189 protein-coding genes, 3 tRNA genes and 3 pseudogenes are annotated in these 196723 nt (G+C 67.9%); 93 read left to right on the top strand and 102 right to left on the bottom strand.

The window, feature by feature from the left end; translation table 11 throughout:
* Nucleotides 1-63 precede the first annotated feature (63 nt).
* From AC5Y31_RS16600 to AC5Y31_RS16585, 4 genes are all read right to left on the bottom strand, one after another.
* Nucleotides 64-651 carry a DUF732 domain-containing protein gene (locus AC5Y31_RS16600; protein WP_499981637.1) on the bottom strand — a complete coding sequence of 196 codons (588 nt, stop codon included), beginning with the start codon at nt 649-651 and terminating at the stop codon, nt 64-66.
* Between the two features lie 54 nt (nt 652-705).
* Entirely contained in the window at nt 706-1113 is a 408-nt protein-coding gene (locus tag AC5Y31_RS16595) for a hypothetical protein (protein ID WP_065023052.1), read from the bottom strand.
* 100 nt (nt 1114-1213) lie between these two features.
* Entirely contained in the window at nt 1214-2581 is a 1368-nt protein-coding gene (locus AC5Y31_RS16590) for a hypothetical protein (RefSeq protein WP_499981635.1), read from the bottom strand.
* A 6-nt stretch (nt 2582-2587) separates the two neighbouring features.
* Entirely contained in the window at nt 2588-3379 is a 792-nt protein-coding gene (locus AC5Y31_RS16585) for a (2Z,6E)-farnesyl diphosphate synthase (protein WP_065023051.1), read from the bottom strand.
* Between the two features lie 68 nt (nt 3380-3447).
* Between AC5Y31_RS16585 and trhA the strand changes: the two genes are divergently transcribed.
* A complete protein-coding gene (trhA, locus tag AC5Y31_RS16580) occupies nt 3448-4161 on the top strand; it encodes a PAQR family membrane homeostasis protein TrhA (protein WP_499981633.1) in 714 nt (237 codons plus the stop codon).
* Between the two features lie 9 nt (nt 4162-4170).
* On the opposite strand, the gene AC5Y31_RS16575 is transcribed toward trhA, so the two are convergent.
* Genes AC5Y31_RS16575 through mca form a run of 4 tightly spaced genes read right to left on the bottom strand, consistent with a single transcriptional unit; the run spans nt 4171 to nt 7757 of the window.
* A complete protein-coding gene (locus AC5Y31_RS16575; RefSeq protein ID WP_065023049.1) occupies nt 4171-4554 on the bottom strand; it encodes a nuclear transport factor 2 family protein in 384 nt (127 codons plus the stop codon).
* A 10-nt stretch (nt 4555-4564) separates the two neighbouring features.
* Entirely contained in the window at nt 4565-6628 is a 2064-nt protein-coding gene (locus AC5Y31_RS16570; protein WP_499981632.1) for a thioredoxin domain-containing protein, read from the bottom strand.
* Nucleotides 6629-6633: 5 nt separating this feature from the next.
* Complete coding sequence (locus tag AC5Y31_RS16565; RefSeq protein ID WP_499981631.1) at nt 6634-6888, bottom strand: hypothetical protein; 255 nt, start codon at nt 6886-6888, stop codon at nt 6634-6636.
* A complete protein-coding gene (gene mca, locus AC5Y31_RS16560) occupies nt 6885-7757 on the bottom strand; it encodes a mycothiol conjugate amidase Mca (protein WP_499981630.1) in 873 nt (290 codons plus the stop codon). Before mca ends, AC5Y31_RS16565 begins: the two co-directional genes overlap by 4 nt.
* A 106-nt stretch (nt 7758-7863) precedes the next feature.
* On the opposite strand from mca, the gene AC5Y31_RS16555 reads away from it, so the two are divergent.
* Both AC5Y31_RS16555 and greA read left to right on the top strand, forming a co-directional pair.
* A complete protein-coding gene (locus AC5Y31_RS16555) occupies nt 7864-8286 on the top strand; it encodes a DUF4307 domain-containing protein (protein WP_499981628.1) in 423 nt (140 codons plus the stop codon).
* 132 nt (nt 8287-8418) lie between these two features.
* Nucleotides 8419-8913 (top strand): transcription elongation factor GreA, encoded by a 495-nt coding sequence (gene greA, locus AC5Y31_RS16550; RefSeq protein WP_065023038.1) that lies wholly within the window; start codon nt 8419-8421, stop codon nt 8911-8913.
* A 9-nt stretch (nt 8914-8922) separates the two neighbouring features.
* Here greA and AC5Y31_RS16545 read toward each other — a convergent pair whose 3' ends face one another.
* From AC5Y31_RS16545 to AC5Y31_RS16530, 4 genes are all read right to left on the bottom strand, one after another.
* On the bottom strand, nt 8923-10083 hold the full coding sequence (locus AC5Y31_RS16545) for a cystathionine gamma-synthase (RefSeq protein WP_499981626.1): 1161 nt from the start codon (nt 10081-10083) through the stop codon (nt 8923-8925).
* On the bottom strand, nt 10080-10757 hold the full coding sequence (locus AC5Y31_RS16540) for an RDD family protein (RefSeq protein ID WP_499981624.1): 678 nt from the start codon (nt 10755-10757) through the stop codon (nt 10080-10082). The genes AC5Y31_RS16545 and AC5Y31_RS16540 overlap by 4 nt, the downstream gene beginning before the upstream one ends.
* Nucleotides 10758-10818: 61 nt before the next feature.
* A complete protein-coding gene (locus AC5Y31_RS16535; RefSeq protein ID WP_499981623.1) occupies nt 10819-12213 on the bottom strand; it encodes a cystathionine beta-synthase in 1395 nt (464 codons plus the stop codon).
* A gap of 35 nt (nt 12214-12248) precedes the next feature.
* Nucleotides 12249-13301 (bottom strand): alpha/beta hydrolase, encoded by a 1053-nt coding sequence (locus AC5Y31_RS16530; RefSeq protein WP_301631122.1) that lies wholly within the window; start codon nt 13299-13301, stop codon nt 12249-12251.
* Nucleotides 13302-13483: 182 nt separating this feature from the next.
* Here AC5Y31_RS16530 and AC5Y31_RS16525 point away from each other — a divergent pair, with 182 nt between their 5' ends.
* Nucleotides 13484-14338 carry an SGNH/GDSL hydrolase family protein gene (locus AC5Y31_RS16525; protein WP_499981621.1) on the top strand — a complete coding sequence of 285 codons (855 nt, stop codon included), beginning with the start codon at nt 13484-13486 and terminating at the stop codon, nt 14336-14338.
* Nucleotides 14339-14372: 34 nt separating this feature from the next.
* Nucleotides 14373-15590 (top strand): acetyl-CoA C-acetyltransferase, encoded by a 1218-nt coding sequence (locus tag AC5Y31_RS16520; protein ID WP_499981620.1) that lies wholly within the window; start codon nt 14373-14375, stop codon nt 15588-15590.
* Between the two features lie 182 nt (nt 15591-15772).
* Here AC5Y31_RS16520 and AC5Y31_RS16515 read toward each other — a convergent pair whose 3' ends face one another.
* Nucleotides 15773-16630 carry a Bax inhibitor-1/YccA family protein gene (locus AC5Y31_RS16515; protein WP_065025726.1) on the bottom strand — a complete coding sequence of 286 codons (858 nt, stop codon included), beginning with the start codon at nt 16628-16630 and terminating at the stop codon, nt 15773-15775.
* Between the two features lie 166 nt (nt 16631-16796).
* Here AC5Y31_RS16515 and AC5Y31_RS16510 point away from each other — a divergent pair, with 166 nt between their 5' ends.
* From AC5Y31_RS16510 to AC5Y31_RS16500, 3 genes are read left to right on the top strand one after another with little or no spacing between them, the layout of a single operon-like run.
* Nucleotides 16797-17834, top strand: a complete 1038-nt coding sequence (locus tag AC5Y31_RS16510) for an enoyl-CoA hydratase/isomerase family protein (RefSeq protein ID WP_499981618.1) — start codon at nt 16797-16799, stop codon at nt 17832-17834.
* A 10-nt stretch (nt 17835-17844) separates the two neighbouring features.
* The gene (locus AC5Y31_RS16505) at nt 17845-18618 is read left to right on the top strand and encodes an enoyl-CoA hydratase (RefSeq protein ID WP_499981616.1); all 774 of its coding nucleotides are present in this window, start codon (nt 17845-17847) and stop codon (nt 18616-18618) included.
* Nucleotides 18619-18621: 3 nt separating this feature from the next.
* The gene (locus AC5Y31_RS16500) at nt 18622-20271 is read left to right on the top strand and encodes an alpha/beta hydrolase (protein WP_499981615.1); all 1650 of its coding nucleotides are present in this window, start codon (nt 18622-18624) and stop codon (nt 20269-20271) included.
* On the opposite strand, the gene AC5Y31_RS16495 is transcribed toward AC5Y31_RS16500, so the two are convergent.
* On the bottom strand, nt 20203-20634 hold the full coding sequence (locus AC5Y31_RS16495) for a rhodanese-like domain-containing protein (protein WP_499981642.1): 432 nt from the start codon (nt 20632-20634) through the stop codon (nt 20203-20205). The genes AC5Y31_RS16500 and AC5Y31_RS16495 overlap by 69 nt on opposite strands.
* A 32-nt stretch (nt 20635-20666) precedes the next feature.
* Nucleotides 20667-21197, bottom strand: coding sequence for a cysteine dioxygenase (locus AC5Y31_RS16490; protein ID WP_499981613.1), 531 nt, complete (start codon nt 21195-21197; stop codon nt 20667-20669).
* A 258-nt stretch (nt 21198-21455) separates the two neighbouring features.
* Here AC5Y31_RS16490 and AC5Y31_RS16485 point away from each other — a divergent pair, with 258 nt between their 5' ends.
* Complete coding sequence (locus tag AC5Y31_RS16485) at nt 21456-22436, top strand: patatin-like phospholipase family protein (RefSeq protein ID WP_499981612.1); 981 nt, start codon at nt 21456-21458, stop codon at nt 22434-22436.
* Here the strand turns inward: AC5Y31_RS16485 and AC5Y31_RS16480 are convergent.
* The 6 genes from AC5Y31_RS16480 to AC5Y31_RS16455 are packed head-to-tail and all read right to left on the bottom strand — an operon-like array spanning nt 22433 to nt 28428.
* Nucleotides 22433-23287 (bottom strand): patatin-like phospholipase family protein, encoded by an 855-nt coding sequence (locus AC5Y31_RS16480; protein ID WP_065025732.1) that lies wholly within the window; start codon nt 23285-23287, stop codon nt 22433-22435. The two genes, AC5Y31_RS16485 and AC5Y31_RS16480, sit on opposite strands and share 4 nt — an antisense overlap.
* Nucleotides 23284-24150 (bottom strand): class II glutamine amidotransferase, encoded by an 867-nt coding sequence (locus AC5Y31_RS16475; RefSeq protein WP_499981610.1) that lies wholly within the window; start codon nt 24148-24150, stop codon nt 23284-23286. Before AC5Y31_RS16475 ends, AC5Y31_RS16480 begins: the two co-directional genes overlap by 4 nt.
* A 7-nt stretch (nt 24151-24157) precedes the next feature.
* On the bottom strand, nt 24158-24625 hold the full coding sequence (locus AC5Y31_RS16470; protein WP_065025734.1) for an SRPBCC family protein: 468 nt from the start codon (nt 24623-24625) through the stop codon (nt 24158-24160).
* Between the two features lie 16 nt (nt 24626-24641).
* The gene (locus AC5Y31_RS16465) at nt 24642-25700 is read right to left on the bottom strand and encodes an NAD(P)H-dependent amine dehydrogenase family protein (protein WP_499981608.1); all 1059 of its coding nucleotides are present in this window, start codon (nt 25698-25700) and stop codon (nt 24642-24644) included.
* On the bottom strand, nt 25700-27331 hold the full coding sequence (locus AC5Y31_RS16460; protein WP_065025860.1) for a long-chain fatty acid--CoA ligase: 1632 nt from the start codon (nt 27329-27331) through the stop codon (nt 25700-25702). The genes AC5Y31_RS16465 and AC5Y31_RS16460 overlap by 1 nt, the downstream gene beginning before the upstream one ends.
* A gap of 41 nt (nt 27332-27372) precedes the next feature.
* A complete protein-coding gene (locus AC5Y31_RS16455) occupies nt 27373-28428 on the bottom strand; it encodes a beta-propeller fold lactonase family protein (protein WP_499981606.1) in 1056 nt (351 codons plus the stop codon).
* Nucleotides 28429-28907: 479 nt separating this feature from the next.
* On the opposite strand from AC5Y31_RS16455, the gene AC5Y31_RS16450 reads away from it, so the two are divergent.
* Nucleotides 28908-29114: an excalibur calcium-binding domain-containing protein gene (locus tag AC5Y31_RS16450; protein WP_301631137.1), complete on the top strand. Its 207-nt coding sequence runs from the start codon at nt 28908-28910 to the stop codon at nt 29112-29114.
* A gap of 112 nt (nt 29115-29226) precedes the next feature.
* On the opposite strand, the gene AC5Y31_RS16445 is transcribed toward AC5Y31_RS16450, so the two are convergent.
* Together AC5Y31_RS16445 and AC5Y31_RS16440 are read right to left on the bottom strand one after the other, a co-directional pair.
* A tRNA-Leu gene (locus AC5Y31_RS16445) sits at nt 29227-29300 on the bottom strand.
* Between the two features lie 70 nt (nt 29301-29370).
* On the bottom strand, nt 29371-29676 hold the full coding sequence (locus AC5Y31_RS16440) for a DUF732 domain-containing protein (protein WP_082966555.1): 306 nt from the start codon (nt 29674-29676) through the stop codon (nt 29371-29373).
* A gap of 488 nt (nt 29677-30164) precedes the next feature.
* On the opposite strand from AC5Y31_RS16440, the gene AC5Y31_RS16435 reads away from it, so the two are divergent.
* The 11 genes from AC5Y31_RS16435 (at nt 30165) to AC5Y31_RS16385 (ending at nt 39894) form a co-directional block, all read left to right on the top strand.
* Nucleotides 30165-30464: a PE family protein gene (locus AC5Y31_RS16435; protein ID WP_499981604.1), complete on the top strand. Its 300-nt coding sequence runs from the start codon at nt 30165-30167 to the stop codon at nt 30462-30464.
* Nucleotides 30465-30473: 9 nt separating this feature from the next.
* Entirely contained in the window at nt 30474-31721 is a 1248-nt protein-coding gene (locus AC5Y31_RS16430) for a PPE family protein (RefSeq protein WP_499981602.1), read from the top strand.
* A gap of 8 nt (nt 31722-31729) precedes the next feature.
* The gene (locus AC5Y31_RS16425) at nt 31730-32992 is read left to right on the top strand and encodes a PPE family protein (RefSeq protein ID WP_499981601.1); all 1263 of its coding nucleotides are present in this window, start codon (nt 31730-31732) and stop codon (nt 32990-32992) included.
* A gap of 39 nt (nt 32993-33031) precedes the next feature.
* Nucleotides 33032-33328 (top strand): WXG100 family type VII secretion target, encoded by a 297-nt coding sequence (locus AC5Y31_RS16420; RefSeq protein ID WP_047317297.1) that lies wholly within the window; start codon nt 33032-33034, stop codon nt 33326-33328.
* 11 nt (nt 33329-33339) lie between these two features.
* Nucleotides 33340-33624, top strand: coding sequence for a WXG100 family type VII secretion target (locus AC5Y31_RS16415; protein ID WP_013827941.1), 285 nt, complete (start codon nt 33340-33342; stop codon nt 33622-33624).
* A 223-nt stretch (nt 33625-33847) separates the two neighbouring features.
* Nucleotides 33848-33985, top strand: coding sequence for a hypothetical protein (locus AC5Y31_RS16410; RefSeq protein WP_499981599.1), 138 nt, complete (start codon nt 33848-33850; stop codon nt 33983-33985).
* Nucleotides 33986-34110: 125 nt separating this feature from the next.
* Complete coding sequence (locus AC5Y31_RS16405; protein WP_499981597.1) at nt 34111-34920, top strand: PE family protein; 810 nt, start codon at nt 34111-34113, stop codon at nt 34918-34920.
* Between the two features lie 39 nt (nt 34921-34959).
* Nucleotides 34960-36144, top strand: coding sequence for a PPE family protein, SVP subgroup (locus AC5Y31_RS16400; protein WP_499981595.1), 1185 nt, complete (start codon nt 34960-34962; stop codon nt 36142-36144).
* Nucleotides 36145-36172: 28 nt separating this feature from the next.
* Nucleotides 36173-38701 carry a sensor histidine kinase gene (locus tag AC5Y31_RS16395; RefSeq protein WP_499981593.1) on the top strand — a complete coding sequence of 843 codons (2529 nt, stop codon included), beginning with the start codon at nt 36173-36175 and terminating at the stop codon, nt 38699-38701.
* Nucleotides 38701-39384: a response regulator gene (locus AC5Y31_RS16390; protein ID WP_064853263.1), complete on the top strand. Its 684-nt coding sequence runs from the start codon at nt 38701-38703 to the stop codon at nt 39382-39384. Before AC5Y31_RS16395 ends, AC5Y31_RS16390 begins: the two co-directional genes overlap by 1 nt.
* A 51-nt stretch (nt 39385-39435) precedes the next feature.
* A complete protein-coding gene (locus AC5Y31_RS16385) occupies nt 39436-39894 on the top strand; it encodes an MPT63 family protein (RefSeq protein WP_499981591.1) in 459 nt (152 codons plus the stop codon).
* A 6-nt stretch (nt 39895-39900) separates the two neighbouring features.
* Here the strand turns inward: AC5Y31_RS16385 and AC5Y31_RS16380 are convergent, their stop codons facing one another.
* From AC5Y31_RS16380 to AC5Y31_RS16350, 7 genes and pseudogenes are all read right to left on the bottom strand, one after another.
* Nucleotides 39901-40863 carry a Ppx/GppA phosphatase family protein gene (locus tag AC5Y31_RS16380; protein WP_499981590.1) on the bottom strand — a complete coding sequence of 321 codons (963 nt, stop codon included), beginning with the start codon at nt 40861-40863 and terminating at the stop codon, nt 39901-39903.
* Complete coding sequence (locus AC5Y31_RS16375) at nt 40860-41351, bottom strand: DUF501 domain-containing protein (RefSeq protein ID WP_499981588.1); 492 nt, start codon at nt 41349-41351, stop codon at nt 40860-40862. The genes AC5Y31_RS16380 and AC5Y31_RS16375 overlap by 4 nt, the downstream gene beginning before the upstream one ends.
* Nucleotides 41344-42000: an FtsB family cell division protein gene (locus tag AC5Y31_RS16370; protein ID WP_499981587.1), complete on the bottom strand. Its 657-nt coding sequence runs from the start codon at nt 41998-42000 to the stop codon at nt 41344-41346. Before AC5Y31_RS16370 ends, AC5Y31_RS16375 begins: the two co-directional genes overlap by 8 nt.
* An 18-nt stretch (nt 42001-42018) precedes the next feature.
* Nucleotides 42019-43308 (bottom strand): phosphopyruvate hydratase, encoded by a 1290-nt coding sequence (eno, locus tag AC5Y31_RS16365; RefSeq protein ID WP_065025750.1) that lies wholly within the window; start codon nt 43306-43308, stop codon nt 42019-42021.
* A gap of 88 nt (nt 43309-43396) precedes the next feature.
* The gene (locus tag AC5Y31_RS16360; protein WP_065025751.1) at nt 43397-44131 is read right to left on the bottom strand and encodes a lytic transglycosylase domain-containing protein; all 735 of its coding nucleotides are present in this window, start codon (nt 44129-44131) and stop codon (nt 43397-43399) included.
* Between the two features lie 88 nt (nt 44132-44219).
* Entirely contained in the window at nt 44220-44780 is a 561-nt protein-coding gene (gene sigC / locus AC5Y31_RS16355; RefSeq protein ID WP_234787471.1) for an RNA polymerase sigma factor SigC, read from the bottom strand.
* A gap of 180 nt (nt 44781-44960) precedes the next feature.
* A pseudogene (locus tag AC5Y31_RS16350) lies at nt 44961-45593 on the bottom strand (DUF2275 domain-containing protein); the annotation flags it as partial.
* 121 nt (nt 45594-45714) lie between these two features.
* Between AC5Y31_RS16350 and AC5Y31_RS16345 the strand changes: the two are divergent.
* On the top strand, nt 45715-47286 hold the full coding sequence (locus AC5Y31_RS16345) for a PPE family protein (RefSeq protein WP_499981585.1): 1572 nt from the start codon (nt 45715-45717) through the stop codon (nt 47284-47286).
* A 14-nt stretch (nt 47287-47300) separates the two neighbouring features.
* On the opposite strand, the gene AC5Y31_RS16340 is transcribed toward AC5Y31_RS16345, so the two are convergent.
* The 3 genes from AC5Y31_RS16340 to AC5Y31_RS16330 are packed head-to-tail and all read right to left on the bottom strand — an operon-like array spanning nt 47301 to nt 52548.
* A complete protein-coding gene (locus AC5Y31_RS16340) occupies nt 47301-48236 on the bottom strand; it encodes a nucleoside triphosphate pyrophosphohydrolase (protein ID WP_499981583.1) in 936 nt (311 codons plus the stop codon).
* Entirely contained in the window at nt 48233-51886 is a 3654-nt protein-coding gene (gene mfd / locus AC5Y31_RS16335; protein WP_499981581.1) for a transcription-repair coupling factor, read from the bottom strand. The genes AC5Y31_RS16340 and mfd overlap by 4 nt, the downstream gene beginning before the upstream one ends.
* Nucleotides 51887-51945: 59 nt before the next feature.
* Nucleotides 51946-52548 (bottom strand): TetR/AcrR family transcriptional regulator, encoded by a 603-nt coding sequence (locus tag AC5Y31_RS16330; protein ID WP_064853253.1) that lies wholly within the window; start codon nt 52546-52548, stop codon nt 51946-51948.
* Between the two features lie 85 nt (nt 52549-52633).
* On the opposite strand from AC5Y31_RS16330, the gene AC5Y31_RS16325 reads away from it, so the two are divergent.
* The 3 genes from AC5Y31_RS16325 (at nt 52634) to AC5Y31_RS16315 (ending at nt 55182) form a co-directional block, all read left to right on the top strand.
* Nucleotides 52634-52705: transfer RNA gene (locus AC5Y31_RS16325), tRNA-Gln, on the top strand.
* A gap of 231 nt (nt 52706-52936) precedes the next feature.
* Nucleotides 52937-54322, top strand: a complete 1386-nt coding sequence (gene eccE / locus AC5Y31_RS16320) for a type VII secretion protein EccE (protein WP_499981580.1) — start codon at nt 52937-52939, stop codon at nt 54320-54322.
* Nucleotides 54319-55182, top strand: coding sequence for a glycoside hydrolase family 16 protein (locus AC5Y31_RS16315; protein ID WP_499981579.1), 864 nt, complete (start codon nt 54319-54321; stop codon nt 55180-55182). Before eccE ends, AC5Y31_RS16315 begins: the two co-directional genes overlap by 4 nt.
* On the opposite strand, the gene AC5Y31_RS16310 is transcribed toward AC5Y31_RS16315, so the two are convergent.
* Entirely contained in the window at nt 55164-55838 is a 675-nt protein-coding gene (locus AC5Y31_RS16310; protein WP_499981578.1) for a YdcF family protein, read from the bottom strand. The genes AC5Y31_RS16315 and AC5Y31_RS16310 overlap by 19 nt on opposite strands.
* Nucleotides 55835-57166 carry an O-antigen ligase family protein gene (locus AC5Y31_RS16305; RefSeq protein ID WP_499981576.1) on the bottom strand — a complete coding sequence of 444 codons (1332 nt, stop codon included), beginning with the start codon at nt 57164-57166 and terminating at the stop codon, nt 55835-55837. Before AC5Y31_RS16305 ends, AC5Y31_RS16310 begins: the two co-directional genes overlap by 4 nt.
* Nucleotides 57167-57360: 194 nt before the next feature.
* On the opposite strand from AC5Y31_RS16305, the gene AC5Y31_RS16300 reads away from it, so the two are divergent.
* The 4 genes from AC5Y31_RS16300 to AC5Y31_RS16285 are packed head-to-tail and all read left to right on the top strand — an operon-like array spanning nt 57361 to nt 62138.
* Entirely contained in the window at nt 57361-58827 is a 1467-nt protein-coding gene (locus AC5Y31_RS16300; RefSeq protein WP_499981575.1) for a nucleotide-binding protein, read from the top strand.
* Between the two features lie 37 nt (nt 58828-58864).
* Nucleotides 58865-59938, top strand: coding sequence for a GDP-mannose 4,6-dehydratase (gene gmd / locus AC5Y31_RS16295; RefSeq protein ID WP_499981573.1), 1074 nt, complete (start codon nt 58865-58867; stop codon nt 59936-59938).
* Nucleotides 59935-60903, top strand: coding sequence for a GDP-L-fucose synthase family protein (locus tag AC5Y31_RS16290; RefSeq protein ID WP_499981572.1), 969 nt, complete (start codon nt 59935-59937; stop codon nt 60901-60903). The genes gmd and AC5Y31_RS16290 overlap by 4 nt, the downstream gene beginning before the upstream one ends.
* Entirely contained in the window at nt 60867-62138 is a 1272-nt protein-coding gene (locus AC5Y31_RS16285; RefSeq protein ID WP_499981571.1) for a glycosyltransferase, read from the top strand. The genes AC5Y31_RS16290 and AC5Y31_RS16285 overlap by 37 nt, the downstream gene beginning before the upstream one ends.
* A 35-nt stretch (nt 62139-62173) precedes the next feature.
* On the opposite strand, the gene AC5Y31_RS16280 is transcribed toward AC5Y31_RS16285, so the two are convergent.
* A complete protein-coding gene (locus AC5Y31_RS16280) occupies nt 62174-62887 on the bottom strand; it encodes an acyltransferase (protein WP_499981569.1) in 714 nt (237 codons plus the stop codon).
* A gap of 175 nt (nt 62888-63062) precedes the next feature.
* Between AC5Y31_RS16280 and AC5Y31_RS16275 the strand changes: the two genes are divergently transcribed.
* Nucleotides 63063-64274 carry a glycosyltransferase gene (locus tag AC5Y31_RS16275; RefSeq protein ID WP_499981568.1) on the top strand — a complete coding sequence of 404 codons (1212 nt, stop codon included), beginning with the start codon at nt 63063-63065 and terminating at the stop codon, nt 64272-64274.
* On the top strand, nt 64271-64993 hold the full coding sequence (locus AC5Y31_RS16270; RefSeq protein ID WP_499981567.1) for an FkbM family methyltransferase: 723 nt from the start codon (nt 64271-64273) through the stop codon (nt 64991-64993). The genes AC5Y31_RS16275 and AC5Y31_RS16270 overlap by 4 nt, the downstream gene beginning before the upstream one ends.
* A 9-nt stretch (nt 64994-65002) precedes the next feature.
* Here AC5Y31_RS16270 and AC5Y31_RS16265 read toward each other — a convergent pair whose 3' ends face one another.
* Entirely contained in the window at nt 65003-65650 is a 648-nt protein-coding gene (locus AC5Y31_RS16265) for a hypothetical protein (protein WP_499981565.1), read from the bottom strand.
* Between the two features lie 20 nt (nt 65651-65670).
* Between AC5Y31_RS16265 and AC5Y31_RS16260 the strand changes: the two genes are divergently transcribed.
* The 4 genes from AC5Y31_RS16260 to AC5Y31_RS16245 all read left to right on the top strand — a co-directional run bounded on the left by AC5Y31_RS16260 (nt 65671) and on the right by AC5Y31_RS16245 (nt 68852).
* Nucleotides 65671-66072 carry a hypothetical protein gene (locus tag AC5Y31_RS16260; RefSeq protein WP_499981563.1) on the top strand — a complete coding sequence of 134 codons (402 nt, stop codon included), beginning with the start codon at nt 65671-65673 and terminating at the stop codon, nt 66070-66072.
* Nucleotides 66069-66440: a hypothetical protein gene (locus AC5Y31_RS16255; RefSeq protein ID WP_499981559.1), complete on the top strand. Its 372-nt coding sequence runs from the start codon at nt 66069-66071 to the stop codon at nt 66438-66440. The genes AC5Y31_RS16260 and AC5Y31_RS16255 overlap by 4 nt, the downstream gene beginning before the upstream one ends.
* Before the next feature lie 321 nt (nt 66441-66761).
* Complete coding sequence (locus AC5Y31_RS16250; RefSeq protein WP_499981557.1) at nt 66762-67970, top strand: MATE family efflux transporter; 1209 nt, start codon at nt 66762-66764, stop codon at nt 67968-67970.
* A gap of 189 nt (nt 67971-68159) precedes the next feature.
* Nucleotides 68160-68852 carry a class I SAM-dependent methyltransferase gene (locus AC5Y31_RS16245; protein ID WP_499981555.1) on the top strand — a complete coding sequence of 231 codons (693 nt, stop codon included), beginning with the start codon at nt 68160-68162 and terminating at the stop codon, nt 68850-68852.
* A 171-nt stretch (nt 68853-69023) separates the two neighbouring features.
* On the opposite strand, the gene AC5Y31_RS16240 is transcribed toward AC5Y31_RS16245, so the two are convergent.
* The 11 genes from AC5Y31_RS16240 to AC5Y31_RS16190 form a co-directional block, all read right to left on the bottom strand.
* The gene (locus AC5Y31_RS16240) at nt 69024-70529 is read right to left on the bottom strand and encodes a hypothetical protein (RefSeq protein WP_499981553.1); all 1506 of its coding nucleotides are present in this window, start codon (nt 70527-70529) and stop codon (nt 69024-69026) included.
* 21 nt (nt 70530-70550) lie between these two features.
* Nucleotides 70551-72053 carry a KamA family radical SAM protein gene (locus tag AC5Y31_RS16235; RefSeq protein WP_499981551.1) on the bottom strand — a complete coding sequence of 501 codons (1503 nt, stop codon included), beginning with the start codon at nt 72051-72053 and terminating at the stop codon, nt 70551-70553.
* Entirely contained in the window at nt 72050-73438 is a 1389-nt protein-coding gene (locus AC5Y31_RS16230; RefSeq protein ID WP_499981549.1) for a flavin monoamine oxidase family protein, read from the bottom strand. Before AC5Y31_RS16230 ends, AC5Y31_RS16235 begins: the two co-directional genes overlap by 4 nt.
* Entirely contained in the window at nt 73435-73656 is a 222-nt protein-coding gene (locus tag AC5Y31_RS16225; RefSeq protein ID WP_499981547.1) for an acyl carrier protein, read from the bottom strand. The genes AC5Y31_RS16230 and AC5Y31_RS16225 overlap by 4 nt, the downstream gene beginning before the upstream one ends.
* Nucleotides 73653-75149: an AMP-binding protein gene (locus AC5Y31_RS16220; RefSeq protein ID WP_499981546.1), complete on the bottom strand. Its 1497-nt coding sequence runs from the start codon at nt 75147-75149 to the stop codon at nt 73653-73655. Before AC5Y31_RS16220 ends, AC5Y31_RS16225 begins: the two co-directional genes overlap by 4 nt.
* A gap of 127 nt (nt 75150-75276) precedes the next feature.
* Nucleotides 75277-76566 carry a beta-ketoacyl-[acyl-carrier-protein] synthase family protein gene (locus AC5Y31_RS16215; protein WP_499981544.1) on the bottom strand — a complete coding sequence of 430 codons (1290 nt, stop codon included), beginning with the start codon at nt 76564-76566 and terminating at the stop codon, nt 75277-75279.
* Nucleotides 76567-76633: 67 nt separating this feature from the next.
* A complete protein-coding gene (locus AC5Y31_RS16210) occupies nt 76634-78304 on the bottom strand; it encodes a sugar transferase (protein ID WP_499981543.1) in 1671 nt (556 codons plus the stop codon).
* A 178-nt stretch (nt 78305-78482) separates the two neighbouring features.
* A complete protein-coding gene (locus AC5Y31_RS16205; RefSeq protein ID WP_064853237.1) occupies nt 78483-78767 on the bottom strand; it encodes a WXG100 family type VII secretion target in 285 nt (94 codons plus the stop codon).
* Between the two features lie 22 nt (nt 78768-78789).
* Nucleotides 78790-79086, bottom strand: coding sequence for a WXG100 family type VII secretion target (locus tag AC5Y31_RS16200; RefSeq protein WP_301631168.1), 297 nt, complete (start codon nt 79084-79086; stop codon nt 78790-78792).
* 94 nt (nt 79087-79180) lie between these two features.
* Nucleotides 79181-80632, bottom strand: coding sequence for a PPE family protein (locus tag AC5Y31_RS16195; protein WP_499981540.1), 1452 nt, complete (start codon nt 80630-80632; stop codon nt 79181-79183).
* A gap of 25 nt (nt 80633-80657) precedes the next feature.
* The gene (locus tag AC5Y31_RS16190) at nt 80658-80957 is read right to left on the bottom strand and encodes a PE family protein (RefSeq protein WP_064855046.1); all 300 of its coding nucleotides are present in this window, start codon (nt 80955-80957) and stop codon (nt 80658-80660) included.
* Between the two features lie 598 nt (nt 80958-81555).
* Here AC5Y31_RS16190 and AC5Y31_RS16185 point away from each other — a divergent pair.
* From AC5Y31_RS16185 to pth, 12 genes are all read left to right on the top strand, one after another.
* A complete protein-coding gene (locus AC5Y31_RS16185) occupies nt 81556-82230 on the top strand; it encodes a TetR family transcriptional regulator (protein WP_499981539.1) in 675 nt (224 codons plus the stop codon).
* An 873-nt stretch (nt 82231-83103) separates the two neighbouring features.
* Nucleotides 83104-83598, top strand: coding sequence for a PAS domain-containing protein (locus AC5Y31_RS16180; protein ID WP_499981537.1), 495 nt, complete (start codon nt 83104-83106; stop codon nt 83596-83598).
* 166 nt (nt 83599-83764) lie between these two features.
* Nucleotides 83765-84490 (top strand): GAF and ANTAR domain-containing protein, encoded by a 726-nt coding sequence (locus tag AC5Y31_RS16175; protein WP_499981536.1) that lies wholly within the window; start codon nt 83765-83767, stop codon nt 84488-84490.
* Between the two features lie 137 nt (nt 84491-84627).
* Complete coding sequence (gene glmU, locus AC5Y31_RS16170) at nt 84628-86094, top strand: bifunctional UDP-N-acetylglucosamine diphosphorylase/glucosamine-1-phosphate N-acetyltransferase GlmU (RefSeq protein WP_065025871.1); 1467 nt, start codon at nt 84628-84630, stop codon at nt 86092-86094.
* 109 nt (nt 86095-86203) lie between these two features.
* Nucleotides 86204-87184, top strand: coding sequence for a ribose-phosphate diphosphokinase (locus tag AC5Y31_RS16165; RefSeq protein ID WP_065025775.1), 981 nt, complete (start codon nt 86204-86206; stop codon nt 87182-87184).
* Nucleotides 87185-87529, top strand: a complete 345-nt coding sequence (arsC, locus tag AC5Y31_RS16160; protein WP_064855050.1) for an arsenate reductase (glutaredoxin) — start codon at nt 87185-87187, stop codon at nt 87527-87529.
* Complete coding sequence (locus tag AC5Y31_RS16155; protein WP_499981534.1) at nt 87526-88188, top strand: LpqN/LpqT family lipoprotein; 663 nt, start codon at nt 87526-87528, stop codon at nt 88186-88188. Before arsC ends, AC5Y31_RS16155 begins: the two co-directional genes overlap by 4 nt.
* A 59-nt stretch (nt 88189-88247) precedes the next feature.
* On the top strand, nt 88248-88619 hold the full coding sequence (locus AC5Y31_RS16150) for a heme-binding protein (RefSeq protein WP_499981533.1): 372 nt from the start codon (nt 88248-88250) through the stop codon (nt 88617-88619).
* A complete protein-coding gene (locus AC5Y31_RS16145; RefSeq protein WP_065025777.1) occupies nt 88619-88882 on the top strand; it encodes a hypothetical protein in 264 nt (87 codons plus the stop codon). The genes AC5Y31_RS16150 and AC5Y31_RS16145 overlap by 1 nt, the downstream gene beginning before the upstream one ends.
* A 29-nt stretch (nt 88883-88911) precedes the next feature.
* On the top strand, nt 88912-89784 hold the full coding sequence (locus AC5Y31_RS16140; RefSeq protein ID WP_499981531.1) for an oxidoreductase: 873 nt from the start codon (nt 88912-88914) through the stop codon (nt 89782-89784).
* 136 nt (nt 89785-89920) lie between these two features.
* Entirely contained in the window at nt 89921-90556 is a 636-nt protein-coding gene (locus AC5Y31_RS16135; protein ID WP_065025779.1) for a 50S ribosomal protein L25/general stress protein Ctc, read from the top strand.
* A gap of 12 nt (nt 90557-90568) precedes the next feature.
* Nucleotides 90569-91153 carry an aminoacyl-tRNA hydrolase gene (pth, locus tag AC5Y31_RS16130; protein ID WP_065025780.1) on the top strand — a complete coding sequence of 195 codons (585 nt, stop codon included), beginning with the start codon at nt 90569-90571 and terminating at the stop codon, nt 91151-91153.
* Nucleotides 91154-91249: 96 nt separating this feature from the next.
* Here the strand turns inward: pth and AC5Y31_RS16125 are convergent, their stop codons facing one another.
* The 3 genes from AC5Y31_RS16125 to AC5Y31_RS16115 form a co-directional block, all read right to left on the bottom strand.
* Nucleotides 91250-92884: a fatty acyl-AMP ligase gene (locus AC5Y31_RS16125; RefSeq protein WP_065025781.1), complete on the bottom strand. Its 1635-nt coding sequence runs from the start codon at nt 92882-92884 to the stop codon at nt 91250-91252.
* A gap of 250 nt (nt 92885-93134) precedes the next feature.
* A complete protein-coding gene (locus AC5Y31_RS16120; RefSeq protein ID WP_301631176.1) occupies nt 93135-94097 on the bottom strand; it encodes a 4-(cytidine 5'-diphospho)-2-C-methyl-D-erythritol kinase in 963 nt (320 codons plus the stop codon).
* 35 nt (nt 94098-94132) lie between these two features.
* Nucleotides 94133-95611 carry a PE-PPE domain-containing protein gene (locus AC5Y31_RS16115; protein WP_499981528.1) on the bottom strand — a complete coding sequence of 493 codons (1479 nt, stop codon included), beginning with the start codon at nt 95609-95611 and terminating at the stop codon, nt 94133-94135.
* Between the two features lie 163 nt (nt 95612-95774).
* Here AC5Y31_RS16115 and AC5Y31_RS16110 point away from each other — a divergent pair, with 163 nt between their 5' ends.
* Nucleotides 95775-96596: a serine/threonine-protein kinase gene (locus tag AC5Y31_RS16110; protein ID WP_499981527.1), complete on the top strand. Its 822-nt coding sequence runs from the start codon at nt 95775-95777 to the stop codon at nt 96594-96596.
* On the opposite strand, the gene rsmA is transcribed toward AC5Y31_RS16110, so the two are convergent.
* From rsmA to AC5Y31_RS16095, 3 genes are all read right to left on the bottom strand, one after another.
* The gene (gene rsmA, locus AC5Y31_RS16105) at nt 96560-97522 is read right to left on the bottom strand and encodes a 16S rRNA (adenine(1518)-N(6)/adenine(1519)-N(6))-dimethyltransferase RsmA (RefSeq protein WP_499981525.1); all 963 of its coding nucleotides are present in this window, start codon (nt 97520-97522) and stop codon (nt 96560-96562) included. The genes AC5Y31_RS16110 and rsmA overlap by 37 nt on opposite strands.
* Nucleotides 97495-98613 (bottom strand): resuscitation-promoting factor, encoded by a 1119-nt coding sequence (locus tag AC5Y31_RS16100; protein WP_499981523.1) that lies wholly within the window; start codon nt 98611-98613, stop codon nt 97495-97497. The genes rsmA and AC5Y31_RS16100 overlap by 28 nt, the downstream gene beginning before the upstream one ends.
* Before the next feature lie 121 nt (nt 98614-98734).
* A complete protein-coding gene (locus tag AC5Y31_RS16095) occupies nt 98735-99583 on the bottom strand; it encodes a TatD family hydrolase (protein WP_499981521.1) in 849 nt (282 codons plus the stop codon).
* A gap of 18 nt (nt 99584-99601) precedes the next feature.
* On the opposite strand from AC5Y31_RS16095, the gene metG reads away from it, so the two are divergent.
* The 4 genes from metG (at nt 99602) to AC5Y31_RS16075 (ending at nt 104619) form a co-directional block, all read left to right on the top strand.
* Complete coding sequence (gene metG, locus AC5Y31_RS16090) at nt 99602-101143, top strand: methionine--tRNA ligase (protein WP_499981519.1); 1542 nt, start codon at nt 99602-99604, stop codon at nt 101141-101143.
* 144 nt (nt 101144-101287) lie between these two features.
* Complete coding sequence (locus tag AC5Y31_RS16085; RefSeq protein WP_499981518.1) at nt 101288-102451, top strand: NAD(P)/FAD-dependent oxidoreductase; 1164 nt, start codon at nt 101288-101290, stop codon at nt 102449-102451.
* A complete protein-coding gene (locus AC5Y31_RS16080) occupies nt 102448-103344 on the top strand; it encodes an RNA polymerase sigma-70 factor (protein WP_499981516.1) in 897 nt (298 codons plus the stop codon). Before AC5Y31_RS16085 ends, AC5Y31_RS16080 begins: the two co-directional genes overlap by 4 nt.
* 21 nt (nt 103345-103365) lie before the next feature.
* A complete protein-coding gene (locus AC5Y31_RS16075) occupies nt 103366-104619 on the top strand; it encodes an aminodeoxychorismate synthase component I (protein WP_499981515.1) in 1254 nt (417 codons plus the stop codon).
* Here AC5Y31_RS16075 and rsmI read toward each other — a convergent pair.
* The gene (gene rsmI / locus AC5Y31_RS16070) at nt 104589-105425 is read right to left on the bottom strand and encodes a 16S rRNA (cytidine(1402)-2'-O)-methyltransferase (protein ID WP_499981514.1); all 837 of its coding nucleotides are present in this window, start codon (nt 105423-105425) and stop codon (nt 104589-104591) included. The genes AC5Y31_RS16075 and rsmI overlap by 31 nt on opposite strands.
* A 24-nt stretch (nt 105426-105449) precedes the next feature.
* Between rsmI and AC5Y31_RS16065 the strand changes: the two genes are divergently transcribed.
* Nucleotides 105450-107009, top strand: coding sequence for a dolichyl-phosphate-mannose--protein mannosyltransferase (locus AC5Y31_RS16065; protein ID WP_499981512.1), 1560 nt, complete (start codon nt 105450-105452; stop codon nt 107007-107009).
* Nucleotides 107010-107042: 33 nt separating this feature from the next.
* Nucleotides 107043-107639, top strand: a complete 597-nt coding sequence (locus AC5Y31_RS16060) for an alpha-ketoglutarate-dependent dioxygenase AlkB (RefSeq protein ID WP_499981511.1) — start codon at nt 107043-107045, stop codon at nt 107637-107639.
* Here the strand turns inward: AC5Y31_RS16060 and AC5Y31_RS16055 are convergent.
* Both AC5Y31_RS16055 and pat read right to left on the bottom strand, forming a co-directional pair.
* Nucleotides 107636-108292, bottom strand: a complete 657-nt coding sequence (locus tag AC5Y31_RS16055) for a DUF5642 family protein (protein ID WP_499981509.1) — start codon at nt 108290-108292, stop codon at nt 107636-107638. The two genes, AC5Y31_RS16060 and AC5Y31_RS16055, sit on opposite strands and share 4 nt — an antisense overlap.
* 43 nt (nt 108293-108335) lie before the next feature.
* Entirely contained in the window at nt 108336-109349 is a 1014-nt protein-coding gene (pat, locus tag AC5Y31_RS16050; RefSeq protein ID WP_499981508.1) for an acetyltransferase Pat, read from the bottom strand.
* Between the two features lie 156 nt (nt 109350-109505).
* Here pat and gdhA point away from each other — a divergent pair, with 156 nt between their 5' ends.
* Complete coding sequence (gene gdhA, locus AC5Y31_RS16045) at nt 109506-110855, top strand: NADP-specific glutamate dehydrogenase (protein WP_301631188.1); 1350 nt, start codon at nt 109506-109508, stop codon at nt 110853-110855.
* A gap of 92 nt (nt 110856-110947) precedes the next feature.
* Nucleotides 110948-111277 (top strand): DUF732 domain-containing protein, encoded by a 330-nt coding sequence (locus AC5Y31_RS16040; protein WP_499981506.1) that lies wholly within the window; start codon nt 110948-110950, stop codon nt 111275-111277.
* Between the two features lie 9 nt (nt 111278-111286).
* Here the strand turns inward: AC5Y31_RS16040 and AC5Y31_RS16035 are convergent, their stop codons facing one another.
* Nucleotides 111287-111736 (bottom strand): SRPBCC family protein, encoded by a 450-nt coding sequence (locus tag AC5Y31_RS16035; RefSeq protein ID WP_499981505.1) that lies wholly within the window; start codon nt 111734-111736, stop codon nt 111287-111289.
* Between the two features lie 39 nt (nt 111737-111775).
* Here AC5Y31_RS16035 and AC5Y31_RS16030 point away from each other — a divergent pair, with 39 nt between their 5' ends.
* Both AC5Y31_RS16030 and AC5Y31_RS16025 read left to right on the top strand, forming a co-directional pair.
* Entirely contained in the window at nt 111776-112387 is a 612-nt protein-coding gene (locus AC5Y31_RS16030) for a TetR/AcrR family transcriptional regulator (RefSeq protein ID WP_499981503.1), read from the top strand.
* 403 nt (nt 112388-112790) lie between these two features.
* Nucleotides 112791-113114, top strand: a complete 324-nt coding sequence (locus tag AC5Y31_RS16025; protein WP_499981502.1) for an XRE family transcriptional regulator — start codon at nt 112791-112793, stop codon at nt 113112-113114.
* Nucleotides 113115-113132: 18 nt separating this feature from the next.
* Here the strand turns inward: AC5Y31_RS16025 and AC5Y31_RS16020 are convergent, their stop codons facing one another.
* The gene (locus AC5Y31_RS16020) at nt 113133-114167 is read right to left on the bottom strand and encodes an EcsC family protein (protein ID WP_499981501.1); all 1035 of its coding nucleotides are present in this window, start codon (nt 114165-114167) and stop codon (nt 113133-113135) included.
* Between the two features lie 75 nt (nt 114168-114242).
* On the opposite strand from AC5Y31_RS16020, the gene AC5Y31_RS16015 reads away from it, so the two are divergent.
* Nucleotides 114243-114851, top strand: coding sequence for a TetR/AcrR family transcriptional regulator (locus tag AC5Y31_RS16015; RefSeq protein ID WP_085082478.1), 609 nt, complete (start codon nt 114243-114245; stop codon nt 114849-114851).
* Nucleotides 114848-115672: a hypothetical protein gene (locus tag AC5Y31_RS16010; RefSeq protein WP_085082480.1), complete on the top strand. Its 825-nt coding sequence runs from the start codon at nt 114848-114850 to the stop codon at nt 115670-115672. Before AC5Y31_RS16015 ends, AC5Y31_RS16010 begins: the two co-directional genes overlap by 4 nt.
* Before the next feature lie 6 nt (nt 115673-115678).
* Here the strand turns inward: AC5Y31_RS16010 and AC5Y31_RS16005 are convergent, their stop codons facing one another.
* Nucleotides 115679-116893 (bottom strand): cytochrome P450, encoded by a 1215-nt coding sequence (locus tag AC5Y31_RS16005; RefSeq protein WP_499981499.1) that lies wholly within the window; start codon nt 116891-116893, stop codon nt 115679-115681.
* A 194-nt stretch (nt 116894-117087) separates the two neighbouring features.
* Between AC5Y31_RS16005 and AC5Y31_RS16000 the strand changes: the two genes are divergently transcribed.
* Complete coding sequence (locus tag AC5Y31_RS16000; protein ID WP_499981498.1) at nt 117088-117648, top strand: TetR/AcrR family transcriptional regulator; 561 nt, start codon at nt 117088-117090, stop codon at nt 117646-117648.
* A 15-nt stretch (nt 117649-117663) separates the two neighbouring features.
* Here AC5Y31_RS16000 and AC5Y31_RS15995 read toward each other — a convergent pair.
* The 5 genes from AC5Y31_RS15995 to AC5Y31_RS15975 all read right to left on the bottom strand — a co-directional run bounded on the left by AC5Y31_RS15995 (nt 117664) and on the right by AC5Y31_RS15975 (nt 121885).
* Nucleotides 117664-117736, bottom strand: a tRNA-Ala gene (locus AC5Y31_RS15995).
* 51 nt (nt 117737-117787) lie between these two features.
* Nucleotides 117788-118831: a divisome protein SepX/GlpR gene (sepX, locus tag AC5Y31_RS15990; RefSeq protein WP_499981497.1), complete on the bottom strand. Its 1044-nt coding sequence runs from the start codon at nt 118829-118831 to the stop codon at nt 117788-117790.
* Between the two features lie 144 nt (nt 118832-118975).
* Nucleotides 118976-119638, bottom strand: coding sequence for a GNAT family N-acetyltransferase (locus tag AC5Y31_RS15985; RefSeq protein WP_109470837.1), 663 nt, complete (start codon nt 119636-119638; stop codon nt 118976-118978).
* A 10-nt stretch (nt 119639-119648) separates the two neighbouring features.
* Nucleotides 119649-120917: a molybdotransferase-like divisome protein Glp gene (glp, locus tag AC5Y31_RS15980; protein ID WP_065025803.1), complete on the bottom strand. Its 1269-nt coding sequence runs from the start codon at nt 120915-120917 to the stop codon at nt 119649-119651.
* Between the two features lie 56 nt (nt 120918-120973).
* Complete coding sequence (locus tag AC5Y31_RS15975; protein ID WP_499981495.1) at nt 120974-121885, bottom strand: UTP--glucose-1-phosphate uridylyltransferase; 912 nt, start codon at nt 121883-121885, stop codon at nt 120974-120976.
* Nucleotides 121886-121979: 94 nt separating this feature from the next.
* Here AC5Y31_RS15975 and AC5Y31_RS15970 point away from each other — a divergent pair, with 94 nt between their 5' ends.
* The 3 genes from AC5Y31_RS15970 to AC5Y31_RS15960 all read left to right on the top strand — a co-directional run bounded on the left by AC5Y31_RS15970 (nt 121980) and on the right by AC5Y31_RS15960 (nt 123688).
* Nucleotides 121980-122588 carry a 5-formyltetrahydrofolate cyclo-ligase gene (locus AC5Y31_RS15970; RefSeq protein WP_499981640.1) on the top strand — a complete coding sequence of 203 codons (609 nt, stop codon included), beginning with the start codon at nt 121980-121982 and terminating at the stop codon, nt 122586-122588.
* Between the two features lie 44 nt (nt 122589-122632).
* Nucleotides 122633-122977: an FmdB family zinc ribbon protein gene (locus AC5Y31_RS15965; RefSeq protein WP_065025804.1), complete on the top strand. Its 345-nt coding sequence runs from the start codon at nt 122633-122635 to the stop codon at nt 122975-122977.
* 66 nt (nt 122978-123043) lie between these two features.
* Entirely contained in the window at nt 123044-123688 is a 645-nt protein-coding gene (locus AC5Y31_RS15960) for an SAF domain-containing protein (RefSeq protein ID WP_301631200.1), read from the top strand.
* A gap of 4 nt (nt 123689-123692) precedes the next feature.
* Here the strand turns inward: AC5Y31_RS15960 and AC5Y31_RS15955 are convergent, their stop codons facing one another.
* The 6 genes from AC5Y31_RS15955 to rpmF all read right to left on the bottom strand — a co-directional run bounded on the left by AC5Y31_RS15955 (nt 123693) and on the right by rpmF (nt 128688).
* On the bottom strand, nt 123693-124124 hold the full coding sequence (locus tag AC5Y31_RS15955) for a large conductance mechanosensitive channel protein MscL (RefSeq protein WP_065025806.1): 432 nt from the start codon (nt 124122-124124) through the stop codon (nt 123693-123695).
* A gap of 228 nt (nt 124125-124352) precedes the next feature.
* Complete coding sequence (locus tag AC5Y31_RS15950) at nt 124353-124847, bottom strand: MogA/MoaB family molybdenum cofactor biosynthesis protein (protein WP_065025807.1); 495 nt, start codon at nt 124845-124847, stop codon at nt 124353-124355.
* A 100-nt stretch (nt 124848-124947) separates the two neighbouring features.
* Nucleotides 124948-126258 carry a S1C family serine protease gene (locus AC5Y31_RS15945; RefSeq protein ID WP_499981489.1) on the bottom strand — a complete coding sequence of 437 codons (1311 nt, stop codon included), beginning with the start codon at nt 126256-126258 and terminating at the stop codon, nt 124948-124950.
* Nucleotides 126259-126303: 45 nt separating this feature from the next.
* On the bottom strand, nt 126304-127758 hold the full coding sequence (locus AC5Y31_RS15940) for a HAMP domain-containing sensor histidine kinase (RefSeq protein ID WP_065025809.1): 1455 nt from the start codon (nt 127756-127758) through the stop codon (nt 126304-126306).
* A complete protein-coding gene (locus AC5Y31_RS15935) occupies nt 127758-128450 on the bottom strand; it encodes a response regulator transcription factor (protein WP_064920132.1) in 693 nt (230 codons plus the stop codon). Before AC5Y31_RS15935 ends, AC5Y31_RS15940 begins: the two co-directional genes overlap by 1 nt.
* 64 nt (nt 128451-128514) lie before the next feature.
* On the bottom strand, nt 128515-128688 hold the full coding sequence (gene rpmF, locus AC5Y31_RS15930) for a 50S ribosomal protein L32 (protein ID WP_013827873.1): 174 nt from the start codon (nt 128686-128688) through the stop codon (nt 128515-128517).
* A gap of 187 nt (nt 128689-128875) precedes the next feature.
* On the opposite strand from rpmF, the gene AC5Y31_RS15925 reads away from it, so the two are divergent.
* The 13 genes from AC5Y31_RS15925 (at nt 128876) to AC5Y31_RS15865 (ending at nt 142255) form a co-directional block, all read left to right on the top strand.
* A complete protein-coding gene (locus AC5Y31_RS15925; protein WP_499981487.1) occupies nt 128876-130591 on the top strand; it encodes an acyclic terpene utilization AtuA family protein in 1716 nt (571 codons plus the stop codon).
* Entirely contained in the window at nt 130588-131736 is a 1149-nt protein-coding gene (locus AC5Y31_RS15920) for an acyl-CoA dehydrogenase family protein (RefSeq protein ID WP_499981485.1), read from the top strand. The genes AC5Y31_RS15925 and AC5Y31_RS15920 overlap by 4 nt, the downstream gene beginning before the upstream one ends.
* On the top strand, nt 131733-133328 hold the full coding sequence (locus AC5Y31_RS15915; protein WP_499981483.1) for an acyl-CoA carboxylase subunit beta: 1596 nt from the start codon (nt 131733-131735) through the stop codon (nt 133326-133328). The genes AC5Y31_RS15920 and AC5Y31_RS15915 overlap by 4 nt, the downstream gene beginning before the upstream one ends.
* An 8-nt stretch (nt 133329-133336) precedes the next feature.
* Entirely contained in the window at nt 133337-135319 is a 1983-nt protein-coding gene (locus AC5Y31_RS15910) for an acetyl/propionyl/methylcrotonyl-CoA carboxylase subunit alpha (RefSeq protein ID WP_499981482.1), read from the top strand.
* Nucleotides 135316-136482: an acyl-CoA dehydrogenase family protein gene (locus AC5Y31_RS15905; protein WP_065025814.1), complete on the top strand. Its 1167-nt coding sequence runs from the start codon at nt 135316-135318 to the stop codon at nt 136480-136482. The genes AC5Y31_RS15910 and AC5Y31_RS15905 overlap by 4 nt, the downstream gene beginning before the upstream one ends.
* Nucleotides 136482-137279 carry an enoyl-CoA hydratase family protein gene (locus tag AC5Y31_RS15900; protein WP_499981480.1) on the top strand — a complete coding sequence of 266 codons (798 nt, stop codon included), beginning with the start codon at nt 136482-136484 and terminating at the stop codon, nt 137277-137279. Before AC5Y31_RS15905 ends, AC5Y31_RS15900 begins: the two co-directional genes overlap by 1 nt.
* Before the next feature lie 55 nt (nt 137280-137334).
* A complete protein-coding gene (locus tag AC5Y31_RS15895) occupies nt 137335-137934 on the top strand; it encodes a DUF1707 SHOCT-like domain-containing protein (protein ID WP_065025816.1) in 600 nt (199 codons plus the stop codon).
* A 97-nt stretch (nt 137935-138031) separates the two neighbouring features.
* Complete coding sequence (locus AC5Y31_RS15890) at nt 138032-138946, top strand: oxygenase MpaB family protein (protein ID WP_065025817.1); 915 nt, start codon at nt 138032-138034, stop codon at nt 138944-138946.
* Between the two features lie 79 nt (nt 138947-139025).
* Nucleotides 139026-139340 (top strand): DUF2563 family protein, encoded by a 315-nt coding sequence (locus AC5Y31_RS15885; RefSeq protein WP_065025818.1) that lies wholly within the window; start codon nt 139026-139028, stop codon nt 139338-139340.
* Entirely contained in the window at nt 139337-140764 is a 1428-nt protein-coding gene (locus tag AC5Y31_RS15880) for a putative alpha/beta hydrolase (protein WP_499981476.1), read from the top strand. The genes AC5Y31_RS15885 and AC5Y31_RS15880 overlap by 4 nt, the downstream gene beginning before the upstream one ends.
* Nucleotides 140743-141066, top strand: a complete 324-nt coding sequence (locus tag AC5Y31_RS15875; RefSeq protein ID WP_499981475.1) for a hypothetical protein — start codon at nt 140743-140745, stop codon at nt 141064-141066. Before AC5Y31_RS15880 ends, AC5Y31_RS15875 begins: the two co-directional genes overlap by 22 nt.
* Nucleotides 141067-141103: 37 nt before the next feature.
* Entirely contained in the window at nt 141104-141610 is a 507-nt protein-coding gene (locus AC5Y31_RS15870) for an LpqN/LpqT family lipoprotein (protein ID WP_499981473.1), read from the top strand.
* Between the two features lie 27 nt (nt 141611-141637).
* Nucleotides 141638-142255: a class I SAM-dependent methyltransferase gene (locus AC5Y31_RS15865; RefSeq protein ID WP_499981470.1), complete on the top strand. Its 618-nt coding sequence runs from the start codon at nt 141638-141640 to the stop codon at nt 142253-142255.
* On the opposite strand, the gene mnhG is transcribed toward AC5Y31_RS15865, so the two are convergent.
* From mnhG to AC5Y31_RS15825, 8 genes are all read right to left on the bottom strand, one after another.
* Nucleotides 142240-142587: a monovalent cation/H(+) antiporter subunit G gene (gene mnhG / locus AC5Y31_RS15860; RefSeq protein ID WP_065025821.1), complete on the bottom strand. Its 348-nt coding sequence runs from the start codon at nt 142585-142587 to the stop codon at nt 142240-142242. The two genes, AC5Y31_RS15865 and mnhG, sit on opposite strands and share 16 nt — an antisense overlap.
* Complete coding sequence (locus AC5Y31_RS15855; RefSeq protein ID WP_065025822.1) at nt 142584-142862, bottom strand: monovalent cation/H+ antiporter complex subunit F; 279 nt, start codon at nt 142860-142862, stop codon at nt 142584-142586. The genes mnhG and AC5Y31_RS15855 overlap by 4 nt, the downstream gene beginning before the upstream one ends.
* A complete protein-coding gene (locus tag AC5Y31_RS15850) occupies nt 142859-143386 on the bottom strand; it encodes a Na+/H+ antiporter subunit E (protein WP_499981467.1) in 528 nt (175 codons plus the stop codon). The genes AC5Y31_RS15855 and AC5Y31_RS15850 overlap by 4 nt, the downstream gene beginning before the upstream one ends.
* Entirely contained in the window at nt 143383-144981 is a 1599-nt protein-coding gene (locus AC5Y31_RS15845; protein ID WP_428844354.1) for a Na+/H+ antiporter subunit D, read from the bottom strand. Before AC5Y31_RS15845 ends, AC5Y31_RS15850 begins: the two co-directional genes overlap by 4 nt.
* On the bottom strand, nt 144978-145427 hold the full coding sequence (locus tag AC5Y31_RS15840) for a Na(+)/H(+) antiporter subunit C (protein ID WP_065025824.1): 450 nt from the start codon (nt 145425-145427) through the stop codon (nt 144978-144980). Before AC5Y31_RS15840 ends, AC5Y31_RS15845 begins: the two co-directional genes overlap by 4 nt.
* Nucleotides 145424-148330, bottom strand: coding sequence for a Na+/H+ antiporter subunit A (locus AC5Y31_RS15835; protein ID WP_065025825.1), 2907 nt, complete (start codon nt 148328-148330; stop codon nt 145424-145426). The genes AC5Y31_RS15840 and AC5Y31_RS15835 overlap by 4 nt, the downstream gene beginning before the upstream one ends.
* 275 nt (nt 148331-148605) lie before the next feature.
* The gene (locus AC5Y31_RS15830) at nt 148606-149262 is read right to left on the bottom strand and encodes a response regulator transcription factor (protein WP_065025826.1); all 657 of its coding nucleotides are present in this window, start codon (nt 149260-149262) and stop codon (nt 148606-148608) included.
* Nucleotides 149262-150278 carry a sensor histidine kinase gene (locus AC5Y31_RS15825; RefSeq protein WP_065025827.1) on the bottom strand — a complete coding sequence of 339 codons (1017 nt, stop codon included), beginning with the start codon at nt 150276-150278 and terminating at the stop codon, nt 149262-149264. Before AC5Y31_RS15825 ends, AC5Y31_RS15830 begins: the two co-directional genes overlap by 1 nt.
* Before the next feature lie 292 nt (nt 150279-150570).
* Between AC5Y31_RS15825 and AC5Y31_RS15820 the strand changes: the two genes are divergently transcribed.
* Complete coding sequence (locus tag AC5Y31_RS15820; protein ID WP_499981462.1) at nt 150571-151938, top strand: PPE family protein, SVP subgroup; 1368 nt, start codon at nt 150571-150573, stop codon at nt 151936-151938.
* 3 nt (nt 151939-151941) lie between these two features.
* Here the strand turns inward: AC5Y31_RS15820 and AC5Y31_RS15815 are convergent, their stop codons facing one another.
* Both AC5Y31_RS15815 and AC5Y31_RS15810 read right to left on the bottom strand, forming a co-directional pair.
* Complete coding sequence (locus tag AC5Y31_RS15815; protein WP_499981460.1) at nt 151942-153927, bottom strand: vWA domain-containing protein; 1986 nt, start codon at nt 153925-153927, stop codon at nt 151942-151944.
* Nucleotides 153920-155311 carry a sigma 54-interacting transcriptional regulator gene (locus tag AC5Y31_RS15810; protein ID WP_065025878.1) on the bottom strand — a complete coding sequence of 464 codons (1392 nt, stop codon included), beginning with the start codon at nt 155309-155311 and terminating at the stop codon, nt 153920-153922. The genes AC5Y31_RS15815 and AC5Y31_RS15810 overlap by 8 nt, the downstream gene beginning before the upstream one ends.
* 91 nt (nt 155312-155402) lie before the next feature.
* Here AC5Y31_RS15810 and AC5Y31_RS15805 point away from each other — a divergent pair, with 91 nt between their 5' ends.
* Nucleotides 155403-156437, top strand: a complete 1035-nt coding sequence (locus AC5Y31_RS15805; protein WP_499981459.1) for an alpha/beta hydrolase — start codon at nt 155403-155405, stop codon at nt 156435-156437.
* Here the strand turns inward: AC5Y31_RS15805 and AC5Y31_RS15800 are convergent.
* The 7 genes from AC5Y31_RS15800 to AC5Y31_RS15770 all read right to left on the bottom strand — a co-directional run bounded on the left by AC5Y31_RS15800 (nt 156420) and on the right by AC5Y31_RS15770 (nt 163983).
* Nucleotides 156420-157007: a TetR/AcrR family transcriptional regulator gene (locus AC5Y31_RS15800; protein WP_065025831.1), complete on the bottom strand. Its 588-nt coding sequence runs from the start codon at nt 157005-157007 to the stop codon at nt 156420-156422. The genes AC5Y31_RS15805 and AC5Y31_RS15800 overlap by 18 nt on opposite strands.
* Nucleotides 157008-157009: 2 nt before the next feature.
* Nucleotides 157010-158785, bottom strand: a complete 1776-nt coding sequence (locus AC5Y31_RS15795; RefSeq protein WP_499981457.1) for an N-acyl-D-amino-acid deacylase family protein — start codon at nt 158783-158785, stop codon at nt 157010-157012.
* A gap of 63 nt (nt 158786-158848) precedes the next feature.
* Nucleotides 158849-160426: a bifunctional phosphoribosylaminoimidazolecarboxamide formyltransferase/IMP cyclohydrolase gene (purH, locus tag AC5Y31_RS15790; RefSeq protein ID WP_499981456.1), complete on the bottom strand. Its 1578-nt coding sequence runs from the start codon at nt 160424-160426 to the stop codon at nt 158849-158851.
* A complete protein-coding gene (gene purN, locus AC5Y31_RS15785) occupies nt 160423-161049 on the bottom strand; it encodes a phosphoribosylglycinamide formyltransferase (protein ID WP_065025834.1) in 627 nt (208 codons plus the stop codon). Before purN ends, purH begins: the two co-directional genes overlap by 4 nt.
* A gap of 32 nt (nt 161050-161081) precedes the next feature.
* Nucleotides 161082-161534, bottom strand: coding sequence for a hypothetical protein (locus AC5Y31_RS15780; RefSeq protein WP_065025835.1), 453 nt, complete (start codon nt 161532-161534; stop codon nt 161082-161084).
* Between the two features lie 73 nt (nt 161535-161607).
* Nucleotides 161608-163059, bottom strand: a complete 1452-nt coding sequence (locus AC5Y31_RS15775) for a cell division protein PerM (protein ID WP_499981638.1) — start codon at nt 163057-163059, stop codon at nt 161608-161610.
* Nucleotides 163060-163104: 45 nt separating this feature from the next.
* Complete coding sequence (locus AC5Y31_RS15770) at nt 163105-163983, bottom strand: DUF5336 domain-containing protein (RefSeq protein WP_499981454.1); 879 nt, start codon at nt 163981-163983, stop codon at nt 163105-163107.
* Nucleotides 163984-164128: 145 nt separating this feature from the next.
* Here AC5Y31_RS15770 and AC5Y31_RS15765 point away from each other — a divergent pair, with 145 nt between their 5' ends.
* The gene (locus AC5Y31_RS15765) at nt 164129-164974 is read left to right on the top strand and encodes an LLM class F420-dependent oxidoreductase (protein ID WP_065025836.1); all 846 of its coding nucleotides are present in this window, start codon (nt 164129-164131) and stop codon (nt 164972-164974) included.
* 76 nt (nt 164975-165050) lie between these two features.
* On the opposite strand, the gene AC5Y31_RS15760 is transcribed toward AC5Y31_RS15765, so the two are convergent.
* The 3 genes from AC5Y31_RS15760 to sucC all read right to left on the bottom strand — a co-directional run bounded on the left by AC5Y31_RS15760 (nt 165051) and on the right by sucC (nt 168745).
* Complete coding sequence (locus AC5Y31_RS15760; protein ID WP_499981452.1) at nt 165051-166577, bottom strand: acetyl-CoA acetyltransferase; 1527 nt, start codon at nt 166575-166577, stop codon at nt 165051-165053.
* Nucleotides 166578-166664: 87 nt separating this feature from the next.
* Entirely contained in the window at nt 166665-167567 is a 903-nt protein-coding gene (gene sucD / locus AC5Y31_RS15755) for a succinate--CoA ligase subunit alpha (protein WP_065025838.1), read from the bottom strand.
* Nucleotides 167568-167569: 2 nt separating this feature from the next.
* Nucleotides 167570-168745, bottom strand: coding sequence for an ADP-forming succinate--CoA ligase subunit beta (gene sucC / locus AC5Y31_RS15750; RefSeq protein WP_065025839.1), 1176 nt, complete (start codon nt 168743-168745; stop codon nt 167570-167572).
* 288 nt (nt 168746-169033) lie between these two features.
* Here sucC and AC5Y31_RS15745 point away from each other — a divergent pair, with 288 nt between their 5' ends.
* A complete protein-coding gene (locus AC5Y31_RS15745; RefSeq protein WP_499981449.1) occupies nt 169034-170026 on the top strand; it encodes a M23 family metallopeptidase in 993 nt (330 codons plus the stop codon).
* Nucleotides 170027-170035: 9 nt separating this feature from the next.
* Entirely contained in the window at nt 170036-170578 is a 543-nt protein-coding gene (locus AC5Y31_RS15740; RefSeq protein WP_065025841.1) for a hypothetical protein, read from the top strand.
* 9 nt (nt 170579-170587) lie between these two features.
* Here AC5Y31_RS15740 and AC5Y31_RS15735 read toward each other — a convergent pair whose 3' ends face one another.
* Nucleotides 170588-172957 carry a UvrD-helicase domain-containing protein gene (locus tag AC5Y31_RS15735; RefSeq protein ID WP_499981445.1) on the bottom strand — a complete coding sequence of 790 codons (2370 nt, stop codon included), beginning with the start codon at nt 172955-172957 and terminating at the stop codon, nt 170588-170590.
* Nucleotides 172958-173159: 202 nt separating this feature from the next.
* Here AC5Y31_RS15735 and AC5Y31_RS15730 point away from each other — a divergent pair, with 202 nt between their 5' ends.
* The 3 genes from AC5Y31_RS15730 to pgi are packed head-to-tail and all read left to right on the top strand — an operon-like array spanning nt 173160 to nt 175976.
* A complete protein-coding gene (locus AC5Y31_RS15730; RefSeq protein ID WP_065025843.1) occupies nt 173160-173468 on the top strand; it encodes a chorismate mutase in 309 nt (102 codons plus the stop codon).
* Nucleotides 173469-173474: 6 nt separating this feature from the next.
* Nucleotides 173475-174284, top strand: coding sequence for an SDR family oxidoreductase (locus AC5Y31_RS15725; RefSeq protein WP_499981443.1), 810 nt, complete (start codon nt 173475-173477; stop codon nt 174282-174284).
* Nucleotides 174285-174311: 27 nt separating this feature from the next.
* Nucleotides 174312-175976: a glucose-6-phosphate isomerase gene (gene pgi / locus AC5Y31_RS15720; RefSeq protein WP_499981440.1), complete on the top strand. Its 1665-nt coding sequence runs from the start codon at nt 174312-174314 to the stop codon at nt 175974-175976.
* 14 nt (nt 175977-175990) lie between these two features.
* Here the strand turns inward: pgi and AC5Y31_RS15715 are convergent, their stop codons facing one another.
* The 4 genes and pseudogenes from AC5Y31_RS15715 to AC5Y31_RS15700 all read right to left on the bottom strand — a co-directional run bounded on the left by AC5Y31_RS15715 (nt 175991) and on the right by AC5Y31_RS15700 (nt 178034).
* Complete coding sequence (locus AC5Y31_RS15715; RefSeq protein ID WP_065025846.1) at nt 175991-176740, bottom strand: SDR family oxidoreductase; 750 nt, start codon at nt 176738-176740, stop codon at nt 175991-175993.
* A 13-nt stretch (nt 176741-176753) separates the two neighbouring features.
* Complete coding sequence (locus AC5Y31_RS15710) at nt 176754-177212, bottom strand: zinc finger domain-containing protein (protein WP_301636004.1); 459 nt, start codon at nt 177210-177212, stop codon at nt 176754-176756.
* A gap of 162 nt (nt 177213-177374) precedes the next feature.
* Nucleotides 177375-177617 (bottom strand): annotated as a pseudogene (locus AC5Y31_RS15705) (DNA-formamidopyrimidine glycosylase family protein); the annotation flags it as partial.
* Nucleotides 177618-177635: 18 nt separating this feature from the next.
* Complete coding sequence (locus AC5Y31_RS15700) at nt 177636-178034, bottom strand: phage holin family protein (protein WP_065025848.1); 399 nt, start codon at nt 178032-178034, stop codon at nt 177636-177638.
* Between the two features lie 174 nt (nt 178035-178208).
* Here AC5Y31_RS15700 and AC5Y31_RS15695 point away from each other — a divergent pair, with 174 nt between their 5' ends.
* The 5 genes from AC5Y31_RS15695 to AC5Y31_RS15675 all read left to right on the top strand — a co-directional run bounded on the left by AC5Y31_RS15695 (nt 178209) and on the right by AC5Y31_RS15675 (nt 183266).
* Nucleotides 178209-179111 (top strand): AurF N-oxygenase family protein, encoded by a 903-nt coding sequence (locus tag AC5Y31_RS15695; protein ID WP_064856405.1) that lies wholly within the window; start codon nt 178209-178211, stop codon nt 179109-179111.
* The gene (locus AC5Y31_RS15690; protein WP_499981438.1) at nt 179108-179818 is read left to right on the top strand and encodes a DUF4873 domain-containing protein; all 711 of its coding nucleotides are present in this window, start codon (nt 179108-179110) and stop codon (nt 179816-179818) included. The genes AC5Y31_RS15695 and AC5Y31_RS15690 overlap by 4 nt, the downstream gene beginning before the upstream one ends.
* A 40-nt stretch (nt 179819-179858) precedes the next feature.
* Nucleotides 179859-180728, top strand: a complete 870-nt coding sequence (locus AC5Y31_RS15685; protein WP_065025851.1) for a TIGR03619 family F420-dependent LLM class oxidoreductase — start codon at nt 179859-179861, stop codon at nt 180726-180728.
* A 127-nt stretch (nt 180729-180855) separates the two neighbouring features.
* Nucleotides 180856-181032, top strand: a complete 177-nt coding sequence (locus AC5Y31_RS15680; RefSeq protein ID WP_499981436.1) for a hypothetical protein — start codon at nt 180856-180858, stop codon at nt 181030-181032.
* Nucleotides 181033-181163: 131 nt separating this feature from the next.
* Nucleotides 181164-183266 (top strand): cellulase family glycosylhydrolase, encoded by a 2103-nt coding sequence (locus AC5Y31_RS15675; protein ID WP_499981434.1) that lies wholly within the window; start codon nt 181164-181166, stop codon nt 183264-183266.
* Here AC5Y31_RS15675 and AC5Y31_RS15670 read toward each other — a convergent pair.
* Both AC5Y31_RS15670 and AC5Y31_RS15665 read right to left on the bottom strand, forming a co-directional pair.
* A pseudogene (locus AC5Y31_RS15670) lies at nt 183265-184212 on the bottom strand (fumarylacetoacetate hydrolase family protein); the annotation flags it as partial. The gene AC5Y31_RS15675 and the pseudogene AC5Y31_RS15670 overlap by 2 nt on opposite strands.
* 3 nt (nt 184213-184215) lie before the next feature.
* Nucleotides 184216-186498, bottom strand: a complete 2283-nt coding sequence (locus tag AC5Y31_RS15665) for an ATP-dependent DNA ligase (protein WP_499981432.1) — start codon at nt 186496-186498, stop codon at nt 184216-184218.
* A 62-nt stretch (nt 186499-186560) separates the two neighbouring features.
* Between AC5Y31_RS15665 and ku the strand changes: the two genes are divergently transcribed.
* Complete coding sequence (ku, locus tag AC5Y31_RS15660) at nt 186561-187457, top strand: non-homologous end joining protein Ku (RefSeq protein WP_499981431.1); 897 nt, start codon at nt 186561-186563, stop codon at nt 187455-187457.
* Between the two features lie 14 nt (nt 187458-187471).
* Here the strand turns inward: ku and AC5Y31_RS15655 are convergent, their stop codons facing one another.
* A complete protein-coding gene (locus AC5Y31_RS15655) occupies nt 187472-190237 on the bottom strand; it encodes a helix-turn-helix transcriptional regulator (protein WP_499981429.1) in 2766 nt (921 codons plus the stop codon).
* Between the two features lie 188 nt (nt 190238-190425).
* On the opposite strand from AC5Y31_RS15655, the gene AC5Y31_RS15650 reads away from it, so the two are divergent.
* Together AC5Y31_RS15650 and AC5Y31_RS15645 are read left to right on the top strand one after the other, a co-directional pair.
* Nucleotides 190426-190710, top strand: coding sequence for a hypothetical protein (locus AC5Y31_RS15650; protein WP_499981428.1), 285 nt, complete (start codon nt 190426-190428; stop codon nt 190708-190710).
* A gap of 367 nt (nt 190711-191077) precedes the next feature.
* The gene (locus AC5Y31_RS15645; RefSeq protein ID WP_499981426.1) at nt 191078-192493 is read left to right on the top strand and encodes a hypothetical protein; all 1416 of its coding nucleotides are present in this window, start codon (nt 191078-191080) and stop codon (nt 192491-192493) included.
* 24 nt (nt 192494-192517) lie between these two features.
* Here AC5Y31_RS15645 and AC5Y31_RS15640 read toward each other — a convergent pair whose 3' ends face one another.
* The 3 genes from AC5Y31_RS15640 to AC5Y31_RS15630 form a co-directional block, all read right to left on the bottom strand.
* Nucleotides 192518-195337, bottom strand: a complete 2820-nt coding sequence (locus AC5Y31_RS15640; protein WP_499981424.1) for an MMPL/RND family transporter — start codon at nt 195335-195337, stop codon at nt 192518-192520.
* Nucleotides 195334-195780 carry an MmpS family transport accessory protein gene (locus AC5Y31_RS15635; protein ID WP_499981422.1) on the bottom strand — a complete coding sequence of 149 codons (447 nt, stop codon included), beginning with the start codon at nt 195778-195780 and terminating at the stop codon, nt 195334-195336. Before AC5Y31_RS15635 ends, AC5Y31_RS15640 begins: the two co-directional genes overlap by 4 nt.
* A 69-nt stretch (nt 195781-195849) precedes the next feature.
* A complete protein-coding gene (locus AC5Y31_RS15630) occupies nt 195850-196455 on the bottom strand; it encodes a TetR/AcrR family transcriptional regulator (protein WP_065025858.1) in 606 nt (201 codons plus the stop codon).
* Nucleotides 196456-196723 lie beyond the last annotated feature (268 nt).

The raw sequence follows: 196723 nt of genomic DNA, 5'->3' as shown, positions 1-196723 counted from the left end.
AAGCGCGGCGGAGCCGGCGCTGGGGGCACCTCCCGCTTGCGGGGGACGGGTCGCCGCCATCGGCTAAGGCACAGTTGCGGTGCCCGGCTGCGGCTGGCCCGGCGGCGGCGGTTCGGCCGGCGGCGGGGGCGGCGGGAAATCAGCGGGCGCCGGGAACTCCGGCGGCGGCGGGAAGCCAGGCGGCGGCGGAAACTCCGGCGGTGGCGGGAAGCCAGGTGGCGGCGGGAACTCCGGCGGTGGCGGGAACCCGGGTGGCGGTGGGAAGCCCGGCGGCGGGGGCTCGTTTGCCGGCGGGGGCGGCAGCGGGTCTGCAGCGCCCGGCGGCGGCGTCGCCGGGGTGGGCGTCGAGGCGGCGGCCAAGGTCTCCGGGCACATCTCGTTCTGCGCGGCGTCGACCATGAGCTTGGGGATGCCGTCAGCGATCTTCTTGTCGAACCGATCCCGGGCGGGACGGCCGCGCCGCAAGTTCTGGCAGATCAGCTCGCCGGCCTTCACCGCGCCGGACGGCGTGATGAGCCCCGGGCTGTTCTGATACTTGAAGCCGCGCGAGTCGAGGTAACTGAGATAGCCCTTCTCATCGGCCTGTGCCGGCGCGGCGGCGAAAAGCAGGGTTCCGGGAATCAGCGTCATCGCCGCCAGCCGCCACATCATGGGACAGAACTGTAGACGGTGGCGGCTGGGGCGACACGCTGCAGTGGCCGCGAGTCAGGGCAGGCGGCGCAGTCCGCGGTACTGCGCGAGCGCGAAGAACGCGGTGTAAGCGGCGCTCGTCAGCATCGCTACGACGCCGACCCCGGTCAACGGCAGCACCCCGGTTTCGAGCACCGTGATCGCGGCGACGGTGCACACCACATTGGCGGCGATCACGCCCACGCCGGCCCGGCGCACGTCCGGCAGTGCGGACAGGAAGTAGACCGCCGCGCCGTAGAGCACGCAGAAGGCGGCCAGCGCGTATTCGTGGGCCGGCGTCAGACCCATCAGCGCTGCCATCGGCCGGGCGGCAAACAGCCCCGCCAGACCGATGACGCCGGTGGCGGCGGCGTCGGCCCGCAGGGCGAACCGCAGCAGTGAATCGGTCGAGTCGGACAAGACCCGGGTGGTGATGGCGGTCATGATGAACTCCCTTCGAGGCTCGACTAGCAACACCCCCGACGTTGCTCGCCGGCCGCTGCCACATCGACCCGAGACACTGCCAAGCACTGCCAAGCGCAGGTCACAGGCCCGACGAAACCGCCATCCGCCCGCGCAGGTCGGCCGCGATCACCCGGGCGCCGGCGTTCTGCCAGTTGTGCAACGAGCGCTGCGGCACCTCGGTGACCAACCACTGCCAGGCCTGCCGGGCTGTGGGATCCAGCCCGGCCGCGGTCGCGTTCTGCGCGTAGGCGCGCACTCCGACCACGTAGGGGAAGTACAAGGCGTTGTAATAGCGCCACTGTTCGGTGGTGCCGAACTCGCCGCCGTCGCGCGGTTTGAGCGCGGCGATGCGGTCTGCCAGCAGCGCCTTGAGTTCGTTGGCGCGTTCCAGCGGTGCGTCCGGGACACCGCGCGCGGCCAACCGCTCGTCGATGGCCGGCAGCGCGGTCAGCGGGCTGGCGACGAGCTTCGACAGGTCCCCGTAATGCGCCAACGCCCGCCGGGTCAGCCGCACGAAGGTCTCCTCGTCGACGTCGTCGAGCGGGCCGGTCGAGCGCAGCGCCAGCGCGGCCTCGGTGTCACGCAGGGCGGCGCGGTCGGCGCGCAACGCCGGGGACCGCCAGAACGCCAGCCGGTCCCAGAACCCGGCCAGCCGGTCGACGAAGACCTGGACTTCGATACCGACGGCGATCGTGGTGAACAGCAGCACCGTCAGTGCGGTCTGCGCGGCAGGTTCGCTTCGGGTCATGGCCAGCCCGATCAGCACCTGCCCACCGAGCAGCGCCGCCATCGCGACGGCGGCCAGAAACGAGCGCAGCATGTCCAGCCGCAGCGCCTGGCCCTCGTCGAAGGCGTCCCACAGGGCGACCGCCAGACCCAGCAGCAGCACGTCAATGCCGGTGCTGGCCAGCGCGATTCCGCTGGGCACCACCCCCAGCGGGATGATCAGGATCGCGTTGGCCAGCGCGAAGAACAACGTCGCAACGATCACCACGCCGAGCACCGAGCCGGGTTGGGCGGGCCGGATGAGGGCCTTGACCATCGCCGCCAACGTCGACACCGAGACCACCGCGAACAGCAGCCAGTGCCCGGCGCGCAGCGGGCCGTCGACGCTGCCGGCCCACGCCGCCCCGGCCAGCGCCGCCGCGGCGACCCCACCGATGAGCACGGTGTCCCGACCGCGGTGAGACCAGCGGTCACACGGCCGGGACAGCTCCAGCAGCACGGCGAACCACGCCACCCCCGGAATCACGGCCAGGTAGATCTCCACCCGGCCGAGCAGCACCGGCTGCCACACCGCACGCACCGCGTCGGCGGCGACCACCGCCGCGAAACCGCACAGCCCGACCGCAGCCAACACCAGCACCGGCTTGCGCGGGTCGCGGGCCAGCAGGTACATCCCGAGCCACCAACTCAGGGTGAAAACCAGCGCCGACAGCACAACCACTCCCCGCTACCGCCCGAATCGCCGGTGCCGGACGCTGTAGTCGCGCAACGCCCGCAGGAAGTCGACCCGGCGGAAGGCCGGCCAGTGCGCCTCGGTGAACCACATCTCCGAATAGGCGCTCTGCCACAGCAGAAATCCGGACAACCGCTGTTCCCCGGAAGTACGGATCACCAGGTCGGGGTCCGGCTGGCCCGAGGTGTAGAGATTCTCCGAGATGCCCTCGACGGTCACCGCGTCGACGAGTTCCTCGGCGCTGGCACCGTTGGCCAATTCCTTGCCGAGCAGACCGCGAACGGCGTCGACGATCTCTTGGCGGCCGCCGTAGCCGACGGCGACGTTGACGTGAAAACCACCGTTCTTCTCGCGGGTCGAGTCCACGGCCTCACGCAATCGGCGGGCGGGCTCCTCCCCCAGCAGCTCCAGGTCCCCTACGGTGCGCACACTCCAGCGATTGCCCGGCGCGCAGATCTCCTCCACCACGTCGGTGATGATCTCGATCAGCGCGGCGAGCTCCGCGCGGTCGCGCTGCAGGTTCTCGGTGGACAGCAGGTAGACGGTGGCCATCTCGATGCCGGCGTCGGCGCACCAGCGCAGCATCTCGGCGATCTTGGCCGCGCCCATCCGGTAGCCGTAGCTGACGTCGTCGTAGCCGGCATCGCGCGCCCAGCGCCGGTTACCGTCGCAGAGCACGGCGATGTGCCGCGGCAACGCCGACCGGGATGCCGCGAGCCCCTGCCGGAGGCGCATCTCGTAGAGCCGGTACAGCGGCTCCTTCAGGCGCGCCGGGATGATCGCCACAAAAACCCAGACTACTGTGATCGGCAGCAGTTGCCGCGAATCGCGTCCGGGAATCGGGGGAAAGGTCGATGAGCACGCAAACCGACACCATCGCCGAGCCGAACCCGGGTGACCTGCCCGCGGACGTCCTCGCGGCACACACCAAGCCGCGGGCGCGCGGATGGATTCACCTGGTGTCAGCCGTCGTCGCGGTCATCGCCGGGGCCGCGCTCATCGGGGTGACCTGGCCGCTGGCCGGAGTCGAGGCCGGGTTGGCGACGCTGGCCTACACCATCTCGGTGGTCGGCATGTTTGCGGTCAGCGCCACCTACCACCGGGTGACCTGGAAATCGGTGGCCACCCGGGTCAGGATGAAGCGGGTCGACCACGCGATGATCTTCATCTTCATCGCCGGCACCTATACCCCGTTCGCGCTGCTGGCGATGGACCACGACGCCCAGGAGCGGCTGGTGATGACCATCGTTTGGGGCGGTGCGCTGGCCGGGGTGGTGCTGAAGCTGTTCTGGCCGACCGCGCCGAAGTGGGTCGGCGTGCCGCTGTATCTGCTGCTGGGTTGGGTGTCAGCGTTTTTCATCGCGACGATCATGCGCAACGCCGGGGTGGCCGCGATGGTGCTGCTGACCGTCGGCGGCATGCTCTACAGCATCGGCGCGATCATGTACGCGCTGAAATGGCCGGACCCGTGGCCGCGGACGTTCGGTTACCACGAGTTCTTCCACGCCTGCACCGCGGTCGCGGCGGTCTGCCAGTACATCGCGATCTGGTTCGCCGCGCTGTCCTAGCCGTCCTGGCTACAGCTGGGTGATGTTCTCCGCCGACCAGTAGGCCTTCATCCCGGCGATCTTGCCGTCGCCGTCGAACACCATCACGTCGATCGGCTCGATGCGCATCCGGTGGTCACCGTTGGTGATGGTCAGCGCGAAGTGGAAGGCCGCCTCGTTGCCGGCCACCCGCAGCGTGACCAGCTCAGCCTTGCGGTCCAGGCCGGTGATGGCCGAGTAGAAGTTGCGGATGGCCTGGTGGCCGATGTGGACCTCGCCGCCAACCGGGTCCTCCAGGGTGGCGTCACTCGCGTACAGCCCGACCAGATCGTCGGCGTCGCCGCCGCCGACCAACTCGATGTAGCGGTGGACGGTCTCGGTGATCGCCTGGGTCCGGTCGGGTGCGCTCGTCATGTGGCGCAGGTTACACGGAGCCCGGGTTCGTGGGCACCTCGAGGGCCACGGCCAGCTCCGCCGCACTGCCCACCGGCAGGTCACAGACCGGGCCCCGGCAGACATACGCGGCGTCGGCGCCGTCGACCCGCTCTCGCCCGATCAGCAGTTCCGACGAGCCGGGCGCACCGCCGACCACGATCGCCCCGCCGGGCGCCAGGCGGCGCGCATCGGCCAGCAGCGCCGAGTCGGGGCTCTGGCAGGCCACCGCGACCTGCAGCGGGCCTCGGATGTAGGCCTCGGCGACGGCGAGCCAATGCCCCACCGAGCGCGGAGCGCGGGCCAGCAGCGCGCTGTGCGCCGCCAACGCGTCGGCGGCGGCCTGCCGGTAGCGCTCACTGCGGTCCGCGTCGACCAGGTGCGCCGCGGTCAGCAGCGCCTCGGTGATCAGCGCCGCACCCGACGGGGTGGCCCCGTCCAGCGGGTCACCGGGGCGCAGCACCAGTGCCTCGGCGTCGTCGGCGGTGTCGAACCAGCGTCCGGGCTGCGTCGGGTCGGCGAAGCGGGCCAGCGCGGTGTCCAGCAGGCCGGCGGCGGTGTCGCGCCACCGCTGGTCGCCGTCGAGTTGGTACATGCTGAGCAGCCCGGTGGCCAGCGCGCCGTAGTCCTCCAGGATCGCGACGCTGTCCCCCACCTGGCCGCCGAGACTGGCCCGACGCAGCCGCCCGTCCACCAGGTGGAGGCCGATCAGTGCTGCGGCGCAGTCCTGGGCCGCGCTGATCAGGCTCTGATCCCCCAGCGCCACACCGGCTTCGGTCAACGCCGTGATCGCCATGCCGTTCCAGGCGGTGACCACCTTGTCGTCGCGACCGGGCTGGGGCCGGGAGCGCCGGGCAGCCAGCAAGCGCTGCCGCACCGAGTCGAGCCGCTGGAGATCGCCGGGATCGCGCGGAAGTTGTAGCACTGAGGCGCCGTGCCCATTCGGCGGTCCCAGCTTCCCCTCTCCTCCGTCGAGGCTCGCTGAACCGCCGGCTTCGAACGTCCCGCTCGGAGTGACCCCGAAAGCGCCTGCGGCCCAACGTCCGTCGTCATCGCCGAGCACGTCGGTCAGCTGCTCGGCGGTCCACACATACGTCGAGCCCTCCCGACCGTCGGCGTCGGCGTCCAGCGAGGAGACGAACATGCCGCCGTCGGAAAGCTCGTCCAGCAGGAAGCGGGCCGTCTCCGAGGTCACCCGCACGGCCAGCGGATCACCGGTGCGCCGGGCCCAGTGCGCATACGCCCGCAACAGCAGCGCGTTGTCGTACAGCATTTTCTCGAAATGCGGTACCACCCATGCATTGTCGACGCTGTAGCGGGCGAAGCCCCCGGCGAGCTGGTCGTAGATGCCGCCGCGGGCCATCGCCGCGCCGACCCGGGCCACCGCTTCCAGCACCGGGCGGGCTGCGGTCCGTTCGTAGTGGCGCAGCAGGGTTTCCATCATCGCCGACGGCGGGAACTTGGGCGCGCCCCCGAAGCCCCCGTGTTCGGTGTCCTCGTCGCGCAGCACCGCAGCCACCGCACCGTCGCACAGCATCGCGTCGACGGGAGGTCCGTTTCCGGGCAGTCCGGCGGCCATCGAACGCAACTCCTCGGCGATGCGGTCGGAGGCGTCCTCGACCTCGTCGCGGCGGTTGCGCCAGGTGTCGGTGATCGCCGAAAGCAGGTTGAGGAAGGTGTCTTTCGGGTAGTAGGTGCCGCAGTAGAACGGCCGGCCGTCGGGGGTCAGAAAACAGGTCATCGGCCAGCCGCCACGCCCGGTGAGCGCGATGGTGGCGTTCATGTAGATCGCGTCGATGTCCGGGCGCTCCTCCCGGTCGACCTTGACGCACACGAAGCCGTCGTTCAGCACTTCCGCCACGTGTGCGTCTTCGAACGACCCGTGCGCCATCACGTGACACCAGTGGCAGGCCGCGTAGCCGACCGACAGCAGGATCGGCACGTCGCGCTCGGCGGCTTCGGCCAACGCCTGCGGCGTCCACTCCTGCCAGTGCACCGGGTTGTCGGCGTGCTGGTGCAGATACGGGCTGGTGGACTCCGCGAGACGATTGGCCATGGGACCTAACCCGCCGAGTCCGGTCCCGGGTCCAGCGTGCCTTCGTCGGCGGCTTGATCGGCGGCGGGATCCTCCCGGTCGAAGGATTCCGGCACCTTCTTGAGGTGCCGGTTCATCGACCACACCAGCCCGAAGGTGCCGAGCAGCAGCAGCACGATGACCAGCAGTCCGAACGGGCTGGCCTTGCCGAAGTCCGGCCCGGTGTCCCGGGGCACGTCATCGGCCAAGACCCAAAGCGCGGTCAGCACAGCATGATTCATGGGGCGTCCTCGATCCCGGCGAACAGGTCGGTCTCCGGCAGGATAACCGGCACTCGAGACCGGGCCAGCTCGAACTCCTCGGTGGGCCACAGGCGTTGCTGCCACTCGATCGGAGCGGCGAAGAAGTCGCCGTTCGGGTCGATCTGGGTGGCGTGGGCGCGCAGCGCGTCGTCGCGCTGAGAGAAGTAGGCGGAGCATTCCACTCGGCTGGTCACCCGGTCGGCGAACACGTCGTGGTCGGGCTGCCAGTGCTCCAGCCACCGCGCGAACGGACCGACTTGGCCGATCTTGGCGAACTCGTCCTGCAGCAACTGCATCCGCTGACGCAGGAAGCCGTGGTTGTAGTACAGCTTCGAGACGGTCCAGGGCTCGCCGGCCTGCGGGTAGCGGCGGAAGTCGCCGGCCGCCTCGAACGCGGCCACCGACACCTGATGGCAGCGGATGTGGTCGGGGTGCGGGTAGCCGCCGTTCTCGTCGTAGGTGGTCATCACATGCGGCCGGAAGTCCCGGACGACTCCCACCAGCCGCTCCGTCGACACCTCCAGGGGCACCAGGGCGAAGCAGTCCTCGGGCAGCGGCGGCAGCGGGTCGCCTTTGGGCAGGCCGGAGTCGAGGAACCCCAGCCAGTGGTGCTCGACGCCGAGGATCTCGGCGGCCTTGGCCATCTCGTCGCGGCGGATCTCGGCGATGTGACCGTGTACCTCGGGCAGATCCATGGCGGGATTGAGGATGTCGCCGCGCTCACCGCCGGTCAGCGTCACCACCATCACCCGGTGGCCGGCAGCCGCGTAGCGGGCCAGCGTGGCCGCGCCCTTGCTGGACTCGTCGTCGGGGTGCGCGTGCACCGCCATCAACCGCAGTCCGCTCATGTGCAAAGTCCCCTATAGTTCCTGTTGGTTTCCGGCCCCATCGTTCCACCATGGCCGACGGGCGCGGTAACCGATCCCGACTCCGACCATGGGACACACCGCGACGATGACCGACTCCAAGCCGGCCCGCTACGGCGACACCCGCGCCCGCGCCCTGCCCCGGCGGCTGCTGGCGATCACACTGGGTGCGCTGGCCATCGCGACGGCCGCCGCGGTCGCCGTACTGGGCTATCAGCGGCTGACCACCGCCGACGTGAAGGGCGAACTGTACGGCTACGAGGTGATCGACGACCAGACGGTGTCGGTAAAGATCAGCGTGACCCGATCTGATCCGTCCCAGCCCGCGGTGTGCATCGTGCGCGTGCGGGCCGGCGACGGCAGCGAGACGGGCCGCCGGGAAGTGCTGGTGCCGCCGTCGGAGTCGGCGACCGTACAGGTGACGACGATCGTCAAATCGTCCCAACCGCCGATGATGGGCGACATCTACGGCTGCGGCGCCGACGTGCCCGGTTACCTGAAGTCGCCCTGATCACGCGGTGGTACCCTTTACGGATACACGGTTCCGCATGGGACCGTGTATTGCTGCATTAGAACGACTGCATGAGAAAAACGTCGACCCATTTGGCTTCGCCGGGGTCGACGATACGAGGAGCACAGTGAGATGACGGACACCCAGGTGACCTGGTTGACGCAGGAGTCACACGACCGGCTCAAGGCCGAGCTCGACCAGCTGATCGCGAACCGTCCGGTGATCGCCGCGGAGATCAACGACCGCCGCGAAGAGGGCGACCTGCGGGAGAACGGCGGCTACCACGCCGCCCGCGAGGAACAGGGTCAGCAGGAAGCCCGCATCCGCCAGCTGCAGGAGCTGCTCAACAACGCCAAGGTCGGCGAGGCTCCCACCCAGTCCGGGGTGGCGCTGCCCGGTTCGGTGGTCAAGGTGTTCTACGACGGCGACAAGTCCGACACCGAGACCTTCCTGATCGCCACCCGCCAGGAGGGCGTCAGCGAGGACAAGCTCGAGGTGTACTCCCCGAACTCACCGCTTGGTCACGCCCTGCTGGGCGCCAAGGAGGGCGAGGAGCGCAGCTACACCGTGCCCAGCGGCAAGACCGTCAAGGTGACCCTGGTCAGCGCGGAGCCCTACCACTCCTGAGCCGGACGCTCAGCCAAGTGCCTGCTTGAGATCGTCGAGCAGGTCGTCGATGTCCTCGATGCCGACCGACAGCCGCACCAGATCGTCGGGAACCTCCAGTTGTGAGCCGGCCGTCGAGGCATGCGTCATCGCGCCCGGGTGTTCGATCAGCGACTCCACCCCGCCCAGCGACTCGGCCAGGATGAAGATCTCGGTTGCCGCGCACAGTTTCTCGGCCGCTCCCCGGCCGCCGCGCATCCGCACCGAGACCATGCCGCCGAACCCGCTCATCTGGCGGGCGGCCACGTCGTGCCCCGGGTGGCCTGGCAGGCCCGGGTACAGCACGCTGTCCACGGCCGAATGCGCGGCGAGGAAGTCGGCCACCGCGGTGGCATTCTCGCTATGCCGCTGCATCCGCAGCACCAGCGTCTTGAGTCCGCGCAGGGTGAGGTAGGCGTCGAACGGGCCGGGCACCGCACCGGCGCCGTTCTGCAGGAACGCGAAGGCGGCGTCGAGCTCGTCGTCGTCGGTGACCAGCGCACCGCCGACCACGTCGGAGTGGCCGCCGATGTATTTGGTGGTCGAGTGCAGTACCACGTCGGCGCCCAGCGTCAGCGGCTGCTGCAGCGCCGGCGAGGCGAACGTGTTGTCCACCAATACCTTTGCGCCCGCTTGTCGGCCGATCGCGGCGATGCCCTCGATGTCGCTGATCGACAGCAGCGGGTTGGTGGGTGTCTCCACCCAGATCAGCCGGGTCTGATCGGTGAGCGCGGCACGCACCGCGTCCAGGTCGGACAATGCGACCGGGGTGTGGGCCACGCCCCAGCCGGTGAACACCTTGTCGATCAGCCGGAAGGTGCCGCCGTAGGCGTCGTCCGGGATGATCAGGTGGTCGCCCGGGCGCAGGATCGCCCGCAGCGCACAGTCGGTGGCGGCCATCCCCGAGGAGAACGCCCGCCCGAAGCGGCCCTGCTCGACCGCGGCCAAGGCGGTCTCCAGCGCGGTTCGGGTCGGGTTGCCGGTGCGGGCGTACTCGTAACCGCCGCGCAGGCCACCGACACCGTCCTGGGCGAACGTGCTGCTGGCGTAGATCGGGGCATTGACCGCCCCGGTGGCCGGGTCGGGGCGGAAACCGGCATGGATCGCCTTGGTGGACAGGCCTTTTGGGCTGTGCCCTTGATTCTGGCTCACCGGATCGGCAGGCAGACGGTGGTCATGATCTTGTCGGCCAGCGTCTGCCGCTTGGCGTCCCACAGCGGGAACAGGTAGCCGATGCACAAGATGGCGCCGTCGATGATGTGGGCCAGTTGTCGCACGATCGACATGCCGAACCCGATCGGCTGGCCGGTGGCTTCGGAGACCACCTTGAACTTCATCGCCGATTTGCCGATGCTCGACCCGGTGACCCCTTGGCGGTAACCGAAGTTCCAGATCCCGTAGCCCAGCGCCGCCGCCCACCCGACGAACATCAGCAGGGCGCCGGCGCTCGACGGGGTGACGGTGCAGGCGAACCCCGCCGAGGTGGTGATGCACTCCTTCTTCGCCGTGGACCCGGCGATCATCGACGGGATTCCATAGATCAGCAGGATCGGGAGCAGGTCGATGAAGTAGGCGCCCACCCGGGTGAGCCACGACGTGTAGGCCTCTTGGGGCAGCTGGCCGACCGGGCTGCCGGCCGAGCCGTATCCCGGGGCCGGCGGCGGGAAGTTGCCCGGCGGCGGCGGCGGGTAATTGCCTGGGGGCGGCGGCGGGTAATTGCCGGGCGGCGGGTAGTTACCCGGCGGCGGCGGATAGTTGCCCTGGGGGGAGTAGTCGCCGGGCGGGGGCGGGTAATTGCCCTGGGGCGGCGGCGGGAAGTCAGTCATGGGCACCTTCTGAATCGATTGATGCGGACTGTCACGCTACCGCAAGGCGTTCTCGCCGTGGCTACCTGCGACGCGGCCCGTCGGACAGGAAGCCCAACAGGTCGTGTCGGGTGATGACGCCGACCGGCTTACCGTCCTCGACCACCATCACCGCGTCGACCTCGGCCAGGGCGGTCGCGGCGACGTCGACCACCTCGCCGGAGCCGATCAGCGGTAGCGGCGGGCCCATGTGCAGCGACACCGCGTCGGCCAGCTTGGCGCGGCCCTCGAAGACCGCCGAGAGCAGGTCGCGCTCGGACACGCTGCCGGCCACCTCCCCCGCCATCACCGGCGGCTCGGCACCGACGACGGGCATCTGCGACACCCCGTATTCCCGCAGGATCCCGATGGCGTCGCGCAGCGTCTCCGACGGGTGGGTGTGCACCAGGTCGGGCAACACCCCGGACTTCGCGCGCAGCACGTCGGCAACCGTGGGCTGCACGGTCGAGCCGTCCAGCCGGGAGCGCAGGAACCCGTAGGACGACATCCAGGAGTCGTTGAAGAGCTTCGACATGTAGCCGCGGCCGCCGTCGGGAAGCAGAACGACGACGAGCGCGTCGGGCCCGGCTTTGACGGCCGCTTCCACGGCCGCCACCACGGCCATCCCGCAGGATCCGCCGACCAGCAGCGCTTCCTCCCGGGCCAGCCGCCGGGTCATGTCGAACGAGTCCGCGTCGGACACCGCGATGATCTCGTCGGGGACCTTCGGGTCGTAGGCGGCCGGCCAGAAGTCCTCGCCGACGCCTTCCACCAGATACGGCCGGCCGGTCCCCCCGGAGTACACCGAGCCCTCCGGGTCGGCGCCGATGATCCGCACCCGGCCTCCCGACACCTCCTTGAGGTAGCGGCCGGTGCCGGTGATGGTGCCGCCGGTGCCGATTCCGGCGACGAAATGGGTGACCTGGCCGTCGGTGTCGTTCCAGACCTCCGGGCCGGTGGTCTCGTAGTGGCTCTCCGGGCCGGCTTGGTTGGAGTACTGGTCGGGCTTCCAGGCGCCGTCGATCTCGGTCACCAGCCGGTTGGACACGCTGTAGTAGCTGGCCGGGTCGTCGGGCGGTACCGCGGTCGGGCACACCACCACCTCGGCGCCGTAGGCCCGCATCACGTTCTGCTTGTCCTCGCTGACCTTGTCGGGGCAGACGAACACACACTTGTATCCGCGGCGCTGCGCGACCAGCGCCAGACCCACACCGGTGTTGCCGGAGGTCGGTTCGACGATGGTGCCGCCGGGCTTGAGTGCCCCGCTGGCCTCGGCGGCGTCGATCATCTTCACCGCGATGCGGTCCTTGGAGCTGGCGCCCGGGTTGAGGTATTCGACCTTGGCCACCACCCGGCCGGCGCCGGCGGGAACGATGGAATTCAGCTCGACCAGGGGGGTGTTGCCGATGAGGTCACTGATGTGGCGCGCTATCCGCATGCCTGCCATGGTGTCAGGTTGGGTGTCTCTGCGGGTCAGCCGGTGGCTTCGCGGATGTATTCGCCGATCTGGCGCAGCGAGCGGGTGGCCTCGGGCACGAACGGTGCGGCGAGCTGGAAGACGTGGATCTGGCCGGGCCACACCCGCAGTTCCACCGGGACGCCCGCTGCGGCCAGCACCCTGGCGCCCAGCCGCGCGTCGTGCAGCAGCACCTCCGAGCCCGAGACATGGATCAGGGTGCGCGGCAGGCCCGGCTTGACGTGCTGCAGCGGTTCGAGGACCTGGCCGGGCCGGCCATGGTTGCGGGCCGCCGCTTCGACCAGTTCGACGAACGCGTCGAATGCCTGGGGCGGAAACATCGCCCCGCTGTGGATGTTCGGATGCGCCTGCTTGGCTTCCTTGGCGATCTCCAGCAGCGGTGACATCGCCACGATCGCCGCCGGGGTCTCGTCGTCCCCGCTCTCGTCCAGCAGTCGCTCGGCCAGCGCCAGCGACAGGTAGCCGCCGGCGGAGTCGCCGGCCAGCACGATCTGGTCGGGTGCGTAGCCCTGCCGGCGAAGCCAGCGGTAGGCGTCGTAACAGTCGTCGACCGCGTCGTCGATGCAGTGCTTGGGCACCATCCGGTATTCCACCACCAGCACCGGACTGTCGGCGTACTTCGACAGCTTCGTGACGAGCCGGCCGTGCGTGTTAGCCCCGCAGGCCAAAAAGGCGCCGCCGTGCATGTACAACACGACCCGCCGGGTGCCGTCGGCGGGCAAGACGCCGGCGGCACGCACCATCTTCGCCGTGCAGTGCGGCAACCGGATGCTGGCCCGCACGGTGCCCGGCGCCGGCAGCACCGCCTTGGCGGCGAAGTCCAACAGACCGAACGGCCACGGCATGCGCGGGAGGTAGCTGCCGACCGAGAGCACCGGCCGGACGGTGAGCCGGGTTGCCAGCCACGTCAGCCGTCCCTCGACGCTGGGCGCATCCTCCACGACCTCGACCGGCAGGCCGTCATTGCGGGGGAAGCGGCGGGGTCGCAGTGCCGGGTGCAGGCGGCTGAATCCACGCGGCGAGCTGGCAATCTTGCTGGGCGCGGTCATGGTGCACACTCCCTCCCGCCGGCCCGGGCCGGCACAGCCAACGCGGTACCTCGCATCGTCACACGGAAAAGTCTGTGAAGAAATCTCAGGGTTTGTTCCGATACGGCTTCGGGTCCGCATCGTGATCATTTTTGTTTGCTGCGCGCGGGCGCCCGGGATGCGTGCACGCCTAAACTTGCAGCATGGGGATCCGGGTGGCGCGGCGGTCGGCGATCACGCTGGCCACTGCCGGGGCGCTCGCCTCCAGCGGAACCCTTTACCTGGGTGTGCGCAATCTGCTGGCCGGTCAGGCCGATCTGGCGCGCCAAACCATCCCCCGGGCGTGCAAAATCCCGCCGTGCGCCGACGGCATCTACGTTGCCGGCGACGCCACGGTGGACCGTTTTCAGCGCGGCATGAGCGTCGATCTGCACCTGATGATCTTCGGCGACTCGACCGGGACCGGCTACGGCTGCTGTTCGCCCGAGGAGGTGCCCGGCGCGCTGATCGCCAGGGCGCTGGCCGAGCGCACCGGTAAGCGGATTCGCCTGAGCACCAAGGCAATCGTCGGCGCCACCTCCAAGGGCCTCGCCGGCCAGGTCGACGCGATGTTCGTCGCGGGACCGCCACCGGACGCGGCGGTGATCATGATCGGCGCGAACGATGTCACCACGCTCAACGGCATCGCCGTCTCGGCGCAGCGACTGCACGCGGCGGTGAAACGACTGCGCTCCAGCGGTGCGGCGGTGGTCGTCGGCACCTGCCCCGATTTCTCGGTGATCAGCGCGATCCCACAACCGCTGCGCTGGGTCGCGCATGCCCGGGCGCGCCAGCTGGCGCGCGCCCAGACCCAGGCCGTCAAGGCCGCCGGCGGTATCGCCGTTCCGTTCGCCGACTTCTGCGCCCCGGCGTTTCGCGAGTCCCCTGCGCTGCTGTTCGCCCCGGACCAGTACCACCCCTCGGCCGCGGGTTACGCGCTGGCGGCGACTCAGGTGATCCCGGCACTGTGCGCCGCACTGGACGAGGCCGATTCACACGTGCTGGCCCCAGCGGACTAGATTTCCCTGGAGTACCCGATCGCAAGGAGTCACCGTGCCCGAAGCTGTCATCGTCTCAACTGCTCGTTCGCCGATCGGCCGGGCCGGTAAGGGATCGCTGGTCACCATGCGGCCGGATGACCTGGCCGCCCAGATGGTGCGCGCCGCCCTGGACAAGGTGCCCGAGCTGAACCCGCACCAGATCGACGACCTGATGATGGGCTGCGGCCAGCCGGGCGGTGCGGCCGGCTACAACATCGCCCGCGTCGTCTCGGTGCTGCTCGGCTATGACTTCCTGCCGGGCACCACGGTGAACCGCTACTGCTCGTCGTCGCTGCAGACCACCCGGATGGCGTTCCACGCGATCAAGGCCGGCGAGGGCGACGCGTTCATCTCCGCCGGGGTGGAGACGGTGTCGCAGTTCGGTATCGGTGCCGCCGACGGCGCCCCGAACAGCAAGAACCCGCTGTTCAATGACGCCATGGCCCGCTCCGAGGCCGCCGCGGCCGGCGCCACGGAATGGCATGACCCGCGCGCCGACGGCAACCTGCCCGACGTCTACATCGCGATGGGCCAGACCGCCGAGAACGTGGTGCTGCACACCGGGATCAGCCGCGAAGACCAGGACCACTGGGGCGTGCGCAGCCAGAACCGCGCCGAGGAGGCCATCAAGAGCGGCTTCTTCGCCCGCGAGATCTCCCCGGTCACGCTGCCGGACGGCACCGTGGTGAGCACCGACGACGGCCCGCGCGCCGGCACCACCTACGAGAAGATCAGCCAGCTCAAGCCGGTGTTCCGGCCCGACGGCACGATCACCGCCGGTAACGCCTGCCCGCTGAACGACGGCGCGGCCGCGGTGGTCATCACCAGCGACACCAAGGCCAAGCAGCTGGGCCTCAAGCCGCTGGCCCGGATCGTGGCCACCGGGGTTTCCGGCCTGTCGCCGGAGATCATGGGTCTGGGCCCGATCGAGGCGGTCAAGAAGGCTCTGGCCAACGCGAAGATGTCGGTCTCGGACATCGACCTGTTCGAGATCAACGAGGCCTTCGCCGTGCAGGTGCTCGGTTCCGCGCGCGAGCTCGGCATCGACGAGGACAAGCTGAACGTGTCCGGTGGCGCGATCGCGCTGGGCCACCCGTTCGGCATGACCGGCGCCCGGATCACCGCCACCCTGCTGAACAACCTGGCCACCCACGACAAGACGTTCGGCGTGGAGACCATGTGTGTGGGCGGCGGCCAGGGCATGGCCATGGTGGTCGAGCGGCTGAGCTGATTCCCCAAAAAGCAGTTGACTCTGCGCTCACCAGGCAAAAGTGCGAGTGACCTGCCTGGTCAGCGCAGAGTCAATGCCGTTTTCAGGGACCGCACCCCAAAAAGCAGTTGACTCTGCGCCTACCAGGCAAAAGTGCGAGTAGCTTGCCTGGTAGGCGCAGAGTCGACGGGGAAAGCTGAAGGTCACTCGTTCTGGAAGTAGCTGAGCAGGCGCAGGATCTCCAGGTACAGCCAGACCAGCGTGACAGTCAGACCCAGGGCGATACCCCAGGCCGCCTTCTCCGGCGCCCCGGCCCGGATCAGCTGATCCGCCGCGTCGAAGTCGATCAGGAAGCTGAACGCGGCGATGCCGATGCAGACCAGCGAGAACACGATCGACAGCGTGCCGCCGCTACGCAGGCCCAGGCCCTCACCCCCGCCGACGCCGAACAGCGACAGCACCAGGTTGCCGATCATCAGGGCCAGCACACCGAACATCCCGGCGACGAGCATCCGGGTGAACTTCGGGGTGACGCGGATGGCGCCGGTCTTGTAGACCACCAGCATGCCGCCGAACACCCCGAGGGTGCCCATCACGGCCTGTCCGATCATCGAGCCGGCGTTGCCGGTGCCCACCGTGAAGGCGGTCAGCACCCAGGAGATGGCGCCGAGGAACAGCCCCTCCAGCACCGCGTAGCCGAGCACCAGCGCCTTGCTGTCCTGCTTGCGGGCGAACATGGCCACCATGACCAGCGCCAGTCCGCCGAACGCGCCGACGAACGTCAGCGGACCGGCCAGGGCCTGGTTGGCCGACACCAGGAAGAAGGACACGATCGCGGCGACGCTGAGCACCCCCAGCGTGATGCCGGTCTTGGTGACGACGTCGTCGATGGTGAGCGGGCGACTGACTTCCCGCCGGTAGTCGGTCTGCGGGCTCTGCAGACCCGGGTAACCCTGGCTCATCTGCTGGGTTGCGCCGGCGGCACCGAAGCCGGTTCCGAACTGCGCGTAACCGCCCTGTTTGGGCAACGAACGAAATACCGGGTTGCTGGTTTCCCGCACCTTCCCGATCCTCTCTTAATGCTGTCCTGTGCTCTGACACGAAAGTTGTGCGAACAACTTGATCAACGATCCACGATCCGCCGGGGTTCCCAACATCCGGGCCGTTCTTCCGCCAAACCTTACCCGCGGTCGGTCGACCGCGGGTAGGGATCTACATTGCGAAGGCGTGACAGGTGAATCTGACGAGGTGCTGGCCCACGTCGAGAACGGGGTCGGGCTGCTGACGCTCAATCGTCCGCAGGCGATCAACTCCCTGAATCTGCCGATGGTGACCGCGATGGCCGCGACGCTTTCGGCGTGGGCCGATGACCCGGCGGTCAGCGCGGTGGTGCTGGCCGGGGCCGGCGAGCGCGGCCTGTGCGCCGGTGGTGACGTGGTCGCTATCTATCACAGCGCCAAAGCCGACGGCACCGACGCGCGGCGCTTCTGGCACGACGAGTATCTGCTCAATGCCCAGATCGGCGAGTTCGGAAAGCCGTACGTATCGCTGATGGACGGCATCGTGATGGGCGGCGGCGTCGGTGTCGGCGCGCACGCCAACACCCGGGTGGTCACCGACACCACGAAGATGGCCATGCCCGAAGTGGGTATCGGCTTCATTCCCGACGTCGGCGGCACCTACCTGTTGTCGCGCGCACCGGGCCACCTGGGTCTGCACGCGGCGCTGACCGGCGCACCGTTCTCCGGGGCCGACGCGATCGCGCTGGGTTTCGCCGACCACTTCGTGCCGCGTGACCGATTGGGTGAGTTCACTTCGGCAGTGATCGCCGACGGGGTGGAGGCCGCGCTGGCCGCCCATGCGGTCGAGCCGCCGCCGAGCCCCCTTGCCGCAGACCGTGAGTGGATCGACGAGTGTTATGCGCATGACACGGTCGCCGAGATGGTGGCGGCGCTGACCGGCCATTCCAACCCGGCCGCCAACGCCGCGGCCGACCTGATCGGCACCCGCTCGCCGATCGCCTGCTCGGTGACGCTGGAATCGGTGCGCCGGTCGGGTGAGCTGGCCACGCTGGAAGACGTTCTGGTCCAGGAGTTCCGGGTGTCGACCGCCTCGCTGCGTTCCCACGACCTGGTGGAGGGCATCCGCGCCCAATTGGTCGACAAGGACCGCAACCCGCAGTGGTCACCGGCGACCCTGGCCGAGGTGAGCGCCGCCGACATCGAAACCTACTTCGCCCCAGCCGAACCCGATCTAGCCTTTTAAGGAGCACCCCATGAGCTACGAGACCATCCTGGTCGACCGTGACGGACGCGTCGGAACCATCACGCTGAACCGGCCGCAGGCACTCAACGCGCTCAACAGCCAGGTGATGAACGAAGTCACCACTGCGGCAGCCGATTTCGACGCCGACCCGGGCATCGGCGCGATCATCATCACCGGCAGCGCCAAGGCGTTCGCCGCCGGTGCGGACATCAAGGAGATGGCCGATCTGAGCTTCGCCGACGTGTTCGCCGCCGACTTCTTCGCCGCCTGGTCCAAGCTGGCCGCGGTGCGCACCCCGACCATCGCCGCGGTGGCCGGGCATGCCCTGGGCGGCGGTTGCGAACTGGCGATGATGTGCGACCTGCTGATCGCCGCCGACACCGCGAAGTTCGGCCAGCCGGAGATCAAACTCGGTGTGCTGCCGGGTATGGGTGGCTCCCAGCGCCTGACCCGCGCCATCGGCAAGGCCAAGGCGATGGATTTGATCCTGACCGGCCGCACCATCGATGCCGCAGAGGCCGAACGCAGCGGCCTGGTCTCCCGGGTGGTGCCGGCCGATGACCTGTTGGCCGAGGCCGCCAAAGTCGCCGCCACGATCGCGGGAATGAGCCTGTCGGCGGCCCGGATGGCCAAGGAAGCCGTCAACCGGGCATTCGAATCCACCCTGGCCGAGGGACTGCTCTACGAGCGCCGGCTGTTCCATTCGGCGTTCGCCACCGACGACCAGACCGAGGGCATGGCGGCGTTCACCGAGAAGCGCACACCGAATTTCACCCACCGCTAGCCGATGGCCCGGTCGGCCGAAACGCCTTGGTGGATCAGGCACTACACATTCACCGGCACCGCCACCGGACTGGTGTTCATCTGGCTGTCGATGACGCCGTCGCTGCTGCCCCGCGGGCCGCTGTTCCAGGGTCTGGTCAGCGGCGCATCCGGCGCCGCCGGTTACGGGCTCGGGGTACTGATCGTGTGGCTGGTGCGATACATGCGTTCCAAGGACACCAGCCCACCCGCACCGGGTTGGGCCTGGGCGGTGCTGATCCCGGTCGCCGTCGTCACCCACGTGGTGATGATCGTCCGCTTCCACGACTGGCAGTGGCAGGTCCGCTCGCTGATGGGTGTGCCGCAACTGGCTTGGCACTGCTTCCCGATGGCGGCCGGACTGGCGGTGCTGACACTGTTCGTGCTGGTGGAACTGGGTCAACTGCTGTGCATACTGGTCCGGACCGGTGTGCGTCAGCTGAATCGCATTGCCCCGCCGCGGGTTTCCGTGGTCGTTGTGGTGGCGCTGCTGGTCGGATTGACCATCGCGCTGCTCAACGGCGTGGTGGTGAAGTTCAGCATGCGCGCGCTGAACAACACCTTCGCGGCGGTCAATGAAGAGATGGATCCCGACCAGGCGGCTCCGACGAGCCGGCTGCGGTCCGGGGGTCCCGAATCACTGGGCTCCTGGGAGACGCTGGGCCATCAGGGCCGTATCTTCGTGGCCGGCGGACCGAGCGTCGCGCAGCTCACCGCATTCAACGCCACACCGGCGACCGAGCCGATCCGGGCCTACGCCGGACTGAATTCCGCCGAAGGAATCAGCGCGACAGCCGAACTGGCCGCAGCGGAACTGGCCCGCACCGGTGGGCTGAACCGCGCCGTCGTGGCCGTGGCGACCACGACCGGCACCGGCTGGATCAACGAGGCGGAGGCCTCCGCCCTGGAGTACATGTTCAACGGCGACACCGCGATCGTGAGCATGCAGTATTCGTTTTTGCCCAGCTGGCTGTCCTTCCTGGTCGACAGGGAGAGCGCCCGCCAGGCCGGACAGGCATTGTTCGAGGCGGTCGACAAACAGGTGCGGGCCATGCCGGAGTCCGGGCGCCCCAAGCTGGTGGTGTTCGGCGAGAGCCTCGGCTCGTTCGGCGGCGAGGCCCCGTTCATGAACCTCAACAATGTGCTGGCGCGCACCGACGGTGCCCTGTTCTCCGGCCCGACGTTTCAGAACACCATCTGGAAAGACTTGACGATCAACCGCGATCCCGGTTCCCCGCAATGGCTTCCGACCTACGACGACGGCCGCAACGCGCGGTTCGTCGCCCGCGGCGGCGATCTGGCGCGCCCGGACGCCCCCTGGAGCACCCCGCGCGTGGTGTACCTGCAGCACGCCTCGGACCCGATCGCCTGGTGGAACCCGGACCTGCTGTTCCACAAACCGGATTGGCTGTCCGAGCCGCGAGGCTACGACGTGCTGCCGCAGGTGCAGTGGAAACCGATCGTGACGTTCCTGCAGGTCTCCGCCGACATGGCAGTGGCGGTCGATGTGCCCGACGGGTACGGCCACCGCTACGTCGCCGACGTCGCCGATGCCTGGGCGGCGATATTACATCCAGCGGGGTGGACCGCAGACAAAACCGAGCGGCTCCGACCGCTGCTGCACTCGAACGCGTGATGGTTTCGACTCCACCAGCGCGCCGGCGGCGACCAGGGCGTGATACCCGCCGATGACGTCGGTGGCGCGATGCAGGCCCAGGTCCACCAGCGCGGCCGCGGCCAGGCTCGAGGTGTAGCCCTCCGAGCACAGGATCACCCACTGCACGTCGTCGCCGACCGCCTGCGGCAGCCGGGCGTCGCTGGTCGGGTCGCAGCGCCACTCCAGCACATTGCGCTCGATCACCAAAGCGGCGGGCACCTGGCCCTCCTGCGCGCGCTGGGCCGCCGGCCGGATGTCGACCAGAATCGCGCCGTTGCGCAGCGCCGCGGGCACCTGCTCGGCGGTCATCCGGTTCAGCCGCGCCCGCGCCGCAGCGAGCATCCCGTCGATACGACTGGTCAGCTGGGTGGTGGTCACGATGCCTCCGGGTGTTCGGTGAGCTCGGTGCGTTGCCGGCGCAAGGTGTTGTCGTCCGCGACGTCGTAGTAGGACATCTGCACCAGCGGCGGCGAGTAGGCGTGCACGCTCAGCGTCGGCCCGGGATCGGACGGCGCCCAGACGACGTCATGCACCCAGCCACGCGAAAACGAGGCCTGGTCGCCGGCATTGAGCCGACGCTGCGCCAACTGTTCGCCGTCCCAATGGAATTCGTCCAGTGAGCCGGACAGCACCGTCAGCGCGCCGAGCGAGTCGCCGTGGTCGTGCAGTTCGGTGGCGTGGCCGGGAACCCAGCTGATCAGCCAGATGTCGAGCCGCTCGTCGCCGTGGATCCGGGTGAACCAGCGGCTGTCGGTGGGCAGGCCGGATGCCGGCAGCAGGTGCTGGTAGCGCCCGTCGAGCACCGCGTCGGCGGCCAGGTCGGTGGTTTGCAGGAGGTCGGGCAGGCGCAGCGAGCGGTGCCGGGAGGCCGAAGGCCGCAACGCGATGGGATCAGCGATAACCATGGGGAAAACTCCAGAACGGATGGGGTGGATTCAAGACAGGGGTCGGCGGCAGCGTTCAGCTGCGGCAACAACAGCCCTGGAATCCGACGTGCTCCATCACGCGACTCACACTACATCGCCAGGCAGCGTCAGTTCCGCGTCGCCGGCTCCTACCCCGCCAACGGCGACCGCCCTGACCAGCGATGATGTCCGTGATGAGCGAACCGCATGGGTTTTAATCAGCCGTGCGAAAAACTCGCCGGTGGCCCGCCCGTCACAATGGAGGCTGTGACATCTTCTGCTTCCAAGCGGGTGGCACTGACGCTCGGCAGCGGCGGCGCCCGCGGCTACGCCCATATCGGGGTTATCGACGAACTGACCGCGCGCGGCTACGAGATTGTCGGCATATCCGGCTCGTCGATGGGCGCGCTGGTCGGCGGTCTGCAGGCGGCCGGCCGGCTGCATGAATTCGCCGACTGGGCCCAGACGCTGACGCAGGGTGCGGTGCTGCGGTTGTTGGATCCGACCTTCACCGCGGCGGGGGTGCTGCGCGCCGGGAAGATCCTCGATGTCGTCCGCGACATCGTCGGCGACATCAACATCGAGGAACTGCCGATCCCCTATACCGCGGTGACGACGGATCTCATCTCGGGACGATCGGTGTGGCTGCAGCGCGGACCGCTACACGCGGCGATCCGGGCGTCCATCGCCATCCCCGGCGTGATCTCCCCGCACGTCGTCGAAGGGCGGCTGCTGGCCGACGGGGGAATCCTCGATCCGGTGCCGATGGGACCGATCGCCGCCGTCAACGCCGATCTGACCGTCGCGGTCAACCTGAGCGGCGCCAACGCCGCCGACATCCTCGCGCCCGAGGACTGCGAGGACACCGACGGGGAGGCGAGCCGGGGCTCGACGCCGGCGTGGCTGACGCGAATGCTGCAGAGCACCTCTGCGCTGATGGACACCAACGCGGCCCACGCGTTGTTCGGCCGTTTCGGCAACGGCGAGACCGAATCCGACGGCGAGACCGAGTCCGAGCCGGAGGTTCCCAAGCTCGGCAGCTTTGAGGTGATGAACCGCACTATCGATATCGCCCAGGCGGCGCTGACCCGCCACCATCTGGCCACACACCCGCCGGATCTCTTGATCGAGGTGCCCCGCACGACCTGCCGCAGCCTGGACTTCCATTGCGCCACAGACATAATCGGCATCGGCCGCAAGCTGACCGCCCAGGCCCTCGATTCCGATAGACCCGACTAATCAAGGTATTCGGCGAGCGCGGCGGCATGTTGGCGGCCCTGCTCGCGTCCAGCCCACGCCGACGGCACCCGGCAGGCCGGGTCCAGCGGGTTGCTGCCGAAGGCCCGCAACGCCGCGCCGTCGGCGAACACCGGGTAGGCACGCCCGCCGAAGCCCGCGATCTCGGCGGCCGCACCGGCACTGAACGGCGACGGCGCCGATTCCCCGGACGGCACCAGAACTACGGCCACATCGCAATCGTCGGCGACGTCGAGGTTGACCGTGCTGCGCATTCCGCCGTCCATGTAGCGCCGCCCGTCGATCACGACCGGCGGCCAGACCCCCGGCACCGCGCAGCTGGCCGCCACCGCGTCGACGAGATCCACGCCTGAGTCCCGCTCGAACACCATCAGCTCACCGGTGTCGATATCGATCGCGGTGATGCGCAGACAACGATCCGGCCAGCGATGCGACGGCAGCCGACGCTCGATCACGCGCCGGCGCACCGCGACCGGGACCGTCTCGGCGGACAGCGCCACCGCACCGATGCTCTGCATCTTCTGCGCGGCAGTGGTGTTCGGTCTGGTCATGGCGGCCAGGAACAGCTCCGCGATCTCCTCGCCTCCGATCCCGGGGTCGAGTTCGGGCGAGGACTCGGCCACCTGACGGGCGAACAGCTCCTCAAAGCTCATTCCGCTACCGATCTGTGCGCTCACCGCCGAACCGGCCGAGGTGCCGACCAGCACATCGGATTCCAGCAGCGCCGCTGCGGTGGACGGCGACTCGTCTGCGATCCCGCACAGCACGCCGGTCTCCCAGGCGATGCCCGCCACTCCCCCGCCGGCCAGCACCAGGGCTCGCTTGCCTGTCACAACCACGGGTGTTGAGCCTCCTGCGTAGCAGCGGTCAGTTCCTCCCGGCGCAGTTGCCGGGAGGGCGGATCGGGGAAGGCCAGCTCGGTGCGCAGCTGCAGCCCGGTGTCGACGTGGACCAGTTCGCCCGGGGCGAGCAGCCGCCAGCGCGGATCGGTGTCCATCGGCTCGCTGGCGAAAACCACCGCCGGCCGGCCACGCAGCTGTTCGGACTGTGCCCGGATGCGCTGGGTGTACAGGTCCACCCCGAACGGCTCGGCGCCGTCGCGGCGGTCCAGCAGGTGCAGCTGGTGGGTGTCGGGATAGCGCAGCGCCCACATGTCGGTGGCGGTGGCCAGCAGGATGTTGAGCGCGTAGATCGGCACGTGGGCCGCCAGCCAACCGACCGCGTCGCGCAGGCCCGCGCCGACGTCGCCGTCGTGCGCCCGGACCGCGGCGGTGATCAGCGCGAAGACACGCTCGGAATCAGTCTGTCCGACAACCAGATCGGCGGTGCCCAGCTCGCGGAGTCGGTCCTCGAGGACATCGAGGCCGCGCAGCACGCCGTTGTGGGCGAAGATCCGGCCATCCTGCAGGAACGGGTGGGTGTTGGCGACGTCGCGGGCGCCGGTGGTGGCGTACCGCACGTGCGCGACGAAGGTGGTGCCGGTCAGTTCGTGTGCCTCCGTGGCGAAATCGTTGTCCTGCCAGGCTGCGACGGGTTCTTTGTGCAACTGTGCGCGTCCGTCGCGGCCGAACACGCCCAGCCCGGTGCCGTCGGGGTTGCGCCGGCTCTGGGCGGCGAGGTTGTCCGGGGCGTTGAGCAACCAGAACGTGGCCGCGACGGCATCGGTGCCGGCGTGCAGTCCGAACAGGCGGCACATGGGTGCCTCAGCCCTCCAGCAGCGTGGCCAACTGCGCCAGGGCCCGCCGGGCGTAGCCCTTCCACAGTCGCCCGAGCACCGGCATCGCGACTGCGGCCGGCGCGGATCTCGGGTGGATGACCCACCGCCAGGTGACCGTGGTGCCCGCCGCGGTGGGAGTGAACTGCCATCGGCCCTCGACCAACTGAACCAGCGGCGCCAACGGGCCTTTGATCTCGGTCAGCCAGTAGCCGAACGAGCGCGGAGGGTCGACACTGGTCAGCTCCTCGCGCATGCTGCCCCCGCCGGTCAGCCGCACGAGCCGGGTCTGGCCGACCGTCTCCCATGCCCCGGTCTGGCCCAGCACTTCTTTGATCGGGGGAATCGGCCCGTACCAGTGCCGAAACAGCTGCGGCAGCGGCAGCGGCAGGGTGCCGTCGAACGCGTCCTCGACGGCCACCGCTATCACGCGGGATTGCTCGACGGTGAAGGCCACTGTTCGAGGTTAGCGTTCAGCGCGCCAGTCGCGGGGCGGCCCGCCCGGTGATCAGCGGCAGGTCGAAGAACCCGACGACGCCAGCCGGGGCCGCGCAGGTCGCCGGGACGGCGTTGACGCAGTGCGCCGCGGTCGCCACGACACCGGGATTGCTCTGCAGCCCCTCGTCGACGGTCTCGGGCTGCCAGCCCTTGACGGTGACGAACGTGTTCGGATTGCCCTGTACCTCCATCTCGTAGCGCTCCTTCGCCGGGCCGAACGTCCAGGGTGGATCAAGGTTCTCCTCGCCCATCAGCCAGTTGACCGTCACCCGCACCACCACCTCGTCACCGACAGTCGCCTCCCAGTGGAACCGGCGGGCGGCGACCTGGCCGGGTTCGATGACACCGATCGGAGAGTCGATCGGCGCGGTGGCCACCGCCACCTCCTGCGATGAGCGGATCCGGTCGTCGGCGGCGAACCCCAGCCGGTCCACACACAGCCGCACCGACTGGACGAAGCCACTGTCGAGGATTTTCTGCATCGGACCCGTCAACGCACTGTCGGGCGTGCCGCCGAATCCCATCACGTGGCGCAGCACATCCGGCGCACCGTAGGTCCGCAGATCGGAAAACTCTTCGCACCGAACGAAAATCACCCCGGTAGACATCACCGAAAGCAGCAGCGGGAACAGTTCGCTGGCGGCACCGGGAGCGATACCGACGCCGTGCAGCGAAGCATTGCCGGCCTGGGCAGCCGCTTCCAGCGGAGCAGCCGACCGCGCGGTGGGATAGACCCAACCCACCGGGGTGACGACGTTCTTGCCGGACCGCAGCAGCGCGGCAACCTCATCCGCGTTGCCCATCAGGGGCGCATAGATCACCGCGTCGGCATCGAGCGCCAAGATCTCCTCGACGCTGCCGGTGGCCGTCACGCCCAGTGGCTCGGCCCCGATGATCTCGCCGACGTCCTTGCCGCTCTTGGCTTTCGAGTGCACCCAGCAGCCGACCAACTCGAGGTCGGGATGCTCGAGCACACCCTTGATCGCGGCCACCCCCACCGATCCGGTCGCCCACTGGATCACCCGCAGACTCATCAGTCACGCACCTCGCTCACCTGGTATTGATCTTCGGAGTATCGGGCTCGGATGGTCTTTTTGTCGTATTTGCCGACGCTGGTACGCGGAATGTCCTCGACGAATGTCCAGCGCTCCGGCAGCCACCAGCGGGCGACCTTGTCGGACAAGAAGCTTCGCAGTTCGGCCGCGCTCACCGAGGCGCCGTCGCGTGCCACCACGACGGCCAGCGGTCGTTCCTGCCAGCGTTCGTCGGGCACCCCCACCACAGCGGCTTCGACCACGTCCGGGTGGCCGATCAGTTCGTTCTCCAGCTCCACCGAGGAGATCCACTCCCCACCGGACTTGATCACGTCCTTGGCCCGGTCGGTCAAGGTGATGAAGCCTTGGGCGTCGATGCGGCCCACATCGCCGGTGCGCAGCCAGCCCGAGGAGAACTTGGACTCGTCCTGGCCGCGGTAGTAGGCGCCGGTGATCCACGGGCCGCGCACCTCCAGCTCGCCGACCGCTTCCCCGTCGTTGGGCAGCACCGCGCCGTCGTCGTCGACGATGCGTGCCTCGACCCCGCACACCGGCTGCCCTTGGGTGCCGCGCAGCGACCAGCGCTCCTCGGGCGGGGTGCCCGGCGGTGGCCAGGCCATGGTGGCCAGCGGCGAAGTCTCGGTCATGCCCCACAGTTGCCGCACCTGCACGCCGTAGCGCTCTTCGAACGCGCGCATCAGCGACACCGGGACCGCCGAACCGCCGCACGCCACCAGCCGCAGCGACGAGATGTCATGGCCGGGTTCGCGATCCAAGTAGTGCATGACGTCGTTCCAGATCGTCGGCACCGCGCCGGCCACCGTGGGTCGCTGCGTTTCGATGAGGGCGACCAGCGACGCGGCGTCCAGATGCCGGTCGGGCATCGCCAGATCCGCACCGGCCATCAGCGCCGAATAAGGCAGCCCCCACGCGTTGGCGTGAAACATCGGCACGATCGGCAGGACGCAGTCGCTTGAGCCGACTCCGATGCCGTTCGTGGTGCATCCCGCCATGGTGTGCAGGTAGCTGGACCGGTGGCTGTACACCACGCCCTTGGGGTTGCCGGTGGTGCCGCTGGTGTAGCACATGGCGGCCGCCGAATTCTCGTCGACGACCGGCCAGTCGAACTCGTCGGACTCGGCCGCCAGCACGTCGGAGTAGCGCAGCACGGTCTTACCGGAGGCCTCCAGCGCCGCGATGTCGCCCTCGCCGACCGCGATCACGGTGTGCACGGTGTCGAGCTGCGCCAACACCGGCGCCAGCAGTCCGGCCAGCGAGACGTCGACCAGGATCACCCGATCCTCGGCCTCGTTGGCGACGAACACGATCTGCTCGGCGAACAGCCGGATGTTGAGCGTGTGCAGCACCGCACCCATCGCCGGCACCGCCAGGTAAGCGGCCAGGTGCTCGGTGTTGTTCCACATGAACGTGGCAACCCGCTGGTCGCCGCTGATGCCGAGCCGCCGTAGGCCATTGGCCAGCCGCGCCACCTGGCCGCCAAGCTCGCGGTAGGTGGTGCTGCGAAAACCGTCGTCGGTCATGGTCGTCACGGTGCGGGCCCCGTGAATGCCGGTGGCGTGGTGCAGGATGGCACCGATCGTCAACGGCCAGTTCTGCATTGTGCTGCGCATCGACATATTCGACCATGCCGACGCGGGCCGTGTGACGGGGGCTACAAGGCGGGTTCGAGCTGAAGCATCCGCTTGACGGCGTCGTCGAGCGCCAGTTGCTCGTGCAGCGACGCCGACGGCGACGGCAGGCCGGCCAGCGAGGCGACGGTCACCGCGCCATCGAAGCCGGCGATGTACAGCCGATTGCCATCCGGGCTCTCCACTGCGCAGGCCGGCGCCGTGGTCGCGGTCAGCGTGCCGAGGGCCTCGTTGGTGCGAGCGCACAGCACCAGCACACCGGCCGCGGTCACCAGGTAGGCGCGCTCGCCGTCGCGGCTCACGATGAGCTGGATCAGCTGGGTGTCGACGACGAAACCGGCGCCGACTGCGTGGGTGCGGGTGTCGACGGCGTGCACCGCCCCGCGACCATCAGACCCGGAAGTCGCCACGAACAGCCGGGCACCGTCCGGGCTGACGGCCACGTCGACGACGGTCGAGCCGACCTTGACGACGTCGACGACATTGAGTTCGCGGTCCAAGACGGTGACGCTGTCGCCGGCGGGCTGGCGGACCGCCACGTACAGCCGCCGGCCGTCGGGGCTGATCCGCAGGCCGGCCGCGCTGGCCACGGGACTGCTGGACACCTGGGCGACGCCGGCGGGACTCATGGTGGCATCGAGCGCGAGCACCTCGACGCCGGTCGAACCGGTACGGGTGACGTAGACGCGGCTGCCCATCGGGTCGGCGACCAGCTCACCGATGCCCAGGGCCACCGGGTAACACCCGGTGACTTCGGCAGAGTCGACGTCGATCGCCAGTACGGCATCGAGCGCCATGGAGCCGGCGGTGACGTAGGCCCGAGCGGTACCGGCGGGGCCGACGGCGACCGAGAACGGCTCGTCAGTGTGGAACACGGTGGCCACGACGGTGCCGCTGGCGGTGTCGATCACCGAGACGGTGTCATCGCCGTAGTTGGTGGCCAGCAGCCGGCTGCCGTCCGCGGTGACCGCGAGGCCACCGATCGGGCCGCGCCCCAGCGTGACAGTGTCGATGGTGCGAGTCCTCGGGCCGGGCAATCCGTAAGCCACCACGTCGTCCACATCGCTCCCATCGATCACGTTTCGTATCGTCTTTGCACACACGCCCGCGTAGCTGCCGCAGCTTGGCCAGTACGACCGGGGTGCCAGGACGAGGTGTTCGGTCGATCCTAGCGGTGAATTCCGGGTAAAAGGAAAATGACGTAAGTATTGTGATTGACGTCGCAGGCTAATCCAGCGGGTCTTGGGTCGCCGCGAACGAAGCTGCTGCCCTGGGCGTCGCCAGCAATGCATCCTGCCGCATTTGAGCAGCTATTATGCGTTGATCGGCTAACTTGTGATCTGTATCGCAATTAGCATTGAATAAGAAACTAAGAATCCAATTCGAGTTTTCTGGTCACATGACCTTGCAAATCTCCAGGCGGGCGGGTATAGGCGCCCCTAGGGCCGCGCCGGACAATAAGGCCCCGGGAAGAGATCCCCGGAACCCGAGGCGGCTCGGCCGGAAGGGAACTAACCTCGGCTCAGCTCTTGCCGAAGTGATGCCTGGGAGGCCCTGAATGATCCGTGCACTGTTGGTCGCTCTGGCGTTCAGCGCCGGCTTGCCGACCCTGACGATCCCGTCCACGCCCGCGGCCCATGCCGAAGTCCCGTACCGCAACTGCACCGAAGCAAGGGCAAACGGAGACTGCGACATTCCGGCAACATCCGATAAATACCAGTCCAAACTAGACCGCGACGGCGATGGCATCGGCTGTGAGTGCTGACCGGCCCTCCCGAGGCGCGGTTTGATCAGCGCCACGCGGCATCGGCAGTTCGGCGTTCCGGTACGCGCGTCAATGGGGACCCGCGGCCGAGGTGCCACCAGCGCAAACACCGTGCCCCCAGTCGGACTCGAACCGACACTGGGCGGATTTTAAGTCCGCTGCCTCTGCCAATTGGGCTATGGGGGCTCGCGGCGAATCTAACGCGGCAACGCCGACGGCAGCCCACCGGCACGGCGGTAGCGGACCCCGTAGCGACTCAGGCGTGCTGCGGGCAGTAGTTCTGCGCAGCGATGCGCGCGAACTCCGCGGCGCGCTGCAGTGTGAATCCCGGGTTGGTGGTCTGCACCGCGACCACGGTGTCCATCGGGGTCAGGCCGGCATCCATCAGCTGACACACGGAGTGACCGGCGGAGATCGCCACCTCGTCGGATCCGCGGTGGCTCAGGCCGGCTCCGTTCAGCTGGGTCAGGAAGGCGGCGTCGCTACCGACCGGCTCGGCATGCGCGGGCACCGCCAGACCGACCATGGCGGTGAGGCCCGCCAGCAGCAGAAACCGTTTCATGGCTCGTAGTCTGCTGAGCGTTCGTTAAAAGCATGTTACGGAGCGTTTACTCCGCCGGATCAACATGTTAATTCCGCGTTACCGACGGCTCACATCGTCAGCGAGTCGCGTCACCGATGCCATAACCGGGCCAGCTCGTTATCCCTAAAGTTCTTGCGTGCCAGTAAGTTTGGCGCGTTTGCGCCATCTGTAGAAATGCCGTCGTACGCACACTGCGGGCACGCTGTGACCTGGACCACTTCACGGGCAGCGACGAAAAGCTTGCCCTTGCCGCTCATAGGCGTCTTGCACGGCTTTTCGTTCCGAGGCCTCCAAGCCCCGCGGGCCGCCCCGGTCCACCCCGCCTGTCAGAGCGCTGCGAAGGCGCTCGTAAAAAGTTGGGACACGCGGGTTAAGAAGCGGTTAACCAGCTTTCACAATCCCCCAGTGATACGGGACCGTGGTCGCAGGAATCCGGGTAACTCTCGGATCCGTGAGGAGAAACCCAGATGTCTTTCGTGACCACGCAGCCGGAGGCCTTGGCGGCTGCTGCCGGCAACCTGCAAGCGATCGGTTCGTCGCTCAACGCCCAGAGCGCCGCTGCGTCCGCTCCGACTACCGGTGTCGTTCCGGCGGCCGCCGATGAAGTCTCGGCGCTGACCGCTGCGCAGTTCGCCGCCCACGCCAGCATGTACCAGTCGGTTGCCGCGCAGGCCGCGGCCATTCACGAGATGTTCGTGGCCACTTTGAACGGTAGCGCCGAGTCCTACGCGGCCACCGAAACCGCCAACGCGCTCGCAGCGGGTTAGGCGGAATTCATGCTGGATTACGGAGCCCTGCCCCCCGAGATCAACTCCGGGCGGATGTACGCCGGCCCGGGGTCAGCGCCGATGATGTCGGCCGCCTCGGCCTGGCGCGCGATGGCCGCCGAACTCGCTTCTGCCGCACACTCTTACGAGACGGTGGTCTCCCAGCTGTCCAATGAGGACTGGCTCGGGCCGGGTTCGGCGTCGATGTCCGCGGCGGCAACGCCCTACATCGCCTGGATGAACACCACCGCCGCGCAAGCCGAGCAGGCCGCCGCCCAGGCCACCGCCGCCGCGACCGTGTACGAGACGGCGCGGGCAGCGACGGTCCCTCCGGCGGTCGTTACCACCAACCGGGTGCAGCAGGCGGCACTGGTCGCAACCAACGTCTTGGGCATCAATACCCCGGCCATCGCAGCCCTCGATGCCCTCTACGCCGAGATGTGGGCCCAGGACGCCGCCGCGATGTACGGCTACGCCAGCGGATCGGCCGCCGCGTCGCAGGTGACCCCGTTCAGCGAACCCGCCCAGACCACCAACCCGGCCGGTCAAAGCAGCCAGGCCGCCGCGGTCGCGCAGGCAGCCGGAACCACTGCCGGAAACAATGCTCAAGTGGCGCAGATGATTTCGTCAGTCCCCAACGCGATACAAGGTCTGTCGTCCCCGGCTGCCGCCACACCGCCGGGTGACTGGATCACGTGGCTGGAGTCGATACTGGCCAACAATGAGCTGAACGGCTTCGCGTACTTGATCGGCAACCCGCTGTACAACTTCGCCAACACGATGGGCACCGGTGCGGCCTTCATCCCGTCCAGCCTGCTGCCCAGCCTCATCGGTTACCTGACCGGCGGCGGATTCAACGCCGCCGGCGGCGGTGCACTCGGCAGCGGCCTGGGGGCGGCGCTGAGCCCCGGTGGTGCGCTGGGCGCCCTGGGTGCACTCGGCGGCGGCATGGCCAGCGGAGCAAGCAGTGCCTTCGGGGTCAGCGCGGTCAGCCCGACGGTCACCGCAGGCCTGGGCAAGGCGTCCCTGGTCGGAACGTCGTTCTCTGCGCCGGCGAGCTGGTCGGCGGCCACCCCGGCCGGCGCCGCCTCGCTTACCGCGCAGGCCTCGGGGTGGGCGGTCCCCGCGGAAACCCACAACAACATGGCGTCTATGCCCCCGCCGGTTCCCACCGGCGCCGGGCGGCCGAGCATGCACTACGGCACGCCGCGTTACGGGTTCCGGCCCAAGGTGATGCCAAAGCCGATGGTGGTCTAGGAGCAACGATGGTCGACTACGCACTCCTGCCACCCGAGGTCAACTCGGGGCGGCTGTACTCCGGCCCCGGCTCGGCCCCGATGATGGCCGTCGCCTCCGCCTGGCGCGGGCTTGCCGCGGAAATCACCTCGGCCCTGACGTCCTACGAGACGACGCTCTCCCAGCTCGTTGACGAGGAGTGGATGGGCCCGGCGTCGGCGTCGATGACCGCCGCCGCGAGGCCCTACCTGGCCTGGATGGCCGACACCGCGGCGAAGGCCGAGCAGGCCGCCAGCCAGGCCACCGCTGCCGCGGCCGCATTCGAGGCGGCCCATGCGTCCACGCCGCCCCTGGCGGTGATCACCGCCAACCGCGCCCAACAGAAGCAACTCGTGGCGACCAACGTCGTCGGCCAGAACTCCGCTGCGATCATGGCCAGCGACGCGCAGTATCTCCAGATGTGGGCCCAAGCCGCCAACGTCATGTACAGCTACGCCGCCTCCTCTGCGGCGGCGACCAAGATGGAACCCTTCACCGACCCCAGCCAGACCACGAATCCGGCCGGGACGGCCAACCAGGCTTCGGCGGTCAGTCAGGCCGGCAGCACCGCGGCGGGTAACACCGCGCAGACGGCGCAGCTGATTTCGTCGTTGCCGAACGCGGTGCAGAGTCTCGCCTCCCCGGCGGCGGCCAGTCAGCCCGCAGCCGCCGGAGACCTCTCCGGCCTGTGGTCCGCCTTCCTGAACAATGCCTCGGTGAACGGCATCGCCTCGCTGCTAAGCGATCCGCTCAACGGCGCGGTGAGCTTCGCGGGAACGTCGCTGGCGTTCACGCCGGCCAGCTTGATCCCGACCATGACCAGCTTCTTCTCCGGCGGGGGTTTCAACGCCTTCGGCGGTGGTTCGGCAGGTGCCGGGATCGGCGCCCTGCTGGCTCCCGGCGGCCCGCTGAGCAGCCTGGGCGCGCTCGGGGGTGAGGCGGGTGCCGCCTCGGCGGCGGCCGGAGCGTTCACTGCCGGTGCCAGCACGCCGGCGGTCTCGGCGGGCGTGGGGCAGGCGACGCTGGTCGGCGAACTGTCCGCGCCGCCGGCGTGGGTCGCGGCCGCCCCGGAAGGCGCCGCCGCGACCAGCGCACTGCAGGCCAGCAGCTGGACGACCCCGGAGGAGGTCGAGTCGATGGCCGCGGTGCCCGGCGGGATGCCGGTCGGCGCTGAGCGGGGCGGTTTCGGCCTCGGCACCCCCCGCTACGGCTTCAAGCCGACCGTGATGCCCCGTCCGGTCGTTGCCGGTTAAACCTCTGCGACAACGAATTTCAAGTAAGGAGACACAGCGATGGCAACACGTTTTATGACCGATCCGGACGCGATGCGCAGCATGGCGGGGCGTTTCGATGTGCACGCTCAGACGGTGGAGGATGAGGCCCGGCGGATGTGGGCGTCGTCGACCAACATCTCGGGTGCGGGCTGGGGTGGTCTGGCCGAGCGGACCTCGATGGACACCATGGGTCAGATGCAGACGGCGTTTCGCAACATCGTGAACATGCTGCACGGCGTGCGTGATGGTCTGATTCGCGATGCGAACCACTACGAGCAGCAGGAAGCTGCTTCTCAGCAGATCCTGTCGAGCTAGAAGGAGCAACTATGTCGATCAATTACCAGTTCGGTGACGTCAACGCCCACGGTGCGTTGATTCGTGCCCAGGCGGCGTCGTTGGAGGCCGAGCACCAGGCGATCGTGCATGACGTGCTGGCGGCCGGGGATTTCTGGGGTGGCGCTGGTTCGGTGGCCTGCCAGGAGTTCGTGGCGCAGTTGGGCCGCAACTTCGCGGTCATCTACGAGCAGGCCAACGCCCACGGTCAGAAGGTGCAGACCGCCGGCAACAACATGGCCAACACCGACGCCTCGGTGGGCTCCAGCTGGGCCTGACCAAGCCCCAACAAAGCAAACCGGCGCAGCGGAGGGGGCTGCGCCGGTTGTTTTGTCTTCGGCAACATCACCGCCGGCGTGGGCCGCAACCGCGACCGCCGGCAACACCGCCGTGCCTGTAATGGGGGCGACCTTGACCGGCGCCACCGAACGCGGGTTCCGGCCCACCGTCACCAGGCATCCGGTGGCGGCCGGCTGAGCGGGAAAAGCGGCGCCGGTTCGCATGATCTGCCAGGAATTCCTCACCCGGCTCGGACGAAACTTCCAGGTCATCGACGAACGGCCCAGCACCGATGCGGCGGTGGAGTCCAGTCGGGCCTGCGCCGGGCCGCCCCGCACTGTGAAGCACCTGTGCGAATAAACCGTCAAGAATCCTGGCAGGGGCGTTAAGAACCCGTAAACGACTTCCCCGATTCGGCCTTCAGCCGGAGACAGTGGACCCTGCATTCGGCCGGAGGCCGACCCCGTTTTCCACCAGGAGAAGTGATGTCCTTCGTGACCACCCAGCCCGAGGCGATGGCGGCGACCGCCAGCAACCTGCAGGCGATCGGCTCGGCGATGACCGCGCAGAGCGCCGCGGCCGCCGCACCCACCACCGGCATCGCCCCGGCGGGCGCCGACGAGGTCTCGGTCTTGCAGGCGACCCAGTTCGCCGCCTACGGGCAGCTCTACCAGCAGATCAGCGCCCAGGCCGCGGCGATCCAGGAAATGTTCGTCAACACCTTGCGCACCAGCGCCGACTCCTATGGCAGCACCGAGACGGCCAACTCGGCCGCAGCCGGGCTGGGCACGGCAACCGCGGGACTGGGCGCCGGCTCGGGGGCCGCTGACCCGACATTCGGGCTGGGCGGGATCGCCAGCAACAGCTCCATCCTGGCCGCCATGCAGGCCGGCACCATCGGCTCGGCCGCTTCGGAGTTCACCGGGTTGGGCAAGGGCTACATCACCTCTCCGTCCGGGGTGGTTCACCAAGTCCTCCCCCCCGACATGCCCGAGGCGGGTCTCACCGGCCAGACCGCGCCGGCCGCCGCAGCAGCACCGGTTTCCACGACCGCCGGCCAGGCCGCGGCGCGGCCTCTCGGCGCGCCGGCGCCACCGGCCTGGGCCGGCGAATCCGCTCCGGCGGCCGCCACGCCTGCGGCGCTCTCCGGCACGAGCACTGCAGCCGCAGCACCCCGCGCCGCTACGGCGGCGGTGCCCGCCGGACTGCCGGCGTCCTCCAGCGAGCAGGGCAGCCGCGGCCGGCTGCGCTACGGCATCAAGCCGAAGGTGATGCCGCGCCCACCGGTGGGCTGACGGCAGATAATCGGTTACCAGCGAACGGAATTGACGAACATGGACTTTGGCGCGTTACCCCCGGAGATCAACTCCGGCCGCATGTACGCCGGCGCCGGTGCGGCCCCGATGATGGCGGCCGCTGCGGCGTGGAACGGTCTCGGCGCGGAGCTTTCCACGACCGCGACGTCCTACCAGTCGGCGATCGCGGCACTGACCGGCGAGGAGTGGCAGGGGCCGGCCTCGGCGTCGATGGCCGCGGCCGTGATGCCGTATGTCAACTGGCTCAACACCACCGCGGCCGCCGCCGAGCAGGCCGCCGCCCAGGCAACCGCATCCGCCGCCGCATTCGAAGCGGCGTTTGCGATGATGGTGCCGCCCCCGGTGATCGCCGCCAACCGGGCGCAGCTGATGGCGCTGATCGCCTCGAACTTCCTGGGCCTCAACACCCCGGCGATCGCGGCCACCGAGGCGCAGTACGCGGAGATGTGGGCGCAGGACGCCATCGCCATGTACGGCTATGCGGGTTCCTCGGCAAGCGCCGGAGTCCTGCAGCCGCTGTCCTCCCCCAATCCGATCAGCAACCCGCTCGGCACCGCCGGTCAGGCGGCCGCGGTCGCACAGGCATCGACCGGGAGCGCCCAGAACGGGTTGTCTCAGCTGGTTTCGGGGCTGCCCACCACCGTGCAGACCCTGTCCTCGCCGCTCAGCGCCGCGGCCGGTCCGGCCCAGGCGGGCGATTTCCTGACGAATTTCATCGATTCGACGCAGAACATCGGGATCTGGAACGCAATCCAGACCTACAGCACCTACGCCGTGACCGCCGGGTCTTGGCATCTGTTCGCCGGCATCGCCAGCGCGCTCGCCATCGCCTCGCCCGGCGTGGGTGCCGCCGGTGGAGCGGTCCTGGTGGATTCGGTCGACGCCCCGGCCGGCGCGGCCGTCGCCGGCTCTGTGGCCGCCGGCCGGGCGCCGGTGCTGGCCGGCATGGCCCAGGCGGCCCCGGTCGGGGGACTGTCGGTGCCGTCGACCTGGCCGGGGGCACTGCCGGGCGGGACCGGTGCGGCGCCGTTGATCACCTCCGAGTGGATTCCCGGTGCGGTCGAGGAAGGGCAGTCGATGACCGCGGTGCCGGCCGGGATGGGTGCCGCCGGTGCGGCCGCAGCGCGCGGCAGTCGCGGTTTCAGCGATCCACACTACGGATTCAAGCCCACTGTCATGGCACGCCCGGTCGCCGCTGGCTGAGAACGGCGGTTGCCGGGATGATGGTCGGGTGAGCGTCGTGAGTCAGCGCGGGGAACTCCGCATCTACCTCGGTGCCTCGCCCGGGGTCGGCAAGACCTACGCGATGCTCGGCGAAGCCCACCGGCGGGCCGAGCGCGGCACCGACGTGGTGGCCGCCGCCGTGGAAACCCACGGCCGCAGTAAGACCGCCGCACTGTTGCGGGGGATCGAGACCGTCGGCGCCCCCGACGCCGAACTCGACGGCCAACTCGACGTCGCCGCGGTGCTGGCCCGGCGGCCCGAGGTGGTCCTGGTCGACGATCTCGCGCACGCCAACGCCGCCGGCAGCCGTAATCCGAAGCGCTGGCAGGATGTCGAGGAGTTGCTCGACGCCGGGATCACGGTGATCTCCACCGTCAACGTGCAGCAGCTGGAGAGCCTCAGCGACGTCGTCACCAAGATCACCGGCACCGTCCAACACGACACCGTGCCCGACGCGGTCGTGCGCCAGGCGACTCAGATCGAACTCATCGATGTCGCCCCGGAAGCGCTGCGCCGCAGGCTCTCCCACGGCAACGTCTATCCGCCGGAGAAGGTCGACGCAGCGCTGGCCAACTACTTCCGCGGCGAAACGCTCACCGCGCTGCGCGAACTGGCGCTGCTGTGGCTGGCCGGACAGGTCGACGCGGCGCTGACGAAATACCGCGCCGACAAGAAGATCACCGAGACCTGGGAGGCCCGCGAACGCATCGTCGCTGCGGTCACCGGCGGCCCTGAGTCAGAGACCTTGGTACGTCGTGCCTCCCGGATCGCCTCCAAGGCAGGTGGCGAGCTGCTGGTGCTGCATGTACTGGGCGGCGACGGCATCTCCGGCGCACCGGCGCCCCGGGTGGGCAAGATCCGCCAGCTGGCGATCAGCCTGGGGGCCTCGCTGCACACGGTGATCGGCGACGACGTGCCGGCCGCGCTGCTGGAATTCGCCCGTGACGTCAACGCCACCCAACTGGTGATCGGCAGTTCGAGACGCTCCCGCTGGGCGCGCATCCTCGACGAAGGTGTCGGTGCGGCGGTGGTGCAGCAGTCCGGGGACATCGACGTCCACATCGTCACCGACGAGGACATCAAGCCAAGTTTCCGGGCATTCTCGGTCTCTCCGCGGGAACGGCGGGCGGTGTCCTGGCTGGCCGCGATCGCCGTCCCCTGCGTGATCTGCGCAATCGTGGTCGGCTGGTTGGACCACTACCTCGAGACCGGCCAGAGTGCGCTGTTCGTCGTCGGCGTGCTGCTGGTGGCCTTGCTCGGCGGTATTGCCCCAGCGGTGCTCTCGGCGTTGCTGTCCGGGGTGCTGATGAACTACTTCCTGCTCACCCCGCGCCGCGACTTCACCATCGCCGAGCACGACGCCGCGGTGACCGAGGTGGTGCTGCTGTTGGTGGCGGTCGCGGTGGCGGCCCTGGTCGACGGCGCTGCCAAACGGGCCCGGGAAGCCGGTCGCGCCTCCCGCGAGGCGGAATTGATGACGCTGTTCGCCGGGTCCGTGTTGCGCGGAGCGGACCTGGACACCCTGCTGGAGCGGGTGCGCGAGACCTACGCGCAGCGGTCCGTCAGCCTGGTTCGTGTCCCGGCCGCAACGGCGAAGACCGGGATCACCCGCGCCACCAGGGTAGTGGCCTCGGTGGGCGATCAGCCCTGCACCTCGGTGGATCTCGCCGACACCGCGATCGATGTCGGCGACGACGAGTTCTGGATGCTGATGGTCGGCCGGCAACTGGCCTCCCGGGACCGGCGGGTGCTGTCGGTGGTGGCCCGCCAAGCCGCCGGACTCGTCCGCCAGGAGGAGCTGGCGGCCGAGGCCAGTCGGGCCGACGCGGTGATGCGCACCGACGAATTGCGCCGCTCCCTGCTCTCGGCGGTCAGCCACGACCTGCGCACCCCGCTGGCGGCGGCCAAGGCGGCGGTGTCGAGCCTGCGCGCCGACGACGTCGCCTTCTCACCGGACGACACCGCCGAACTGCTGGCCACCGTCGAGGAGTCCGTCGACCAGCTCACCGCCCTGGTGGGTAACCTGCTCGACTCCTCGCGACTGGCCGCCGGGGTAATCCGGCCCGCGCTCACCAAGGTGTATCTGGAAGAGGTGGTGCAGCGCGCTCTGATCGGAATCGGCAAGCGCAGCAACGTCTTCGGGCGCGGCAGTTTGGAACAGGTGAAGGTGGAGGTGGGTCCGACAGTGGCTATGGCCGACGCCGGACTGCTGGAACGCGTGTTGGCCAACGTGATTGACAACGCGCTGCGCTACGCCTCGGACAGCGTGGTGCGCGTGACGGCGGGCCAAGTCGGCGACCGGGTGCTGATCAACGTCGCCGACGAGGGTTGTGGGCTGCCGCGTGGCGGCGAACTGCACGCGTTCGATCCGTTCCAGCGACTCGGCGACCGTGACAACACCAGTGGTGTGGGACTTGGATTGTCGGTGGCGCGGGGTTTCACTGAGGCGATGGGTGGCACCATCTCGGCGACGGAGACACCGGGTGGCGGGTTGACCATGGTGGTGGACCTGGCCGCACCGGCAGGAGAAGGGTGATGAGCACACGTGTTCTGGTAGTCGACGACGAGCCGCAGATTCTGCGGGCGCTGAAGATCAACCTGTCGGTGCGCGGCTACGAGGTCGTCACCGCGGCGACGGGCGCCGGTGCGCTTCGCGCCGCCGCCGAACAGCGCCCCGACGTGGTGATTCTCGACCTGGGACTACCTGACATCTCCGGCATCGAGGTGCTGGCCGGGCTGCGCGGCTGGCTGACGGTTCCGGTGATCGTGCTGTCCGCCCGCACCGACTCCGCTGACAAGGTCGAGGCGCTCGACGCCGGCGCCGACGACTACGTGACCAAACCGTTCGGCATGGACGAGTTTCTGGCCCGGCTCCGGGCAGCTGCCCGCCGTAATGCCGCTACGGCCGAAATCGACCAGCCGATAGTGGAAACTGCTTCGTTCACCGTTGATCTGGCTGCCAAGAAGGTCACCAAGAACGGCTCTGAGGTGCATCTGACCCCCACCGAGTGGGGCATGTTGGAGATGCTGGTTCGCAATCGCGGCAAACTGGTCGGCCGTGATGAGTTACTCACCCAGGTGTGGGGCCCGGCCTACGCCAAAGAAACCCAGTACCTGCGCGTTTACCTGGCGCAATTGCGGCGCAAACTCGAAGATGATCCGTCCAATCCCAAGCATCTATTGACCGAAGCGGGCATGGGTTACCGTTTCGAGGTTTGAAAACTGTCAGCGCGGATATGTATTCGGGGACCTAGCGGAAGGAGTTTTACCGTGATGTTCTCCCAGATCGCCAAAAAGACGGCGGTGACAGCGGTCGGCCTCGCAACGGCAGGAATGCTGGCGGTGGCACCGGCTTCTGCGGACCCGACAGTCGTCGGGTTCGGTCAAACACAGGAGATCCAGAGCCCAGGCGGAGCTATCGACTACACCGTCGAGAACCTGCAACCCAGCGGTCACAACGACGGAGTCTGGTACTCCGACGTGACTGCGAAAGCGGTAAGCGGCTCTCCTACCCCGAACATCGCCGACTTCAACGCGCGCGCAGTCAACAGTTCGACGTACGCCGTCATGAAGGGCAATGAGGTCGACGGCCTGCCCAACGGCCCGATCGCGCAGGGCAGCCAGACCAGCGGGCGGCTCTACTTCGACGTCAAGAACGGCACCGCGCCGGACAGCGTCGTCTACCGCGACGCCGGCGGCCACGACAAGGTCGTCTGGAAGCAGGGCTAAGCCCGGCTAGTCAAAGTCGTTGACCGACAGCGCGATTCCGTCCAGGATGTCGTGTTCGCTGACCACCAGCTCCTCGATGCCGGCGTGATCGGAAAGGGCGTGGGCGAGTTCCTGCACCACAATCGCCCCGCCGCCGATCACGTCGGCACGTCCGGGGTGCATCGGCCCCAGCGCGGCGCGCTGCTCCCGGGCCATGCCGATCAGCTGATCGCAGACCGCCAATAGGTCCCCGTAGCCGACCCGGGACAAGTGAATGACCCCGGGGTCGTATTCGGTCAGGTGGTGGGCCAGCGCGGCGAGCGTTGTCATCGTTCCGGCGACCCCCACCCAGGTGCGGGCCTGCGCCACCGGCACCGCCCGCAGCGCCTCACCGAGCAGCTCGCCGGCGAGGGCGCGGGCGGCGGCAATCTCTGGGGCGGTCGGCGGATCGGAATGCAGGCAGCGCTCGGTCAAACGGACGCAGCCGATGTTGGCGGAGTAGCTGGCCGAGACCCCGCCGACCGGATCGCCCAGCACCACCTCGGTCGATCCGCCGCCGAGGTCGACGACGACGAAGGGGCCAGCGGAACCGTCCAATTCGCCGACCGCTCCGCGAAAGGACAACTCCGCCTCCTCGCGGCCGGTGATCACCTCGGCCACCGCACCGGGAACGGCTGCACCTAACACCTGCGCGGTCATGGCGAAGAACTCGTCGCGGTTGGCCGCATCGCGGGTGGCCGAGGTGGCCACCATCCGCATCCGCGAAACCTCATGGGCGCTCAGCAATCCGGCGTAATCGGCCAAGGCCGCGCGAGTGCGCTCCAGCGCACCGGAGGCGAACCGGCCGGTCGCGTCGACCCCTTCGCCCAACCGGACCACCCGCATCTCGCGGTGCACGTCGTGCAGCCGGCCATCATGCGCATCGGCGATCAGCAGGCGAATCGAGTTGGTGCCACAGTCGATTCCGGCGACGCGGTTCGGGCGCGTCATAACCACTGCTCCGGCACCAAGATCCCGGCCATCCCCGGCTCGGCGGCCAGGATCGCCAAGGCCTCGTCGCCGAACGGGTTGACGCCGCGCCCCTTGGCCAGTGCGTGCGCGATCAGCACATGCAGGCACTTGACCCGGTCGGGCATACCGCCGCCGGAAAAGGTGGTACCCAGCGGCTCGATCGCGTCCCGTTCGGCGAGAAAGGACTCGTGGGCGTCCCGGTAGCGCGCGGCGAGTTCGGTGTCATGCTGCAGCCGGGCGGTCATGTCAGCCATCAGCCCCGAGGACTCCAGCCGGCTGGCCGCGGCGGTCAACACCGGGTGGGTCAGGTAGTACAGCGTCGGAAACGGTGTTCCGTCAGGCAGTTTCGGCATCGTCTTCACCACGGCGGGCTCACCGTTGGGGCACCGGTAGGAGATCTCCAGGACACCGCGGGGTTCTCGGCCCAGCTGCCGGCCCACCATGTCCAGGTCGGCGGGGTCAACCACCGGGCGCACCCGGGACGGCAGGGGCGGGCAGGACGGAGCGGCCCGGCGGGCCGGGAGACACAGCCGGGGCGGGCGGCGGATGCGGAACATCGGCGATGGTGTGCCACAGCGCGGTGTACCAGGGATCACCACTGGGGCCCAGCTCGCCCGGCTCGACACCCGCTTCGCCGGGCTCCTCGGCGACCCCGGGCAGCTGCACCTGATACGGGATCTCGCCGGGCATGACGAAACCGAGCCGCTCGCGGGCCTGCGCCCGGATATGCGCCGGGTCATCCATGTTGGCCTTCTGCTGCTGCAGGTCGGCGATCTGACCGCGCAGGGTGGCTTCCAGCTGGGACTGCTGCTTCATCTCCGCATGCTGGGCGAAGAAGGTGCGGACCGGGCCGGCGAGGGTCAAGGTGAGCACGCACATCACCGCCGCCAGGATGACCGCACGCCGCGCGGTGAAACCGACCCGCAGCTCCGAACGCTGCTCGGCCGCTGCCGATCGCTGGACCGGCTGGGCCGATGATTCCGGCGCGCTGCGCGAGGTGCCCGGTCCGCGGCGCACCGCCGGCGAGCGGCGTGGGCGGGCGCGTTCGGTTTCACCGGCCCGGCCCGGCCGCGACGTCGCAGAACGCCGCTTCTCGGGCCGTTTCGGATCGGACATGGCAGCGGCCCCGAAAGGCTATTTGCTCTCCGGCGCATAGCGGGGGAAGGCCAGGTCGCCGGCGTAGCGGGCGGCGTCGCCGAGTTCCTCCTCGATCCGCAGCAGCTGGTTGTACTTGGCCACCCGCTCACTGCGGGCCGGTGCACCGGTTTTGATCTGACCGCTGCTGACGGCCACCGCGAGGTCGGCGATGGTGGTGTCCTCGGTCTCGCCGCTGCGGTGGCTCATCATGGTGCGGTAGCCGCTGTGGTGGGCCAGTGTCACCGCATCCAGGGTTTCGGTCAGCGTGCCGATCTGGTTGACCTTGACCAGCAGCGCATTCGCCGCACCGCGCTCGATGCCCTCCTCGAGACGCTCGGGGTTGGTGACGAACAGGTCGTCGCCGACGATCTGCACCCGGTCGCCGATCTCGGTGGTCAGCGCCACCCAGCCGTCCCAATCGTCTTCGGACAGCGGGTCTTCGATCGAGACCAGCGGATAGGAATCGAGCAGCTTGGCGTAGAACTCGGTCAACTGCGCAGCGGTACGGGTCTGCTTCTCGAACGCATACCCGCTGCCGTCGGTGTAGAACTCGGTGGCCGCGACATCGAGCGCCAACGCCACATCGGTGCCCAGCTTCAGTCCGGTGGACTCGATCGCCGAGCTGATCAGGTCCAGTGCCGCGGTGGTGCCCGCGACGTCGGGGGCGAAACCGCCCTCGTCCCCCAATCCGGTGGACAGCCCCTGCTTCTTGAGCACCGCCTTCAAGGCGTGGTAGACCTCGGCGCCCCAGCGCAGCGCCTCGGCGAAGCTGGGGGCGCCGATCGGGGCCACCATGAACTCCTGGACGTCGACGCCGGTGTCGGCGTGCGCGCCGCCGTTGAGGATGTTCATCATCGGCACCGGCAGGATGTGGGCGTTGGGGCCGCCGAGGTAGCGGTACAGCGGCAGCGCCGCGGAGTCCGCGGCGGCCTTGGCCACTGCCAGCGACACCCCGAGCATGGCGTTGGCGCCCAGCCGGGACTTGTCCGCGGTGCCGTCGAGGTCCACTAGGGCTTGGTCCACCAGCCGCTGGTCATCGGCGCTGATCCCGATGACCGCGGGCGCGATCTGGTCGAGTACCGCGGTGACCGCCTTCTGCACCCCCTTGCCGCCGTAGCGGGCGCCGCCGTCCCGCAGTTCGACGGCCTCGTGCTCACCGGTGGACGCCCCGGAGGGCACCGCGGCCCGGGCAAACGTCCCGTCCTCCAGCGCCACCTCGACCTCGACCGTGGGGTTGCCGCGGGAATCGAGGATCTCGCGGGCGCCGACCTGCTGGATGATGGGCACTGACTTCTCCTTGAGCTGGGTGGGGACGGGCCGTTGTCAGCCTATTGGGAGCCTAACGGTGGTCCCCGCCACCCACCTCACACACACCTCACAAGGGCCGCCCGGCCGCGTACGCGGCGGCCCAGTCCCGAACCGCGCGGGCGTAGATCTCCGACTCGTTGTAGGCCATCAACGCCGTCATCCAGCCTTTGGCGGTGGCGAGATCCTTTCCGCGCCAGCACAGATAGCCGGCCGCCGACAGCGCGGCGTCATCGATGTTGTCCGGGCTGACGATGCCGTCGTTGTTGGCGTCGACGCCGTAGAGACGCCAGGTCTCCGGGATGAACTGCATCGGGCCCATCGCGCGGACCACGCCGTCGTCGTCGGCCAGGTCCGGCTGCAGATTCTCGACGATGTGCAGCGTGCCGCCGGAGCCGTCGAGCCGCACGCCCCGGATCTTGGGGCGAACGTCGCCGTTGCGTGCCACCGTGGCGTGGTTGTAGCGACCGTGATGACTCTCGATCTGGCCGATGCCGGCCAGGGTGGTCCAGCCGAGGTGGCAGTTGGGGTTCTCCACCTCCGCGACGCGTGCCGCGTACGCGTAGGCCTCCAGCGCGGTGACCGGGATGTCGAGCACCGCGGCCCGCTCGGCGGCCCAGTGGTAGAGCTGGTCGGCCGGACGGCCCGCCACCAGCTCGGTGTCCACCGGCGGGACCGGGTCCCCGGGCGGCGGCGGCACACCCTGCGGGATGGGGTTACCGAGCTGCCAGCTGCAACTGGAAGCCAGCAGCACAGCCGTCGCAGCCACGACGGCGGTAGTCCGCAGCCAACGACGCGCCGACACCGCTCTCCCCAACCTCGAAACGCTGATCTGTGTCCATCGTTCCATGACCGCTGCGCCACTGACGGACGTCACCGGGCCGAGTCACGGCCTAACCGGTCAGCTCGTCGCGTTCCGAATCCGCGAGCAGCGCGTCCCGGGCGCGGGCGACCCGGGATCGGATGGTGCCCACCGGGCAGCCGCACACCGCGGCGGCGTCGCGGTAGGACAGCCCGAAGAGCTGAGTCAGCAGCAGCGCCTCGCGCTGTTCGGCCGAGAGCCCGGCAATCAGGGTGGTCACTTCGACGACGTCCTCGAAGCCGCGGCTGGGCCGGTCGCGGTCGAGCAGCAGCTCGGGGTCTGCGCCGGCCGCGGTGCGCGGACGCGACCGCAGATAGCGAATGTGGTCGGCGACCACCCGGCGTGCGATAGCCAGCAGCCAGGTCCGGGCACTGGAACGCCCGGAGAACCGCGGGATCGCGCCGATCGCCCGCAGGAAGGTCTCCTGCGTCAGGTCGTCGGCGTGGACACCGTCGAAGAGATAAGCCACGAACCGCCAGACATCGCGCTGGGTGGCCTTGATGAACGCCTCCAAAGCCCGGGCGTCCCCGTCGGCGGCGGCAAGAGCCAATGCGGTGACAGCTTCGTCGTCACCCCGGTCAGCTGCCGCCATGAACACCCACCTTAGACCCGGCGCCGGAACCGCCCTACGACGCATGGTCGTAGCCATATCCGGACCGTTCACCGACCGCAGGTGCCGGCCCCTCCGGCCGAACCCGCGGCGGTCGGTGTCCGCCGGCGGCAGCGCCTCGTCAGCATCGCCGTCAGCGGCCCGCGAGCCAGAGCCACCGGCCCGGTGACGCATCACCAGCAAAGCGAATACCAGCCCGATCAGGACCGGCAGATGGCTCGCGATCCGCGCGGCGGTCACCTGGCCATGGTAGGCGTCGATTGCCACGTACCCAGCCAAGGCCAGGGCGAACACCCCTGCGATCGCGGCGACGCCCGCCGCCACGCCGGGCCAGATGCCGGCCGCGATCATCGCCCCGCCCAGCGCCAACAGCCACGCGGTGGATTCGTGCAGCAAATGAGCCCCGGTGGCTGCCCCGTGGCCGTGCGCCGACACCATGCCGAAGTCGACGCCGACGATCTGGGCCAGCGCCATGGCCACCTGAAGCACCCCGACCGAGATCAGCGCCAGCCGCCGGTAACCCCAGCTCGACCAGCGTCCGCCGGCCGAGATTCCGCCGGTGACCGACGTCACCCCGGCGGCCGCCAGGATCTGTGCGGCCAGGTCAGGGCCGTCTCGGGAGTCGGCATCGCTGTCGATCGTGGTCAGTCGGCGGGCCTGCGCGGCAGCACCGACCAGCCAGCGCCGGCAGCTGCGGCATGATGCCAGATGCGCGTCGACCTGTTGCGCCGGCAACTCCTGCTGCTCGCCGTCGAGCAGCGCCGACAGGGTCTCGCGCACCACCTCGCACCGCATGCCGACATAGTCGCCTATTCGGCGGCCTTTCACAAAGGTCACCGGCGCGGGAACCAAATCGGGCGCCGATGCGACCACTGGGTGTCGGAGACGAAATCACGATCGTTGGGAGAGGTGTTCCATGACCGCACCGGTCTGGCTGGCGTCGCCGCCGGAGGTGCACTCGGCGCTGCTGAGCGCCGGGCCCGGACCCGGTCCACTGCTGGAAGCGGCGTCGGCGTGGTCGGCGATGAGCATCGAGTACGCCGAGGTCGCCGCCGAGCTCGACGCGGTGCTGGCCGGGGTGGAAGCCGCCGCCTGGCAGGGGCCGAGCGCCCAGCAGTACGCGGCCGCGCACGTTCCCTACCTGAGCTGGCTGACCGAGAGCGCCGCCAAGAGCACCGCCGCGGCGGCCGTGCACCAGACGGCGGCCGCCGCCTACACCACCGCGCTGGCCGGCATGCCCACGCTGGCCGAGCTCGCCGCCAACCACGCCGTACACGCCACGCTGGTCGCAACGAACTTCTTCGGCATCAACACCATCCCGATCGCGCTGAACGAAGCCGACTACGCCCGGATGTGGGTTCAGGCCGCGGAGATGATGACCGTCTACCAGGGCGTCGCGGGCACCGCGCTGGCCTCGGTTCCTGCTGCGGCGCCCGCGCCGCCGATCGTGGCCCCGGGAGCTGCTGAGGCCGCTGCCGCCCCCAGTTGGGAACAGCAGCTCAAGGACCTGATCACGCAGTTCAACATGGGGTTTGCGGACCCGATTGCCAAGTGGTTGTGGGCGCAGTTGGGCGTCGACGGATATCCGATCGAGGCGTTTCCGTTCGCCAGCTCGGTCACCCAGATGCTGCTGGGGATCCCGGGGATGTCCCCCATTCTGGCCGGGGCCCTGGGCTGGTTCACCTTCCACACGCTGATGCTGTTGTGGCCGATGGGCCAGATTGCGGTGCAGATGGCGATCCCGATCGTCATGGCCGCGGCGCCCGCCCTGGCCGCTGCCGCCGGGCTGGGCGCACTCGGTGCGATCGGCGCGGTGGGCGGGGTGGAGCAGGCGGTTGAGCCGACCCCGGCGCTGCCGGTGACGGGCGGTGTCGGCGGCGCCCCGGTCATCGCCCACGTGGTACCGGCCGGCGCGGAGGTGTGTGCCTGCGCGGACCCGATCTCGTCGGCCGGTGCTACTGCTCCGGGCACCGTGAGCGGCGGGATGCCGGCCGGCGGCGGCGCGGCCGGCGGCGGCCCGGGAGTCGGTTTCGGACCGACCTCGTGTCTGTACCTGGTGAGCAGCGCCTCGTCATCGGCCCGGCAGTCCAGCGGCTCGCGGCGCTCCCGCAGCGCCGAGGAAGACGCTTCGGAGAGCCAAGGCGCCCCCGGCGAGGCCCAGACGGAGGCCCTAGCCCAGAAGCGCCAGCGCCGGCAGCGTGCCCAGCAGCGCGGGTTCGGCGACGAGTACATGGACATGAACATCGGAGTGGCCCCGGACTGGAGCGCACCCGGCGGTTCAGCGAGTCTCGACGGAGGAGAGGCGAAGGTGGGACCGCCGCATGCACCCGGAGCGTCTGATTCCGGTGCCGGCCCATTAGGCTTCGCCGGCACCGCCACCGCGGTTCGCCGCCGGGCGGCCGGGATCACCGTGCTCGCCGGCGACGGTCTCGACAGCGAGCCGCGGATGCCGATGCTGCCGGGCGGTTGGGGCGAGGACTCCGAGTAGCGGTCGGCGCCGCACTACACCGGCCAGTGGGCGCGCCACTCCGGCTCGCTGATCTCGCCGAGTGGGGCGGGATCGTCCAGAACATCCACGCCGCCGCCGCGCGCCGCCGCGATCGCCTCCTCGACAGCGCGGACGGTGTCCATGAATTCCAAAACCGCTGTGCGTAAATGGTTTTCGACGTCCTCATCAGCGGTGATGGAAACCGCGGTGATCGCGTCGGGGATCAGCTCGGCGGGCAGGCCGGCGCGGGTGACGCGCTGCAGCACCTTGCTGGCCAACGCCAAAGCCGGCTGGGCGGTCGACAGATCGTCCATGATCGAGTTCCGGGACGCCTTCTCCAGCGCTTTTCGTTCGTGCCACTGCGCCACTTGGTCTTCGAGCGAGATCTCCTGGCCGGCAAGCACTGTCGGCACCCGATTGCCCAGCTTGCGCAGCAGTGCGTCGGCGACGTCGTCGATGCCGAACGGGTGCTCGGGGGCGTCCTCGGCGATGCGGGCGTGGAACAGCACCTGCAGCAGCACGTCGCCGAGCTCTTCGCGCAGTTCCGCGGCATCCCCACTGCGCACCGCGTCGAATAACTCGTAGGTCTCCTCGAGCAGGAACCGTCGCAGCGAATCGTGGGTCTGCTCGCTCTCCCACGGGCCGGCGGTGCGCAACCGGTCCATGATCGCGACCGCGTCGATCAACCGCTCCCCCGGCGGCGCATCCGGTGCGGCGATCAGCGTTTCGCCGGCCGCCAGGCGCGCGACGACCGCGGGATGGTCGCGATCCGAGGACAACAGCACCGCGGCCTGCCCGCAGGCACCGGAGAGCACCGACTGGGCCGACGGCAGCGACCACGGGACCGCGATCGGCAGTTCTTCGGTGTAGACGACGTCGCCGGCCAGCAGCGCCAGAGCTTCCACCGGCACCAGCGAGGGCCGGCGCGGGTCGACCAGGATGACGGTCATCGCCGGCCGGCCGGGGCGTTTTCCGGAACCGGTGCCATCACATCGGCCTGCCCCTGAGGTCTGCCGTCCAGTGCCGCGATCAGGTCCGCCACCATCTGGACCAGTTCGACATCGCGGATTCGCGGCGCACCCACCGAGGAGCCGGCTCGGGGTATGGGCACCTGCACGGTGGCGGTGGTGGCGCGGTAGCTGGCCGATGGGTGCAGCCGCTTGAGCCGCAACTGGGCCGAATCGGCCAGCGTCATCGGGGCCAGCCGCAGTGTGGTCGCCGAGGCAACGCTGATCTCGGTGATACCGACGCTGCGGCACAACAGCCGCAGCCGGGCCACCGCCACCAGCCGGCTCGCCGGCTCGGGCAGCGGCCCGTACCGGTCGGTCAGCTCGTCGATGACGGAGTTGATCGCCTGGTCATCGGGGGCAGCGGCCAGCCGGCGGTAGGCCTCCAGCCGCAGCCGGTCGGAGTTGATGTACTCCGGCGGGAGGTGGGCGTCGACGGGCAGGTCGATGCGGACGTCCTTGGTCTCCTCGCTGGTGACGGTCTCGCCGTTGAAGGCCGCCCGATAGGCCTCGACGGCCTCGCCGACCAGCCGCACATACAGGTCGAAGCCCACCCCGGCGACGTGCCCGGACTGCTCCACCCCCAGCACGTTGCCCGCGCCGCGGATCTCCAGGTCCTTCATCGCCACCGCCATCCCGGCGCCGAGTTCGTTGTTCTGGGCGATGGTGGCCAGCCGGTCGTGGGCGGTCTCGGTCAGCGGCGATTCACGCGGGTAGAGGAAGTAGGCGTAGCCGCGTTCCCGGCTGCGGCCCACCCGGCCCCGGAGCTGGTGCAGCTGGGAGAGCCCGAAGGTGTCGGCGCGTTCGACGATCAGGGTGTTGGCGTTGGAGATGTCCAGACCGGTCTCGATGATCGTGGTGCACACCAGGATGTCGTACTCGCGGTTCCAGAAGCCCTGCACGGTGGTCTCCAGCAGTTCCTCGGGCATCTGGCCGTGCGCGACCACGACCCGGGCCTCGGGCACCAGCGCACGCACCCGCGCGGCGGCCGCGTCGATGGAGCGGACCCGATTGTGCACGTAGAACACCTGGCCGTCACGCAGCAATTCGCGTCGCAACGCCGCCGCCACCTGCTTGTCGTCGTGCGGGCCGACATAGGTCAGCACCGGGTAGCGGTCTTCGGGCGGGGTCAGGATCGTCGACATCTCTCGGATGCCGGCCAGGCTCATCTCCAGGGTGCGCGGAATCGGGGTGGCGCTCATGGTGAGCACGTCGACGTGGGTGCGCAGCGCTTTGATGTGCTCCTTGTGCTCGACGCCGAAGCGCTGCTCCTCGTCGACGATCACCAGGCCGAGGTTCTTCCAGCGCACGCCGGTCTGCAGCAGCCGGTGGGTGCCGATCACGACGTCGACGGAGCCGTCGGCCAAGCCGTCGATCACCGCCTTGGACTCCTGCGGGTCGGTGAACCGGGACAGGCCCTTGACCGTGACCGGGAACCCGGCCATCCGGGTGCTGAACGTCTGCAGGTGCTGGTCGGACAGCAGCGTGGTGGGCACCAGCACCGCGACCTGCCTGCCGTCCTGGACGGCCTTGAACGCCGCCCGCACCGCGATCTCGGTCTTGCCGTAGCCGACGTCGCCGCAGATCACCCGGTCCATCGGGACCGGTTTTTCCATGTCGGCCTTGACCTCGCCGATCGCGGTGAGTTGGTCGACGGTCTCGGTGAAACCGAAGGCGTCCTCCATCTCGGCCTGCCATGGGGTGTCCGGGGCGAACGCGTGGCCGGGCGCGGCTTGGCGCTTGGCGTAGAGCGCGACGAGTTCGTCGGCGATCTCGCGCACCGCCTTGCGGGCCTTGGTCTTGGTCTGGCTCCAGTCGCTGCCGCCGAGCCGGGACAGCGCCGGGGCCTGCCCGCCGACGTAGCGCGACAGCTGATCCAGCGAGTCCATCGGCACGTAGAGCTTGTCGGTGCCGTTGGCGCCCCGCTTCCCCGAGGCGTATTCCAGCACCAGGTATTCGCGCCGCGCCCCACCGACGGTGCGCTCGGTCATCTCCACGAACTTGCCGATGCCGTGCTGATCGTGCACCACCAGGTCGCCTGCGGTCAGCGCCAGCGGGTCGACGGCGTTGCGGCGCTTGGCCGCCAGCCGCTTGCCCTCGGGTCCGGTGACCCGGTTGCCGGTCAGGTCGGTTTCGGTGACGATGACCAGGTTGGCGCCCGCGATCACCAGACCGGTGTGCAGCGGCCCGGCCAGCACCCCGACCACCCCGGGCCTGGGGGGCGCGCCGGGCTCCAACAACGTTGCCGCAGTGTCGGATTCGGCCAGCTGCTCCACCAGCCGCCGTGCGGTGCCGACACCGGGAGCCACGATCGCCGCGGCGCCACCGGTCGTGACGTGCGCGCGCAGCATGGCGAAGATCTCGTCGATATCGCGCTGCCGGCCCCGCGCCGACGGCGACGGGCGTACCTCGAGTTGAATCGCCGCCTCGTCGGAGAGCTGACTCAGCGTCCACCACGGATGGCCGGCGGCCGCCGCGGCCTGCGCGACCTCGTCGAGCTCCCGGAACCCCGACCCGCCCAGCTGCTCGATGTCGATCGGCGCGTCGCCGCCGATCGCCGCGACCGACCAGGACGCCTCCAGGAACTCGCGGCCGGTCTTGATCAGGTCGGCGCCGCGGGCGCGGACCTTCTCCGGGTCGCAGATCAGCACCGGGGTGCCGGCGCCGAGCTGGTCGGTCAGCAGGGCCTGCGGTCCGGGCCGCAGCACCGGACCGAGCGCCTCCATTCCGTCGACCGGGATGCCCTCGGCGAGCTTGGCCAGCATGTCGCCGACGGTGCCGGTGACGGCGTTGCCCTCGGCGTGCGGCTGGTCGCGCGCCAGCTCAGCCGCCCTTGCCCGGACGTCGTCGGTGAGCAACAGCTCCCGGCAGGCCACCGCCACCACGGTGCCCGCCTCGATCTCGGGGATGGAGCGCTGGTCGGCCACCGAGAACGGCCGCATCTCGGTGATCTCGTCGCCCCAGAACTCGACACGCACCGGGTGCTCGGCGGTCGGCGGGAAGACGTCGAGGATCCCGCCGCGCACCGCGAACTCGCCGCGTTTGCCAACCAGGTCCACCCGGGTGTAGGCCAGCTCGACCAGCCGGGCGATCACCGCCTCGAAGGGTGTTTCGTCGCCCACGGCCAGGATGACCGGTTCGATCGCGTCCAGTTGCGGGGTCATCGGCTGCAGCAGCGAGCGGGCCGTGGTCACCACCACCCGCAGCGGCGGCCCCAGCCGTGCGTCGTCGGGCCGCGCCAGCCGCCGCAGCAACAGCATCCGGGCCGCCACGGTGTCCACGCCGGGTGAGAGCCGCTCGTGCGGCAGCGTCTCCCAGGACGGGAACAGCGCCACCGTGTCGCCGTAGACGCCGCGCAGCTCGCTGGTCAGATCGTCGGCCTCGTGGCCGGTGGCGGTGACCACCAGCAGCGCAGTGTCGCGGGCCAGCGCGGCGGCGGCGAAGGGCCGGGCCGCGGCCGGACCGACCAGGTTGAGCTCGGCGGGCCGGTTACCGGCACGCTCGATGAGATCAGCGAAGGTCGGCGCGCTCAGTGCGGCTTCGACGAGCCCCGCGATCGGGGTCTGGACAGTCGGGTGCCCCGGTGCGGTCATGATGCGGACAATTCTAGGCGGTGCTGATCCGGGCGCCGATTTGCGTTGGGGTGCATGCCTTATTCGTCATGCAAGGCCGGATCGACCTCCAGGTGCGACAGCCCGTTCCAGCACAGGTTGACCAAGTGCGCGGCCACCACTTCCTTCTTGGGTTCGCGCACATCCAGCCACCACTGGGCCGTCATCGACACCGAACCGACCAACGCCTGGGCATACAGCGGGGCGGTCTCGGGATCCAGACCGCGCCGGGAGAAATCGCCGGCCAGAATCGACGACACCTGGCCGATCGCATCGTTGAGCAGGGTGGAATAGCTGCCGGAACTGATCGACGCCGGGGAGTCGCGGATCAGGATCCGGAAACCGTCGGTGTGCTCGTCGACGTAGGTCAGCAGCGCCAGCGCGACCCGTTCGACCCGCAGCCTCGACTGGTTGTTGGTCGACTGGGTCAGCGACGTGGTGATGCCGTCCAGTAACGCCGACATCTCCCGGTCGACCACCACGGCGTACAGCCCCTCTTTGCCACCGAAGTGCTCGTAGACCACTGGTTTCGACACGTTGGCGCGCAGCGCGATCTCCTCGATGGAGGTGCCCTCGTAGCCGCGCTCGGCGAACAGCGACCGGGCGACGTCGATGAGTTGGTGACGACGCTCGCTGCCGGTCATCCGGGCCCGCGGGGGCCTACCATCCCTGTCCAGAGCAGCCACACGGTCCAGGATATCGAGTTCGGTAGAGTCTCCTTGCAATCCATCCGTCGTGGTGTAATCGGCAGCACCTCTGATTTTGGTTCAGATAGTTCAGGTTCGAGTCCTGGCGACGGAGCAATCCCCTGGTACATGCCCTTTGGATGTTCTAGACTCCCTCCCATACCGGCAGTCACTCGGTTGGGGATTACATCGCGAGCGCCCCGGATCGATGCCTCAGAAGCGCCAGCGAGGGCCCATGATCCTTCCGAAATGGCCTAGCCAGCTTCAATTTCGCGCGGACCTGGGGACTCCCCCCACCCGAACCTGTGAGGCGGACGGCGATCCGCGGCACGCTCCGATGACCCAGATGGGCAGCGTTTTCGCTCGAGCCGCGCTGCCGTGGCATTCACCGCCACGCCAAGATGAGCAGCAACGCCCACTCGGTCTGGCCGGCTCATGGCCGGGCCTCACCGCGACGTTTCTGTTCGACGTCGCGGTGCTGGTGGCGATCAGTCACCTGCCCGATGGCCGACCGGGAACCGTGGTGTGGTGGTTGGGCGTCACCGCCGCGGCGACGATGACGATCGCAGCGGCACTCACCTACCACGGCGTCAGTGTCCTCCCTGCCCTCGCCAAATGGTTGTGGAGCTGGATCCGCTACTGGCGGCAGTCGGCGGCGACAGCGCAGCCGGCGTCGATCCCCGGAAGCCCCCCGGGCATCGATCACTGGCGCCGCTTCGGGCACGGAGTGGTAGGCATGCGTGAGCTCCGCGGCCAACTTGTCGCGGTGATCGCCGTCAACGATGCAGCAGACATGCCCCCGAGTGGGCGCCAGTACCAGACAGGCGCGCCGGCCACCTTGCCGGTTCCAGCGGTCGCCGCGGCGCTGCGCCAGTTCGATGTGCGCCTCGATGCCATCGACATCGTCTCCGTCCGAAAGCGCAACGCCACCGAGCGCACCGGTCCGCCGATTCCGCACGAGAACGGTACGTGGCTGGTCTTGCGCATGGATACCCAGCACAACGTCGCCGCGGTCGCGGCGCGCGATTCGGTGGCCTCGACCTTGGCAGCGGCCGTCGAACGGCTCACCGGCGATCTGAACGCCCGGCGCTGCACGGCCCGGCCGGTGGCCGGCGACGAGTTCGCCCGCGTGGACGCCGCCGTGCGGGCGGGCCTGCAACGGACTCCGATCCGGCCGGGATTGTGTAACCTCCGGCACCGCGACAAATACGTGACCAGCTTCTGGGTGGCACCTCGCCGCATCACGTCGGGAAACCTGAGCATGCTGTGCCGGCAAGACACCGATGCCACCGTGATGACAGTTCGGCTGACCGCCGGCGCCGGCCGGGCCGAGGTATCGGCGTGGGTGCGCTATCACAGCAGCGAGCCGCTGGGTAAGGACTTCTGGGCCGCAGCCGGCCTCAGCCGCCTAATGGGTCACCAGTTGGCCGCGGTCCGAGCCAGCCTGCCGACCCCACTGCGGCGGCCGACGCTGGTGGTGCCATCCCGGGAACTACGAGATCAGGACCAGCTCGCAGTGCGAGTGGGCATCGCTGAAACTGAGCTGGCCGCGCTCCCCCGACGCCCGAGCCCCGCATTGAGCGACGGCGCCTGGCAGGCGAAAGTCATCGGCGCCTGCAAAGGGGCGGCTGTTCGGATAGCCGGGCTTCGGGGACACGGCATCAGACGCCGACACGATGAGCTTCCCGCACGCCCCGATGAGAAGACGCCGCTATCGCTGGTGGCGAAGTGACCGCCAACCGGCGCGCTGGCCACCGCCCGCGGTGGACGGGCCTGCTGATATCAGCCGCGGTCGCGTTGGGCATGTTGATGGCCTTCGGCGTTCCGCTGGGGGCCGACGACTGGAACGCACTCAGCCGCGCGGAAGCCGGCAACGCCTGCCCGCCGGCACCGGGCGCGGTGGTCGACGACTTCTCCGGTCCCGCCGGTGCGCCACCCAATCCGCAGCTGTGGAGCTACTTCCTGGGCGCCGGCGGCACGGACGGCCAACTGCAGGCATACACCAACAGTCCGCGCAACGCGTCCCTGGACGGCAACGGGAACCTCGCGATCAACGCCTTCAACGAACCGGTCGACGTGCCAGGATTCGGCACGTTCCCCTACAGCAGCGCCTGGTTGAACACCCCCGGGCTGCTCGAGTTCTGTTTCGGCACGGTTGCCGCGCGCATCAAGCTGCCTGCCGGCTCGGGCCTGCGGCCCACGTTCTGGCTGTTGGGCTCCAACGTCGGGACGGTGGGCTGGCCGGATGCCGGCGAAATCGACATCATGGAACTGCCCGACGGCGGGTCGACCCTGCACGGCGTCGGCGGGTACCTGCTGCCATTCCGCGTGCCGCTCGCCGTCGGTACGGGTTGGCATGAGTATTCGCTGACTTGGCGGCGCGACGAAATCTCCACCTTCATGGACGGACAGCTGGTGGGCACTTGGACGCCGGCGTCGCTGCCGCCCGGTACGCCATGGACATTCAACGACAACCCGATGTTCGTGATCCTCAGCATGCCTATCGGCGGACCCTACGGGATGCCGGACGCTTCGACACCCTTCCCTGCCACGATGCTGGTCGATTGGGTGCGTTACACGCCTCTCGCCTGATCCGGCTCGCCGCATGACCCTTGGACGCTCGCTTTGAGCAGGGCGGACTCTTGGTACAGGGAGGTGAACTCCCACTCAGCCAACGATATCGGTTCGTCGCGCGGCACCGCTCGCATGATCACGGCGCCGGGTCGATCCGAAAAGCAGTGCGAGAAGACGAACCGCGCCCGCGGCAGGTGATGGCGCCAACTGACCACGATGATCCGCTTCCAGTGCCGTTCGGTCGCCAACTGGCGGGCCGCCAGCGCCTCCCCGCGCGTGGACGCCGGTACCGGGCGGCGGCAGATGACCGTAATGCCCTGGGCAGAACCTGCGCAAGCACGTCTCATGACCGGGTCGCCGACCGAATACGGGTCGGAGAGCACCAGTGCTGCCGCTGAGACTTGCCGCGCCACTGCAAATCCGTACGACTCCCGACCGTCGTGGGCCCCCGCCAACACGACAACAGCGTCGGCGTGTTGCAGCGGATCATCACCGACCCGTCCCAGCCACAGATACCCACCGAGGCCTACGACGATCAGGACCGCCAGCAGGGCGGTCGCCGCCGAGGTGACGACGCGACCGAGAATCTCCGCCGCCGTCTTTTTGGCGGGCGATTTCGACCGAACCGGCATTCCCTGGGCTTCGTCCGGCGCGGGACTGTAGGGCAAGTTCATCGTTGCGGGCCCGCCGTCACCCGAACTGCCGATGCCTCGACGCGGTTGACAGTGGCGAGCGCTGCTGCGCAGCCCACCATGTAATACAGGAAACGGTCGGTGAGCTGATTCTCCACCGCACCGATGGCCAGCCACGCCACAACCGATATCATCAGATAGGCCCCGAGCACTTCGCCGCCGCGCTTCGCCACCCGGCACGATTGGATCGTGCCGAACCAATAAACAAGCATCCCGACGAGAAGAACGCTCCCCCCGGCCGACACGATCTGCAGATAGATGTTGTGCGCTTCGTTGATGTGTTTTATTCCGATGCCGAAAAAGGGGTGATTTTCGAAGTCGGACCAAGCTTGCGTGAAAAGCTGGCCGCGCTCTTCATCACTGGATGCACTGGTACTCACCCCCGGCAGCGTGATGCCGGCGCCGAACCGAAACAGTTTGTCGAAGATTCCAGGCACCAATTGACCCAGGACTGTGACGACCCCGACGAACGACGCGACAAGCGTAATCGCCAGCCATCCCACGACCTTCTTCTTGTGCGGCGAGGCGAAGACTGCGGCGATTACCGCGACCGGCAGGGCCAGTTGCGCCCCTCGCGACCCGGAAGCCACCACTCCCCCGCCGAGCAGCACCAGCGCGATGCATGGCAGCAAGCGATGCCGCGACTCGCTGATGAGGTGCACCGCGAAGGGGGTTGCGATGACGCAGACCAGGCCGAGCGAATTGGGATGGTCGGAGAGGCCGGTTTGCCTATCGGAGTCGAACTGGTAATCGAGCGAACGCGCGAAATGGGTGAGTTTAGTCAGGTCAGTCAGGGCGATAAGACTGGAAACGCATACCCCAGCAAGGAAAGACGCCGCAATCCACTCCGGTGCACGAGACTCCAGTGCGGTAGCGGCGAGAGCGGCGATCGGCACGACCACCAGTGCGACGACCCAAAAGGCCGATTTGACGATACTTCCCGGCGTGCTGGAGACATCGACGCCCGCGCTTTGAAGAGTGTGTTCGTACCGCGCCGCAAAAGACGCAGGCGGAATAGGACGGTATGCCAAGGCGGTGGAGCAGATGAGCAACGAGACGGCCGGCGCCCAGAGCCATCGGGGAATACGGAAGCGCAGATCTCCGAATACCGCCATCGCCGCCGCAACGACGAAGGCGAAAAGAAGAAAAACGTCGGCCGGCTGAATGCCGCCGAGGTGGATGCCGCCCCACGTCGCGGTGAAGGACGCCAGAAGGAAGGAACCCACCACCGCCTTCGCCAGCCACGGCGGAAACGCCACCGCCCCCGGGAGATTCCCCCGGATCACCCGCCCGGCCGTCAGGCTCGCCATCCGCCCGGGTCCCCCCACGCGATACCGCAGGGCCTTCCGCTGCTGCACATGCTGACCATCTCCACCGTTCGTCTCGAGACCGGCCGACATAACCATCATCTGAGGGGATACTCTCAAAGGTCAACACGCGGTATGTTAGATCCGGGTAAATCATGCAGTATGACTCTTATCGCCGCTGAGATGAGGGACCCGGGATGCCATCTACCGAGTCGGCCGGTAAGCGAGACTGGCTAAACGTCCTTGTCCGCGAGTGGAAGCTCACCATGGGCATACCGGTCGTCTTCGGGTTGCTGACGCTGCTCGTGTGTTCGCTGCAGACGCCGGTCTACGAAGCCACCGCCACCCTGTACGTGACGGCGGGCACCAACGGTGAAGGGCGTGCTCAGCCCTACGAGAATGTGCTGGGCGCGGCGGGCCGGGTCACCTCGTACGTCAAACTGGTCTACGCCGACGAGGTGATCGCGAGCGCAATCAACGATGTCGGCCTTGACATGACGACAGCTGAGGCGCGGGCGTCGGTGCGCTCCGCGGTGGTGCCGGAGAGCGAAATGTTCACCATCAGCGCCCAGCATAAGAATCGCGAAGTGGCCCGCCGCTTTGCCGGCGCGCTGGCCCACGCGATCACCGACACCGTCGCCTTCCTGGAAGTCCCCAACGGTGGGGGACACCCGGCCGCGAGGATCAGCACAGTCACCCCGGCCACCGTCAATCCGGTTCCGGTGGCGCCGAACACGTTAATGAACGTGATCCTGGCAACGATCGGCGGTCTGTTGCTCGGCGCGGCCGCCGCCTTGACCCGTGAGCGGCTCAACAACACCGTCCGCGACGAGCGGGACATCGAAAGTCTCTTCGGGACACGGCTGCTCGGATGCGTCCCCCATGACGAAATCCTCGGCGCTGAGAAGATCATCGACTTCGGGGCTCCGGCCACCGCGGCGGCCGGAGCATTCCGGCATCTGCGCACTGCCCTGGCGGTCGCGCATGCGAAGCGTTCGCTTACCACGATCCTGGTGACCAGTCCCGGTAAAGGCGACGGAAAGTCCACTATTGCACTCAATCTCGCAGCAGCATTGGCCGAGAGTGGTAGCACGGTGGTCGTCGTCGACGCCGATCTCGACCATCCTGCGGTGGCGAAACGTACCGGGAATTTCGAAGGCCCGGGGCTCGCTGATGCCATCCGCACCCAGATTCCACTCCTGCAACCGTCGACGACCGATAACTTGAAAGTGATCAGCGCCGGAGGCATGAGCGACGACACCCTCGCCGACCTGCTGGCGTCCAGCGCGTGCGGGATATTCTTCGACCGCCTGGTGGGCCCCTTCGATTACGTCATCGTGGACGCTGCCTCGCTGTCCGACGGTCCGGAAGCCGAGGAGCTCGCGCAGTGGACCGATGGGGTTCTGCTGGTCGCCAGACAGGGCCGGTCGAAAATCTCCGAATGCTCTGAATCGGCCGCCCAGCTTGCCGCCGTCGGTGCCGAACTCGTCGGAGTGGTGCTCAACGATGCGCGCCTGCCCAGGAGTCACGCGCTGGCGGCGGCCGCGCCTGGAGCGCGGGCACGGTTGCCTCGGTCGGCATCCGCAACCTCGTCAACCACTTCGCCTAACGGGTCGCCGCTGCCGGACTCGTCCGCCATGAAGACGCGAGACCGAAACGTCTGACACTCCACTGTTTCTCTCCTTGTCTGCGAGGCCATCGATGGAGCGACACAACAACACCACAAACGGGAACACGGCCGTGAGATCCCGACCGAAACGAGCGCTCATCACCGGGATCACCGGGCAAGATGGGTCTTACCTCGCGGAATTGCTGCTGCGCAAAGGATATGAAGTCCACGGCCTTATTCGGCGTGCGTCGACGTTCAACACGGTGCGGATCGATCATCTCTACGTTGATCCGCACGACCCCGGCGCACGACTGTTCCTGCACTACGGCGATCTCAGCGACGGTACCCGTTTGGTCACCTTGCTGGGAGCCATCGAACCCGACGAGGTGTACAACCTTGCGGCACAGTCGCACGTGCGGGTGAGCTTCGACGAACCGGTGCACACCGGCTATACCACCGGTATGGGCTCCATGCGATTGCTCGAAGCGGTTCGGCTGTCCCGGGTCCACTGCCGCTACTACCAAGCGTCCTCATCAGAGATGTTCGGTGCATCCCCCCCGCCCCAGAACGAACTGACGCCGTTCTATCCGCGATCCCCTTACGGCGCGGCCAAGGTGTACTCCTACTGGGTGACCCGCAACTATCGCGAAGCGTACGGCTTGTTCGCCGTGAACGGCATCCTCTTCAATCACGAATCGCCGCGGCGCGGTGAGACGTTCGTGACCCGCAAACTCACCCGCGCTGCGGCACGCATCCGAGCCGGAATCGAGTCCGAGGTCTATATGGGCAATCTCAGTGCGGTTCGCGACTGGGGGTACGCGCCGGAATACGTCGAAGGGATGTGGCGGATGCTGCAAGCTTCTGACCCGGACGACTTCGTTCTGGCCACCGGCCGCGGCTACACCGTGCAAGAGTTTGCCCAGGCCGCATTCGACCACGCCGGGCTGGACTGGCAGAAGCATGTCAAATTCGACGAACGGTATCTGCGGCCCACCGAGGTGGACGCACTCATCGGCGACGCCGCCAAGGCTGCGGAGGTGCTCGGTTGGAAGGCCGTTACCCACACGGCAGGACTGGCGCAGCTCATGGTGGACGCGGATATCGCCGCCTTGGAGTGCGAAGGCAAGCCCTGGATCGACGTGCCGACACCGGCCGGCCTGCCATGAGCGCCGGGGTCTTCGCCGGCACGCTCGACCGTGCCGCACCGGTGTACATCGCCGGACACCGTGGCCTGGTCGGGTCGGCTCTGGAACGCAAGTTCCAGGCAGAGGGATTCACGAATCTTGTTGTGCGGGACCGCGACGAACTCGATTTGACGGACCGAGCGGCGACATTCGACTTCCTTATCACGACCAGACCCGCCGTCGTCATCGACGCGGCGGCAAAGGTCGGAGGGATCATGGCCAACAGCAGCCAACCCGCTGAGTTTCTGTCCGAGAACCTCCAGATCCAGGCCAACCTGCTCGACGCAGCCCTGGCCGCCCGGGTGCCGCGGCTGTTGTTTCTCGGCTCGTCGTGCATCTATCCGAAACTCAGCCCGCAGCCCATCACCGAAAGCGCGCTGCTCACAGGGCCGCTGGAGCCGACGAATGAGGCCTACGCGATCGCCAAGATCGCCGGTCTGCTTCAGGTGCAGGCGGTCAGACGTCAATACGGACACTCGTGGATCTCTGCGATGCCCACCAATCTCTACGGACCGGGTGACAATTTCTCACCGTCAGGCTCGCATCTGCTGCCTGCCCTGATCCGTAGGTACGAAGAAGCCAGGGCCAGTGGCGCCCCTCGGGTGGTGAACTGGGGCAGCGGAAAACCAAGACGAGAACTTTTGCACGTCGACGACCTGGCGCGCGCATGCCTGTACCTCCTGGAACATTTCGACGGTCCGACTCACGTCAACGTGGGCACCGGAGTCGACCACACCATCCGTGACATCGCCGACATGGTGGCCGGTGCTGTCGGCTACACCGGCGAAACCGGTTGGGATACCACGAAGCCGGACGGCACACCGCGCAAACTCCTGGACGTCTCGGTGTTACGGGGCATGGGATGGCAGCCTCAAATCCCGCTGCACGACGGCATTGAGGCGACGGTGGCGTGGTATCGCGCGAACGCCGGCGCGGCGAGGACCTGACCGTGCGCATCAGCATCGTCGGCATCAACTATGCGCCGGAGCGATCCGGCATCGCGCCGTACACCACCGCGATGGCTGTCGGTCTGGCGGCTCGCGGGCATGATGTCGAGGTTCTCACCGGGCTTCCGCATTATCCGGAGTGGCGCGTCGATCCGGCCTACCGCGGCTCGTCGGGAAGGACGCGTGCGATCGACGGCGTCGCCGTGCGGCGCTTCGCGCACTACGTACCCGCCGACCCCACGACCCGCAACCGGGTGGTCTTCGAGACGACCTTCGGTGCGCGCGCGGTGTCTGCGCGCTGGAACAGGCCTCAGTTGGTCCTCACCGTGAGTCCAGCCCTGCTGGCCAGCGCAATGGTCATCACCCGCGCCAGGACGGCCGGCATTCCGGTGGGCATCATTGTTCAGGACCTGTACGGCAAGGGTGTTGCCGAAACCACGGACATGCCTGCCATGATGGCCGGAACGGCAGCCCGGTTCGAGGGGGCGGTCATCAACCGTGCGACGGGCACCGCCGTGATCCACGACCGCTTTGCGCAGGCCGCAGTCAGCATGGGGGTGGACCCGAAGCGAATCGCCGTCATCCGAAACTGGGTTCATGTCGAGCCGCCGAGCACCGCCGACACCGCGGCGATACGCATCAAGAACGGCTGGCTACCGCGAGAACGCATCGTTCTGCACAGCGGCAACATGGGCGCGAAGCAGGGCCTGGAAAGCGTCGTGGCGGCGGCTCGGCTCGCCGACGAACAGCGGGTCGATATCCGCTTCGTGCTGCTGGGGGACGGCAATCAGCGCAGACTGCTACAGCAGTCGGCCGACGGTGTACAGCGGATCGAATTCAAGGCGCCGCTGGCGGACGAGGACTATCGTCAGGCGCTCGCATGCGCAGACGTTCTACTGGTCAACGAACGCCCGGGTGTGGGTGAGATGGCGGTGCCGAGCAAGCTGACTTCATATTTTTCGGCCGGTCGCCCGGTGCTGGCTGCCACAGACGCCAATGGAGTGACCGCTGCCGAGATTCGGGACGCCGGCGCCGGTGTCGTGGTCCCCGCCGGAGATCCGGCCGCGCTGCTCGGTGCGGCGGTGCGGTTGGCTGACGACCACGAAGCCGGCAAGCGACTGGGCACCTCCGGCCGGCGCTATGCCTGCCGGCTGCTGGGCGCCGAACGGGCGCTGAACGAATACGACGGCTGGTGCCGCCGACTCGTCGAGAGCGATCCGAACTCCAGGCACTGAATCGGCCAGCACCACAACCGTTCTCTTCGCCCGCGCTACTCCCCGCGGAATCTTTCGTCATCGAAGGGTGTCGCCGCCGTGTAGTTCTCGGCGCGATCCCAGGCCGCCGACTTCTCGATCTGCCGGATCAGGCGCGCCGGAACTCCGCCGTACAGGCCGGCAACCGGCATGGTCTCGCCTTTCTTGGCCCTCCGAAGCACCGAACCCGCTGCGAGCACCGACCGCTCGGGCAGGTGCGAGTCCTTGAGCAGGATGCAGCCGGTTGAAGTGATCGCTTTGCTACCCAGGATCACCCGGCCGGGTTCCGTCTTGTTCGCCACCAGATCGAGTTCATGGCTCTGAATGATGCTCTTCAGACCGCCCACCGCCGCAGCCGGTTCCAGGATGACCTGTCCGGAGCAGTCGATGTAGTGGCGGTTGGTGATGAACCCGGATTCCCCGATCAGCAACTTGCCCACCAGGGGGCTGTATCGCTGATAGTCGGCGGCCGCGGTGAACTGGTTGAAATTGCCGATGTACCCCTTCGGGCCGACCTCGACGCTGGATAGCGATTTGAAGATGTTGAAGATCCCGAACGAGACTCCGTCGGCGAGGGCGAACGGACCGCAATTGAGCACGAGAGTGGGCGCGAGAACGACATCGCGTCCGATGTCGTTGCCCAACAACCGCAATGCCCACTGTTTGACGCCACAGTTCGGCAACAACCAGGCGACCAACGACAACCACTTGTTCGGACGACGACCTGACACTTCGCCCCCCAATCCCGTCGATTCGATGTGACGACGGTATCGGCGCCAGGATGCACACGGGTTAAATCCGCGAGAAAATCTCCAACATCGCCAACCCCGCCGAACGGGCTGGTTGAGAGGCCGAAGGCGTATAAGCTCAACACCGTGAGTCGGATGATCGGCGCCCGGCGGGCGAATGTCATCGACAGGGCGTACCGAGGCCGGTGAGATGCCGCCGGTACGTCTGCTTCAAGTAGCAGGCACGCTCAACCCCACCTACGGGGGCCCGTGCGTCGTGGTCAATCAGCTCACGCGAAGCCTGACCGAGTTGGGGCACTGCGTCGACGTGGTCACCACGGATCCCCCGTCAGCGCCGTGGCTCGCCGACCTGCCCGGCGCTCCGCGCCCCTTCGGTCCGGCACGCGGAAGATACGGCTACTCAAGGCAGTTGGCACTGTGGCTGCAACGGCATGTCGCCGACTACGACGCTGTGACCGTCCACGGCATCTGGCAATACCAGAGCCGAGCTGTGCACGCGGCGTGTCGCGGAACCGGGGTGCCGTATTTCCTTTTCGTCCACGGCGCGCTGGATCCGTGGTTCGAGCAGCGCTATCCCGGCAAACACCTCAAAAAATCGCTCTACTGGCGCCTGTTCGAGCATCAAACACTCCGCGATGCCCGCGCCGTGCTCTACACCTGCGAGGAGGAACGGCGGCTGGCCCGGACCGCGTTCACGCCCTACCAGGCGCGGGAAGCCCTCGTCGGTATCGGGATCGAACGGCCGCCCGGCGATCCGGCGCATCAGCGCGAGGCTTTCCTGGCGCAGAACCCACACCTCGACGGCGGTCGCACCCTGCTCTTCCTCGGCAGGCTGCATCCCAAGAAGGGATGCGACCTGTTGATCGAGGCGTTCGCCCAGGTATGCCAGCACGATGAGCGGCTCCACCTGGTGGTGGCAGGACCTGACGAATCGGGAACGGAGGCCAAACTGCGGATGCTCGCCGAATCGCTGCGGATAGCCGACCGCATCACTTTTCTCGGGATGCTGAACGACGACGCCAAGTGGGGCGCATACCGATCAGCTGACGCGTTTGTGCTGACATCGCATTCCGAGAACTTCGGGATTGTGATCGCCGAGGCGCTGTCGTGCGGTCTGCCCGTCCTCATCAGCGACAAGGTGAACATCTGGCGCGAGATCCAGCGTTGCGGCGCAGGCCTTGTCGAGGCCGACACCCTCGCCGGCGCCACCTCGCTGCTGCAGCGCTGGATGGCACTGCCGGACGCCGACCGTGCAGAAATGCGCCGGCGCGCGCAGGCCTGTTTCCTGGACAACTTCGAAGCGCGGGGTGCTGCACTCGGTTTCATCACATCGATTGCCGAGGCGATCGGAGAGGCAGGCGCTGCATGAGACGCTCGGCGAAACTCCTCGCCATCCTGCGGGTGGCGACGTATCGCACCGCCCTGCTGCGGCATCGGGTCGCCGCGGCCGTCGAGCACCGCGAAGGACTCGCGGGGCTGACGTTGCGCACCGTCGTCGACGTCGGCGCGAACCGTGGCCAGTTCGCACTCTTCGCCCGGCATGCCTTCCCCGCCGCGCGGATCGTCTCGCTGGAACCGCTCGCAGCGCCCGCGGCGCGGTTTCAGCGAGTCTTCGCCGACGAGCCACGCGTCACGCTGCACCACGCCGCGTTGGCCCCGGCGACCGGTGAGTCGACCATGCACGTCTCCGGACACGATGATTCGTCGTCGTTGCTGCCCATCACCGCCACCCAGCGGCAGCTCTTTCATGGCACCGGCGAGGTGAGCACCGAGACGGTCCGGATCGGCCCGCTGTCCGAATTTCTCGACGGCGGTTCCATCGACGAGCCGGCGTTGCTGAAGCTCGACGTTCAAGGCTACGAATTGGAGGCGTTGCGCGGCTGCGGCGAACTGCTCGACCGTTTCGCCTACGTCTGTGCGGAGGGCTCGTTCATCGAGCTGTACGAGGGGCAGGTGCTGGCCGACGAGCTCACTGGGTGGCTGCGCGAACGCGGCTTTGAGCTGGTCCGTAGCTATGGCGCCGTCAGCGATGAGGACGGTCGGCCAATCCAAACCGATATGCTGTTCAAGCGCGGCGCGGCGAGCTGATGCCGCGGCTCACCGGCCCCGCGCGCTCTGCGCCCAGATTTCGGTGAATCCCACCTGCGAGTCGGTCAAGCCGTGATCGGCGTAGGCCTCGAATGTCGCGAACGGTCCCGCCCAGTCCCCGATGCGGGGGTCGCGCACCCTCTGGTGTCGGCCGTCCGGCAGCTCGATGTCCGCCCGGTCGCCGTCGATGTCGATCCGTGCCTCATAGACCCGGGTGCCGTCCTGGTCGAGCGGCTCGCGAAAGCAGCCCGATCGCAGCGTCTGCAGTCCATTCGGTGTGGCACCCACCGGAGGCCAGACGCCGAAGCTCCACCTGTCGGGAGTAATGACCAGATGCACGGGCAGCGGCCAGGCCAGTGCCGTCTGGGAGACCAGCAGCGCCATCGCCCCCGGTGTCCCGCACCGGGCGGTGAACGTCCAGCGAGCGCCGATGGTCGTGATCGGTGCCCCCAGGTCCGCCGTTGTGTAGTAGCCGGCCGCCCGACAGCCGACGGTAGGCGCGTTCGTCAGTCTTCCGCCGACGACGCTCAGGTGCGTGGTGGGATCGTCGGGCGGGTCAGCTGTCGACAAGGCGGCGCCAGGACCGAAACGTGCCGGCGCCGGACCGTCCGCAAGTCCGCGGAAATCCAGCCGGGCCTGGGTCCGATGGCGGGACACAGGAATATGATCGCGCGGTGGTGACCGTTTCGCCAGGGAACCGCGCCTCTCGACTGGCGCCCTACGTTGCTTCCGGCGCGGCGGTCGGTGTTGCGGTCCGCGAAGTGTCCGCGTCGATGTGGCCGCTGCTGCCGCAGCGATGGGTCGCGATGCTGCTGTTCACCGCGGCAGCATCGTTCGCTCTGGGTTGGATGCTCGCCGTTCGGGCACAACCTCGCCTGCTGGCGACCGTGTGGGGCGGATCGGGGGCACTCTGCAGTATCAGCGTGATCACGACGCTGACGATCGGCACTGCTCCGATCTGGGGCTTGCCCTGCCTGGCGTTGATCCCGGTGAGCGCCGCTGCCGGCGTCGTGGTGGGGGCGTTCGTGAGCATCAGACATCGTCGACGGCCCCGGACGACAGACGAGCATTTCGGATGAATGCGCTGCCGCTCATGTGCGTCGGCGGCGCCGGCGCAGCAGTCTTGTTGTCGTTGTTCTATTTCCGGCGACCGTCGATGCGGCTGGTGATCGCCGGGAATTGTGGCGCCTGCGCGTTGGTGGCCGCCTTGACGGTCTATCCGCACTACTACCCCGTGTTGACGCCGGTGGCCGCCGGATTCCTCTCCACGGCGGCCCCTTTGACGTCGGTTTTCCAGCCCTGGCCGGCCATTGAAACCATGTCTGAGGCAATACGGTTCGCCGTCCGAGTTGGCCGGCTACTGGCGCTGAATCTGCTCTATGGCACAGCTTTCGCGATCGTCGGGTTTTTGAGCGTATTTCTCGTCGCTACGCCCGCACTGCGTTGACGGCGCCGCAAGACTCTTCCCCTCGTCGTTGTTTTCGCAGTCTCACGGCGCCATCTCGTGAGAAACTGGATGCTGGCAAATCCGGCTACATTCGGATGCCTGGCACAACCGGGGGCGCGGCGCCGACGATGAGATCAAAAACGATGGGCTCAAGGAACACACCGCTCATGATGCGGATGATCGTGGCGATCATCGTGACGGTGCTGGCGGCGTTGCTGTTGTATTTCGTTTTTCTGCACGGCTAGCGGGCCGATTCACGGCGAGGTGCAGCGCATGGGTCCTCACGCGAGATTGGGCCGCCGGGCACGTGTCTTGTCTGCTGTGATCGACCAAGCATTCTCCAGTGCCAGCAACGGGATCTTCACATTCGCCGTCGCTGTGGTATCTACGACGGAATCGTTCGGCGGGATCGTCCTGATGATCGCGGCTATCATCGCCATACTGGTGGCTCAGCGCGGCGCGCTGGGAACGCCGCTGTTGCTGAAATCCGATCAGACCACCGAGCGAATACGCCGGGAGGGGTCGTTCGCGTTGTCGGCCGGCTTGGCGATCGGTTGTGCAGCGCTCGGCGTGATGGTGGTCTTCGGACGCACCCTCGGCCTTCCCGCGGTCCTCCTGGCAGTCGCAACGCCAATCCTGTTGTGCCAAGACGTGTTAAGGTACGTCACCATCGCTGAAGGCCGACCCCACGTTGCGGCACTGTGGGACGGTGTCTGGTTCATCGGAACCGTGTTACTTCTCATCTCAGCCTGGCTGCGGGTCTCGACCGTGCCCGGCTTGGTCGGCGGATGGGCGGGCCTCGGCCTTATCGCCTTCGCCGGTATGGCAGCCAACCTTCGGGTGCTGCCTCGGATCGACGGCTTCTGGCGGTGGGCCAGAGCCGGTTGGCAACACCGCATCAGGTATGCCGCCGATGCTGGGCTCGAACAGACCACCGCCTTCCTCGTTCTTTCCATGGCGGCGGTTCTGGTGAGCCCCGGAGCCACGGCGGCGCTTCGTGGTGCAACGGTCCTGTTGTCGCCCATTGCGATATTGGCGTCGGCCCTGCAGCTAGTCGTGATCTCCGAAAGCACCCGCGCCTCCGCGCCGCCGCGGACCGTCTGGTTTGCCTCCTTGCGATTGTTGGCCGGCATTGCGGTGTTGGCGGTGCTGGCCGGCGTGGTGCTGTGTTCGTTGCCAGGCAGCGTAGGTTCGTATCTGTTGGGGCAGTCGTTCGAACCGGCCCAGCGGGTGCTTCCCATCGTGGTGATCGAGTATTGCGCAACTGCTGTTGCGTTCGCGGTGAGTGTCTTTCTCCGAACGTTCAACCGAAGCTCGGCAATCATGCGGTTCAAGATGGGGTACATGACCGCAACGCTGGTGGCCGCCGGTGGCGGCGCATTGTTGTTCCGCAGCGCAAGCGGCGTCGCTGTCGGCCTGGCTGTAGGAACTATTCTGGTGTCCTCGCTAGGGCTGGCATATTTCGCGCCGTGGGAAGCATATGAGCGGACGGCGTCAGTGGACGTCGCGGCGGCAGACCTTAATGAGTAGTCCACCGATCTGGCCGACATCCTGTCCACTCGAGGCCGTTGCGCGGGCGCTTGCACGACCCGCGCGACGAGGCGGTGGAGCTCTCACCGGCAAGCGCCCTTTCGTATCAGCACCGTCTAGAACGCGGCGGAATCCCGTGCTAGCCTAAGTGAAAGCTAGACGGCATCCTCTACCCGAGGAACGGCATTTATGGGCATTGTTCCGTATGAAAAACAGACTGTCGACAACCCGAACCCGATTGCGCGGTTCGCCCATCGCACACGCCTCAAGAAGTCGAAACGCCTCGTCCTGCCGTTCTTGGGCGAATCCGCTGTCCTACTGGACTACGGCTGCGGCCAAGGTTGGTTTCTGTCTGATATGGCTTCCGCTATCGATGGGCAAAAGCGCGGAGTAGCACTTCTGGGATACGACCCGTACATGAGCGCCCAGTACGATGATTACCGCGTGGTCTCGGATCCGACTGCGATTGCGGCACAGTCGGTCACGATTCTCACGTGCTTGGAAGTCTGTGAGCATCTTACGGATTCGGAGACACAGGAGTTCATAGCGTTCGCGCGTCGGGTACTGGTGCCGCGCGGCATTCTCCTAGTGTCCGTTCCAATAATGACGGGGCCTGCTGTGCTGCTTAAGGAGCTGAGCCGAAGCATTCTCTTCCGTCGCCGCTCGGATATGACCGCGGCGGAGTTGTTCAAAGCGGGGTTCCTTGGTATCCCAGCCCGACGTGCCGACGATGTCAAGACGTCTCACCGCGGATTCGACTGGCGCGTAACGCAACGAACTCTGCAGGCCCACTTCCGCAGCTTGGGTATCCAGTATTCGCCTTTACCGTTCAAAGGTTCCTACGGGCAGAGCCAAGTCTTGATGACATTCGAGAATCGCTGATTGCCCCCACGCCCGATCGCAGTGCGTAGTCACCGCCCCACTATAAACGGCCGGTCAGCTACCGCCTTCTCCGGTTTTTCGCGTCAAGGCTAACTTTCGCCCTACCGCCCCCTCGGGAGAGGCTTCATTGCCGACTAAGGCGGCTATCGTTCTTGCGTCCTGGCCGGAACCCTAAGCCGTGTTGGTCGAATCGCTACTGCCGCATGCGGAATGGAGCCGATCGAGAACGAACAGGCTTGGGTTTCCCTGCATCGTCCGCGCCGGAAGGACGTTGAGGATATTAGCCAGTATCGATGGAGCCACATCCAGGACATCGACCTTCCTGCGCGACGGATCCGGCGAGATGCCAGCGCCATAGGCGAGCAGGATGCCCTCCGGGATGTGATACGCGGTGTTGCCTCCGCCAAGTCTTTGGCGGACAGCCAACCCAAGGTCTGCCGGCGTCCCGGTCGCTTCACTGCAAGCGCCCAGCGGGCGATAACGCAACCGGGTGTCTCGACCCGATTCCACGCCGAAATTGACCAGAAACGTTACGCTTTTCCCCTCCCACCGACACGGGAATGCGGCGGAGTCGAACAGTGACTGACCGTCGGTTGTCATGACCGACTGCAGCGGCGCTATCGCCTCTCGCGCTGCTGCCTTGTCGGCGAAGACCAGTGATATGCCGGGGTACATCGCCGAGCCCAACTCGGCCGATTTCAAACCGAGTCGCGATAGCAGCTGCGAGGGGTTCTCGAGAACAAACAGGTCCCGGTCGGTGAATCCCGTCGGTATCGGGCCCTGGCCCATGCTCGCCGCAATCACCAACACCGATGCCGGATTGTCGGCCAGGTGCTTTCGGATGCGACCCAACTGCCGATCGGTGTAATCCATCGCGGTCATGATGAAGCCGCCGTACACCTCATCGGCCACGTATTCGTAGGCGTAGTCCGACATGGCGTCACCCCAGTAGCGGTGCATCATTCCGGCCACGTGGTTGGTGAAGAAGATGCTGAGCCGCGGCCGGCATGTCTGGTGCAGACGCCAGTACAAGTCGAAGGTGGGCAGAGCCTGGAGGGCCGATCGTGAGGCCTTGTAGCGGCTATCACGCTTCTCATTGGCGAGGTGGGCCACGAGCGTATAGGCCGACCGCGGTGTGAGTCCGCGTCGAACAAGGTCAATCCCCTCAGCAAGTAGTGCCGTCGGTTTCAGTGGCATGTCCGATGAGAAACCCTGCTCGCAGGTCATCGCCAAGTTGAATCGTTGAAATTTCTCCAATGCCGGGGGATAAGTCTTGCTGTCTTGACTGAAGGTGTCGGGGATGTAGAAACCACCACTTCGGAACTGCCGCGCCGGCCAACTCTGCATCGGTCCGAAGATTCCCACGCGCAGCCCTGCTCGGTCTGCGACGTCCCAGATCGGGTCACCGCGAAACGTGGCAGGGTCTTGGCCCAGGTCGAACGAGTTGTGGTCATACGTCGACGTGTGCAAGGTGGGCCAGGTCCGCCACGGAGTCAGGTGTACTGCATCGTCGTGATAGGTGGTCATGGATTCGCCTCCGCGGACCAACGCGGCCAGGTGAGAATTGGGGCGCCGCTCGATGTAGTAGTCGACTACCCGCCACGGAACCTCATTGAGCTCGTAGAGGATGACATCCCTCCCCAGCTCCCCGAGCGATTCCTTCGCGTTGGTCATCATGGCTCCCTCCGCAGGCCAGGATCAGATCTGGGGTTTCACGGAAAACGCTGCGCTAGGCCGCTGCGGCGCAATCGCGGTGGGTGCGACCGCACCCGGGCCGCCTGAGCCGTTCTGCCGGAAATGCGTGGCGCATTCGCCGTTGCTCCGCCACCACTCCTGCCCGGCCGCGGGCAAGCTGTCGATCGGGTCGTAGTACGGGTAGACCTGATTGAAGGCATCGACATCGATGGCATCCAGACCGGTGCGGTAGTTCTTGCTCCAGTACGAGATGCCCAGCGTCCGGTCGTATTCCACCACCTGGTGGACCCACCGTTTGCCGACGTAGGGCACATCGCATACCAGCCGCGGCGTCGCGAAGCCCGGCAGATAACCCATGATCGCCGACTGCAGTTGTTGCGCATCTCCCAGTGCGATCCGCCAGTGTTCGGCGTTGGGGATCATGTCGCACATGTAGAAGTAGTACGGCAGGATGTTCGCTTCGCCCTGCAGCGCAAAGCACAGGTCCAGCAGGTCGTCGGCGGTGGTGTTCACCCCGCGCAACAACACTCCCTGGTTGCGCACGTCTCGCAGCCCGGCGTCGAGCAGTGCTCGCGTCGCTTCCGCGACCAGCGGCGTCACCGACTGCACATGGTTGATGTGGGTGTGCATCGCCAGGTTGACTCCGCGGTCGGCCGCAACGCGCGCCGTGCGGGCGACTCCTTCGAGCACCTTGGCCTGCAGCCAGTGCTGCGGCAGCCCGGCCAGCGCTTTGGTCGCCAGCCGGATGTCACGGATAGTGTCGATGTCGAGCAACTGCATGAGAAACGATTCCAGCCGGGGCCAGGGAATGTTCGCGACGTCCCCGCCGGACACCACCACGTCCCGGACGGTCGGTGTCGCGCGCAAGTAGTCCAACATCCGGCCTTGCCGGTCATCAGGGCGCAGGCCCAGCCTGGCTTTGCTGACCGTCGGCGTGGAGTTGCCGACCAGATCCATCCGCGTGCAGTGCCCGCAGTATTGCGTACAGGTTGCCACCAGTTCCGCGAGTACCTTGGTCGGATAGCGATGAGTCAAGCCCTCCACTACCCACATCTCGCTCTCGTGCAACGAGTCTCGTTGGGCGTAGGGATGCGATCCCCACTCCACGTCACGATCGCTGAACAGCGGCAACATGTAACGCCGAATCGGATCGGCGTAGAACGCATCGGTGAGCCCGCCGCCTTCGGGCACGCAGTGCGGGGCAATGGTGTTCAGCATCTGCGGCGGCAGCAGCATCGACATGGTGGCGCGCCGCTGCTGATCGGCGGCCAGGTCGGCATAGAAGCATTCCTCGAGCAGGTCACCCGTCACCATACGCAGCTCTTTGATGTTCTTCACCGAGTGCGCCCGTTGCCACTGCGCATCGCGCCACTGCGCCTCGGTGACTTTCGCCCAGCCGGGGAAACGGCACCAATCCGGCTCGGACAAGCGTTTGCGCACATAGTTATACGGCTGATCGGTGGCGGGCATGAATTCGGCAGGAACCGATTCTTCGAGCGCGGTCATCGGGCCACGACCTCTGGCGGCGCGGTCGACGGTTCGGCCGCGTGAATCAGTTCGGCGGCCACCCGCCGCCCCGACCTGATGGCCCCCTCCATCAGACCGAAGAACTCCAAGCTGGTTTCGGTTCCCGCCCAGTGGACTCGGCCATGCGGTGTGGTCAGGGCCGGGCCGAGGCGCAGCCAGTCGCCGAGACCGAAAAGGGCGGCATATCCTCCCTTGCTGTACTTCTCGGCCGGCCAGTCGGTGACGGTGCATCGAGTCGGCGCCGGCAGCTGTGGAAAAAGACGGTGCACGTGCGCGACTGCAGCGTCACGTTGCTTGGCTGACGACAATTCGCCGAACAACGAGGTCGCGGCGCCGGTCACAAAGCCGGTGAGCACCCCGGCGGAGTCGTCTGGCGGGGAATCGTCGACGGTCGACAGCAGCGGCCCATTGGTACTCAGCGACCATCCGGACAATCCGTGCTTGCGCCATAGCGGAGCCGGAAAAGTCAGGTGCACCTTCGTCGCGCAACCGGGGCGGGTCGCCTCCGTCGCGCGCGGCGTCCGCAGGGCCGGCCGGAACTCGATGCGTTGCGCCAACAGTGGCGGGACTGCGACCACCACCCGATCAGCTCGATAATCCTGTCGGGCGCGGTCAGCCGCCGAAACGCACCGCACCACGGCACCGTCGGCATTTTGGCTGATCGCATACACCGGATGCTCCAGTAGTACTCGGTGACCGAGCCGCTGGCTGAGCGCCGCGCACAGCCGATGAGCGCCGCCGTCGATCCGCCATTGCTGGGCGCCGCCCTCGAAGGCGTTGAGATAGCGGATTCCACCGCCGGAACGCAAGTAGAAGGCCATGTGTAATGCGGAGATCACGGATGGGTCAGCCGCCATCATCTCGCCGATGAACAGTGGAAAGAAGGTGCGCGCATCCGGATGCACACCCTGATCGTCCATCCAGTCACCGGCAGTGATCTGGTCGAGGTATTCGGCTCGTGGGCTCCGCCATGGCGCCTCGGCGTCGATTTGGCCGACGAGTTCCTCGAGCCGGTCGAACAACTTGCCGAGCGCGACGCCGCGCAGCGGGGGCATCCGATTCGCAGAGGTCGTGCGGTTGTCGAACATCAGGAAGGTGCTGTCTCCGGCCATCCCGGTGGGGACCAGACCGAGTCGGTGTTTGCGCAGCAGCGCAAGCAGTTCGGTGTGCCGAACACCCAGGTACGCGGCGCCAGCATCGGCGACGACGGTGTCGGCCACCGGAACTCCGTGTGTCCGGCCGCCTACCCGATCACGCGCCTCCAAAACGGTGACCTCCGCCCCGGCCGCGACCAGTTCGACCGCTGCGGTCAGCCCGGCCAGACCGGCGCCCACCACGACAACCCGCGAAGCTGCCCCGTTCATCGCGTCGCCCCTGCGACTTTCGCAAAAAGTCCGTCCGCGCAGGGATCATCGACGAAGTCCTCAAACATCAGTTCTGTCCCGAATTCCCGGGCGATCGCGCTGAGCACCCGGGTGGCCAGCAGTGAATCGCCCCCGAGTTCAAAGAAGTCGGAATCGGTATCCACTTCCGCGGTATCGAGAATGCGGCGGAAGACCTGGACGATGAAATCAGCGCTCATCGACGTACTCCTCTACTTTGGGTATCGGTTGCAGCCTGTCGTGTCGCTGCCCGATCGATCTTTCCGCTGCTCGTATAGGACAGGGCAGCAACGAATTGCACTCGACTTGGTACGAATTGCGCGGGCAGGCGCTCACGCAGATGTCGCTTCAACTCGGCCGACGTAGTATCGGATGCCGCGACCACGTACGCACACAACGTCATGTGCCCGAGCCTCCGCTCTCCGACCACGACCGCACCCGTGACCGCAGGATGGGTTTGTAGTTGCGCTTCCACCTCAGCCGGATGGACCCGCACGCCAAGCACTTTCACCTGGTCGTCGATGCGCCCCCGCGGATACAGCAAGCCGGCATCGCGGCGAACGACTATGTCACCGGTGTGAAACCATCGGGTCGGCCCGAAGCCGTAGTCAGCAACCGGAAAGCCGATCGCGGTGAGCTCCGGCAAGCCGAGATATCCGGTGGCCAGGTTGGGTCCCGCCACCAGCAACTCACCCTCGTCACTGACGTGATCGCGCACATGCGCCAAGGGACGCCCCAGCGGTACCTCGCCCTCGTGATCCGCGACACCCCGTTCGGTGCCCGGGCCACTCAGCCGGACCGCGTGCGTCACCATCGTCGTCTCGGTGCACCCGTAAGTGTTGAGCAGCATCACCTGTCCCTTGTCGAGATTCCGCCACTGCCGCAGCCGGGTTGGATCGACCCGCTCGCCACCGATCACCACAAGCCGGACACAGTCGGGCAAGGTCTCGCGTTCCTCGTGCAAGAAGAGCACCAGTTCGTGCCAGAACGCCGTCGGCAAATCGAGGACCGTGATGCCGCGCGCCGCCACCATGCGGACGAAACGCGGGAATGAGCCCGAGTGTGCCGCGTCGTCGAAAACGACTGCGGCGCCGGCGGTCAGTGCCGGCAACATCTCTTCCAGGCAGGTGTCCCAGCCCAGCGAGGCGAATTGGAGCACCCGGTCGTTGGGGGTGAGCGCGAATAACCGCCGCAGCATGCGCACCGTGACTGCCAGTGCGTGCTGGGAGATCACCACCGGTTTCGGCGCCCCGGTAGAGCCCGAGGTGCACAGTATGTATGCAGGATGGTCCTGCTCCCACGAAAGGTCCCCCCGGGCGACCGGGGTCTCGTCAAGGTCTTGGAGCCGCAGGTTGGTCACCCCGCAGTGTTCGGGGGCCAGCGTCACGAGACGGTCGACCCCGAGTGCCGCGGCGAGCGCCATCTTCCGCCCGGCGGGCAGAGCCGCGTCGATCGGGCAGTAGGTTTCGCCGGACTGCAGCATCGCGAGCAGGTGCTCCGCCACGGTGGGTGTCGGCGAGACCAGCGCGCCGATCAGAGCGTCCGGCCGTTCCGCGGCGGATCGACGCCGCCGGTAGCGCGACGCGGTACGGCAGACCCGTGCCGCAAGTTCTCGATAGGTGATAGCCCTCCCGTTGTGCACGATGGCCGGGAGGTCAGCCGCATGTCGCGCCGCGGCGGCGAAGTCGGCCATCACCTCGCCGACCCCGGCGGTGTCCGCGAAGGCGATGTCGGCGTCGGAGAAGATGGTGTGTGTCATGGCTTCCTCGTCGTTCTCGTAGGCATCGGCCGCTGGCCGACCGGAATACGCTGCTACCACCTCAGGCCTCCTCGACCGGAACTGGGGCTTCGCGCCGACGGCGGGTAGATACGGCGCCGAAGACCAGGGACACGTTGTGCCCGCCGAAGGCGAACGAGTTGGACATCGCGATCTCAACGGACTTCGCGACCGCGTGGTCGCGAAGGTGGTTGAGATCGCACCGGCTGTCCGGCGCGTCCAGATTCATCGTCGGCGGGAGTTGCTCGCGCGCCAATGCGAGCACGGTTGCGGCTGCCTCGACCACGCCGGCCCCGCCCAGGAGATGCCCTGTGACGCCTTTCGTCGAACTCACCATTGGCTGGCGTTCGCCGAAGACCGCGCGGATGGCCTTTGCCTCAGTGACATCACCGATTCGGGTACTGGTGCCGTGGGCATTCAGATAGCCGATCTCGGCGGGTACGACACCCGCGTTGCGCAACGCGAGGCGCATGCTGTCGGCGATGCCACTGGCATCCGGTCGCGGAATTGCCAGATGGTAGCCATCGCTTGTGGCGCCACAGCCGATCAGATCGGCGTATCCGCTGCCGCCGCGCGCATCGGCGAGATCGCCACGTTCGATCACCAGTACGCCGCCGCCTTCGGCCGTCACGAAGCCGTTACGGTCGGTGTCGAACGGCCTGCTCGCGGCGGCCGGTTCGGCCCATCCGGTGGCGAGTGCGCCGGCGTTGCGAAACCCGGCCAGGCCGGTGGGCCCCAGTGGGCCTTCGGTGCCACCGCAGATCACCACGTCGGCGTCCCGCGCACGGATCATCCGTAACGCCTCGGCAATCGCGTGCGCGCTGGCCGTACATGCCGAAGCGATCGCGAAGCTCGGTCCGCGGATACCGTGTTTGATGGCGATGCGGGCCGCCGCCATGTTCGGCAGAAATCCGTTGAACAGGTGGCGGTCCACCGCGTCGAACCCGCGGTTGTGCTGCATGATCGCCTGCCGTTCGAACGTTTCCATGCCGCCGGTGGCCGAGGCTATGACCGCTGCGACCCGCAACGGGTCGACATCGACACCGATCCTGATGCCGGAATCTGCGATCGCATCATCGGCAGCAGCCAATGCGGTCACCGAGAAGCGGTCTGCCACAACCGCATCGTTGTCGGGAAGCACATTGAAGGCGTCGATCTGCGGGGCGATACCGACCGCGTCGACCAAGCCTGCCGCGAAGTGCCCCGCTGGTGGGCGTACCAGGCCGGAGGTCGGAGCGCACAATGCAGCGAAGAAGTCATCGATTCCGCGACCGACCGGTGTGACAAGGCCGATCCCGGTTACCACCGCTTGCGGGAACGCATTTCGACGCATGGCCCACCTTTCCGTCCGGTGTTCGCTTTCAGCGGCAGAATCGTTGTTGGGATGACTTATTGCGGGATCAATATGCGCCGTTCGCGCCGCAGACCGCCCCGATCGTTTTCGCGGCGATCACCAAGTCGTTGAGCATCGACCAGTTCTCCACATAAGACAGGTCCAACCGCACCGAGTCGTCCCAGCACAGATCAGATCGGCCGCTGACCTGCCACAGTCCGGTGATGCCCGGACGCACGAGCAGCCGACGACGGACCCTATGGTCGTAAGTCTCAACTTCACATCGCAGTGGCGGCCGGGGGCCGACCACACTCATTTCGCCACGAAGGACGTTGATGAACTGCGGGAGTTCATCGATGCTGTACCTACGCAGAACCTTTCCCGCTCTGGTGATTCTGGGATCCTCGCGAGCCTTGAACAGCACCCCGCCGACGCTGTCGTTGAGACTGGCCACCTCCGTCAGCCTGCGGTCGGCACCGTCGACCATAGTGCGGAATTTGATCATGCGGAACGGCACGCCATCGAGGCCGATGCGTTCCGCCCGATAGAGCACCGGTCCCGGGCTGGTCGCCTTCACCGCCAGCGCGGCAACCACCATGACGGGCGATGCCGCCAGCAGCGCCGCCAGTGAAAAGCAGACGTCAAACGCCCGCTTCTGAAAGCGCTTGGCTCCGTGGTATTTCGGCTTGTCCACGTGAATCAGCGGCAAGTCGGCCACCGGCCGCACGGTAAGTCGCGGACCTGCGACATCGACGATGCCCGGAGAGACGACGAGATCAACGCCGAGTTTCTCCAATTGCCATGACAGATCGCGGATTCCCTCCGGCCCCAACTCCCCTGACGAGGTCAATGCGACCGTGTCAGCCTGCGATGCCGTGATGGCGGATCGGATGTCGGCCTCGTAGGGGAATACCCGCAGCGGACCGAGTCCGGGAACGATAAGCGTGAAGTCTTCGTCCTGGGGAACTCCGGGGGTACAGACACCGACCACGGTGTAACCGTCAGCCGGATGCCGTGCCAGCGACTGCGCAAGGTCTGTGACCGATTCAGCCCCGCCGACGGCCAGCACGGCAGTCATGAATCGGCCGTTGCGGCGCTGCCCTGCGATATACCTCCGGGCCAGGTGGCGATTTACCGAAAGTGCGAGTAGTCCGAGCGGAAACGCGACCGCAAGATAGCCGCGAGCGATGTCGAGTTTGAACAGTGTCGAGACGACGGCGATGGCTCCGAACAGTGACAACGTCGCCGTCCACACCCGACGGAACTCCTCGGGGCCGGCCCCGATCACTTGATGTGCACGGGTGTGATAAATCGTCAGCGCCAGCGCCCACATCGACCCGATCAGCACCGAGACGGCCAAGTAGGAAACCGACGTGTGCCCCGTCCACAGGCTGCCGCTCGTCATGTTGCCGAACCGCAGAATGTGCGCCGCCACCACAACAACACTCACGACGATGCCATCGGAGACCAGCAGCCAATTGCCGTACCGGTGCTGCCATCGTGCCCGAAGAGACAGCGTCGCGAAGTAGTCAAGGGGCTCGGTGCGCGACGAATCAAGTTCGGCCCCTCTGGGTTTGACTACCGACTGGGAGCGCAGCCGTTGATTCCAACCGCTCACCGCCGGACGCAGAACGGCGGATGCGACGTCCGGGTGCTCGACGGGCGGGTGGCGCCGAGGCGGAGCTTCAGCCCGCTGCAACAGCCCCTGAGTATCGGCCGCGCGGTAACCGGTCGTCACGGTCGGTCCCCCACTCCGACAACCCGTCCCCGCCGCGTGCCGCCGACCCGGCGGGATTCACCGAGCTCGGCAGCAGCGAGTCGGTAGCGAATCCCGGCCGATCCCGTCGGCACCCGGGCTTCTGCGGTTACGGCTGACAACACGGCCATCAGATGTCTCCGGGTTCGGCTCGGTGCCGCTAGGCCCAGCTGGACCCGACGGCCGCATCGGTGCTGGCCATGTTGTTGCCCGCGGTCTGAATCTTCTGGCCGTGGGCGTTGGCCTGCTCGTAGATGACCGCGAAGTTGCGTCCCAACTGGGTGATGAACTCCTGACAGGCCACCGAGCCTGCGCCGCCCCAGAAGTCTCCGGCGGCCAGCACGTCGTGCACGATCGCCTGATGCTCTGCCTCGAGAGAGGCCGACTGGGCACGCACCAGCGCACCATGAGCGTCGACGTCACCGAACTGATAGTTGATCGTCATAGCACTCGTCTCCCAATTACTTTCAGCTGCTCAATATCTGTTGCGAGGCAGTTTCCTGCTGCTCGTAGTTGTTGGCGTCGCGAACCAGGCCGTCCCGTACGCCGTGCAGCATGGTCACGATGTTGCGGAACGCGTTCTGCATCTGGCCCATCGTGTCGTAGGACGTGCGTTCGGCCAGGCCACCCCAGCCGCTGCCGGAGATGTTGGTCGATGACGCCCACATCCGGCGGGCCTCATCCTCGACGGTCTGGGCGTGCACATCGAACCGGCCCGCCATCGAACGCATCGCGTCCGGATCGGTCATAAAACGTGTTGGCATTTCATCTCCTTACCTTGCGGTTGTCTAAGTGACAGTTGGTTGTTGCGTCCGGCGGATCTGACCGCGCTGGAGCGCGCGGGGCTTTCCCGGCCCGTCATACGGTGGCCGGTTCGTCGCCGGTGATCGGCAAGTAGACGATCGCCGCCCGGTAGCCGGCGGGCGTGTGCCCGTTGAGCGAATACCCGTCGACAGTCGGGTAGCGGTATTTGGTGATCGGCGGGTCGGTCGATTCGGCGGCGTACCCGGCCGCGGCCGGCCGGGAGACCACCTTGAGGGGCGGGTCGTACTTGCTTGCGGCAGAGCCCAACCCGGCGACAGCTACCGGGCCACTTGAGCTTGCCGCCATCGCGGCGCGGGGTAACGCGCTCAGGAACATTGGGGCGCCGACCATTCCGACGCCGCCCATTTCGCCGGCCGACATCGCCATCGGAAGGGCCGCCGGAGCCAGTGCTTCCAACGGTGTCGCCGCGGCGACGGCCCAGGTCGGCGGCACCGACAATGCGCCGACCGAGGTTGCCGCGCCCACACTCGATGCCAGACCCGCCGACAGCGCCCCCCCGCCGGCCATTCCCCCCAGGGACCCCGCCGCCATGCCCGGCATGGCGGCAATACCCGGCAAGCCAGCGATGGGCGACAGGCCGGCGATCGGCGCGGCGGCTGACGCGCCCGCAGAGGTCAGAGCCATATTCATCGGGGTCGCCATGAGCGGCCCCAGTGCGTTGGCCCCCATGAACATGCCGAACAGCCCGGGGAGGAAGCCGTACTGAGAAGCCATGCTCTGCATGAGACTTGAGGGGTCGATCGAGCCGAAGAGGCCACCGCCGGTGGGCGTCGGCGTCGGCGTGGGCGTGGGCGTGGGCGTCGGTGTCGGCGCCGCGGCGAGGCCGGTCGGGGAGGTACCCGGTGATGCGAAGCTGTTCAGCAAAGAGGTGATCAGCTGCGATATGGATCCCTGCCCGGTCCCGGCCGAGGTCCCGGAGGCCTGTGCGGTCGCGGCAGCCTGGTTACCGACGCCGGCCGGGCTGGTCGTGGTCGGCGGCGGCGTGAACGGCGTCAGGGTCGATGCGGCCGCCGAGTCTCCAGCGTAGCCGTACATCGCGGTGGCGTCCTGAGCCCACATTTCCATGTAGTGCGCCTCGGTAATCATGATTGCCGGGGTGTTCTGGCCCAGGATGTTCGTCGCGATCAGGCTGGCCTGCAGAACGCGGTTGGCGGCGATCACCGGCGGTGGCACCGTCATCGCGAACGCCGCCGCATGGGCGGCCGCCGCTGCCTTCGCGTGCAGGCCCGTCTGCTCGGCTTGTGCGGCCGTGTCGTTTAGCCACGTCACATAGGGCGCAGCAGCGGCCGCCATTGTGGTCGACGAGGGTCCCACCCATGCCTCGCTGGTCAGATCGGATATCGCCGACGAGTAGGCGGCCGCCGCGGACTGCAACTCCGCGGCCAGCGAATCCCAGGAGGAGGCCGCCGCAAGCATCGGGCCAGACCCCGGACCGGCATACATGCGTCCGGAGTTGACTTCTGGTGGTAAAGCCGCGAAATCCATGGCCATGGCTACACCTGCTGCCTCTTTAGCCGGTCGCAACCGCGTTGGCGGCCTCAGTCACCGCATACGAACCGGCGCTGACGCCCAGCGTGTTCACGAACATCTCGTGGATTGCGGCGGCTTGGGCGCTCACCGCTTGATACATCTGCGCGTGAGCCGCAAACTGTGCCGCCGTCAGCGCGGATACTTCGTCGGCAGCCGCCGGCACCACCCCGGTGGTGGGGGCGGCCGCGGCCGCATTACTCGCCGTTACCGAAGAGCCGACAGCCTGGAGGGTGCTAGCTGTCAACGCCAACGTATCCGGCTGTGCAGTTACGAAGGACATGTGCTTCTCCTCACGCTTCCCATGGGCTTGATCGGCAGTTGCCGCCTCTGGGGCCGCACATCGCGCATACGGCGATCCCGCCCCAGCGACTGCGATCCGACAGCCGACAAACCGATTCGTTGCGTGAGGGCGATATTACGTACCTTTAGGATGCTGTCTAGAGTAGTCGATTACCTGAAGTCTCCCTCGCCGGTGACATGACGTCACGCCCGTCGAAGTAGCCCCCACCAGCGCATCACCCCTCCTGCCATGCGGTTCGCCCGGCGCAGGAGCCGCAGTGCCATCGCCGCGAGGGTCGCCGAGCGGCCACGAGCACACGTTCGATCAGCCTGAATTCCTTGCACCCAACAACCCGTAACATTCTAAGAGTATGATTTCTAGCCTGACGAGTTACCATGAGTATGTCCTCGGGAGGACGATGTGCGTGGATGGTCGAACAGCATCGTGGCGAATACTCCACCTGGGCGCCGGTCCGTGTCGCCAGCCGTAGCCCTCGAAACCGCCCGGTAGCGTTTCCGACCATGCAGGTGGCGAAGCCGGCGACTGCGAGGCCGCGCCGCGATCACTCTTCACCCGGGGCACCGCGTGAGGTTCGACCGTGACCGGTACGACCGACAAGCCGGCGGACGCGACGCGGTATGAGGTCCTGCGTGCCGCATCGCACCAGTTCGCGATGCGCGCATACCACCAAGTCGGCCTCGACGACATCTTGGCGGAAGCCGAATTGACCAAGGGGGCACTGTATTTCCACTTCCACTCCAAGCATGCCCTGGCCTTGGCGGTAATCACCGAGCAGATCGACAACTACATCGCGGTGATCGAGGACCTGGTCGCCCGCAGACTTTCTGGGCTTGAGACCCTCATCGACTCCTTCTACCTCATTGCCGTCGAGGACCTCACGGAAGATGCCGCCAGAGCGAGCCTGCATCTACTCGAGTCGGTCGGCCGATTCGAGGGCCTGCAGGTCCAGTTGTTCGGGCGCTGGATGGACTGGCTCGCGTCCATTGCCGCACGCGCGGCCACCGACGGCGACATCATTGAACAGTGCGACCCGCAAGACATCGCGCGCATGTTCGTGGCGTTGTACGCGGGCCTGCGCCAGACCGGCAATCTGGACAACCCGGAAGAGTTCCTCCTCGACCTGGAGAGAACCTGGATCGTCGTGTTGACCGGCATCATACGGCCGGATCGGACCGAGTATTTCCACCAATTCATCCGCCGACGCACTGCCCTGGCGATCAACAAGACCTCAGCTCCGCGCGATCCCAGTTAACAGGCCCGCCCACCGCTGGTCAGACTCGCCAACGACGCAGCAACCGAGGTGCGCCGCCGGTTACCTGTGCGAAGCGGGATCGCTTGGACGCCAAGAAGTCTCGGAATTGGCCCGCCGTCATCGTCTGGCTACCTTACGGGAACCTCTGTTGGACAAGTGATTTACGCCGCGGCGGAACGCAATCATCGACGGATTCGGCAGCGGCCAGATCCTGTCGGCGTGGATAGCCAAGGAAGAACTGCGCATGCTGCTCGCCGGCGCGCGCACCGGCCCCAGCGCCCCCAGTCTCGCCACCGCTGATCCGTTGTCAGAAAGCGGCTTTCACAACATATTCGTGGCCGCCGAACTCCTCACTTCCAACTGAGTGGCCCCAACATCTCACCAATTTGGCTGTTCCTCAGGATGATTCAATGAATCGGCGTCAAACGTCTGCACCAACTGGATGAAAGGAAATGACCGCTCCGGTCCGGGTTGCGGCCTCCGAGGGCGTCCTCCGGGCGGATCTCGATCCGCACGAGGTCAGCGAGTCGCTCATCGGCGAAACCTATGGTGCGCAAGTGGTTGGGCAAAAATTACGTCGGGCGACGACCTAATTGCACGGTAGGCAGATGCCGGGCATCGGGATTCGCTGACGCGCTCGAAAGGGAAACCGAAAACCATTGCGTCGAGCATGGGCGGTCCGGTAATTTGAGCAACGCTACCCAGGCCCCCGGTCGGCGTCGGATGTGCAGGGATGGCGGGGGCGGCCTTATGGTTCAATTTCTCACACACTGGCCCAAGGGGACTGCGCATCGAGCGCGGTGGCGGCGTACTCCTCCACTCATTGCCGGGCCCGCCCCGGTGGCGGGAGTAGTTGCTCAATATGCGTTGGAGTTGCCCCGGCTGACGACGCTCGATCCCACCGGATGGGTTCGGGGCCGACCGCACCAGATCAACCGCCGCAACGGCCAGCCTGGCTATGGGCGCGAGCGCTGGTATCGGCACAGCGGTAGGGGACTCCAGACGCCAGCGGAACGGCTGAAGGAGCTGCCGGCGCTGGTCCTGCTCGAGCGGATGCCGGTTCCCGCGCTTGCGGTCGACCGTGACGGCGCCATCTTCTTCGCGAACCCGGCATTCGCCGCGTTGCTCGGCTTCACTACCGAAGCGTTGATGTCGATGACACTGCCGGACCTCATTCCCGATGCACCGGCGGCCGATGCGATGACAAAGCTCGACGAATGCCATTCCCGCATCATTGGATTCACCCATGCGGACGGCTGGATCGTACGAACAAGAATGAGCAGATCGGTCCTATGGCCGGCCGACGATTCGGCCTTTTTGGCGACGCTCGACGATCTGACCGAGAGTCTGTGGACCAACGAGCCATAGCCGAACGCATAGCCGAACGGTGGTGGTCACAAATGCAGACCGAGCGGATTCCTTCCCCGCGGGCATTGGCGTCCTCGAACGTCGACCGGAGGATATCGGCGACCGCTTGGCAAGGCGGTCAAACAAATTCCTTTTCGGTAAAATCCGTTCCGGGGAGGGGGTGTGTATGACCTATTGCGAACGCCTGGCGCAGGCATTCGTCCGCTTGGCTGACACCATGGTCGCCGATTACGGCGCCGCTGAATTGGCGCAGCAACTCAGCGACAGTTCATTGTCATTGTTGCCGGTCGCGGCGGCCGGCATCATGCTCAGCGACACCACCGGCAGGCTGAATGTGGTGGCCGTCAGCGGCGAACAGAGCCGGCTTCTGGAGTCGTTGCAACGGGAGACTGACAACGGCCCATGGGCACATGCATTCCGCACGGGCGAGCCGTTCTTCGTCGACGATCTCACAGTGGAGCAATCGTGCCGGCAGGAATTCACCGCACTCAGTATCGAATGCGGCTTTCGCACGACGGCAGCACTGCCGCTCCGACTTCGTGACGAACGCATCGGCGTCCTGAACTTATTCGTCTCACAAGCGGGTCCTATGTCGGACACCGACATAGCGGTGGCTCAGGCTTTGGCGGACGTGGCGACCATCGGCCTGGTACAGCAACGGATTTTGATGCATTCGGAACTGATCAATCAACAGTTGCAGACAGCGCTGAACTCTCGAGTGGTCATCGAGCAGGCCAAGGGCGTTCTGGCCGAACGCGGCCATATCGACATCGGGCGGGCCTTCACACTCTTGCGCGCACATGCCCGCCGCACTAATCAGCGTCTGACCGAACTCGCTCACGCCGTGGTCGACGGCGCCGACACGGTCGCTATATTCGACCAGGCAATCTAACCTCGACGGGGTCAGGACCGCCGTCGCTCCCAGGACCGACCGCGCCTGCGACGCTTCCGCGGGAGCACACGGATACTGACACGCTGAGCGGCGCGTCGGCGAACACAGACTCACGGCGGACAGCCGGGGGAGGCTTGATGGGTAACCACGTCGAATCGGCGGTCCTGGTCTTGGCGGCCGGCGCCGGAACCCGGATGGTCTCCGACACCCCCAAGGTGCTGCACACCCTGGGCGGGCGCAGCATGCTGTCGCATTGCCTACGCGCGGCCGCCGGGATCAACCCCCGCCATCTCGTGGTGGTGCTGGGCCACGCTCACGAACGCATCGCCGGCCCGGTCGCCGAACTGGCGCAGGCCCTGGACTGCCGCATCGACATCGCCCGGCAAGACCAGCAGCTGGGCACCGGGCACGCGGTGCTGTGCGGCCTGTCGGCGCTGCCGGAGGACTTCGCGGGCACCGTCGTCGTCACCTCCGGCGACATACCGCTGCTGGACAGCGCCACTTTGGCGACGCTGGTCGACACCCACCGCAATGCCCCGGCCGCGGTCACCGTACTGACCACCACGATGGCCGACCCCACCGGTTACGGGCGAATTTTGCATACCCAAGACGGTGAGGTGACCGCGATCGTCGAACAGGCCGACGCCACCGAATCGCAGCGCGAGATCCGCGAGGTCAACGCCGGGGTGTACGCCTTCGACATCACGCCGCTGCGTTCAGCGCTGGGCCGGCTGGGCTCGGACAACGCCCAGCACGAGCTGTACCTGACCGACGTGATCGGCATCGTGCGCGGGGACGGCCAGGCAGTGCACGCCCGGCATGTCGACGACGCCGCCCTGGTCGCCGGCGTCAACGACCGGGTGCAGCTGGCCGCGTTGGCCGCCGAACTCAACCGCCGGCTCATCGCCGCCCATCAACGCGCCGGTGTCACGGTCGTCGACCCCGCCACGACCTGGATCGACGTGGAGGTGACCATCGGGCGTGACACCACCGTCGCACCCGGAACCCAGCTGCTCGGCACCACCAGGATCGGGGCGCACTGCGAGATCGGGCCGGACACCACCCTGACCGACGTCACGGTGGGCGACGGTGCCTCGGTGATCCGCAGCCACGCCGCCTCCTCCTCGATCGGAGCCGGGGCGGCGGTCGGACCGTTCAGCTATCTGCGGCCCGGTACCGCACTGGGCGCCGACGCCAAGCTGGGCGCGTTCGTCGAGACCAAGAACTCCACCATCGGCACCGGGACCAAGGTCCCGCACCTGACCTACGTCGGCGACGCCGACATCGGCGAGCACTCCAACATCGGCGCGTCCAGCGTGTTCGTCAACTACGACGGCCAGAACAAGCGGCGGACCACGGTCGGCTCGCACGTGCGCACCGGCTCGGACACCATGTTCGTCGCGCCGGTCAGCATCGGCGACGGCGCCTACACCGGCGCAGGCACCGTGGTGCGCGACGACGTGCCGCCGGGTGCGTTGGCGGTCTCGGCCGGCCCGCAGCGCAACATCGAGAACTGGGTGCAGCACAAGCGCCCCGGCAGCCCCGCCGCCGAGGCGGCCGAAAAGGCCCAGGCGAGCGGCGATGAACCGGATCGATCATCGTGAGGTTGGTCGCGTTGCGGCAACCCGAGGCGAAATCACACGTCGGGCTACGTACCATAAGGCCCGAGTTAACTCGACCATTTTCCCAGATCTCCAACGGCGGGGGCAGCGCGTGAGCCACGAGTGGACAGACAACCGCAAAAACCTGATGCTCTTCGCTGGTCGTTCGCACCCGGAGTTGGCTGATCAGGTCGCCAAAGAGCTGGACGTCCCGGTCACAGCGCAGACCGCCCGCGACTTTGCCAACGGCGAGATCTTCGTGCGCTTCGAGGAGTCGGTGCGCGGCTGCGACGCCTTCGTGCTGCAGTCCCATCCGGCGCCGCTGAACCAGTGGCTGATGGAACAGCTGATCATGATCGACGCACTCAAGCGGGGCAGCGCCAAGCGGATCACCGCGATCCTGCCGTTCTACCCCTATGCCCGCCAGGACAAGAAGCACCGGGGCCGCGAGCCGATCTCCGCTCGCCTGGTGGCCGACCTGCTCAAGACCGCCGGCGCCGACCGGATCGTCACGGTGGACCTGCACACCGACCAGATCCAGGGCTTTTTCGACGGCCCGGTCGACCACATGCGCGCCCAGCCGCTGCTGATCGGCTACATCAGGGAGAACTACAGCGACTCCGACATCGTGGTGGTCTCCCCCGACTCCGGCCGGGTGCGCATCGCCGAGAAGTGGGCGGACTCGCTGGGCGGGGTGCCGCTGGCTTTCATCCACAAGACCCGCGACCCGCTGGTGCCCAACCAGGTGAAGTCGAACCGCGTCGTCGGTGAGGTCGCCGGAAAGACCTGCGTGCTGATCGACGACATGATCGACACCGGCGGCACCATCGCGGCGGCGGTGAACCTGTTGCGCGAGGACGGCGCCAAGGACGTCGTCATCGCGGCCACCCACGGGGTGCTATCCGAGCCGGCCGCCGAGCGGCTGGCGGACTCCGGTGCCTGCGAGGTGATCGTCACCAACACCTTGCCGATCACCGCGGACAAGGTGTTCCCGCAGCTGACCGTGCTCTCGATCGCCCCGCTGCTGGCCAGTACCATCCGAGCGGTGTTCGAAAACGGCTCGGTCACCGGACTTTTCAACGGAGACGCCTGAATGACCGACGGGACCATCTACCACAACCCACGCTGCTCCACCTCGCGCAAGACGCTGGAACTGCTGCGCGACAACGGTATCGAGCCGACGATCGTGGAGTACCTGAAGAACCCTCCGTCGCGTGCGGAGCTGGCGGAGATGATCAGCGCCGCGGGCATCGGTGTGCGCGACGCGGTGCGCACCGGCGAGGCGGTGTACGCCGAACTGAACCTGGCTGATGCCTCCGACGACGAACTGCTCGACGCGATGGCCGCCCACCCCATTCTGATCCAGCGGCCGTTCGTCGTCACCGACAACGGAACCCGGCTGGCCCGCCCGATTGACGCGGTCCGCGAGATCCTGTGATCCGCCGGGCGGCCCTGGCGTGCACCGCAGCGCTGGCGTGCGCGGCACTGGCTGCAGCGGCGGCTGGTTGCGGCACCAAAACGCCGGACTACCAATCTATTTGGGATAACGGCAGCACCACCACCACGTCGGAGGAACCGCAGGCCCCGGTGACGGTCGGACGTTACCTGGAAGACCAGGGGGTAGCCGCCGAGGCGGTGGCCCCGAACGCACTGACCGACCTGACCGTGTCGATCCCGACGCCGCCGGGCTGGACCAAGAAGGAGAGCCCGACGTTGCCGAAGACCACACTGGTCATCGGCAAGGGCGAGACGTTTCCACGGGCGATCCTGAGCGCGGTCAAACTCGACGGCAACTTCGATTCGCACGAGGCCATCAAACATGGTGTGGTCGACGCCCAACTGTCGCCCAAGTTCCGGCTGCTGGACGCCTCCAACGAGGACTACCAGGGCTTCCCGTCGTCGATGGTGCAGGGCACCTACGAGATGAACGGTCAGCGCCTGCACAGCTGGTTCCGGATGGTGATGGCCACCGGCTCGGCACCGGCCGACCAGCGCTACCTGGTGCAGTTGGCGATCACCGGCCTCCACGACGAGGCGCCCAAACAGGCCGCCGACGTCGAGGCGATCATGAACGGGTTCACCGTCGCCGCGAAGTGACCCCCCACGGCGTCTGCGGCTGCTAACGTGCAGCGGGCCAGCTGAAAGGGAGTTCTGCCATGGCCCGTGCCCCCATCCGTTCGACAGTGCTGCGCTGTGGTGTCGGCGTGGCCGCACTCGCCGTAGGCCTGTTGGCACCGTCGGCGGCGATGGCCGACCCGCCGCCGGGCTGCACCGCCGCCGACCTCGCCGACGTGGCCGCCGGCGTCGCCGCGTCGACCTCCGGTTACCTGTTCGCCCATCCCGACGTCAACGCGTTCTACACTGGCCTGCACGACCGGCCCAGTAACGAGGTGCCCGACGCCGTCCGCGACTACTTCGACGGCAATGCGCAGGCACACGCCGACCTGCTCGGCATCCGCCGGCCGCTGGTCGATTTCCGCAGCCGCTGCGGACTGCCCGAGGCCGATTCCCCCCTCCTGGGGCAGTGATGCCCCGCCGGATCTGCGCCGCCGCAGCACTGGCATTGGGCGCGTTGCCGGGAGCCGCGGTGATCACGCCCGCCGGCACCGCTGCCGCCGACGTCTGCGTCGGTGTGGGCCGCCGCGTCCATGTCAGCACCTGCACCGACCTCACGCCGCCGCCGGCCTATTACGCCCCGCTGCCCGAGGACGTGCCGCCACCGCCGCCGCCCCCGCCGCAGACGTGCGTCGGCTACAACGGCCGCTGGATCGACACCAACAACTGCCACTGAGCCGTGCGACGGTCATTAAGGTTGCAGCCATGACCGCATGGACCGCCGCTGATCTCCCGTCGTTCTCCGGCCGCACCGTCATCGTCACCGGTGCCAACAGCGGACTGGGCGCCGTGACCGCCCGCGAGCTGGCCCGGGCGGGAGCCGGCGTCACTATGGCGGTCCGCGACACCGCCAAAGGTCAGGCCGCCGCGGCGGGCATGCCCGGTGATGTGACGGTGCGGGCTCTGGATCTGGCGGACCTGTCCTCAGTGCGGCGCTTCGCCGACGAGACGCCGGCCGTCGACGTGCTGATCAACAACGCCGGGATCATGGCGGTGCCCTACGCAACCACGGTCGACGGGTTCGAGAGCCAGATCGGCACCAACCATCTGGGCCACTTCGCGCTGACCAACCTGTTGTTGCCCAAGCTCACCGACCGGGTGGTGACGGTGTCGTCGTTCATGCACCAGATGGGCTACATCAGCCTTAAAGACCTGAATTGGGAGTCGCGGCGGTATTCGGCGTGGCTGGCCTACGGCCAATCCAAGCTGGCCAATCTGCTGTTCACCAGCGAGCTGCAGCACCGGCTGGTGGCGGCCGGCTCACCGCTGCTGGCGCTGGCCGCCCACCCCGGGTATTCGAGCACCAACCTGCAAGGCCACACCGGCAATCGGATCGGCGATGCGCTGATGCGCACGATCGGCAACGGCCTGTTGGCCACCAGCCCCGATTTCGGTGCGCGCCAGACCCTGTATGCGGCTTCGCAGGAGCTGTCCGGCAACACTTTCGTCGGGCCGCGTTTCGCCTTCCTCGGCCGCACCGGCTCGGTGGGCCGCAGCCTGCTCGCCAAGCGCGGCGCCACCGCCGCCGCGCTGTGGGAGCTGTCCGCCCAGCTCACCGGGGTGCAATTTCCGCTCTGAGGTGCTGGTGCGCTAGCCTGACCAGGCGTCACGGCGAGGGCGGCCAGTTCGGCCGCCGTTATCGGCGAGGACCTCCTAGGGTGGTTATCGCGATCTGGCCGTGCCCCTGCACGCCGTAGCAACCACAGGAGTAACGATGGCCAAGGCCCCGACCACCAACCAGCTCACCGTCGCGGTGCGTTCCGAGACCGGCAAGGGCGCATCTCGCCGGGCCCGCCGCGACGGCAAGGTCCCCGCGGTGCTCTACGGCCACGGCACCGAGCCGCAGCACCTGGAGCTGCCCGCCCACGACTACGCGGCCGTGCTGCGGAACTCCGGCACCAACGCGGTGCTCGTCCTCGACATCGACGGCAAGGAGCAGCTGGCGCTGACCAAGGCGCTGGACATCCACCCGATCCGTCGCACCATTCAGCACGCCGACCTGCTGGTGGTCAAGCGTGGCGAGAAGGTCATCGTCGAGGTCAACGTGGTGCTCGAGGGCGAATCGTTCCCCGGCACCCTGGTCACGTCGGATGCCACCGTGGTGGAGATCGAGGCCGAGGCGCTGTCGATTCCCGAGCAGCTGACCATCTCGATCGAGGGCGCCGAGGCCGGCACCCAGGTCACCGCCGGCGAGCTCGAGCTGCCCAAGGGCGTGAGCCTGATCTCGGACCCCGAGCTGCTGCTGGTCAACGTGGTCGAGCCCAAGGTTGTCGAGGAGCCGTCGGAGGAAGAGGCGGGTGCGGAAGCTGCCGCCGAAGGCGGCGCAGCCCCGGCCCCCGAGGCCGAGTAGACCGAGCACAGCGTGGCCGAGTCACCGCCGGTACTGGTGGTCGGCCTGGGCAACCCGGGGCCGAACTACGCCCGCACCCGGCACAACGTGGGCTTCATGGTCGTCGACCTGCTCGCCGAGCGGATCGGCTCGGGGTTCAAGCTGCACAAGCGCTCCGGTGCCGACGTGGCGACCGGGCGCCTGAGCGGACGTGCGGTGGTGCTGGCCCGTCCGCGCTGCTACATGAACGAATCGGGCCGCCAGGTGGGTCCGCTGGCCAAGTTCTACTCGGTGCCGCCGGCCGGCATGGTGGTGATCCACGACGATCTGGACCTGGACTTCGGCCGGATCCGGCTCAAGCAGGGCGGCGGCGAAGGCGGCCACAACGGGCTGCGTTCCATCGCAACGGTGTTGGGCAGCAAAGAATTTCAGCGCGTCCGCTGGGGAATCGGCCGGCCGCCCGGGCGCCAGGACCCGGCGGCGTTCGTGCTGCAGGCGTTCGGTTCCCGTGAGCGCGAGGAGGTGCCGACGATCTGCGAGCAGGCCGCCGACGCCACCGAGTTACTGATCGAATTGGGCTTGGAGCCGGCGCAGAACGTCGTGCACGCCTGGCCTTAGTTGCGCGACCAGTCCCCCGCAAGCGGGAGGTACCCCCAGCGAAGGCCCCTAAATCGCGACCGATTTAGGGGCCTTCGTGTCTGCTCGCGGCAAAAACTAGGTGACCAGGGCGACAGAGTTGGCCCGACGCAACTTGCCCGACGGGGTCTTGGGGATACTGCCCGGCCCCAGCACCACCACATTGCGGGGCCGCATGTCGACCTCGGTGACCACCTCGTGGGCCACCTGATGCTCGATCCGGCGCACCTCGGCGGGATCCTGCCAGGCGTTGGACTCCACCGCGACCGCGAACGTCTCGCGGGAGTGCCCGGCGTCCAGGCGCACCGCGACCGCGCAGCCCGGCCGCACGCCATCGACCCGGCCGGCGGCCCGCTCGATGTCGGTCGGGTAGATGTTGCGGCCGGCCATGATGATGACGTCCTTGACCCGGCCGCAGACCACGACGTGGCCGTCCTCCATCTGGTAGCCCAGGTCGCCGGTGTCGTACCAGCCGTGCTCGTCCTGTGCCGGCAGGAAGCCCGCCATGGTCAGATAACCCGGGGTCACCGGCTCGCCACGCAGCTGGATCACGCCGACCCCGCGCGGCGGCAACGAGGCGCCGTGCTCGTCGACGATCCGGATCTCGATGCCCTCCAGCAACGGTCCCAGTGAGGCCAGCCGCCGGGTGTTGCCCTTGGTGGCCGGCACCGCGCGGCGCAGGGCGGCCAGCAGATCGGCATCGACCTCGTCGACCACCAGTCCCGCTCCGCACTTGGAGAACGACACCGCCAGCACCGTCTCGGCCATCCCGTAGGCGGGCAGGATCGCCGCCGGGCTGAGCCCGAACGGCTTGCCGGCGTCGATCAGGTCCTCGACGTCGGCCGGCTCGACCGGTTCGGCGCCCGACAGCGCGAACCGCAGCGTCGACAGGTCGAACTGGCCCGGCGTGGCCTGCTTGCGCAGCCGCTTGGCGAACAGCGCGTAGGCGAAGTTCGGGGCCGCGGTCATGGTGCCCTTGTACTTGTCGATCAGCTTGGCCCACAGCAGCGTGTCGCGCAGGAAGTCCATCGGGGTGATCTTGACCAGCTCGGCACCGAAGTACATCGGCACCGTCAGGAAGCCGATCATGCCCATGTCGTGGAAGCACGGCAGCCAACTGACCATGACGTCCTTCTCGACGTCGTACTCGGCGCTGATGAACATCGCCTCGGCGTTGGAGTAGATGTTGCGGTGGGTGATCTGCACGGCCTTGGGCGAACCCGTCGATCCCGACGTCAACTGCATCAGCGCCAGGTCGTCCTCGCCGGCCTCCACCGGGTCGATCGGGTCGGCCACCAGCAGCTCGGCGACGGTCAGGACCTTCAGGCCCTTCTCCTGCAGCACCGGCATCGCGGCCAGGAACGGGTCAGAGATGATCACCGCCTTGGCGTCGATCATGTCGACGACGGTCATGGTGTCTTCGGCCCAGACCGCCAGGTCGGTGCGCGGGGTGGGCTGGTGCAGCATGGTCAGGCTGGCGGCGCGGATCCACACACCCTGCGCGGTGGGGGCGATTTCCACCGGGGCGCCGGCCAGCACCCCGACCGCATCGCCTGGCCCGACGCCGGCCGCGGCCAGTCCGCCGGCGATGCGGCGAGCGCGCTCGTGAACTTCGGCCCAGGTGTGCCGGACCGGCTCGTGCGGCTCACCGGTGACCATGCCCTTGGTGGATTCGCGTGCGCTGCGGAACATGTTGTCGGTAAACCTGCTCACGACGGCCTCCTAGCCGGCACCGGTACTTTGCCAACGGGCTGAAATTTCATGTTCCACCTGCTGGAGACCACTTCGCGAGAGGCGCGCGCACACAAATCGGTGGCGTTTGCATCTCGAAACCGTAATGGGCGGCCCACCAGATCGGCACGCCTCTGGTTGGCAGGGATGTCCTGGCCGCAACTAGTCACCGCGCTGTATCTTAAACTCCTCTTAATCGAGGGGCAAATCCTGGCCGGCATTGGGGCCGCCGTCACACTCCGGTCACCGACGACGGCACCACCCGGGCGCCGTAGACCGGGCCGCTGGCCACCCGTACCGCACGGCCCGCACCGAGCGCGGCCAGCTCGACGGCGACATCGGCCGCCGAGGCGCCCGAGGCGCACAGGAACGCGCACGTCGGCCCGGACCCGGTCACGATGCCCGCCAGCGCGCCGGCCTCCACGCCGGCACGCAGCGTGCGCCGCAACGCGGGATTGAGACTGACCGCAGCCGCCTGCAGGTCATTGCCGAGCAGCCCGGCCAGCTGCTGCGGATCGCCGGCGGCCAACGCCGCCAGCACCGGCTCGGAGTCGCCCAACTCCGGCAGGGTCCGCCCGGTGTCGCGCAGCCGGTCCAGCTCGGCGAAGACGGCGGGCGTGGACAGGCCGGCGTCGGCGAAGACCAGCACCCAGTGGAACGTCTCGCGGGTGAGCACCGTCGCCAGTTCTTCGCCGCGGCCGGTGCCCAGCGCGGTGCCGCCGTGCAGGGCGAACGGCACATCGCTGCCCAGCCGGGCGGCCACGGCGTGCAGGTCGCGGCGCGGCACGCCCAGCTCCCAGAGCACGTTCATCCCGACCAGCACTGCTGCGGCGTCGGCGCTGCCGCCGGCCATACCGCCGGCCACCGGGATGGATTTGTCGATGGTGATCGCGACATCGGGGGCCCGGCCGACGTGCTCGGCCATCAGCTCGGCGGCCTGCCAGGCCAGATTGCGCTCATCGGTGGGCAGCACGTCGGCGCCCTCGCCGGTGATCCGCAGCGAGAGCACGTCCGCGTCGCGCACGGTCACCTCGTCGACCAGCGAAACGGCGTGGAAAACCGTGGTCAGCTCGTGGTAGCCGTCATCGCGGCGGTCACCGACGGCCAGGTAGAGGTTGAGCTTGCCCGGCACCCGCACGGTGACCGACCCGGTCGGGGACCACTCGGTGGCGGCGTTTCCGTCGGATGCGGTCACGCCGATGAGACTAGCGGGTGCATACCTGCGGGCGGTTATCCGAACAGGTCGGCGAAGTCGGCCTGGATCGAGCTCAGCGCACTGCTCATCACCATGAACTCGAAGCCGGCCGCCATGGTGACCAGCCCGGTGCTGGCCGCCAGCGGCAGCCCGATCGCGTTGAGCAGGTCACCGGAGGCCAGCTCTTGGGCGAACAGCGTCCCGGCGTAGGCCGGCAGCGTGGTGAACAAGGAGTTGAGGATGTCGGCGGTCGGCAGCAGCGTGCTGTACAAGGTCGCGCTGGCACTGGTGAACGTGTTGACGATGTCGGTCAGGCTGGGCATGACGAACTCCGCGCCGCCCGTGTCGAAATTCCACAAGTCCGCCGCACTGCCCGACGAGAGGTTCTGCAGGTCGTCGGTGAAGTCGGTCCACCCCTGCTGCGCGCCGTTGACCAGGGCGGTGAACACGTCTTGAAGGCTGACGTCCGGAAACACCCCGAACGGGGTGGACACATCGGCCGGCCCCTGGGACCAGCCGTGCTCGATGTCCCCGTAACCGAGGTTGACCAGCACCCGCAGGCTCGGCTGCAGCAGGTCGGCGATCGCGTTGCCGAATCCGCTGCCACGCAACGGCTGCAGCAGCGGCAGGTCCTCGGTGGGGATCATGAAGTAGCGCGTGTTGCCGGCGTAGTCGTCGCTTACCGGCAGCTCGATGGCCGACGCCAGCTGGGCGTCGGTCAGCGTTGGGTAGGTGCCGTGCACGTACATGATGCCCATGAAGGCGTTGAGGTCGGATATGAAGTTCAGCGGGTACTTGGGGAAGTCGGCGAAGCCGTCGTACTCCTGGGTGTAAAACGCTGTCTCCCACGGGGTGTCGGCCGGGGTGCCGCCGCTGAAGGTGACGCCCAGGCTGGGCAGCGTCAGCTCCGGCAGGTTCGGGTTGATGCTGGTCAGGTCGAAGCGGGACAGCAGGCCGCCATCGGGGGTGCTGGGGCTGCCCAGCATCACGAAGGACAGTTGGTCGGCGCCCGGCCGCTGGTCCTCGGGCACGCTCAGCAGCTGCTTGATCTCCAGCGCGTTGATGACACCACTCTGCGAATAACCCAGCACGACAAGGTTATTGCCGGCGGCGGTCTCTTCCATGATCTTCTGGTGCAGGATCTCGACGCCCTGGTCCAGCGAGGTGTCCAGCGGCAGCGACTTCACGCCGGTGAGCGGGTACAGCCCCTCCGGGGTGAACAGCGGATTGGTGACGTCGACCGGGAACAGCGGCTGGCCGGCGAACTTGGGCGTCGCCGGGTCCAGGAACCGCTCGGTGAGGGCCGTCAGGTACTGCGGCGGCGGGACCGGCAGACCACTTCCGCCCATGATCCAGGACTCGGTGTCCAGCAAGGTTGCTTGGGCCACCACGGTTTTCGCGCTCGCGGCCGGCCCGGGCGCCACCGCGGGCGCTATCCCGAGTGCGAGCATGCCGGCGACGGCCAGCGGCACGGCGCCCAGCGTGCGCAGGTCAGGATGGGACAGCGTGGTCATGGCGAACCTCCCCAGGAAGACGACGGGATGATTATCACTCGGTAACAGCGAAATGTCATCCAGTTTTAGCTGTTCGATCATCTTTTTCTTAGTTTCATGCCATCGGTGCCCGATCGGCGTGCTTCGGGGCCCAAGCCGGTGCCCTCGCCATAATCTGGTGAACATGGGTGAAGCCGGCGGGGACTTCGGCGGCTACCTGATCGACCGGGAGGTCGGGCGCGGGGGGCACGCCACCGTGTATCGGGCTCATCATCCCGAGGACGACCCGGGCACGCCGGTGGCGCTGAAGATCCTCGACGAATTGCACCGCACCCCCGTGGAGCAGGCCCGGCTGGATCGCGAGTTCGAGTTCGCGCGCGTGCTGGACCACCCGAACGTCGTCAGGGTCTACCGCCACGGGCCGTGCTGGCTGGCGATGCAGTTCGTCGACGGCGGCAAGTCGACGGGCCTGCAGACGTTGCCGGATCAACTGGCCGCGCTGGCCCAGATCGCCGACGCCCTCGACTACGCCCACCACCGCGGCATCGTGCACTGCGACGTCAAACCCGCCAATATCCTGGTTCCCGCGGACTTCCCGGGTAGCGGGGCGGTGCTGACGGATTTCGGCTCGGCCCACGCCGTCGTCGAGGACGTCTGGTCACGGCCCCGCAGACCGGGCAGTCCCGAGGTCTCACTGCCCTACACCGCGCCAGAGATCCTGTGCGGCAAAGCCCCCTCGGCCGCCACCGACGAATATGCGTTGGCCTGCACCGCGGTCGAGTTACTCACCGGAGCGCCACCCTTCCCCGCCGACAACGCGCCCGAACTGGTGGATGCGCACCTACGGCGGCTGCCGCCGCCGGTCTCGGCGGCGTTCGGTCCGGCCGGCCGGGCCCTCGACGTGGTGGTGGAGCGGGCGATGGCGAAACTGCCAGCGCGGCGCTATGACTCCTGCACCGAGTTCGTCGGTCAGCTGTCCCGGGTGCTCGCTGAACCGCCGGGTTGATGCGGCGGTCCCAGCTTCGCCTCTCCTCCGTCGAGCCTCGCTGAACCGTCGGAAACCTGAAGCAGACGCACGAAATCGGCGATCGACAGGGTCTCACCGCGCCGCGCCGGGTCGATCCCGGCCGCCTCCAGGCGCTGGGCGGACTGCGCGCCCGATCCCGCCCACTCGGCCAACGCGTTGCGAATGGTCTTGCGGCGCTGGGCGAATGCGACATCGATCAACGTGAAGACCTGCCGGCGGAACGCGTCGTCGACCGGCCACGGCGCGGCGTCATACCGGTCGATGCGCACCAGTCCGGAGTTCACCCGCGGCACCGGCCAGAACACGCTCGGCGGCACCGTGCCGCACCGGCGCACCTCTCCGAAGAACCGCGCCTTGGCGCTGGGCACCCCGTAGTCCTTGCCGCCCGGCTCGGCGGCCAGCCGCTCGGCCACCTCCAACTGCACCATCACCATCACGGTGCGGATGGAGGCGAACTCGGCCAGCAGGTGCAACAGCGCCGGGACGGCGACGTTATAGGGCAGGTTCGCCACCACCGCGGTCGGTGCGGTGGCCAACTCGTCGCGGCGCAAGGTCAACACGTCGCGGCCCAGCACCGCCAGGCGGTCAGCGTCTGTGGGTGCGTGCTCGGCGACGGTTGCCGGCAGCCGCTGTGCCAGCACCGGATCCTTCTCGACGGCGATGACCGAGGGACCGCGCTCGAGCAGGGCCAGGGTCAGCGATCCGAGTCCGGGCCCGACTTCCAGAACGTGGTCGGCCGGGGTGATACCGGCACCGGCGACGATCCGGCGCACGGTGTTGGCGTCGTGAACGAAGTTCTGGCCCAGCGCTTTACGGGGCCGCAGGTCGAGTTCTGACGCCAGGGCTCTGATGTCGCCGGCCCCGAGCAGCCCGATGGTCAGCGTCTCCCGCTGCACACCGGCCATGCGCCCCAGCCCTGCCGCGCCTGGGTGACCTCGGCGATCGCGATCTGCTCCTCGCGGGTGGCCATGTCGGCGCGCGGGGCATACTTCAGCCCGCCGTTGGCGATCCAGGTGCCGTAGTCGAACTGCACCCCGCCGTAGAAGCCGTTGCCGGTGTTGATCGCCCAGTTGCCGTGCGACTCACAGCTGGCGATGCGGTCCCACGCCGCGCCGTACACCGACTCCGGCACCTCGGTGCCCGGCTTGGCGCCGACGCGCAGCACCGAGTCGCGGGCCGGAGCCACCACGGCGTTGGACACCGGCAGCCGGCCGGTCTCGGCGCCGTTGACGGTGGCCACCGAGTAGGTCACGTCCTGGGTACCCGGGGTGCCGGGGTCCTCCACGACCTGACGGCTGATGTTCATCTCCGGGTCTTCGACGCGCCGCGCCGTCGGCGGCAGCGGCACCCGCTCGGTGACGTGGGTGACGCGGATGCGGGTCACCTGAATCTCCATGCCCTCGGTGACCGGGGTCGAGGCCGCGGGGCTGACCTTGTCGGCCTGTTCCAGCGGGGTGCCGTCGGCGGCCAGCAGTTCGCTGACGTTGCGCGCGGCCAGGCGCACCGTGCGCACCACACCGCCGTCGTCGATCCGGACGTTCTTGGCGCTGAGCACCGGCAGCGCCATGCCCGCCAGCGGCACGCGGCTGCCGCGCGAGGCCGCGGCCGGTGCGGTGTCGGTCATCGACAGTTGCGCCAGCGCCTCGTCGACGGACAACGCCGTCGTCCAGACCTGCTGGGGCTCGCGGCCGTCCAGGGATAGCTGCAGCGGCCGGCTGCGCCGCACCACGATGGTGTCGGCGTTCTGCACCCGGGCGTCGCGCGCCGGGGTCACGTCGTCACGCTCGCCCAGGTCGAACCCGTTCTCGGCGACGACGTCGATCACCCGCGACCGCATCGTGGTCACGGTCACCGGGGTGCCGTCGACGTCCAGCATGACGGTCTTGGTACTGGCGACTGCGAAGCCGCCGGCGAAGGTCAGCACCAGCAAGAGCGCGCCGACCAGCATCCGCAGCATCGGCGAGGGCGCCTGATGCAGCCTGGTCAAAGTGTTCAAGGAACAAAAACCTCACGACGCTGAAGACATGGCAAAGGGGCCCTTGCGGTGCCCCGATTTATAACGAGACGGTAACGAACCCACCTGCGTCGGAGCAACCGAATGTGACCTGCACGACGTTTCAGCGCAAGTCGTACACCCGACGGGCGTTGCGGTTCGTAGCCTGCGCCAGTTCAGCTGCCGACACTCCCAGCAGCTCAGCCAGCGCCCGGACAGTGTATGGCAGACAGTAGGGCTCATTGGGCGCGCCACGGTAGGGGTGCGGGGTCAAAAACGGCGCATCGGTCTCCACCAGCAGCTGCTCTGCCGGGATCGACGGCACCGCTTCGCGCAGGTCACGGGCGTTTTTAAAGCTGACCGTGCCGGACAGGCTCAGCATCCAGCCGGCCTGGACGCAAGTGTGAGCCATCTCCGGACCGGACGAGAAACAGTGGAAGATCACCGTCTCGGGTGCGCCCTCGGCGCGCAAGACGTCCAGCACCGCGGCGTCGGCGTCGCGATTGTGGATCATCAGCGGTTTGCCGGTGCGTTTGGCCAGGTCGATGTGCCAGGCGAAGGCCTCTTTCTGCGTCGCGGGATCGGCGCAGCCCTGCAGGCGGCCGGGCCAGTACAGGTCCATGCCGGTCTCGCCGATCGCCACCACCCGCGGGTGGGCGGCCAGCGCCTCGATCTCGACGCGAGCGGCGTCGGTGAGCGTGTTGGCACGGGTGGGGTGCAGCGCCACGGCGGCGTAGACCCGCTCGTCGGCGTCGGCGGCCCGGGTCGCCCAGCGCGCCGAGTCCAGGTCGTCGGCGACGGTCACCGCCGCCTGCACGCCGGCCGCGGCGGCGCGGTCCATGATCGCGCGCAGGCCGGCGTCATCGTCGGCGCCGCACGCATCCAGGTGGGTATGCGCGTCGACCAGCGGACTCAGCGGCTCCGGCGCGGGCGGCGCTTGGCGTTCGGCTGACCGTTTGGAGCTCACCAGCACACCATAAGGTGGGGCGTGATGAAGCCCTTCTACGTCACCACCGCGATCACCTACCCCAACGGTGACCCGCACATCGGCCACGCCTACGAGTACATCGCCACCGACGCGATCGCCCGGTTCCACCGGCTCGACGGCTTCGACGTGCGGTATCTGACCGGAACCGACGAGCACGGGCTGAAGATGGCCGAGACCGCCGAGGCCGAAGGGATCCCGACGGCGGAGCTGGCACGGCGCAACTCCGACGTGTTTCAGCGCCTGCAGCGCAAGCTCAACATCTCCTTCGACCGGTTCATCCGCACCACCGACCCCGATCACCTGGAGGCGTCCAAGGCGATCTGGCAGCGCATGGTCGATGCCGGCGACATCTATTTGGACACCTACAGCGGCTGGTACTCGGTGCGCGACGAGCGGTTCTTCACCGAGGGCGAGACCCGGGAGGCTGACGACGGCGTGCGGGTGGCGGCCGAGACCGGGGCGCCGCTGACCTGGACCGAGGAGCAGACCTACTTCTTCCGGCTGTCGGCCTACACCGAGCGGCTGCTGGCCCACTACGAGGCCAACCCGGGGTTCATCGCTCCGGAGGTGCGCCGCAACGAGGTGGTCAGCTTCGTCTCCGGCGGGCTGCGCGACCTGTCGATCTCGCGGACCTCGTTCGACTGGGGTGTGCCAGTGCCCGGCCACCCCGATCACGTGATGTACGTCTGGGTGGACGCCCTGACCAACTATCTGACCGGGGTCGGCTACCCCGACACCGACTCCGAGTCCTTCCGCCGATACTGGCCGGCCGATCTGCACATGATCGGCAAGGACATCATCCGGTTCCACACCGTGTACTGGCCGGCGTTTCTGATGTCGGCCGGGATCGAGCTGCCGCGCAAGGTTTTCGCGCACGGTTTCCTGCTCAACAGCGGCGAGAAGATGAGCAAGTCGGTGGGCAACGTGATCGACCCGGTCGAGTTCGTGGACCGGTTCGGCGTCGATCAGGTGCGGTATTTCCTGCTGCGGGAGATCCCGTTCGGCCAGGACGGCAGCATCTCCGAGGACGCGATGACCAGCCGGGTCAACGCGGACCTGGCCAACGAGCTGGGCAACCTGGCGCAGCGGTCGCTGTCAATGGTGGCCAAGAACCTCGGCGGGGTGGTGCCCTCGCCGGTGGCGCCAACCGCCGAGGACAACGAGCTGCTGACGCTGGCCGACGGACTACTGGAGAAAGTGCGGGCGGCCTTCGGCGCCCAGGCCATGCACCTGGGGCTGGAAGCGATCTGGCTGATGCTGGGCGCGGCCAACCGGTATTTCTCCGCCAACGAGCCGTGGAAGCTGGCCAAGAGCGAGGCGGCGGCCGATCAGGCCCGTTTCGGCACCGTTTTGTACACCACGCTCGAGGTGGTGCGCATCGCGGCGCTGCTGGTGCAGCCGGTGATGCCCGAATCGGCGGGCAAGCTGCTGGACCTGCTGGGCCAGCCGGGCGAGCAGCGGATGTTCACCGCGGTCACCGAGCGGCTGACGCCGGGCCTGACGCTGCCGGCGCCGTCCGGGGTGTTCCCGCGCTACCAGAATTGAGCGCGAGCAGACGCCAAAGCCCCCTTGTCAGGCCTGAATTGGGGGCCTATACGTCTGCTCGCCAGTGAAACAGCTCACAGTGCGTCACAACTGGAACGGCTGCGGTGTCTTGAGGGCATAACCCTTCACAGACAGGAGCACCTCATGACCCCCACCCGCGTCGTCGTCATCGGCGGAGGCTACGCCGGCACCATGGCTGCCAACCGCCTGCTGGCCCAACCCGACATCGACGTCACCCTGGTCAATTCCCGCCCGGCGTTCGTCGAGCGGATCCGGTTGCACCAGCACGTGGCCGGCACCTACCGGGCCGACCGGCAATACAGCGACCTGCTCGGCGACGGTGTCCGGCTGATGGTTGACACCGCCGACCGGATCGACGCCGCCGACCGTCGCATCCGGCTGGCGTCGGGCACCGCACTGCGCTACGACTACCTCATCTACGCGGTGGGCAGCACCGGTGCAATCAGCTCCGCAGTGCCCGGCGCGGCCGAATACGGCTATGCCATCAGCGAATTCGAGTCCGCCCACCGACTGCTGACGCGCCTCGACGAACTGCCGCCGGACGCCCCGGTGACCGTGGTCGGCGGCGGTCTGACCGGAATCGAGGCGGCCTCCGAGTTCGCCGGGCAGGGCCGGTCGGTCACCCTGGTCTGCGGCGGAATCCTGGGTCCCTCACTGGGCGCTCCGGGTCGCCGCTCGGTGGCCAAGGCGCTGCGCAGGCTGGGCGTCACGGTCCTGGAAGCCGCCAGCGTCGCCGAGGTGCGCGCCGGCGCCGTGGTGCTGCAGGATGCCGCGGTGCTACCCAGCGCAGTGACGGTGTGGACGGCCGGCTTCGGCGTCCCGGACCTCGCCGCCCGCAGCGGGCTGGCCACCGACGCACTGGGACGGCTGCTCACCGATGAGACGCTGACCAGCATCGACAATCCGTGGATCATGGCGGCCGGGGACGCGGTGGCGCCGGCGGGCCGGCCGCTGCGGATGAGCTGCCAGGCCGCGATTCCGCTAGGCGCCCAGGCCGCCGACACCGTGCTGGCCCGCATCGCCGGCACCGCGGCGCCCGCCTTGGATCAGGCGTTTACCGGGCAGTGCATCAGCGTCGGGCGTCAAGCGGCCACCATCCAGCTGGCCCGCCGCGACGACACCCCGGTCAAGGCGTACGTCGGCGGCCGGCTGGCCGCGGCGGTCAAGGAGACCATCTGCAAAGCCACCGTGTGGGGGATTCGCCGCGAGGGGGCCAAGCCCGGCTCGTACCGTTGGCTCAAGGGCGGCACCCAGCCTGCCCAAGCCGAACAGGAGGCGGCGGTGTGATCGACCTGCACACCCAACGGTTCACCGAACTGCGGCCGCTGCTGTTCACCATCGCCTACGAAATCCTCGGATCGGCAACCGAATCCGACGACGTGCTGCAGGACAGCTACCTGCGGTGGGCGGAGGTGGACCTGACGCAGGTCCGCGACGCCAAGTCGTATCTGGCCCAGCTGGTCACCCGCCAGGCGCTCAATGCGCTGCGAGCGGGTGCCCGGCGCCGCGAGGAGTACATCGGCCCGTGGCTGCCCGAGCCGTTGCTGCTGGACGAACACGACCCGGCGGCCGACATGGTGCTCGCCGAATCGGTGTCGATGGCGATGCTGGTGGTGCTGGAGACGCTCAGCCCGGACGAACGCGCGGTGTTCGTGCTGCGCGAGGTGTTCGGGTTCGACTACGACGAGATCGCCGCCGCGGTGGGCAAGTCGCCCACCGCGGCGCGTCAGGTCGCCCATCGGGCCCGCGGCCACGTCCAGGCCCGGCGGCCGCGCTTCACCCCGGTGGACCCGGCCGAGAATGCCCGCATCACCGAGGAGTTCATGACGGCGGCGGCCGGCGGCGACCTCGCGACCGTGCTGTCGCTGCTCTCCCCCGACGTGGTGTGGACCGCCGACAGCGGCGGCAAGGCCAGCGCGGCGCGCCGGCCCATCCTCGGCGCCGACAAGGTCGCCCGCTCGATCATCGGACTGCTGCGCATCGGGGCGCAGCAGCCCGACGTCCGAGCCGAGATGGCAACCTGCAACTCCGCCCCCGCGGTGCTGCTTTACCGCGCGGGCCAGCTCGAAGGCGTGTTCACCGTCGAGATCGTCGACGGCCTGATCACCAACTTCTACGCGATGCGCAACCCGGACAAGCTATCGGCACTTGCCGCCGCCCGGGAGATCACCCGCAGCTGAAACGTCTGACAAGCTAGTGCGATGCGCATCGAGCGGCTCGGCAGCCTGGGCGCGGCACCGGAAGTGCTGCGTGCGGTCGCCGATGCCGCCGCCCGGAACGGGCTGCCGCCGCCGGCCGCGCTGATCGGCGAATGGTTCGACGCCCGGGCGGTGATCGCGCCCAGCGTGGCTGTCGAGCCGGTGCCCGCCGGCGAGGTGTTCGACCTCGGAGGCCGGCACGGTGCCGGCGCACGTTCCGGCACGGTGGGCGGCGGCTGGATCGGCTATCTGTCCTACCCCGATCCCGGCGTCGACGGCCGGCCGCCCCGGATCCCGGAGGCCGCCGGGGGCTGGACCGACTGCGCGCTGCGGCAGGACGCTGACCGGCAGTGGTGGTTCGAGAGTCTGTCCGGTGCGCCGATGCCGGGCTGGCTGACCGAGGCGCTGACGACGCCGGCACCGGCCCGCGGCTGTCGCATCTACTGGGAGACCCCGGACCGGCAGGCGCATCGCGCCGGAGTGCTGGCGTGTCTGGAGGCCATCCGGGCCGGCGAGGTCTATCAGGCCTGCGTGTGCACCCGATTCACCGGAACCGTCACCGGCGCCCCGGTGGACTTCTTCGCCGACGCGGTGGCCCGCACCGCGCCGGCGCGGGCGGCCTACCTCGCCGGCGACTGGGGTGCGGTGGCGTCGCTGTCCCCGGAGTTATTCCTGCGCCGCCGCGGCGCCGTCGTGACCTCCAGCCCGATCAAGGGCACGCTGCCGCTGGAGGCGCGCCCATCGGCGCTGCGGGCCTCGACCAAGGACGTCGCGGAGAACATCATGATCGTGGACCTGGTCCGCAACGACCTGGGGCGGGTGGCGCTCACCGGCACCGTCGGCGTACCCGAGTTGCTGGCGGTACGCCCGGCGCCGGGCGTGTGGCATCTGGTGTCGACGGTGTCGGCGCAGGTTCCGGCGCAGCTGGGCATGCCGGAACTGCTGGATGCGGCGTTCCCCCCGGCCTCGGTCACCGGGACGCCCAAACACCGGGCCCGCCAATTGCTTTCGCATTGGGAGCCGTGTCGGCGCGGGATCTACTGTGGCACAGTCGGTTTGGCGTCGCCGATAGCCGGCTGCGAACTCAATGTGGCGATCCGCACCGTGGAGTTCGACGCCGCCGGTGGCGCGGTGCTCGGGGTCGGCGGCGGGATCACCGCGGACTCCGACGTCGAGGCCGAGTGGCAGGAATGCCTACACAAGGCCGCCTCGATCGTCGCCGCCGATCAGTCCCGGGCGCGCAGCACCGCGTCGTAGAGCTCGCGGCGCGATACCGAACCGGGCGACGCCGAGATCGCCTGCGCGCAAGCATCTTTGACCCGCATACCCTCGGCTTTCAGCCGGTTGACCTCGGTCACCAACGTGGCCAGGTCAGCGCGCGGGGTCGCCCCGGCCAGCACCACGGTGATCTCCCCCAGCACCCCGCCGGCCGCCCACTCGGCCAGCTCGGCCAGCGTCCCGCGGCGCACCTCCTCGTGGGTCTTGGTCAGCTCCCGGCACACCACCGCCCGCCGCTGGCCGCCGAGCTCGTCGACCGCGTCACGCAGGCAGTCGGCCAGGCGCCGCGGCGATTCGAAGAACACACACGTGCGCCGTTCGTCGGCCAGCGTCGCCAGCCACCCCCGCCGGGCTGCGGCCTTGCGCGGCGCAAAACCCTCGAAGCAGAACCGCTCCGAGGCAAGCCCCGAGACCGCCAGCGCGGTGGTGACCGCCGACGGGCCGGGCAGGCAGCTCACCGGCAGGCCCGCCTCCACGCAGCCGACCACCAGGCGGTACCCCGGGTCGCTGATCAGCGGCATCCCCGCGTCGCTGACCACCAGCACGGTGGCGCCGGCCTCGATGTCGGCCAGCAGCGCGGGCACCCGGGCCGCTTCGTTGGCGTCGAACAGGCTGACCACCTTCCCGGCGATCTGCACCTCGAGCGCCTTGGCCAGCGTCCGCACCCGCCGGGTGTCCTCGGCGGCCACCACGTCGGCGGTGCTCAGGGCCGCGATGAGCCGGGGCGACGCGTCGGCGGGCTGGCCAAGTGGGGTGGCACCCAGCAGCAATCGACCGTCGGCCATGGCGCACAGCCTACGATCGTGGGGATGAGCGCTCCGACCGCTACCAGCTCCGCGGCCGTGCCGGAGCGCACCGCTCCCGTGATCAGCCCGGGATTGCTGGTGCCAGTGGCCGATTTCGGGCCGACCGACCGCGCCCGCGGCTGGGCGGTGACCGCGGCGGTCACCACGCTGGCCGCCGTGACCCGGTTCTCGAACCTGTACATCCCCACCGACGCCGGCACGCCGATCTTCGACGAGAAGCACTACGCGCCGCAGGCCTGGCAGATGCTGCACAACCACGGCGTGGAGGACAACCCCGGCTACGGCCTGGTGGTGCACCCGCCGGTCGGCAAGCAGCTGATCGCGATCGGTGAGGCGCTGTTCGGCTACAACGGGCTGGGCTGGCGCTTCACCAGTGCGCTGCTGGGGGTGCTGGCGATCGCGCTGCTGGTGCGGATCGTGCGCCGGATGACCCGCTCGACGCTGGCCGGCGGGGTGGCCGGGCTGCTGCTGGTCGGCGACGGCGTCAGCTTCGTCGCCGCCCGCACCGCGCTGCTGGACGGCTTTTTGACCTTCTTCGTGGTGGCGGCGTTCGGGGCGCTGATCGTCGACCGCGATCAGGTGCGCACGCGGATGCACACCGTGTTGACCGACGGCAGGTGCGCCGCCACGCCCTGGGGGCCCCGGCTGGGGGTGCGCTGGTGGCGCTTCGGCGCCGGGGTGCTGCTCGGATTGGCGTGCGCCACGAAGTGGTCCGGGCTGTATTTCGTGGTGTTCTTCGCGGCGATGTCGCTGGCGTTCGACGTCGCCGCTCGCCGGCAGTACCGGGTGCGCCGGCCGTGGCTGGGAACGTTGCGCCGTGACGTGGTGCCCACTGCCTACGCCATGGCACTGATTCCGTTCGGGGTGTATCTGGCCTCGTATGCGGCGTGGTTCGCCTCGGAGACCGGGGTGGATCGCCACGAGGAAGGCCAGTCGATCGGGTTCGAGAGCCGGTTCCCGGTGCCCGACGCGCTGCGCTCGCTGTGGCACTACACCTACCAGGCGTATCACTTCCACGCCGGCCTGACCAACGCCGCCGGCAACCACCACCCGTGGGAATCCAAGCCGTGGGCCTGGCCGATGTCGCTGCGCCCGGTGCTCTATGCGATCGATCAGCACGACGTGCCCGGCTGCGGGGCCCAGTCCTGCGTCAAGGCGGTGCTGCTGGTGGGCACGCCGGCGATGTGGTGGCTGGCCGTGCCGGTGCTGGGCTACGCGGCGTGGCGCACGCTGGTGCGCCATGACTGGCGCTATGCGGCGGCGCTGGTGGGCTACTGCGCCGGCTGGCTGCCGTGGTTCGCCGGCATCGACCGGCAGATGTACTTCTTCTACGCGGTGCCGATGGCACCGTTCCTGGCGATACTGCTTGCGTTGATCTGCATCGACGTCGTCAACGACGGACATGGCCGTAGCGAGGAGCGCCAGACGCTCGGGCTGCTCGCGGTCTGCTGTTACGTCGCTGTGGTGCTGACGAACTTCGCCTGGCTGTACCCGATTCTGACCGGGGTACCGATCTCGCCGGCCACCTGGAACATGGAGATCTGGCTGCCCAGCTGGTCGTAGCCAATCGAACGGGTGTGCGATAGGCTGGTTGCCGTGGCGATACCGGTACAGGAGTCGCTGTTCGACCTGAGCGAACGCCGACAGCTGGGTGACGGCGCCTGGCTCGACGTGCGTCCGGGCTGGCTCTCCGATGAAAGCGAACTGGTCGGCGAACTGCAGTCCGCGATCCCCTGGCGCGCGGAGCGCCGCCGGATGTACGACCGGGTGCTCGACGTTCCCCGGTTGGTCAGCTTCCACGACCTGACCGCCGACGAGGCACCGCATCCGGTGATCGCCCGGCTGCGCCGGCGGCTCAATGACATCTACGCCGGCGAACTCGGTGAGCCGTTCACAACGGTGGGGCTGTGCCTGTACCGCGACGGCGCCGACAGCGTGGCCTGGCACGGCGACACGCTCGGCCGCGGCGCCCGCCACGACACCATGGTCGCGATCGTCAGCGTCGGCGCCACCCGCACGTTTGCGCTGCGCCCACGCGGCGGCGGTACCGCGCTGCGGTTGGCACAGCGCCACGGCGACCTGTTGGTGATGGGCGGCTCGTGCCAACGGACGTGGGAGCATGCCATCCCGAAGACGGCCACTCCGATCGGCCCGCGGATCAGCATCCAGTTCCGGCCGCGCGGCGTGCGCTAGCCCCGCACCGCGTTCACCGCGGCCACCAGCAGATCGCGAGCCCGCTGAGTGTCCACGGGGGTGACGGGCTTATCCGGCGCCACCAGCGGGTTCGCGGTGACGAGCACCTGATACGGGCCGAAATACGCCGAGTAGTTGTAGAGCTCCCCGACGCGGGCCTGGCCCCCCGCGACGGCCTCGACCACCCGGTGCACCCCCAGCGTCTGCACGCCGTCGATGCGCGGCGCCTCGACCGTTTCGACCAGCCCGCGCATCCGTTCCCCGGCGAAGCCGATCCGGCGGCAGGACCGTCCCGGCTCGCTGACCACGACCGGCTCGGAGGTCTCCAGGGCGATGGTGATGAAGCGGTTGCCGTTGCCCTCGGCGGCCACGGCGGCCATGTTGCCCTGCACGCCCTGCGGCAGCTGCTGGCCGACCGCGTACCTCGAACAGTCCGCGGGTTCGAACGTCAGACCCGGCGGCAATGTGTTGCCCGCCAGCAGCTTTGGGTCCAGCCCGGTGGGCGCGATGTTTTTGACCTGGAACTCCGGGCCGAAAGAGGACTTGATTTCGGCGACCTTGCTGATGTCGGCGGTCACCTCAGCGGGCCCGGGGCTGCAGGCGGCGAGCAGGCCGACACAGCAGAGCGCCGGCACCGCGCGAAGGTTCAACATCGCAGCCAATCTACCCAACGCGGACCTGCCTACCCGGTGGCGGTCACCCCACCGCCTGGATCGCTTGGCGGCCAACCTCTTTGATCTGATCAGCAACATCTTTGCGGAACGGCAGCTGGTCCGCGCCGGGTACGTCGATCACGGTCGTGACGATGCCCGGTTCGTCGCGCTCCCAGTAGGCGCCCAGGCGGTCCAAGATCGCGCGCATCGGCGCGTTCTCCGACAGCACCCGCGCGGTGAACTTCTCGATCCTTTCCAACCGCGCGATGACCGACACCGCCCCCATCAGGTAGGTGCCGATCCCCCGGCCCTGGAAGCTGTCGCCGACGGTGAACGCGATCTCAGCGGCGGTCGGGTCCTCGGGATCCCGGACGAAGCGCGCGTCGGCGACGACGGAGCCGTCCAGCTCGGTGACCACCCAGACGAAGTGATCGACGTAATCGACCTCGAACAGGTAGTGCAGGAGCGCCGGACTCGGAATGCGGGTGGACATGAACCGGCGGTAGAGCGTCTCGCGGGAGAACTCAACGTGACCGTGGACGGTGCGTGCACTGTCACCGGGCAGCACCGGCCGCAGTAACAGCTGCGTACCGTCGCGGGCCCGGATCGGCACGGCTTGGATGTAGGCGGCCAGCCGTTGGCGCGCGGTGCGCACCAGCCGGTCCATCACGTGCGGGATCTGCACCATCTCGTCGAAGGCCTGCTCATCGCCGATCCAGCCGGTCAGCGGCGTCGAGGTGGTGACCGTCGCGGTTCGGCGGCCTTTGCGCAGCAGCGCGATCTCGCCGACCACCATCCCGGCCGACACGTCGTTGACGACCACCGCGCCGTCGTCTCCAAGGTGTTTGACCAGGGCCGAACCCGAGGAGATCAACAGGAAGGACACCGCTTGCTCGCCCTGCCGCATGAGTTCGGTACCGGCCTCGGCCTGCAGTGGCTGCAAATAGGCGGCCAGCGGCCTCAGGTCGGCGCCGGTACACTCAGCGAAGATCGCCATCGCCGCGAGTTCTGTGGTGGACAGCGCCTCCCCCACCCGGTCTCGCCGCGACATCACCATGGATTGCTCCGCCTTTGTTCGCCAATCAAGGCTAACCGGTGCCTCGGGAGCGGTAATGATTTAACAGCGACGTAACGGAGTGGATTCGGCGTTAGCGATTTAGGCGGCTAGCCTGTGCCCGCTGACAGCGACACGCGAGGAAGAGATCACACAACTATGAGCGAACTGAATCCGAAGCTGCACGACATCTATGACGAGGTCTTGCGCCGCAACCCGGGTGAAGCCGAGTTCCACCAGGCCGTCTTCGAGGTACTCAGCAGCCTCGGACCGGTGGTGGCCAAGCACCCCGACTACGTCGACAGTGCGGTCATCCGTCGGATGTGCGAACCGGAACGTCAGATCATCTTCCGGGTGCCGTGGCTCGACGACGACGGCAACGTGCAGATCAACCGGGGTTTCCGGGTGGAGTTCAACTCGGCCCTGGGCCCGTACAAGGGCGGTCTGCGGTTCCACCCGTCGGTGTACCTCGGGATCGTCAAGTTCCTGGGCTTCGAGCAGATCTTCAAGAACTCCCTGACGGGCCTGCCGATCGGCGGCGGCAAGGGCGGCTCGGACTTCGACCCCAAGGGCCGCTCGGACAACGAGATCATGCGGTTCTGCCAGTCGTTCATGACCGAGCTCTACCGCCACCTCGGCGAGTACACCGACGTCCCGGCCGGTGACATCGGTGTCGGCGGTCGCGAGATCGGCTACCTGTTCGGCCAGTACAAGCGGATCACCAACCGCTACGAGTCCGGAGTGCTGACCGGCAAGGGCCTGACCTGGGGCGGCTCGCAGGTCCGCACCGAGGCGACCGGTTACGGCGCGGTGTTCTTCGCCGACGAGATCCTCAAGACGGCCAAGGACTCCTTCGAGGGCAAGCGGGCCGTGGTCTCGGGTTCGGGCAACGTGGCGATCTACGCGATCGAGAAGATCCACCAGCTGGGCGGCACCGTGGTGGCCTGCTCGGACTCCTCGGGCTACATCGTCGACGAGAAGGGCATCGACCTGGAGTTACTCAAAGAGATTAAGGAGATCAAGCGCGAGCGCATCGAGGCCTACGCCAGCGCCCGCGGCGGCGCGACGCAATTCGTCAACAACGGCTCCATCTGGGACGTGCCCTGCCAGATCGCGCTTCCCTCAGCCACCCAGAACGAGCTGGACGGCAACCATGCCGCCACGCTGACCAAGAACGGCTGCAAAATCGTCGCCGAGGGCGCCAACATGCCGTGCACCCCGGACGCGGTCAAGCTGTTCACCGACGCCGGCGTGACGGTGGCCCCGGGCAAGGCGGCCAACGCCGGCGGAGTGGCCACCAGCGCCCTCGAGATGCAGCAGAACGCCTCGCGCGATTCGTGGAGCTTCGAGTACACCGAGCAGCGTCTGGCGGCGATCATGCAGAGCATCCACCACCGCTGCGTGGTGACCGCCGACGAGTACGGCGCGCCCGGCAACTACGTGGTCGGCGCCAACATCGCCGGCTTCATCCAGGTTGCCGACGCGATGACCGCGCTGGGCCTGATTTAACCCCTGTTGACTCTGCGGCTACTTCGGCGGTGCTCTCGCACTTTTGCCCGGTAGCCGCAGAGTCAACTGCTCTTCGACGTAACATCGCCGGTATGAGTTGGATTCTGCGCTCCGGCGCATCCCTCGGCGTCGCCGCCCTGGCCCTGCTCGGCAGCGCGCCGGCCCACGCCGACGACGCCAGCTACATTGCCGCCCTGGATGCCGACGGGGTCTTCCGATCCGGCCCGCCCAATGCGCGGCTGTCGGCGGGCCACCGGTTCTGCAGCCAGTTGCGCAACGGCGAAAGCCCCGACCAGATCGTCGCGACGTTTCCGCGCCGGCCGTCGTTCGGCGGACCCTCGATGGTCGATGATCTGCAGAGCAACCCGCGCCCGGTGATCGACATCGCCCAGCGCGAGCTGTGCCCTGACACGCTGCGCTGATTCGCGGCTTTACCCGGTCCCTCGCTCTGCCGCGGCGACGAGCTTGCGCGTGAGCGTCCCGATTATCGCTCGCAGGAGCAGCCAATAGGCCGCACCCACTGCACGCCAACGGGTCTCATATCGGCCGCGCCAGGTCACCCGCGTCCTGTCGGCGTCCTCGTCGAACACAACCTCGGCCTGATAATCCCGGAGCGCCCCGTCGGTGAGGATGGTGTAGCCGTGCCGGCGGCCGGGTTCGTGGATGGTGATCATTTCCCGAAACGGCCGTCTACGGGTTCCCACCGCCCGGATTGCGCCCACTCCGCCATCATTATCTGGCCCCAGGGACTCCCATTTCGAGTAGGGGATCAGCGGAGCAGCCCACCGTGACCAATGCGCTCCGTCGGACACGAGGGTGAACAGTGCCTGCGGCGACGCCGAGGTGGTGCTGCGGATGACGTATTCGAATCGGTGGGCCATGACCGACACGGTAACAGAACGTTGTTCTATTATGGGATGGTGTCAGCACCCCTTCCCCTGCCGTTCGCGCGCGCCCGCAACGAGGCACAGCGCCAGGACCGGTTGGCGCAGCTCACCGCCGCCACTCGTGAGCTGCTGACCCGCACCCGGGCCACCGCGCTGACGCTGGGCGACGTCGCGGCGGCGGCCGGTCTGGCGAAGTCGGGCATCCTGCGCTACGCCGGGTCGCGTGAGGCGCTGCTGCTGCGGGTGATGCACGACGAGCACCTGGCCTGGATCGAAGCACTGGCCGGCGAACTGCCGCGCACCAGCCCGGCTACGGCCCTGGCTTGCACCCTTGCCGCTCGCCCCGTCCTGTGCGACCTCATCGCGGCGTCGCCCGCGCTGATCGCCAGGCTCAGCCCCGATGAGATGCGTGTCCTGGTGGCCCAGGCCAGCGACGCACAACGACGCCTCGGTGCGGCGCTGCTGCCGTCGCTGCCCCTCTCGGACGACCAGCTCAGCGCCCTGACCGCGGCGGTGCACGCCTTCACCGGCACCGCGTGGGCGTGGTCGAATCCGGATTCGGTCCAACTGATGGTCACCGACTTCGAATCGACCGTGCTACGACTGCTGGACGTCTTCATCGCCGGGCTACTCGCCACGGGCTGACATGTCGGACCGGACGAATATCGTCCGGGGGATGAAGACTTACATCGCCACGCTCGCTCTCGCTGCAGCATTGACCGCATCGCCTTGCGCCACTGCCGATTCCGGCCCCGACTGGACCGGCGACACCGACTGCGAGACGAACGTCATGGGCGCGACGGGCTTGTGTGCGGGCAATCCTTGCATATAACCTCGAAGGTATATGACGCTCATGTCCTGGGAAGTAATCCTCCTAGAGGAAGTGGACGAGTGGTTCTGCAAGCATCCGCATCTTGTTCATCTTCGATCCGACACGTCACGCTGTGCTGCTACTCGCCGGAGACAAGGCGGGGCGGTGGAGTCGCCAACATTTCGGTGGCTGAAGCACGGTACCAGCGCTGGATGCGCGAGGACGGAGGTGAGCGAGATGGCTCGTAACTGGCGCGAAGTCCGTGCCGAAGCGATCGCCGCGGGGCATATCGATGCTCAACGGATCGTCAACGCACGCAAGGAAACCGAGGATGCGGTGCAGGCTTACCGACTTGCGGAGGTGCGGCGCAAGCTGGGGATGGCTCGCCAGAGCGACATCGCCGAACTGATGGGGGTGTCCCAGGCGCGGGTGTCCAAGTTGGAACGCGGCGACCTGTCGCGTACGGAGCTGGGGACGTTGCAGTCCTATGTGGCCGCGTTGGGCGGGGAGCTTTCCGTGACCCTATCGTTCGGGACCGAACGCATCGAGCTGACCACCTGAGCTTGCCGGCAATATTACTTAATCGACGTCGTGGTCCGAATCGAGCTCGGCATCGAGCACCTCGTCGACCAACGGGATGTCGATGAGCTCGCCCGAATTCACGGCCGGCGCCCACTGGCGGGCGTCCAGGTCGTGCTTCTCGGTGAGGAATCGCAGCCGGTAGGCCTGCTGGGCCCGCTCGAACGTCCGTTGCGCGATCCTGGCGTTGAGTCCGCCGTTGACGACCGCACCGAGCACCGGAACAGCCTGTGCCAGTTTGTGTTTGGCCATCCGAAATCCCAACGCCACTGAGATCTGCTGGATTACGTTGTCCGCTTGCTGCGACTGGAGGTGGCGCCACGACGCCTGCCGCATCATCTGCTGTGTCAATCGCGACAGCGATGCCAGCGCTGCCGCCTTCTCGGCGGGGCTTCCCGCGGCAGAGTAGGCGATCACTCCGGACGCGAAGGCCTGCTCGCCTGGCTCGCGCACGTCGTAACCGTAGTGCGCCGCAACCAATGCCACGATGCGGCCCATCCCGACCATCACGGCGGTGACGTCAGCGACGACCGCCGACGCCGCGACCGTCATGCTCGTCCCGCCGGTGACCGCGCTCGACACCACCGAACCCGTCACCGCCAGCGAGGACGCCGCACCTCCGGCCACCGCGAGCGCGATGTAGCGCTCCTTGCGGCGCGGAACCGAGCGGTCGCAGTGCTGCAGGTCGAGTTGCCGGACCTCGTCGTAGGACGCCACCACGACGCCCTCGTCGGCGAACATCCCAAACACGTTGTCCGGCTTGACCGAATTGAGTCCCCGCTCGACCAGCACGGTGTGCAGGGTCTCCATCGTCTTGCTGGTCAGATCGTCGACCTTGCCGATGACGGCGGTGGCCCCCGGGACTTGTTCGACGGTCGACCGGGCTTGGGCGGCCAACTCCTGGGCGCGTTGCTTGACGCCCCGGCTCAGGCTTTCGAACCGGCCGGATCGCTCAGGCCTGATGGCGGCGTCTAGCAGCGCATCCCAGGCTTTGCGCTCGTAGTCGGACATGCCGGGCTGAACCGTCTGCGCCACGACCCAAATGCTACCGGCGAAAATTCGTTGACGCCCGTCATTGACGACCGTCAGCAAAGCGCGTACGGTGCGGATATGCAGCCACGAGGGGAACTGACCATGCCGCCACCGGCTGCCGGGGGCGTCCGGGAAACTCGGCGACTCGAAACCCGCGCGCGGCTATTCGACGCCGCGCTGGCCGAGATCGCGCAACGCGGCCTGGCCGCCGCTGACGTCAGTGCGATCGCTGCTGCCGCGGGCGTGGTGAGGGGAACGTTCTACTTCCACTTCCCCACCAAGGAGCACGTCCTCATCGAAGCGGAGCGCAACGAGGAGACGAGGATCATCAGCGAGCTCGGCGAAGCCGATGGCGACCTGACGTCCGTACTTTCTCAGCTGGTACACCACGTACTCGGCGCTGAGCACCGTTTGGGTGCAGCGGTTTTCCAGGACATGCTCGGTCTGCATTTCTCGTCGTCCCGTCCGGTCGAAGACGAACTGGCGCAACACCCGCTTGCCGAGTTTCTGGTTGGCGTGATCGCGCAAGCGCAGCACTCAGGGCAGGTCTCGTCGGATCTCGAAGCGGCGGAGCTCGGAGCATTCTTCCTGACAGGACTATTCGCCCTGCTGGCCACCGGCGCGCACGACGAGGCACTGCTGAACCGTTACGTGACGACGATTGTCAAGGGAATGGAGAACCGATGAATCGCACCGGCATTGAGGGCTACCGGGACTACCTGGCCGAACGAGATGGCGAAGCGGACCTGCTCAACAGGCGATTGACCAATCGAGAACGGTTTTTCGAGGAGCTCGAAGCGAATCCCGTCCGGTCCGCTCACCCTGCCGACCGGCCAACCTTCCTTCGCAACCTGCGGCGCCGGCGGCCCGAGCCCGGCCTGGACCGCAAGATGCTGTTCTTGTTGGCGACCGCCAAACTCAATCAGGCGGAGCGGTTCGGCGTCGGCCTGGGCGAGACCTACGGCCGCAACAGCGACGAGAGTCTGCCGCCCGAGAACGTCTACCTCGAACTCGAAGAGCACTACCACACCCGCCTGCTGGCATACGCTCTCGACGTATTCGGCGTGCCCTTCCAGGTCGTGCCCCCGCCGCTTGTGATGCGACAGTTCGTCAAAACCGGCGTGTTTCTCCCCGAGCGGCTCGGCTTCGTGTTCGTCGGAGCGGCAGAGATGGCGGGCTGCATCATGTTCGACGAACTGCGCCGCCTCGGCGCCGAACTGTTCGCGGACGAACCCGACGTCGCCGAACGAATCACGTTGCTCTACAGCGAGATTCTCACCGACGAGATCGGTCATGTCGGATACTGTGCATCGCGCTGCACATCGGCAGAGCGGGCGTTCATGCGGCGCCTCTACCCATTGATCGGGCGATTGGTCGCCCGGCAGACCGCCGAGATCAGCCTTCTGATCGACCCGAAGGCGTTGCGTGCACGCTTGAACCGACCTTTTGACGTGCGGGAACTGACCGCCGGCCTGGACAATCAGACGTATCTCGTCACCCACCCGTGAGCGACGTCAGCGGATATTGAGCTCCAACCGTTCAAGGCGGCGGACCAAGATGCTGGGCTGCCATCGGCCAACGTCGGCCGCGTCGATCCATGTGGTCTGTTCGAGCAGCATCCGCAAGACGATCCGGGCCTCCAAACGGGCCAACGAGGCCCCGACGCAGAAGTGCGCGCCCTTGCCGAAGGCCGCGTGCCCCCGCACGGCGCCGCGGTCGAGCCGGAACTCATCAGGTGTGTCGAAATGCCGGGGATCGCGATTAGCTGCTCCCCACATCAGCAGCAGGTGCGAATCCGCGGGCAATTCGACGCCGGCCAGCGTGGTGTCTTTGACCACGTGCCGATAGTGACCGCGAAACGGCGATTCGTATCGCAGGGTTTCCTCGATGAACGCACCCAGCAGTTCTGGGCGGTCTCGAAGCTGCTGCTGCACGCCGGGGCGGTCGGCCAGAACCCAAGCGGCGCTGCCGAGCAGCGAAGCGGTGGATTCGCCGGCTGCGCTGAACAAGGTGAGCATGATCGCCAGCGCGGGAAGCTGTTCCAACTCCCCTGATTTGGTGCGGGCGGCGAGGTCGCCGATCAACCCCGGCCGGGGTCCCTCGGACGCCTTCTCGAAATGCTCCAGGACATAACCGGACAGTTCCATGGCGGCCATGCCGGCCGCCTCTAGCTGGGCCGCACTGACGATTCCGTCGAGCAGGGTGGTGGTCGCGTACCCCAGCCGGATCAACTTGTCGACATCGTCATCGGGTAGCCCGAGCAGGTGAGCCACCACCGTCATGGGCAGCCGGTTGGCGATGGCGCTCATCCATTCGATGCGCCCGTCACCGCTGGCCTGACACCAGAGCCGCTTGGCGGTCGCCTCGGCGAACTCCTCGATGACGCGCACCCGCTTCGCGGACAGATGCGGCAGCAGCAACTTCCGGTGCTGCGCGTGCAGCGGGTCGTCGGCGGTGGCCATCGCATGCATCGGCCCGCCGAGCGGCCCCATGTCAAACGGTGTCACGGTCCCGTCGTCGTCGTAGACCATCGTGGCCGTCAGGTTCGACGAGAAGTCATCGACGCGTTCCACGGCTTCCATGACCGCGTCCCAGCTGCACACCGCGAAGAAGACGGAATCCCCGATCCGATTCACTCCTCCGCAGCTGCGCATCGTGTCGTACAGCGGGTTGGGGTCTTGGATTGCGGCGTGGGCGAAGAAGTCGGTCGGGTCCACCACGGCACTCATGGCCACCAGGCTGGACTGGGCCCGTGACCTGCGTCAATGGTGCGGATCGAACTTGCGAGACAGTCTCGTCGACGACGCGCGCGGCCTTTCTCAGCCGCCCGGGCCGACCAGCACCGCAGCTGAGAGAAATGCCGAACTAGTTCTCACGGTGATAAAACCATGTCATGACTTCGCGCCAGGGAAATGGCTGACCGGTGGCGGCAAACGACTGGCTGATCGGCCGGGATCGCCACAGTGAGGGCGCTGACCGGATATACGCCGCAGCCGCTGAGCTCATGTCGCGTCAGGGCTACGACGCTTTCAACGTGGACGCATTGGCTGCCCGCGTGCACTGTTCACCGGCGACCATCTACCGCCATGTCGGAGGTAAGTCGGCGATCCGTGACGCGGTGCTGAGCAGGCAGGCCGAACGCATCCTCGACTCGGTGCGCGAAGCCATCGTGGGGTTGACGGGTTCGGAACGCATCGTCACCGCCACCACCGTCGCCCTGCAGCGCATGCGAGCCGACCCGCTCGCGAAGATCATGAGCTCCATGACCGGCCCGCCCGGTAGCGGGTGGCTGACCGACTCTCCGGTGATCGCCCGCTTCGCCACGGAAATGGTGGGTGCCGACAATCCCGACCCGCTGGCCGCGCAGTGGCTGATCCGCGTGTTCCTGGCGCTCTGGTACTGGCCGCTGGGCGACGGCGACGCCGAAAAGGCCGCGATACGCCGATTCCTCGGTCCGCCCTATAAGGTCCCCGAACCGACCTGACCTGCTCAAACTCTGTGGAGCTAAGGGGAATCGAACCCCTGACCTTCTCGATGCGAACGAGACGCGCTACCAACTGCGCTATAGCCCCTGACGGCTTGTCAGGTTACCAGCCCCCGGCCGGTGCCCTGAAACCGAGACGCTATTGACCCGACGCCCGCGGCAGGTCGCCGCGCCAGTCGTATTCGCGCGCCGAGGCCGCGTACTCCAGGTGCTCGAACACCGGGTCCTCGTCGTCGATCTCCAGCACCGCGACGCCGGGGCGCCGCAGCCGCGACGGCACCACCTCGAACGCCTCGGCGCGGGCGTTGTCGCGCTGCGCGCGCGGACGCTCCGAACGCCGGGCCCGGCGCGCGCGCACCTGCTGCTCGATACGGGTCTGCCGGCGCAGGTAGGCCAGGTAGAGCACGGTCGCCCCGGCCGCACCGCCGAAGATCCACCAGGCGGTCGGTGCCACGGTGAAAGCGGTGAGCGCCGAGAGCACCAGGATCACCGCCAGCGACATCAGCACCCGCTTGCGGAACTCGTACTTGCGGGCGCTGACGGCGGCGGCCGTCGTGGTGTCGTAGCGGCGTGGCCGCGCCGCTGCCGGCACCGGCGAGTCGGCTTCGGCCTCCAAACCTGAGCTGTCCTCGACATATTCGTACTCGTGGCCGTCGGCTTCCGCCTCGGCAACGGCTTCCGGTTCGACCTCCGCCTCCGCTTCGGCCTGAACTTCGGCCTCGGCCCGCGCTTCAGCTTCGGCTCGTGCCTGCGCCTCCGCCTGGGCCCGCGCCTGCGCTTCGGCCTCGGCAGCCAGACCCGCCTCCGAGAGCGGCAGCACATCGGAATCCTCGGCAACGACTTCGACGTCGAGAACGTCGAGGTAGTCCAGTTCGCCCTGCTCACCGGCCGCTGCGACGAACACCCGCGGGCCGGGCTCGGCCGGCTCGTCGTCGTCGATGTCGTCGACGTCCTCAACCTCGGCGTCGCTGCGCTGCCAGTCGGGATCACTGCGGTGGCCGGTGGCCGGCCCGCCACGCTTGAGCAGCCGGGCGCTGGACCCACTGGTCAGCACCCGGGTCGCCAACGCCACGTCACTGGTGCGGCGCACCGCGTCTCGCTTGCTCACCAGCATCGGCACCAGTACGAACAGCCAGAGGACGACCAGTGAGATCCAGAGCAATGATTGCGGGATGCTGGGCATGAGGGCCTGCTCCTTTCCCAGCCAAGGCTAGGTCTCCTGACCCACACGGCCGGACGGCGCGCCGAGCCAATTACATAGATGTAATTTACTCGCTGACCTCGATAGTCACAACTATCACACGGGCAACACGACAGACGAATTCGCTCAGGTCCAGGCGGCCCGGCCGGCGTGGACCAGGGCCGCGGTCACCGAACCGGCGATTTCCTCGGCGGTGATCGCCACCAGCAGGTGGTCCCGCCACGCGCCGTCGACGTCCAGGTAGCGCTGCAGCAGCCCTTCCTCGCGAAAGCCGGCCTTGGCCAACACCGCCCGGCTGGCCCCGTTCTCCGGCCGGACGGTGGCCTCCACCCGGTGCAGCCGCACCGGCCCGAAACAGTGGTCGAGCCCGAGCGCCACCGCCCCGGTCGCCACGCCCCCGCCGGCTACCGCACTCGACACCCAGTAGCCGATCCAGGCCGAACGCAGCGCACCGTGGGCGATGTTGCCGACCGTCAGCTGGCCGCAGAAGCGACCGTCGAGCTCGATCACGAACGGCAGCATCCGCCCATACCGGGCCTCGGTGCGCAGGCTCGAACACACCGGCGGCCACGCCGCCGAACTGTGCCGGGTGACCCAGTCCGCTTCGACGCTGGGCTCCCACGGCTCCAGGTGGGCACGGTCGGCCAACCGGATCCGGCTCCAGGCCACGCCGTCGCGCATCCGCACCGGTCGCAGCCGGATCACCCCCGCGGCCACCCGCAGCGGCCCGAGCACCGTCGGCCAGCCGGGGTGCTGGACGGCCTTGAACGGCCACAGGTTCACCAGCATCTACCCGGACTCAACCGCGCTGCGCCAAAAAGGCGACGTCCACGATCTCGCCGGTGGCGATCTGCTCGACCTCTTCGGGAACTACGACCAGACAGTTCGCCTCGGCCAGGGTCGCCAGCAGGTGCGAGGAGGTGCCCCCGCTCGCCCCGAGCACTTGCACCAGGTACTCGTCGGTCTGGTCGTCACGCATCAGCTGGCCCCGCAGATAGCCTTTGCGCCCGGGCATCGAACTGATCGGCCCCAGGGTGCGCGCCCGCACGACCCGGCGCATTGGCTCGCGTTTGCCCAGCGACAGCCGGATCAACGGACGGATCATCACCTCGAACACCACCAGGGCGCTGACGGGGTTGGTCGGCAACAGGAACGTCGGTACCCCTTCCGGCCCGAGCTGGCCGAAGCCCTGCACCGAGCCGGGATGCATCGCGATCCGGGCGACTTCGATCTCACCGAGGTCTGACAGCGCCGCGCGCACCTCGTCAGCCGCCGCACCACCCACGCCGCCGGCGATCACCACCACCTCGGCGCGGTTGAGCTGACCCTCGACCACCTCGCGCAGCTTCCGGGGCTCGCTGCTGACGATGCCCACCCGGTTCACCTCGGCCCCCGCGTCACGGCCGGCGGCGGCCAGCGCGTAGGAGTCCACGTCGTAGACCTGCCCGTTGCCGGGCGTCCGGGTTACGTCGACCAGTTCGCCGCCCACAGCCAGCACCGACAGCCTCGGACGCGGATGCACCAGCACCCGGTCGCGGCCGACGGCGGCCAGCAGGCCCACCTGGGCGGCGCCGACGACGGTGCCCGCGCGGACGGCAACATCGCCGGGCTGCACGTCGTCACCTATACGGCGCACGTAGTCGCCCGGGCGCACGCCGCGCAGCACCCGGACCCGGGAATTGCCGCCGTCGGTCCAGCGCAGCGGCAGCACCGCGTCGGCCAGCGTAGGCATCGGAGCCCCGGTCTGGATCCGGGTCGCCAGCTTCGGTTGCAGCCGGGTGGGAGTGCGCGCCCCGGCTTCGATGGTGCCCAGCACCGGAAGGGTGACCGCGGAGGCATCGCGCTCGGCCGCCTCCGAGCTGTCTCCGATCGCCTCAGCACCGAACACGTCGACGCTGCGCACCGCGTAACCGTCGATGGCGGCCTGGTCGAAGGCGGGCATGGGCCGCTCGGCGATCACCTCTTCGGCACACATCAAGCCCTGCGCCTCGGCGATCGCCACCCGGACCGGACGCGGCGCCACCGCGGCAGCCGAAACCCGGGCCTGCTGCTCCTCAACCGAACGCACGGTGCGCCTTTCTCACAGCATCGGTCCGATTCGGGTTGGCCAGGACTGACTCCGCCTCAGTTCTCCGCCAAGCCCAGCCGCGCCACCAGCCACCGGCGCAGGTCCGGACCGTAATCGTCACGATCCAAGGCAAAGTCAACCGCAGCTTTGAGGTAGCCGCCCGGATTTCCCAGGTCGTGTCGCGATCCGCGGTGTACGACCACGTGCACCGGGTGGCCTTCGGCGATCATCAGCGCGATGGCGTCGGTGAGCTGCACCTCGCCGCCGGCGCCGCGGTCGATGCGCCGCAACGCGTCGAACACGGCCCGGTCCAGCACGTAACGTCCCGCAGCGGCGAACGTCGACGGTGCGTCGGCGGCCTTGGGCTTCTCGACCATTCCCTTGACCCGCAGAACATCGGGGTTGTCGCTGTCGGGAACGGGCTCGACGTCGAAAACGCCGTAGGCACTGACGTCTTCGGGGCTGACCTCGATCGCACACAGCACGGTGCCGCCGCGGCGGGCGCGCACCGCCGACATCGTCTCCAACACCCCGGTGGGCAGCACCAGGTCGTCGGGGAGCAGCACGGCGACGGCGTCCTCGTCGGCGGACAGGGTGGGTTCCACGCAACTGATGGCATGGCCCAGCCCGAGCGGCTCGGCCTGCACCACCGACTCCACCTTGATCAACTGCGGGGCCCGGCGCACCTTGGCCAGCATGGCCTTCTTGCCGCGCGCCTCCAGCGTGCCTTCCAGCACCAGGTCTTCGACGAAGTGGGCGACGACGCCGTCCTTGCCCTCGGAGGTGATGATCACCAGCCGCTCGGCACCGGCCTCGGCCGCCTCGGCGGCGACCAGCTCGATGCCGGGGGTGTCGACGACGGGCAGCAACTCCTTGGGCACCGTCTTGGTCGCCGGCAGAAACCGGGTGCCCAAACCGGCCGCGGGCACAACGGCGGTGCGCGGAATCGGAACCTTCGGAGTGGGCATTGTTCACACGATAACCGCAATCAACTCCACCTCCTCCCCTGGCGGTGGGCGAGCCGCTACTGACACGCTGAAGGGCGTGACCGACAACGCGGCGATGGCCGCCAAGTCCGCGTTGCGCGCGCGCGTGCTCGCAGCCCGCCGCGCGGTACCGAAGGACGTCCACGACGCCGAGGCCCGCGCCCTGGCCGGCCACCTGGAGCAGCTCGCCGAGGGCGCCCGCACCGTCTGCGCCCACCTGCCGGTGGGCGACGAGCCCGGTTCGGCCGCCATGCTCGACCGCCTGACCCAGCGCGGTATCCGCGTGCTGCTGCCGGTGGTGCGCACCCGCGACGACGGCACGCCGCTGGCGCTGATGTGGGGCGATTACGAGCCCGAGACCCTGGTTGCGGCCCGGTTCGGCCTGCTCGAACCGGCGCCGCCGTGGTTACCGGCGGAGGCGCTGGCCGAGACGGACCTGGTCGTGATCCCGGCGCTGGCGCTCGACCGCCGGGGCGCGCGACTGGGCCGCGGCGCCGGCTTCTACGACCGCTCCCTGCTGCTGCGCCGACCGCAGATACCGCTGGTGGGTGTCGTGCGCGACGACGAGCTGCTCCAGATGCTGCCCGCCGAGCCGCACGATGTGCCGATGACGCACGCCCTGACTCCGGAAAAAGGCCTCGTTGTGCTGGAATGCCGACGATCAAATAGTGGTTCTAGCACTTAGCACGGTAGAGTGCTAAGCCGATTGCCCGACTCACGGAGGTTCGCGTGCCCACTTATAGCTACGCCTGCACCGAGTGCAGCAACCGCTTCGACGTGGTCCAGGCCTTTACCGACGATGCGTTGACCACCTGCGAGGAGTGCAACGGTCGCCTCCGCAAGATCTTCGGCAAGGTGGGCGTGGTGTTCAAGGGCAGCGGTTTCTACCGCACCGACAGCCGGGATGCGGGTAAGAGCTCCTCGAATGGCAGCAGCACCACCAAGGCGGCCTCCGATTCCGGATCCGGCGGTTCCGGCGACGGCGGCAGCAAGCCGGCCGAGAAGTCCGCTGCGGACGGCGGCAGCAAGCCCGCCGACAAGCCCAAGGCACCGGCGGCCGCCGCCTCGGCCTAACCCGTTATCCACAGGCCCGCACCCGGACCGACTGTCCCGGGCGGGCCGGGCGCTTACCGTGGCGCCATGAGCGAGTCGCTCAACCCGACCTTGATCTCCCGCGTCTCGCAGGCGCTGCGCCCGGACTGGAGCCGCACGATGCGCGCACGGCGGGTGGCCGCCGGCGCCCTGGTGGTGTTGGCCGGCGTCGCGGCGATCCGCTCCGATCCGCAGGGCGACCACATCGACGTGGTGGTGGCCAGCCACGACCTCGCCCCCGGCACGACGCTGACCGCCGCTGACGTCTCAGTCGAAAACCACTCTGCGGAAACGGTTCCCGACGGTGTTGTCACCGAGATCTCGTCGGTGCTGCACACCACGCTGGCCGGTCCGGCACGCCGCGGCGAGGTGCTCACCGATGTCCGTCTACTGGGCAGCCGGCTGACCGAAGCGACCGCCGGGCCGGACGCGCGCATCGTCGGCGTGCACCCGGCCGATGCCGCATTGGTCGACCTGGTTCGCCCCGGCGACGTCGTCGATGTGGTGACGGCCGACGACGCGGCCGAGCCCCCGGGCGCGCCCAGGGTGCTGGCGTCCGGCGGCATCGTGGTGCTGGTGTCGGACAAGCAGAATCACGACGATCGGGTGGTGCTGGTGGCGTTGCCGGCCGCCGCCGCGGTGGCGGTGGCCGGTGCCGCCCTGGCTCAGGCGGTGACGCTCACCTTGCGCTGAATCGTCAAGCAGCGACAGCGGGTTGCGGGCTGGCGCAGAACTTGCACTTGGTCGCTTCCGGGTCGATCTCGGACTTGCACTCCGGGCAGGTCTTGGTCGGCGCCGGGTCGCCGAACACCGTCTTGCCCCGCCGCTTCTGAATGCCCTTGTAGGGCAACACGATGAAGAAGTAGATGGTGGCCATGAACACGATGAAGTAGATGATCGCCGAGATGAACGCGCCGAGGTCGATGAAGGTCGCCTCGTTACCTTCCGCCCCCAGTTGGTAACCCAGCCCCAGCCCGGCGGTGTCCGGCTGCGCGGCCGAGACCAGCGGGTTGATCACGCTGTCGGTGAAGGCTTTGACCAGGTTGGAGAACGCCAGCGCGACCACCAGACCGATGGCGACGGTGATGACGTCGTCTCGCATCAGAAAGTTTTTGAACCCTTTTAACACCCGTTGCACCCCTTCCGGCCGGAATCACTGCGGGCAGCCTGCGCCGCCCAAGCGAACCGTAATTGCCGTTAACACATCGGCGCGGGTGATTCGGCGAAGTCGAATCTCAACCGTGATGTGGCGGGACGTTGTCCCGCAGCCACCGCTCGCGCTCCTCGATCTCGCGGGCGTCGTCCGGATCGCGCTCGTCGGAAGACTCCTGGTGCTCGCCGAGGCCGGGCATAGGCGCTAGATTTCCAGGCTGGACAGCTGACCGATGATGTTGGCCGCCAGCGGGTTCAGCGTCGCCATCCCGTCGCGCACCGCAGCTCGGGAACCGGCCAGGTTGACCACCAGAGTGCTGCCCGAGACTCCGGCCAGGCCGCGCGACAACCCGGCGTCGGTAATCCCGGCGGACAGCCCGGAGGCCCGCAGCGCCTCGGAGATGCCGAGGATCTCGCGGTCCAGGATGTCGCGAGTGGCCTCCGGGGCGACATCGCGCGGGGTGACCCCGGTGCCGCCGACCGACACCACCAGGTCGACGCCGCCGATCACCGCCGTGTTCAGCGCGTTGCGGATCTCGACCTCGTCGTTGGCGACGGCGACCACGCCGTCGACCATGAACCCGCCCTCGGCCAGCAGTTCGGTGACCAACGGACCGCTGTGGTCCTCGTCGCCGTGCGCGGTGCGGTCGTCGACGACGACGACGAGCGCGCGGCCGGCGAGTTCTGTGGTCTGTTCCATGGGTGCAACCGTATATCGCGGATCCGACGGCGGTTTAGCGAGGCTCGACGAAGGAGAGGCGAAGCTGGAACCGCCGCATGAGCATGGAGTCACCAACCCGTCACTGCTGGGCTTTACCCAGGGTGACCTGCGCCGTCTTGGAGGCTCCGCTGGCATCCAGGTAGGTCAGCGTCACCTGGTCGCCGGGCGCCTTGGACCGAACGGCGGCCACCAGGGCGTCGGCGCTGCCGATCGGGCGTTTGTCGAACGCGGTCACTGTCACGCCTTCCGGCAGACCGCCTTTCGCCGCGGCCTCCCCCGGCACCACCTCGACCACCTTCGCGCCGTGCAGGCTGCGCTCACTGGTGACCCGCACCCCCAGCGAGGCGTGCGATGCGGTGTGATCCGGCGAGTTGATGAGCTCGTCGGCGATCCGCTTGGCCTGGTCCACCGGAATCGCGAAACCCAGACCGATGGAGCCGCTCTGGGCTTCAGCGGAGTCCCCGCCCATCGTCGCGATCGCCGAGTTGATCCCCACCAGGTCGCCGTTCATGTTGACCAGCGCCCCGCCCGAGTTGCCCGGGTTGATCGCGGCATCGGTCTGGATCGCGTCCAGCACGGTGTTCTGGTTGCCCGCCTCACCGCTGGTGGACACCGGCCGGTTGAGCGCGCTGACGATGCCGGTGGTCACCGTGCCCTCCAGGCCCAGCGGCGACCCGACCGCCACCACGTGCTGGCCCACCCGCAGGTCAGCCGAGGACCCGAGCGTGATCGGGGTCAGATCGGAGACCCCTTGCACGCGCACCACGGCGATGTCGCTGGCCGGGTCCGTGCCCACCACGGTGAACGATGCGGTGCGTCCGTCGAAGAACGTCACCGTGGTCCTCGGCGGCGCCTTGGAGGTCGCATCGGCCTTGGCCGCGGCGGCCACCACGTGGTTGTTGGTCAGGATCATTCCGTCGGCCGACAGGATGATGCCCGAGCCCTCCTCGGACTGGCGGCCCAGATCGGTCTCCAGCATGACGACGCTGGGCACCACCTTCGCCGCGACCTTCTCGACCGAACCGTCGGGCAGGGTCACCGCAGCGGGCACACCCGGCGACTGGAGGCTGCTGTGGCTGCCACCGGCGACCGGTTTGTGGTCGGAGCGCATTGCCGAGCCCACCACGCCGCCGGTCACGCCCGACAACACAGCGATGGCGGCCGCACCGGCCACCAGCGCCCCGGCGCGCGGGCGCTTCGGGGGCAGGCCCGAACCCGGGAGCGGCGGCCGGCCGTAGGAGCCGTCATAGCCGGAGCGGTAGGCGGGCTGCTGCGGCTGCTGGGCCGGTGACTGGGCATAGCGCCAGTCGTACGGCTGCTGTGGCTGGGGCCGCTGCCCGCCCTGGCCCGGCTGTTGCCGCGGCGGGGGGTAGCCCGGGTGGTTCATCATGTCGTTGCCTGCTCCTAGAGACCCGAAGTTGCCTCACCACCATGCCTAGGTGGACTGAGAACCGCCTGTGACCGCCGTGGCCGGTACCTCGCCGGCCGAGGTGGCCCCGCCGGGCAGCACCATCCGGATCGATGTCCCGGGCGGGTCACCTCCGACGACGGTGTCTTCGATGGTGATCGCCCCGCCGTGCTTGAGCACCACCTGTTTGACGATCGCCAGGCCCAGGCCGGACCCGGGCATCGCGCGCGCCTGGTCGGACCGGAAGAAGCGCTCGAACACCAAGTCCCGCTCGTGCTCCGGGATCCCCGGCCCCTGGTCGGACACCACCATCTCCATGTGCGTCGGGTCGAGCTGGCGCATCCGCAGCCCGACGACCCCACCGGACGGGCTCCACTTGGCGGCGTTGTCGAGCATGTTCAGCACCGCCCGCGACAGGCCCGCGGCGTCGCCGTAGACGTGCCAGGGAACCACCTGGATGTCGAAGTCGATGTCGTTGCGGCGCCGTCTGACTCGCTCCATGCTGCGGTCGACGACCTCGGTGATATCGACCTGTTCGAACGCCGCCTCGCGCCGGTCGTCACGGGTGAGGTCCACCAAATCACCTACCAGCGTGGACAATTCCTCGATCTGGCCGATTGCATCAGCGCGCAGCTCGGCCATCTCCTCCTCGGGCAGCTGCGGTGCGCCCGGCGCCGCGGACGCCATCAGCAACTCCACGTTGGTGCGCAACGACGTCAGCGGGGTCTTCAGTTCGTGACCGGCGTCGGCGACCAGCCGCGCCTGCCGTTCCCGCGACTCGGCCAGCGCCCGCAGCATCGCGTTGAACGCCTCGGTGAGCCGGGCCAATTCGTCGCTGCCGTAGACCGGGATGGGCCGCAGATCATCGGTGCGCGCGACCCGTTCGGCCGCCTCGGTCAGCCGGCCCACCGGCCGCAGGCCGGTCCGGGTAACCATCCCGCCGGCGATGGCGGCCACCACCACGCCGACCCCGCCGACGACCAGCAGCACCCAGCGCAGCTTCATGGTCACCGCCCGGGTGGGCGCCAGGCTCTTGGAGATCAACAACGTGCTGCCGTTGGGCAGATGCACTGCCAGCACCCGCTGGCCGGCCGCGGTGCGCCGCGACAGAAACAGCTCGCCGCGGATGACGGCCTTCTCCTGCTGTCCGACCGGCAGCCGCTGGCCGGGTTGGTTGGCGGTGTAGATCGACCGGCCGGGGTTGACCAGCATGGCGTTGACATCGGAGTAGGCGGTGCCCTCGATCGCCTTGCGGGGATCGGCAGCCAGGGAACCGCTGGCGATCAGCATCTCGGTGCGGCTCTGCAGCTGATTGTCGATGTCGTTGTACAGCGCCGCCGAGATCACCGCGTAGACGGCGACGGCCATCAACACCACCACCAACGCCACCATCGACATCGCCAGCAGCATCACCCGCCAGCGCAGCGACAGGGATGTGTTCTGCGCCGAAGCGCCGTCCTGCCGCCGGTGGAAAAACTGCATCAGGGAGGTGTCTCGCGAAGCACGTAACCCACCCCGCGCACGGTGTAGATCAGCCGCGGCTCCCCTTCGGCTTCGGTCTTACGACGCAGATACCCGATGTAAACCTCCAGCGCATTGCCCGAGGTGGGGAAGTCGAAGCCCCACACCTCCTCGAGGATGCGGCTGCGGGTAAGCACCCGGCGCGGGTTGGCGATCAGCATCTCCAGCAGGGCGAACTCGGTGCGGGTCAGGCTGATCTGCCGGTCACCGCGGGTGACCTCGCGGGTGACCGGGTCCAGCGTCAGGTCCTCGAAGGACATCGCCACCGACTCCGACAGGTCCTCGGCGGTGGTGCGGCGCAGCAGGGCCCGCATCCGCGCCAGCAGCTCCTCCAGGGCGAACGGCTTCGGCAGGTAGTCGTCGGCGCCGGCGTCCAGGCCGGCCACCCGCTCGGAGACCGAGTCGCGGGCGGTCAGCACCAGGATCGGCAGGTCATCACCGGTGCTACGCAGCTGCCGGCAGACTTCCAGGCCGTCGAGCCGCGGCATCATGACATCCAGGATCATGGCGTCCGGCCGATCGCTGGAGATCGCCTCGAGCGCCTCGACGCCGTCGGTGGCCAGCGAGACCGAATAGCCATTGAACGAGAGAGACCTGCGCAGCGACTCACGCACCGCGCGGTCATCATCTACAACCAGTACCCGGGTAGCCATAGGTGCTATCCAATCATTGATGGGCGATCTGGTGGGTAAAGCGCCGCTCGTGTCGGGAGCGTTATTAGCGACGATCCAGATCGATCAGACCCAGGCGAGCCGCCTTGAGCAGCCGTCGTGGCACCTTGTGTGCGCGCCCGGCGACCGACACGTTGACCAGGCCCGTTGCCTCGGCCTTCCACTGCGCGCGGCGAGAACGGGTGTTCGCGCGCGACATCCTGCGCTTCGGCACGGCCATGGTCGAGCCTCTCCTCAAGTTGACATGTTGCCGCTAGACGCCAGCGGCGGACTCCCGAAAGGATAGCGGGTGATCAGCGTCGGCTCCAAAATGACTTTTCCGACGATTGAGGGCGCCGGCCGCCCATCTTGACGCGACACCGGCGGTACCGGCTAACCTACCGGTTGGTTGAGGATGGGATGTGGGGATGACAGCAGCGGTTCGGATCGGCAACTGCTCAGGCTTCTACGGCGACCGTCACGCCGCAATGCACGAGATGCTCACCGGCGGTGACCTGGACTATCTCACCGGCGACTACCTGGCCGAGCTGACCATGCTGATCCTGGGCCGCGACCGGATGAAGCACCCGGAGCGCGGCTACGCCAAGACCTTTCTGACCCAGCTCGAACAATGCCTCGGCCTGGCTCGTGACAAGGGTGTTCGTATCGTGGCCAACGCCGGCGGGCTCAATCCGGCCGGCCTGGCCGACGCGGTGCGCGAACTGGCCGACCGCCTCGGCATCCCGGCCACGGTGGCCCACGTCGAAGGCGACGACCTGCTCCCCCGCGCCGCCGAGCTCGGATTGGGGACGCCTCTGACCGCCAACGCCTACCTGGGTGGCTGGGGCATCGTCGAGTGCCTGAGCGGTGGCGCCGACGTCGTGATCACCGGCCGGGTCACCGACGCCTCGGTGATCGTCGGCCCTGCGGCCGCCCACTTCGGCTGGGATCGCACCGACTACGACCAGCTCGCCGGGGCGGTGGTCGCCGGTCACGTGATCGAGTGCGGCATCCAGGCCAGCGGCGGCAACTACGCCTTCTTCACCGAGATTCCCACCGAGCACCTCTTGCATCCCGGCTTCCCGCTCGCCGAGATCCACGCCGACGGATCGTCGGTGATCACCAAACATCCCGGCACCGGCGGGCTGGTCAGCGTCGACACCGTCACCGCGCAGCTGCTCTACGAGGTCACCGGGGCCCGTTATGCCAACCCCGACGTCACCGCCCGGATGGATAGCATCGAACTGTCTTCCGACGGCCCCGACCGGGTGCGGATCTCGGGCGTGACCGGCGAAGCGCCGCCACCGACCTGCAAGGTGTCGCTGAACAGCATCGGCGGGTTCCGCAACTCCACCACGTTCGTGCTGACCGGCCTGGACATCGAGGCCAAGGCCGAGCTGCTGCGCACCCAGCTCGAAGCGGCGATGACCGTCCGGCCGGCCGAGCTGCAGTGGACGCTGGCCCGCACCGACCACCCCGACGCCGACACCGAGGAAGCCGCCAGCGCCCTGCTGCACTGCGTGGTGCGTGACCCCGACCCGGCCAACGTGGGCCGCAGATTCTCCGCGGCCGGCATCGAGCTCGCCCTGGCCAGCTACCCCGGCTTCTGCGTGACCGCCCCGCCCGGCGACGGCCAGGTCTACGGGGTGTTCACCCCGGGCTACGTCGACGCCACGGCGGTGCCGCACGTCGCGGTGCACCCCGACGGCACCCGGGTGGACATCCCGGCCGCGGCCGAGACCCGCACCCTCGAGCCGGCCGAGGACCCCGCCCTGCCCGAGCCGTTGCCGGCGGGCCCGACCCGGCGTGCGCCGTTGGGGTTGATCGCCGGCGCCCGCAGCGGCGACAAGGGCGGCTCGGCCAACGTCGGGGTCTGGGTGCGCACCGATGAGCAGTGGCGCTGGCTGGTCCACACGCTGACCGTGGAGAAGCTGCGGGAGTTGCTGCCCGAGACCGCCGAGCTGCCGGTCACCCGGCATGTGCTGCCCAAGCTGCGGGCGGTGAACTTCGTCGTCGAAGACATCCTCGGGCAAGGCGTGGCCTACCAAGCCCGATTCGATCCGCAGGCCAAGGGGTTGGGCGAATGGCTGCGCAGCCGCCATGTCGACATTCCCGAACCGTTGCTGTCAGAAGGGACACCGTGAGCATCTGGACCTCCCCCGAGCGTGACGCGCTGCGCAAGACCGTGCGCGCTTTCGTCGAACGCGAGATCGCACCGAACGTCGATGAGTGGGAACGCACCGGCGAGCTGCCCCGCGAGCTGCACCGCAAAGCCGCCGAGGCCGGCCTGCTGGGCGCCGGCTTCCCCGAGGAAGTCGGCGGCGGTGGCGGCGACGGTGCCGACGCGGTGGTCATCTGCGAGGAAATGCACCAGGCCGGGGCCCCCGGCGGGGTGTTCGCCTCGCTGTTCACCTGCGGTATCGCCGTGCCGCACATGATCGCCTCGGGCGACACAAGGCTGATCGAGGAGTTCGTCACTCCCACCCTGGCCGGGGAGAAGATCGGATCGCTGGCCATCACCGAACCGGGCGGCGGCTCGGACGTCGGCCACCTGCGCACCACCGCGCGCCTGGACGGCGACCACTATGTGGTCAACGGCTCCAAGACCTTCATCACCTCCGCGGTGCGCGCCGACTACGTGGTCACCGCGGTGCGCACCGGCGGGCCGGGGGCGGCCGGGGTGTCACTGCTGGTGGTCGAGAAGGGCACGCCTGGTTTTGAGGTGACCCGCAAGCTGGACAAGATGGGCTGGCGGTCCTCGGACACCGCCGAACTGTCCTACGTCGATGCGCGGGTGCCGGTGGCGAACCTGGTCGGCGCCGAGAACACCGGCTTCGCCCAGATCGCCGCGGCGTTCGTCTCCGAGCGCGTCGGTTTGGCCGCGCAGGCCTACGCCAGCGCGCAGCGCTGCCTGGATCTGACCCTGGCGTGGTGCCGGGACCGGGAGACCTTCGGTCGGCCGCTGATCTCCCGGCAGGCCGTGCAGAACACCCTCGCGGAGATGGCCCGCCGCATCGATGTGGCCCGGGTCTACACCCGCCACGTCGTCGAGCGGCAGCTGGCCGGGGAGTTCAACCTTATCGCCGAGGTGTGCTTCGCCAAGAACACCGCGGTGGAGGCCGGCGAGTGGGTGGCCAACCAGGCGGTGCAGCTGTTCGGCGGGATGGGCTACATGGCCGAATCGGAGGTGGAGCGCCAGTACCGCGACATGCGGATCATCGGGATCGGCGGTGGAACCACCGAAATCCTGACCTCGCTGGCCGCCAAGAGCCTTGGATACCAGTCATGACCGCCTTGAAGTCGACCCTGGACCCTTCGTCGCCCTCCTACACCGAGGCGGCAGCGGCGCTGACCGACAAGCTCGCCGAACTCGACACCGAACTGGCCAAGGCCTTGGCCGGGGGCGGCGCCAAATACGTCGAGCGCCACCACGCCCGCGGCAAGCTCACCGCGCGCGAGCGCATCGAGGCGCTGATCGACGCGGACTCCCCGTTCCTGGAGCTGTGTCCGCTGGCCGCGTGGGGCAGCGACTTCCAGGTCGGGGCCAGCCTGGTCACCGGGATCGGCGCGGTCGAAGGCGTGGAGTGCATGATCGTTGCCAACGACCCGACGGTCAAGGGCGGCACGTCTAACCCGTGGACACTGCGAAAAATTTTGCGGGCCAATCAGATTGCGTTCGAGAACCGTCTCCCGGTGATCTCCCTGGTGGAGTCCGGCGGAGCTGACCTGCCCACCCAGAAGGAAGTCTTCATTCCCGGCGGTCAGATGTTCCGCGACCTGACCCGACTCTCGGCCGCCGGCATCCCTACCATCGCGCTGGTGTTCGGCAACTCCACCGCGGGCGGGGCGTATGTGCCCGGCATGTCCGACCACGTGGTGATGATCAAGGAGCGCTCGAAGGTGTTCCTCGCCGGCCCGCCGCTGGTGAAAATGGCCACCGGCGAGGAGTCCGACGACGAATCCCTCGGCGGCGCCGAGATGCACTCCCGCACTTCGGGTCTGGGTGACTACTTCGCGAACGACGAACTGGACGCGCTGCGGATCGGCCGCCGGATCGTGGCCCGGCTGAACTGGGTCAAGCAGGGGCCCAAACCCCTCGCGGTCGTCGAGCCGAAGTACGACACCGAGGAGCTGATCGGCATCGTGCCGGCCGACCTGCGGATCCCGTTCGACCCGCGGGAGGTGATCGCCCGGATCGTCGACGGCTCGGAGTTCGACGAGTTCAAGGCGATGTACGGCTCGTCGCTGATCACCGGCTGGGCCCGGCTGCACGGCTACCCGGTGGGCATCCTGGCCAACGCGCGCGGCGTGTTGTTCAGTGAGGAATCCCAGAAGGCCACCCAGTTCATTCAGCTGGCCAACCGGTCCAATACCCCATTGTTGTTCCTGCACAACACCACCGGGTACATGGTCGGCAAGGCCTACGAAGAGGGCGGCATGATCAAGCACGGCTCGATGATGATCAACGCCGTGTCGAACTCGACGGTGCCGCACATCTCGCTGCTGATCGGCGCCTCCTACGGCGCCGGGCACTACGGCATGTGCGGGCGGGCCTACGATCCGCGGTTCCTGTTCGCCTGGCCATCGGCCAAAGCGGCGGTGATGGGCGGGGCGCAGCTGGCCGGGGTCATCTCGATCGTCAGCCGCGCCGCCGCCGAAGCCCGCGGCCAGCAGGTGGACGAGGCGGCCGACGCCGCGCTGCGGGCCGCCATCGAAGCCCAGATCGAGGCGGAGTCACTGCCGATGTTCTTGTCCGGCCGGCTCTACGACGACGGGGTGATCGACCCGCGCGACACCCGCACCGTACTGGGAATGTGCTTGTCCGCCATCGCCAATGGCCCGGTCGAGGGGACGTCGAACTTCGGCGTCTTCCGGATGTGAGGACTCCCATGATCAGCAAAGTTCTGGTGGCCAACCGCGGCGAGATCGCCCGCCGAGTCTTCACCACCTGCCGCCGGCTGGGCCTGGGCACGGTCGCGGTCTACACCGATCCCGACGCGGGCATGCCGCACGTCGCCGAGGCCGACGAGAAGGTGCGCCTGCCGGAGACCACCAGCTACCTGTCGGCGGAGGCGATCATCGCCGCGGCGCAGGCCGCCGGTGCCGACGCCGTGCACCCGGGCTACGGATTCCTCTCCGAGAACGCCGAATTCGCCGCCGCGGTGCAGGCCGCCGGACTGACCTGGATCGGGCCGCCGGTGGGCGCGGTGACCTCCATGGGTTCCAAGATCGAGGCCAAGAAGCTGATGGCCGCCGCCGGGGTCCCGGTGCTCGAAGAACTCGACCCGGACACCGTCACCGCCGCGCAACTACCGGTGCTGGTCAAGGCGTCGGCCGGCGGCGGCGGCCGCGGTATGCGGGTGGTCAGCGAGTTGTCGGCGCTGGCCGATGAGGTCGCGGCCGCCCAGCGCGAGGCCGCCTCGGCATTCGGCGACCCGACGGTGTTCTGCGAGCGCTACCTGCCGGCCGGGCGCCATATCGAGGTTCAGGTGATGGCCGATGCGCACGGAACGGTGTGGGCGGTCGGCGAGCGGGAATGCTCGATCCAGCGCCGCCACCAGAAGGTCATCGAAGAGGCCCCCTCCCCGCTGGTGGAGCGCATCTCCGGGATGCGGGACAAGCTTTTCGAGGCGGCCCGGCTGGCGGCGAACGCGATCGGCTACACCGGCGCGGGCACCGTGGAGTTCCTGGCCGACGAGGACGGCGCGTTCTACTTCCTGGAGATGAACACCCGACTGCAGGTCGAACATCCCGTCACCGAGGAGACCACTGGCTGCGATCTGGTCGAGCTGCAGTTGGCGGTGGCCGACGGCGCCCGACTCGAGCCGGAACCGCCTGCGGCGCAGGGCCACTCCATCGAGGCGCGGTTGTACGCCGAGGACCCGGCCCGGGGGTGGCAGCCGCAGGCCGGGCTGGTGCACGCCATCGACATCCCGGGGGTGACCGCGCGGTTCCACGGCCTGTGCCGGCACACCGGCGTGCGGCTGGACTCCGGCATCGAGGACGGGTCCATGGTGTCCATTCACTACGACCCGATGCTGGCGAAGGTGATCAGCTACGCGCCCACCCGGCGTCAGGCGGCGGCGGTGCTGGCGGGCGCACTGGCGCGCGCCCGGCTGCACGGCCTGCGCACCAACCGCGACCTGCTGGTCAACGTGCTGCGCCACCCGGCTTTCCTCGACGGTGCGACCGACACGGCGTTCTTCGAGACCCACGGACTGGCCGAGCTGTCCGCGCCGCTGGCCGGCGCCGCGGCCGTGCGGGCGTCGGCAATCGCGGCCGCGCTGGCCGACGCCGCGCACAACCGGGCCACCGCCGTGGCGTTCGGCTCCATTCCCGGCGGGTGGCGCAATCTGGCCTCGGGATACCAGACCAAGACCTACACCGACGACGACGGCACCGAGCATCGGATCGAATATCGTTTCACCCGAACCGGATTGACCATCAACGACGAGGTCAGCCTGGTCTCGTCCACGCCGGACGAGGTGGTGTTGGCCGATTCGGCCGGCGTCGCGCGCACGTTCACCGTCGCCCGTTACGGCGCCGACATCTATGTCGACTCCCCGGCCGGTCCGGTGCACCTGGTGGCGTTGCCGCGATTCCCCAATCCCGAATCCGCGGTCGAACAGGGGTCGCTGCTGGCGCCGATGCCCGGCAACGTGATCCGGTTGGGTGCCGCCCTCGGCGATCCGGTGACCGCCGGACAACCGCTGATCTGGCTGGAAGCCATGAAGATGGAGCACACCATCAGCGCACCGGCCGACGGGGTACTCACCCACCTCAACGTCAAACCCGGAGACCAGGTCGAGGTCGGCGCCGTGCTGGCCCGCGTGGAAAGTCTCGAAACATCAGCAGAAGGAGATTCCCAATGAGCGACACCAGCTTCATCGAGAGCGATGAGCGTCGTGCCCTGCGCGAGGCGGTCGGGGCGATGGCCAAGAACTACGGCCAGGACTACTACCTGGAGAAGGCTCGCGCCGGTGAGCACACCGACGAATTGTGGAACGAGGCAGGCAAACTCGGCTTCATCGGGGTGAACCTGCCCGAGGAATACGGCGGCGGCGGCGCCGGGATGTACGAGCTGTCGCTGGTCATGGAAGAGATGTCGGCCAACGGCTGCGGCCTGTTGATGATGGTGGTGTCGCCGGCCATCAACGGCACCATCATCTCCAAGTTCGGCACCGACGAGCAGAAGAAGCGGTGGATCCCCGGCATCGCCGACGGCTCGTTGACCATGGCGTTCGCCATCACCGAACCCGACGCCGGATCGAACTCGCACAAGATCACCACCACCGCGCGCCGGGACGGCTCGGACTGGATCCTCAAGGGGCAGAAGACGTTCATCTCCGGCGTCGACCAGGCCCAGGCGGTGCTGGTGGTCGGCCGCACCGAGGACGCCAAGACTGGCAACCTGCGCCCGGCCCTGTTCGTGGTACCCACCGACGCCGCCGGCCTGAGCTACACGCCGATCGAGATGGAGCTGATCAGCCCGGAGCGTCAGTTCCAGGTTTTCCTCGACGATGTGCGGCTGCCGGCCGACGCGCTGGTGGGTTCTGAGGACGCCGCGATCGCGCAGCTGTTCGCCGGGCTCAACCCCGAGCGCATCATGGGCGCGGCCAGCGCGGTCGGGATGGGCCGGTTCGCGATCGGCAAGGCCGTCGACTACGTCAGCACCCGGCAGGTCTGGAAGACCCCGATCGGGTCGCACCAGGGCCTGTCGCACCCGTTGGCGCAGAACCACATCGAGATCCAGTTGGCCAAGCTGATGATGCAGAAGGCGGCGACGCTCTATGACGCCGGTGATGACTTCGGCGCCGCCGAGGCGGCCAACATGGCCAAGTACGCCGCCGGGGAGGCCTCGACGCGGGCGGTCGACCAGGCGGTGCAGTCCCTGGGCGGCAACGGCCTGACCAAGGAGTACGGCATCGCCGCGGCGGTGACGGTGTCGCGGCTGGCCCGGATCGCGCCGGTGAGCCGGGAGATGATCCTCAACTTCGTCGCGCAGACGTCGCTGGGCCTGCCCCGGTCGTACTGATGGACACCCTGGTCTCCTACGCCGGGCCGGAGGACACCGGAGACGGGTCGGCCCGGCTGACGCTGGATTCGCCGCACAACCGCAACGCGCTGTCGAGCCGGCTGGTCGCCCAACTGCATGCCGGCCTGCGCGACGCCGCCGCGGACCCGAACGTGCGGGTGGTGGTGCTCGGTCACACCGGCAACACCTTCTGCGCCGGCGCGGACTTGAGCGAGGCATCCGGCGGCCCAGATGCCAGTCCCGGCGACCTGGCCGCCGACCGGGCCCGCGAAATGGCGGCGTTGCTGCGGGCGATCGTCGAGTGCCCGCGGCCGGTGATCGCCGCGGTCGACGGCCACGTGCGGGCCGGCGGGATGGGCATGGTCGGCGCGTGCGATATCGCGGTCGCCGGATCGGCCAGCACCTTCGCGCTGACCGAGGCCCGGATCGGCGTGGCGCCCTCGATCATCTCGCTGACCCTGCTGCCCAAGCTGTCTCCGCGGGCCGCCGCCCGCTACTACCTGACCGGGGAGAAGTTCGGCGCGGCCGAAGCCGCCGCGATCGGGCTGATCACGCTGGCCGTGGAGAACGAAGCGGACCTCGAGTCCACCGTCGCCGGTCTGGTGAGCGATCTGCGGCGGGGTTCCCCGCAGGGGCTGGCGGCCTCCAAGGCGCTGACCACCGCCGAGGTGCTGGCCGGGTTCGACCGCGACGCCGAGCGGCTCAGTGTGGCCTCGGCACGGATGTTCGTCTCCGACGAGGCCCGGGAAGGGATGCTGGCCTTTTTGCAGAAGCGTCCACCTAGCTGGTCCTTGTAGCCACTTCGGGCAACCTTGCGTACGGCATAGCGGTTCGTCGTAGGCTCTGTAGCCGATGAGGAACTCAGCCGGGCGAGGCCACGACACCCACGGCATGCCGTCGCGTGCCGCGGACACCGACCGGATCCAGTTGGCGCAGTTGCTCGGCGACGCCGCTGCGCAGGGCCAACTGCCGATGAGCGAGTACGAGGACCGGCTGGCCAAGGCCTACGCGGCGCAGACCTACGACGAGCTCGACGGGCTGCGCGCCGACCTTCCGGGTTCCTCGGTGTGCCCGCACCGCGGCGGCGACTGCAAGCCCGCTCCCTCCACGCTGCTGCTGGCGATCCTGGGTTCGTTCGAGCGGCGCGGGCGGTGGAACGTGCCCAAGCGGCTGACCACCTTCTCGCTGTGGGGCGGCGGCGTGATCGATCTGCGCTACGCCGACTTCACCGCGACCGACGTCGAGATCAACGCCTACTCGATCATGGGCGGGCAGACCATTTTGCTGCCGCCGGAAGTCAACGTCGACATCCGGGGCCACGGGGTGATGGGCGGCTTCGACCAGCGGGTCGACGGCCGAGGCACCCCCGGCGCGCCCACGGTACGGGTCCGCGGCTTCTCGCTGTGGGGCGGCGTGGGCATCAAGCGCAAGCAGCGCAAACCACGCAGCTGAGCCACCCTCGGCAAGTTGACACCGCGCTCGCAACTCGGCAATATCAGGAAACAGACGTTCTCACAATTGCCGTTCCCACGATGTGCGAGGTGCAGTCATGACGATCAGCGAGCCGATTCCTTTGGTGGAGCGTTCGGTGAGCGATTCGGCAGTTACCCACGCCGCACCTCGTCGGCGTTCGCTGCTACCCCAGGTCGCCTGCACCGACAACATGATGATGGGTGTGGCCCTGTTGGCCGGGCCGGCCAACGTGATCATGCAACTCGCGCGTCCCGAGGTGGGTTATGGCGTGCTGGAGAGCCGCGTCGATAGCGGGCGCGTCGACCTGCACCCGATCAAGCGGGCCCGGACCACGTTCACCTATCTGGTCGTCGCCACCCAGGGCAGCGTCGAACAGCAGGCCGCGTTCCGGGCGGCGGTGGACAGTGTCCACCGGCAGGTTCGCTCGATCGACGACAGCCCGGTGAAGTACAACGCCTTCGACCGCGATCTGCAGCTGTGGGTGGGCGCCTGCCTGTACAAGGGCAACGTCGACATCCACCGCATCTTCCTCGGTGAGATGGACGACGAGCACGCCGACCGCCACTACCACAACGAGGGCAAGGCCATGGCCACCATGCTCCAGGTTCCCGAGGACATGTGGCCGGCGGACCGGGCCGCCTTCGACCGGTACTGGCAGGAGCAACTGGACAAGGTGCACATCGACGACACCGTCCGCGCCTACCTCGAGCCGATCGCCGCCAGCCGGATGCGCGGCTTGACCCTGCCGGGGCCACTGCAGCGGGCGAACGAACGGCTCGCCTTGCTGATCACCACCGGATTCCTGCCCCAGCGCTTCCGCGACGAGATGCAGCTGCCGTGGGATGCGCAGCGGCAACGCCGGTTCGACCGGTTGATGGGCCTGATCCGCGGAGTCAACAATCTGCTGCCCGGGTTCCTCCGCGGCTTCCCGTTCAACCTGATTCTGTGGGATCTGGATCGGCGCATCCGCACCGGCCGTCCGCTGGTGTAGCAGCCGTCGAGGTGAATTGACGTCGCTGCGTCCGCCGGTACGCTTTGACCTCGGACCAGGCCGACGGAAGGGACCGGCGATGCACGTCAACCCGCATGTGTTGCGCACCGGAGCCAACGTCTCCGACGACGCCGGTGGCCACGCCAATACCGGTGCGCAGCGCCTCGGGCTGGCCGGGGTGAGCACCGGCATGTTCGGTGACTTCGACGCCGCCCACAGCTTCCACGCCGCGCTGGCCACCGCCAAAGACGGCCACCGGGATGCGCTGCAGGGTCACCACCAGAACCTCACCGGCATCGCCGAGAACGTGCGCACCGCCGCCACGGCCTTCACCCGCATGGACGACCACAACGCCAAGCGGCTGCGAGACGTAGCTCCCGGCACCGGGCAGTGAGCCGCCCGAGCCTGCAACACCTGCAGATCGCCGACCTCGTCGCCCACGCCGGCGGTGACCCGTGGGCGGTCGACGACAGCCTGCAGGCCGGTAGCCCCACCCAGATCAACTTCCTCGCCCAGGCGTTTCACCAGGCCGCCGGCTCGGCCACCGCCGCCGAACAGACCTTCCAGACCGCCCAGCAGCACTTCCAGCAGTACAACCGCGAGAACGGCGAACAGCCGATCAACAACGGCGCCGAGGTGCAGCGCGTCAAAGACGGCCTGCACGCCACCAATCAGCAGCTCGGCCAGATCGCCGCCGACCTGGAAACCATCGCCGGCAACCTGGCCCAGGCCCGCGCGGCCTCGCAGGCCAATATGACGGCGCTCAACGCCAACCTGCTGGTCCTCGACGCCCAGATCGGCGTCTACCTCAATCAGGCCAGTCAAGGCCAGAACCACGACGCCGACATCGCGCAGGCGCGGCAACTGGCCTATAACGACACCGCGACCGCGCTGCACAACGCCACGGTCATCCGCGACACCTACTCCAAGGGCCTGCAGGAGGCCCTGACCAATTTGCGGGTCAAGGACGGCTACAGCCCCGATATCCGCAAGTACGACGCCGAGAGCCAACCGGCCGGCGGGGCCGACGGCGAAGCGGGAGCCGGCGGCCCAACCAACGGCACGCCCGACGGCCGCCCCGGTGCTGACGGTGGCGCCGGTGGCAACGGCGGCGCGCCGGCCGGCAACCCGCCGCTCGTCGGCGACGCCGGCAATGCGCCCGGCGCCCCTGCCGATGGCAAAGGCGGTGACGGCGGTGCCGGCGCGACCGAGCCCGTCCCGCCATGGCTACCACCCGGGACGCCGGTGATGACCCGCCCCGGCGCCCCGCCGGCACCGCCCGGCCAACCGACCCAGATCAACGGGAAATGGGGAAACGTCGGTGACGGCCTCGCGGCGGCGGGTGGGCAAGCCAACGCGCCGTGGGCCCGGCCTGACCTGCCGGCGTTCGCTCCGGGCGGGTCACCGAACCCCGCGATTCCCGGCGGCGGCGTACCGATGCCGCAGGCCATGGAGAGCGTCGAAAAGTTCGGCAAACGCCTGGGCTTCGTAGGGAACGTCATCACCGGCGCGAACGGGGTCATGGAGATCCAGAACGATGTGAACAACGGAGTCCCCCTGAGTACCGCCCTCGTGGATGTCGTCCCCAAAACCGCGGGTGATATCACCGGAGGTTTGGTGGGCGCCGGGCTGGGAGCCGAGACCGGGGCGGAAATCGGGGCCGTGGTCGGCACCTTCTTCGGCCCCGGACCGGGAACCGCCATTGGTGCGGTCCTGGGTGCCGGCACCGGAGCGGTGGTCGGAGGCCTCGTCGGCAGCGAGTTCGGTAAGGATGTCGGTGAGGGAATTTCGAATGTTTGGCACGGCCTGTTCGGCTGAGACGCGGCAGACAAAGGAGAACGATCACCATCAGCAACGCAGAGCGCATTATCTTCATCGCCGCTGTGGTCGCGCTTGTCATCGCAATCCCGGTGGACCCCCGCAAGGACGCGAAGTCGAAGTGGCTGTTTTGGGTCATCGGTCCGATGGTGTGTGCCGCGTTGTTCGCCGCCGCGCTCTACGGCGCGGTGAAAAATCCTGAGGCATCGGATCTGGTCGGCGCAGTCGTTGGCGGAGCATTCTTCGCCTACCTAGGCTTCGGCGCCGTCTACGCCCGCAAGCGCTGGCCGATCGGGCGATGAACTGGTTCTCGTTCGTGACGCACCGGAAGGACCTGTCGTGAAAGCCGCCGACCAGCCGCCCGGCTCCGAACCGATCACATTGGCCCCCCGCACCCCCGGCGAACCGACGATCACCCTCCCGAAGCCGCCGGGCTGGGAGCTCATGCCGGGCAACGACGAGACTCTGATCCGCGGCGTCCTCTACAACCAGGACCTGCGCCGGCACGGCTTCACCCCCAATGCGGTGGTGACCTGCGAGGAACTCACCGGCCAGGTCGGACTTCCGTCGCAGGCCTTGGCCAAGGAGGGCGCCGCGGTCGCCAACATCGTCGGTGAACTCGACACCGACGTGCCCGGAACGGTGTCGGGATTTGCGAGCAGAACGATCACCTACAACCTGCAGGGCCGGCCGGCGACCGGCCTGATCGTCGCGGTGCAGAACGCCAAGGACCGGATCTGGGCGGTCACCGTCACCATCCAAACCACCGACGCCGAGAACCCGCACTATGTCTCCGCCAAGCAGGCCATCCTCGACGCGCTGGAAGTCCGCCTGCCCGACCGGTAACGCAGCAGCCCTGCGAGAATGGCACGCATGGTCGAGCAGAGCCTCTGGATGCAAAAGGTTGCCGCCGATCCCGGGCATTCGCAGTGGTATATCGAACGCTTCCGTCAAATGGCCCGCGCCGGTAACGATCTCGCCGGCGAAGCCCGCTTCATCGATGCGATGGCCTCCCGTGGCGCCCGCATCCTCGACGCCGGCTGCGGGCCGGGCCGAGTGGCCGGCGTGCTGGCCGCGGCCGGTCATGACGTGGTCGGTGTCGATGTGGACCCCGAGCTCATCGAGGCGGCCGGGCAGGATCACCCGGGGCCGCGCTATCTCGTCGCCGACCTCGCTGAACTGGACCTGCCCGCGCGCGGCATCGCCGAACCGTTCGAGGTGATCGTGTCGGCCGGCAACGTCATGACGTTCGTCGCCCCGAGCACCCGCATCGAGATACTGCGCCGGCTGCGCAACCACTGCGCCGAGGACGGGCGGACCGTGATCGGTTTCGGTGCCGACCGGGACTACGAGTTCAGCCAGTTCCTCGACGACGCGGCGACCGCGGGGTTCGCGACCGAGCTATTGCTGGGCACCTGGGACCTGAGGCCCTTCACCGACAACTCCGATTTTCTGGTCGCCGTGCTGCGGCCAGCTCAGCGCGACGCCTGATCTTCCTCGCTGAGTTCGCCCAACTGGTCGAAACTGAGTACCTCGGTCATGTCCTGTTCCTGGTAGGCCAACCGGCCGACCCGGTGCGCAACGACCGGCGCGGTGATCAGCGTGAAGATGATGCTCACGGTGACCATCCCGGCATCGTGGCTGCCGCGTAACCGGATCAACGCACCGGCCAGCACCAACAGCAGACCCAGCACCTGCGGTTTGGTGGCCGAGTGCATCCGCGCCAACGTATCGGGGAACCGCACCACCCCGATCGCCGCCGTCAGCGCCAGCACGGCCCCGGCGAGCACCAGCACCCCGGCGATCACATCGAGCACGATCACGATTGCCTCCGTGGTTCGGGATCGTCGGGAACCCGGAAACGGGCCACGCTCACCGATCCGATGAAGCCGACCAGCGCCAGCGCCGCCAGGCTGTAGGTCGCGGTGGTGTCGCGGCTGACCGCGGCCCAGATGCCGATACCGCACATCGTCATCGCGGCCAGCGTGTCCAGCGCCACCAGGCGGTCCAGTGTGCTGGGCCCGGCCAGTAGCCGATACATGGTGATGATCGCGGCGGCCCCCAGCAGCACGCCCGCGGTTGCCCAGATGACGGTCATGCGGTTCCTCCCGCCGGCTGCCATTCGTCGTCGCGCTCGAAAGCGGCTATCAAAAGTCGCTCCACCTGGGCGACCTGCGCGAAGAACCGCTCGACCGACCGCGACGATCCGACATCGATCACGTGGCAATACAGAATGCGGCGCACCTGGTCGATCTCCAGCACGATCGACCCGGGAATCAGCGTGGTGATGGCGGAAGCCAGCACCAGCACCAGATCGGACTTGATGGTCAACGGCACCTTCAGCACCCCGGTCAGCGGCGGCGGGCCCGGCTTGATCGCCAGCCACATCAACTGGACACTGGACGCCACCAGGTACCAGGCGAACAGCCCGACCAACCGCAGCACCGCCACCGGGTGCACGCGACCCTGGACCGGCACCGGCGGTAGCGGCAGCAGCACCAGGATCAGCGTCGCGACCACCAGCCCGACGACGATGTTAGGGATGGTGAATCGGCCCCACAACAGCGTCCAGATGGTCGCCAACGCCGATACCGCAAAAGTGCGCAGCGCTATCGCCCTCACGAGTCACCCCCCGACAGCACGGCGGAGATGTATTCGCCCCGGTCGATGACCTCGGCCGCGGCACGCTCGCTGTAGGCGAAGATCGGGCCGGCCAGCGCGGTCATCGCCAGCCCCAACGCGATCAGCGCAACGGTCGGGGCCAGCATCCAGGTCGGCATCCGGCCGACGTCGTCGCGGTCGTCGTAGGCGACCTCGGCGACGTCGTCGAGCAGCACCGGCGGAGTGGCGTTCACCAACGCGGCCTCGGGGGCGTCGACCCGCCGGCGCCAGAACGCCCGTGTCCACACCCGGGCCAGCACATACAGCGTCAGCAGGCTGGTGACGACGGCGCCTCCCACCAGACACCAGGCCAGCACCGACCCGTCGTCGGCCCCGGCCTGCAGCACCGCGGTCTTGCCGATGAAACCTGAAAAAGGTGGGATACCACCGAGATTGAATGCCGGAATGAGGAACACGAACGCCAGCAGCGGATTGGCGCCCAAGCCGCCCAGGCGCTGCATCGACGATGCGCCGCCCTGGCGTTCGATCAGTCCGGCCGCCAGGAACAGTGTCGTCATCACGATGATGTGGTGCATCACGTAGAAGATGGCGCCGGTCATGCCCAACCGGCTCGACAGTGCCACTCCGAACATCATGAAGCCGATGTGGCTGACCAACGTGAATGACAAGAGCCGCTTGATGTCGCTCTGCGCGACGGCGCCGAAAATGCCGACCAGCATGGTCAACAGCGCGGCGACCAACAGCACCGAGTCCAGTCCGCCGTCGGGAAACAGCAGCGAATGGGCCCGGATGATCGCGTACACACCGATTTTGGTCAGGATCCCGGCGAACACCGCGGTGATCGGTGCGGGCGCGGTCGGATAGGAGTCGGGCAGCCACGCCGACAGCGGGAAGACCGCGGCCTTGATGCCGAACGCCACCAGTAGCACCGCGAACACCGCGCTGCGGGTGCCGCCGGGCATCGCGCCGGTGCGGGTGGCCAACTCGGCCAGGTTCAGCGTGCCGGTCGCGGCATAGACCAGGGCGATGCCGAACAGGAAGATCAACGAGGACGCCATCGAGACCATCACGTAGCCGATGCCGGCCCGGATCCGTTCGGCGCTGGCACCGATGGTCAGCAACACGAAGCTCGCGGCCAGCAGCATCTCGAAGCCGACGAACAGGTTGAACAGGTCACCGGCCAAGAAGGCCAGCGAGACGCCGGTGGCCAGGGTCAGATAGGTGGGCAGGAAGATCGACACCGGCTGGCGGTCGTCGCCGTCGCGCACACCCTGCCCGATCGCGTAGACCATCACCGTCAGCAGCACGATCGCCGACACCACCAGCATCAGCGCCGACAACCGGTCGACCACCAGGGTGATGCCCAGCGGGCCGAGCTTCTGCTCCGTCGGGCCCCAGCCGCCGACGTGCAGCACCAGCGTCCCGTCCCGGTCGGTCAGGTACAGCAAGGCGGCGCTGACGGCGGTCACCGCGCACAGCACCGCGATGGTGATCGGGCGCTGCACCCTGGGACGCCGGCCGACGATCAGGGTCAGGGCGGCACCCAGCGTGGGCAGCAGCACCGGCAGCGGCATCAAGACGGCGGCGAGACTCACCGTGGCTCCTCGCTTTCGGTGACGGCGTCCAGTTCGCCGGCCGGCACCAGCACACCGGGGTCCTCCTCGGCGGCGATGATCTCTTCGTCGGAGAGCTGAGACACCCGGGTCGCCTCGGAGTCGTCGCCGATGTCCTCGGTCGTCGTCAGGTGGTAGGAGCGGTAGGTCAGCGCCAGCACGAACGCGCCGATGCCCATGGTGATGACGATGGCGGTCAGCACCATGGCCTGCGCCAACGGGTCGGCGTCGGTTTCCATGCCCTCGGTGCTGTTGTAGATCGGCGGGCTGCCGCTCGGCCCGGAAACATCGATGATCAGCAGGTTGATGGCATTGCCGATCATCATCAGGCCCAGCAGCGTTCGGGTGAGGCTGCGTTCCAGCAGCATGTACACCCCGCACGAGGTGAGGCCGGCGGCCATCAGCAGGGGAACCAGATGCGCGGTCATGACACTCCTGCCAGCGATCGGGCGCGGGCCTGCGATTCCAGCTCCTGGTCGAGCCGGACGCCCAGGCTGCGCAACACGTCGAGCACCATGCCGACCACCACCAGGTACACGCCGATGTCAAAGAACAATGCGGTGACCATCTTGACGTCGCCTACCACCGGCAGGCTGAACGACAGCACCGCCGACGACAGCACCGGTGCCCCCAGCAACAGCGACCCCAGCGCCGTGCCGCCGACCAGGCTCAGCCCGACGCCGAGAATCTTCCCGGAGTCCAGTGGCAGCGTCTCGCCGAGCTCGTATCGCCCGCCGGCGAGATAGCGCAGCACCAGCCCCAGCCCGGCGGCCAGCCCGCCGGCGAAACCACCGCCCGGATAGTTGTGCCCGGCGAACAAGAAGTACAGCGAGACCACCATGATCAGCGGGAAGATGGCGCGGGTCGCGACCTCCAACACCAGCGACCGCTGATTGGGGTCGTAGTAGTCGCTGCCGCGCAGCCAGGTGGTGGACCCGATCGCCGGGCTGTAGGGGGTGGCCGGCGACGCGAGGCCGGGAACCTTGCCGCGGGCACTGGCATCGGCGATGCGCGGTGCGCGGCCGAACCGCCGGGTCCGGAAGACCATCGAGGCCACCCCGGTCGCGGCCACCAGCAACACTGAGATCTCGCCGAGGGTGTCCCAGGCCCGGACGTCGACCAGCAGCACGTTGACGGTGTTGGCGCCGTGGCCGCGGACATACGCGGCCTCCCCCAACGCCACCGAGACACCGTCCTGACTGCGGGCCGCCATCGCGAAGGCCCCCAGCACCGCGACGCTGACGCCCACCATCACCGCCAGCGCTGCTCGCGGCAGCCGGTTCTTTGCCATTGTGGGCCGCTCCGACTCCGCGGGCAGCGTGCGCAACACCAGCACGAAGATCACCAGGGTCACGGTCTCCACGAGCAGCTGGGTCAACGCCAGGTCGGGTGCGCCGTGGAAGGCGAACGCCACGGCGCAGCCGTAGCCGGTCACGCCGACCATCAGCACCGCCGACAACCGGTTGCGGGCCAAAGTGGCCCCGATCCCGCCGGCGACGACCAGCACGGCGACGGTCAGTTGCAGCGGGGTATCCCACAACTGCAGATCGACTCGGTCGCGGGCACCGAGCATGAGCGCTCCCAGCGGAAGCAGCACCAGCGTCGCGAAGATCATCGCCTGGTTGATGGGCAGTGAGCCGCGCTGGGTGATCCCGGTCAGGCGCACGGCCGCCACATCGAGCAGTCGAAGGAAATCGTCGTACAGCTGGTCGGCCCTGCCCAGCGGCAACCGGCGCAGCCGGGTCAGCCGCAGCGGGCCGCGCGCGACGAAGATGCCGGTGCCGACCAGCAGCACCGCCGCCGACAGGTACACCGGCAGTCCGGCGCCGTGCCACAGCGCCAGGTGGTAGTCGCTGCCTTCGGGCACGGTGTCGGCGTAGCCGTGCAGCACCGTGTCGAGTCCGAGCGCACACAAACCCAGGATCAGGCTGGCAACGGCCAACACCGCCGGAGGCACCAGGAACGCCGCGACAGGCCGGTGCAGTTCGGCGACGTGCGGGCTGGGCTCGGTCCGGCCTTTACCGGCGAAGCCGCCCCACACGAACCGCGCGCTGTAGATCACGGTGAACATCGAGGCGAGCACCGCAGCAGCCAACGCGTACGGGCCGGCGGCCCCCAGGGCCGGGGCCTGCGCCTCGGTCCCGAAAATGGTCTCCTTGGCGATGAAGCCCACGAAGGGCGGCACCCCCGCCATGCTGGCGGCGGCCGCGGCGGCGATGACGAACAACCAGGGGCAGCGCCGTCCCAGCCCGGCCAGCTCGCGCAGGTCCCGGGTACCGGTGGCATGGTCGATGATGCCGACCACCATGAACAGCGTCGCCTTGGCCGCGGCATGCGCACACATGGCGGTCAGGCCGGCCAGCATCAGATCGGCCCCACCGGCCCCAACCAGCATGATCATCAAGCCCAGTTGGCTGACGGTGCTGTAGGCCAACAGCAGCTTCAGGTCGTATTCGCGGATCGCGCGCCACCCAGCCAGCAGGGCGGTGGCCAGACCCAGCACCACCACCGTCGGCCGCCATCCGGGCGAGTCGGCGAATCCCGGCGTCAGGCGGGCCACCAGGTAGATCCCGGCCTTGACCATCGCGGCGGCGTGCAGGTAGGCGCTGACCGGTGTCGGCGCCGCCATCGCGCCCGGTAGCCAGAAATGCAGCGGGATGATCGCGGACTTGCTCAGCGCGCCGACGAGCACCAGCAGCACACCCACGGTGACGACCGTCCCGGACGGCGGATGGGCCACCAGCTCCGACAGCAGATAGGTACCGGCGGTATTGCCCAGCATGATGAGGCCGACCAGCATCGCCAGGCCGCCGGCGGTGGTCACCAGCAACGCCTGGATGGCGGCACGGCGGTTGATGGAGCGTTCGGCGTAGTGGCCGACCAGCAGGAACGACAACACCGTGGTCAGTTCCCAGAACACGTACAGCACCAGCATGTTGTCGGCGACCATCAGCCCGAACATGGCGCCGGCGAACCCGACCATCTTGGCGGCGAAGCTGGGCAACCGCGGGTCGATGCTGGTCTGCGGGCTGACCGGGCGGAAATACTCGACGCAGTAGAACAGCACCAGCGCGCCGATTCCCAGCGCCAGCACACTCATGATCGCCGAGAGCGCGTCGAAGCGCAGCGCGATGTCCATCGCCAGGCCGGGGACCCACGACACCACCGTTTTGTGATCGTCGCCGGGGCCGGACGGCCAGTTCAGCACCACCCACACCAGCGATACCAGCGGAATCAAGCCCAAGGGGTAGAACGCCGCCCGGCCCCACCTGCGGACCAACCAGGGTGCGGCGGCCGCGCCGACGGTATGGGCAAGCAGTATCGCTAGCATCACGCTCCACAAAACGAATTGATCCAAGCCATGGAATCAGCTCTGGTACAACACATCTGACAAAAGGACGGCGCGGGCAGCACCGTAATACGGTCGCGACAACGACAGCCACATCGAGCCCCGCTCAAACGTGCACCGAATCTCCCACCGCAACTACATCCAGTTTTCGCAAAAAACCGGCCGAGCGCCATGGAATGCGACCCCCATTCGGTGGGGGGTCGAACCCCCATCACGACTAATGGCTGCGCCCGGCTCCGCCGCGCTTGCGAGCGTCGCTAGGCCTCGATCAGGCCAGCTCTGATCGCGTATCGGGTGAGCGCCAGGCGGTCGCGAAGACCCAACTTCTGCAGGGTGTTCGTCCGGTGACGGTCGACCGTCTTGGCGCTGATGCCCAGTGTCTTGGCGATCTCGCGCGCCGAAAACCCTTCGGCGATCAGCTTCAGCACTTCCTCTTCGCGCGGGGTCAAGATGTTCTCCGGCAAGTCCTCCCCTTGCCGGGTGCGGTGCAGGTAATCCCGGATCAGCGCGGTCACCGCGCCGGCGTACAGAAACGGCTCGCCGCGCATCGTCGCCCGGCAGGCCTCGAGCAGGTCGCGGTCCGCCACGGATTTCAGCACGTAGCCGGATGCGCCCGCTTTGAGTGCTTCGAAGAAGTACTGCTCATTGTCGTGCATCGACAGCATCAGCACCCGCACATGGGGATGGCTGCGGTTGATCTCCCGGGCGGCCTGCAATCCGGTCATCCGCGGCATCGCGATGTCGAGGATGGCCAGATCGACCGGAGTGTTCTGCAGGGCCGCGAGCGCCTCCGACCCGTCGGCCGCCTCGGCCACCACGCACAGATCGGGCTCGGCATCCAGAATCATCCGCAGCCCGCTGCGCACCAGGGCGTGGTCGTCGGCGAGCATGATGCGCGCCGGCTGTATCGCCATCACCGGCCGTCCGCGCCCGGTCGGGCCGGCACCACCAGCCGGACTTCGGTTCCCTCGTTGCTCGGGGAGGTGATCGTCAGGGCGGCACGCACCAGCAGAGCCCGTTCGCGCATGCCGCTGATGCCGGCGCCTTCGATGCTGACCCCGCCCTTGCCGTTGTCGGCGATCCGCAACGTGAGCTCTCCGGCGGCGTCGACGTGCAGGTCCAGCCAGGCCTTTTGCGCTCCGGAATGGCGGGCGATGTTGGTCAGGCTCTCCTGGGCGATGCGATAGCAGACCAGGCTCAGGTCCGGGGTCAGCTGGTCCGCTTGCGGGGCGATTTGCTTGACGACGTCGATTCCGGTCGCCTGGGTGAACTGGTTGCACAGTGCCTGCAGGGCGCTGCGCAGGCCCAGGTCTTCCAGCGCATCCGGGCGCAGCCGGCGGGCGATGCTGCGCACCTCGTCGAGGCTCGCGCGCACGATCTCCTGGGCGTCTGCGAGGTCGCCGCGGATCTCCGCGGGGGCGGCGTCGGCCGCCCGCTTGAGGGTGAGCAGAGCGACGGTGAGGGTTTGGCCGATCTGGTCGTGCAACTCCCGGGCGATGCGCTGCCGCTCGTTCTCCTGCACGGTCAGCGCCAACGCGCTCGAGGAGGCCCGCTCGGTTTCGAGCCGGTCCAGCATGCCGTTGAACGATTCGATCAGGTCGTGCAGGTCGCCGTCGCCAGGGTCGTCCGCCCGGTCTGTGAGACGGCGGGAGTCGACTCGCCGCATCACCGCGGCGAGCCGATCCAACGGGTCAAGACTCGACCGCAACAACAGTGCGTTGGCGCCGACCACGATCGCCAGTCCGACCGCCAGCACCGGAATCTCGGTCGCGCGAACGGGCCCCGAAACGGTTGCCGGCGACATGGCCAGTACGAGCGTGCCGGTGGTGAAGACCAGGCCGTTGATCAGCACGACCCGATGAAACAGCCCCCGCGCAGGGGCGTTCGCTCGCCATCGAAGCCTCTCGATGACCGCTGTCCAACGGTGCATACCCCCACCATCGTCTTCGCAGCGCTTGCTTGTCCATACGGGTCGCAGCGGCCCCCGAATGGGAGTCAAACACCATAGCGAGCGACCGGTCGCCGCTCGGAGAATGGAATTACGTCCAAGCAGCGTCAGCGTTGGCAGCGCGTATCGCAAGATCTGGCCGACAGTAACCCAGATGACTCAGATGAACCAGACCCGGAGGGATGCACCTGCAATGAACCGCATTACCGGCGCGCACCCACCGGCCACCGGTAACAGCGTGGTCGCGATGCCGCAAGCCGTCCGGAGCTGAACCATGGATTTCGCGGCGTTGCCACCGGAAGTCATCTCCGGCCTGATGTACACCGGTGCCGGCCCGGGTCCGATGATTTCGGCCGCCACCGCCTGGGACGGGCTGGCCACCGACCTGCATCTGGCGGCCACCGCCTATGCGTCGGTGGTCTCCGACCTGACGAGCGGGCCGTGGTTGGGCCCCTCCTCGACAGCGATGGCGGCCTCGGTCACCCCTTTCGTGACGTGGCTGAACGCCACCTCCGCCCAGGCGGAGAAGACCGGCATGCAGGCCAAGGCGGCCGTGGCCGCCTACGAGGCGACGTTCGCCACGGTGGTGCCTCCACCGGTGATCGCGGCCAACCGGGCTGCGCTGATGACGCTGCTGGCCACCAACATCTTGGGCCAGAACGCCGCGGCGATCGCGGCCAACGAAGCCCAATACGCCGAAATGTGGGCCCAGGACGCCACCGCCATGTACAGCTACGCGTCGTTGTCGGCGAGCGCGACCGCATTGGAGCCGTTCCAGCCGCCACCGCAGACCGCCAACCCGGGCGGACCGCTGGGCCAGGGTGCCAGCGAGGCGGCCGCAGCCAACTCCGCGGGCAACATGGCGCAGAGCCTGCCGTCGCAGCTGACTTCCGCAATGTCGTCGGCGCCGGGCTCGTCGGAAGCCGCGTCGCCGTTGTCGGTCCTACCGGCGCAGGCCGATATCCCGACCGGGTTCTTCGAGTGGCTGGGTGTTGCGGCCGACGAGGTCGGCATCGGCATCGCCCTGCCGCTCTCGATTGTCGGTGTCTACCTCGCCGGCGCCGCAATGTACTTCGCGGAGATGGACTCCCGCGAGATCTTCGACACCCAGGATCTGCTGCACGGGGGCCAGATCAACATCCTGGATGCCCTGAGCCAGTTGGGAGCGGAGACGCAGGTGCCGTCGACCGAGAACCTTCGCGTGCCGCACGAGTCGGTGAAAGTCGGTCAGTCCTTCCCGCTCGGCGCGCTGTCGGTGCCGCCGAATTGGGTCGAGGCAGCCCCGGAGATCCGGCACGCCAGTTTCTCGACGCCGCTCAGCAGCGCCGCCGGGCCTTCGCCGGCCGGGCTGGGAACGGCGTTCGGTCAGATGGCCCTGGCGGGCATGGGCGGCAGTGCGCTGGCCGGCGCGGTCAACCAGAACCGCGGCCGGCAGGGCACGCCGACACCGGCCGCCGAATCCAAGGCGCCGGCGCAATCCTCCGAGGCACCCTCGCAACCTGCGGTGCTGGCGGCGCAATCGCCGGCGAGCTCGGTCATCGAACTGGCAGCCGGAATCCGCGAACTCGGCCAGCTCCACGACGCCGGATATCTGACCGAAGCGGAGTTCGCCGAACAGAAGCAGCGGCTGCTCTCCCGCTGAGGATCAGCGGCGTCGCGACCGCAGGTAATCGCCGACCACCGCGGCGCCCAGGCCGTCGAGTTCGGGCACCACGACCCGACCCGCAACGCGGCGCGCCACCTGGTCGATGAACCGGGCCAGCCCGGGGTCGTCGCCGAGCCGGAAGATCGTCACCTGCGCACCGAGCCGGGCCACGTCGTCGAAGCCCTTGACGGTGTGGGCGATGGTCCGCGGGTGCGGCGGGTAATCGAAGAACACCGAGGGGCCCCGGGCGCCGCTGGCGTCGAAATCCTCCAGATGCGCGGTCGGTTCCCCGTCGGTGACCACCAGTACCACCGGCTGGGCGTTGGGATGCCGGCGCAGGTGCCGGCCGGCCAGGGCCAGTGCGTGATGCAGGTTGGTGCCCTGCTCGTAAACGCCTTCCAGACCGGTCAGCTCGGCGGCCGTTACCGTGCGGGCGTAGCGGCCAAAGGCGATGATCTCCAACGCATCCGAACGGAACCGGGTGCTGACCAGGTGGTTCAACGCCAGCGCGGTGCGCTTCATCGGCAGCCAGCGGTTGTCCATCACCATCGAGAACGAGGTATCCACCAACAGTGCGACCGCCGACTGGGTGCGGGTCTCGGTCTCGGACACCTCGACGTCGTCGACGCTGATCGACAGCCGACCGGTGGCTGAACCGCCGGGTTGGGCGACCTGCCGCAGCACCGCGTTGGTCAGGGTGCGGGTGACGTTCCATGGCTCGGTGTCGCCGAACTGCCAGGGCCGGGTCGCCCCGGTCAGCTCGCCGGCCGCCCCGGCCCGGCGGTGGTCGCGTTCGCCGCGGCGCCCCGAGAGTTGGCGCGCCACATCGCGCAGCGCCGTCTCGCCGAGCCGCCGCATCGCCTTGGGCGAGAGCCGCCACTGCCCGTCGGAACTGCGGTCCAGAAACCCCTGGTTGAGCAGCGCGCGTTCCAGCTCGGCCAGGGTCTTCGCGTCGATGGCGGCCTGGTCGCCGAGCTGGCGGGCCAGCGCGTCCAGGTCGACGTCGTCCATGCTGGCGCCGGGGTAGGCCTGCGACAGCTGCTCGGCCAGCTGCTCGAGTTCGGCGATGTCACTCAAGGCCTGGGCGCCTTCGCCCATGCCGAGCGGGTTGTTGCCGGAGAACTCCGACGAGCCGGTCCAGTCCTCCCCCGGCCGGGCCGCCTGCAGGTGCGCGTCCAGGCGGCCCAGCGCCTGTTGCAGCGCGGGCGAGCCGAATGCCTGCTCCGCCAACGCATCCAGCTCGGCGCGCTGTTCGGCGCTCAAGCTGTTGCGGAAGCGCTGCGCAGCGGCGGCCCGCTTGGCCAGCGAGTCGAGCAACTCCTCGACGTTTTGCGGGTTCTCCGGGAAGAACTCGCCGTGGGAGTCCATGAAGTCTTGAAAGTCCTGCTCGGTGTCCTCACCGCGAGAATGCTTGTCCAGCAGATCGTTGAGGTCGTCGAGCATGTCGCTGACCCGTTGCCGGTCTTCGTCGGTGGCGCCCTCCAGCGCCTGCTTCATGCCGGCGAAGCGCTGGTCGAGCATCTCGCGGCCGAGCAGGTCCTTGATCTTCTCGTAGGACTCCCGGGCTTCGGCGCTGCGCCAGTTGTAGTCGGCCAGCTCCTGCACCGCCTTGGCCGGCGACGGCGACAATCCCTCGATCTGCATCTCGGCGAACCGGGCGTCGTCGTCGAGCGCGCGGGCCAACTCTTTGCGTTCGGCCAGCACCGCCTCGTCGAGCAGCTTCTTGACCTCGGCCAGCGTGCCGTCCAAATTGTTGCGGCGCAACAGTTCCCGGCGGCGTCGCTGCGCCTCGGCGGCCAGCCGGTCCGCGCCGGTCATGGTCTTGGTGCCGCGGCGCAGCAACTCCTGCAGGGCTCGTCGCGGTGACGTCCCCTCCATCACGTCGCGGCCGATCTCCTCCAGCGCCTCGGCCAGGTCGACCGGCGGCGCCAACGGATCCGGCCCACCGGTGTAGGCCGAATACCGCGAGCCGTGACTTCTAGCCATAGACGGTCTCGCCGTCGTCGGAGGTCTTGTCGATGCGTTTGGCCAAATACAATGCCTCCAAGGCCAATTCGAGCGCCGCAGCGCGCTCGCCCTCGGACTCCGCACCCAGGCGCTGCGCGACGGCGTCGATGACCGGCAGATCCGGCAGCGCCGCCAGCACCGCTTTGGCCGACACCCGCTCCCCGGTCGTCACCGCCGCACCCTGCTCAACCGCCGACACCAGCGGCCCGACGTCGATCCCGCCCAGCACCCGCGATGCGGTGTCGGCGGTGGCCCGCCGCAGCAGGTGTTCCAGCACCGCCTGTTCACGGCCCTCTTCGCCGGATTCGAACTCCAGCTTGCCGCGCAGCACGTCGACGATGGTGCCCAGATCGACCACCCGGGCCACCGGATCGGTCTCGCCCAGCACCGCGCCGCGGTGCCGAGCCGACGCCGCCACCGTCTCCGCGGCCGCGATCGCGAACCGCGCCGAGACACCGGAGCGCTGATCCACCGACCGCGACTCGCGCAGGTAGCGAGCGAACCGGGCCAGCACCCCCAGCAGGTAGTCGGGCACCTGCGCACTCAGGTGGGCCTCCTGGGCGATCACGGCGACCTCCGCGTCGAGTTCCAGCGGATAGTGGGTGCGGATCTCCGCGCCGAACCGATCCTTGAGCGGGGTGATGATGCGGCCGCGGTTGGTGTAGTCCTCCGGGTTGGCGCTGGCCACCACCAGCACGTCCAGCGGCAGCCGCAGCGTGTAACCGCGCACCTGGATGTCGCGCTCCTCCATCACGTTGAGCATCGCCACCTGGATACGCTCGGCCAGGTCGGGCAGTTCATTGACGGCGACGACGCCGCGGTGCGCGCGCGGGACCAGTCCGTAGGCGATGGTCTCGGGGTCGCCCAGGCTGCGGCCCTCGGCGACCTTGATCGGGTCGATGTCGCCGACCAGGTCGGCGACGCTGGTGTCGGGGGTGGCGAGTTTCTCGGTGTAGCGCTCGCTGCGGTGCCGCCAGGCCACCGGCAGGCTGTCGCCGAGCTCGGCGGCCCGCCGAATCGACTCAGGAGTGATCGGCGAATAGGGGTGCTCGCCGAGCTCGGCGCCGGCGATCACCGGCGTCCACTCGTCGAGCAGCCCGGTCAGCGCCCGCAGCAGCCGGGTCTTGCCCTGGCCGCGCTCGCCGAGCAGCACGATGTCGTGGCCGGCGATCAGCGCCCGCTCCAGCTGCGGTATCACGGTGTCCTCGAAACCGAAGATGCCGGGCCACAGGGTGGCAGGGTCATCACCGTCGGCGAGGCGGGCCAGCAGGTTCTCGGCGATCTCCTGCTTGACCCCCCGTTCCCGGTGGCCGGCGGCTCGCAGCTCGCCGAGGGTGGTGGGCAGATCGTGCGGGGTGTTCAGCGCGGTCACCACTCCAAACTACGACGGGCACGGTAGTCCGTCACGGCGTCCCACTTCATCCGACCGGTAGATACCCGATACCCTGGGTACCGTGAACTCACCGGAATGGCGCGATCGACCGGCGCAGACGTATTTCGGTCCGGCCTCCTGGCAGGCTCGGCTGCTGGCGGCGGGCGCGGCGATCTTCCTGCGCACCTCGATCGCCGTGCTGACGATCATCGGCATGATCGTCAACCGGGTCTGGCCCGCGGGACTGCAGCGGGCGCGCCTGGACCTCATCGACCTGCCGATGCGCTACATCCGGGCGCTGCCGGACACCGAGGTGACGAAAGAGCGGCTGACCGACTGTCCGGCGGAATGGGTGGTAGCCCCCGCCGCCCGCGACTCCGACCGGGTGATCGTCTACTTCCACGGTTCCGCGCTGGTGACGCTGGGACTCAATTCGCATCGCCGCTTTGCCAGCAAGCTGTCGGAGGTCACCGGCGCGAAGGTGTTCAACGTCGGATACCGCTTGGCGCCGCTGGCCGGCGTCGACGAGGCCATCGCCGACGGCCTGTGCGCCTATCGGCATGTGCTGGACGCCGGATTCACCGCCGATCGCATTGTGATGGCGGGAGATTCGGCCGGCGGGCTGATGGCGGTGAACACCGCGCTGACCGCGCGCGACGCGGGGCTGCCGGCGCCGGCCGGTCAGGTGTTGATGTCGGCGCTGACGTCGTCGGATATGGAGATCAAACGCCAGGCCGCGCGTTCCCACCGCGATCCGTTCTTCCCTTTCATGGCGTTCATGTTCATCTACCGGGTGTTCGCCACCGTGAACGGCACCCGCGAGCTGCCGGTGATGCCCCCCGAAGCCGAGCTGCGCGGCCTGGGGCCGTTCCTGCTGCAGGTCGCCAACAACGAGATGCTGCGCAACGACACCTTCGTGCTGGCCGACAAGCTCACCGCCGCCGGGGTGCCGAACTGGGTTCAGGTCTGGGACCGCGCCTTACACATGTTCCAGCTGACCTTCGACTTCAACCCGGACGCGCGCCGTGCGGTTGCCGAGATCGCGCACTTCGTCGACTATGTGACGCCTGCTACGCCGCCGAGCGTCGACTCCAAGCGCTCAGATACGGCCATCTAGCAGCGTCAGCAGCAGCGGAATCCGATTCGCCTCGATCTCCGGCTGCGGCAGCACGGCGCGCACGATCGCGGCGCCGTAGAAGGTGTCGGTGAGTAGCGCCACCAGGTTCGGAAAGAGTTCCGGCGGAAACGCTTCCGCCCCGGGCAGTACCTGCGCGGCCTCGCAGATCTTGGCACTGTATTCGGCCAGGACATCGGACAGCGTGGCCCGCAGTTTGTCGTCGGTGCGTGCGGCGATCAGCAGTTCGTAGACCACCGCGCTGGAGGAGTTGGCGGTCAGGTCGCGCAGCACCGTCAGCACCGCTTCCAGCGCCGGCACCTCCGCCGGTATCTCGGCGACCTGCTTGCCGAATCGCTCCAGCTGACGGCGCAGGACTTCCTGCGCGGTGGCGGCCATGAAATCGCCCATGGTCTCGAAGTGGCGGAACAACGCTCCGTCGGAGACGTTCGCCCGCTTGGCGATCACCTTGGCCGAGGCCCGCGCGTAGCCGATCTCGGCGATGGTGGCGATGCTGGCGTCGAGTAGCGCGGCGACCGTGGCCGCACGGCGTTCCTGCTGGGTTCGCGCCATGATCAGACCCGTTGCAGCGCACGGGATCCGGCGCGCAGGAAGCGCCCGGACTTCGCCGTCGCGCCGTAGCCGTCGCGGAACTGCCCGTTGCGGAACACCACCGTGCCGCCCACCCCGGTCGCCACCACCGCGTCGTCGTTGCGGTTGACCATCCGGGAAAGCCCGCCGTAGAACGGCACCTTCTCCTCGTGGTAGCCGTCCACGGCGTCGGTCAGACCGGCCGGGTCGATCACCACGAAGTCCGCCCGGTCGCCTCGGCGCAGCGTGCCGGCGTCGAAACCGAACCAGTCGGCCACTTCGGAGGTCAGCCGGTAGACCGCCCGTTCGATGCTCATGAATGGCCGCCCGGCCGCCTCGGCGTCGCGGACGCGCTTGAGCAGGCGCAGCGAGAAGTTGTAGAAGGCCATGTTGCGCAGGTGCGCTCCGGCGTCGGAGAACCCCATATGGATCACCGGTTCGTTAGCCAACTTGTCCAGCTGCTTGGGCCGGTGGTTGGCGACGATCGTGGTCCAGCGCACGTTGCGTTCGCCGTTGTCCACCAACACATCCAGGAAGGCGTCCAGCGGGTGCAGTCCGCGCTCCTCGGCGATCTGCCCGAAGCTCTTGCCGACCAGGCCGGCATCCGGGCATTCGACGATCACCGCGTCATGGAAGTCGCGGTTCCACAAGGACGGACCCAGCTTCTTGCGGTCGAAGGACTTGCGGAACCGGCGGCGGTATTCGGTGTCGGCCAGCAGCGCGTTGCGCTCCAGCTGATCCCGCAGGTGCAGGGCGGCGGTGCCGGCACCGAACTCTTCGAACACCGGCAGATCGATTCCATCGGAATACAATTCGAACGGAACCGGCAGGTGCTGGAACCGCACGCTGGAACCGAGCACGGCGTTGAGCAGCCGAGCACCGGGACCGAAGACCCGGACCGCGCCGGGCGCCGACTTGGCGTCCGCAGAGACCAGCAGGCTCATCCGAACCCCGCGCCGACGGCCGAACATGCCGCTGCTGGTCAGGAAGAAGTTCAGGGCCGTCAACGGGTTTCGGACGTCGGGCGCGCTCTGCAGCATCCGGCCGCGCTTTCGCAGCACCTTGATCAACCGCCGGCGCTCCCGCCAGGTGGCGAACGTCGACGGCAGCGCCCGGGACCGGAACCTGTCGCCGTCGAGCTTGTCGATAGGGGCGTCCATTCCGGACATGCCCAACAGCCCGGCGTCGAGACCCTCGTCGAGCAGCGCCGCCATCTTCTCCAGTTCGGCGTCGGTCGGGACGACGCCGTCGGTGGTGGCGCGGTCCAACCCGAGCACCGCGGTTCGCAGGTCCGAATGGCCAAGCATGGAGCCGATATTGGGCCCCAACGGCAGCTCGTCGAGGGCGCGTACGTATTCGGCCGGGGTGGACCAGGTCTTCTTGGACTGCAACGCTTCCAGGACGAACTTGCGCGGCACCGCCTCCACCCGACTGAACAGGTCGGCGGCGTCCTCGGACTCGGCGTACACCGTCGACAGCGAACAGTTGCCCAGCAGCACCGTGGTGACGCCGTGGCGCACCGATTCCCGCAGGCCCGGGTCCAGTAGCACCTCGGCGTCGTAGTGGGTGTGCACGTCGATGAAGCCCGGGACCACCCATTTGCCGGCGGCATCGATCACGTCCGGGCAATCCGTGTCGTCCAACTCCCCCGAGGAGATGTCGGCGACGACGCCGTCGCGGACGCCCAGGGTGCGGACCTGCGGCGCGCTGCCCAGTCCGTCGAACCACAGGCCGTTGCGGATGATCAGGTCGTAGGCCACGCGCACTCCTCACTCAGACGGTGAGTTAGATAGTGAGCGCCTGCAATCTTTTTGTCAACGGGTCTAGTGCGCGAAGTGCCGCGCCCCGGTCAAGTACAGCGTGATCCCGGCCTCGGCGGCCGCCGCCGTCACTTCGTCGTCGCGCACCGAACCGCCGGGGTGCACAATCGCCTTCACCCCAGCCGCGGTCAGGGTCTGCAGCCCGTCGGGGAACGGGAAGAACGCATCCGAGGCCGCCACCGCGCCGGCCACCCGTTCACCGCCGCGCTCGACCGCCAGCCGGGCCGCATCAACCCGGTTGACCTGGCCCATGCCCACGCCGATGGTGGCGCCGTCGGCCGCCACGACGATCGCGTTCGACTTGACCGCGCGGCAGGCCCGCCAGGCGAAGGCCAGGTCGGCCAGCGTGGCGGGATCGGCCGCCGACCCGGTGGCCAGCGTCCAGTTCGCCGGGTCGTCGCCCGCCGCGTCGAGGCCGTCGCGGCTCTGCATCAGCAGCCCGCCGCTGACCTGGCGCCACTCGGTGCCCCCGCGCAGCGGCTCGGAGGCCACCAGCACCCGGATGTTCTTCTTGCGGGCCAGGATCTCGACGGCACCGGGCTCGTAGGCCGGCGCGACGATGACCTCGGTGAAGATCGTGCTGACGAACTCCGCCATCTCGACGCTGACCTCGGTGTTCGCCGCGATCACCCCGCCGAAGGCGCTCAGCGGATCGCACTCGTGGGCCTTGCGGTGGGCATCGGCAACCGAGGTCGACGAGACCGCGATGCCGCAAGGGTTGGCGTGCTTGATGATCGCCACGCAGATGTCTTCGTGGTCGAAGGCCGCCCGCCAGGCAGCATCGGCGTCGGTGAAGTTGTTGTAGGACATCTCTTTTCCGTGCAGCTGGTCGGCCTGAGCCAAGCCCGGCCAGGCGGCAGCGTCACAGTAGAGGGCGGCCTGCTGGTGCGGGTTCTCGCCGTATCGCAGCTGCGCCGCCCGGCGGTAGGTGCGACCGACCCACTCCGGCATCGCCTGACGCGGCTCTCCAGCCCGTTCGAAGGGCGCCAGCGTCGACGACATCCACCCGGCGACTGCCACGTCGTATTCGGCGGTGTGCCGGAATGCCAGTGCCGCCAGCCGTTTCCGCTCATCGAGGGTGAACCCGCCGGCGTTGACCGCGGCCAGCACGCCCTCGTAGCCGAGCGGGTCGACCACCACGGCGACGCTGGGATGGTTCTTGGCGGCCGCCCGGATCATCGACGGCCCACCGATGTCGATCTGCTCGACGCACTCATCGATGCCGGCACCGGAGTCCACCGTCTCGCTGAACGGGTACAGGTTGACCACCACCAGCTCGAACGGAGCGATGTCCAGTTCGCCCAACGCCGCGGCATGCTCGGATTTACGCAGATCTGCCAGTAGCCCGGCGTGCACCCGCGGGTGCAACGTTTTGACCCGGCCGTCGAGCACCTCCGGAAAGCCGGTCACCTGCTCCACCGGTGTCACCGGAATACCTTTGGCAGCAATCGATTTCGCCGTAGACCCGGTGGAGACGATATCCACGCCGGCGGCATGCAGGCCGGTGGCCAGATCGATCAGGCCGGTCTTGTCGTAGACGCTGATCAACGCCCGCCGAATCGGTCGCTTGCCGTCGGTCATCCTATGGTTGCCTTTCGTCCGGTCCAGGTCACGCCGCCGGTCGCCAGCGCGGCCAGCACGTCCACCAGGAGCTTGCGCTCCACTGTCTTGATGCGTTCGTGCAGGGTGTCTTCGTCGTCGTCGTCGAGCACGGCGACCGGTTCCTGGGCCAGCACCGGGCCGGTGTCGGTTCCGGCGTCGACCAGGTGCACGGTGCAGCCGGTGACCTTCACTCCGTAGGCCAGCGCCTCGGGTACGGCGTGCGCTCCCGGGAAGGCGGGCAGCAGCGCCGGGTGGGTGTTGACGGTGCGGCCCAGAAACCGGGTGAGAAACTCCGACCCCAGGATTTTCATGAACCCCGCCGAGACCACCAGATCAGGGTTGTGGGCCGCGGTGGCCTCGGTCAGCGCCAAATCCCAGGCCGCCCGGTTCGGGTAGTCAGCCAGCGGCACGGTGAACACCGGCAGGTCTGCTGAAGCGGCGACCTGGACCGCCCGACAGTCCCGATCGGTACCGACGGCCACCACTCGCGCGGGGTAGTCGCCCACCGCCGCGGCCAGCAGCGACTCGAGCAATGATCCGGTCCCCGACGCCAGCACCACCAGCCGGGCCGGGACGCGGGGGGCCACGTGGATCGGTTGCACGAAGCAAGAGCCTACCGCCCGGAACGGCCGGGCTATCCGGCCTGTTGCTGCGCTTCTTCCCGGGTGATTCGCAGTGCTGCGGCCACGCCGTCTGTCCAGATTTCAACCTTGTCCCAGATCACGTCGGGGTGGCCGACCGGATGGATGCCCCGGCTGATCTTCTCCACTCGATCACACGCCAGATTCTGGAAGTCGCGATCGTCCAGCTCCGGGAACTCGTCGTATTCGGTGCAGAGTTCGGCGTCTGCCAACCGCTGATACAACGCCTCGGTCAGCGGGGTCGACAACCCGATCGACGTTGTCTGCCCGTCCATCTGGAGCCCGGCCTGCACGCCGTCGAGCCAGATCATCGCCACGATGTCGAGGATCGGCTCGTGTCCGGGTGGCAGGACCAGCTTCGTGAGCTTTTCGGCGCGCATGCCGGCCAGCCGGTGCAAGCTTCCGACCCCGGGCTTGGCGGCGTCGGTGCTGACGAGGTGGGTCATGCCTTTATGCGACCAGGACGGCGGCCCGAATATAAGGGACGGAAGTCCTTGATTTGCATCCGCGCGCGGGGCGCTACCCGGGCCGGTCAAACCCGTCGTCGTCGGTGAACATCAGGTCTTCGGGGTCTTCCAGCGGTCCGGGCGGCTGGGTTGGAGCGTGCGACTCGAACACCCGCGGCTCGGACACCCGCGGCGGCTCGGGTTCGGGCGTCCAGCTCAGCTCGCCGCCCTCGATGACCTCTCCGGGTTCGAAAAGTTCGTCGGGCTCGAAGAGCTGGCCGGGTTCTTGCGGATCGACCACCTCGGCCTGCGCCGGGACCGGTTCGGGCTCCGGTTCGGGCTGCGGTTCGGGCTGCCTGGGCGCCGCGGGCGGCAACATCGGCCGCGTCCTGACCGCTCCGCGCCCGACACCGCCGATCATCACGACCGTCAGCGCACCGATGGCGGCGAACCAGCAGAACACCGCGGGGCCGAAGGTGAGCTGATCCACCCCGACGTCACCGAAGTTGCCCAGCCGCCCACCGCCGGCGAAACCCAATAGGGCCATCGTCAGTGCCGCGATGAACGCCGCGGTCAGCACCTTGGCCAGTGCGGGAAACAGGGGCAGTGGGCGGCGCGCGCACTGCTGGCCGACGGCCACGCCCGACGCGGCGCCGATGATCAGCAGGGCCACCCACGCCGGGCCCAGGGGCGGAGTGGGCGCCGCGGCCAGGACGGGCAGCGCCGGGATGTCGCCGCCCAGCACGGTGAACGCGCTGAACAGCGCCGGGCCGATCTGTGCGCTCGATCCGACCGCTATCGCGGTCGCGCCGACGAGCACGTTGGGCACGTACAGCACCGCCAGCAGGGTGAGGCTGAGCTGGCCGAACAGCGAATCGGTGATCGCGTACAGCTCGTGCATGGTTCCCCAGTGCAGGACCAGCGAGGCCGTCGTCACCGCGCCGGCCAGCCCGAACAGGGCCAGCATGCCGGTGACCGCGGCCCGCAGCGAGTCGCCCAGCCAGCCCGGCAGCGGCGTCTCGGCCAGCACCCGCGGGCCCATCCGCCAGCCCACGCCGATCGCCGCGCCGATCGCATGCACCACCAGTACGTGCGCGAAGGCGCTCAGGGCGTGCGGGGTCTGCAGCTCGGTGATCACCGACGCCGCGTCATGGATGATCGCCAGCGAGACCGCCGCGATCAGCAGCGGGCCGCCCAGCGCCGACGCCACGATCCAGCGGACGACGAACCAGGAGGTGCCCGCCGAAGTGGCCTGGGCGGTGGTGCGCGCGGTTCCGGCGACCATCAACAGCACCGGAAGCAGCGGCAGCACGCCCAGCTCCCGGCCGTCGATCGAGATCGGCACCTGGTGCACGCCCAGCCACATGCTGGCGATGGCGCCCGAAGCCCCGGTCATGTCGCTGTTGGCGATCAGCAACTGCAGCAGCGTCACCGCTGCGATGACGGTCAACGCCACGACGGACGGGCCGAATGCGACCCGAACCAGGTCACGAGTCGGATTCGAACCTGGTCTACCGCCGGACACCGGTGTCACGCTGCGAGCACGTTCAACTCGGCGCGCGGGCGCGGGTTAGGTCTGCGCCGGTCCCGACGGGGCGGAGCCGCCCTGCGACTGCTGGCCGCCGGTCGAGCTCTGGCCCTGACCGGATCCGGAATCGCCCTGGCCACCCGTCGAGGAACTGCCCGAACCGCCGGTCTGCGGCTGCCCGAAGCTGGGGAATCCGGTCGGCGGCGTGGGCGGGCCCTGCGGCGCCGACTGTGCCTGCTGCGCACCGGAGTTGAATCCGCCGGTCGACGGCCCCGACTGGGCGCCGTAACCTCCGCCGGACGGGTAGCCGCCGTAGGAGGGATATCCCGACTGCTGCTGGCCCTGATGCCCGTACCCCTGCTGGCCCGGCTGACCGTAGTAGTTGCCGCCCGGCGGCAGCCCGTACTGCGCGTACGGGTCGTATTTGGGGCGCGGGGCCGGCGCGGTGACGACTCCGGCCTCCAGCAGCAGCGTCCCGACCGCGGCGGCGGCCTGCAGGATGCTGAAGGTCAGCACCAGCCACAGGCCCCAGCCGATCGTGTAACTGCCGCCGGAGTCGGCGATGGTCGCGATCGCCAGCAGCGCCCCCAGCGAGGCGATCACCGCGACCACCGCGGTGTAGACCTTGGCCTTGGGCAGCAGTCCCGCCCCGGCCAGCAGCGCCGCCAGCAGGGCCAGCGGAACCGTGTGGCCGGCGTCGCCGAGGATCAGCGGGTACTCGCCGTCGGTGACGGTCACGATCGGGCCGAAGTTGGCCAGGTAGACACCGAAGCCCAGCACCACGACGGCGATCTGCAGGTACAGCGGCAGCTTGCTCTCGACGTCACTGCTGCCGGACTTGGCGAATGAGGGGCCAGAAGGTCCGTAGGAGCCTGGCGGTTGGGAAGGCGGGTAGCCGGGGTTGCCGGGCGAGTAGGTCATGACCTCTCCTGTGCATTGGGGGCAGGTGCGGCGCGGTTCGATCATCCACGCTAGCGCACTGGCGGCTGGACCCGGTGGGTCAATGCCGCGCACGAAAGGACCCCACCGTTTGCCCACCTAACAAGAACACGTTCTAATCACCGATATGGATTACGGGCTTGTGTTGTTCACCAGTGACCGTGGTATTGCTCCGGCGGCCGCGGCCAAACTTGCTGATGATCATGGCTTTACCACCTTCTATGTGCCCGAGCACACCCACATTCCGGTGAAGCGGCAGGCCGCGCATCCCACGACCGGGGATGAGTCGCTGCCCGATGACCGGTACATGCGCACGCTGGATCCGTGGGTGAGCCTGGGGGCCGCCTCTGCGGTGACCTCGCGGGTGCGGTTGTCCACCGCGGTGGCGTTGCCGGTCGAGCACGATCCGATCACGCTGGCTAAATCGATCGCCACCCTTGATCACCTCTCCGGCGGACGGGTCAGCGTGGGCGTCGGGTTCGGCTGGAACACCGATGAGCTGGCCGATCACGGGGTGCCGCCGGGGCGGCGACGCACCATGCTGCGCGAGTACCTGGAGGCGATGCGCGCGCTGTGGACCCAGGAGGAAGCCTCCTTTGAGGGCGAGTTCGTCAACTTCGGGCCGAGCTGGGCCTGGCCCAAGCCGGTGCAGTCCCACGTTCCGGTGCTGGTGGGTGCGGCCGGCACCGAGAAGAACTTCAAGTGGATCGCCCGCAGTGCTGATGGCTGGATCACCACGCCGCGCGACTTCGACATCGACGCACCGGTCAAGCTGCTGCAGGACACCTGGGCGGCCGCCGGTCGCGACGGGGCACCGCAGATCGTGGCACTGGACTTCAAGCCGGTACCCGAGAAGCTGGCGCACTGGGCCGAGCTCGGGGTCACCGAGACGCTGTTCGGCCTGCCCGACAAGCCCGAAGCCGAAGTCGCCGCCTACGTCGAACGCCTGGCCGGCAAGTTGGGGATCTCCTGACCTGGCGCGAGCAGACGCGAAAGCCCCCTTTTTCGCACCGGAAAAGGGGGCTTTCGCGTCTGCTCGGCGGAAGAAATCAGCGCAACGAGCAGCGGTTGCCGTAGTCCAAGGCGCGCACCGTGATCGGCGCCCCCAGCGGCTCACCGTCGGACAACAGCGCCACCAGGTCGCCGTCCTCAGTGGTCGCCAGGAAGCGGCTGCCGTCGGCGTCGAGCCGGCCGATGATGATCCCGGTCCGGGTCTCCCAGTCGTAGCGGACGCTGTAGGTCTCGATCGTCGCCGCGCCCTCGGCATGCTCGGTGACGGCTTCGCCTGCGCTGCCGTCGATCTGGGCCTGAAGTTCGGCGCTGCGATCCGGCGTCCACGGGGCCGGGGCGGTCGAGTACACGCCGACCGAATACTTGCTCATCATGCCGCCGTTGGCGCCGACCAACGCGAATTGCCCTGGGGCACTGCGGGCTGCGGCAACAGCCTCGGCGATGGCATGCATCGAGTAGTTGTTGCCGGCGCCGCCGAAGAACGGCAACCCGCCGGTCAGGGTCAGGCCGCGCGGGTCGTCGGCGGCCAAGCCGAAGGCGTCGCAGATGGTGAACACCGGCACCGGGAAGCAGCTGTAGAGATCCATTGCCGCGACGTCGTCGAAGCCGATCCCGGCCATCGCCAGCGCTTCGGTGGTCGCGGCCACGGCGGCGGGATAGGCGCTCAAGTCGGCGCGTTCCAGCAGGCGCTGGGAACGCATGTCGGCGTGGCCGTGCAAATACACCCAGCGGTCTTCGGGCACGCCCAGGCGCCGGGCGGCCTCCACCGACATCAATAACGCTGCGGCACCCTGGTTGACCTGGTCGCGCGCCACCAGCAGCCGCGGGTAGGGGTCGCAGATCATCCGGTTGGTGTCGCTGATCGTGGTCAGCTCATCGACCGAGCGTTCCACCGGCGAGGCCGAGAACGGGTTCTTCGCGGCGACCTTGGACATCGGGGCGAACAGTTCGCCCATGTCCTGCAGATAGTCGGCGGTGCTGCGGCCAAGCCGGGCGCGCCGGGCGTTCTCCAGCAGGCCGTACTGCACCGGCGCACCGGTGAGCCCGTGGATGACGGTGTAGTGCTCGACGAACTCGTCCAAGCCGTAACCGCGGTCTTCGAGCTGGCCGTCGATGGTCTCGCTGAAATCCGGCTTGTCGTCGGATTTGGCGAAGTGACGCAGCGTCGAGGTGGCGTCGGATCCGCACAGCAGCACCACGTCGGCAGCGCCGGCCGCGATCTCGGCGGCGAACTCGCTGAGCAGCTTCTGCGGGCCTTGACCGCCCACCTTGTCCAGCACCGCCCGAGCCGGGTCCGCACCGATCAGGCGAGCCACCGAGCGCGGGAAGTTGTTCGACTTGCCCAGGGGCGCAGGAGCCTTCGGGATCGAGTTCTCGAACTGGCGGGTGGCCACCACCGCGTCGATAGCCGATACGACCTGCTGTCCGCCGCAGTCCTCCAAGGCTGCCTGCACGGCGGCGGCGGCCAGCTCCACCGGCGACATGGCGCGGTAGTCGGCGTCGTCGATGCGCTCGGCGGCCTGTCCGACTCCGACGACGACGGGCGTGCGGGGATCAATGCTCATGGTTTCACCTTCCTAAGGCGAGCAGACGCGAAAGCCCCCAATTTCAGGCTGAAATGGGGGCTTTCACGTCTGCTCGGCAGAAAACTGCTACAGGCTTTCCAGGATCTCCCGCGCCAGCGCGGCCGTCGCCGACGGGGTCTTGCCCACCTTCACACCGGCGGCCTCCAGGGCCTCCTGCTTGGCGGCCGCGGTGCCCGACGAACCGGACACGATCGCGCCGGCGTGACCCATGGTCTTGCCCTCCGGCGCGGTGAACCCAGCGACGTAGCCGACCACCGGCTTGGTGACGTTGGCCTTGATGTAGTCGGCGGCCCGCTCCTCGGCGTCGCCGCCGATCTCACCGATCATCACGATGACCTTGGTGGCGGGGTCCTTCTCGAACGCCTCGATGGCGTCGATGTGGGTGGTGCCGATCACCGGGTCGCCGCCGATGCCGATCGCGGTGGAGAACCCGAAGTCCCGCAGCTCGAACATCATCTGGTAGGTCAGCGTGCCGGACTTGGAGACCAGACCGATCGGGCCGGCACCGCTGATGGTGGCCGGGGTGATCCCGACCAGGCACTCGCCGGGGGTGATGATGCCCGGACAATTCGGCCCGATGATCCGGGTCTTGGCGCCCTTCTCCAGGTTGTAGGCCCACGCATACGCGCTGTCCTGCACCGGGATGCCCTCGGTGATGACCACCAGCAGCGGGATCTCGGCGTCGATGGCCTCAATCATCGCGTCCTTGGCGAACTTCGGCGGCACGAACGCGATCGACACGTCGGCACCGGTCTTCTCCATGGCCTCGGCCACGCCGCCGAACACCGGCAAGTCGACACCCTTGCCGTCCTTGTCTGTATGGGTGACTACAGTGCCGGCCTTGCGGGCGTTGACGCCGCCGACGATCTGAGTGCCGGCCCGCAGCATCCGGGCGGTGTGGATGGTGGCCTCACTGCCGGTGATGCCCTGGACGATGACCTTGCTGTCCTTGTTGACGAAGATCGACATGCTTAAGCGTCCTTTCCGGCGTGCGCGAGCTCGGCGGCCTTGTCGGCAGCCTCGTCCATGGTGGCGACGACGGTCACCAGCGGGTGGTTGGCCTCGGACAGGATCGCCCGGCCCTCCTCGACGTTGTTGCCGTCGAGACGCACCACCAGCGGCTTGGTCGCGGCGTCGCCGAGGATCTTCAGCGCCGACACGATGCCGTTGGCCACCGCGTCGCACGCGGTGATGCCGCCGAACACGTTGACGAACACACTCTTGACCTGCTTGTCGCCCAGGATGACGTCCAACCCGGCAGCCATCACCTCCGCGGAGGCGCCGCCGCCGATGTCGAGGAAGTTGGCCGGCTTCACGCCGCCGTGCTTCTCACCGGCGTAGGCGGTGACGTCCAGCGTGGACATGACCAGACCGGCACCGTTGCCGATGATGCCCACCTCGCCGTCGAGCTTGACGTAGTTGAGGTCGTGCTCTTTGGCCTTGATCTCCAGCGGGTCGGTGGCGTCCAAGTCGGCGAACTCGGCGTGGCCGGGCTGGCGGAACTCGGCGTTGCCGTCCAGGGTGACCTTGCCGTCCAGCGCCAGGATCTGGTCGTCGGGGGTGCGCACCAGCGGGTTGACCTCGACCAGGGTGGCGTCTTCGGCGACGAAGACCTCCCACAACTTCTGGATGGTCACCGCGGCGGCGTCGAGCACCTCGGCGGGCAGGTGGCCCTGTTCGGCGATCGAGCGGGCGAACGCCAGGTCGACACCCTTGACCGCGTCGACGGGCACCTTGGCCAGCCGCTCCGGCTTGGTAGCGGCGACCTCTTCGATCTCCATGCCGCCCTCGACCGAGCACATCGCCAGGTAGGTGCGGTTGGAGCGGTCCAGCAGGAAGGAGATGTAGTACTCCTCGGCGATGTCGCTCGCCTCGGCTACCAGCAGCTTCTTGACGATGTGGCCCTTGATGTCCAGGCCGAGAATGTTCTGCGCGTGGGTGAGCGCGTCTTCCGGGGTGGCGGCGTACTTGACGCCACCGGCCTTGCCGCGGCCGCCGGCCTTGACCTGGGCCTTGACCATGACCGGTCGGCCGATCTCGGTGGCGATGGCTTTGGCGTCCTCAGCCGAGGTGGTTACTCGGCCGGGAGTGGTCGGCACGTTGTGCTTGGCGAACAGCTCCTTCGCCTGATACTCGAAAAGATCCATGGGCTCACTGTCTTATTACGGGTAGCCGGCGGGCCGGCACTGTCGGATTCAGGAGGATTTAACTCCCGAGGCACTGTATCGACCCCGCGGCGAGGTTCCGCCCTCCCATACCACCGCTGTGGCACATCTCACCGCCGCTGAAACGTGATTCATTTCACATTAAGGAAGTGTTTCGGCCGATGGCTTGCCACTGCGGCGCATAACTAGTTACCGTCACCAGGTCCAGGTCTTTATAACGTTCTGATTACGACCAGAGGATCTTCCAGTCTGATGCGGCACGGATCACCCATGCGCCCGCTTCCCGGCGGGATCACCCCTCGCTATCGGAGCGGCGCAACGGCGGCCCCCAGCCCCGCCGAAGTCACCGACATCATCCCGTTCAACGAGTTCGGACAGCTCGACGACGCCGCGTTCAGCGACGCCGCCTTCGACGGTTCGAGCGACGTGCTGCTGGCGCCAGAGCTGGATGACATGACCGACACCGACAACATGCCGGTGCTGCAGCTGGCGTTCCCCCGCGGCGGTTACCCCGACGAGTACGTCTATCTCGCACCGCGCGAGGCAGCCGGCGTTCCGTCGCGCGGCGGAAAGCACCGCAGCCAGCCCACCAGCGCGGTCAAGAGCCGCGTGATGATCGCCGCGATGGCCGCCGGTGCGGCCGCTGCCGCCGCGCACGCCGCCACCCACCCGTCCGACGACACGGTGAATCGGCCGGCCGTGCTGGCCGCCAGCAAGACGATGCTCAACGACGGCACCACCACCACCTCCAGCCACGGCATGCAGATGATCACGGTCAAGGCCGCGGCCAATGTCGTCGTGCACAACGAGGAGCTGGCCAAGGGCATGGCGTTCGCCCAGGAGCGCGCCGAGCGCGAGGCCCGGCTGCAGCGTCCGCTGTTCGTCGCACCCACCCAGGGCGCGTTCACCTCGAACTTCGGCTACCGCTGGGGTGTGCTGCACGCCGGTATCGACATCGCCAACGCCATCGGCACCCCGATCCTGGCGGCGTCCGACGGCGTGGTGATCGAGTCCGGCGCCAGCGCGGGCTACGGCATGCTGGTCAAGCTGCGCCACTCCGACGGCACGGTGACCCTCTACGGGCACATCAACCGGTCGCTGGTCAGCGTCGGCGAGCGGGTGATGGCGGGCGACCAGATCGCCGAGATGGGCAACCGCGGCTACTCCACCGGCCCGCACCTGCACTTCGAGGTGCTGCAGAACGGCACCAGCCGGATCGACCCGACCTCCTGGCTCGCCAAGCGCGGGATCAATTTCGCTTAATCTGGATTGGTGACCGACCGCCACCAGCCGCCCACCGGCGCTAACCCTTTCGGAAACGATCCGGCCAGCGCCGCCAGCCGCATCATCCGCCGGGCCCCTACCGGCGCCATTCCGGTCGTCACCGGCGCGCAGCGGCTGCCGCCGGCGATGCGGCCCCACGAGGCACCACGGCCGGGTCACATCCCGTCGGCCGCTGTGCCGATCAGTGCCTGCGTGTTCGCCATCATCGGCTGCTGGGCCACCTCCGTGGTGTCTACCGACCTGATCGCCAGCTGGTGGCACACCGACCGCCTGTTCTGCGTCGCGGTCGCATTCTTGAGCCTGGTGTTCGCAGGGACGACGGTGACCGGGGTGATCATGCTGCTGCTGCGGCGCCCGGTCGGCCGGTACCTGATCGCGATCGGGGCGGTGGTGGCGCTGCTGACCTTCGGCAGCCTGTTCCTCGCCGGCGCCCGGGTGCCGGGCATCGTGCACACCATCCCGTTCATCCAGGCCGCAACCGTCGTGGCGGCACTGCACCCGGCGACCAAGCGCTGGCTCGGCCTCCTGTAGCCGTCGCCGCTAAAGCTTGGTCACCGGCGCGTGGTTGTGCATCAGCTTGACCCGCCCGGAGCTGCCGAAGTCGATCAGCGACATCGCCGACTCCCCCGCGCCGGAGACCTCCTCGACGCGGCCCAGGCCGTACTTGTCGTGCGAGACCCGGTCCCCGGGAGCCAGCACCAGCAGTGGCCGGTTGCCGGAGCGGCTCGGTGCCGGTCTGGGCGTCCCGAACCGGCCGGCCCCGCTGACCGGGGCGCTCGGTGACGCGGTGGCGTCGGTGCGCCGCCAATCGATGAGCTGCTGCGGAATCTCGCGCAGGAAGCGCGATTCCGGGTTCAACATGGGCTGGCCCCACGACGAGCGCACCTTGGCCCGGCTCACATAGAGCCGTTGCCGGGCCCGGGTCAGGCCGACGTAGGCCAGCCGGCGTTCCTCGGACAGCTCACGGGCATCCCCGAGCGACCGCATGTGCGGGAACATGCCGTCCTCCCAGCCGGTGACGAACACCACCGGGAACTCCAAGCCCTTGGCGGTGTGCAGCGTCATCAGCGTGACCATGCCCGAACCGTGTTCGGGGATCTCGTCGGTGTCGGCGATCAGCGAGACCCGCTCCAGGAAAGCCGCCAGCACCCCGACGTCGGGGATGTCCTCCTCCTCGGGCAGGTTGTCCTGTTCGGCGAGCGCGTTGGCCCGGTCGATGCTGAATTCATGAGCGACGCTGACGAGTTCGTTGATGTTGTCCAGCCGCGCCAGGTCCTGTGGGTCGGTGGAGGCCTCGAGTTCGCCGCGGTAGCCGGTGCGGTCCACCACCTGCTCGACCAGCCCGCCGAGGTCCTCGTCGCACGCGTTGAGGTGCGCCCGCAGTTCGTCGAGCATCGCGACGAATCCGGCGATCGCGTTCTGCGAGCGGGTATTGAGCATCGGCACCTGGCCGTCGGCAGCCGCGCGCAGCGCGGCGGCGAAACCGGTGCCGGTGTTCTCGGCGTGCACCGCTACGCACGCCTCGGCGCGATCCCCGATGCCGCGGCGCGGGGTGTTGAGGATGCGCCGCAGGCTCACCGCGTCGCCGGGGTTGTCCAGCACCCGCAGGTAGGCGATGACGTCGCGGATCTCTTTGCGCTCGTAAAAGCGAACGCCGCCAACGACTTTGTACAGAATCCCGGCACGGATGAACACCTCTTCGAGTGACCGGGAGGAGTTGTTGGTGCGGTAGAACACCGCGATGTCGCCGTAGTTCATCGTGCCCGCGTCGGTCAGGGCGTCGATCTCCTGCGCGACGAACCGCGCCTCGTCGTGTTCGTTGTCGGCGACATAGCCGACGATCAGCTCGCCGTCACCGGCGTCGGTCCACAGCCGCTTCTCCCGGCGCCCGGAGTTGTAGGCGATCACCGCATTGGCCGCCGACAGGATGTTCTGCGTGGAGCGGTAGTTCTGCTCCAGCAGCATCGTCGCCGCATCCGGGTAGTCGCGTTCGAAGTCTTCGATGTTGCGGATGGTGGCGCCGCGGAAGGCGTAGATCGACTGATCGGCGTCACCGACCACGCACAGTTCCGCCGGCGGCACGTCATCGTCGGCACCTCCGCCGTGTTCATGCGGCGGTCCCAGCTTCGCCTCTCCTCCGTCGAGGCTCGCTGAACCGCCGTGCCCCGCCAGCTCACGCACCAGCACGTACTGGGCGTGGTTGGTGTCCTGGTACTCGTCGACCAGGATGTGCCGGAACCGGCGGCGGTAGTGCTGGGCGATCTCCGGGAACGCCTGCAGGATGCCGACCGTCTCGCCGATCAGGTCGTCGAAATCCAGGGCGTTGGCCGAGCGCAGCCGGCGCTGATACTCGCCGTACACCGCGGCCACCACCCGGCTCAGGTCGTCGGAGTTCTCGGTCAGCTCGGCCAGCGCCCGTTCGGGGTCGATCAGTTCGTTCTTGAGATTGGAGATGGCGTTGGCCAGCAGCCGCGGCGAATGCCGTTTGACGTCGAGGCCCATGTCGCGGCCGATCATCAGCAGCAGCCGCCGCGAGTCGTCGGCGTCGTAGATCGAGAAGTTGGAGTTCAGCCCGGGAACCATCGAGGCCTGGTTGCGCAGGATCCGCACGCAGGTGGAGTGAAACGTCGACACCCACATCGCCCGCGCCCGCGGGCCGACGAGCCCCACCACCCGTTCCCGCATCTCGGCGGCGGCCTTGTTGGTGAAGGTGATCGCCAGCACCTGACCCACACCGACGTCGCGGGCGGCCAGCAGGTAGGCGATCCGCCGGGTGAGCACAGCCGTCTTGCCCGAGCCTGCCCCCGCCACGATCAGCAGCGGCGAGCCCTCGTGCAGCACGGCCTGACGCTGCTGCGGGTTGAGCCCGTCGAGCAGGTGATCGGTTTGCGGAGTCGCATGCACACTCATAACGCAACCCAACGTACCGCCGCACGCCGACACTCTTTGCGCTGGCACGGCCCTTAGTGGCAGACTCGGTTCGTGCTCGACATGCAGCGTCGATTTATCTACGGGTACCGATCAGCGGTGCCCGTGGTTTAGCTGCTTCGCCAAGCCCCGCGGTCCGCTTCGCCGACCCGGGGCTCGTCTGTTGTGTGAGGCCGGATCGCCGATGGGACCAGAGAACACCAACAGCGAGAATTTGGAGTCCGAACCCATGACCACCCAATCCCAACAGTTGCCCGACATCGACGAGCTGCGCCATGAGATCGACCGGCTCGATGCCGAGATCCTGGCCGCGGTCAAGCGCCGCACCGAGGTGTCGCAGGAGATCGGCAAGGCCCGGATGGCCTCCGGCGGCACCCGGCTGGTGCACAGCCGGGAGATGAAGGTGCTCGAGCGCTACAGCGAGCTCGGCCGGGACGGCAAGGAGCTCGCGATGCTGCTGCTGCGGCTGGGCCGCGGCCGGCTCGGGCACTAGCGGCCCGTGACCAAACGCATCCTGGTGGCCGGCGGCACCGGCCGGGTCGGCCGCATCGTGGTGCAGCGCCTGCAGGATGCCGGCGCACAGGTGCGAGTACTCAGCCGCGGCCGCCATCCGGCGGTTCAGCGAGGCTCGACGGAGGAGAGGCGAAGCTGGGACCGCCGCATGAACCCGGACAGTTCGCCCGGCGCCCTGCAGTACGTGACCGGCGACGTGACCACCGGCGCCGGCCTGGCCGAAGCCCTCGACGGGGTGGACACCGTGGTGGCGTGCGTGGATCCGCTTGACCGGCTGGCCAAGGCGGCGCGGGCGGCCGGCACCCCGCACCTGGTCTACATCTCGATCGTCGGGATCGAGAAGGTGCCGTTCTCCTACTACCGGCGCAAGCTCGCCGACGAGAAACTGCTCGCCGAGTCCGGAGTGCCGTGGACGGTGCTGCGCACCACCCAGTTTCACGACTTCGTCGCCGCCGGACTACGGATGCTGGCCAAATCGCCGGTGATGCTGTTGCCGGCCGGGTGGAGCTTCCAGCCGATCGACCCGCGCGAGGTCGGTGCCGCGCTCGCCGAGCTGGCACTGGGTGAGCCGGCCGGGCGGGTGCCCGACATGGGCGGCCCGCAGGTTCTGGGCGTCGGCGAGCTGGCCGCCCAGTATCTGACCGCGGCCGGCAAGCGCCGCCTGCGGGTGTCGCTGCCGGTGCCCGGCCGGGTCGGCGGCGCCTTTCGTTCCGGCGGCCACCTGGCCCCCGACCGGGCGGTGGGGACCGTCGCGTTCGCCCGCTACCTCGACGAGACCACCGCGGACCGGCACTGAGCATCGCTTGCGCACTAGGGTCGGGGAATGAGCTCCGTCCAACAGATCCCCGACATCTCCGCCACCCCGGCCTGGGACGCGTTGCGCAAGCATCACCAGCAGATCGGCGACACCCACCTGCGTCAGTTCTTCGACGACGATCCCGAACGGGGCGAGAAGTTCACCGTCACCGTCGGTGACCTCTACATCGACTACAGCAAGCACCGCATCACCGAAGAGACGGTGAGCCTGCTGCTCGATCTGGCCCGGGCGGCCCGCCTGGAGGAGCGGCGCGACGCGATGTTCGCCGGGGTGCACATCAACACCTCCGAGGACCGCGCGGTGCTGCACACCGCGCTGCGGTTGCCGCGCAACGCCGACCTGCACGTCGACGGCCAGGACGTCGTCGCCGACGTGCATGCGGTGCTCGACGCGATGGGCGAGTTCACCGACCGGCTACGCAGCGGGGAATGGACCGGCGCCACCGGAAAACGCATCGAGACGGTGGTCAACATCGGTATCGGCGGCTCGGACCTCGGCCCGGTGATGGTCGACCGGGCACTGCGCCACTACGCCGACGCCGGGATCACGGCACGGTTCGTCTCCAACGTCGACCCGGCTGACCTGACCGCAAAGCTGGCCGGTTTAGACCCGGCCACAACGCTTTTCATCGTGGCCTCCAAGACGTTCTCGACGCTGGAGACCCTGACCAACGCGACCGCAGCCCGGCGCTGGCTGACCGCCGCCCTGGGCGACGACGCGGTGTCGCAACATTTCGTGGCGGTCTCGACCAACGCTGAGCTGGTCGAAAAGTTCGGTATCGACACCGCGAACATGTTCGGCTTCTGGGACTGGGTCGGCGGACGGTACTCGGTGGATTCGGCGATCGGGCTGTCGGTGATGGCGGTGATCGGCCGGGAGCGCTTCGGCGAATTCCTCACCGGCTTCCACGTCGTCGACGAGCATTTCCGCACCGCCCCACTGGAATCCAACGCACCGGCGCTGCTCGGACTGATCGGGCTGTGGTACTCCAACTTCTTCGGCGCCCAGTCCCGCGCGGTGCTGCCCTATGCCAACGACCTGGACCGCTTCGCGGCCTACCTGCAGCAGCTCACGATGGAATCCAACGGCAAGTCGGCACGCGCCGACGGCACCCCAGTGGTCACCGACACCGGCGAAATCTTTTGGGGCGAGCCGGGAACCAACGGCCAGCACGCGTTCTACCAACTGCTGCACCAGGGCACCCGGCTGGTGCCGGCCGACTTCCTCGGCTTCTCCCAACCCCTCGACGATCTGGCCACCGCGGACGGCACCGGCAGCATGCACGACCTGTTGATGAGCAACTTCTTCGCCCAGACCCAGGTGCTGGCGTTCGGCAAGACCGCCGAGGAGATCGCCGCCGAGGGAACGCCGGCAGATGTGGTGCCGCACAAGGTGATGCCGGGCAACCGGCCGACCACCTCGATTCTGGCGACCCGGCTCACACCATCGGTGCTGGGGCAGCTGATCGCGCTCTACGAGCATCAGGTGTTCACCGAGGGCGTGGTGTGGGGTATCGACTCCTTCGACCAGTGGGGCGTGGAGTTGGGCAAGACGCAGGCCAAGGCGCTGCTGCCGGTGCTGACCGACGACGCCTCCCCGCAGCCGCAGACCGACAGCTCTACCGACGCGCTGGTGCGTCGCTACCGGGTGGAGCGTGGCCGGGCCGGCTGAACCCGCACCCGGACTCAGGCGAAGCGTTTGGTGAACCGCGCCGGCATAAGGCGCAGCAGCCACACCAGCGGAGCCCACGGCCACGGTGGCACCACCGCGCGGCCGGTTTCGCGTTCGATCGCGCGCACCATCGCCTTGACCCCGGTTTCGTTGTCCACCAGCAACATCGTCGACGCCGACTTGGCCGTCATCTCCGACTCGATGTAGCCGGGCTCCAGCACCGTGACCTTGATCGGACCGCGCGAGTACTCGGCACGCAGCGACTCGCCCAGCGACGACACCCCCGCCTTGCTGGCGGCATAGGCAGCCTTGACACCGGGCACCCCCTTGTTGCCCAGCACCGAGGAGATCAGCACCAGGTGCCCGCCGCCGGCGGCGCTGAACATCTCGATCACGGTCTCGATCTGCACCAGTGCGGCAAGGAGGTTGGTCTCGATGGTGGCCTTGTTGGCCCACAGCTTTCCCGACCCCAACGGGGCGCCTTTGCCGATGCCGGCGTTGACGATGACCCGGTCGATCCCGCCGAGCGCATCGGAGAGTTGGCTGAAGACCTTGGGCACCTCGTCATGGTCATTGACATCAAGCGCGGCGACCGCCACGGTGATTCCGGGATACCTCTGCGTCAGTTCGTCTTTGAGTTCCTCGAGCCGGTCGGTACGCCGCGCACACAGGGCGAGGTCGCGTCCGCGCGCGGCGAATGCGCGGGCCATCCCGGCGCCCAGGCCGGAGCTGGCCCCGGTGATGAGGATCTTCTGACGGGTCACGAGGTCAGCCTAACTATTTGAGCAAGCGCGACATGCGCCGGTCGGCAAGCACCTTGCCGCCGGTCTGGCACGTCGGGCAGTACTGGAAGGACTTGTCGGCGAACGACACCTCGCGCACGGTGTCCCCGCAGACCGGGCAGGGCAGGCCGGTGCGCGCGTGCACCCGCAGACCGGAGCGCTTCTCCCCCTTCAAGGTCGCGGCCTGCTGGCCGACCGAGCGGGTCACCGCGTCGGTGAGCACTGCCCGCATCGCCTCGTGCAGCGCGGCGAGCTGTTCCCCGGTCAGCTTGGCCGCGGTGGCGAACGGCGAAATCCGTGCGGTGTGCAGGATCTCGTCGCTGTAGGCGTTGCCGATGCCGGCGATCACCTTCTGATCGGTGAGCACGGTCTTGATCCGCCCGGTGTTGCCGGCCAGCAGCCCGGCCAGCTCGTCGTCGGACACCTCCAGCGCGTCGGGGCCCAGCGCGGCGATGCCGGGAACCTTGGCCGGGTCGTCGACCAGCCAGACCGCCAGCCGCTTGCTCGTGCCGGCTTCGGTGAGGTCAAAGCCCGGCGCTGGCCCCGGAGCGCCTAGGTGCACCCGTAGCGCGATCGGCCCCTTGCCGGGCCGCAGCGGCGCCGGCGCCAGCGCGTCCGACCAGCGCAGCCAGCCCGCCCGGGACAGGTGGGTGATCAAATACAGCTCCCCGACCTGCATTCCGAGGTACTTGCCCCAGCGATGCGCCTGGGTGACGGCGTGGCCGCGCAACGCGTCGATCGGCGGATCGAAGGTCTTGAGCACCGAGAAGGCGACGACGTCGACCCGACCGACGGTGCGACCGATGGCGTGCCGACGCAGGTGATCGGCGAGCGCTTCGACTTCGGGCAGTTCCGGCATGCCGTCGAGTCTGCCCGCTCAGCGGGTGATGCGCCGGGCGTCGCGCAGCACCAGCGACAGCACCCAGCTCACCAGCGACAGCACGATCGCCGCCCAGATCGCCGTCCACCAGAAGTGGTCGACCTGCAGGCCCCAATGCGTGGTGTTCTCGGTGATCCACGCGGTCAGCCACAACATGAACGCGTTGATCACGATGTGGAACAGCCCCAGGGTGAGGATGTACAGCGGGATCGACAGCAGCTGCACCACCGGCTTGATGAAGGCGTTGACCAGACCGAAGATCACCGCGACGACGAAGATGATCCCGATCCGCTGAGCCGTGGTGTCACCGCCGACGAAGCGGATTCCGCCGACGATCAGCGTGACGATCCAGAGCGCTAATCCGGTCAGCGCTGCACGAAGCAGGAATGCGGCCATAGGCAGATCTTGCCATCGTCAACTCGGCGAAGAGCCCGTTTCTCGTGGTGGGTACGGCGCGCGGCCGCCCGTGACGGTCCTCACAAAAGTACCGCAGGTATCCGGTACCGTAGGTATTGACTTGTCTGGTGGCGGCTCCTACTTTTTGGGGACCGAAGCGAGAAGGGATTCCCGATGACCACTGTTGCGCGGCCGAGCGGCCCGTCCCGCGAGGAATTCGCCGAGCGCCTGCTCAAGGGCTCGGTGAAGAAGTCGTACGCACCCGTCGTCGACATCGACTGGGACGCCCCGGTCGACCCGGACAAGTTCTTCTTGCCGCCGAGGATGTGCACCCTCTACGGCACCGCGTTGTGGGAGTCGATGACCCGCGAGCAGCAGATCGAGATGTCGCGCCAAGAGCTGGTCAACGTGCTCTCCGCCGGCGTCTGGTTCGAGAACATCCTCAACCAGGCCCTGCTGCGCGACATGATGCACAAGAACCCGACCGCGCGCACCACCCACTACTCGCTGACCGAGCTGGGCGACGAGACGCGGCACATGCTGATGTTCGGCAAGACCATCGACCGGATCGGCGGGGTGCCGGTACGCCCGAAGCTCTACCAGCGCATCGTCATCAACTCGCTGCCGTTCCTGTTCCGCGGCAGCATCCTGTGGGGTGCGGCCCTGGTCGGCGAGGAGATCTTCGACGCGCTGCAACGCCAGATCCTCGACGACCCGGATCTGCAGCCGATCGTTCGGCGGGTGATGCGCATCCACGTCACCGAGGAAGCCCGCCACATCCAGTACGCCCGCGACGGCCTGCGCCGCAGCGTCCCGGCGATGCCGCGTTATCGCCGCGCCATGCTGGCGAACCTGCAGGGTGTCGGCGGACCGTTCTACCGCCATCTGTTCACGCTGCCGATCGTCTACAACCGGGTCGGGCTGGACGGGCGTGAAGCTCGCCGGGTGGCCCGGGCCAACCCGCACTTCCATGCCGCCTGCCGCTCGTCGTTCGCTCCGCTGGCCGCCTTCTTCACCGAGGTGGGCCTGATGGGCCGGCTGGCCCGGCGGATGTGGCGGCGGAACGGTTTCCTGTGATCCTCGACGTGGTGGTGCTGGGCGACCCGGCACGCCTGCACGGGTTGCTTGGGCACGCCCGGGTCGTCGATCCGGCCGCCGAGGCCCGGTTCGACAGCGCCACCGAGACATGGGCGGTGACGGTTCCCGACGGTGAGGTGGTGACCGCTCGGGTTTTGATCGACGCCACCGCCTCGGCGGACGGCGTCGTCGCCGCGCACGGTATCCCCAACCGGTTCCGGATTCCGGGCCCGCACACCCGCCGACAGGCCCGGTATGTGGCCCGGCTCGTCGACGTCATGCAGCGCAGCGGCGCCGGCCGCATCGAATCCCGCTCTCCCCGGCTGCGCGTGCACCCGCTGCTGCCGACCCTCGGAGCCTCGCGGTTCTTTCTCACCGGCTCCGATGGGGCGGATTTGGAGAACGCCGAGCTTTACGACGGGCCGGCCGTGCTCACCCACAACGGCGAGGACTATCCCGTTCGGGTGCGACTGGCCGGCCACTTCGACCCGATCGATGGCCAATACCATTGGCAGGGAATGTTTTTCACTGACCTACCGGGTGTGAATGCGACCGGCTCCAAGGTCAGCATCCGGATCGGCGAGCACACCGCCGAGGGGCGGGTCGCCGAGCGGACGCCGTGGGGCACGCTGACGGTGGCCGGCGCGGCCGGGTACCCGCCGTATCCGCTGGAGGACGTTGAAATCGCGATGCCGCCTCGGGTCTAAGCTGCTCGGGAGTATGCCCAGCGACCACTGAGGAGACGATGTGCGGTTTACCTACGCCGAGGCTATGACCGACCCGAGCTATTACATTCCGCTCGCCAAAGCCGCCGAGGCAGCCGGCTACCACAGCATGACGATCCCGGACAGCGTCGCCTACCCCTTCGAGTCGGACTCGAAATATCCCTACACCCCGGACGGCAACCGCGAGTTCTTGGACGGCAAGGCGTTCATCGAGACGTTCGTGTTGATGGCGGCCCTGGGCGCGGTCACCAGCACGTTGCGGTTCACGCCGTTCGTGGTCAAGTTGCCGATCCGGCCGCCGGCCTTGGTGGCCAAGCAGGCCGGTTCCCTGGCCGCGATGATCGGCGACCGGCTGAGCCTGGGCGTGGGCACCAGTCCCTGGCCGGAGGACTACGACCTGATGGGGGTGCCGTTCGCCCGGCGCGGCAAGCGGATGGACGAGTGCATCGAGATCATCCGGGGGCTCACCACCGGCGACTACTTCGAGTTCCACGGCGAGTTCTACGACATCCCCAAGACCAAGATGACCCCGGCGCCGGCCCAGCCCATCCCGATCCTGATCGGTGGCCACGCCGACGCCGCGCTGCGTCGCGCCGCACGCAACGACGGCTGGATGCACGGCGGCGGCGACCCGGCCGAGCTCGACGGCCTGATCGCGCGGCTGAAGCAGCTGCGCGAGGAGGAGGGCCGTACCGGCCCATTCGAGATCCACGTGATCTCGGTTGACGGATTCACCCTCGACGGGATCAAGCGCCTGGAGGACAAGGGGGTGACCGACGTGATCGTGGGCTTCCGGATCCCCTACATCGTCGGACCCGACACCGAGCCGCTGGACGACAAGATCCGCAACCTGGAGCGCTTCGCCGAGCACGTGATCGCCAAGGCCGGGTGACGGCGATCACACTGCGGCGCTTGTCGTGTGCAGTCTCACTGTGTCGCTCGGAAATATCCACGCCGCGGCGTCGTTGACTAGTTGTGTGCACTGACCGCCCTCCGGCGGTCGCGTACTGCAGCTCTCCATGCGTGACCTGCAGGAGGTATTGAAGATGAACACGCAGCCTTGCCTGCATGCCCAGCCACGCGGCGGCCACCGCGATGAACAGCGGGCGGTTCACCTGCTGCGCGTCGCCGCGACGTGTGACGCAGGTCAAAGCGACGCCCGCCGCGAATGGATCCGCGCGTCGACCCAGTGCTGACCGGCTCGATCCGGCACGTTTTCCGGCGAACCCTTCCGCACGGTAAGTAACTCGTTTACCCTTCTCAGACACACCTCAGAAACTGTGTCTGGGAGGGGTTTGCCGGTATGGCTCGTCACCGCAGCAGGGTCGTGGGCAGCAAGATCGTCGGCGCCGTTGCCTTCCTGAGCCTGGTCGTGCCGTCGGCCCCGCCGGCGCACGCCGACTTCGACGACATGATGGACGGGCTGTTCGCGCCGTTTGTGACCGCCGCGGGCGCCGTGGACGGCGACGCGCTGTTGAGCCCCGCCGCCTGGGAGGTGTTCCTGGCGCCCGAGCATTGGGACGCCGCGCTGGCCGCGCTGGCCGAGCCGGGTCCGGCTGTCGGATTCGACTTCTACACCGGCCTGCATGACGCCGCTGAGAAGTGGATCGACAGCGAGCTGGGTGCGCAGGTCAACGGCGTCATCAACCAGCTCTTCGGCTCGACGGTCATCGGCAACGGCGCGGCCGGCACCGAAGACCATCCCGACGGCGAGGCCGGCGGCTGGCTGTTCGGCGACGGCGGAGCTGGCTGGAACAGCACCACCGATGGTGTCGCCGGGGGTCATGGCGGCGCGGCCGGGATCTTCGGCGACGGCGGCGATGGCGGCGACGGGGGCGCCGGGGCTGCCGGCGGTGACGGCGGTGCCGGTGGCTGGCTGATGGGCAACGGCGGCAACGGCGGCGACGCGGGCGACGGAGCCACCGGTCACGGTAACCCCGACTACGGATTGCCCGCCCTCGGCGGCGCCGGCGGCAATCCCGGGCTGTGGGCCGGGGTGCACGGCGCGGTAGGCCAATTCGGCGCGCTGCCCGGCGGCATCACCGGAACGACGGCTCCGCCGGTCGAGGTGTCCAACGGCTGGCTCACCAACGGCGACGGCCAAGTCGTCATGCTGCACGGGCTCAACCAGGTCTACAAGATCCCGCCCTACGAGCCGTCCGCTGACGGCTTCAGCGAGGACGACGCCGCATTCCTCGCCGCCAACGGCTTCAACGCGGTGCGCCTGGGCATCATCTGGTCCGCGGTGGAACCGCAGCCCGGGGTCATCGACTACGACTACCTGGAGTCGATCCAGAACACCGTGCAGATCCTGGCCCAGCACAAGATCGTCGCGATCCTCGACATGCACCAAGACCTCTACAACGAAGAGTTCGGCGGCGAAGGCGCACCGGGCTGGGCGACCGACGGCGGTGGCCTGCCCAACCCCGACGCGGGCTTCCCGGGCAACTACTTCCTCAACCCGGCGCAGAACCACGCCTGGGATGGGTTCTGGGGCAACGCGAAAGCATCCGATGGGGTCGGCCTGCTGAACCATTACGCGCAGACCTGGCAGGCCGTCGCCAACTACTTCAAGGGCGATGCCAACGTGGCCGGCTACGAGATCATGAACGAGCCGTGGGCGGGCACCAACTGGCTGGGCAGCCTGTTGGGCAACCCGTACTTCGAGGCCCAGCAGCTGACCCCGTTCTACAACCAGATCGATGCGGCGATCCGCTCCGTGGACCCGAACAAGACGGTGTTCTTCGAGCCCACCACCCTCTTCGGCAGCCTGCCGGTGCCGACGCACCTGGGCACGGTGGAAGACGAGAACTCCGTCTTCTCCTTCCACAGCTACTGCATCACCACGTCACTGTTCCCCGACCTCAGCTTCGGCTGCGATCTGAACGCCGACGCCGTATTCGCCAACGCGGCGGATTACGCGCAGGCACACAACATCCCGGCGTTGCTGACCGAATTCGGCGCCACCAACACCATCCCGACCATCACCGCCAGCATGCAAGCGGCCAACAAGTACCTGTGGGGCTGGACCGAGTGGGCCTACACCGGCAATGACATCACCAGCGCCTCACCGAACGGCCAAGCTCTGGTGTTGGACCCCAACCTGCCGCCCACCGGTGACAACGTCAACGTCGACAAGCTGATCGCGCTGTCCGAGCCTTACCCGCAACTGATTTCGGGCACCCCGACGTCGCTGTCGTTCGACAACGGTGTCTTCTCGTTCAGCTACTCCACCGATCGCGCCGACGGCTCCGGCGCCTTCGACGCCGGTTCGCCGACCACCATCTCGGTGCCAGGAGATCAGTACCCGAACGGCTACACGGTGAACGTGACCGGTGGCCAGCTCACCGCCGGGGCGGGCACCTCGGTGCTGACCATCAGCTCCGACGCCGGCGCCACCACGGTGACCGTGACGCTCACCCCGAAGTAGGCCGCGGGCGCTGCGCCAGCGGTATCGGCGGGGCGCTGGCGCGAACGGTCTGGCGTACCTCACCGAGGCCCTGCACCTGCAGCGTCACCACGTCACCGTCGCACAGCCAGCCGGGAAAAGCTTGCGGCGCCGCGGGATCGAGGTGCTCGACCAGCGTGCAGGTGGGGACGGTGCCGGAGCCGAACACATCGCCGGGTGTCAGCGGCACCCCGCGGGAGGCGTAGCTGATGATCTCGCCGAAGCTCCAGTCCATGGTCCCGGTCGAGCCGAGTCCGACGATCACGTCATTGACGATCGCGGTGGCATGCAGGCTCAGTTTGCCGTCGCGGCGGTAGGGTTCGAGCTCGTCGGGGGTGACCAGATACGGCCCGAGGGTGACGCCGCTGTCCTTGCCCTTGCCCTGCCCGATCGCCAGCACCCCTTCCTGGGCTTGCAGGTCGCGCGCGGACCAGTCGTTGAAGATGGTGTAGCCGATGATGGCCCGCTCGGCTTCTGCCACCGACAGGTTCGTTCCGGGCGTTCCGATGACGGCGGCGACTTCCAGTTCGAAGTCCTGACAGACACTGCCCGGCGCTGCCGACACATCGTCGTAGGGCCCCAGAACCGTTGTCGGGCAGGCGAAATAGAAGGCCGGGATCTGGTACCACACGTCGTCGAGCACCGGGCTGCGGCCGGTCGCGGCCAGGCAGTTGCGCATGTGGTCCAAGAAGCACAGGCTGTCGCGGATCGACGGCGGCCGTGGGATCGGCGCCATCAACGTCACCTGGTCGAGCCGCACCGTGGCCGACGGCGCGTTCAGTGCCCGCTCGCCGGCCTCGCGCAGCCCGTCCGCGCCGAGCCCGATCAGGTCCAGCAGCGTCGTTCCCGGCCCCGCGGCGTGGATCACCTCGCCGTGCAGCACCCCGGTTCGTTCGCCGTCCTCGCTTCGATAGGTCACCCACCGCACCGGTCAATCCTCACGTACCACCTCGTCGGGCGTCTTGTCGGGCCGCAAGCCACGCCAACTCGGTTGACGCAGCCGGCCGTCGCCGGTCCGCTCGCTGTAGCGCACCTCCCCCACCAGCGTCGGTCGGACGAAGGTGACGCCCGCGGCATCGGCCCGGCTCAGCGGCGCATCGAAGGGGGATTCGTCGGTGTGCAGCGGGGTCAGCTTCTTCTTCAGCGCGGCCAGTTGACCGTCGGTGAACCCGGTGCCCACCCGGCCGACGAACGCGAGCTTCTCGCCCGCCGGGATGCCCATCAGCAGCGACCCGATCCCCCCGCCCCGGGCGCCCTCACCGGCCCGCCAGCCGCCGATCACGACCTCCTGGGTTCGCCAGTGCTTGGCCTTGACCCACGCCGGTGACCGGCGGCCGGGCTGATAGGCCGAGTCCCATTTCTTGGCCACCACACCCTCCCAGCCCAGGCCGCGGGACTGTTCGAGCGCCTCGGCGCCGTCGGGGGCCAACAGGTCTTTGACCACCACACCGGTTCCCTGCGCAAGCGTTTCCAGCAGGCGGCGACGGTCCCGGTAGGCCGCCCGCAGCAGCGGACGGCCGTCGAGATAGAGCAGGTCGAAGGCCCAGAACTCCACTCGGGTCGAGCGGGCGCTGTTCTGCATCGCGGCGAAGCTGGGAACACCGTTGTCATCGAGTGCGACGATCTCGCCGTCCAACACCAGGTGGTGTTCGGCGAGGTCGGCGGCCAGCGACCCCAGCTGCGGGTATTGGCCGGTGACGTCGCGTCCGCTGCGGGCGCGCAGCCGCACCCGGCCCCGGTCGGCCTCCACCAGCAGCCGGTAGCCGTCCCACTTGCCTTCGAAGGCCCAGCTGTCCGGATCCAGGTGGGTCACCGCGCCGTGGGTGGCCAGCATCGGCGCCAGCTCGTTGAAGGTGAATGCCTGCTGTTCTTTCATCCGGTGCGCCAGCCACTGATCGCCGCCGGTGCGGATCAGCGCGTATCGGCCGGTGATCCGGTTGCCCTGCAGCACCACGATCACCTCGCCCTTCTCGGGCGTGTCCTCGAATTTCTCGGTCACGTAGCTACCGGAATCCCAGATGTGCACCGTGCCAGCGCCGTACTCGCCCTTGGGGATGGTGCCCTCGAAGCCGCCGTACTCCAGCGGATGGTCCTCGGTGCGCACCGCGAGATGGTTGACCGCCGGGGTGTCCGGCAGGTTCTTGGGTACCGCCCAGCTGACCAGCACGCCGTCGCGCTCCAGCCGGAAGTCGTAGTGCAGCCGGCGGGCGTGATGCTCCTGGATGACGAAACTGTTGCCGGCGCCCACCGACGGGGCGGTGGCAGGCACCGGTTCGGGGGTTTTAGCCGCGTCGCGTTTGGCCCGGTATTCGGTGAGCCGGTCGTGTCTGGGCAGCGGCGGGTCCAGCCCGGCCAGCAGGTCGCCGTCGCGCTCGACGCGGGCCAGCACCTCGTCGTAGCGCAGCTGCCGCAGCTTCGGGTCGTCCAGCTCAGCCCAGGTGCGCGGTGCGGCCACCGTCGGGTGCTCGCGCCCGCGCAGCGAGTACGGCGCGATGGTGGTCTTCGCCGCGTTGTTCTGGCTCCAGTCGAGGAAGATCTTGCCGGCCCGCAGTTTCTTGGTCATGGTCGCGGTCACCAGCTTCGGCATGGCGCTTTCGAGTTGTTGTGCAACGCGTTTGGCCACCGCGGCCGCACCGGCGCTGGCCACCGGACGCTCCAGTGTGGTGTACAGGTGCAGTCCCTTGCTGCCGCTGGTCAGCGGGAAGATGTCCAAGCCGAGTTCGGTCATCAGTTCGCGGATGGCCCGGGCGACCTCGACCAGTTGGCTCATCGTCACGCCCTCGCCGGGGTCGAGGTCGAACACCAGGCGAGTCGCGGGGCCGGGTTTGAGCACCTCGCCGGCGCGCGTCCATTCGGCCTCGAAACGCCACTGCGGTACGTGCACTTCCAGTGCGGCCTGCTGGGCGATCCAGGCCAGGCCGTCGAGGTCGTCGATGATCGGATAGGCGGTGGTGCCGGAGCGATGCTGCACCTCGCCGCGGCGCAGCCAGGCCGGCGCCGAGCTGGCCAGCTGCTTTTCGAAGAAGGAGTCCTGTTCGACACCGTTGGGCCAGCGTTTACGGGTCGCCGCGCGTCCGGCGATGTGCGGCAGCATCACCTCCGCGATACGCGTGTAGTAGTCGAAGACGTCGGCCTTGGTGGTGCCCGTCGCGGGGTAGAGCACCTTGTCGGCGTTGGTCAGCTTCACCCGGGTCTTGGAGGACTCAGCGCCCATGCTGTCAACCTACGTCGCGTCGTTACCGGTTACGCGCATGTTGGGGTGGGCATACTGGCCTCATGCGTTCCATCTGGAAGGGTTCGATCGCATTCGGTCTGGTCAACGTCCCGGTGAAGGTCTACACCGCCACCGAGGACCACGACATCAAGTTCCGTCAGGTGCACGCCAAGGACAACGGGCGGATCCGCTACCGGCGGGTGTGCGAGGAGTGCGGTGAAGTCGTCGACTACGGCGACATCGCGCGGGCGTATGAGGCCGACGACGGCCGGATGGTGGTGATCACCGATGACGACCTCGCGAATCTTCCCGAAGAGCGCGACCATGAGATCGCGGTGCTCGAGTTCGTCCCGGCCGCTGATCTGGACCCGATGCTTTTCGACCGCTCCTACTTTCTGGAGCCGGCGACGAAATCGATCAAATCCTATGTGCTGCTGGCCAAGACGCTGGCCGAAACCGACCGGGTGGCGATCGTCCATTTCACCCTGCGCAACAAGACCCGGCTGGCGGCGCTGCGGGTCAAGGATTTCTCCAAGCGCGACGTGATGATGGTGCACACTTTGTTGTGGCCGGACGAGATCCGCGATCCCGACTTCCCCGCCCTGGATGTCAAGGTCGATATCAAGCCGGCCGAGCTGAAAATGGCCGGGCAGGTAGTCGAATCGATGGCCGACGACTTCGACCCCGACCGCTACCACGACACCTACCAGGAACAGTTGCACGAGTTGATCGAGGCCAAACTCGAAGGCGACGAGGCGTTCACCCCCGAGGAGCGGCCCGCCGAACTGGATGCCACCGAGGACGTCTCCGACCTGTTGGCCAAGCTGGAGGCCAGCGTGAAGAAACGCTCAGCCGCCAAAGAAGCCCCCGCCAAAGAAGCCCCGGCCAAGAAGGCTCCGGCGAAAAAGGCGCCGGCCAAGAAGGCGTCCGCTAAGAAGGCTCCGGCGAAGTCCCGCTGATCATGCCCCTGCTATCACGTTCGGCGAGATGACTGCTCGATCCGCTGGCCAAGTTGGGCACGCGAGCGGATTCCGAGCTTCCGGTATATCCGGGTGAGGTTGTGTTCGACCGTCTTGGGGCTGATCAGCAACGTCGCCGCGATGTCACTGTTCGTCATTCCGGCGACCGCGAGTTGAGCTACCCGCTCTTCGGACGGTGTCAGCTCGCCGTTCCGGCTGGGGGAAACCTTGGTGCGGGTGAGTTCGGCGGTGACACGGTGGGCCCACAACGGGCTACCCATTTCTTCGAACGCAGCCTGGGCCTCACGTAGTGTTGTCGCGGCAGCTTCCTTGCGGCGTTGCCGACGCTGGAGTTGGCCGAGCAACAACTGGGTGCGCGCGCGCTCGAACGGCATCGGCAACCGGTCGTGCATGGTCATCGCGTATTTCACAGACATTTCGGCGGCGCTGACATCGCCTTGAGCCGCCAACCACATACCGCGACATCGCGTACCAACAGCCAACATCCATGGGCGCTCCAGCCTATGACCGTTACGTTCGAGCGCCTCGATCAGCGGCTCGGCATCCTGGAACCGGCTCAACGAAATCATCGCTTCAATCGCATCGGGCAGATACCACGCCGTAATGATCTCGGTCCCGGGAACGGTGTCAAAGATGGAGAGCAACGGCTGCAGCGTGTTCAGCGCCTCGTCGTAACGGCACAGCGACACCTCCAGAAAACCCAACGCCATGGTGGCCCAGTAATCCGGTAGCCGGGCAGACGCAGAGCGCTGGATGGCTTTGAGGGCTTGTTCCGCGTCTGCGCGGGTTTCTTGCTCGCGCCCGGCATAGGCGGCTGCCGCGGCGCGCACGCTGAGCGGAATCACCAGCATTGCCCCACCACCTTGTTGCTCGGCCCGTTCGACGGCGTCCTCGGCAACGGCCGCCGCCGCATCGAAACGTCCCCGCCATATCTCGATCAAGGTTCCGTATGAGGCCACGATCATCATGTCGCGGTCAGCACCCCGTTCGATAAACCGACTGCGGGCGGCAGACCACCGCGCGTGCGCCAGTTCCAACTGCCCGGTCCAAGCCAGGATGAGCGCATTGATGGCGGTGGCGCGAAACGGGAACGGAACGCCGCGGGTTGGGTCCTCTAATTCCAATGCATGCGTCATGCTGACCTCATCGACGCCCCGTCCAAACCAGAAACTCATCAGCACCCACAAGGTGAGCGCCTGACTGATCAGATGGGGATCGCCCAGCGTTTCGGCCAGCGTAACTGCCTGGCGTGCATGCTCCACCGATTCGTCGTGCTCATCGACGTTCATCTGCGCGAATGAAAGCAGCATCAGCGTCTGCAGGAGGACCACCGGCTCACCGCGCGCATCGTTGATGGCGCATTTGAGTCCGCTCACCGAGTGTAGGAAGGTGTTGTCGTAGATGCGCACCGCTGCAAGCAAGTTCAGAGCGGTCGCCCGCTGGGTACCGGCCAGCCGCGGCACGATCGGCTCGAGCAGTGCCACGGATCGCTCCATGTCGCCGGCTTGAAAAAGGTGTTCGGCCGCCCGGATACGACGGTCGGGTGTGTCACCACCGAGACCGATCGCGAGACTCACCAGTTCAGCGGCCGCAACAGGGGCTCCGCGAGCCAAGGCCGATTCGGCGGCCGCATCAATTGCCTGCAACGTGGCCGGATCTTCGCTGGTAGCCGCCAGCGCCAGATGTCGGGCTTTCAGTTCGGGCGAGTCCTCAATCTCAGCCAGAGCCCGATGCACCGCCCGCCGCCGCGCCGCGTCGCTGTCGGCGTAGATGCCACCGGCCAACAGTGGGTGACAGAACTGCACACGGTTGCCCCGGATCAGGACAATCCGACTCCTTTCAGCCGATTCAAGCAGGTCGATGATCCGCTCGACGCTGGTATCGCTCACTCGAGCGAGCAGGTCGACGGTGGGAGCCGATACGCATGCCGCCGCAAGCAAGACATTGCGGACTTCATCGTGCAGATGCCGAAGCCGAATGCGGACGAGGCCAGCAAGAGTCCCGGGAAGCGCCGACTGGGCCATCGCCCCGTCCTCGGCTAACGCGCGGGCCAACTCCAGCGCATAAAACGGATTGCCGCCAGATGCCTCGGCGATCTTGACCATCGTCGGACGAGGAAACGAGCGATGCAGTTTCTCTGAAAATAAGGTGTGCAGCCCGCTCAGGCTCAGCGGGCGAACCGGAACCCGCGCGAGGCCGTCGAGATCGGCAAGCTGCAACCACTGCGTCGCATTGGGCTTGTCGGGTTCTAAACGCTCGGTGGCCAACACGCCGATGCGCCCCTTCAACCGCCGCGCGGCAAACGCAATGACCGTATTGCTTGACGAATCGATCCATTGGATATCGTCGATCGCCAGCACCACCGGCGCATCCGCAGCGAGCGCTTCGATCACCGACACGAACGCCGCAGCGACCATCCGATGATTTGTCGGCGGCCCCTCGGCGCTGGCGCGCAGTAGCACCCGATCCACCGCCAACCGCTGGATATCCGGCAGACACGCGAACATTTGCGGCGCAACGGTCTGAAAAAGGTCCGCTACCACGGTATATGCCAGAGTTGATTCGGTTTGCGCTGTACGGGCGGACAGCACGCGGAACCCACGTTGAGTCGCCTGTTCTGCCGCCGCCAGCCACAGCGTCGTCTTACCGATACCGGCCTCGCCCTCCAGCACCAGGCCAGCTGGCCCGGTTTGCGCCGCCGACAAGAACTTGGCCACCGCGCGCAGTTCGATCTCCCGGCTCACCACGCTCGCAGACACCGCGTGATCATCTCACTCGAGCAAACGTTGAGGCAACGGACCTGCGATGATGCAACAAGTCACATTGTTAGGGAAAACCCCGATTCCTCCACCTGCTTCGGTGATCTACATTTTGGCGGGACGGGATCGATCGTGGACATAAGGTACCTGCTCGATCCGGGGCTATCGATGGGCGACAGGAGAAGACGATGGGAATACTCGAACCAACATTTTCGAGCGCTGATAAGCAGCGCTTCCAATCCGGAATCCTCACGCTTGGCGGCTTACTTTTTGCGGTCGTCGGGTTCAGTGCAGGTTCGAGCCTCCTTGGGGTGTTCGGCCTGATCTGCTTGGGTGTGGGAAGTTTTGCCACCTACACCGACTTCAAGAAGCGGGGCGCCGCGAAGCGAAAGGCCGCCGAGGAGGCAGAGATTCGCGCCTACCAGCTCCGCCAGGCCCGCGGCGAAGTGCCCCCGCCCCGGCAAACCCGGTGAGCGACACCAATACTTGAACAGCGACACCGTCAGGCTGCGAATTCTGTCGTGCGCTCTCCAATGAGATTGCAACCCGGATATCAACGACGCCGCGCACACTAGTGGCGATCGTTCGTACGGCGGAGAGAAATTCACTCGAAGAACCACTTGCAGACTAGTTGCCGGTTCCATTTGGACCAGCGATATTTTCGACATCAGTAACTGAAAGAACCAAGCGATGCGTGAGCGACTCGCCAGTACAGTGGCACAGCTATACATGAAAATTTTATTCGTTCCAGCCTTTATAGGAAATTGTATTGCCCACTTTGACCAATGGGGACTGGCGATTCGCCACACTCGCGGCTTTGAAACGCGCGAAGGTTAGATCGTGCCGACGTCAGGTAAGAGGACCGCGCCCGAGGTCGCCGGGGTTAGCTCACATTTGACTGCAAAAGGTGGAATTTGGATCGCCAGGCCGCCAGATTATACTAACTTCTCGCGCGACCAACTCCTCAAGAATTTACAAGATGTTGCCTGCGCCGTTGCTACCGAAACGGATGCAGCGCCTCGTGAGATCGCCGAAGCGCTTGCAGCCAGTGAGCACTTCGTCAATTACTCATTCGACTACTTCGAGGGCCGGCGCGAAATTGGCCGACGGATAGGACGCGCGTTCTGTGTTCCGATGCGATCATGCCGAGACGATGTGGCGAACGCTAGCGAATCGATACCGTTCTTTCGGCTATACGACCCCGACAGGTTCGGAATCGATTCGAACATACGGATGCGCGGTATGTATGGCTTACCTCCCACTGTTCTCGACACCTATACCAATAGCGACATCGATGAGGAGGCGGGCGCGCTAGTTCTCGTGCCGATGTATAGCGACATGCTGCCGGATCTGTGGCCGAATAACACCGATCCTACGCAGGCATCCCATATGGCCACCGTGGCCGACACGGTCCTCACCAAGGCAGCACATTTTGCCCACCACCAGCTCGGGGCCCAGGTATTGGGACTCGGCGCCATCCTGCCGCATCCGACGATCACAAATTTCGGTCGACGGCTCCTCGCCATCGATGGCATGAGCGACTTGGTCACAACAACAGGCCACGGCGGCACCGTCTACATGATCGTCAACACGATCAAGAAAATCCTGCGTGAGACGTCGGTGCAATCCAATGGTCAAATCGGGGTACTCGGGGGAGCCGGTTCCATCGGTTGGTCGACCACCATAGCCGCGCTTGAGTTGATCGAGGGCCACCGCATATTTAGCTATGACAAAAGAGCCATCGATTTGAGCGCTTTCGATGACCTCAAGGAGAAAGTACTGGTCGCCGACACGGCAGCGAATGTACTTCGCCAATGTAATATCGTCGTCGCCGCCGTAACTGGGCGAATCGACTTGGGCCAAACGGAATACGATGACCTCGACTTAGACGGCAAGGTGATCATCGATGATAGTCAGCCCGGATGTTTTGACAAACAGCAGGTCGAGGCGAAGAACGGGAAGTTGGTGTGGGTAGTGGGCGAAGATGGCAGCGATTCCAGATTCATCACGCGCGATGGGTTGTACACCGATGGGATCCCGTACAACTACGGAGACGATTCGGGGCTGTACGGTCGTTATTCTGAATTCGCCTGCGGACAGGAAGCAGCGGTAATTGCGAAGTATGAAGCCCACGAGCACGCAATAACGGGTCCGGTGAAGCCGGACGAGGTCATGGCCATCGCCAAGCTGTTCGACGACGCTGGCGTTCGGGTTGCTCCTTTCCAAGCGTTTGGGCGCCCGGTACTGATCGACTGAACTCGCTGCTTGACTGCCGTGGCCCTAAGCACTGCTTCGAGTCAGCGCGGGCCGCTGGCGTACCCGTTGCGGCCACCAGAACCAGCGTCCGAGCAGCGTGGCGATGGTCGGTGTCATGAACGACCGCACGATCAACGTGTCGAACAGCAAGCCCAACGCGATGGTGGTCCCGATCTGGCCGAGAATCCGCAGGTCACTGAAGATGAACGACGCCATGGTGGCGGCGAACACCAAACCGGCCGCGGTCACCACCGACCCGGTCCCGGCCATCGCCCGGATGATGCCGGTGTTCAAGCCGGCACCGATCTCCTCTTTGAACCGTGAGATCAGCAGCAGGTTGTAGTCCGATCCCACCGCCAGCAGCAGGATTACGGCCAGGGCCAGCACGATCCAGTACAGGTGAATGCCGAACAGGTACTGCCACACCAGCACCGAGAGCCCGAATGAGGCGCCCAGCGACAAAGCGACGGTGCCCACGATGACGATCGCCGCGACCAGGCTTCGGGTGATGATCATCATGATCAGCAAAATCAGGCTCAATGCGGCGATCCCGGCGATCAGCAGGTCGTACTTCGCTGCGTCGGCGATGTCCTTGTAGGTCGAGGCGGTGCCGGCCAGATAAATGTGCGAACCCTGCAGCGGGGTGCCCTTGACGGCCTCCTTCGCGGCGTCGCGGATCTTGTCGATGTGCGAGATGCCTTCCGGGGTCGCCGGGTCGCCCTCGTGGGTGATGATCATCTGCGCGGCTTTGCCGTCCGGTGAGAGGAACAGTTTCATCCCGCGTTTGAACTCCGGATTGGTAAACGCCTCGGGCGGCAGGTAGAAGGAGTCGTCGTTCTTGGCTTCGTCGAAGGCCTGTCCCATGGCGGCCGGGTCGTCGTTGGCGGCCGCGGACTGGTCGCTGATGCCGGAGTTGGTGGCGTAGTTGTTCAGGGCCAGGTCGCGGTTGACCCGCTGGCTTTCGATCTGGGACGGGATCAACTCCACCAGCTGCGGTTGCAAGGCGTCCAGTTGGTCGAAGGCCGTAGTGAGCTGTTCGAGCTTTTCGCTGAGCTTGTCGATGCCGTCCTGCAGGTCGAACACGTTGCGCAGCGCCGCGCACACCGGGATGTCGAAGCAGTGCGGTTCCCAGTAGAAGTAGCTGCGTATCGGCCGGAAGAAGTCGTCGAAGTTCGCGATCTGGTCACGCAGGTCGTTGGTGAGGGCGACGGTGTCATGAAAGCTCTGGGTTTGGGTGTGGGTGGCATCGGCGAGCTGCTGCTGCAGCGCGTATTGCTGTTCCAGTGTGTGGACCGACTTCTCGGCTTCGGCGGCCTGCTTGAGCAGATCGGCCGCCCGGTCCATCTGGTATTTCAGGTTCTGGGTCTGCGCGACGCTGCCCTGGCCGACCGCGAACGGTATCGAGGTGTGCTTCAGCGGGGTGCCCAACGGCCTGGTTATCGATTGCACCTTGGCGATGCCCGGGGTGTGGAACACCGCCCGGGCGACCCGCTCCAAGACCAGGAAGGACGCCGGGTTGCGCAGATCGTGGTCCGATTCGATCATCAGCAGTTCGGGGTTCAGCCGGGCTTGGGAGAAGTGCCGCTCGGCGGCCGCGTAGCCGATATTGGCCGGGGCGCGGTCGGGCATGTATTCGCGGGCGTCGTAGCTGGTCTTGTAGCCCGGCAGGGCGAGCAGACCGATCAGGGCGACCGCGCACGCCACCACCAGGATGGGCCCGGGCCAGCGGACGATGGCGGTGCCGATTCTGCGCCAGCCGCGGGTACGCATCGCCCGGGTGGGTTCGAAACGGCCGAATCGGCTGCCCAGCGTGAGCACGGCCGACGTGAGGGTCAGCGCGGCGATCAGCGCCACGAAGATGCCGATCGCGGCGGGCAGTCCCAGGGTGTGGAAGTAGGGCAGCCGGGTGAAGCTCAAGCAGTACACCGCGCCGGAAATGGTCAGTCCCGAGCCGATCACGACGTGGGCGGTGCCCCGGTACATGGTGTAGAAGGCGGTTGCTGGGTCTTCGCCGGCCGCGCGTGCCTCCTGGTAGCGGCTGATGATGAAGATCGCGTAATCCGTCCCTGCCGCGATCGCCAGTAGGGTCAGCAGATTGGTTGAGTACGTGGATAATCCGATGACCTCGTGGTAGCCGAGGAACGCGACGAATCCGCGAGCGGCGGCCATTTCGATGGCGACGGTGAGCAGCGCCAGCAGGGTGGTGGCCACCGAGCGGTAGACGGCGAACAGCATGACCGCGATGACCAGGAAGGTGATCGCGGTGACCTTGTTGGTGCCCTCGCTGCCGACCGAGAACTGGTCGGCGACCAGCGGCGCCGCACCCGTCACGTAGGCCCGGACGCCGGGCGGTGCCGGCGTGTTCTCGACGATGCCGCGGACGGCGGCAACCGATTCGTTGGCCAACGTCTCGCCTTGGCTTCCGGCCAGAAATACCTGCGCCAGAGCGGCTTTGCCGTCGTTGCTCTGCGAGCCGGCGGCGGTCAGCGGATCGCCCCAGAAGTTCTGAATGTGCTGGACGTGCTCGGTGTCGCGTTCCAGCTTGGCGACCAGGGTGTCGTAGAAACGGTGGGCATCGGCGCCGAGCGGCTGTTCGCCTTCGATGACGATCATCGCCGCACTGTCGGTGTCGTACTGCTGGAACACTTTTCCGATGCGTTTCGCCGCCTGATACGACGGCGCGTCCGGGGAGCTCATCCCCACGTTGTGGGCCTCGGCGACCACTTCCAGCTGCGGCACCAGACTGTTCGTGACCGCGGCCAGCGCCACCCAGAACAGCACGATCGGCAGTGCCAGACGGCGAATGACGCGGGGCCAGAAGGGCCGTCGGCCGTCCTCGTTCATCCGGACTTGTCCAAGCAGAAGGTGTAGGCGCTCACGGTGTCGACGATCCTTTCGTCTTTGAGCTCACCGTCGATGAAGATGCGGCAGCCCAGCATGTTTCCGTCGCCCTGTGCGCGCAGGTCGGCGATGACGGCCGGTTCAGTCGTGGTCTCCTGGTACCGCCAGGGCAGCCGGGCGTCGATGACCTGCTGTGGGGCGGCGTTGACATCGAGGTAGTTGATGGTGGCGACGGCGCCCGGCGCGCCGAAGACCTCATAGACGACGTCCTTGGGGTTGAACGGGACGATCTCCTCGCCCGCGTCGCTGGAGGTCGACGTGGTGTCGCCCGCGCCGAAGATGCCGTGCAGCCGGTAGACGCAGAATGCCGCGACGGCGACCACCGCCACGGCAACTATGACCATCCACCCACGCCGGACCAGCGGAAAAAGCGACGGTCTGCGCACCGACCAAGCGTACGGTACGGAACCGTACGGCTCAATAGTCCGGCGGCGGCGATTTCATGACCGCGGGCCTCAGCGTGCGCAGCGGGTCAGACTCGGAATGACCACTTCGTCGACGAGATCCGCCACCGTGCGCGCCGTGGTCGCCCGGCCCGACACCAGAGACCGGAAGATGAGGTATCCGGGCAACACGTCCCACAGGTCGTCATTGACGGCGGCGGCATCGATCTCCCCGCGATCGACGGCCTGCCCCAGGATGTGGAGCATCAGCGCCTTGCGCTGATCGATGAACTGGTGCTGCATCGCATCGTTGAGCGCGGGGTTTCGCGACACTTCCACCAGCACGGCGCGGATGGTGCTCGCATGCTGCGCGGTCTGCTCGCAGACCAGCTCGCCCAGCCGCACCAGATCGCCGCGCAGAGTGCCGGTGTCGGGCGGGACGGCGACCTGGCGGATGCCCTCGGTAAACGCGGCCAACACCAGTTCGGCCTTCGATGGCCAACGCCGGTACACCGTGGCCTTACTCGCCCGCGCGGTCGCCGCGACCGCATCCACCGTCAACCGGTCGTAGCCGTTCTCCTGCAACAGCTGCAGCGTGACTTCCAACAGCTCGACTTCACGCGGCGACCAGGTTGAGGTGCCGGCAACGTCGAGGTTCTGGCTCACGGCATCAACCATAGAGCGCCGCCGGCAAAGTCGGCGGAGCGTTTCAGCTCGCAGTCGATATCGCCAGATAGGCGGCGGGAGTGTGGTACTGCCGGCGTGAGTCATCTGTTCATCACGTCAGGGTGGGGCTTTGTTGAGTGCGCGTTCGGAGTTGATGCGGTGGGCGCGGTCTTGGATTCGGGTGCGTTTGCGGGTGGGCATCATTAGGCCGCGGCCGGCCGTTGGTGGGGCTGGTGGGGTTGTTGGCGGTGGTGTGCCGGTCGGCATGTGCAGGGTGGGG

This window comes from Mycobacterium sp. NGS18 (genome assembly GCF_059813185.1).
This window is presented reverse-complemented; position numbering and strand designations above follow the sequence as displayed.

Bases quoted from the DNA above. Each gene is read 5' to 3' on its own strand.
- gdhA (WP_301631188.1), top strand. From the start codon at position 109,506: ATGAGCGAACTGAATCCGAAGCTGCACGACATCTATGACGAGGTCTTG.
- AC5Y31_RS15960 (WP_301631200.1), top strand. From the start codon at position 123,044: ATGAGCGAGTCGCTCAACCCGACCTTGATCTCCCGCGTCTCGCAGGCG.
- AC5Y31_RS16435 (WP_499981604.1), top strand. From the start codon at position 30,165: ATGTCTTTCGTGACCACGCAGCCGGAGGCCTTGGCGGCTGCTGCCGGC.
- gmd (WP_499981573.1), top strand. From the start codon at position 58,865: ATGGAGCGACACAACAACACCACAAACGGGAACACGGCCGTGAGATCC.
- AC5Y31_RS15945 (WP_499981489.1), bottom strand. From the start codon at position 126,258: ATGATGAACCACCCGGGCTACCCCCCGCCGCGGCAACAGCCGGGCCAG.
- AC5Y31_RS15665 (WP_499981432.1), bottom strand. From the start codon at position 186,498: ATGGGCGCTGAGTCCTCCAAGACCCGGGTGAAGCTGACCAACGCCGAC.
- AC5Y31_RS16055 (WP_499981509.1), bottom strand. From the start codon at position 108,292: ATGTTGAACCTTCGCGCGGTGCCGGCGCTCTGCTGTGTCGGCCTGCTC.
- rsmI (WP_499981514.1), bottom strand. From the start codon at position 105,425: ATGGCCGACGGTCGATTGCTGCTGGGTGCCACCCCACTTGGCCAGCCC.
- AC5Y31_RS16200 (WP_301631168.1), bottom strand. From the start codon at position 79,086: ATGCCAACACGTTTTATGACCGATCCGGACGCGATGCGTTCGATGGCG.
- AC5Y31_RS15770 (WP_499981454.1), bottom strand. From the start codon at position 163,983: ATGACCTACTCGCCCGGCAACCCCGGCTACCCGCCTTCCCAACCGCCA.
- AC5Y31_RS16225 (WP_499981547.1), bottom strand. From the start codon at position 73,656: ATGAGCGCTGATTTCATCGTCCAGGTCTTCCGCCGCATTCTCGATACC.
- AC5Y31_RS16420 (WP_047317297.1), top strand. From the start codon at position 33,032: ATGGCAACACGTTTTATGACCGATCCGGACGCGATGCGCAGCATGGCG.
- AC5Y31_RS15680 (WP_499981436.1), top strand. From the start codon at position 180,856: ATGCGTGACCTGCAGGAGGTATTGAAGATGAACACGCAGCCTTGCCTG.
- AC5Y31_RS16430 (WP_499981602.1), top strand. From the start codon at position 30,474: ATGCTGGATTACGGAGCCCTGCCCCCCGAGATCAACTCCGGGCGGATG.
- AC5Y31_RS16460 (WP_065025860.1), bottom strand. From the start codon at position 27,331: ATGCGCAGCACAATGCAGAACTGGCCGTTGACGATCGGTGCCATCCTG.
- glmU (WP_065025871.1), top strand. From the start codon at position 84,628: ATGGGTAACCACGTCGAATCGGCGGTCCTGGTCTTGGCGGCCGGCGCC.
- ku (WP_499981431.1), top strand. From the start codon at position 186,561: ATGCGTTCCATCTGGAAGGGTTCGATCGCATTCGGTCTGGTCAACGTC.
- AC5Y31_RS16040 (WP_499981506.1), top strand. From the start codon at position 110,948: ATGAGTTGGATTCTGCGCTCCGGCGCATCCCTCGGCGTCGCCGCCCTG.
- AC5Y31_RS16570 (WP_499981632.1), bottom strand. From the start codon at position 6,628: ATGGCCAATCGTCTCGCGGAGTCCACCAGCCCGTATCTGCACCAGCAC.
- AC5Y31_RS16485 (WP_499981612.1), top strand. From the start codon at position 21,456: ATGGAGGCTGTGACATCTTCTGCTTCCAAGCGGGTGGCACTGACGCTC.
- mca (WP_499981630.1), bottom strand. From the start codon at position 7,757: ATGAGCGGACTGCGGTTGATGGCGGTGCACGCGCACCCCGACGACGAG.
- pat (WP_499981508.1), bottom strand. From the start codon at position 109,349: ATGGTGATGTCGCGGCGAGACCGGGTGGGGGAGGCGCTGTCCACCACA.
- AC5Y31_RS16505 (WP_499981616.1), top strand. From the start codon at position 17,845: ATGAGCTACGAGACCATCCTGGTCGACCGTGACGGACGCGTCGGAACC.
- AC5Y31_RS16255 (WP_499981559.1), top strand. From the start codon at position 66,069: ATGAATGCGCTGCCGCTCATGTGCGTCGGCGGCGCCGGCGCAGCAGTC.
- AC5Y31_RS15905 (WP_065025814.1), top strand. From the start codon at position 135,316: ATGAGCGACACCAGCTTCATCGAGAGCGATGAGCGTCGTGCCCTGCGC.
- AC5Y31_RS15830 (WP_065025826.1), bottom strand. From the start codon at position 149,262: ATGGCGATACAGCCGGCGCGCATCATGCTCGCCGACGACCACGCCCTG.
- AC5Y31_RS16075 (WP_499981515.1), top strand. From the start codon at position 103,366: ATGCGCATCGAGCGGCTCGGCAGCCTGGGCGCGGCACCGGAAGTGCTG.
- AC5Y31_RS16005 (WP_499981499.1), bottom strand. From the start codon at position 116,893: ATGAGTGCCGTGGTGGACCCGACCGACTTCTTCGCCCACGCCGCAATC.
- AC5Y31_RS16345 (WP_499981585.1), top strand. From the start codon at position 45,715: ATGACCGCACCGGTCTGGCTGGCGTCGCCGCCGGAGGTGCACTCGGCG.
- AC5Y31_RS16150 (WP_499981533.1), top strand. From the start codon at position 88,248: ATGGCCCGTGCCCCCATCCGTTCGACAGTGCTGCGCTGTGGTGTCGGC.
- AC5Y31_RS15780 (WP_065025835.1), bottom strand. From the start codon at position 161,534: ATGACCCACCTCGTCAGCACCGACGCCGCCAAGCCCGGGGTCGGAAGC.
- AC5Y31_RS15985 (WP_109470837.1), bottom strand. From the start codon at position 119,638: ATGCTGGTGAACCTGTGGCCGTTCAAGGCCGTCCAGCACCCCGGCTGG.
- AC5Y31_RS16535 (WP_499981623.1), bottom strand. From the start codon at position 12,213: ATGCGGATAGCGCGCCACATCAGTGACCTCATCGGCAACACCCCCCTG.
- AC5Y31_RS16595 (WP_065023052.1), bottom strand. From the start codon at position 1,113: ATGACCGCCATCACCACCCGGGTCTTGTCCGACTCGACCGATTCACTG.
- AC5Y31_RS16530 (WP_301631122.1), bottom strand. From the start codon at position 13,301: ATGACCGCGCCCAGCAAGATTGCCAGCTCGCCGCGTGGATTCAGCCGC.
- AC5Y31_RS16235 (WP_499981551.1), bottom strand. From the start codon at position 72,053: ATGACCGCGCTCGAAGAATCGGTTCCTGCCGAATTCATGCCCGCCACC.
- AC5Y31_RS16500 (WP_499981615.1), top strand. From the start codon at position 18,622: ATGGCCCGGTCGGCCGAAACGCCTTGGTGGATCAGGCACTACACATTC.
- AC5Y31_RS16300 (WP_499981575.1), top strand. From the start codon at position 57,361: ATGCCATCTACCGAGTCGGCCGGTAAGCGAGACTGGCTAAACGTCCTT.
- AC5Y31_RS15700 (WP_065025848.1), bottom strand. From the start codon at position 178,034: ATGGCCGCATTCCTGCTTCGTGCAGCGCTGACCGGATTAGCGCTCTGG.
- AC5Y31_RS16145 (WP_065025777.1), top strand. From the start codon at position 88,619: ATGCCCCGCCGGATCTGCGCCGCCGCAGCACTGGCATTGGGCGCGTTG.
- AC5Y31_RS15900 (WP_499981480.1), top strand. From the start codon at position 136,482: ATGGACACCCTGGTCTCCTACGCCGGGCCGGAGGACACCGGAGACGGG.
- AC5Y31_RS16370 (WP_499981587.1), bottom strand. From the start codon at position 42,000: ATGTCCGATCCGAAACGGCCCGAGAAGCGGCGTTCTGCGACGTCGCGG.
- AC5Y31_RS16245 (WP_499981555.1), top strand. From the start codon at position 68,160: ATGGGCATTGTTCCGTATGAAAAACAGACTGTCGACAACCCGAACCCG.
- AC5Y31_RS16565 (WP_499981631.1), bottom strand. From the start codon at position 6,888: ATGAATCATGCTGTGCTGACCGCGCTTTGGGTCTTGGCCGATGACGTG.
- AC5Y31_RS15825 (WP_065025827.1), bottom strand. From the start codon at position 150,278: ATGCACCGTTGGACAGCGGTCATCGAGAGGCTTCGATGGCGAGCGAAC.
- eccE (WP_499981580.1), top strand. From the start codon at position 52,937: ATGGGCAGCGTTTTCGCTCGAGCCGCGCTGCCGTGGCATTCACCGCCA.
- AC5Y31_RS15890 (WP_065025817.1), top strand. From the start codon at position 138,032: ATGACGATCAGCGAGCCGATTCCTTTGGTGGAGCGTTCGGTGAGCGAT.
- rsmA (WP_499981525.1), bottom strand. From the start codon at position 97,522: ATGGCCGGTGTGCAGCGGGAGACGCTGACCATCGGGCTGCTCGGGGCC.
- rpmF (WP_013827873.1), bottom strand. From the start codon at position 128,688: ATGGCCGTGCCGAAGCGCAGGATGTCGCGCGCGAACACCCGTTCTCGC.
- AC5Y31_RS16010 (WP_085082480.1), top strand. From the start codon at position 114,848: ATGAATCGCACCGGCATTGAGGGCTACCGGGACTACCTGGCCGAACGA.
- AC5Y31_RS15820 (WP_499981462.1), top strand. From the start codon at position 150,571: ATGGATTTCGCGGCGTTGCCACCGGAAGTCATCTCCGGCCTGATGTAC.
- AC5Y31_RS15650 (WP_499981428.1), top strand. From the start codon at position 190,426: ATGGGAATACTCGAACCAACATTTTCGAGCGCTGATAAGCAGCGCTTC.
- AC5Y31_RS16270 (WP_499981567.1), top strand. From the start codon at position 64,271: ATGAGACGCTCGGCGAAACTCCTCGCCATCCTGCGGGTGGCGACGTAT.
- AC5Y31_RS15925 (WP_499981487.1), top strand. From the start codon at position 128,876: ATGACAGCAGCGGTTCGGATCGGCAACTGCTCAGGCTTCTACGGCGAC.
- AC5Y31_RS15630 (WP_065025858.1), bottom strand. From the start codon at position 196,455: ATGGTTGATGCCGTGAGCCAGAACCTCGACGTTGCCGGCACCTCAACC.
- AC5Y31_RS16205 (WP_064853237.1), bottom strand. From the start codon at position 78,767: ATGACGATCAACTATCAGTTCGGTGACGTCGACGCTCATGGTGCGCTG.
- AC5Y31_RS15975 (WP_499981495.1), bottom strand. From the start codon at position 121,885: ATGCCCACTCCGAAGGTTCCGATTCCGCGCACCGCCGTTGTGCCCGCG.
- AC5Y31_RS15910 (WP_499981482.1), top strand. From the start codon at position 133,337: ATGATCAGCAAAGTTCTGGTGGCCAACCGCGGCGAGATCGCCCGCCGA.
- AC5Y31_RS16015 (WP_085082478.1), top strand. From the start codon at position 114,243: ATGCAGCCACGAGGGGAACTGACCATGCCGCCACCGGCTGCCGGGGGC.
- AC5Y31_RS15970 (WP_499981640.1), top strand. From the start codon at position 121,980: ATGGCCGCCAAGTCCGCGTTGCGCGCGCGCGTGCTCGCAGCCCGCCGC.
- AC5Y31_RS16330 (WP_064853253.1), bottom strand. From the start codon at position 52,548: ATGACCGGCAGCGAGCGTCGTCACCAACTCATCGACGTCGCCCGGTCG.
- AC5Y31_RS16085 (WP_499981518.1), top strand. From the start codon at position 101,288: ATGACCCCCACCCGCGTCGTCGTCATCGGCGGAGGCTACGCCGGCACC.
- AC5Y31_RS15760 (WP_499981452.1), bottom strand. From the start codon at position 166,577: ATGAGCATTGATCCCCGCACGCCCGTCGTCGTCGGAGTCGGACAGGCC.
- AC5Y31_RS15895 (WP_065025816.1), top strand. From the start codon at position 137,335: ATGAGGAACTCAGCCGGGCGAGGCCACGACACCCACGGCATGCCGTCG.
- trhA (WP_499981633.1), top strand. From the start codon at position 3,448: ATGAGCACGCAAACCGACACCATCGCCGAGCCGAACCCGGGTGACCTG.
- sucD (WP_065025838.1), bottom strand. From the start codon at position 167,567: ATGTCGATCTTCGTCAACAAGGACAGCAAGGTCATCGTCCAGGGCATC.
- AC5Y31_RS16135 (WP_065025779.1), top strand. From the start codon at position 89,921: ATGGCCAAGGCCCCGACCACCAACCAGCTCACCGTCGCGGTGCGTTCC.
- AC5Y31_RS15855 (WP_065025822.1), bottom strand. From the start codon at position 142,862: ATGACCGTCATCTGGGCAACCGCGGGCGTGCTGCTGGGGGCCGCCGCG.
- AC5Y31_RS16065 (WP_499981512.1), top strand. From the start codon at position 105,450: ATGAGCGCTCCGACCGCTACCAGCTCCGCGGCCGTGCCGGAGCGCACC.
- AC5Y31_RS16290 (WP_499981572.1), top strand. From the start codon at position 59,935: ATGAGCGCCGGGGTCTTCGCCGGCACGCTCGACCGTGCCGCACCGGTG.
- arsC (WP_064855050.1), top strand. From the start codon at position 87,185: ATGACCGACGGGACCATCTACCACAACCCACGCTGCTCCACCTCGCGC.
- AC5Y31_RS16415 (WP_013827941.1), top strand. From the start codon at position 33,340: ATGTCGATCAATTACCAGTTCGGTGACGTCAACGCCCACGGTGCGTTG.
- AC5Y31_RS16555 (WP_499981628.1), top strand. From the start codon at position 7,864: ATGACCGACTCCAAGCCGGCCCGCTACGGCGACACCCGCGCCCGCGCC.
- AC5Y31_RS15745 (WP_499981449.1), top strand. From the start codon at position 169,034: ATGCGCCCGCTTCCCGGCGGGATCACCCCTCGCTATCGGAGCGGCGCA.
- AC5Y31_RS15950 (WP_065025807.1), bottom strand. From the start codon at position 124,847: ATGGAACAGACCACAGAACTCGCCGGCCGCGCGCTCGTCGTCGTCGTC.
- purH (WP_499981456.1), bottom strand. From the start codon at position 160,426: ATGACCGACGGCAAGCGACCGATTCGGCGGGCGTTGATCAGCGTCTAC.
- AC5Y31_RS16240 (WP_499981553.1), bottom strand. From the start codon at position 70,529: ATGATGACCAACGCGAAGGAATCGCTCGGGGAGCTGGGGAGGGATGTC.
- AC5Y31_RS15940 (WP_065025809.1), bottom strand. From the start codon at position 127,758: ATGCAGTTTTTCCACCGGCGGCAGGACGGCGCTTCGGCGCAGAACACA.
- AC5Y31_RS15865 (WP_499981470.1), top strand. From the start codon at position 141,638: ATGGTCGAGCAGAGCCTCTGGATGCAAAAGGTTGCCGCCGATCCCGGG.
- greA (WP_065023038.1), top strand. From the start codon at position 8,419: ATGACGGACACCCAGGTGACCTGGTTGACGCAGGAGTCACACGACCGG.
- AC5Y31_RS16405 (WP_499981597.1), top strand. From the start codon at position 34,111: ATGTCCTTCGTGACCACCCAGCCCGAGGCGATGGCGGCGACCGCCAGC.
- AC5Y31_RS16195 (WP_499981540.1), bottom strand. From the start codon at position 80,632: ATGGATTTCGCGGCTTTACCACCAGAAGTCAACTCCGGACGCATGTAT.
- mfd (WP_499981581.1), bottom strand. From the start codon at position 51,886: ATGACCGCACCGGGGCACCCGACTGTCCAGACCCCGATCGCGGGGCTC.
- AC5Y31_RS16230 (WP_499981549.1), bottom strand. From the start codon at position 73,438: ATGAACGGGGCAGCTTCGCGGGTTGTCGTGGTGGGCGCCGGTCTGGCC.
- AC5Y31_RS15835 (WP_065025825.1), bottom strand. From the start codon at position 148,330: ATGCTAGCGATACTGCTTGCCCATACCGTCGGCGCGGCCGCCGCACCC.
- AC5Y31_RS16600 (WP_499981637.1), bottom strand. From the start codon at position 651: ATGATGTGGCGGCTGGCGGCGATGACGCTGATTCCCGGAACCCTGCTT.
- AC5Y31_RS16175 (WP_499981536.1), top strand. From the start codon at position 83,765: ATGACCTATTGCGAACGCCTGGCGCAGGCATTCGTCCGCTTGGCTGAC.
- AC5Y31_RS16275 (WP_499981568.1), top strand. From the start codon at position 63,063: ATGTCATCGACAGGGCGTACCGAGGCCGGTGAGATGCCGCCGGTACGT.
- AC5Y31_RS16495 (WP_499981642.1), bottom strand. From the start codon at position 20,634: ATGCTCGCTGCGGCGCGGGCGCGGCTGAACCGGATGACCGCCGAGCAG.
- AC5Y31_RS16305 (WP_499981576.1), bottom strand. From the start codon at position 57,166: ATGGCGAGCCTGACGGCCGGGCGGGTGATCCGGGGGAATCTCCCGGGG.
- AC5Y31_RS16490 (WP_499981613.1), bottom strand. From the start codon at position 21,197: ATGGTTATCGCTGATCCCATCGCGTTGCGGCCTTCGGCCTCCCGGCAC.
- AC5Y31_RS16140 (WP_499981531.1), top strand. From the start codon at position 88,912: ATGACCGCATGGACCGCCGCTGATCTCCCGTCGTTCTCCGGCCGCACC.
- AC5Y31_RS16110 (WP_499981527.1), top strand. From the start codon at position 95,775: ATGGGTGAAGCCGGCGGGGACTTCGGCGGCTACCTGATCGACCGGGAG.
- AC5Y31_RS16025 (WP_499981502.1), top strand. From the start codon at position 112,791: ATGGCTCGTAACTGGCGCGAAGTCCGTGCCGAAGCGATCGCCGCGGGG.
- AC5Y31_RS15915 (WP_499981483.1), top strand. From the start codon at position 131,733: ATGACCGCCTTGAAGTCGACCCTGGACCCTTCGTCGCCCTCCTACACC.
- AC5Y31_RS16410 (WP_499981599.1), top strand. From the start codon at position 33,848: ATGATCTGCCAGGAATTCCTCACCCGGCTCGGACGAAACTTCCAGGTC.
- AC5Y31_RS16390 (WP_064853263.1), top strand. From the start codon at position 38,701: ATGAGCACACGTGTTCTGGTAGTCGACGACGAGCCGCAGATTCTGCGG.
- AC5Y31_RS15730 (WP_065025843.1), top strand. From the start codon at position 173,160: ATGGGACCAGAGAACACCAACAGCGAGAATTTGGAGTCCGAACCCATG.
- metG (WP_499981519.1), top strand. From the start codon at position 99,602: ATGAAGCCCTTCTACGTCACCACCGCGATCACCTACCCCAACGGTGAC.
- AC5Y31_RS16475 (WP_499981610.1), bottom strand. From the start codon at position 24,150: ATGTGCCGCCTGTTCGGACTGCACGCCGGCACCGATGCCGTCGCGGCC.
- AC5Y31_RS16115 (WP_499981528.1), bottom strand. From the start codon at position 95,611: ATGACCACGCTGTCCCATCCTGACCTGCGCACGCTGGGCGCCGTGCCG.
- AC5Y31_RS16380 (WP_499981590.1), bottom strand. From the start codon at position 40,863: ATGACGCGCCCGAACCGCGTCGCCGGAATCGACTGTGGCACCAACTCG.
- AC5Y31_RS15765 (WP_065025836.1), top strand. From the start codon at position 164,129: ATGGATTACGGGCTTGTGTTGTTCACCAGTGACCGTGGTATTGCTCCG.
- pgi (WP_499981440.1), top strand. From the start codon at position 174,312: ATGAGCTCCGTCCAACAGATCCCCGACATCTCCGCCACCCCGGCCTGG.
- AC5Y31_RS16525 (WP_499981621.1), top strand. From the start codon at position 13,484: ATGGGGATCCGGGTGGCGCGGCGGTCGGCGATCACGCTGGCCACTGCC.
- AC5Y31_RS16400 (WP_499981595.1), top strand. From the start codon at position 34,960: ATGGACTTTGGCGCGTTACCCCCGGAGATCAACTCCGGCCGCATGTAC.
- AC5Y31_RS16440 (WP_082966555.1), bottom strand. From the start codon at position 29,676: ATGAAACGGTTTCTGCTGCTGGCGGGCCTCACCGCCATGGTCGGTCTG.
- AC5Y31_RS15695 (WP_064856405.1), top strand. From the start codon at position 178,209: ATGACCACTGTTGCGCGGCCGAGCGGCCCGTCCCGCGAGGAATTCGCC.
- AC5Y31_RS16540 (WP_499981624.1), bottom strand. From the start codon at position 10,757: ATGACTGACTTCCCGCCGCCGCCCCAGGGCAATTACCCGCCCCCGCCC.
- AC5Y31_RS16215 (WP_499981544.1), bottom strand. From the start codon at position 76,566: ATGCGTCGAAATGCGTTCCCGCAAGCGGTGGTAACCGGGATCGGCCTT.
- AC5Y31_RS15885 (WP_065025818.1), top strand. From the start codon at position 139,026: ATGCACGTCAACCCGCATGTGTTGCGCACCGGAGCCAACGTCTCCGAC.
- AC5Y31_RS15840 (WP_065025824.1), bottom strand. From the start codon at position 145,427: ATGACCGCGCATCTGGTTCCCCTGCTGATGGCCGCCGGCCTCACCTCG.
- AC5Y31_RS16220 (WP_499981546.1), bottom strand. From the start codon at position 75,149: ATGGCCGACTTCGCCGCCGCGGCGCGACATGCGGCTGACCTCCCGGCC.
- AC5Y31_RS16450 (WP_301631137.1), top strand. From the start codon at position 28,908: ATGATCCGTGCACTGTTGGTCGCTCTGGCGTTCAGCGCCGGCTTGCCG.
- AC5Y31_RS16465 (WP_499981608.1), bottom strand. From the start codon at position 25,700: ATGAGTCTGCGGGTGATCCAGTGGGCGACCGGATCGGTGGGGGTGGCC.
- sepX (WP_499981497.1), bottom strand. From the start codon at position 118,831: ATGCCCAGCATCCCGCAATCATTGCTCTGGATCTCACTGGTCGTCCTC.
- AC5Y31_RS16575 (WP_065023049.1), bottom strand. From the start codon at position 4,554: ATGACGAGCGCACCCGACCGGACCCAGGCGATCACCGAGACCGTCCAC.
- AC5Y31_RS16035 (WP_499981505.1), bottom strand. From the start codon at position 111,736: ATGGCCCACCGATTCGAATACGTCATCCGCAGCACCACCTCGGCGTCG.
- AC5Y31_RS16310 (WP_499981578.1), bottom strand. From the start codon at position 55,838: ATGAACTTGCCCTACAGTCCCGCGCCGGACGAAGCCCAGGGAATGCCG.
- AC5Y31_RS15800 (WP_065025831.1), bottom strand. From the start codon at position 157,007: ATGGCGCGAACCCAGCAGGAACGCCGTGCGGCCACGGTCGCCGCGCTA.
- sucC (WP_065025839.1), bottom strand. From the start codon at position 168,745: ATGGATCTTTTCGAGTATCAGGCGAAGGAGCTGTTCGCCAAGCACAAC.
- AC5Y31_RS15640 (WP_499981424.1), bottom strand. From the start codon at position 195,337: ATGAACGAGGACGGCCGACGGCCCTTCTGGCCCCGCGTCATTCGCCGT.
- AC5Y31_RS15815 (WP_499981460.1), bottom strand. From the start codon at position 153,927: ATGGCTAGAAGTCACGGCTCGCGGTATTCGGCCTACACCGGTGGGCCG.
- AC5Y31_RS15735 (WP_499981445.1), bottom strand. From the start codon at position 172,957: ATGAGTGTGCATGCGACTCCGCAAACCGATCACCTGCTCGACGGGCTC.
- sigC (WP_234787471.1), bottom strand. From the start codon at position 44,780: ATGGCGGCAGCTGACCGGGGTGACGACGAAGCTGTCACCGCATTGGCT.
- AC5Y31_RS15935 (WP_064920132.1), bottom strand. From the start codon at position 128,450: ATGGCTACCCGGGTACTGGTTGTAGATGATGACCGCGCGGTGCGTGAG.
- AC5Y31_RS16425 (WP_499981601.1), top strand. From the start codon at position 31,730: ATGGTCGACTACGCACTCCTGCCACCCGAGGTCAACTCGGGGCGGCTG.
- AC5Y31_RS16190 (WP_064855046.1), bottom strand. From the start codon at position 80,957: ATGTCCTTCGTAACTGCACAGCCGGATACGTTGGCGTTGACAGCTAGC.
- AC5Y31_RS16340 (WP_499981583.1), bottom strand. From the start codon at position 48,236: ATGACCGTCATCCTGGTCGACCCGCGCCGGCCCTCGCTGGTGCCGGTG.